The sequence below is a fragment of the Mesorhizobium temperatum genome (assembly GCF_002284575.1).
Lineage (GTDB): Bacteria > Pseudomonadota > Alphaproteobacteria > Rhizobiales > Rhizobiaceae > Mesorhizobium > Mesorhizobium temperatum.
In genome coordinates this window covers 113,557-289,527 of the sequence record NZ_NPKJ01000048.1, presented here as the reverse complement: position 1 = coordinate 289,527, position 175,971 = coordinate 113,557, and the positions used below count along the sequence as shown (strand labels likewise).

At 62.8% G+C, this 175,971-nt stretch carries 160 protein-coding genes, 1 tRNA gene, 1 other RNA gene and 3 pseudogenes (1 of these 165 only partly in view); 101 read left to right on the top strand and 64 right to left on the bottom strand.

All coding sequences use genetic code 11. From position 1 onward, the window contains the following. Positions 1–232: 232 nt before the first annotated feature. On the bottom strand, positions 233–706 hold the full coding sequence (locus CIT26_RS17360) for a VOC family protein (protein WP_095493704.1): 474 nt from the start codon (positions 704–706) through the stop codon (positions 233–235). A gap of 253 nt (positions 707–959) precedes the next feature. On the opposite strand from CIT26_RS17360, the gene ilvD reads away from it, so the two are divergent. The 4 genes from ilvD to CIT26_RS17340 all read left to right on the top strand — a co-directional run bounded on the left by ilvD (position 960) and on the right by CIT26_RS17340 (position 5,722). Further along, on the top strand, positions 960–2,804 hold the full coding sequence (ilvD, locus tag CIT26_RS17355; RefSeq protein WP_095493703.1) for a dihydroxy-acid dehydratase: 1,845 nt from the start codon (positions 960–962) through the stop codon (positions 2,802–2,804). 194 nt (positions 2,805–2,998) lie between these two features. After that, the gene (locus tag CIT26_RS17350; RefSeq protein ID WP_095493726.1) at positions 2,999–4,285 is read left to right on the top strand and encodes an amidohydrolase family protein; all 1,287 of its coding nucleotides are present in this window, start codon (positions 2,999–3,001) and stop codon (positions 4,283–4,285) included. A 121-nt stretch (positions 4,286–4,406) separates the two neighbouring features. After that, the gene (locus CIT26_RS17345) at positions 4,407–4,661 is read left to right on the top strand and encodes a hypothetical protein (protein ID WP_095493702.1); all 255 of its coding nucleotides are present in this window, start codon (positions 4,407–4,409) and stop codon (positions 4,659–4,661) included. Between the two features lie 140 nt (positions 4,662–4,801). Then, positions 4,802–5,722, top strand: a complete 921-nt coding sequence (locus CIT26_RS17340) for a DMT family transporter (RefSeq protein WP_095493701.1) — start codon at positions 4,802–4,804, stop codon at positions 5,720–5,722. Between the two features lie 42 nt (positions 5,723–5,764). On the opposite strand, the pseudogene CIT26_RS17335 reads toward CIT26_RS17340, so the two are convergent. From CIT26_RS17335 to CIT26_RS17320, 4 genes and pseudogenes are all read right to left on the bottom strand, one after another. Beyond that, positions 5,765–6,067 (bottom strand): annotated as a pseudogene (locus tag CIT26_RS17335) (phosphotransferase family protein); the annotation flags it as partial. A gap of 250 nt (positions 6,068–6,317) precedes the next feature. Beyond that, positions 6,318–7,313 carry a class I SAM-dependent methyltransferase gene (locus CIT26_RS17330; protein ID WP_095493700.1) on the bottom strand — a complete coding sequence of 332 codons (996 nt, stop codon included), beginning with the start codon at positions 7,311–7,313 and terminating at the stop codon, positions 6,318–6,320. Positions 7,314–7,585: 272 nt separating this feature from the next. Continuing rightward, the gene (locus tag CIT26_RS17325) at positions 7,586–8,044 is read right to left on the bottom strand and encodes a hypothetical protein (protein WP_095493699.1); all 459 of its coding nucleotides are present in this window, start codon (positions 8,042–8,044) and stop codon (positions 7,586–7,588) included. A 22-nt stretch (positions 8,045–8,066) separates the two neighbouring features. Next, positions 8,067–8,969 carry a phosphotransferase family protein gene (locus tag CIT26_RS17320; RefSeq protein WP_095493698.1) on the bottom strand — a complete coding sequence of 301 codons (903 nt, stop codon included), beginning with the start codon at positions 8,967–8,969 and terminating at the stop codon, positions 8,067–8,069. 157 nt (positions 8,970–9,126) lie between these two features. On the opposite strand from CIT26_RS17320, the gene CIT26_RS17315 reads away from it, so the two are divergent. Further along, positions 9,127–9,759, top strand: coding sequence for a class I SAM-dependent DNA methyltransferase (locus tag CIT26_RS17315; RefSeq protein ID WP_095493697.1), 633 nt, complete (start codon positions 9,127–9,129; stop codon positions 9,757–9,759). A gap of 1 nt (position 9,760) precedes the next feature. On the opposite strand, the gene CIT26_RS17310 is transcribed toward CIT26_RS17315, so the two are convergent. Further along, positions 9,761–12,214 (bottom strand): GcvT family protein, encoded by a 2,454-nt coding sequence (locus CIT26_RS17310; RefSeq protein ID WP_095493696.1) that lies wholly within the window; start codon positions 12,212–12,214, stop codon positions 9,761–9,763. Beyond that, entirely contained in the window at positions 12,211–13,095 is an 885-nt protein-coding gene (locus CIT26_RS17305; RefSeq protein WP_095493695.1) for a phosphotransferase family protein, read from the bottom strand. Before CIT26_RS17305 ends, CIT26_RS17310 begins: the two co-directional genes overlap by 4 nt. Positions 13,096–13,521: 426 nt before the next feature. Here CIT26_RS17305 and CIT26_RS17300 point away from each other — a divergent pair, with 426 nt between their 5' ends. The 7 genes from CIT26_RS17300 (at position 13,522) to CIT26_RS17270 (ending at position 21,139) form a co-directional block, all read left to right on the top strand. After that, positions 13,522–14,295, top strand: coding sequence for a DeoR/GlpR family DNA-binding transcription regulator (locus CIT26_RS17300; protein WP_095493694.1), 774 nt, complete (start codon positions 13,522–13,524; stop codon positions 14,293–14,295). Positions 14,296–14,371: 76 nt separating this feature from the next. Further along, positions 14,372–15,298 (top strand): LysR family transcriptional regulator, encoded by a 927-nt coding sequence (locus CIT26_RS17295; protein WP_095493693.1) that lies wholly within the window; start codon positions 14,372–14,374, stop codon positions 15,296–15,298. Between the two features lie 125 nt (positions 15,299–15,423). Next, on the top strand, positions 15,424–16,575 hold the full coding sequence (locus CIT26_RS17290; protein WP_095493692.1) for an ABC transporter substrate-binding protein: 1,152 nt from the start codon (positions 15,424–15,426) through the stop codon (positions 16,573–16,575). Positions 16,576–16,788: 213 nt separating this feature from the next. Then, positions 16,789–17,787, top strand: a complete 999-nt coding sequence (locus CIT26_RS17285; RefSeq protein ID WP_095493691.1) for an ABC transporter ATP-binding protein — start codon at positions 16,789–16,791, stop codon at positions 17,785–17,787. A gap of 124 nt (positions 17,788–17,911) precedes the next feature. After that, on the top strand, positions 17,912–18,877 hold the full coding sequence (locus CIT26_RS17280) for an ABC transporter permease (RefSeq protein ID WP_095493690.1): 966 nt from the start codon (positions 17,912–17,914) through the stop codon (positions 18,875–18,877). Next, positions 18,867–19,682 carry an ABC transporter permease gene (locus CIT26_RS17275; protein ID WP_095493689.1) on the top strand — a complete coding sequence of 272 codons (816 nt, stop codon included), beginning with the start codon at positions 18,867–18,869 and terminating at the stop codon, positions 19,680–19,682. The genes CIT26_RS17280 and CIT26_RS17275 overlap by 11 nt, the downstream gene beginning before the upstream one ends. Positions 19,683–19,711: 29 nt before the next feature. Next, positions 19,712–21,139 (top strand): gamma-aminobutyraldehyde dehydrogenase, encoded by a 1,428-nt coding sequence (locus CIT26_RS17270; protein WP_095493688.1) that lies wholly within the window; start codon positions 19,712–19,714, stop codon positions 21,137–21,139. 153 nt (positions 21,140–21,292) lie between these two features. Here the strand turns inward: CIT26_RS17270 and CIT26_RS17265 are convergent, their stop codons facing one another. The 10 genes and pseudogenes from CIT26_RS17265 to CIT26_RS17220 all read right to left on the bottom strand — a co-directional run bounded on the left by CIT26_RS17265 (position 21,293) and on the right by CIT26_RS17220 (position 31,662). Then, positions 21,293–21,655 (bottom strand): nuclear transport factor 2 family protein, encoded by a 363-nt coding sequence (locus CIT26_RS17265; protein ID WP_095493687.1) that lies wholly within the window; start codon positions 21,653–21,655, stop codon positions 21,293–21,295. A gap of 140 nt (positions 21,656–21,795) precedes the next feature. Beyond that, positions 21,796–22,264, bottom strand: a pseudogene (locus CIT26_RS38805) (carboxymuconolactone decarboxylase family protein). Between the two features lie 114 nt (positions 22,265–22,378). After that, positions 22,379–23,932 (bottom strand): alpha/beta fold hydrolase, encoded by a 1,554-nt coding sequence (locus CIT26_RS17255; RefSeq protein WP_095493686.1) that lies wholly within the window; start codon positions 23,930–23,932, stop codon positions 22,379–22,381. 126 nt (positions 23,933–24,058) lie between these two features. Continuing rightward, entirely contained in the window at positions 24,059–24,406 is a 348-nt protein-coding gene (locus CIT26_RS17250) for a formate dehydrogenase subunit delta (RefSeq protein WP_095493685.1), read from the bottom strand. After that, positions 24,396–25,226 carry a formate dehydrogenase accessory sulfurtransferase FdhD gene (fdhD, locus tag CIT26_RS17245; RefSeq protein ID WP_095493684.1) on the bottom strand — a complete coding sequence of 277 codons (831 nt, stop codon included), beginning with the start codon at positions 25,224–25,226 and terminating at the stop codon, positions 24,396–24,398. Before fdhD ends, CIT26_RS17250 begins: the two co-directional genes overlap by 11 nt. Before the next feature lie 3 nt (positions 25,227–25,229). Beyond that, the gene (fdhF, locus tag CIT26_RS17240) at positions 25,230–28,106 is read right to left on the bottom strand and encodes a formate dehydrogenase subunit alpha (protein WP_095493683.1); all 2,877 of its coding nucleotides are present in this window, start codon (positions 28,104–28,106) and stop codon (positions 25,230–25,232) included. Positions 28,107–28,116: 10 nt separating this feature from the next. After that, positions 28,117–29,673 (bottom strand): formate dehydrogenase beta subunit, encoded by a 1,557-nt coding sequence (locus CIT26_RS17235; protein ID WP_095493682.1) that lies wholly within the window; start codon positions 29,671–29,673, stop codon positions 28,117–28,119. Then, on the bottom strand, positions 29,670–30,149 hold the full coding sequence (locus CIT26_RS17230; RefSeq protein ID WP_095493681.1) for a formate dehydrogenase subunit gamma: 480 nt from the start codon (positions 30,147–30,149) through the stop codon (positions 29,670–29,672). The genes CIT26_RS17235 and CIT26_RS17230 overlap by 4 nt, the downstream gene beginning before the upstream one ends. Positions 30,150–30,283: 134 nt before the next feature. Beyond that, complete coding sequence (locus CIT26_RS17225) at positions 30,284–31,183, bottom strand: LysR family transcriptional regulator (RefSeq protein WP_095493680.1); 900 nt, start codon at positions 31,181–31,183, stop codon at positions 30,284–30,286. A gap of 101 nt (positions 31,184–31,284) precedes the next feature. Further along, entirely contained in the window at positions 31,285–31,662 is a 378-nt protein-coding gene (locus tag CIT26_RS17220; RefSeq protein WP_095493679.1) for a VOC family protein, read from the bottom strand. Positions 31,663–31,900: 238 nt separating this feature from the next. On the opposite strand from CIT26_RS17220, the gene CIT26_RS17215 reads away from it, so the two are divergent. After that, entirely contained in the window at positions 31,901–33,094 is a 1,194-nt protein-coding gene (locus tag CIT26_RS17215; protein WP_095493678.1) for an Mrp/NBP35 family ATP-binding protein, read from the top strand. A gap of 30 nt (positions 33,095–33,124) precedes the next feature. Here the strand turns inward: CIT26_RS17215 and CIT26_RS17210 are convergent, their stop codons facing one another. Beyond that, on the bottom strand, positions 33,125–33,577 hold the full coding sequence (locus CIT26_RS17210; protein ID WP_095493677.1) for an SRPBCC family protein: 453 nt from the start codon (positions 33,575–33,577) through the stop codon (positions 33,125–33,127). A gap of 158 nt (positions 33,578–33,735) precedes the next feature. On the opposite strand from CIT26_RS17210, the gene CIT26_RS17205 reads away from it, so the two are divergent. Further along, a complete protein-coding gene (locus tag CIT26_RS17205) occupies positions 33,736–35,541 on the top strand; it encodes an IlvD/Edd family dehydratase (RefSeq protein ID WP_095493676.1) in 1,806 nt (601 codons plus the stop codon). 297 nt (positions 35,542–35,838) lie between these two features. On the opposite strand, the gene CIT26_RS17200 is transcribed toward CIT26_RS17205, so the two are convergent. Next, on the bottom strand, positions 35,839–36,258 hold the full coding sequence (locus CIT26_RS17200; RefSeq protein WP_095493725.1) for a GFA family protein: 420 nt from the start codon (positions 36,256–36,258) through the stop codon (positions 35,839–35,841). Between the two features lie 192 nt (positions 36,259–36,450). Between CIT26_RS17200 and CIT26_RS17195 the strand changes: the two genes are divergently transcribed. Genes CIT26_RS17195 through CIT26_RS17185 form a run of 3 tightly spaced genes read left to right on the top strand, consistent with a single transcriptional unit; the run spans position 36,451 to position 39,123 of the window. Continuing rightward, the gene (locus CIT26_RS17195; protein WP_095493675.1) at positions 36,451–37,263 is read left to right on the top strand and encodes a chromate resistance protein ChrB domain-containing protein; all 813 of its coding nucleotides are present in this window, start codon (positions 36,451–36,453) and stop codon (positions 37,261–37,263) included. Then, positions 37,260–38,669: a chromate efflux transporter gene (gene chrA / locus CIT26_RS17190; RefSeq protein WP_095493674.1), complete on the top strand. Its 1,410-nt coding sequence runs from the start codon at positions 37,260–37,262 to the stop codon at positions 38,667–38,669. The genes CIT26_RS17195 and chrA overlap by 4 nt, the downstream gene beginning before the upstream one ends. Positions 38,670–38,724: 55 nt before the next feature. Further along, entirely contained in the window at positions 38,725–39,123 is a 399-nt protein-coding gene (locus CIT26_RS17185; protein ID WP_095493673.1) for a hypothetical protein, read from the top strand. Between the two features lie 21 nt (positions 39,124–39,144). On the opposite strand, the gene CIT26_RS17180 is transcribed toward CIT26_RS17185, so the two are convergent. Continuing rightward, positions 39,145–40,734, bottom strand: coding sequence for a trimethylamine methyltransferase family protein (locus CIT26_RS17180; RefSeq protein ID WP_095493672.1), 1,590 nt, complete (start codon positions 40,732–40,734; stop codon positions 39,145–39,147). Between the two features lie 196 nt (positions 40,735–40,930). Next, positions 40,931–42,424: a MocR-like pyridoxine biosynthesis transcription factor PdxR gene (pdxR, locus tag CIT26_RS17175; protein WP_095493671.1), complete on the bottom strand. Its 1,494-nt coding sequence runs from the start codon at positions 42,422–42,424 to the stop codon at positions 40,931–40,933. Between the two features lie 275 nt (positions 42,425–42,699). Here pdxR and pgi point away from each other — a divergent pair, with 275 nt between their 5' ends. Next, complete coding sequence (gene pgi, locus CIT26_RS17170; protein ID WP_095493670.1) at positions 42,700–44,343, top strand: glucose-6-phosphate isomerase; 1,644 nt, start codon at positions 42,700–42,702, stop codon at positions 44,341–44,343. A 5-nt stretch (positions 44,344–44,348) separates the two neighbouring features. Further along, positions 44,349–45,071 carry an HAD family hydrolase gene (locus tag CIT26_RS17165; RefSeq protein WP_095493669.1) on the top strand — a complete coding sequence of 241 codons (723 nt, stop codon included), beginning with the start codon at positions 44,349–44,351 and terminating at the stop codon, positions 45,069–45,071. Here CIT26_RS17165 and CIT26_RS17160 read toward each other — a convergent pair. Then, positions 45,055–45,819, bottom strand: coding sequence for a class I SAM-dependent methyltransferase (locus CIT26_RS17160; protein WP_425350352.1), 765 nt, complete (start codon positions 45,817–45,819; stop codon positions 45,055–45,057). The two genes, CIT26_RS17165 and CIT26_RS17160, sit on opposite strands and share 17 nt — an antisense overlap. Positions 45,820–45,827: 8 nt before the next feature. Beyond that, on the bottom strand, positions 45,828–47,513 hold the full coding sequence (locus tag CIT26_RS17155) for a long-chain fatty acid--CoA ligase (protein ID WP_245319456.1): 1,686 nt from the start codon (positions 47,511–47,513) through the stop codon (positions 45,828–45,830). Between CIT26_RS17155 and CIT26_RS37665 the strand changes: the two genes are divergently transcribed. From CIT26_RS37665 to CIT26_RS17125, 6 genes are all read left to right on the top strand, one after another. Then, positions 47,476–47,943: a hypothetical protein gene (locus CIT26_RS37665; protein WP_245319455.1), complete on the top strand. Its 468-nt coding sequence runs from the start codon at positions 47,476–47,478 to the stop codon at positions 47,941–47,943. The two genes, CIT26_RS17155 and CIT26_RS37665, sit on opposite strands and share 38 nt — an antisense overlap. 166 nt (positions 47,944–48,109) lie before the next feature. Continuing rightward, positions 48,110–49,702 (top strand): ABC transporter substrate-binding protein, encoded by a 1,593-nt coding sequence (locus tag CIT26_RS17145; RefSeq protein WP_095493666.1) that lies wholly within the window; start codon positions 48,110–48,112, stop codon positions 49,700–49,702. A gap of 58 nt (positions 49,703–49,760) precedes the next feature. Next, positions 49,761–50,768: an ABC transporter permease subunit gene (locus CIT26_RS17140; RefSeq protein WP_095493665.1), complete on the top strand. Its 1,008-nt coding sequence runs from the start codon at positions 49,761–49,763 to the stop codon at positions 50,766–50,768. Between the two features lies 1 nt (position 50,769). Further along, complete coding sequence (locus tag CIT26_RS17135) at positions 50,770–51,687, top strand: ABC transporter permease subunit (RefSeq protein ID WP_095493664.1); 918 nt, start codon at positions 50,770–50,772, stop codon at positions 51,685–51,687. A gap of 2 nt (positions 51,688–51,689) precedes the next feature. After that, positions 51,690–52,565 carry an ABC transporter ATP-binding protein gene (locus tag CIT26_RS17130; protein ID WP_095493663.1) on the top strand — a complete coding sequence of 292 codons (876 nt, stop codon included), beginning with the start codon at positions 51,690–51,692 and terminating at the stop codon, positions 52,563–52,565. Next, a complete protein-coding gene (locus CIT26_RS17125) occupies positions 52,562–53,392 on the top strand; it encodes a dipeptide ABC transporter ATP-binding protein (protein WP_095493662.1) in 831 nt (276 codons plus the stop codon). Before CIT26_RS17130 ends, CIT26_RS17125 begins: the two co-directional genes overlap by 4 nt. A gap of 231 nt (positions 53,393–53,623) precedes the next feature. Here the strand turns inward: CIT26_RS17125 and CIT26_RS17120 are convergent, their stop codons facing one another. From CIT26_RS17120 to CIT26_RS17110, 3 genes are all read right to left on the bottom strand, one after another. Next, positions 53,624–54,157 carry a DUF2380 domain-containing protein gene (locus tag CIT26_RS17120; protein ID WP_095493661.1) on the bottom strand — a complete coding sequence of 178 codons (534 nt, stop codon included), beginning with the start codon at positions 54,155–54,157 and terminating at the stop codon, positions 53,624–53,626. 126 nt (positions 54,158–54,283) lie between these two features. Further along, entirely contained in the window at positions 54,284–54,610 is a 327-nt protein-coding gene (locus CIT26_RS17115) for a hypothetical protein (RefSeq protein ID WP_095493660.1), read from the bottom strand. Between the two features lie 65 nt (positions 54,611–54,675). Further along, the gene (locus tag CIT26_RS17110) at positions 54,676–55,101 is read right to left on the bottom strand and encodes a globin family protein (RefSeq protein ID WP_095493659.1); all 426 of its coding nucleotides are present in this window, start codon (positions 55,099–55,101) and stop codon (positions 54,676–54,678) included. A gap of 307 nt (positions 55,102–55,408) precedes the next feature. Between CIT26_RS17110 and CIT26_RS17105 the strand changes: the two genes are divergently transcribed. The 10 genes from CIT26_RS17105 (at position 55,409) to CIT26_RS17055 (ending at position 66,964) form a co-directional block, all read left to right on the top strand. Then, positions 55,409–56,530: a PQQ-dependent sugar dehydrogenase gene (locus CIT26_RS17105; RefSeq protein WP_095493658.1), complete on the top strand. Its 1,122-nt coding sequence runs from the start codon at positions 55,409–55,411 to the stop codon at positions 56,528–56,530. Positions 56,531–57,441: 911 nt separating this feature from the next. Next, positions 57,442–58,365 (top strand): Flp pilus assembly protein CpaB, encoded by a 924-nt coding sequence (cpaB, locus tag CIT26_RS17095; RefSeq protein ID WP_245319454.1) that lies wholly within the window; start codon positions 57,442–57,444, stop codon positions 58,363–58,365. Between the two features lie 40 nt (positions 58,366–58,405). Beyond that, positions 58,406–59,842 (top strand): type II and III secretion system protein family protein, encoded by a 1,437-nt coding sequence (locus tag CIT26_RS17090; RefSeq protein ID WP_095493655.1) that lies wholly within the window; start codon positions 58,406–58,408, stop codon positions 59,840–59,842. Between the two features lie 2 nt (positions 59,843–59,844). Beyond that, on the top strand, positions 59,845–60,108 hold the full coding sequence (locus tag CIT26_RS17085; protein WP_029357007.1) for a hypothetical protein: 264 nt from the start codon (positions 59,845–59,847) through the stop codon (positions 60,106–60,108). Positions 60,109–60,137: 29 nt separating this feature from the next. Beyond that, on the top strand, positions 60,138–61,349 hold the full coding sequence (locus tag CIT26_RS17080; RefSeq protein WP_095493654.1) for a CpaE/TadZ family protein: 1,212 nt from the start codon (positions 60,138–60,140) through the stop codon (positions 61,347–61,349). Next, a complete protein-coding gene (locus CIT26_RS17075) occupies positions 61,346–62,764 on the top strand; it encodes a TadA family conjugal transfer-associated ATPase (protein WP_095493653.1) in 1,419 nt (472 codons plus the stop codon). The genes CIT26_RS17080 and CIT26_RS17075 overlap by 4 nt, the downstream gene beginning before the upstream one ends. A 3-nt stretch (positions 62,765–62,767) precedes the next feature. Further along, the gene (locus CIT26_RS17070) at positions 62,768–63,733 is read left to right on the top strand and encodes a type II secretion system F family protein (RefSeq protein WP_095493652.1); all 966 of its coding nucleotides are present in this window, start codon (positions 62,768–62,770) and stop codon (positions 63,731–63,733) included. 1 nt (position 63,734) lies between these two features. After that, complete coding sequence (locus tag CIT26_RS17065) at positions 63,735–64,703, top strand: type II secretion system F family protein (RefSeq protein WP_095493651.1); 969 nt, start codon at positions 63,735–63,737, stop codon at positions 64,701–64,703. A 134-nt stretch (positions 64,704–64,837) separates the two neighbouring features. After that, the gene (locus CIT26_RS17060) at positions 64,838–65,308 is read left to right on the top strand and encodes a tetratricopeptide repeat protein (RefSeq protein WP_095493650.1); all 471 of its coding nucleotides are present in this window, start codon (positions 64,838–64,840) and stop codon (positions 65,306–65,308) included. Between the two features lie 426 nt (positions 65,309–65,734). Next, positions 65,735–66,964 carry a TadE/TadG family type IV pilus assembly protein gene (locus CIT26_RS17055; RefSeq protein WP_206072776.1) on the top strand — a complete coding sequence of 410 codons (1,230 nt, stop codon included), beginning with the start codon at positions 65,735–65,737 and terminating at the stop codon, positions 66,962–66,964. Positions 66,965–67,222: 258 nt separating this feature from the next. On the opposite strand, the gene CIT26_RS17050 is transcribed toward CIT26_RS17055, so the two are convergent. Together CIT26_RS17050 and CIT26_RS17045 are read right to left on the bottom strand one after the other, a co-directional pair. After that, entirely contained in the window at positions 67,223–67,426 is a 204-nt protein-coding gene (locus CIT26_RS17050) for a hypothetical protein (protein WP_095493648.1), read from the bottom strand. A gap of 145 nt (positions 67,427–67,571) precedes the next feature. After that, a tRNA-Thr gene (locus tag CIT26_RS17045) sits at positions 67,572–67,647 on the bottom strand. A gap of 338 nt (positions 67,648–67,985) precedes the next feature. Here CIT26_RS17045 and CIT26_RS17040 point away from each other — a divergent pair. After that, a complete protein-coding gene (locus tag CIT26_RS17040) occupies positions 67,986–69,209 on the top strand; it encodes a hypothetical protein (RefSeq protein ID WP_095493647.1) in 1,224 nt (407 codons plus the stop codon). Between the two features lie 84 nt (positions 69,210–69,293). Here CIT26_RS17040 and CIT26_RS17035 read toward each other — a convergent pair whose 3' ends face one another. Next, positions 69,294–70,895, bottom strand: coding sequence for a cisplatin damage response ATP-dependent DNA ligase (locus CIT26_RS17035; RefSeq protein WP_095493723.1), 1,602 nt, complete (start codon positions 70,893–70,895; stop codon positions 69,294–69,296). A 226-nt stretch (positions 70,896–71,121) separates the two neighbouring features. Continuing rightward, complete coding sequence (locus CIT26_RS17025) at positions 71,122–72,132, bottom strand: ligase-associated DNA damage response exonuclease (protein ID WP_095493646.1); 1,011 nt, start codon at positions 72,130–72,132, stop codon at positions 71,122–71,124. A 216-nt stretch (positions 72,133–72,348) separates the two neighbouring features. Between CIT26_RS17025 and CIT26_RS17020 the strand changes: the two genes are divergently transcribed. Next, on the top strand, positions 72,349–72,681 hold the full coding sequence (locus CIT26_RS17020; protein ID WP_095493645.1) for a hypothetical protein: 333 nt from the start codon (positions 72,349–72,351) through the stop codon (positions 72,679–72,681). On the opposite strand, the gene CIT26_RS17015 is transcribed toward CIT26_RS17020, so the two are convergent. The 7 genes from CIT26_RS17015 to CIT26_RS16980 form a co-directional block, all read right to left on the bottom strand. Next, positions 72,678–73,619, bottom strand: a complete 942-nt coding sequence (locus CIT26_RS17015; protein ID WP_095493644.1) for a 2-hydroxyacid dehydrogenase — start codon at positions 73,617–73,619, stop codon at positions 72,678–72,680. The genes CIT26_RS17020 and CIT26_RS17015 overlap by 4 nt on opposite strands. 32 nt (positions 73,620–73,651) lie before the next feature. Next, a complete protein-coding gene (locus CIT26_RS17010; RefSeq protein WP_095493643.1) occupies positions 73,652–75,283 on the bottom strand; it encodes an ABC transporter ATP-binding protein in 1,632 nt (543 codons plus the stop codon). After that, positions 75,280–76,419 carry an ABC transporter permease gene (locus tag CIT26_RS17005; protein WP_095493642.1) on the bottom strand — a complete coding sequence of 380 codons (1,140 nt, stop codon included), beginning with the start codon at positions 76,417–76,419 and terminating at the stop codon, positions 75,280–75,282. The genes CIT26_RS17010 and CIT26_RS17005 overlap by 4 nt, the downstream gene beginning before the upstream one ends. Then, positions 76,419–77,513, bottom strand: a complete 1,095-nt coding sequence (locus CIT26_RS17000; protein WP_095493641.1) for a microcin C ABC transporter permease YejB — start codon at positions 77,511–77,513, stop codon at positions 76,419–76,421. The genes CIT26_RS17005 and CIT26_RS17000 overlap by 1 nt, the downstream gene beginning before the upstream one ends. Positions 77,514–77,765: 252 nt before the next feature. Continuing rightward, entirely contained in the window at positions 77,766–79,652 is a 1,887-nt protein-coding gene (locus CIT26_RS16990) for an extracellular solute-binding protein (RefSeq protein ID WP_095493639.1), read from the bottom strand. Continuing rightward, positions 79,652–81,529, bottom strand: coding sequence for an extracellular solute-binding protein (locus CIT26_RS16985; protein ID WP_095493638.1), 1,878 nt, complete (start codon positions 81,527–81,529; stop codon positions 79,652–79,654). Before CIT26_RS16985 ends, CIT26_RS16990 begins: the two co-directional genes overlap by 1 nt. A 158-nt stretch (positions 81,530–81,687) precedes the next feature. After that, positions 81,688–82,356 (bottom strand): c-type cytochrome, encoded by a 669-nt coding sequence (locus tag CIT26_RS16980; protein ID WP_095493637.1) that lies wholly within the window; start codon positions 82,354–82,356, stop codon positions 81,688–81,690. Positions 82,357–82,546: 190 nt separating this feature from the next. Between CIT26_RS16980 and CIT26_RS16975 the strand changes: the two genes are divergently transcribed. The 4 genes from CIT26_RS16975 (at position 82,547) to CIT26_RS16960 (ending at position 86,146) form a co-directional block, all read left to right on the top strand. Further along, positions 82,547–83,275 (top strand): 3-deoxy-manno-octulosonate cytidylyltransferase, encoded by a 729-nt coding sequence (locus tag CIT26_RS16975; protein ID WP_095493722.1) that lies wholly within the window; start codon positions 82,547–82,549, stop codon positions 83,273–83,275. Positions 83,276–83,303: 28 nt separating this feature from the next. Next, positions 83,304–84,167, top strand: coding sequence for a prephenate dehydratase (locus CIT26_RS16970; protein WP_095493636.1), 864 nt, complete (start codon positions 83,304–83,306; stop codon positions 84,165–84,167). Positions 84,168–84,513: 346 nt separating this feature from the next. After that, positions 84,514–85,314 (top strand): alpha/beta hydrolase, encoded by an 801-nt coding sequence (locus CIT26_RS16965; RefSeq protein WP_095493635.1) that lies wholly within the window; start codon positions 84,514–84,516, stop codon positions 85,312–85,314. Between the two features lie 178 nt (positions 85,315–85,492). After that, entirely contained in the window at positions 85,493–86,146 is a 654-nt protein-coding gene (locus tag CIT26_RS16960) for a glutathione S-transferase family protein (RefSeq protein ID WP_095493634.1), read from the top strand. A gap of 15 nt (positions 86,147–86,161) precedes the next feature. Here CIT26_RS16960 and CIT26_RS16955 read toward each other — a convergent pair whose 3' ends face one another. Genes CIT26_RS16955 through CIT26_RS16945 form a run of 3 tightly spaced genes read right to left on the bottom strand, consistent with a single transcriptional unit; the run spans position 86,162 to position 87,869 of the window. Then, entirely contained in the window at positions 86,162–86,455 is a 294-nt protein-coding gene (locus CIT26_RS16955) for a Dabb family protein (RefSeq protein ID WP_095493633.1), read from the bottom strand. Positions 86,456–86,473: 18 nt separating this feature from the next. Next, positions 86,474–87,415, bottom strand: a complete 942-nt coding sequence (gene nudC, locus CIT26_RS16950) for an NAD(+) diphosphatase (RefSeq protein ID WP_095493632.1) — start codon at positions 87,413–87,415, stop codon at positions 86,474–86,476. Positions 87,416–87,449: 34 nt separating this feature from the next. Further along, on the bottom strand, positions 87,450–87,869 hold the full coding sequence (locus CIT26_RS16945; protein ID WP_095493631.1) for an HIT domain-containing protein: 420 nt from the start codon (positions 87,867–87,869) through the stop codon (positions 87,450–87,452). 250 nt (positions 87,870–88,119) lie between these two features. Between CIT26_RS16945 and ffs the strand changes: the two genes are divergently transcribed. The 13 genes from ffs to CIT26_RS16875 all read left to right on the top strand — a co-directional run bounded on the left by ffs (position 88,120) and on the right by CIT26_RS16875 (position 100,924). Beyond that, an RNA gene (gene ffs, locus CIT26_RS16940) (signal recognition particle sRNA small type) lies at positions 88,120–88,216 on the top strand. 105 nt (positions 88,217–88,321) lie between these two features. Next, on the top strand, positions 88,322–90,154 hold the full coding sequence (locus CIT26_RS16935; RefSeq protein ID WP_095493630.1) for a DNA polymerase III subunit gamma/tau: 1,833 nt from the start codon (positions 88,322–88,324) through the stop codon (positions 90,152–90,154). A 23-nt stretch (positions 90,155–90,177) separates the two neighbouring features. Next, a complete protein-coding gene (locus CIT26_RS16930) occupies positions 90,178–90,501 on the top strand; it encodes a YbaB/EbfC family nucleoid-associated protein (protein ID WP_023802083.1) in 324 nt (107 codons plus the stop codon). Positions 90,502–90,840: 339 nt separating this feature from the next. Beyond that, a complete protein-coding gene (locus CIT26_RS16925; protein WP_095493629.1) occupies positions 90,841–91,752 on the top strand; it encodes a cell wall hydrolase in 912 nt (303 codons plus the stop codon). Positions 91,753–91,821: 69 nt separating this feature from the next. Continuing rightward, positions 91,822–92,427 carry a recombination mediator RecR gene (recR, locus tag CIT26_RS16920; protein WP_023802085.1) on the top strand — a complete coding sequence of 202 codons (606 nt, stop codon included), beginning with the start codon at positions 91,822–91,824 and terminating at the stop codon, positions 92,425–92,427. A gap of 177 nt (positions 92,428–92,604) precedes the next feature. Next, a complete protein-coding gene (locus CIT26_RS16910) occupies positions 92,605–93,882 on the top strand; it encodes a lytic murein transglycosylase (RefSeq protein ID WP_095493628.1) in 1,278 nt (425 codons plus the stop codon). Positions 93,883–93,948: 66 nt separating this feature from the next. Further along, positions 93,949–94,107: a hypothetical protein gene (locus tag CIT26_RS35950; RefSeq protein ID WP_206072775.1), complete on the top strand. Its 159-nt coding sequence runs from the start codon at positions 93,949–93,951 to the stop codon at positions 94,105–94,107. Continuing rightward, entirely contained in the window at positions 94,104–95,747 is a 1,644-nt protein-coding gene (locus CIT26_RS16905) for an ABC transporter substrate-binding protein (protein ID WP_095493627.1), read from the top strand. The genes CIT26_RS35950 and CIT26_RS16905 overlap by 4 nt, the downstream gene beginning before the upstream one ends. A gap of 18 nt (positions 95,748–95,765) precedes the next feature. Then, positions 95,766–96,833 (top strand): ABC transporter permease, encoded by a 1,068-nt coding sequence (locus CIT26_RS16900; RefSeq protein WP_095493626.1) that lies wholly within the window; start codon positions 95,766–95,768, stop codon positions 96,831–96,833. Then, entirely contained in the window at positions 96,830–97,750 is a 921-nt protein-coding gene (gene nikC / locus CIT26_RS16895; protein WP_095493625.1) for a nickel transporter permease, read from the top strand. Before CIT26_RS16900 ends, nikC begins: the two co-directional genes overlap by 4 nt. Beyond that, positions 97,747–98,580, top strand: a complete 834-nt coding sequence (locus CIT26_RS16890; RefSeq protein ID WP_095493624.1) for an ABC transporter ATP-binding protein — start codon at positions 97,747–97,749, stop codon at positions 98,578–98,580. The genes nikC and CIT26_RS16890 overlap by 4 nt, the downstream gene beginning before the upstream one ends. Continuing rightward, the gene (locus CIT26_RS16885; RefSeq protein ID WP_095493721.1) at positions 98,577–99,323 is read left to right on the top strand and encodes an ABC transporter ATP-binding protein; all 747 of its coding nucleotides are present in this window, start codon (positions 98,577–98,579) and stop codon (positions 99,321–99,323) included. The genes CIT26_RS16890 and CIT26_RS16885 overlap by 4 nt, the downstream gene beginning before the upstream one ends. Positions 99,324–99,646: 323 nt before the next feature. Beyond that, positions 99,647–100,924, top strand: coding sequence for a 4-aminobutyrate--2-oxoglutarate transaminase (locus CIT26_RS16875; RefSeq protein ID WP_095493622.1), 1,278 nt, complete (start codon positions 99,647–99,649; stop codon positions 100,922–100,924). Positions 100,925–101,151: 227 nt separating this feature from the next. On the opposite strand, the gene CIT26_RS16870 is transcribed toward CIT26_RS16875, so the two are convergent. Then, positions 101,152–102,405 carry an NAD(P)/FAD-dependent oxidoreductase gene (locus CIT26_RS16870; RefSeq protein WP_095493621.1) on the bottom strand — a complete coding sequence of 418 codons (1,254 nt, stop codon included), beginning with the start codon at positions 102,403–102,405 and terminating at the stop codon, positions 101,152–101,154. 455 nt (positions 102,406–102,860) lie between these two features. On the opposite strand from CIT26_RS16870, the gene CIT26_RS16865 reads away from it, so the two are divergent. The 14 genes from CIT26_RS16865 (at position 102,861) to CIT26_RS16800 (ending at position 115,872) form a co-directional block, all read left to right on the top strand. Then, positions 102,861–104,150, top strand: coding sequence for an imelysin family protein (locus CIT26_RS16865; RefSeq protein ID WP_206072777.1), 1,290 nt, complete (start codon positions 102,861–102,863; stop codon positions 104,148–104,150). A gap of 131 nt (positions 104,151–104,281) precedes the next feature. Beyond that, entirely contained in the window at positions 104,282–104,593 is a 312-nt protein-coding gene (locus CIT26_RS16860) for a (2Fe-2S)-binding protein (protein WP_095493620.1), read from the top strand. Continuing rightward, positions 104,559–105,044: a bacterioferritin gene (gene bfr / locus CIT26_RS16855; RefSeq protein ID WP_095493619.1), complete on the top strand. Its 486-nt coding sequence runs from the start codon at positions 104,559–104,561 to the stop codon at positions 105,042–105,044. The genes CIT26_RS16860 and bfr overlap by 35 nt, the downstream gene beginning before the upstream one ends. 12 nt (positions 105,045–105,056) lie before the next feature. Next, entirely contained in the window at positions 105,057–106,664 is a 1,608-nt protein-coding gene (locus CIT26_RS16850; protein ID WP_095493618.1) for a di-heme oxidoreductase family protein, read from the top strand. Further along, positions 106,664–107,743, top strand: a complete 1,080-nt coding sequence (locus tag CIT26_RS16845) for an imelysin family protein (RefSeq protein ID WP_095493617.1) — start codon at positions 106,664–106,666, stop codon at positions 107,741–107,743. The genes CIT26_RS16850 and CIT26_RS16845 overlap by 1 nt, the downstream gene beginning before the upstream one ends. Positions 107,744–107,745: 2 nt before the next feature. After that, complete coding sequence (locus tag CIT26_RS16840) at positions 107,746–108,852, top strand: DUF1513 domain-containing protein (protein WP_095493719.1); 1,107 nt, start codon at positions 107,746–107,748, stop codon at positions 108,850–108,852. A gap of 183 nt (positions 108,853–109,035) precedes the next feature. After that, on the top strand, positions 109,036–109,728 hold the full coding sequence (tsaB, locus tag CIT26_RS16835; RefSeq protein WP_095493616.1) for a tRNA (adenosine(37)-N6)-threonylcarbamoyltransferase complex dimerization subunit type 1 TsaB: 693 nt from the start codon (positions 109,036–109,038) through the stop codon (positions 109,726–109,728). Beyond that, positions 109,728–110,222, top strand: a complete 495-nt coding sequence (gene rimI / locus CIT26_RS16830) for a ribosomal protein S18-alanine N-acetyltransferase (RefSeq protein WP_095493615.1) — start codon at positions 109,728–109,730, stop codon at positions 110,220–110,222. The genes tsaB and rimI overlap by 1 nt, the downstream gene beginning before the upstream one ends. 145 nt (positions 110,223–110,367) lie before the next feature. Continuing rightward, on the top strand, positions 110,368–111,168 hold the full coding sequence (gene olsA, locus CIT26_RS16825) for a lyso-ornithine lipid O-acyltransferase (RefSeq protein WP_095493614.1): 801 nt from the start codon (positions 110,368–110,370) through the stop codon (positions 111,166–111,168). Between the two features lie 110 nt (positions 111,169–111,278). Continuing rightward, on the top strand, positions 111,279–112,688 hold the full coding sequence (miaB, locus tag CIT26_RS16820) for a tRNA (N6-isopentenyl adenosine(37)-C2)-methylthiotransferase MiaB (protein ID WP_095493613.1): 1,410 nt from the start codon (positions 111,279–111,281) through the stop codon (positions 112,686–112,688). 83 nt (positions 112,689–112,771) lie between these two features. Continuing rightward, entirely contained in the window at positions 112,772–113,764 is a 993-nt protein-coding gene (locus CIT26_RS16815) for a PhoH family protein (protein ID WP_425350354.1), read from the top strand. Positions 113,765–113,776: 12 nt separating this feature from the next. After that, entirely contained in the window at positions 113,777–114,283 is a 507-nt protein-coding gene (gene ybeY / locus CIT26_RS16810) for an rRNA maturation RNase YbeY (protein WP_095493611.1), read from the top strand. 27 nt (positions 114,284–114,310) lie between these two features. After that, a complete protein-coding gene (locus CIT26_RS16805; protein WP_095493610.1) occupies positions 114,311–115,384 on the top strand; it encodes a hemolysin family protein in 1,074 nt (357 codons plus the stop codon). A gap of 17 nt (positions 115,385–115,401) precedes the next feature. After that, positions 115,402–115,872 carry a VOC family protein gene (locus CIT26_RS16800; protein ID WP_095493609.1) on the top strand — a complete coding sequence of 157 codons (471 nt, stop codon included), beginning with the start codon at positions 115,402–115,404 and terminating at the stop codon, positions 115,870–115,872. A gap of 319 nt (positions 115,873–116,191) precedes the next feature. Here CIT26_RS16800 and CIT26_RS16795 read toward each other — a convergent pair whose 3' ends face one another. Next, complete coding sequence (locus CIT26_RS16795; RefSeq protein WP_095493608.1) at positions 116,192–117,607, bottom strand: FAD-binding oxidoreductase; 1,416 nt, start codon at positions 117,605–117,607, stop codon at positions 116,192–116,194. A gap of 123 nt (positions 117,608–117,730) precedes the next feature. On the opposite strand from CIT26_RS16795, the gene CIT26_RS16790 reads away from it, so the two are divergent. The 5 genes from CIT26_RS16790 (at position 117,731) to trmB (ending at position 123,293) form a co-directional block, all read left to right on the top strand. Beyond that, positions 117,731–118,429 (top strand): winged helix-turn-helix transcriptional regulator, encoded by a 699-nt coding sequence (locus CIT26_RS16790; RefSeq protein ID WP_095493607.1) that lies wholly within the window; start codon positions 117,731–117,733, stop codon positions 118,427–118,429. Between the two features lie 340 nt (positions 118,430–118,769). After that, entirely contained in the window at positions 118,770–120,362 is a 1,593-nt protein-coding gene (gene lnt, locus CIT26_RS16785; protein ID WP_095493606.1) for an apolipoprotein N-acyltransferase, read from the top strand. A 137-nt stretch (positions 120,363–120,499) separates the two neighbouring features. Then, a complete protein-coding gene (locus CIT26_RS16780) occupies positions 120,500–120,919 on the top strand; it encodes a helix-turn-helix domain-containing protein (protein WP_095493605.1) in 420 nt (139 codons plus the stop codon). Positions 120,920–121,290: 371 nt separating this feature from the next. Beyond that, entirely contained in the window at positions 121,291–122,580 is a 1,290-nt protein-coding gene (gene metK / locus CIT26_RS16775) for a methionine adenosyltransferase (protein ID WP_095493604.1), read from the top strand. 11 nt (positions 122,581–122,591) lie between these two features. Further along, the gene (trmB, locus tag CIT26_RS16770) at positions 122,592–123,293 is read left to right on the top strand and encodes a tRNA (guanine(46)-N(7))-methyltransferase TrmB (protein WP_095493603.1); all 702 of its coding nucleotides are present in this window, start codon (positions 122,592–122,594) and stop codon (positions 123,291–123,293) included. Between the two features lie 78 nt (positions 123,294–123,371). Here the strand turns inward: trmB and CIT26_RS16765 are convergent, their stop codons facing one another. Next, positions 123,372–123,536, bottom strand: a complete 165-nt coding sequence (locus CIT26_RS16765; RefSeq protein WP_077377234.1) for a hypothetical protein — start codon at positions 123,534–123,536, stop codon at positions 123,372–123,374. 295 nt (positions 123,537–123,831) lie between these two features. Between CIT26_RS16765 and rimP the strand changes: the two genes are divergently transcribed. From rimP to CIT26_RS16715, 10 genes are all read left to right on the top strand, one after another. Next, positions 123,832–124,476, top strand: a complete 645-nt coding sequence (gene rimP / locus CIT26_RS16760; protein ID WP_095493602.1) for a ribosome maturation factor RimP — start codon at positions 123,832–123,834, stop codon at positions 124,474–124,476. 47 nt (positions 124,477–124,523) lie between these two features. Further along, complete coding sequence (gene nusA, locus CIT26_RS16755; RefSeq protein WP_029356954.1) at positions 124,524–126,119, top strand: transcription termination factor NusA; 1,596 nt, start codon at positions 124,524–124,526, stop codon at positions 126,117–126,119. Positions 126,120–126,157: 38 nt separating this feature from the next. Beyond that, positions 126,158–126,808 carry an RNA-binding protein gene (locus CIT26_RS16750; RefSeq protein ID WP_095493601.1) on the top strand — a complete coding sequence of 217 codons (651 nt, stop codon included), beginning with the start codon at positions 126,158–126,160 and terminating at the stop codon, positions 126,806–126,808. Continuing rightward, the gene (gene infB / locus CIT26_RS16745; RefSeq protein ID WP_095493600.1) at positions 126,805–129,369 is read left to right on the top strand and encodes a translation initiation factor IF-2; all 2,565 of its coding nucleotides are present in this window, start codon (positions 126,805–126,807) and stop codon (positions 129,367–129,369) included. The genes CIT26_RS16750 and infB overlap by 4 nt, the downstream gene beginning before the upstream one ends. A gap of 125 nt (positions 129,370–129,494) precedes the next feature. Next, positions 129,495–129,920, top strand: coding sequence for a 30S ribosome-binding factor RbfA (gene rbfA, locus CIT26_RS16740; RefSeq protein ID WP_095493599.1), 426 nt, complete (start codon positions 129,495–129,497; stop codon positions 129,918–129,920). Further along, positions 129,920–130,882 carry a tRNA pseudouridine(55) synthase TruB gene (truB, locus tag CIT26_RS16735; RefSeq protein WP_095493598.1) on the top strand — a complete coding sequence of 321 codons (963 nt, stop codon included), beginning with the start codon at positions 129,920–129,922 and terminating at the stop codon, positions 130,880–130,882. The genes rbfA and truB overlap by 1 nt, the downstream gene beginning before the upstream one ends. A 44-nt stretch (positions 130,883–130,926) precedes the next feature. Continuing rightward, positions 130,927–132,021: a magnesium/cobalt transporter CorA gene (gene corA / locus CIT26_RS16730; RefSeq protein WP_095493597.1), complete on the top strand. Its 1,095-nt coding sequence runs from the start codon at positions 130,927–130,929 to the stop codon at positions 132,019–132,021. 182 nt (positions 132,022–132,203) lie between these two features. Further along, positions 132,204–132,473, top strand: coding sequence for a 30S ribosomal protein S15 (gene rpsO, locus CIT26_RS16725; RefSeq protein ID WP_006337962.1), 270 nt, complete (start codon positions 132,204–132,206; stop codon positions 132,471–132,473). A gap of 407 nt (positions 132,474–132,880) precedes the next feature. After that, positions 132,881–135,028 carry a polyribonucleotide nucleotidyltransferase gene (pnp, locus tag CIT26_RS16720; RefSeq protein ID WP_095493596.1) on the top strand — a complete coding sequence of 716 codons (2,148 nt, stop codon included), beginning with the start codon at positions 132,881–132,883 and terminating at the stop codon, positions 135,026–135,028. A 91-nt stretch (positions 135,029–135,119) separates the two neighbouring features. Beyond that, the gene (locus tag CIT26_RS16715) at positions 135,120–136,130 is read left to right on the top strand and encodes a class I SAM-dependent methyltransferase (RefSeq protein WP_095493595.1); all 1,011 of its coding nucleotides are present in this window, start codon (positions 135,120–135,122) and stop codon (positions 136,128–136,130) included. A 42-nt stretch (positions 136,131–136,172) separates the two neighbouring features. On the opposite strand, the gene fabI is transcribed toward CIT26_RS16715, so the two are convergent. The 3 genes from fabI to fabA form a co-directional block, all read right to left on the bottom strand. Further along, positions 136,173–136,985, bottom strand: coding sequence for an enoyl-ACP reductase FabI (gene fabI, locus CIT26_RS16710; RefSeq protein WP_095493594.1), 813 nt, complete (start codon positions 136,983–136,985; stop codon positions 136,173–136,175). Positions 136,986–136,997: 12 nt separating this feature from the next. Continuing rightward, complete coding sequence (fabB, locus tag CIT26_RS16705) at positions 136,998–138,218, bottom strand: beta-ketoacyl-ACP synthase I (RefSeq protein WP_095493593.1); 1,221 nt, start codon at positions 138,216–138,218, stop codon at positions 136,998–137,000. A 118-nt stretch (positions 138,219–138,336) separates the two neighbouring features. Further along, positions 138,337–138,855 (bottom strand): 3-hydroxyacyl-[acyl-carrier-protein] dehydratase FabA, encoded by a 519-nt coding sequence (fabA, locus tag CIT26_RS16700; RefSeq protein WP_023802127.1) that lies wholly within the window; start codon positions 138,853–138,855, stop codon positions 138,337–138,339. A 245-nt stretch (positions 138,856–139,100) separates the two neighbouring features. Here fabA and irrA point away from each other — a divergent pair, with 245 nt between their 5' ends. Next, positions 139,101–139,532 carry an iron response transcriptional regulator IrrA gene (irrA, locus tag CIT26_RS16695; protein WP_095493592.1) on the top strand — a complete coding sequence of 144 codons (432 nt, stop codon included), beginning with the start codon at positions 139,101–139,103 and terminating at the stop codon, positions 139,530–139,532. Between the two features lie 78 nt (positions 139,533–139,610). Here irrA and CIT26_RS16690 read toward each other — a convergent pair whose 3' ends face one another. Then, positions 139,611–140,168 (bottom strand): SH3 domain-containing protein, encoded by a 558-nt coding sequence (locus CIT26_RS16690; RefSeq protein ID WP_095493718.1) that lies wholly within the window; start codon positions 140,166–140,168, stop codon positions 139,611–139,613. A 157-nt stretch (positions 140,169–140,325) separates the two neighbouring features. Between CIT26_RS16690 and CIT26_RS16685 the strand changes: the two genes are divergently transcribed. Then, positions 140,326–141,327: a 2-hydroxyacid dehydrogenase gene (locus CIT26_RS16685; RefSeq protein ID WP_095493591.1), complete on the top strand. Its 1,002-nt coding sequence runs from the start codon at positions 140,326–140,328 to the stop codon at positions 141,325–141,327. Positions 141,328–141,350: 23 nt separating this feature from the next. Here the strand turns inward: CIT26_RS16685 and CIT26_RS16680 are convergent, their stop codons facing one another. The 9 genes from CIT26_RS16680 to CIT26_RS16640 form a co-directional block, all read right to left on the bottom strand. After that, the gene (locus CIT26_RS16680) at positions 141,351–141,833 is read right to left on the bottom strand and encodes a GNAT family N-acetyltransferase (RefSeq protein WP_095493590.1); all 483 of its coding nucleotides are present in this window, start codon (positions 141,831–141,833) and stop codon (positions 141,351–141,353) included. Between the two features lie 3 nt (positions 141,834–141,836). Next, positions 141,837–142,592, bottom strand: coding sequence for a molybdopterin-synthase adenylyltransferase MoeB (locus CIT26_RS16675; protein WP_095493717.1), 756 nt, complete (start codon positions 142,590–142,592; stop codon positions 141,837–141,839). A gap of 120 nt (positions 142,593–142,712) precedes the next feature. Continuing rightward, positions 142,713–143,879, bottom strand: a complete 1,167-nt coding sequence (recF, locus tag CIT26_RS16670) for a DNA replication/repair protein RecF (RefSeq protein WP_095493589.1) — start codon at positions 143,877–143,879, stop codon at positions 142,713–142,715. Positions 143,880–143,904: 25 nt separating this feature from the next. Continuing rightward, positions 143,905–145,023 (bottom strand): DNA polymerase III subunit beta, encoded by a 1,119-nt coding sequence (gene dnaN, locus CIT26_RS16665; protein WP_095493588.1) that lies wholly within the window; start codon positions 145,021–145,023, stop codon positions 143,905–143,907. A 323-nt stretch (positions 145,024–145,346) separates the two neighbouring features. Further along, entirely contained in the window at positions 145,347–146,891 is a 1,545-nt protein-coding gene (gene dnaA / locus CIT26_RS16660; protein ID WP_095493587.1) for a chromosomal replication initiator protein DnaA, read from the bottom strand. Between the two features lie 846 nt (positions 146,892–147,737). Continuing rightward, positions 147,738–148,004, bottom strand: coding sequence for a 30S ribosomal protein S20 (rpsT, locus tag CIT26_RS16655; RefSeq protein ID WP_029356919.1), 267 nt, complete (start codon positions 148,002–148,004; stop codon positions 147,738–147,740). 180 nt (positions 148,005–148,184) lie between these two features. Next, a complete protein-coding gene (locus CIT26_RS16650) occupies positions 148,185–148,958 on the bottom strand; it encodes an enoyl-CoA hydratase (protein WP_095493586.1) in 774 nt (257 codons plus the stop codon). Between the two features lie 95 nt (positions 148,959–149,053). Next, a complete protein-coding gene (gene mutM / locus CIT26_RS16645) occupies positions 149,054–149,962 on the bottom strand; it encodes a bifunctional DNA-formamidopyrimidine glycosylase/DNA-(apurinic or apyrimidinic site) lyase (protein ID WP_095493585.1) in 909 nt (302 codons plus the stop codon). Continuing rightward, positions 149,955–151,193 carry a phosphopentomutase gene (locus tag CIT26_RS16640; protein WP_095493584.1) on the bottom strand — a complete coding sequence of 413 codons (1,239 nt, stop codon included), beginning with the start codon at positions 151,191–151,193 and terminating at the stop codon, positions 149,955–149,957. The genes mutM and CIT26_RS16640 overlap by 8 nt, the downstream gene beginning before the upstream one ends. A gap of 210 nt (positions 151,194–151,403) precedes the next feature. Here CIT26_RS16640 and CIT26_RS38800 point away from each other — a divergent pair. Further along, positions 151,404–151,546, top strand: a pseudogene (locus tag CIT26_RS38800) (phosphate/phosphite/phosphonate ABC transporter substrate-binding protein); the annotation flags it as partial. Positions 151,547–151,576: 30 nt separating this feature from the next. On the opposite strand, the gene CIT26_RS16630 reads toward CIT26_RS38800, so the two are convergent. From CIT26_RS16630 to CIT26_RS16620, 3 genes are all read right to left on the bottom strand, one after another. Further along, entirely contained in the window at positions 151,577–152,197 is a 621-nt protein-coding gene (locus tag CIT26_RS16630; RefSeq protein WP_095493582.1) for a TadE/TadG family type IV pilus assembly protein, read from the bottom strand. A gap of 36 nt (positions 152,198–152,233) precedes the next feature. After that, a complete protein-coding gene (locus CIT26_RS16625) occupies positions 152,234–152,794 on the bottom strand; it encodes a TadE/TadG family type IV pilus assembly protein (protein ID WP_095493581.1) in 561 nt (186 codons plus the stop codon). Positions 152,795–152,945: 151 nt separating this feature from the next. Next, entirely contained in the window at positions 152,946–153,368 is a 423-nt protein-coding gene (locus CIT26_RS16620) for a pilus assembly protein N-terminal domain-containing protein (RefSeq protein WP_095493580.1), read from the bottom strand. A 354-nt stretch (positions 153,369–153,722) separates the two neighbouring features. Here CIT26_RS16620 and CIT26_RS16615 point away from each other — a divergent pair, with 354 nt between their 5' ends. The 9 genes from CIT26_RS16615 to CIT26_RS16575 all read left to right on the top strand — a co-directional run bounded on the left by CIT26_RS16615 (position 153,723) and on the right by CIT26_RS16575 (position 162,827). Next, a complete protein-coding gene (locus tag CIT26_RS16615) occupies positions 153,723–153,896 on the top strand; it encodes a Flp family type IVb pilin (protein WP_095493579.1) in 174 nt (57 codons plus the stop codon). Between the two features lie 167 nt (positions 153,897–154,063). Beyond that, positions 154,064–154,582 (top strand): A24 family peptidase, encoded by a 519-nt coding sequence (locus tag CIT26_RS16610; RefSeq protein WP_095493578.1) that lies wholly within the window; start codon positions 154,064–154,066, stop codon positions 154,580–154,582. A gap of 223 nt (positions 154,583–154,805) precedes the next feature. Further along, on the top strand, positions 154,806–155,618 hold the full coding sequence (cpaB, locus tag CIT26_RS16605; RefSeq protein WP_095493577.1) for a Flp pilus assembly protein CpaB: 813 nt from the start codon (positions 154,806–154,808) through the stop codon (positions 155,616–155,618). Beyond that, a complete protein-coding gene (locus CIT26_RS16600) occupies positions 155,615–157,147 on the top strand; it encodes a type II and III secretion system protein family protein (protein WP_095493576.1) in 1,533 nt (510 codons plus the stop codon). The genes cpaB (CIT26_RS16605) and CIT26_RS16600 overlap by 4 nt, the downstream gene beginning before the upstream one ends. Positions 157,148–157,161: 14 nt before the next feature. Next, entirely contained in the window at positions 157,162–157,899 is a 738-nt protein-coding gene (locus CIT26_RS16595) for a CpaD family pilus assembly protein (RefSeq protein ID WP_095493575.1), read from the top strand. 34 nt (positions 157,900–157,933) lie between these two features. Continuing rightward, positions 157,934–159,217 (top strand): CpaE/TadZ family protein, encoded by a 1,284-nt coding sequence (locus CIT26_RS16590; RefSeq protein ID WP_206072774.1) that lies wholly within the window; start codon positions 157,934–157,936, stop codon positions 159,215–159,217. 29 nt (positions 159,218–159,246) lie between these two features. Then, entirely contained in the window at positions 159,247–160,755 is a 1,509-nt protein-coding gene (locus tag CIT26_RS16585; RefSeq protein WP_095493573.1) for a TadA family conjugal transfer-associated ATPase, read from the top strand. Positions 160,756–160,784: 29 nt separating this feature from the next. After that, on the top strand, positions 160,785–161,798 hold the full coding sequence (locus CIT26_RS16580; RefSeq protein ID WP_095493572.1) for a type II secretion system F family protein: 1,014 nt from the start codon (positions 160,785–160,787) through the stop codon (positions 161,796–161,798). Positions 161,799–161,810: 12 nt separating this feature from the next. After that, positions 161,811–162,827, top strand: a complete 1,017-nt coding sequence (locus CIT26_RS16575) for a type II secretion system F family protein (protein WP_095493571.1) — start codon at positions 161,811–161,813, stop codon at positions 162,825–162,827. A 113-nt stretch (positions 162,828–162,940) separates the two neighbouring features. Here CIT26_RS16575 and CIT26_RS16570 read toward each other — a convergent pair whose 3' ends face one another. Then, complete coding sequence (locus tag CIT26_RS16570; protein WP_095493716.1) at positions 162,941–163,762, bottom strand: tetratricopeptide repeat protein; 822 nt, start codon at positions 163,760–163,762, stop codon at positions 162,941–162,943. Between the two features lie 122 nt (positions 163,763–163,884). On the opposite strand from CIT26_RS16570, the gene CIT26_RS16565 reads away from it, so the two are divergent. The 5 genes from CIT26_RS16565 to pdeM all read left to right on the top strand — a co-directional run bounded on the left by CIT26_RS16565 (position 163,885) and on the right by pdeM (position 169,901). Further along, positions 163,885–165,249, top strand: coding sequence for a leucyl aminopeptidase family protein (locus CIT26_RS16565; RefSeq protein ID WP_095493570.1), 1,365 nt, complete (start codon positions 163,885–163,887; stop codon positions 165,247–165,249). A 70-nt stretch (positions 165,250–165,319) separates the two neighbouring features. Continuing rightward, positions 165,320–165,670 (top strand): MarR family winged helix-turn-helix transcriptional regulator, encoded by a 351-nt coding sequence (locus tag CIT26_RS16560; RefSeq protein WP_095493569.1) that lies wholly within the window; start codon positions 165,320–165,322, stop codon positions 165,668–165,670. Positions 165,671–165,700: 30 nt separating this feature from the next. Next, on the top strand, positions 165,701–166,561 hold the full coding sequence (locus tag CIT26_RS16555; RefSeq protein WP_095493568.1) for a C40 family peptidase: 861 nt from the start codon (positions 165,701–165,703) through the stop codon (positions 166,559–166,561). Between the two features lie 104 nt (positions 166,562–166,665). After that, positions 166,666–169,188, top strand: coding sequence for a ligase-associated DNA damage response DEXH box helicase (locus CIT26_RS16550; RefSeq protein WP_095493715.1), 2,523 nt, complete (start codon positions 166,666–166,668; stop codon positions 169,186–169,188). Continuing rightward, on the top strand, positions 169,185–169,901 hold the full coding sequence (pdeM, locus tag CIT26_RS16545; RefSeq protein WP_095493567.1) for a ligase-associated DNA damage response endonuclease PdeM: 717 nt from the start codon (positions 169,185–169,187) through the stop codon (positions 169,899–169,901). The genes CIT26_RS16550 and pdeM overlap by 4 nt, the downstream gene beginning before the upstream one ends. Positions 169,902–169,907: 6 nt before the next feature. Here pdeM and CIT26_RS16540 read toward each other — a convergent pair whose 3' ends face one another. From CIT26_RS16540 to CIT26_RS16530, 3 genes are read right to left on the bottom strand one after another with little or no spacing between them, the layout of a single operon-like run. Further along, a complete protein-coding gene (locus CIT26_RS16540) occupies positions 169,908–170,843 on the bottom strand; it encodes a dimethyl sulfoxide reductase anchor subunit family protein (RefSeq protein ID WP_095493566.1) in 936 nt (311 codons plus the stop codon). A gap of 11 nt (positions 170,844–170,854) precedes the next feature. Then, positions 170,855–171,589 carry a 4Fe-4S dicluster domain-containing protein gene (locus CIT26_RS16535; protein ID WP_095493565.1) on the bottom strand — a complete coding sequence of 245 codons (735 nt, stop codon included), beginning with the start codon at positions 171,587–171,589 and terminating at the stop codon, positions 170,855–170,857. Further along, entirely contained in the window at positions 171,586–174,519 is a 2,934-nt protein-coding gene (locus CIT26_RS16530; RefSeq protein ID WP_095493564.1) for a molybdopterin oxidoreductase family protein, read from the bottom strand. Before CIT26_RS16530 ends, CIT26_RS16535 begins: the two co-directional genes overlap by 4 nt. 278 nt (positions 174,520–174,797) lie before the next feature. Here CIT26_RS16530 and CIT26_RS16525 point away from each other — a divergent pair, with 278 nt between their 5' ends. Beyond that, complete coding sequence (locus CIT26_RS16525) at positions 174,798–175,700, top strand: LysR substrate-binding domain-containing protein (protein WP_095493563.1); 903 nt, start codon at positions 174,798–174,800, stop codon at positions 175,698–175,700. Between the two features lie 6 nt (positions 175,701–175,706). On the opposite strand, the gene CIT26_RS16520 is transcribed toward CIT26_RS16525, so the two are convergent. Continuing rightward, positions 175,707–175,971, bottom strand: partial view of an Hsp70 family protein gene (locus CIT26_RS16520; RefSeq protein WP_095493562.1) — the end only. 992 nt of this gene lie beyond the right edge of the window; 265 of the gene's 1,257 nt are visible here — the last part of the coding sequence; the start codon falls outside the window, past its right edge; its stop codon occupies positions 175,707–175,709.

Sequence of the window (175,971 nt, the reverse complement as noted above, 5' to 3'; positions counted from 1 at the left end):
GCTTCCACGCCATCGCCGAGGGCTTCGCTCTTGCAAATCCAAACTAAACCACTCGAAGCAAATATGTGCGCACGCTAGCCCTTGTGGGAGAAGGTGTCGCCGAAGGCGACGGATGAGGGGTGTTCCAGGGAACACCGACGCCTCATTCTGTCCAACACCCCTCAACCGTCTCGGCGCTGCGCGCCGATTCACCTTCTCCCACAAGGGGAGAAGGCAAGATCGGACGGCTCACTCACCCCCTGGCTGCCTCTTCGATCTTGGCGATGTCGATCTTGGTCATTTGCATCATCGCCTGCATGACACGGCCGGCCTTTTCCGTGTCGGGGTCCTGCAGCAGCCTCGGCAATTGCTCCGGCACGACTTGCCAGGAGACGCCGAATTTGTCCTTCAGCCAGCTGCACTGGCTGGGCTCGCCACCGCCCTCGATGAGCCTGTCCCAGAAATAGTCGACCTCCTCCTGCGTCTTGCAGTCGATGGAGAGCGAGACTGCCTCGGTGAACTTGAATTGCGGCCCGCCGTTGAGCGCCTGGAACTGCACGCCGTCGAGCTCGAAATAGGTCACCAGCACCTTGCCCTCATTATCGCCGCTGCCCTTGGGCCAGCGCATTACGCTCAGCACCTTCGAGTTCTTGAAGATGGAGATGTAGTGGTTCATGGCCTCCTCGGCCTGGTCGTTGAACCACAGGCAGGGGGTGATCTTTTGCATTTGCTTGCTCCTCGGGCTGTTTTCGGTTGCTATCACGGTGAAACGGCTGGCTCAGAGAATGCTGCCATCCTCTTGCCGTTTGCCCAAGGACGGCTGCTCGGCGCGCAATCCGACAGTGGCATCGAAATTTTCGAAAGAATCTGGCGCGGCGCAAAATTGTGGCCAGACCAGGCGTCGGCGTCTATAACGCCTGCGGTCGAATTCAGCGCCGCCGCGCTCCCATCGAGCGCCGCCGGCCAGTCAAGGAAAATTCATGCCTGCCTATCGCTCCCGCACCACCACCCATGGCCGCAACATGGCCGGCGCCCGCGGCCTGTGGCGCGCCACCGGCATGAAGGATTCCGATTTCGGCAAGCCGATCATCGCTGTCGTCAATTCCTTCACCCAGTTCGTTCCGGGCCACGTCCATCTCAAGGATCTCGGCCAGTTGGTCGCCCGCGAGATCGAGAAGGCCGGCGGCGTGGCCAAGGAGTTCAACACCATCGCTGTCGACGACGGCATCGCCATGGGTCATGACGGCATGCTCTATTCGCTGCCTTCGCGCGAGCTGATCGCCGACTCGGTCGAGTATATGGTCAACGCCCACTGCGCCGACGCCATGGTCTGCATCTCCAATTGCGACAAGATCACGCCGGGCATGCTGATGGCGTCGCTGCGCCTCAACATCCCGACAGTCTTCGTCTCCGGCGGGCCGATGGAAGCCGGCAAAGTGGTGCTCGCCGGCAAGACGCAGGCGCTCGATCTGGTCGACGCTATGGTCGCTGCCGCTGACGACAAGATCTCTGACGAGGACGTCAAGACCATCGAGCGCTCGGCTTGCCCGACCTGCGGCTCCTGCTCGGGCATGTTCACCGCCAATTCGATGAATTGCCTGACTGAGGCGCTTGGCCTTTCGCTGCCCGGCAACGGTTCGACGCTGGCCACCCATGCCGACCGCAAGCGGCTGTTCGTGGAGGCCGGCCATCTGATCGTCGATCTCGCCCAGCGCTACTACGAGCAGGACGACGACACGGCGCTGCCGCGCAGCATCGCCTCGAAGGGCGCTTTCGAGAACGCCATGACGCTCGACATTGCCATGGGCGGCTCGACCAACACCGTGCTGCACATCCTGGCTGCCGCGCATGAGGGCGAGGTCGATTTCACCATGGAGGACATCGACCGGCTGTCGCGGCGGGTTCCGGTGCTGTGCAAGGTGGCGCCGGCCAAGGCGGATGTGCACATGGAGGACGTCCACCGCGCCGGCGGCATCATGGCGATCCTCGGTCAGCTCGACAACGCCGGACTGATCAACCGCGACCTGCCGACCGTGCACACCGCAAGTCTCGGCGAAGCGCTCGACCATTGGGATATCTCGCGCACTTCAAGCCAGAACGTTCGCGACTTCTTTCTGGCGGCCCCAGGCGGCGTGCCGACGCAGGTTGCCTTCAGCCAGGATCGCCGCTGGGACGAACTCGATCTCGACCGGGAGAAGGGTGTCATCCGCTCGGCCCAATATCCTTTTTCCAAGGACGGTGGCCTTGCCGTGCTGAAGGGCAACCTTGCGCTCGACGGCTGCATCGTGAAGACCGCGGGCGTCGATGAATCGATCCTGAAATTCACCGGCCCGGCCAGGGTGTTCGAAAGCCAGGACGCCAGCGTCAAGGCGATCCTGTCCAACGAGATCAAGGCCGGCGATGTCGTCGTCATCCGCTACGAAGGGCCGCGCGGCGGCCCCGGCATGCAGGAAATGCTCTATCCGACCAGCTACCTCAAGTCGAAGGGCCTCGGCAAAGCCTGCGCGCTGGTCACTGATGGCCGCTTTTCCGGCGGCACTTCGGGCCTGTCGATCGGCCATGCTTCTCCCGAGGCGGCGGAAGGCGGGCTGATCGGGCTGGTGCATGAGGGCGACACGATCGAGATCGATATCCCGAACCGCACCATCCGGCTTGCCGTCGACGATGCGGAACTGGCCGCCCGCCGCGCCGCGATGGAGGCAAAGGGAGCTGCCGCCTGGAAGCCAGAGGAAAAGCGCAAGCGCAAGGTGACGATGGCCTTGCGCGCCTACGCCTCGATGGCGACCAGTGCTGCAAAGGGTGCGGTAAGGTATGTGCCGGAATAGAGGCTTCTCCTTCTCCCCTTGTGGGAGAAGGTGGATTGGCGCGCAGCGCCAAGACGGTTGAGGGGTGCTGGACGGAGTGCCGCCGGTGCCAAGCTGGAGCCCTCATCCGGCCGCTTCGCGGCCACCTTCTCCCACAGGGGGAGAAGGGAGAGCCACGGCTGAAGGTTCCGGCTTTTTTGAACGAGGTGGCGATGATGACTTTTGACCTTATCGTCCGCGGCGGCATACTGCCCGATGGCACGATCGCCGATATCGGCATCATCGGCGAGACGATCGCGGCCATCGAGCCGCAGCTGAACGTTAGCGCGGGCACGGCGATCGACGCCCATGGCAATCTGATCTCGCCGCCTTTCGTCGATCCGCATTTTCACATGGACGCCACGCTCTCCCTGGGCATCCCGCGCATCAACGCGTCGGGCACGCTTCTGGAAGGCATTTCGCTGTGGGGCGAGCTGAAGCCGCTGTTGACGCACGAAGCAGTGCGCGAGCGTGCGCTCGCCTATTGCGACTGGGCGGTGTCCATGGGCCTGCTCGCCATCCGCACCCATGTCGATGTCTGCGATACCAGGTTGCTGGCGGTCGAAGCCCTGCTCGATGTGAAGAAGACGGTCGCGCCCTATATCGACCTGCAACTGGTCGCCTTCCCGCAGGATGGGTTTTATCGCTCGCCGACGGCGCGCGATAACACCATCCGGGCGCTCGACATGGGTGTAGACATCGTCGGCGGCATTCCGCATTTCGAGCGCACCATGGCCGACGGCACGCGTTCGGTGACGGAACTTTGCGAAATCGCGGCAAAGCGCGGCCTCATGGTCGACCTGCATTGCGACGAGACCGATGATCCTCTGTCGCGCCATATCGAACAGCTAGCCTATGAGACGCAACGCCTCGGCCTGCAGGGCAGGGTCGCCGGCTCGCATCTTACTTCGATGCACTCGATGGACAATTACTATGTCTCGAAGCTGTTGCCGCTGATCGCCGAGGCAGGTATCTCGGCGATCCCCAATCCGCTGATCAACATCATGCTGCAGGGCCGGCACGACACATACCCCAAACGCCGCGGCCTGACGCGGGTCAAGGAAATGCTTGCCCACGGCATCCGCGTCGGCTGGGGCCAGGATTGCGTGCTCGACCCCTGGTATTCGCTGGGCACCGCCGACATGCTCGACGTCGCCTTCATGGGCCTTCACGTCGCCCAGATGTCGAGCCCGGCCGACATGGCGCGCTGCTTCGATATGGTCACGAACGTCAACGCCGCCATCATGGGCCTCGACCATCTCGGCCTGGCGGTCGGCAAGCGCGCCAGCCTCGTCGTGCTCGATGCCGGCGATCCGGTCGAGGCCTTGCGCCTGCGCCCCGAGCGCCTCTGCGTCATCGCCAGGGGCAAGGTGGTGGCCGAGCGGGCCAGGCAGGAAACGCGGCTTTCGATCGCGGGACGGCCGGCAACAGTGAACCGCAGGCATCGCCCGCCCACTTCATGACCAATAATTGGCAGGGCAATAAGACGTTGGACCTGCATCAGGCCGCACACGTCGATCAGATTGATAGGTCCTGATCTTAAGTTTTACAGTCAGTCTCCAGTTTTATGTCGAGGAGGACACGATGTGGCACAAGGCGGCGATGGTGGTCGCGTTGGCGGCGACCTGTTCAGGCTGCATGACGGCCGAAGACCGTCGTGCCGCAGACGAGGCGAAATGCCGGTCCTACGGCTTCGTCAGGAAGAATGATGCCTTCGCCGAATGTCTGCAGCGCATCGACCTCGCGCGCCGCGCTGAGCTGAGAAGTGCGTCGGTTTTCGATCCCTGGGACCGGCCGGTGATCTATCGTCCGGTCATCATTCGGTCACGGCCAAAGTAAGCCGTTCCGATCTTCCGTACAGGCCCAGCCGATTTCCGGCCCCTGGTCTGGCCGGCTTCACGTTTTCCGCTCGTCAAAGCGGCTGCTTGCGTCTACGACGCTGCTTACCGAGCTTTCATGCGGGAGGAAGCGACATCGGCATGGCACAGCCACCAGCCCAGAATTCGACGATCAGGAACGTGCTTTTGGCCGGCATTCTGCTGATGCTGGCCGGCGATTTCCTGTTTGCGTTGAACGATGCGATGGGCAAATGGCTGGTCGCCAGCTTTTCCGTCGGCCAGGTCGTGCTGATCCGTTCCATCGGCGCCTTTTTCGTGCTCGGCCCGATGATCGCGCGTCAAGGTGCGGCCAATCTGTTCCGCATGGAGCGCCTGGAACTGCAGGTCTTGCGCGTCGTCATGACCACGCTCGACACCGCGCTGTTCTATGCCGCCGTCGTCTACCTGCCGCTCGCCGACGTCATGAGCTTCTACATGGCCGGACCGATCTACGTGGCGGCGCTGTCGCACCTGTTGCTCGGTGAAAAGGTCGGCTGGCGCCGCTGGATGGCGATCCTGGTCGGCTTCTGCGGCGTGCTGATAATGCTCAAACCGTCCTCGGCCGCGTTTTCGCTGTCGTCGACCTTCGCGCTCGCCGGAAGCATTTCATTCGCCTTCGCCATCATCCTCAACCGGCGGTTGCGTGGCACCAGCGACACCTCGTTGGTTACCTGGCAAACTATCGGCACGCTGCTGGTCGGCGGGTTTCTCACCATCGGCAACTGGCAGACGCCGTCCTCGCTCGATTTCGGCGCCATGCTGCTTCTTGGCATTGTCTCCTGCGGCGCGCATCTGATGATCACCAGGGCGCTGAAGCTGGCGCCGGCCTCGACGCTGGCGCCGCTGCATTACAGCCTGCTGCTGTGGGCCGTCATCTTCGGGCTGGCCTTCTTCGGCGACATGCCCGGTCCGCGCATCCTGATCGGCTCGGGCATCATCGTGCTGGCCGGCCTGTTCATCTTCCATCGCCAGAAAGTGGTCGACACGGTGCCGCCGGAAAACGTGCCGAAAGGCGTCAACTAGGGTCCAGATTTCTGGTACCTTAAGGTTCAGATTTTTTGGTACTTAACCCGCGCGCACAGCCGCCAGATGCCTTGAGAAGTCGGTCGTCTCCATCAGCGCCCTGCAGCGCGAAAAGCGACCGTCGGCATAGGCGCGGAAATCGTCGGCCGGATTGCTGTTGGCGAGCTGGATCAGCCCCCACAGCGTCCACAAGAGATCGCACATTGCCTTGTAGATGACGACGCGGCCGCGCTCCGCCGGCGTTGGCTCGCCACCGAAATAGGCGCCCATCATTTCTTCCTCCTGCGCCACGTCGAACTGTCCTTCGACGCTGAGATCGCCGAGATCCCAGAGCGGATCGTTGACACGATAGCCTCTCAGAATGACTATGGCGTACCGAATCACCATACGATAAAGCGCTCTTGCAGGTCACATCCGGAAGCTGGACGGCCCGGGCACAATCCTCTTGATCAGGGCAGCGGGGTGTGGTTCGATGATTTGGGAAGTGGTGGGGTGTCCGCGCATCGACTCCATGGATTTGGACGTGTAATGGCTCTTGGCCGAATGGCATTAAGTTAGGCGTAAGGTGCGTCAACGCCGCCGCCTGTCCGACATTTCATTGGATGATCCTCCTCAGCACTGCCTTCACAGGGCCGGGCAGGAACCTGCTCAATCGCGACCGCAGACCTCTCGACCTTGTGCGCGACACTCCGGGAATGCACGGGAGCGGCTCGATATACTCTGGCCTTTCGGGGCGATCGATCTCGGGCGATGCGTCCGTAATGGGCGAGGAGAGCAGCGGCTGACTCCGCCCTTTGATAGCAACCAGGGTGATGCGATCCCTCCAGACGACATGCCTGTCCCCTTCTGCAGCCAGCGGCCAGTTGGGATTATGATACTCGTAGGGGTTCAAGCACTCGTAGACGGACGTGAAGCCCACGTGTCGGAGTAGGTTGCAGAGCGATGCACGCGTGAAGAGGAAGGCCTTCGGGTTGTCGAGCGAGTTCCAGAGCGCTGCCAGCTTCTCCTCGGAGGTCGCATCAGTATCGTGTTCCTTGCCATACCTGCCCCAGTAGGTCTTCCCCTTCCAAGTGTACGACGCTTCGTCGCTGAGGCTGATATGGGTATCGATTATTGACATCTTTCCGCAAACCTTCGAGATTCTCTCCACGAAGTCCATGACATCCGGAGCATCCAAGTGATAAAGGATCCCCAAACATAGAACAACATCGAAACGACCATGGCGCTCCTCGTCGAGGTTGCGCACGTCATTTAGGGCGAGTTCGAGGTTGTCCAGGGAGAGTACCTCCTTAGCGAAGTGCACCTTCTCAAGGTTCGCCTCCCGACCCTCGATGGCGAGCACGTCGGCCCCATGGAGCGCGAACTCGATCCCGTATTGCCCCTCGAGACACGCCAGATCCAGAACGCGAAGCTTCTCCAACGGCTTCCCCGCAAGATCTGCAGCGATCTGCACGAAGCGCCTCAATCGGGCGTCCCAGTGCGGCTCATCGAACGTGTCAATTTGATCGGCCAGATGGATGGAACCTGCCGTCCAGGGGCCGAACCTTTCGATAATCTTCTGCTTTTTCTCCTTGATTTCGTTTATTTGCATATTGTGCCCTCGTCATAGAAAAACAGTCTCGAACGTGTAGACTCCAGGGGAAACGCTAGACAAGGTTCAGGAAAAGTGAATAGCATGTTATCCTCAGTAACCCTAGAGCGGTTCTCGATCTGACGTACGGACTCAAGCTCAGTGCTTATAGGCATCAGGGCGGGGGGCATCGTGCCGGCGTACCACGTCCTTCAGCGAGAGACGACTTCTAACGGTTGCACACGCGTGATAGAGACCGAGGGCGCCCCGGGGCCGGTGGTGCCTGCCGACGATTACGCCCGTGCCTGCGCCGGCGGTGATGGCGGGGTATGCGCCGCCGTGGCGGTCAGCGCCACGCGGCTTTCGGCCCAGTCTTCCAGGTGCTGTAGCATGCCTTCCAGTTCCCGCTTGAGCTGCGCCATCTCTGTCACGACGGCCTGCACCGCCGCCCGATCTTTGCGTGTGGGCCGGCGGGGGACGCGGGCGTCGGCGGATTGTAGGGTGAAGCCGATCGAAAATAACAGCCGACCGGCGATCTGGCTCAGCCCTTCGGCGTACGCCAACGCCTCCGCACACGTCAGGCGGTCGATCGTGCGCTTGAACTCCGCGCCGGGGACCAGATCAATATACATACTGCAGGCGATCGCGATGAACGCCATCCGCTGGTGCTCGAATTGACTCGGACCGGGAATACGCTCCTCCGGCATGAGCTCGGCCCGTTCAGGCTGGGCGGACGTGCCGAAAGGCGTCAACTAAGGTTCAGATTTCTGGCGCCTAACCCGCGCGCACCGCCGCCAGATGCCTTGTGAAGTCGGCCGTCTCCATCAGCGCCCTGCAGCGTGAAAAGCGACCTTCGGCATAGGCGCGGAAATCGTCGACCGGATTGCTGTTGGCAAGCTGGATCAGCCCCCACAGCGTCCACAAGAGATCGCACATCGCCTTGTAGATGACGATGCGGCCGCGCGCCGCCGGTGTCGGCTCGCCACCGAAATAAGCGCCCATCATCTCTTCCTCCTGCGCCGTATCAAACTGTCCTTCGACGCTGAGGTCGCCGAGATCCCAGAGCGGATCGTTCATGCCGGAATATTCCCAGTCGACGATCCACATCCTGTCGCCCGTATCGAGGAAGTTTTCGCACAGCGGATCGCAGTGGCAGGCGACGAGAGGCAGGGGATGCGCGGCAAGCGCCGAGCGCACGGTTTCCGCCTCGAGCACGACGTCGTGGTAACCGGCAGGCAGGGCGACGTCCTTGGTCGACAACACCTTCAGGTAGTCGTCGATCATCGCAAAAAGCTCGAAGCGGAAGGGAAACACCGCGCCGGATGTATGCAGTCTGCGAAAGGCCTTGCCGGCGCGCGCCGGACTGCCGTGCCGTGTCTTGAATTTTTCCGGCGACATCGTCTCGGCGCCGGCGATAAAGCGCGTCACCATCACGCCTGTCTCGCCGTCGACATGCAGCAGCTCGGGGCTGACGCCGGCCTTGGCGGCTTCCCGTGCCGCCACCGCCTCGTTGGCGCGGTTGATATACTCCTCTGTGCCTTTGCCGGGAATCCGCAGGCAGACATCTCCAGCCCTGAAGACGAGGTTGGTGAGGCCGCCAAGCCGCTCCAGCGGTCCCTCGTAGCCGGCCAGCACCGGAATGGCTGCAAGCGCCGCGCGTGCTTCCTCGTTCACCATCGCTTCCGCCCCTTCACGTCTTTATTTGTGGCGACGACGGTTCCACAAATTTCGCCGTTTGGCTATCATCGGATGGCATGCGATTCACGCCAGCGCCGCGCGGTCCTGTCGGACGCGCAAGGACGTTGCAGCACTTTGCTTTGCAGACGGGACTGTGATGGTGGACAGGAAAAATGAGGGCGCGCTCGCCGCGGCCTATGCAGCGAAGCGGCCTGAAGAAGTGGCGGCGCTCTACGACCGCTGGTCCGACACCTACGACGCCGACATGTCGGCGGCCGGTTATCGCCATCCGACCATCTGCCTTGCCCTGCTTGCCCGCCACCTGCCGCGCGGCGCGGCACCACTCCTCGATGCCGGCGCCGGCACCGGGCTCATCGGCGAGTGGCTGAAGATCGCGGGCTATCCGCAGGTCGAGGCGCTCGACATCTCGGCGGGCATGCTGGCCAAGGCGGAGCGCAAGGGCGTCTATTCGGCGCTTCACTGCCTGGCGCTCGGCGGACCGCTGCCTTTCGCGGATGACGCCTATGCCGGCATCATATCGGCCGGCGTCTTCACCTCGGGCCATGTCGGCGCCGAGGGGCTCGATGAACTGATCCGTATCTGCCGGCCGGGCGGGATAATCGTGCTGACGGTCAAGAACACGCTATGGGACGCCGGCTTTTCCGTACGGATCGCCGACCTCGAGGCGAAGGGCGTCGTTACGCGCGCCGAGGAGACGTCGCCCTATGTCTCCATGCCGGGCGAGGCCGACACCGTGCCCAGCCGCGGCCTCGTTCTGCGCGTGAACTGATCTAGGCTCTGATCCTTGCTCCCGCCGGATCGTAAAGCGGCTCGAGATGGATCTTTGCCGGCGTCCGTTCCATCGCCACCACCAGCTCGTAGTCGCCGGAGGTGAGGAAATCGTCGCTGACGCCATCGGCGTTGCGCACATAGCCGTAGCCGATGTTCTTGCCGACCGTGTAGCCATAGCCGCCGCTGGTCAGGTAGCCGACCGGCTCGTTATTGCGAAGGATCGTTTCGCGCCCGAGCAGCACGATCTCGCAATCGTCGACCGTGAAGCCGGCAAAGCGTTTTTTCAGCGCGGCGCCGCTGATCTCTTCCAGCGCCCGCCGCCCGAGAAAATCGGTATTCTTGCGAAGCTTCACCGCCCAGCCGAGGCCGGCCTCCTGCGGCGTGTCATTGGGCGTGATGTCGGAGCCCCAGGCGCGGTAGCCTTTTTCCAGCCGCAGCGATTCCAGCGCCCGGTAGCCGACCGGGCGGATGCTGTGCTCCTCGCCCGCCGCCATCAGCGCGTCGAAGATTTCGCCCGTCGCCGCGATCGGCACATGCAGCTCCCAGCCGAGCTCGCCGACATAGGTGACGCGCAGCGCCCGAACTGTGTGGCCGGCGATGGAGATTTCCCGCACGTGTCCGAATGGGAAAGCGGTGTTCGACACGTCCGCATCGGTCACCGCAGCCAGCACGTCGCGGGCACGCGGCCCCATCAGCGACAGCGTGCCGAAATCCTCGGTGACATCGGTGAGCGTCACGTCGAGCTCGTTGCCGACATGGTCGCCGATCCACGAGAAGTCATGCGTCCTAAAACCGGTGCCGGTGACGACGTAGAATCGTTCTTCGCCGAGCCGCGCCACGGTCAGGTCGGCTTCGATGCCGCCGCGTGTGTTGAGAAGCTGCGTGTAGGTCAGCCGGCCGACCGGCTTGGCGAAGTCGTTGGCGCAGATCCAGTCGAGCGCCTTCAGCGCATCCGCACCGGTCATTTCGTATTTGGCGAAGGATGACTGGTCGAAGATGCCGACGTGCTCGCGCACGTGCCGGTGCTCGTCGCCGACCGGCGAAAACCAGTTCTGCCGGCCCATCGAATAGATGTCCTTCGGCTCGACGCCTTCGGGCGCAAACCAGTTCGGCCGCTCCCAACCGAGTTTGGAGCCGAACACGGCGCGCTGCTTTTGCAGCCGTTCATAGAGCGGCGACACGATCCGTGGCCGGCCCGTGACATACTCCTCATGCGGGAAGCCGATCGTGTAGTGCTTGCCATAGGCTTCCAGCGTGCGGTCGCGGACCCATAGCCGGTCGCGGTGCAGGTCGGAAAAGCGTCTGATATCGACCACCCACAGATCGAGTGGCGCCTCGCCGTCGACCACCCACTGCGCCAGCACCCAGCCGGCACCGCCGCCCGCCGCGATGCCGAAGGCGTTGAAGCCGGCGCCGACGAACATGTTGGCGCATTCGGGTGCCACGCCGAGAATGAAATTGCCGTCCGGCGTGAAACTCTCCGGCCCGTTGATCATCTGCTTGACGCCGACGGTTTCGAGCGCCGGAACCCGCGCGATCGCCTGGTTCATATGCTGCTCGAAATGATCGTAATCGTCGTCGAACAGCCGGAACTCCCAGTCATCAGGGACATCACCGCCGGGAAGATCGGTCGTCCAGGCTTGCGGGTTCGGCTCATAGCCGCCCATCACCAGCCCGCCGACCTCCTCCTTGAAATAGATGCGCCGGTCGGGGTCGCGGATCGTCGGCGCATCGGTCGCCAACCCGTCGATCTTTTCGGTGATGATGTACTGGTGCTTGACCGGCTGCAGCGGCACATTGATGCCGGCTAGCGTACCCACCTGGCGCGCCCATTGCCCGGCACAGTTCACCACCTTGTCGCAGGCGATATCGCCCTTGTTGGTCTTTACCGCGGTGATGCGGCCATCCTGCATGTCGAAGCCCGTGACGCGGATATCCTCGAACAGCCTGGCACCGCGCATGCGAGCGCCTTTGGCCAGCGACTGCGTGATGTCGGAAGGGCTTGCCTGGCCGTCAGTCGGCAGCCAGCTGGCGCCGACGAGATCGCCGGTCTCCAGCAGCGGCCACATTGTCTTGACCTCGGCCGGTGACAGCAACTGCATATCCATGCCGAAGCTTTTCGCCGTCGTCGCCAGCCTCTTGTACTCGATCCAGCGGTCGGCATTGGTGGCGAGCCTGAGGCACCCGGTCATCTTCCAGCCGGTGGCCAGCCCGGTTTCGGCTTCCAGCCCCTTGTAGAGATCGACCGAATATTTGAGCACGCGGGTGATAGAGGCCGAGGAGCGCAACTGCCCGACCAGCCCTGCCGCATGCCAGGTGGAGCCCGAAGTCAGCTTGCCCTGTTCCAAAAGTACGACATCGGCCTTGTGGTCACGCGCCAGATGATAGGCCGTCGAACAGCCGATGATGCCGCCGCCGATGACGACGATCTCGGCGTGGGCGGGCAATGTCATGATCTCTGTCCGTATTTCGTTCTGTAGTTTTCCAGCGCGGCATCGAGCCGCGTCAGGTTTTCGTCGGTATAGGCGACGTAGTCGATGCCGGGCGCGTCGAGATAAAGTTCGGAAACCATGCTCCACATCGCCTCGCGCAGCAGCGATGCGCATTGCATGGCCGCATGCGAGCGGCGGATCGCCTCGTCCGGCTCCTTCATGAAATAGGCGGTCAGGAAGGCGAATGACTCCTCGTCGTTCATGCTGGCGTTCGAGGCGACGCCGGCAAGGTCGAACATCGCCGTGTTGAAGCCGGCATACTCAAAATCGATCAGCCACAGCCTGTGGCCGTCGTCGAGTATATTAGCCGGCAAAAGGTCATTGTGACCGAAGACGATCGGCAGCAGTTTTTGCGCCCGTTCGAGTTCGTCCGCAAGCGTCAGCAGCCGCGGCAACTCGCTTCGCATGCGGCTGCCGGCTTCCTCCAGCGTGCGCGCATAGTCGCGGATGACATGGAACACCCAGAACATGAAGCCGGCGCCGGAGACATGATTGGGCATCTCCCTATGGAAGCCGCGCATCAGGGCGGCGACGCGGCCGATATTAGCGCGTACGTCTTCCGCAACATAGGTCTTGGCGCCGAGAAATTCCGTCACCAAGATGCCGGGCTCGGAATAATGGACAGCCGGCGCGAAGCCGGCGGCGTGGGCCGCGCGCGCGGTCATCACCTCGCGCTCGCGAAAGACGTGGTGGAACGGAAAGTCTTGGCCGAAGCGGACCACATGCCGTCCGACCGCGTCCTTGACCAGATAATTGGCGTTGCTCAGGCCGCCCGGCAGCGGCGCGATCTCGATGCTGCCGGTCCAGCAGGGCAGGGCGCGGATGCGGTCCTCGGCGGTCACGGGTCCATCTCTCATTGCGCGGGGTTCAAGGCGCCACGGGCGACACAAAGCTGGCGGCCGGTAGGAGGGAGGAATGCGAAGTTCTCGTCGGTGCGGGATCCCGGGATCGGTATCCCGCACCGCACCGACGAGCCCCTGTGCCGGGTTCTTCGACTCCGGCATCCGCCCCCGCGGATTCGAAAAAAACCTTCTCCCCTGCGCCAGACGATTTTTCAACCGTTCGGGCGGGCGAATTTTGGTGCGGCTCTGCCATCGTTCTCCCGTAGCAGTTCCGAGCCTATCACCAAGCTAGTGTCACGCCATGTGATCTGGCTTGTCAACGAAAACTTGTGGCTTTTTGCCCGAAATCACAAGGATTTCTTGTAAGCTGTGGCCGATTTGCCTTAGAAGCGGTCAGTAGCGCAACAAACCGATAGGGTGAGACCGATGCACTCGAAGCGGCATGGCGAAATCCTGCGTCTCCTCCATGAGGAGGGCACCGTCACCATCGCCAGCCTGGCCGACCGGCTGGGCGTCTCGCTGGAGACCGTGCGCCGCGACGTCAAGCCGCTGACCAGTGACGGTTCGATCTTGAAGATGCATGGCGCCGTCGGCCTGCCGTCGATGGCCGGCGAGGCGCCGTTCGAGCGGCGCATGCGCGAGAATGCCGATGCCAAGCGCGCCATCGCCCGCATGGTTGCCGCGACCATCCGCGACGGCGAAGCGATCATGCTCGACACCGGCACCACCACCTCTTTCCTGGCCCGCGAGCTGCTCGGCCACCGGCGGTTGACGGTGGTTACCAACTCCTCCGACATCGCCCGCACGCTGGCTACCGTCAACGGCAACAAGGTCTACATGGCCGGTGGCGAATTGCGCAGCGATTCGGGCGCCGCGTTCGGCGTCTCGGCGATCGAATTCGTCAGCCGCTTTTCCGTCAGCCATGCGGTGATCTCCACCGGTGCGGTCGATGCCGTCACCGGCGTCATGGACTATGATCTGGAAGAGGCGGAATTCGCCCGCATGGTGCTGTCGCGCGGCCAGCGCTCGCTCGTCATCACCGACCACACCAAGTTCGGCCGCCAGGGCCTGGTCCAGGTCTGCGGCTTCGACGGTTTTTCCGAACTTGCCACCGACCGATCGCCGCCGCGCGCCATCGCCGCCGCCCTTGCCCAGGCGGGCGCACGGCTCAGCATTGTCGGCGACGAAAGCGGGATCTGATCTGACCAGAGCAGTAAAGCGGTGGGCCTGAGATCGGCGGCTTTTCTTCCTTACCGTCCCGGTGTTTAGTCCGGTCATGGCCTTCACCATCCGTCAATTGCAGTACTTCATCGCCGTCGCCGAACAAGGCACGGTGTCGGGCGCCGCGCAGAATCTGTCCATCTCGCAATCGTCGGTCACCGAGGCGATCAAGGAGCTCGAAGGCGATCTCGGCGTCGAATTGTTCGAGCGCCATCCGCGCGGCCTCAACATCACCCACAAGGGCCATCAGTTCCTGCGCCACGCGACAAAGATCCTTGCCGACGTTTCCGATGCGCGCCGCGCCTTCTTCGGCGAGCAAGCGGCGGCGGGCGGCCGGCTGCAGCTCGGTGTTACCTCGCTGGTCGCCGGCTATGTGCTATCCGACCTTCTCGCCCGCTATCGCCGCGCCTATCCGGGCGTCGAGATCTCGGCCATCGAGGACAATGGCGATTACCTCGAACATCTGCTGATCGGCGGCAAGCTCGACATCGCCGTCATGGTCACCTCGAACCTGCGCGACCGCACCGCTCTGCAGTCCGAAATTCTCGAAGTCTCGGCCTACCGGCTGTGGTTGCCGCTCGGCCATCCGCTGTCCGGCGCCGACATCATCGGTATTGGCGACATCGCCTCGGAGCCGCTGATCATGCTGACCGTCGACGAGATCGAAGAGAATACCGGAAAACTGCTGGCGGCGATCGGCGCCAAGCCGCATGTCGCGTTCCGCACCCGCTCGGTCGAAGCGGTGCGCAGCCTCGTCGCTACCGGCGCCGGCGTGGCGCTGCTGCCCGACCTCGTTTATCGGCCATGGTCGCTGGAAGGCGACCGCATCGAATCGCGCGATATTTCGGGCTCGTTGCCGGTTGTCCAGGTCGGCACAGTCTGGCGGCGCGGCTCCGGCCTGCCGCAGGCCGCGCGCGACTTCATCGGGCTTGCCCAGTCGCAGCGCATGGTCCGCCAGCGGCCGGAGAAGATCGGTCGTTAGTCTATCGGAAAAACCGATATCGCCTTTCTGATAAATGAATTTGCGAAACCGGAAATTTCACAGCACTTTGACAATCAGGGACCAAGCCGCCGCGAGAGTGCGGCCCCTCAGATGGGAGATCGACGATGAACTCATTCCTGAAGTCGTGCACTGCATTAACGGTCGCGCTGGCCTTCTCCGGCCAGGCGATCGCCCAGGTTAAGGAACTCGGCAAGGGCGAAGGCCAGGTCAACATTGTCGCCTGGCCCGGTTACATCGAACGCGGCGAAACCGACAAGAACTACGATTGGGTCACGTCTTTCGAGAAGAACACAGGCTGCAAAGTCAACATCAAGACCGCCAACACCTCGGACGAGATGGTCGCGCTGATGAACGAGGGCGGCTTCGACCTCGTTACCGCCTCGGGCGACGCTTCGCTGCGCCTCGTCGCCGGCAAGCGGGTCCAGCCGATCAACACCGATCTCATCCCGAGCTGGAACACGGTCGACGACCGGCTGAAGGATGCGCCGTGGTTCACGGTTGGCGGCGTCCACTACGGCGCTCCCTACCAGTGGGGGCCGAATGTGCTGATGTACAACACCGAGGTGTTCAAGGAAGCGCCGAAGAGCTGGAACGTCGTCTTCGAGGAGATGACCTTGCCCGACGGCAAGTCGAACAAAGGCCGCGTCCAGGCTTATGACGGGCCGATCCACATCGCCGATGCCGCCAACTATCTGATGATTCACAAGCCGGAGCTCGGCATCAAAGATCCCTACGAGTTGACCGAAGACCAGTACAAGGCCGCCCTCGATCTGCTGCGCGTCCAGCGCACGCTGGTCGGACGCTACTGGCATGACGCTGCCATCCAGGTCGATGACTTCCAGAACGAAGGCGTTGTCGCCTCCGGTTCATGGCCCTACCAGGTCAACACGCTGGTTGCCGCCAAGAAGCCGGTCGCATCGACCATTCCCCAGGAAGGCGTCACCGGCTGGGCCGACACGACCATGCTGGCGGCCGACGCAGCCCACCCGAACTGCGCCTATATGTGGATGGAGCACTCGCTGTCGCCGAAAGTGCAGGGCGATGTCTCCGCCTGGTTCGGTTCGCTTCCGGTGGTGCCGGCTGCCTGCAAAGGCAACGATTTGCTCGGCGACGAAGGCTGCAAGACCAACGGCTACGACAATTTCGAAAAGATCAAGTTCTGGAAGACGCCGGTGTCGAAGTGCGCCACCCAGGACCAGTGCGTGCCTTACTATCGCTGGGTGTCGGACTATATCGGCGTCATCGGCGGGCGGTGAGTTCCCTTACCCTCTCCCTTGTGGGGAGGGTCGACGCGCAGCGTCGGGGTGGGGTCCGCTCGGCAGTTCCTGCCAAATGACCCCCACCCGCGGCTTCGCCGCGACCTCCCCACAAGGGGGAGGTAGGGTGCCGCGCAGTTCGCTGGCCCCGCCCGCTATCCGTGGCGGCGCCGGCGATGTCAACACATCAAACCGGCAACAGACTGACAGCCCATGACATCAGCCGTTTCCTTCCAAAAAGTCTCGCGCCATTTCGGCAGCGTGCGCGCCGTCGATATGGTCGATCTCGACATCGTGCCGGGCGAGTTCTTTGCCATGCTCGGACCTTCCGGTTCCGGCAAGACGACCTGCCTGCGTCTGATCGCCGGCTTCGAGCAGCCGACATCGGGCTCGATCTCCATTTTCGGCGAACGCGCCGAAGGCGTTCCGCCCTATCGCCGCAACGTCAACACCGTCTTTCAGGACTACGCGCTGTTTCCGCATCTGAACGTGCTCGACAATGTCGCCTATGGGCTGATGGTCAAGGGTGTCGGCAAGCTCGAGCGGCAGAAAGCGGCCGAGGAGGCATTGTCGCTGGTGCGGCTTCCGGGCTACGGCGCCCGCCGTCCCGGCCAGCTTTCCGGCGGTCAGCGCCAGCGCGTCGCGCTCGCCCGCGCCCTGGTCAACCAGCCCAAGGTGCTTTTGCTCGACGAGCCGCTTGGCGCGCTCGACCTCAAGCTGCGCGAGAACATGCAGGAGGAGCTGAAGTCGCTGCAGAAGGCGCTCGGCATCACCTTCGTCTTCGTCACCCACGACCAGGGCGAGGCCCTTTCGATGGCCGATCGCGTCGCCGTCTTCAACGACGGCAGGATCATGCAGATCGGCACGCCGGAGGACATCTACCAGCGCCCGAAGACGCGCTTCGTTGCCGATTTCGTCGGCTCGTCCAATGTGCTGCCGCCGGACTTCGTCCAGCGTTATTCCGGCCAGCATCGCTGGGGCAGCCTGCGCCCTGAATCCATTCGCATCGGCCGGGCGGCCAAGGGCGACGGCGTTGCCGCTCGTCTCGTCTCGACCAATTATCTCGGCGCTACGACAAGACTGGCGCTCGACGCCGACGGGTTGAGATTGCATGCGATCGTGCCGGCCGGTGCGAAATTGCCCAGGGAAGGCGAGGCGGTCATGCTCACCTTCAACCGCGAGCATTTGCATTTGATGGACGAGCCGGCATGATGGCGGTGAGGAAAGTCTTGGCTGACAGGCCAAGTGCGGCGCTTCACGGCGCCCCCCTCTGTCCTGCCGGACTGTCCGGCAGGACAGAGGGGGGCGCGAAGGAACGCGGCCGGTCGAAGAAACCATGACTCTGACTGCGACCCAGGCAAAACCTGCCCCAGCCCTCCTTCCCCGCGCCGGCGGCCTGCGCGGCGCCCTGTCGGACCTGTTCTGGCGCAAGCCGAAGCTGCTGCTGCTGTTGATGCTGCTGCCGCCGGTGCTGTGGCTCGGCATCGTCTATATCGGTTCGCTGTTCGCGCTGCTCTTGCAGAGTTTTTTCTCCATCGACGAATTCTCCGGCCTCATAAACCGGCAGTTCACGCTGAAGACCTATGGCGACCTGCTGCAGGCCGCCAATCTCGACATCATCCTGCGCACGGTGACGATGGCGGCCCTGGTCACGCTCGCCTCCGCGATCATCGCCTTCCCCATCGCCTATTACGCGGCGCGCTATGCGCGCGGCCGCTGGAAGGCGCTGTTCTATCTCGGCATCATGCTGCCGCTGTGGTCGAGCTATCTGGTCAAGATCTACGCCTGGAAGCTCATCCTCGCCAAGGAAGGCATTCTGACCTGGCTGCTCGCCAAGCTGCATCTTCTATGGCTGCTCGATGGCTGGCTGTCGCTGCCGATCGTCGGCGGCAATTCTCTGTCGGTGTCACCAACCGGCACCTTCATCGTCTTCGTCTATGTCTGGCTGCCCTTCATGATCCTGCCGGTGCAGGCGGCACTCGAGCGCGTGCCCGGCAATCTGGTCGAGGCCTCGTCGGACCTTGGCGCTTCGCCCGGCCAGACCTTCCGCAACGTGCTGTTCCCGCTGGCGCTGCCTGGCATCGTCGCCGGCTCGATCTTCACCTTCTCGCTGACGCTCGGCGATTACATCATCCCGCAGATCATCGGCACCTCGCGGCTGTTCATCGGCCAGGCCGTCTACTCGCAGCAAGGCACCGCCGGCAATATTCCGCTCGCCGCCGCCTTCACCGTGGTGCCCATCGTCATCATGGGCTTCTACCTCTGGGGCGCCAAGCGCATGGGGGCTTTCGATGCGCTCTGATGGCTCACCATCCGCTCCTCTCGGCCTAAAGATCGCCGCTGCCTGCGGTTTGCTGTTCCTGCATCTGCCGATCCTCCTGATCTTTATCTATGCCTTCACGACCGAGGAAAAGAGCTTCGTCTGGCCGCCGCCGGGACTGACGACGCAGTGGTTCGCCGTCACCTGGAACCGCCCGGACGTGTGGCAAGCGCTGTCGCTGTCGGTGCGGGTCGCCGCCATCTCGACCCTCGTCGCCCTGGTCCTCGGCACGCTCTGCGCGGCCGCCGTTTCGCGAACACAGTTCTTTGGCCGCGAAACCATCTCGCTGCTGGTCATCCTGCCGATCGCGCTGCCCGGCATCATCACCGGCATCGCGCTGCGTTCGGCCTTTTCGCTGGCCGAGATTCCATTCTCGTTCTGGACGATCGTGCTCGGCCACGCCACCTTCTGCGTTGTCGTTGTCTATAACAACGCCGTCGCCCGCTTTCGCCGCACCTCCGGCTCGATGATCGAGGCATCGATGGACCTTGGCGCCGACGGCTTCCAGACCTTTCGCTATGTCGTGCTGCCCAACATCGCCACCGCTCTGCTCGCCGGCGGCATGCTCGCCTTTGCCCTGTCGTTCGACGAGGTCATCGTCACCACCTTCACCGCCGGCCAGCAGCAGACGCTGCCGATCTGGATGCTGGAGGAACTGATCCGTCCGCGCCAGCGCCCGGTCACCAATGTCGTGGCCATGGTCGTCGTGCTGGTGACGCTGCTGCCCATCCTTCTTGCTTACTACCTGACCCGCGACGGCGACCAGATCGCCGGTTCGGGCAAATGACGTCAAGCATCCATAAGGGAGAGACTTCCATGGACACAAAGATGCTGATCGGCTCGAAATTCGAGAAGGGCACCGAAACCGAGGAGCCAATCCTCAATCCCAAGACCGGGGCGACCATCCTCAACCTGCCTGAAGCCAGCCAGGCGCAGATCGAGGCGGCGGTGCTGGCGGCCGAAAAGGCTTTCGTCACCTGGTCGCGCACGACGCCGGCGCAGCGCTCCGGTTATCTCCTGAAGATCGCCGATCGCATCGAGGCCGGCGCGAAGGATTTCGCAGCACTCGAGGCGCTCAATTGCGGCAAGCCGATCAATGCCGTGCTCAACGACGAAATCCCGGCAATCGTCGACTGCTACCGCTTCTTTGCCGGCGCTGTCCGCTCGATGCCCGGCCAGGTCGCTGGCGAATACATTCCCGGCCACACTTCGATGGTCCGCCGCGACGCAATCGGCGTCGTCGCTTCGATTGCGCCGTGGAACTATCCGTTGATGATGATGGCCTGGAAGCTGGCGCCGGCGATTGCCGGCGGCAATACCGTCGTCTTCAAGCCGTCCGAGCAGACGCCGCTGACCGCATTGAAGCTGGCCAAGATCCTCGCCGACATCCTGCCGGAAGGCGTCGTCAACGTCGTGCTCGGCAGAGGCGACAGTGTCGGCAACACGCTGATCAACCACCCGAAAATCAACATGATCTCGATCACCGGCGACGTCGCTACCGGCAAGAAGGTGCTGCAGGCCGCCGCCAAATCGGTCAAGCGCACGCATCTGGAACTCGGCGGCAAGGCGCCGGTCATCGTCTTCGACGACGCCGATCTCGACGCGGTGGTCAATGGCCTGCGCGCCTTCGGCTACTACAATGCCGGCCAGGACTGCACCGCCGCCTGCCGCATCTATGCCGGCAGGAAGATCTACGACAAGCTCGTCGCCGACCTTTCCTCGGCCGTCTCGACCATCAAGTACAACCGCCCCGACGACACCGAGAACGAGATCGGGCCGCTCATCTCACGCCGCCAGCGCGACCGCGTTTCGAGCTTCGTCGAACGCGCCTCGGAGCTGAAGCACATCGAGATCACCACCGGCGGCAAGCCGGGCGAAGGCTCCGGCTTCTTCTACCAGCCGACCGTCGTCGCCGGCGCGCTGCAGGAAGACGAGATCGTGCGCCGCGAAGTATTCGGCCCGGTTGTCTCCGTCACTCGTTTTTCCGAGGTCGACGAGGCGGTGAACTGGGCCAATGACAGCGACTACGGCTTGGCATCGTCGGTATGGACGAAGGACGTTTCGCGCGCCATGGCGACAGCAGCCCGGCTGCAATATGGCTGCACCTGGATCAACACCCACTTCATGCTGACCAATGAGATGCCGCATGGTGGGCTGAAACAGTCCGGCTATGGCAAGGACATGTCGCTTTATGCGCTGGAGGATTATACCGCTGTCCGCCATGTGATGGTGGCGCACGGATAGTGCCTTTTCCTTCTCCCCGTTGACGGCCCGTTGACGGGGAGAAGGTGGCCCGAAGGGCCGGATGAGGGGCAGCACAAGTCTTGCTCAGCTGGTTCCGCCCCTCATCTGCCTGCCGGCATCGATCTGCCACCTGGCGCTGACATCGCTACCTCCTCACTCGTCCCATGCCTGCACGACGGTCTGCCGCGCAATCTGGCCGTCCTTCAGCTCCAGCATCGCCGCGCAGAACACTTTCGTGCCGTCCGGATAGGCGCATGCCTGGGTGAAGGCGAGGTTGTCGCCATCGGCGATGGTGGTGTCGACCTTGTGGGTCATCGCCCGGCTGCAGATGTCGTCCCAGAATGTGCTGATCGCCGCGCGTCCGCGAATTTCGCGGGGCTTGCTCGGCGGATTGTTGCGGTCGATCACCCGCACCAGCGCGTCATCGGCATAGAAGCTCGCGAGCATTTTTCCGTCACGGCCTTCGATCGCATTCTTGATCGCCGCGCCATTCACCGGCTGTGTCTTGGGCGGCATTTTATCCTCCATGTGCCCGTCTTCACGATCGGGCGGTTGATGATCAGAAGCGCTGCCCGGCGGTCATCGACGGGGAGCGGTTGGAGCGCCGTGCATCCGCTTGGATGCACAAAGGACGCTCCAAGACTTTGAGCACTGCCTCAATTCGACTTCACCTTGACGGCGGCGAACACCTCATCGGCCTGCTGCTTGAAGGTTGCGAGGTCGATCTGGCTGCCGTTGAGCATCGTCGACCAGTGGCGTACGATCGCCGCCATCGCCAAGGCCTCCTTGATCTCCTCGTCGGTGACGCCGTTGAGCTTGGCTGCCTGCGTGATAGACGCAGTACTGGCAGGGGATCTGCGCCGCGACAGCGAGGCCCATCAACTCCTTGGTCTTGCCGTCAAGCGCGGTGCTCGGGTTGAGCTGCACCCCTTTGATCTCGGCCCAGGCGCCGGCGACAGCGACGTCCGGCAGCGTCTTGAACATGTCGGGCACCGAGCCGAGCGTCGCCTCGATATCCTTGTAGGCAGCCGTCGCCGAAGCATCCTCGGCCTTTGCCGGGGCAATAGTCAGCAATGCGCCAACGCCCGCCGCCATCACCAATGATTGGATCTTCCATTTCAGCATTTCATCCTCCCTTCCCATCCCAGCCCCTTCCCGGCGACGTCAGCCTGGCCTGGATGAGAAGAATTGATAGCGCTTATGCTGCTATGGCAGCTTCGCCCGAAAGCGCCATGGCTCTCATGGCCCGTCCGGGCCAGTGTGCCTGGCCGAGAAAGCCGCCGCCGCGGCCCGCGACGGCAAGTCCAGCTTGAGCAGTATGTTGGCGACGTGGCGCTTGACCGTATGCTCGCTCAGCCTGAGCTCGGCGGCGATGGCGGCATTGCTCTTGCCGTCGGCGATAAGGCTCACCACCTCGCTTTCGCGCGCCGTCAGCGCAGCCGGCTCAGTCGCCTTGATCCTGGAGTGGCAGGCCGGCTCCAGATGCTGCTCGGACGTCGCCAGGACCGTTGCCAGCGGCTCGCCCAGCTCGTCGAGCGTGATCCGGCCGGCATCGGCGAAATGAAGTCCCGAACCGGTTGCCAGGTCGGCCACCAGCCGGGAAGCCAGGATGTCGCCGCGGGCGGCATGGGCGGCGAGCTGCATCGTCACGCGCGCCGTCAGCCCCGTTGGCGGCCCGCGCGATTCAATCTCGCCGACATGCATACCCTGTGCGCTGGCCACGCCGATCCCCTTTGCCGCATCACGCAGCGCCGCCGCGCAGCGTATGGCGCGCGCCGGTCCGTCGAAGCGCGAGATCATCATCTCGCCATGCGTGCCTGCAGTGCGGCCGCCATGGCGCCCGACCAGCAGCCGCCAAGTCTCCAGGAAACGCTGGCTCCGCTCGCTCCACATGCGGTCACCGAGCCTTGCCGTATCGTAGATGCGCGTCACCAAAAGCGCAGCCAGCACACGCTCCACCTCGGCCACGGCGTGCCTGCCGGTCAGGAATTCCTCGGTCAGGTCCGCCACGCGGTCCACGTCGCCGGTCCAGATCGGGTGGTCGCGCCCTGGCACCTCGACCAGTCGCGCATTCGCGATCTTTCTGGCCAGGAAACGGCTGGCGTCGGGGTCGACCCGTGCATCGTTGCGGCGATGGATCAGCAGCGTTGGTGCGCCGATCGCCGCCAGCACGCCGCGCACATCGACTGCCGCATTCATGCGCGCCAGCGCCGCTGCCGCCGTCGGGCTCGCCGACAGCCGCTCGAAGCGCCCCCACCATGTTGCAAAACGGGGATCGTCGACCCGGCCAGGTGCGAAATGCGGCAAGGTGGCGCCGGTGCCCCATGCCGTCTCGGTCATCTCGATGAAGGCGTCGAGGCGTTCCGGCGGCATCACCCATTTGTGGAAATGCGCATAGCCGCCATAGAGCACCAGCGCCCGCGTCCGCTCCGGATAGGTGGCAGCGAACAGCATCGCCATCGGCGCGCCTTCCGAAGCACCCAGCAATGCCGCTCGGCCGCTGCCGGCGGCATCCATCACAGCACGCACGTCGTCCATGCGGGTTTCAAGACCAGGTAGGTGATGGGTATCGATGCGGTCCGACAGGCCGGTGCCGCGCTTGTCGAACAGGATCAGCCGCGAGAAGGCTGAAAGCCGCTTCAGCAGCCGGCTGTAGCCTTCGTCTTCCCAGTGCAGGTCGAGATTGGAAATGAAGCCCGGCACGAAAACGAGATCGAACGATCCCTGGCCGACCACCTGATAGGCGATCCGCACGTCGCCACTTCGGGCGTATCGAGTTTCGATCGGCCTCACGAGATTTGTCCGCCCGGCCCGACGATTTCTGGTCGCTCAACATAGCAGAGGCGCGACGCTTACGGCAGATCAAACGTTAGAAGATGGGAATGCAGGCGTATGGGCCATGAGAGGCACGTTTGCCGGCTACTTCTGCGAAGCGGCGATCCCGGCATTCGACTCACCGGCCCCTGGGCCTTTGCCGCCTGGAACGACGCCCCCGGCATCGGCGCGGAAGCCCACTGCTTCCGGTGCAGCCGGCCGCTTGATCCTTGCCGAGGCGGCCACGACAAGCTCGTTGAAGCCTTCGCCACCGCCGTCCAGCATTTCGAACAACTGCCGCCGCATCCTCGGTTCCCAGAACTTGTTGATATGCTCGGCGACGCCGGCAATGCCTTCCTCGCGCGGCTTGGAGTGAAAAAAGGCGGCGATCTGGTTGGCCATGCGGACCAGCTTCTCGCTGGTGCTCATGATGTGGCCTTCGTCATGCGACATGCTTGGCAACTCCGGAAACCACCCGTTCGGGGTGGGTGAAGATATCGAAATCATTGCCGCGCACCAAAGCCACCAGCGTCATGCCGGCGTCCTCGGCGGTGCGGATGGCAAGTGCCGTCGGCGCCGAAACGGCGATGATGAACGCAGCGCCGATCGCCGCCGTCTTCTGCACCATCTCGACCGAAACGCGCGATGTCACCACGACGGCACCCAAGGTGCCATCGATGCCGGCTCTGGCGAGTGCCCCGGCCAGCTTGTCGAGCGCATTGTGGCGGCCGACATCCTCGCGCGCCATGACGATGCCCTTGCCGGAGATATAAAAACCGGCGGCGTGGACCGCGCCGGTCTCGGCATGCAGCGGCTGCACTCTCGACAAAAGCTTGACCGAACGGACGATGTCGTCCGCCGCAAGCGTAAGTTTTGACGAACCGACCGTCTCGACCGAGCGCATCGCCTCCTCGATCGACTCGATGCCGCACAGCCCGCAGCCGACCGGTCCGGCCAGCCGCCGGCGCCGCGCCTCGAAGCGCGTATTGGCCTGGTCCTTTAGCCTGATCTGGATGTCGATGCCGGCGCCGTGATCTTCGACTTCGATCGCCTCAATTTCTTGCCGGTCGGCGATAATGCCCTCGGTCAGCGAGAAGCCGAGCGCGAAATCCTCGAAATCGGCGGGACTTGCCATCATCACCGCATGGGTGGTGCCGGCAAAGGAGAACGCCACCGGCGTCTCTTCCGGCACCATCCGGTTGGCGGCCGCAGTGCCGCCGGCGCGGTGTGCCAGCCGCGAGATCTGCGTCGTGGCTTTGCGGCGCGCGCTCAAAGATTACTCCGCTGCTTCCAAGGTCGCGATGCGACGGCTGTTGCGAGCCTGCTCGTCATAGTCGAGCTGCCATTCCGATGGCCCGTTGGACGCGCCGACCTGCACCGCCGTCACCTTGTATTCCGGGCAGTTGGTCGCCCAGTCGGAGAAGTCGGTGGTGATGACGTTGGCCTGCGTGTCGGGGTGGTGGAACGTCGTATAGACCACGCCCGGCGACACTTTGTCGGTGATCAGCGCGCGCAGCGTCGTCTCGCCGGAGCGGCTGGTCAGGCGGACCCAGTCGCCGTCGCGCAGGCCGCGGTTTTCGGCGTCATGCGGGTGGATCTCGAGCCGGTCCTCGCTGTGCCACATGATATTGTCGGTACGCCTGGTCTGCGCGCCGACATTGTACTGCGACAGGATGCGGCCGGTGGTCAGCAGCAGCGGGAAGCGCGGTCCCGTCCTCTCGTCGGTCGCCACATATTCGGTGCGGATGAACTTGCCCTTGCCGCGCACGAAGCCGCTGATATGCATGATCGGCGTGCCTTCCGGCGCGTGCTCGTTGCACGGCCACTGCACCGAGCCCATCTTTTCCAGATAATCGTAGGAAACCTTGGCGAAGCTCGGAGTCGTCTTGGCAATCTCATCCATGATTTCGGACGGATGCTGGTAATTCCAGGCAAGCCCCATCATCTGTGCGAGCTTCTGCGTCACTTCCCAGTCGGCCAGCCCGTTCTTCGGCGCCATCACCTTGCGCACGCGGTTGATGCGGCGTTCGGCATTGGTGAAGGTGCCGTCCTTCTCGAGGAAAGTCGAGCCGGGCAGGAAGACATGCGCGTAGTTGGCGGTCTCATTGAGGAAGAGATCGTGTACGACGACACATTCCATCGCGGCAAGGCCTGCGGCGACATGCTTGGTATCGGGATCGGACTGCAAAATGTCCTCGCCTTGCACATAGAGGCCCTTGAATGAGCCGTCGACGGCGGCGTCCAGCATGTTGGGGATGCGCAGGCCGGGCTCGTCGTCGAGCTTGACCCCCCACAGGCTCTCATAGATGTCGCGTACCGCGTCGCCGGAGATGTGGCGATAGCCGGGCAGCTCATGCGGGAACGAGCCCATATCGCAGGAGCCCTGGACATTGTTCTGGCCGCGCAGCGGATTCACGCCGACGCCTGGCCGGCCGATATTGCCGGTCGCCATGGCAAGGTTGGCGATGGCGATGACGGTGGTCGAGCCCTGGCTGTGCTCGGTCACGCCGAGGCCGTAATAGATCGCGCCATTGCCGCCGGTGGCAAACAGCCGTGCGGCGCCGCGGATTTCTTCGGGATCGACATTGGCAAGCTGGCCGACCACTTCCGGGCTGTTTTCCGGCAGCGCCACGAACGACGCCCAGTCCTGGAACTCGTCCCAGTCGCAGCGCTCGCGGATGAAGGCCTCGTCGAACAGGCCTTCGGTGACGATCACATGCGCAAGCGCGGTGACCACGGCGACATTGGTGCCGGGCTTCAGCGGCAGATGATGCTGCGCCTCGATATGCGCCGAGCGCACGATGTCGGTGCGGCGCGGGTCGAGCACGATCAGCTTGGCGCCTTTGCGCAACCGCTTCTTCATGCGCGACGCAAACACCGGATGTGCGTCGGTCGGATTGGCACCGATGATCATCACCACGTCGGTCTGCTCGATCGAATCGAAATCCTGGGTGCCTGCCGAGGTGCCGAATGTCTGGCCAAGGCCATAGCCGGTCGGCGAATGGCAGACGCGGGCGCAGGTATCGACATTGTTGTTGCGGAAACCCTGGCGGATCAGCTTCTGCACCAGATAGGTTTCCTCGTTCGTGCAGCGCGACGAGGTGATGCCGCCGATCGAGGTTCGGCCATACTGGTACTGGATGCGGCGGAACTCGTTGGCAGTGTGGGTCAGCGCTTCTTCCCACGACACCTCGCGCCATGGATCGGTGACCTTTTCGCGGATCATCGGATTGAGGATGCGCTCCTTGTGGGTCGAATAGCCGTAGGCAAAACGTCCCTTGACGCAGCTATGGCCACGGTTGGCCTTGCCGTCCTTGTAGGGCACCATGCGCACCAACTCGTCGCCGCGCATTTCGGCCTTGAACGAGCAGCCGACGCCGCAATAGGCGCAAGTGGTGACCACCGAATGCTCCGGCTGGCCAATCTTGATCACCGATTTCTCGGAGAGCGTCGCCGTCGGGCAGGCCTGCACGCAGGCGCCGCAGGACACGCATTCGCTGTCGATGAACAGTTGATGCATGCCGGGCGACACGCGGCTTTCGAAGCCGCGGCCCTCGATGGTCAGCGCGAAGGTGCCTTGCACCTCCTCGCAGGCTCGCACGCAGCGCGAGCAGACGATGCATTTCGACGGATCATAAGTGAAGTACGGGTTGGACTCGTCCTTCGCCATCCATTTGAAGTTTTCTGCGCCATCATTCTTCTTGAAGACGTGGTTGTCGCCCTCATAGCCGTAGCGCACGTCGCGCAGGCCGACGACGCCGGCCTGCGTCTGCAATTCGCAGTCGCCATTGGCAGCACAGGTCAGGCAGTCGAGCGGATGGTCGGAGATGTAGAGCTCCATCACGCCGCGGCGAATGTCCTTCAGCCTTTCGGTCTGCGTGTGCACGACCATACCCGGCGCCACCGGCGTCGTGCATGAAGAAGGCGTGCCGTTGCGGCCGTCGATCTCGACCAGGCAGAGCCGGCAGGAGCCGAAGGCATCGATCATGTCAGTGGCGCAAAGCTTCGGGATGGCAATGCCGGCCTCCATCGAGGCGCGCATGATCGAGGTGCCTTCCGGCACGGTGACGGTGAAGCCGTCGACGGTCAGCGTCACCTGCTTCTCGGAGGTCGAGGCCGGTGTGCCGTAGTCGATTTCCTGAACGAGACCCATGGCGAGACTCCTATTCTGCTGCTTCGGCGACCGGCGCCGGCTTGAAATCATCGCGGAAGTGGTTGATTGCGCTCATCACCGGGTAGGGCGTGAAGCCACCCAGCGCGCAGAGCGAACCGAACTTCATCGTGTTGCAGAGGTCGGTCACCAGCTCGATCTGCTTTTCCGGCTCTATACCCCTGGCGATCTTGTCGATCGTCTCGACGCCGCGCGTCGAGCCGATGCGGCACGGCGTGCACTTGCCGCAGCTTTCGATGGCGCAGAACTCCATGGCGAAGCGCGCTTGCCTCAGCATGTCGGCTGTGTCGTCGAAGACGGTGATGCCGGCGTGGCCGATCAGCCCGTCCTTGGCGGCGAATGCCTCGTAATCGAAAGGCGTGTCGAACAGGGAGCGGGGAAAATAAGCTCCCAACGGACCCCCGACCTGTACCGCCTTGACCGGCCGTCCAGTGGCCGTGCCACCGCCGATGTCGTCGACGATCTCGCCAAGCGTCATGCCGAACGCCGCCTCGAACAGGCCGCCATATCTGACGTTGCCGGCGATCTGGATCGGAATGGTGCCGCGCGAGCGGCCCATGCCGAAATTCTTGTAGAAGGCAGCACCCTTGTCCATGATCACAGGCACCGAGGCCAGCGAGATGACATTATTGATCACCGTCGGCTTGCCGAACAGGCCCTGGATGGCCGGCAGTGGCGGCTTGGCGCGAACGACGCCGCGCTTGCCTTCGAGGCTGTTGAGCAGCGAGGTTTCCTCGCCGCAGACATAAGCGCCGGCGCCGACGCGAATTTCCATGTCGAAGGCGTTGGGCGAGCCCAGCACATTGACGCCGAGCAGGCCGGCCTTGCGGGCGACCTCGACCGCCTTCTCCATCATTGCCACCGCATGCGGATATTCCGAGCGGATATAGACAAAGCCCTTGGTCGCGCCGGTGGCGATGCCGGCGATCGCCATGCCTTCGATCAGCACGAAGGGGTCGCCCTCCATGATCATGCGGTCGGCGAAGGTTGCGCTGTCGCCCTCGTCGGCATTGCAGACGATGTACTTTTTGTCGGCCGTCGTTTCGAGCACCGTTTTCCATTTGATGCCGGTCGGGAAGCCGGCGCCGCCGCGGCCGCGCAGGCCCGACTCGGTGACTTGCTTGACGATGTCGGCCGGCGCTAGTCCCACGGCGTTCTGCAGGCCCTTCAGCCCGCCATGCGCCTTGTAGTGATCGAGCGACAGCGGATTGATGACGCCGCAGCGCGCGAAGGTCAGCCGCGTCTGCTTAGCCAGGAACGGGATCTTGTCGGGTGCACCCAACCAGCGCTTGTGGTAGCCGCCGGTGAGAAAGCCACAGTCGAAAAGGCTTTTGACGTCGGACGGCTTTACCGGCCCATAGGCGACGCGGCCATTGGCTGTCGCCACCTCAACCATCGGCTCGAGGAAATAGGCGCCGCGCGAACCATTGCGAACGATCTTGGCCTCGATACCGCGATCGGCCAATTCCTTTTCGACCGCCTTGGCGACCTTTTCAGCACCGAGCGCCAGCGCGCCGGAATCGCCGGGAACGTAGATGCGCGGGATCATGAACGCACCTCGGCAGCGATCTCGTCGAGCTTTTCGTCATCGAGCCGGCCGATCACCTCGCCGTCCAGCATTGCCGATGGCGCGCAGGCGCAAAGGCCGAGGCAGTAGACCGGCTCCAGCGTCACCGATCCGTCGCGGGCGGTCTCGTGGAAGCCGATGCCCAGCAATTGCTTGAGCTTGGCGGCAATGGCGTCCGAGCCCATCGACTGGCAAGCTTCCGCCTGGCAGAGCTTCAGCACATGCCTTCCGGCCGGGTGGCTGCGGTAGTCATGATAGAAGGTGACGACGCCGTGCACCTCCGCCTTGGAGATGTTCAGCGCCTCGGCGATGACAGGCAGCGCGTCCTGCGGCACATGGCCGAACTCTTCCTGGATGCCGTGGAGGATCGGCAATAGCGGGCCTTCGAGGCCCTTCAGCTCCTGGACGATCGCCGCCGTGCGCGACGCGATCTCGGTACCTGCAGGCTGCATTGTCATGCAGCGCCCTCCCTGGTCGTAGTAATCTACCGCTAAGTGCTTAGGAAATCAGAGGAAACCCACCAAATCAATAAAGCTGATCCGTTGCTCGATAGAAATCTTCTATCGCTGCGGTCCAGCCTGCAATCTCTAGCTCAGCGGCGGGCGCGGAAATCGTCTGCTAGCGCCATCGCCTCGTCCAGCAGCGCCGAGACCAGCGGCGTGTGCGGCTCGCGCGGCGTCGCCACCAGCCCGACGGTGTGGCTGGCGTCCGGATCGACAATCGGAATGGCCCGGATCGGCTCGGAAAAGCCGAATGTTTCCGAGAGGTTGAGCGGCATGATCGACGACCATTTGCCGGTACGGATATGGGAGAACAGCACGATCATCGAATTGGATTCGAGTGTCGGCCGCACCTGTGTGCCGGCTTCGGCCAAATGCTGGTCGATGATGCGACGGTTCTGCATGTCCGGCGTCAGCAGGCAGAGCGGCAGCTGGCTGAGTTCCGCCCATGTCACTTTGTCGCGGTCGGAATACGGGTTTCCGACCGCGGTGATCAGTTGATAGCGCTCGTCATAGAGCGGCACGCTGGTCACCCGCCCCAGCGGCTCGTTGTCGAGGTAGGTGATGCCGGCGTCGATGTCGAAATTGCCGAGCAGCGACAGCACCTCGATCGAGGTGCGCGACAGCACCGAGAAGGTGACACCGGGATGCTTTGCCCGAAAGGGTGTCGTCAGCCGCGCCACCATGGCCAGAGCCGTCGGGATGGCGGCGATGCGGATGCGCCCCGAAAGGCCGTGGCGTGCCGCCCGCATCTCCTCGCGCATGGTGCGGGTATCGCCGACGATGCGGCGCGCCCATACCAGCACCTGTTCTCCCTCCGGCGTCAGCCCCTGAAAGCGCGAGCCGCGCAATACCAGCATCACGCCGAGCTGACCCTCCAGCTGCTTGATGCCGGCCGAAAGCGTCGGCTGGGTGACGCTGCACACCTCCGCCGCTCGGCCGAAATGCTCTTCCCTGGCCAACGCGATGAAGAATTCCAGCTTGTCGATCATGAGCGGACGCTACCCGGCCAAGTGGGGTTACGCCAGATGCAAGCTGTTTTTGCTTGGCGAATCCTCATGCGGCCGAAGCTTCGCCGCCGTCCAAGCTTACCTTACCTGTCCACAAGGTTCAGGATGTTGCCGTCCGGATCCTTGAACCAGGCAACCTTCATGCCGTGACCGACGTGGATGTCGCCTTCCAGCGTCAGGCCCGGCATGTCGTAGTGCTCGAAGACGACGCCCTTCGATTTCAGCGCCTTGACGACGGTGTCGATTTCGTCGCCGACCATCCAGGTCACCGCCGTCGCCTTGTTGGTTCCGGCGAAATGCGAGCGATACACGTTGATGCTGGTGTCGCCGCATTTGTAGACGATTAGTTCGCCACCCTCGTTGTGGACCTCAGTCAGGCCGAGCGTTCCCTTGTAGAAAGATCTGGCCTCCGCCAGATCTTTCACCGCGAGATTGGCCGTTGCATTGCTGTTTGCGAGCATGACGGTCTCCTTTCCTTACCGGTGATCACGTCCTAGAGCTGTGCAATAAGATAGGGCCGCTTCGTCTTCTGGCGACCGCAACTTGTCGATTGGCGTGTCTCCTGGAAGACGGTTGCTCCCCGCAAAACCCTACAAACCAACGCAGGTTTCTGGGCGCATGCCGCAGCACGTGTTGTGCCGCCGCTTGGTTCTGTTCGGGAACTGCATTATCTGAAGCGGAAAAGCAGAGGAAAAGCTGATGCCCGCCGTCCAGGAAAACGTCACCAAGGAAATCGTCACCGAGCGCCTGAAGACGATAAATGGACCGGATTTCACCGGCAACATCGTCGACCTCGGCATGGTTTCCGAGATTTTCATCGCCGATGCCAAGGTCTTCTTCTCGATCACCGTCCCTGCCGCCCGGGCTCAGGAGATGGAGCCATTGCGTGCTGCCGCCGAGCGTGTCGTCAAGGCGATCCCCGGTGTCGCTGGCGCTGTGGTCGCGCTGACAGCGGAAAGGAAAGGCGGCGGCATGGAGGCTCCGGTCCCAGTGCGGCCTGCCCCCAGGCCCGCGCCGCCGGCCACACCCGCCGCCGCGCCACGTCCGGCTCCGCATGCCCCAGCCTCGCACAGCCAGGGCAAGCGCGGCGTGCCCGGCATCGAGGCGATCATCGCCGTCGCTTCCGGCAAGGGCGGCGTCGGCAAGTCGACCACTGCCGTCAACATCGCGCTTGGCCTCGCCGCTAACGGCCTGAGGGTCGGCGTGCTCGACGCCGACATCTACGGCCCGTCCATGCCGCGGCTGCTCAACATCCATGGCCGGCCGCAGACCGTTGACGGCAAGGTCCTGAAGCCGATGGAGAATTACGGCCTGAAGGTCATGTCGATGGGCTTCCTCGTCGATGAGGAGACGCCGATGATCTGGCGCGGGCCGATGGTGATGTCGGCATTGACGCAAATGCTGCGCGAGGTCGAGTGGGGGCCGCTCGATGTGCTCGTCGTCGACATGCCGCCCGGCACCGGCGACGCGCAGCTGACCATGGCCCAGCAGGTGCCGTTGGCTGGCGCCGTCATCGTCTCGACGCCGCAGGATCTGGCCCTGATCGATGCGCGAAAAGGCCTCAACATGTTCAGGAAGGTCGACGTGCCGGTGTTGGGCATCGTCGAGAATATGAGCTATTTCCTCGCCCCCGACACCGGCAAGCGCTACGATATCTTCGGCCATGGCGGCGCGCGCCGCGAGGCCGAGCGTCTCGGCGTCACCTTCCTCGGCGAAGTGCCGCTCGAAATGGGCATCCGCGAAAGCTCGGATGCCGGCACGCCGGTGGTGGTCTCGAAGCCCGATGGCGCAGAGGCGAAGATCTACCGCGACATCGCCTCAAAGGTCTGGGGCAGGGTCAACGAAGAACGCGGCGCGGCCGAAGCCGCCGTGCCGAGCATTGTGTTTGAGTGAGACGGCAGTGGGTGGTGCGAAAAGCCTGATCTAGGCCGCGCCCACCTTCTCGCCGAACGACGAAAAAAACTGTCCGGCAAGTTTCTTCGACGTCGATTCGATCAGCCGGCTGCCAAGCTGGGCGATCTTTCCGCCGACATCGGCCTTGGCCGCATATTTCAGGATTGTCGCCTCCGGTCCATCGGCGGTCAGCGTCACATCGGCGCCGCCTTTTGCGAAGCCGGCGATGCCACCCTTGCCTTCGCCCTGGATGGTGTAGGAGTGCGGCGGCTTGAGGTTCTTCAGCGTCACCTCGCCGTTGAACGTCGCCTTGATCGGGCCGATCTTGAGCACCACGGTCGCGCCCATCTCGGTGTCCGACTTCTTTTCGAGGCTCTGGCAGCCCGGAATGGTCTGCCTCAGAACGTCCGGGTCGTTCAGCGCCTCCCAAACCTTTTGCAGGGGTGCGGCGATGCGTTCCTCGCCTTCGATCACCAAAGCCATCAAAATCTCCCGGATACAAAATTGACAAACCCCGATCCCGTCTAGCGCGGGGCCAGATGTATGTCTATCGCACCAAAGTCCGGAATCGGATGGCGCGTGCCTCTTGCCTGCTCTCGCGCGTTGTCATATCGATTTGTCATACAAATACGGAGACCATGATGGCCGGCGCACCCACACAAAAAAAGAAATTTCGCTCGCAGGAGTGGTTCGACAATCCCGATAATCCGGGGATGACGGCGCTTTACCTCGAGCGCTACCTGAATTACGGGCTGACGCGTGCCGAACTGATGTCGGGTAAGCCGCTGATCGGCATCGCCCAGACCGGCTCGGATCTGTCGCCCTGCAACCGCCATCACCTCGAACTGGCCAAGCGCGTGCGCGAGGGCATCGTGTCGATGGGCGGCATCCCTTTCGAGTTCCCGTGCCACCCGATCCAGGAGACGGGCAAACGCCCGACCGCGGCACTCGACCGCAACCTCGCCTATCTCAGCCTGGTCGAGGTGCTCTATGGCTACCCGCTCGACGGCGTTGTACTCACCATCGGCTGCGACAAGACGACGCCGGCCCTTTTGATGGCCGCCGCCACCGTCAACATTCCGGCTATCGCGCTGTCGGTCGGCCCGATGCTCAACGGCTGGCACAAGGGCAAGCGCACCGGCTCCGGCACCATCGTCTGGGAATCGCGCCAGCGCCTGTCGGCGGGCGAGATCGGCTATGACGAGTTCATGGACATCGTCGCGTCCTCGGCGCCGTCCACCGGCTATTGCAACACAATGGGCACCGCCACCACCATGAATTCCTTGGCCGAGGCGCTCGGCATGCAGCTGCCGGGCTCAGCCGCGATTCCGGCTCCCTATCGCGAGCGTGGCCAGATCGCCTATGAGACGGGAAAACGCATAGTCGACATGGTGCATGAGGATCTGAAGCCCTCCGACATCATGACTCGGCAGGCCTTCGAAAACGCCATCGTCGTCAATTCGGCCATCGGCGGCTCGACCAACGCGCCGATCCATCTCAATGCCATCGCCCGACATCTCGGCGTGCCACTCGACAATGACGATTGGCAGAAGGTCGGCCTCAAGATACCGCTTATCGTCAACCTGCAGCCGTCGGGCGAATATCTCGGCGAGGATTATCATCATGCCGGTGGCGTGCCGGCGGTGGTGGCCGAACTGATGAAGGCCGGGCTGTTGCCTCATCCAGACGCCATGACCGTCAACGGCAAGACGATCGGCGACAATTGCAGTGGGACCGTCAACGAGAATCTCGACGTCATCCGCACCGTCGCCGAGCCGCTGAAGGCCAATGCCGGCTTCATCAATCTTAGAGGTAATCTGTTCGATTCGGCGATCATGAAGACCAGCGGCATCTCGCCCGAATTCCGCGAACGCTATCTGTCGAACCCGAACGACCCCGAGGCCTTCGAAGGTAACGCCATGGTCTTCGACGGGCCTGAAGACTACCACGCCCGCATCGACGATCCGGCGCAAGGCATCGACGAGCACACGATCCTGTTCATGCGCGGCGCCGGTCCGATCGGTTATCCGGGCGGCGCCGAAGTCGTCAACATGCAGCCGCCGGCCCATCTCATCAAGAAGGGCATTCATGCGCTGGCCTGCATCGGCGACGGTCGCCAGTCAGGCACGTCGGGCTCGCCGTCGATCCTCAACGCCTCGCCCGAAGCCGCCATAGGCGGCGGGCTGGCGCTGTTGAAGACCGGCGATCGCGTCCGCATCGACCTGCGCAAGGGAACCGCCGACATTCTCGTCACCGACGACGAGATCACGCGCCGTCGCACCGAGCTGCAGAACAGTGGCGGCTATAACTACCCCAAGCACCAGACGCCATGGCAGGAGATCCAGCGCGGCATGGTCGACCAGTTTTCCGAAGGAATGGTGCTGAAGCCGGCGGTGAAATACCAGGATGTGGCGCACACCCGCGGCGTGCCGCGGGACAATCACTGAACGCCTCTTCTTTCCTTCTCCCCTTGTGGGAGAAGGTGGAGCGGCGCGCAGCGCCGAGACGGAAGAGGGGTGTTGGACGGAGTGCGGTNTTCCTTCTCCCCTTGTGGGAGAAGGTGGAGCGGCGCGCAGCGCCGAGACGGAAGAGGGGTGTTGGACGGAGTGCGGTCGGTGCCAAGCTGGAACACCCCTCATCCGACCGAGCGGAGCCTGTCCTCGGGCTTGCCGGAGGCAAGACCCGTGGGCTCGGCCACCTTCTCCCACAAAGGGGAGAAGGAAAGAGCCGCGTCCAAGCAGCGCCTATAGATAGCCGGTGATGTCAGGCGCCTGGTCCTGCCTGTCGCGCTTGCCGTCCTCGTAGACAATTGGTGCTGCGGCGAGTTCCTCTTCGGTGACGTCGTCGAGGCAGGCGACGTTCACCGCCCAGAAATTCCCGCCCATGAAGTCGAGATAGCCGCGCGAGAGAAAATTCGCGCCGCAGTTCGGGCACATATAGTGGTTGATGTCGCCTTCCGGCCAGTTCGACGGCGTCGCCTTGTATTCCCGCATCCGGTCGCGGCCGTCCGTCACCCGCACGGCTTCATAGGCTGCGAAGGATTTCCGGTAGCCGAGCTTCCAGCAGAAGCTGCAATTGCATTTACGGATGCCTTCGGCGAGGTCGATTTCGGCTTCGAAACTCACCGCGCCGCAATGGCAGCTGCCGTGATAGGTTTTTTTCATGGTTTCCATCCCAGACGTGTTCTGGCTCCGCCAAGCCGGCTGTCGGAGCCAGAGCATCATTTGCTCCAGGCATGGCGCTTGACAAGCGGGCGCGACAAATCCACGATCATGGCAAGGGGTGCATCGCGACGACCCCGTGAGGCGTCAGCCCAACGTTCGCGTCCAAGCTTCTCTCTCAAGGAGGTGGACGCCATGCCGTCGACAACGGCTATCACCGTATCGCAACTTTCCCGTCTGATTGGTCTGCCGGGTGCGCCCGTGATCATCGATGTTCGCACCGAAGAGGACTACAACGCGGATCCGCGCCTGCTGCCGGCCTCAAGCCGGCGTGATTTCAAAACCGTCCCGACCTGGGCATCCGAATTCGCCGGCAGCCGAGTGGCGGTCGTCTGCCAAAGAGGACAAAAGCTCTCGCAAGGCGTGGCCGCATGGCTGCGGTATGAGGGCATTGCCGCCGAATCCCTGGAAGGCGGGTTCGAAGCCTGGCGCGATGCCAAGGGGCTTCTGGTTCACGCCGGCAAGATGCCACCCCGCGATGAAAAAGGCCGCACCGTGTGGGTGACGCGGACCCGCCCGAAGGTCGATCGCATCGCCTGCCCCTGGCTGATCAGGCGCTTCATCGATCCGAGCGCGGTCTTCCTCTTTGTCGAGGCGGCCGAAGTGTCGGCCACTGCGGCTCGCTTTCAGGCCGTGCCTTTCGACATCGACAATGTGTTCTGGACTCACCGGGGTGAACGCTGCACCTTCGACACGATGATCGAAGAGTTCGGGCTCGAATCCGAGGCGCTCGACCGCCTGGCCATGATCGTGCGCGCAGCCGATACTGCAAGCCTCGACCTGGTTCCCCAGGCAGCCGGATTCTTGGCCGCCTCGCTTGGCCTGTCGCGGATGTTTCGCGACGATCTGGAACAGATGGAGGCGGGCATGCTGCTCTACGATGCGTTTTACCGATGGTGCCGCGACGCCACCGAGGAGACGCACAACTGGCCAGGCAAGCCATCATGAGCGCCCCGGCTTCTGACAAAACGGGGGCTTCGGAAAAAACGGGCGAGACCGTCGAAGCGCCGGCTGCGCCATCCTTTCGTGAAGGCGTAAAACTCTGGGCGAAAATCGGCCTGCTCAGCTTCGGCGGGCCGGCCGGCCAGATCGCGCTCATGCACAGGGAATTGGTCGAGGAACGGCGTTGGATCGGCGAGCAACGTTTCCTGCATGCGTTGAACTACTGCATGCTGCTGCCCGGCCCTGAAGCCCAGCAACTCGCCATCTATATCGGCTGGCTGCTGCACCGGACGATCGGCGGCCTGGTCGCCGGTGTCCTGTTCGTCGCGCCGGGCGCGCTTGTGATGCTCACCTTGAGCATCCTCTATGCGCTGTATGGCGACGCTCCCCTCGTCGAGGCGCTGTTTTTCGGGGTAAAGGCGGCCGTGCTCGCCATCGTGGTCGAGGCGATGATCCGGATCGGACGACGGGCCCTGAAGAACCGGGTCATGGTTTCGATCGCGCTCGCCGCCTTCATTGCCATCTACGCATTGAACCTGCCGTTTCCGCTCATCATCCTGCTTGCCGGCCTGACAGGCTGGATCGGAAACCGTATTGCGCCGGCCCTTTTTTCCGGCGCGGCGCACGGCAAAGACGCGGTTCCCGACATCAAGGGCGCGGTCGACCTGATGTTCGAGCGCGGCGAACTGGCTCACACCAGGCCGACGCGATGGCATGCGCCGCGCACTGTTGCGATCTGGCTGCCGATCTGGCTCGGGCCGATGCTTCTGATCTGGGCTTTTACCGGGTCTGCTAGTGTGTGGACGCAGATTGGTGGGTTCTTCAGCGTCATGGCGGTCGTCACCTTCGGCGGCGCCTACGCAGTCCTTGCCTATGTCGCGCAGGCAGCGGTCGAGTCCTTCGGCTGGCTCGCACCCGGTGAGATGGTCGATGGCCTCGGACTTGCCGAAACCACGCCGGGCCCGCTCATTCTCGTCCTGCAGTTCGTCGGCTTTCTTGCCGCGTTCCGCCAATCCGGATCGTTGAGCCCGCTGCTTGCCGGATCGCTTGGGGCGATGCTCACGCTGTGGGCCACGTTCACACCTTGCTTCTTCTGGATATTCCTCGGCGCGCCCTATATCGAATCCCTGCGCGGCAACAAGGCGCTGTCGGCGGCGTTGGGCGCGATCACCGCCGCTGTCGTCGGCGTCATCATGAATCTCGCTCTGTGGTTCGGCTTGCACGTGATCTTCGGCGAGGTGCGCAACATCGGTCTTGGGATGGACGTGCCGGTGTTTTCATCGATCGACTGGGGTGCGGCGCTGCTGTCGTGTGCTGCCATGATCGCTATCCTGAAGCTGAAGATCGGCATGCTACCGACGCTGGCAGGATCGGCCCTCGCTGGCGTTTTGTTGCTGGCAGCAAGCGGTTAGCGGCTGCGTGCGGCCGGCGCTTCGCTGCGGTTTCGGGCATTCGGATAGGAACATCATGGCGAAACGGCGCTCCTCCCTAGGCTTCCTCGGAATGTTCGGCCGTTCAGGCGACCTCAGGCAACTCGACGCCGCGTTACGCGGCGTCGACCTTCATCCCGCCCTTGTCCCGGAAGGAGCAAAGCTCACCATCGTCAATCTGATGAAGGATCACTGGCCTGACGAGCCGCCACCAGAAGCCTATCCACCGGTGGCGCAGCTGCTTGGCTATTGTGTTGCCGGGCCGGAAGTATTCGAGCAATCCAACGGCCTTCAACATAGGCTGGATGCGGAGCGCCGGATCGAGGCGGCACTTGAGGCCGGCGACAGCTTCGATGCGCAAATCATACTGATGACGCTGCATGCCAAGCTGATCAGTGGCGAGGTCGTCGAGCGCTACGGGTTGGGCGTCGACTAACCGTTTTGACGAGTAGCGTCTTCAGCCGCCCATGCCGCTGCGCGGCAGATGGATAAGATTGCCGAAGCGAGCGCGCAACTTGTCGTCGAGCGGCTTCGGCACGTGGCGCGGGAAGCGCTCGGCGAGGATGCGTTTCTTCTCGATGATCGCCCGCTGCAAGATGTCGGGCCTGCCTTTCTCGTTCCACTCCTTCGGCGAAAAGCGGTCGCCGACCGCCGGGTAGAAATATTCTGTCTGCATCAGCCGCAGCGTCTGCTCGTTGCCGAGATAGTGACCCGGGCCCTTCAGGCAAACGTCGGCGATGGTGTCTATCGACAGCGACTCATCGGTCACCTCAATGCCGCGCACGCAGCGCAGGCAATGGCCGAGCATGTCGTTGTCGATGATCAGGCTCTCCAGGCAGAAGCCGAGCAGCGAGGCGTGCATGCCGGCCGATTCGTAGACAAGGTTGAGGCCGGCAAGGCCGGCCATCACATCGGTGATGCCTTTTTCGTAACCGGACTGAATATCGGGCAGTTTCGAATCCGTCATGCCGGCGGCCGAACCGCCCGGCAGGTCGTAGAATTGCGCCATCTGGGCGCAGGCAGCGGTCAGCACCGCTTGCTCGGCCGAGCCGCCGGACATGGCGCCGGTCCTGAGATCCGAGACGAACGGCCAGGTGCCGAAGATCGCCGGATGCCCGGGTTTGATGGCGTTGACGTAGACGAGGCCGGCGAGCACCTCGGCCACCGCTTGCACCACCGCACCGGCAATCGCTGCCGGCGCCGTGGCGCCCGCCTGGCCGGCCGACAGCAATAGGATTGGAATGCCGCCTTCCACGCAGGCCTCGAGTACGCCGCAGGCGTCCTCGGCGAATTTCATCGGCGGCACGACAAAACAGTTCGAATTGGAGACGAAAGGCCGCGCGCGAAAATTCTCTTCGCCGCCGGCGATCGCATAGAGCATGTCGAGAGCCGGCTTGACGTTCTCGCGCACCGTGAAGGACGTGCCGACATGCTTCGACGTGCCCATCACGCAGGCGTAAAGCGTGTTGAAATCCATGTCGAGCGGATCGGGAATGTCGCGCGGCACCATCGGCCGCTGGAAGAAATGGATGTTGTCGAGCCCTTCGACGATGCGGGCCGCATCATAGATGTCCTGCAGCAGCGACTCGCGATAACAGCGCTTCTCGACATCGACCAGATGCACCGCGGCACCCGCCGTGCCGTAATGCACGCGCTTGCCCTGGATCAGCATGTCGTGCTTGGGATCCTGGCCATGCAGCGTGAAATGCCGTGCCGCTTTCTTGATGGTGTCGAGGACGAGCGCGCGCGGAAACCGGATGCGGCCGTCCTCGCTGAGCGTGGCGCCGGCCTCGGTCAGCACTTCGATGCAGGATGGGATGGCATTGGCGAAGCCGACCGTTTCAAGCAGCGTCAGCACCGCTTCGTGAATGCGCTCGCGGTCGTTTTCGCTGAGCGGCCCGTAGCTTCCGCCTTCGAGGCCGGCGCGCACCGGCTTGATATCGTCGGCAAGTGGCGCCGCCCGCATGGCGCGACGCGCTTCGCGCCCGCCGGAACGCCGCGAACGTTGGTCCGAGGGCGTATCCGGCTTCTCAACAGCCACTGACATGGGAGGCACTCCACCTTTAGCTGCGAAGCGGGCGGCGGTGGTTGGTCCACCAGGTGGTTGGTCCACCATCGGCCCGCTTCGTCCCCTTATGCCTCGAACTATGCCGCCGGCATTGGCACAGCCTATGAGCCAGACGGCCCCGTCGCATATGCCAGGGCGCTAAAGAACCGTGGCCGGTCGCGGCCCGGCCGAGGCATCAAGCCGCCGCCGGCCTGCGCCCGGCCGCCGTCGCCAGTTCGCGGATGCCGGGCTCGATGTGCTGCAGCGCGATCGAGGAGATGCCCAGCCGCATGAAGCGTGACGGCTTTTCGGTGCGGTCGAAGAAGCGGTCGCCGGGCTCGATGATGACGCTGCGCGAGGCGGCGGCCTCGGCTAGCCCGCGCGAATCGGTGCCGCGCGGCCCTTCGAGCCAGAGCGACGCGCCACCGGCGGAATCGGTCGAGCGCCACTCCGGCAGGAAGGCGGAAATCGCATGGATCAGACGCTTGCGCCGTTCGTCGAAGGCGCTCGACAGCCGCCGCACTAGCGCCTCGTGATGGCCAAGCGACAGGAACAGCGCGACCGCGCGCTGGTTGTTGGCCGGCGGATGACGCAGCATGAAGCGGCGCAGCGCGCGAAGCTCGGAGATCAGCCCGGCCGAGGCGACGATGTAGCCGAGCCGCAGACCCGGAGCCAGCGTCTTCGACATCGAGCCGACATAGATGACGCGGCCGGAACGGTCGAGGCTCTTCAGCGCCTGCTGCGGCGCCTCGTCCAGAAGCTGGCTGTCATAGCCGTCCTCGATAATGATCTGGTTGTGGCGATTGGCGCGCGCCAGCAAATCCTGCCGGCGCTCCGCCGACAGCGGCACCATGGTCGGGCAATGGTGGCTGGGCGTCACGAAGACGAAGCCGGAATCGTTGGGAATAGAAGTGGTTACAATGCCAGAATGGTCGACCGGAACCGGTGCGACGTCGGCACCCGCCAGCCGGAAGATCGAGCGTGCGTCGGGATAGCCGGGGTCTTCCATGGCCACCTTGGAGCCCTTGGTCATCAGCAGCGTCGCCAGCATGTAGAGCGCGTTCTGCGCGCCGAGCGTGACGATGATCTCATCGGGATTGGCGAAGATGCCGCGCCGCGGCAACAGCCGCGCCTGGATCTGCTCGATCAGCAGCGGATCGTCGCGGTCGACCATGTCGGACGCCCAGTTGCGGATCTCGAGCACGGCGAGCGCCATGCGGTTGCACTCGCGCCACTCGGCGGTCGGGAACAGCGCCGGATCGAACTGGCCATAGACGAAGGGGTAGGACGACTTGATCCAGTTGTCGTGCTTGGCCGGCGGCGGCATGTCACTGGCCGCGATCTGTCGACGCGCCTTCCAGTCGATCTCGTTGGCCTGGTCGGGCGCCTTCTGATGCGGTTTGGCCGGCGTCGCCAGCACGTCGGGATTGACGAAATGGCCGCGCCGTTCGCGCGCCACCAGGAAACCCTGGTCGACGAGCTGCTGGAAGGCCAGCACCACGGTGCCGCGCGCCACGCCGAGTTTCTCGGCCAGGATCCGGCAGGACGGAAGCGGCATCGAGGCGGCGATTTGCCGGTCGAGGATGGCGGCGACGATCGCTTGACGGATCTGCGCCTGCAGGGTCTGGCCGGATTCCGCCGAAATCCGGAACAGGCCGGACCATATGGCCGTGTCGTTTCGCTGTGGCATGGAAGATGTTCCTCGATGGCCAGCTTTTTTCACTTGGCTGGACCAGTCGAATGTACCGGTGGCACAAGCTGTTGCGCCAATCAATTTTTCTGATCACTGGGATTTACGCCAGTGATCCATCCCCCGCGTGACGCAACGCGTCATCGCGGCGTGACGCAGTGCGTCATCTCTGCGCATTGAAACCAGTGGATTTCGGCTAGATAGTTTGGACGCGACGACACGCGCCGGAAACATCCGGTCTGTTATGTTGGCATCTCAAGGCTTGGAGTGAGGCAGTGGATCAATCGTCCTTTCAAAAACAGCTCGACGCCCTGCGCGATCACCGTGCGGCAAAATCGGGCAGCATGCGCGAGGCTTTCGCTGCTGATCCGCAGCGCTTCGAAAAATTCTCCGCCACCGACGGCGACCTGCTGCTCGACTGGTCGAAATGCGCGGTCGATGCGCAGACGATGGATCTGCTGGAGCAGCTGGCGGGAGCCGCCGATCTCGAAGGCCGGCGCGCCGCGATGTTCTCGGGCAAGAGGATCAACGTCACCGAAGGCCGCGCCGTGCTGCACACCGCCCTGCGCAACCTGAACGGCAAGGGCATCGTGCTCGACGGCCAGGACGTGAAGGCGGAGGTTGTCGCCGTGCTCGATGCGATGGGCGCCTTCGCCGATGCCATTCGCTCCGGCAAGGCCGCCGGCGCCACCGGCAAGAAGATCACCGACATCGTCAACATCGGCATCGGCGGGTCCGACCTTGGCCCGGCCATGGCGACGCTGGCGCTGGCGCCCTATCACGACGGGCCGCGCACGCATTACGTGTCCAACATCGACGGCGCCCATATCCACGACACGCTGAAGGGCCTTTCCGCCGAAACCACGCTGTTCATCGTCGCCTCGAAGACCTTCACCACCATCGAGACGATGACCAATGCCGAGACGGCGCGCGAATGGGTGCAGAAGGCGCTGGGCAAGGAAGCGGTCGGCAAGCATTTCGCCGCCGTCTCGACGGCGCTGGACCTGGTGGCCAAATTCGGCATCGCGTCCGATCGCGTCTTCGGTTTCTGGGACTGGGTCGGCGGACGCTATTCGGTGTGGGGCGCGATCGGCCTGCCGGTGATGATCGCCGTCGGCCCGAAGAATTTTCGCGCCTTTCTCGATGGCGCGCACGCGATGGACGAACATTTCCAGACGGCGCCGCTGGCCAGGAACCTGCCGGCGCTGATGGGACTGATCGGCTGGTGGCATCGGGTGATCTGCCAATACCCCGCCCGCGCCGTCATTCCCTATGATCAGCGCCTGTCCAGGCTGCCGGCCTATCTGCAGCAGCTCGACATGGAATCGAACGGCAAGAGCGTCACCCTCGACGGCGGCGCTGTGACGACGCCGACCGGCCCGCTGGTCTGGGGCGAGCCCGGCACCAATGGCCAGCACGCCTTCTTCCAGCTGCTGCACCAGGGCACCGATTTCATCCCGGTCGAATTCCTCGCCGCGGCCATCGGCCATGAGCCGGATCTCAAGCATCATCACGATTTGCTGCTCGCCAACTGCCTGGCGCAGTCGGAGGCCTTCATGAAGGGCCGCACGCTGGAGGAAGCGCGCGCGCAGATGCTGGCAAAGGGCATGGCGCCCGCCGAAGTCGACAGGATCGCTCCGCACCGCGTCTTCTCCGGCAACCGGCCCTCAGTGACGATCCTCTACAGACAACTCGATCCGCATACGTTCGGACGGCTGATCGCGCTCTATGAGCACCGCGTCTTCGTCGAAGGCACGCTCTTCAACATCAATTCCTTCGACCAGTGGGGCGTCGAGCTCGGCAAGGAACTGGCGACCGGCCTGCTGCCTGTCGTGGAGGGCAAGGAGAATGCCGCAAAGCGGGACGCTTCGACCGCCGGACTGGTGGGACACATCCACCGATTGCGCGGAGCGGAGTAAGCGGCTTGGCCGAGATCAAGGGAATATTGTTCGACAAGGACGGCACGCTTGTCGACTTCAATGCGACATGGCTCGGCGTTGCCGATTTCATGGCGATGGATGCGTCGGAGGGCGACCGCTGGAAGGCCGACAGGCTGCTTGCCGCGGCGGGCTACGATTTCGCCACCAAACGCTTCAAGCCCGATTCCATCTTTGCCTCCGGCACCAACATGGATGTCGTCGAGCTTTGGTTTCCGCGACTGTCCGACGAAGACCAGATGCTTGCCGTCGCTCGCTTCAACGAGATCACGTCGGTGCAGGGCTCGTCGATGGCGGTGGCGCTGCCGGGCATCGTCGAGACGCTTGGCGTTCTTCACAGGAAATCCTACCGGCTCGGCGTCGCCACCAACGATTCGACCACTGGCGCGGAAAAGACATTGCTGACGCTGGGTGTCGCGCAGCTGTTCGACGCCGCCTATGGTTACGACGCGGTGGCCAATCCGAAACCGGCGCCGGATACGATCCTTGCCTTCTCGGACCTGACCGGCCTGAGGCCGGCCGCGATCGCCATGGTCGGCGACAATCGCCACGATCTGGAGATGGCGCGGGCCGGCGGCTGCGGTCTGGCGATCGGCGTGCTCTCCGGCACCGGCACGCGGGAATCGCTGTCGCAGATTGCCGACGTTATTCTGGATTCGGTTGCCGACCTGCCCGATTTTCTTTCGGCAAGAGTCAAGGAGACGACCTGAACTCGCAGGGCTGCTCCGGCTCGAACGAGAAGACACCGCTCGGCTTCATTGCAGCGTCCCCGACTTCGCCGACATCCGGCACCTGGTATTCGGCCAGTAGGCGAAGCCGCGAGCGGGGCAGGTAGGCCCGGCCCGGGTCGCCGATCAGCACATTGATGCCGGCGGCCAGGCAGCGATCGAGGAAGGGGATGACCCGGTCGGCGAGATCTTGCCCGTAAAACAAGTCGCCGGCCACCACGACATCCACCGGCGGCGGCGAACCAGCGGTGATATCCTCGCCGACCACCGTGATCGCAACACCGTTCGCCACCGCATTGAGACCGAGCGCGACGATGCCGTTGCGGTCGATCTCGGACGCGATCACTTGGCTGGCGCCGGCCTTTGCCGCGGCGATGCCGACGAGGCCTGACCCGGCGCCGAGGTCGAGCACGCGAAGCCCGGCCACGGTCTCCGGCCGATCGAGGATGTAGCGGGCAAGCACCGCGCCGCCGGCCCAGGCATAGGCCCAGTAAGGTGGCTGCGGCTCGGGCCCGTACCCGTCGGCTTCGGTTCCTTCTTCTTCCGGCTCGGCTGCTTGTCCTTCTTGATGCGTGAGCCGCCACAAACCGCTCGCTGGATGGGCTGCATAAAGCCGGATTTCGGGAAGCTCGGGAACAGGGGCGATACGCATGTTCGCCTTGATGAATGTCAGCGGATCGGGACGGAAAAGCGCGTCCGCCGCGTCGTCGGCAGTAAGGCAATCGCGCAAAATTATCCCTATCCCCGTAACGCCCGCCGCAGGATCTTGCCCACCGGCGTTTTCGGCAGTTCGGTCCGAAACTCGATGTATTTTGGCCGCTTGTAGCCGGTCAGGTTCTCGCGGCAATAGACGGTCAGCACCTCAGCGGTCAGCAACGGGTCCTTCTTGACGACGAACAGCTTCGGCACTTCGCCTGAATGCTCGTCCGGCACGCCGATCGCCGCCACTTCGAGCACGCCCGGATGCAGGGCCACCACTTCCTCGAGTTCGTTCGGATAGACGTTGAAGCCGGACACAAGGATCATGTCCTTCTTGCGGTCGACGATCTTGATGTAGCCGCGCTCGTCCATGAAGCCCATGTCGCCTGATTTGAAGAAACCATCCTTGGTCATCACCTTGGCGGTCTCATCCGGCCGGTTCCAGTAGCCGGCCATCACCTGCGGTCCGCGGATGCAGATCTCGCCGACTTCGCCGAGCGGCAAATCTTTGCCGTCGTCGTCGCGGATGGCGATCTCGGTCGAGGGCAGCGGCAGGCCGATCGTGCCGGTGAAGTTGCCATTGCTGAATGTGTTGGCGGTGGCCACCGGCGAAGTTTCCGAAAGCCCGTAACCCTCGGTGACCGGGCAGCCGGTCAGCGCCTTCCAGCGCTCGGCGACGCCCTTGTGCACCGCCATGCCGCCGGCCAGCGTCAGGATCAGCGGCTTGAAATCGAGCTTGCGGAAATCCTCATTGTTGAGCAGCGCGTTGAACAGCGTGTTGAGGCCTGGAAAGATGTGGATCGGGTATTTGCCGAGTTGCTTGACGAAGCCGGGAATGTCGCGCGGATTGGGAATGAGTATGTTCTGGCCACCGAGTTGCATGCCCATCAGCGCGTTCACCGTCAGCGCGAAGATATGATAGAGCGGCAGCGCGCAGATGAAGTTGAGATGCGCCGGTTTCGGCTTGACCGTGAAGGCGTCCTCGATCCAGAGCGCGTTCTGCGCGACGTTGGCCAGCACGTTGCTGTGCAGCAGCACCGCGCCCTTCGAGATGCCGGTGGTGCCGCCGGTATATTGCAGGAAGGCGACATCGTCGGCAGCGACCTTCACCGGCTTGAAATTCATGCCGGTGCCTGCTTTCAACGCGGCGTTGAACTTGACATGGCCCGGCAGCGACCAGGCCGGCACCATCTTCTTCACGCGGCGCACGACGAGATTGACGATCGTCCCCTTTAGGCCGCCAAGCATGTCGCCCATCGCCGCGACCACGATATGCTTGATCGCCGTCTTGGCGATCACCGCCTGCAAGGTGTTGGCGAAATTCTCGAGAATGACGATGGCTTGCGCACCTGAATCCTTGAGCTGATGTTCCAACTCGCGCGGCGTGTAGAGCGGGTTGATGTTGACCACAATATAGCCGGCGCGCAGCACTGCCATCATCGCCACCGGATATTGCAGCACGTTCGGCATCATCAGCGCCACGCGTGCGCCCTTCTGCAGTCCCGTCGACTGCAGATAGGCGCCGAAGGCGGCCGATTGCCGCTCGACTTCCGCATAGGTGATGGTCTTGCCCATGCAGGTGAAGGCAGGCCGGCTGGCATACTGCTTGCAGGCGTCGGCGAGCAGATCGCCGATGGAGCCGAAGGGCAGGGCGCCGATCTCGGCCGGAACGACCTTCGGATAGCTCTTGAGCCAAGGCTTTTCCGGCGCAACCGCTTTCGGCAATCTCGTGGCCGGGCCCGGCTTCGACGCCGATGAAGCCGTTGTCGGGGCCGCTTTCGGCTTGGCAACGGCGTTGGCCGTCGGCGCCTTTGGCTTGTCGGAGCTGGCCGGTTTTGCGGCAGTTTTGGCCTTCGCTTTCGCTGGGGCCGTCGTCCTTGGTGCTTTTGCCACCTGTCCCTCCCTCGGTTGTTCTTATTGTCTCTGCTTGCCCGCCGCGTTGCCTCCGAATGCCAGAGACGTCCTCGCTGCTGCCGGCATCCAGGAAATCCAGCCTGCCAACTATGTATTGCGACTATCGGCAGCCGTGCAAGTCTGCCCCTGCGGCAAGACGGGAAGAAAATCTTCCGCGCCAACGACCAGCCGAAGGTCGCAGTTCCTCACCAACGCCGGGTTGAAGATCAATAAAAAAATGCAGTCGTTAACAATACCGTGATAGGCAGTAATTGACATTTCCTTCTCCTTTTTGGCGAGTGCGCAGAAATAAATTCTGCTTCCCATGGGGTAGGCAAGCGGGGTGTTCCAAAGCCGGAAAAACGGTGCTTATATGCGCGCTTCGCGAGCCTGATAGAGGGGCTTGGAAGAACATCAGGGAGTCCTCCATGAAAAAGAAACTGACTTTTGCGGCCGCGTTGCTTGCCGCAAGCGTCCTCGGCGGCATGGCCAATGCGAAACAACTGGTCTACTGCTCGGAGGCGTCGCCGGCCGGCTTCGACCCATCGCCGTGGAGCGGTGGCAACGACTTCGACGCGTCGTCGCGCACCATCTATTCGCGCCTGGTCGAGTTCGAACACGGCAAGACCACCATCAAGCCTGGCCTCGCCGAGAGCTGGACGGTTTCCGACGACGGTCTCGAATACACGTTCAAGCTTCGGCCGGGTGTGAAGTTCCAGACCACGGACTACTTCACGCCGACGCGCGATCTCAACGCCGACGACGTGATCTTCTCCTTCGAACGCCAGTGGAAGAAGGAAAACCCGTGGTTCGATTATCTGGCAGGCACCGGCTGGGAATATTTTGCCGGCATGGGCTTCCCGGATCTTCTCAAGGAAATCGTCAAGGTCGACGACCTGACGGTGAAATTCGTGCTGAACAAGCCTGAAGTCGCTTTCCTGCCGGACCTCGGCATGGATTTCGCTTCGATCGTCTCCAAGGAATATGCCGATCAGCTCGACAAGGCCGGCACCAGGCAGCAATTCACCCAGAAGCCGATCGGCACCGGTCCGTTCCAGTTCGTCGACTACCAGGTCGATGCGGTCATCCGCTATGCGGCATGGGACGGCTACTATGGCGGCCGCCAGAAGATCGACGATCTGATCTTCGCCATCACGACCGATCCGGCCGTGCGCGCGCAGAAGCTGAAGGCAGGCGAGTGCGATATCATGTCGTACCCGGCGCCGGCCGACATCGCCGGCCTGCAGGCTGACCCAAACCTCAAGGTCGACGAGCAGGAAGGCCTGAACATCGGCTACATGGCCTACAACACGACGCAGGCGCCCTTCGACAAAGTCGAGGTCCGCAAGGCCCTCAACATGGCCGTCAACAAGCAGGCCATTCTCGATGCGGTCTATCAGGGCGCTGGCCAGGCGGCCATAAACCCGATCCCACCGACGATGTGGTCCTACAACAAGGACATCAAGGACGATCCGTACGATCCGGACGCGGCCAAAAAGATGCTGGCCGACGCCGGCGTCACGGACCTGTCGATGAAGATCTGGGCAATGCCGGTCAGCCGCCCGTACAATCCGAACGCCAAAAGGGTCGCGGAACTGATCCAGGCCGACTATGCCAAGATCGGCGTGAAGGCCGAGATCGTCAGCTACGAATGGACCGAGTACCGCGAACGCGGCAAGCAGAAGGATCGTGACGGCGCCTTCCAGCTCGGCTGGACCGGCGACAATGGCGATCCGGACAACTTCCTGTTCCTGCTCGGCTGCGATGCCATCGGCCAGTCCAACTATGCGATCTGGTGCAACCAGGAGTTCGAAGCTCTGCTGCAGAAGGGCAAGGCGACCACCGACGTCGCCGAGCGCACCAAGATCTACGAGGAAGCTCAGGTCGTGTTCAAGCGTGAGGCCCCGTGGCTGACCATCGCCCATTCCAAGGTCTTCATGCCGATGAACAAGAAGGTTTCGGGCTTCGTCATGGATCCGCTCGGCATTCATCGGTTTGACGGCGTCGACGTCACCGAATAACCCCTGAGAGATTGGACGGCGGCGCTGGACTTCCGGCGCCGCCGTTCTATGAAGTAAGATGCTCCGTTATCTCCTCCACAAGCTCGCCTTGATCATCCCGACCGTGTTCGGCATATCGCTGGCGGCGTTCGCTTTCGTCCGGCTTCTGCCGGGCGACCCGATCCTGGCCCTGGCCGGCGAGCGCGGCGTCAGCCCGGAACGCTACGCGGAGCTTATCGAGCGGTTTGGCTACAACCGGCCTTATGTCGTCCAGTATCTCGAGTATATCGGCAGAGTCCTGACCGGCGACTTCGGCATATCGCTCGCCACCAAACGGCCTGTGCTCGGTGAGTTCCAGGCATTGTTTCCGGCCACGCTGGAATTGGCGACGATCGCGCTGATCATCGCCGTGCTCATCGGCATTCCCGCCGGCATCTTCGCCGCGGTCAAGCGCGGATCATGGTTCGATCAGGCGACGATGGGTGTGGCGCTGACCGGCTATTCGATGCCGATCTTCTGGTGGGGGCTGCTGCTCATCATCTTCTTCTCCGGCTATCTCGGCTGGACCCCGGTCTCCGGCCGCATCGGCCTTCAATATTTCTTCAGGCCGACGACGGGGTTCATGCTGATCGACAGCCTGATCTCCGGCAAGAGCGGCGCGTTCAGGTCCGCCGCCAGTCACCTGATCCTGCCGGCGATCGTGCTGGCGACGATTCCGCTTGCCGTCATAGCGCGCCAGACGCGGTCGGCGATGTTGGAGGTTCTGGGTGAGGACTATGTCCGCACCGCGCGCGCCAAGGGCCTGGCGCCGCGCCGTGTCATCGGGCTTCACGCTTTTCGCAATGCGCTGATCCCCGTCGTTACCACCATCGGCCTCCAGGTCGGCACGCTGATGGCGGGCGCCATCCTGACCGAAACGATCTTTTCCTGGCCCGGTATCGGCAAGTGGATGATCGACGCGATCGCCAAGCGCGACTATGTCGTCGTCCAGAGCGGCTTGCTGATCATAGCACTGATCGTCATGGCGGTGAACCTGATCGTCGACGTGCTCTACGCCGTCATCAACCCACGTATCCGGGTGCAGTGAGATGACCGACCAAACCACGGCAGAAGCCACCGCCGCTGCCATTCCGACCGGCGGCCGGCAACGCGCATTCACCGAGTTCTGGCATTACTTCTCGATGAACACCGGCGCCGTCATCGGTCTGGTCGTGTTCTCGGCGCTGGTGCTGGTGGCGATTTTCGCGCCGCTGGTCGCGCCGCATTCGCCTGACGAACAGTTTCGCGATGCGCTGCTGACGCCCCCGGCCTGGCAGGAGGGCGGCAGGTCGATGTTCCTGCTCGGCACCGACGCAGTCGGCCGCGACATGCTTTCGCGGCTGATTTTCGGGGCGCGGTTCTCGCTGTTCATCGGACTGGTCGTCGTGGTTTTCTCGCTGACCAGCGGCATTATCTTAGGCGTGCTCGCCGGCTATTTCCGCGGCTGGGTCGATACGCTGATCATGCGCATCATGGACGTCATTCTGGCCTTCCCGTCGCTGCTCCTTGCCCTGGTGCTGGTGGCGATTCTCGGACCCGGCCTGTTCAACGCCATGCTGGCGATTGCGCTGGTGCTGCAGCCGCATTTCGCGCGGCTCACACGCGCGGCGGTGATGGCCGAAAAGAACCGCGAATATGTGATCTCCGCCAAGGTGGCCGGTGCTAGTCATCTCAGGCTGATGGTGAAGACGATCTTGCCGAACTGCATGGCGCCGCTGATCGTGCAGGCGACGCTGTCCTTCTCCAACGCCATTCTCGAGGCCGCGGCTCTCGGCTTCCTTGGCGTCGGCGCGCAGCCGCCAACGCCGGAATGGGGCACGATGCTGGCCACGGCACGCGAGTTCATCCTGCGCGCGCCATGGGTGGTGACCTTCCCCGGCCTTGCCATCCTGATCACGGTGCTTGCGATCAACCTGATCGGCGATGGGCTGCGCGATGCCTTCGATCCCAAGCTGAAGAGGTCGTGACCATGCCTCTTCTCGAAATCAAGAACCTTACCGTGTCCTTCGATACCGCCGCCGGACCGTTCATGGCGGTGCAAGGCATCGACCTGTCGATCGAGCCGCGCGAGGTGCTGGCGATCGTCGGCGAATCCGGTTCCGGCAAATCGGTGGCGATGCTGGCGGTGATGGGGCTTTTGCCGAACACGGCGACAGTGAAGGCCGACCGCATGGCCTTCGACGGCGTCGACCTGCTTGAGCTCAGTCCCTCCGAGCGCCGCAAGATCGTCGGCAAGGACATCTCGATGATCTTCCAGGAGCCGATCGCCAGCCTCAATCCATGCTTCACCGCCGGCTTCCAGATCGAGGAGGTGCTGCGCTTCCATATGGGCATGGACCGCGCCCAGCGCCGGGCCCGCGCCATCGAGCTGATGAAGCTGGTCGGCATCGCCGATCCGGAAGAGCGGCTGAACTCGTTCCCGCATCAGATGTCGGGCGGCCAGTGCCAGCGCGTCATGATTGCCATCGCCATCGCCTGCAATCCGAAGCTGCTGATCGCCGACGAGCCGACCACCGCGCTCGACGTCACCATCCAGAAGCAGATCCTCGATCTTTTGGTTGGCCTGCAGGCCAAATACGGCATGGGGCTAATCATGATCACCCACAATATGGGCGTCGTGGCGGAGACCGCCGACCGCGTCATCGTCCAGTACAAGGGCCGCAAGATGGAGGAGGCCGACGTTCTGTCGCTGTTCGAGCAGCCGAAGAGCAACTACACGCGCGCGCTGCTGTCGGCGCTGCCGGAAAACGCCGTCGGCGACCGGCTGCCGACCATTTCCGACATGCTGTTCGAACCGGCTCCGTCTGCTGCGGGAAGCGGGCCGGCAACGGGAGCCGCGCCATGAGCGTAACGGTTCTCGAAGGCAAGAACATCGTGCGCGACTATCATGTCGGCGGCGGCCTGTTTCGTCCCTCGCGCACGGTGCACGCGGTCAAGGGCGTCTCGTTCAGCGTCGACAAGGGCAAGACACTGGCCATCGTCGGCGAAAGCGGCTGCGGCAAGTCAACGCTCGCACGTATCATCACCCTGATCGATCCCGCGACAGCAGGCGAGCTCTTCATCGACGGCAACAAGGTCGACATCGCCAGGGATGGGCTGACGAAGGAGATGCGCCGCAAGGTGCAGATCGTCTTCCAGAACCCCTACGGTTCGCTCAATCCGCGCCAGAAGATCGGCGACGTGCTGGGCGAGCCGCTGCTCATCAACACCGACACGCCGGCCGACGAACGGCGCGATCTCGCCATGAAGATGCTAAAGAAGGTCGGCCTCGGACCCGAGCACTACAACCGTTACCCGCACATGTTCTCGGGCGGCCAGCGCCAGCGGATCGCCATTGCCCGCGCACTGATGCTCAATCCGAGCCTGTTGGTGCTCGACGAGCCGGTCTCTGCGCTCGATCTGTCGGTGCAGGCGCAGGTGCTCAACCTGCTTGCCGACCTGCAGGACGAGTTCAAGCTGACCTATGTCTTCATCAGCCACGACCTGTCGGTGGTGCGCTACATCGCCGACGACGTGATGGTCATGTATTACGGCGAGGCCGTCGAATATGGTTCGCGCGACGAGGTCTTTGCCGACCCCAAGCACAGCTACACCAAGACGCTGTTTGCGGCGACGCCGCGCGCCGACGTCGCCAGCATCAAGGCGAGGCTGGCGAAGAAGAAGGCCGCCTGACGCCGCAATTCAAGGGCCGGGAGGATGCCGCCGACTGGATCAGGCGCGTGCGCGAAGCGGCGTTGAACACGAGAGGGGGCGACATGCTCGACGGCGCGCGCTGAAAATATTGGTGCCGCTTGCGTGACTAGAACACGCGACGGCATCGCATTCCTGCCGGTCTGATCACCGAAGCTATTTGCATTGCGTTGCTGTCGGCTATCCATTTCGGTCGCCGGACTTCCGCGATACCTACGGAATGCAGTGCTTCTCGATGTCGCGCGCCGTGAACTCTGCTGCTCGTCGCCATGCTTCGTCGGTATCTCCCCGGTAAGTCAGGTATCGATCGCAGACAGGTTTGTTGTTGCTCAAATCCAACACTGCAAACTTCACCCAGCCGACCAGCGTGCTCATCTTGTGCATCTGACCGATCAGGAGATATTTCGCGCTGGCTGTTCTTGCCTGTTTCGAGAGAGCGACAAGGCCGGGGTCCTTGATGGTGCACTGTTCTGGCTGACAGGGTAACGCGACGAGCTTGATCTTCTCCGAAAGGCCATCCTGCAACGCAACGCCAAATGCCTTCAGTCGCGCTTCGTGTTCGGCGGTCTGGTCCCTGACTTCGCCTGAAGTATCCCTGAACTCGAAATCCGCGACGGCGAGGGTCGCTGGCTCGACGACATCGGCAAAAGCGGCCGACGCAAGTAGACCAGCGCCCATCAGGATCAGGAAAAATTGTCCACACTCAAAAAGTCGAAATCGAACTTCCGCACTTTGCACCTTGAGCATCTCGTTTCTCCGAGGTTAGGACGATAGCCATCCCAATGGCGGTGCCGATTGTCTCTTCGCGCTGTGGAAGGCGCGGAAGCAGGCGCAGACTATCCGGTTGCGTCGCAACGTCAACTTTCAACCCGTTTACTGGGTGGACTCCACCTCCGCGACAACCAGCTTGCCTTTGGCGCGCGAGATTTCGAGTGCCTGGCCGGGTCCTGTCAACGCGCCCGGGACCGAGATCACGAACGCCTGGCCCTCGGTAAGGGTCGCGACGAAGCGTACTGGCAAACTTTCTTCGCCCGCCGCCATCGTGGTGACCACCCGGTAGCCGTCATCCGCCTCCGTGTAGTAGACGACGCCGTGAAAGTTGCCGAGATCGACGGTCCCACCCTGACGGGCCTTGAGTTCGCCGGCGGAAGCGGAACTTGCCACAGCGCAAAGCGCCGCAAGAGCTGTGTATCTGAGCATGGTGTTTCTCTCCATTTGGAATTGTCGTTCGGGTGGATGGTCGCCTGCGGCTGCATCCCAAAAAATCACGCCGCGAGCTGATCCTCGCGGGCAGCCGCGATCATCACACTTGCGAGCAAACCGTAGGCTGCCTCCCAAGCCTCGCGGACCGGCGGCGTAAAAGCCGTGCCGAGGCCGGCCGCCAGCGTATCGATGAGCGCTTGCCCGACGATCGGGTAATGACGCTCCTCGACGCCGTAGGCCACGTGACGCCTGGCGAGCACGCGCACCGTCGGGAGGATGGTGTCGGCACGGTCCAATCCGTGCACGACGAAGCCCAAGCTCGCCATCAGCTTGGCGCCTTGCTTGGTCATGTCTCTGACCGGAAACAGCGCGCGAAGATCCGCGTCGATCGCGAACAGGCGTTCATAGAACAACGCCGCGGCGGCCACGCGGATCGGGACGATCTCGCGAAAACTGTCCTGGACAGGTCTGATCTGGTCGGGTGTCATCGGCGACGCTCCTGCGTTCCTGGCTTGGGGTGAACCATCGCCCCAAAGCGTTTCGCGTGCATGTCGCCTGCGCGTAGATGTGTTTCAGTTGTGTCTCAATTAGTTTTCAGTTCGCGCTCATTTGTCTTCTTTTTCTGTAGAGGCGCGCTGAGGGTGTCACATGCGCCGGGCTCGTCCCGTCGGCAAGGACACGGTCACGGCGAAAATCCAGGCGCGCCTCGCCAGCTTGGAACCGCATCGGCAGTCGGTCATTATATCGGGGAGCCGGCGGCTCCTCCCCTATACCCCCCGTTCGGATGGAGAAATCATGCTGCGGATATTCATTGCTTCGTCTTTTCTTCTTGCCCTCGGTGCGCCCTCGCTCGCGCAGGACAGCAGCATCGAGAGCGAAACAGGCCGCATTGCGGTCGAGACCTTTGCCGAAGGGCTCGAACATCCCTGGGGCGCGACCTACCTGCCCGACGGCGTGTTGCTGGTCACCGAGCGTCCGGGGCGCCTGCGGCTCGTCTCGACCGACGGGGCCGTTTCCGATCCGATCGACGGTGTGCCGGACGTCCTCGCCGGCGGGCAAGGCGGCCTGCTGGATGTGGCGCTCGATCCGGACTTTGCCAACAACCGGACGGTTTATCTCTCCTACTCGGAGGAACGCGGCGGCGGCGCGGCCACGTCCGTCGGCCGTGGACGCCTGGACGAGAACGGCAGCGCGCTCTCGAACTTCGAAGTGATCTTCCGGCAGGAACCGGCCGTCTCCGGCCGGAACCACTACGGCTCCCGCCTGGTATTCGCGCCGGACGGCAAGCTCTTCGTCACGCTCGGCGAGCGCTTCAAGATGCGGCAGGCGCAGGACCCGAACAATCATCTCGGGACGATCGTCCGCATCAATCCCGATGGTTCTGTGCCTGACGACAATCCTTTCGTCGGCAAGGACGGCGCCGACGAGATCTGGTCCTACGGCCATCGCAATGTGCAAAGTGCTGCGCTCCATCCCGAAACCGGCGTGCTCTGGACGGCGGAAATGGGACCGCTCGGCGGCGATGAGCTAAACATTCCGGAAGCAGGCAGGAATTACGGCTGGCCCGTGGTCAGCTGGGGCCGCCACTATTCGGGCAAACGCATCCCCGATCCGTCGACGAGGCCGGAGTTTGCCGACTCCATCCATAGCTGGACGCCCGTCATCTCGCCTTCCGGCATGACCTTCTACACCGGCGACATGTTTGCCGATTGGCGGGGCGACCTGCTGATTAGCGGACTGTCGGCGGAAGGCATCGTTCGTGTCAGGATTGACGGAAAGCAGGTCGCCGGCGAGGAAGTCCTCGCTCTCGGCAGGCGTATCCGGGACGTGGTGCAGGCTCCCGACGGCGCGGTCATGGCATTGACCGACGAGCCAGCGGGAAAAATATTGCGACTGTCGCCGGCAGCGTCGCAGTGATCCATGCGCGCCACAGACGCGATTCTCTGAAACGTTGGGGCCGATCGCGCTGCGACATCCAAAGTCTTGGAGGCCGGCTCTATCTAAGGTCATCGAGTTAAGGACGGTCGTCGCGGAATACTTCAGACACGACGTGGGCAACTTTCGTAGAGCAGCGCCAAATTAAAAGCAAAATCATTACCATCGAAAGCACGGAAACAGAGAATAGTGAAAAGAATCCTAGTACAGCCAGAAAAGGGTCCGATGCTATCGTCAGTCTTGTCTCGTCAGAAAACAATTTTGAATACGATATTTCCATTCTAATAGAATCAATGTTGAAAAACAAGATGACAATCGCACACGTAAATACAATTAAGAATATGGCGACGGAAAGCGTACGTTCCAACTTGTCACCATCACTGTACAAGATCGGTTTCGCCATGGGTCAGCCCAGATATCCAACTGCATGTTCCGTGTAGTCGAAACAGCTCTGCACGCCAAGATAAAACGCCAGAAAGTCCTGCCACCGGCCGTGATGTAGACGCCGGTGCCGGCGCGCTAGGTCTTGACGAGGCCGATCACCGGAACGGGGACCCGGGCGCTCACGGTAGCGACGCCATCGCAGATTAGATGGCGAAGCATTTCACAGAGGCCTGATGAACTCGTTCCTGAAAACTGTCGATTGCTCCTGGCCGCATTGACCGTGTGGGGTAACCAACAACGTGACGGCGTGCCGGAAACGTCGAAGCCAAGTGAATTTCGACCCAAAAGTAAATGGCGCTCACTCAAATTGCGGAAAAAGGTCCAAGGGTTCGGTAACCAGACGCAACGATAGCTCCAATTCGAATAAGCGAAGTTTCTAATTGTTCAGAATCGCCCGGTAGCGTCCGGCCAAAGACAAGACAAGAAGGGTGCATTTTGAGGTATCGGGCGTGAAGGGCAAAGCCATTACAATGATCGGCATCGCCGCGGTGTTCGGCGCGGCCTCGATCTTTGCCGCCGATCTCTGGATTAAGAGCGAAGCAAACGCTCGTGCCGGAGGTATTTCGCTCGCAGTTCCGACACCCGCGCCGGCGATGCAGTTTCAGACGATCGTCGTCGCCAGGGCGCCGCTGCGCTTCGGCATGGCGCTAGAGCGGACGCAACTGGCGGAAATTCCGTGGCCGCAGGATTCGCTTCCGCAGGGCGCCTTCACGACGATCAACGAAGCTTTGGCCGAGGGAAGTCGTGTCGTGCTTTCACCCCTCGAGATCAACGAGCCGCTTTTGCTTGCAAAACTGTCGGGTCCCAATGGGCGCGCGACGCTGTCGAACCTGCTTTCGCCCGGCATGCGGGCGGTGACAATCCGCACCGACGAAATAGCCGGCGTCGGCGGCTTCGTTATGCCCGGCGACCATGTCGACGTGGTGCTGACGCGCGACGCCGGCGCCATCACCGAAGTCGCGAAAAATGCCGAAGGCGCGGCCGGTTCGACGCTGACCAGCGAGATCGTGGTCGAGAGCGCCAAGGTGCTGACCGTCGGCCAGGGCGCCGACGAGCGGCAGATCAGTCCGCAGATCGCTAATTCTGTGACCATCGAGGTCAATGCCGAGGGCGCGCAGAAGGTGGCGCTGGCCCGCACGGTGGGCACGCTGTCGCTGTCGCTGCGCGCCTCAAGCGAAGGCGGTGGTTCGACAGACGGTTTGACGACCATCTCTTCATTCGGCGGCTCGGTGGCGGCCGGCGCGTCGGATGCTGCGGGCGCAGTCATCGAGGCAATCGCCGCAGAGGGGCCGGAAGCGCAAAAATTCAAGACCGTGATCGTGACGCGCGGCACCAACCCGCAATCCTATCAGGTTGTTGCGCCGGACAAGTGACACGACACCGGCAGGGGTGCCGGATTTTTGGGGACAGGCAATGTTTGGGTGGGTGGGCAATTTGTGTCGGAGCGGCGCGCATGCTGCCGGAATAGCCTTGCTGGCGATCTCGTTTGCGGCGGGACACTTTCTGGTTGGCGTTGGAAACGCTGAGGCCGGCAACGGCGTGGTTTACATTACCTCGACCAAAAACATGTCGATCAAGCTCGCCAGGGGAAAGCCCAGAACGATCAAGACCGATGTGCCGTTCTACGAGATCGTCATCGGCGATCCAGAGATCGCCAACGTCAAGCCGCTGACGGACCGCTCCTTCTACCTGCTCGGCAGTAATCTCGGCACCACGGGCATCGCTCTCTTCGACGAAAACAAGAAACTGGTCGGTACGATGGACATCGAGGTGACGCTCGACACCGACCGTTTGGCCAGCACCATCCGCGACAGCGTGCCGGGGGCCAACATAAAGGTTAGCTCGGCGAATGGCCGGCTTGTTCTGTCTGGCTCAGCCGAAGATGCGTTGGCGGTTGATAAGGCGACTCGGATCGCCACCAATTTTTCGGGCGAAGAAACGGTCATCAACTCGGTCAATATTTCCTCGTCGCAGCAGGTTCAGCTGAATGTGCGCTTCGTCGAAATCAACCGGCAGGTGGGACAGGAACTCGGCACCAAAATCGGCGTGACATACATCGGCAGCAATGGCGGCGTCTCGTTCAACTCCACCCCTTCGGTTTCTAAGGCGACTCCCGCGGCACAGCTCATCGGCGGCCTTCTCTCCAACGGCGTGTCAATCGATGTCGCCATCAAGGCTCTGGAAGACCGCGGTGTCGCGCGACGTCTTGCCGAACCGAACCTAATTGCGCGCTCGGGTGAAAAAGCGAGCTTCCTGGCGGGCGGCGAGTTTCCGATCCCAGTCTCGGAAGAGGACGGCAAGATCTCAGTCGAATACAAAAAGTTCGGCGTCAGTCTGGACTTCACACCGACCGTGCTCAGCGACGGCCTGATCGCTCTCGACATCGAGCCGGAGGTCTCCTCGATCGATAGATCGGCTTCCTACAATATCGGCAATATCTCCATCCCGGGTTTCGTGGTACGGCGCGCGCACACGTCGATCGATCTGAAAAGCGGTCAGAGTTTTATGATGGCGGGCTTGCTGCAAAGCGAGAACGACATGGTTCAGCAGCGCGTTCCAGGTCTGGGCAAGTTGCCGGTACTCGGCCCGCTGTTCAGTTCCAGAGCGTATCAGCGGCGCGAAACGGACCTGGTCATCATCGTCACGCCGTACCTCGTTAAGCCGATGGACCCATCGAAGAAGCCGCTGACGCCGGCTGACGGCACCTTGCCGGCAAGCAATGTCGATTATTTTCTGGGCAATGTGGAGGAGGTGAAAACCGCCGACGCCGCCCACAATGGCGGGATCGCAACCGACGCTGCCGCTCCAGCCACAAAAGTCGGCCACTTCCTCGATCTCCCAAAGGAATGAGCATGCGAACGCTTTCAATGATCGGCGCCGTTGCAATGCTTGCCTCTGCCAGCGGCTGTGCCACCGAGGAGACGATGCGTCTCGACGGGCTGACCCAAGGCGCGGGCAATGCGATGGCGGCCAACACCGTGATGCAGATGGTCGATCCGTGGCCTGAGGGCGTCGAACGCACCCGGCTTCGGGTGCCAGCAAACCGCGGCGCCCAGCCAAGCGCGGCCGCGAAAGCGGTCGAGGAAAAAGCATCGCAACCCACGGCCGGTTACTGATCAGGCCACCAAACGCGCGGGCGAGAAGAATGGCAAATCCCGGAAAAACCAAGCGGATCGTGCTTGTTTCCACCGACAAGAGCTTTGTGCAGAAAACGAGGACGGCGTTCGCCTCGTCGGAGGCGGTTGCGCTTGTTACGGTCGAGAAGAACGTCACCGAGTTACGCGGCGAAATCCAGGAGGCTGATTGCAGCGCGGTGATCGTCGACATGGATGCGGCCAAGCTCAACGAGATCGAGGCGCTGCAGCGCATTACGCGGCGGCTCGAGAGGCGCGCTGCAATCATCGTTGTGACTCAGGAATTCAATGCGTCCGCCGCGCGCATCCTGGTTCAGCTTCAGGTCGCCGATTTTCTGATCAAGCCGCTGACCACCGCCGATCTTGTTCGCTCCTGCGTTCGCGCGCTTGAGGGACCAGGGCGCGAAGAGAACACCGAGTCGCAAATCTACACGTTCATGCCCGCCGCCGGGGGGGTAGGCACCACCACGCTGACACTTCAAACCGCGTTCCAGCTCCACCATTCGGTAACGCGCGGATCGTCGACCTGCGTAGTCGATCTCAATTTCCAGCAAGGCTCATGCGCCGAATATCTCGACCTCGAGCCACGCTTCGACATCAACGAAATCGAGAATCAGCCGGAACGCCTTGACCGCCAGCTTCTTGACGTGATGCTCTCGAAACATGCGAGCGGTCTCTGCGTGCTGGCTGCGCCTGCGCGGCCAGCGGAGATGCGCACGTTCAACGCCGACGTGGTTGTCCGCATGCTGGACCTCGTCTCCGCCTATTTCGACAATGTCGTCATCGACATGCCGCGCACGTGGTTTCCCTGGACGGAGACCGTGCTGCTGGGCTCAAACAAGCTCTACATCGTCGCCGAAATGACCGTGCCGTGCCTGCGCCATACGCAGCGGCTGATCCAGGCCGTTTATGAGACGGTGGGCAAGGAGGTGAAGCCAAACGTCATCGTCAACCGCTTCGAACAACGCCTGTTCGAAAGCGGCATCAAGCGGGCCGACGTCCAGGCATTCCTCGGCGAGCATTTCGTCGGCGGCATCTCGAACAATTACAAGCTGGTGCGCGAGGCCGTCGATCGCGGCGTTCCGCTGCACGAGATCGACCCCAACGCGAATGTCGTCAACGATCTCAGGCGAATAGTCCTGCCTGATGAGGTCGTGGCGGAAACGCGGAAAAAGCGTTCACTGTTCGGGCTCGGCAAAAGTCTTTTGAGGAGAGCCGGGTGATCAGCCGATTTTCGACGCTCCAGAAACGCGATGCCACGCCGGAAAGCCGGCAGGAGCAGGCGCCAATCCAGCATCGGCCGGTCGTCATCCCGACGACACGCAAGCCGGCCCCGCCGAAACCCGAGGTGGGACCGGCAAAGCCCACGAAGGTCCTCGACGCCAGAATGCGCATCCACCGCATGCTGATCGAAGAGATCAACCTCGTAGCGCTCGAGCGCCTGCCGCGCGACGAGATGCAGCGGCAGGTGCATGATTTCGTCTCCGAGAAGGCGCGCGGCGAACGGCTTGCGGTCAATGTCGCTGAACTCGACGCGCTGGTGGATGACATTGTCGACGAAATGGTCGGCCTCGGCCCGCTCGAGCCGTTGCTGAAAGACCCAACCATCAACGACATCCTGATCAACGGCCATCGCAGTTGCTTCGTCGAGCGGCATGGCAAGCTCGAGCAGGTGCATATTCCGTTCAAGGACGAAGCTCACCTCATACGCATCATCAACAAGATCGTTGCGGCCGTCGGCCGCCGCGTCGATGAATCCCAGCCGATGGTCGACGCGCGCATGCTCGACGGCTCACGCTTCAATGCCGCCATCCGACCGGTCGGTGTCGACGGGCCGCTGGTATCCATCCGCAAATTCTCCAAGAATAAGCTCGGTCTGCATAAGCTCGTTGAATTCGGTGCGGTCACGCAGAACATGGCCGAAGTCCTTGCCGCCGCAGTCCATGCCCGCAAGACGACGATTATTTCCGGCGGCACCGGCACCGGCAAGACGACGATGCTGAACGCGCTGTCGGCCTTCATCCCCGAAGACGAGCGCCTGATCACCATCGAAGACGCGGCCGAACTGCAATTGCAGCAGCCGCATGTGGCGCGCATGGAGACAAGGCCGGCCAATATCGAAGGTCACGGCGAACTCAAGCAGCGCGATCTGGTCAAAAACGCGCTGCGCATGCGGCCGGACCGCGTCATCCTCGGCGAGTGCCGCGGCGAGGAAGCCTTCGACATGCTTCAGGCGATGAACACCGGCCACGAAGGCTCGATGGCGACCATTCATGCCAACACGCCGCGCGACGCGATTTCCCGTCTCGAACAGATGCTCGGCATGACCGGAATGCCGATGACCGTGCAGTCGATCCGCAGCCAGATCGCAAGCGCGCTCGACATCATCGTGCAGCTTACCCGGCTTTCCGACGGCAAACGCAAGGTCACGAGCGTCGCCGAGGTGACCGGGATGGAAGGCGACGTGATCCAGATGCAGGAGATATTTCGCTTCGTGCGCACCGGCATGGAAGCGGACGGGACGATCCTTGGCCACTTCGAGGCGACGGGCCTGCGCCCGCGCTTCCTCGAAGACCTGAAGGCGATGGGCATCGAATTTCCTGGGCGGTATTTCGAGCCTGGCAGACAGCAGGAATAATCAATGCTCGAGGGATTCAGCGCCATCTATGTGATTTATGCCGGCGCCGGTCTGACCGGCATCATGATCGCCGAAGCGTTTTACCTGCTTTATGCCGGGCACCGGGATCGCCGCATGGCGATCAATCGGCGAATGAAGCTGCAGGAGAAAAAGCTCAGCCAAGAGCAGGTGCTGATCCAATTGCGGAAAGAGCGTGGGATGGAAGGCGGTGCTTCGATGCTTTCGCTCGACCGGATTCGGGAGCTGCGGATCCAGTCCGGCATGGTCCTACCACTGCCGAAATTTCTGCTGATCACGTCGGGTCTGGCGCTTGGCATCTGCCTGTTTGCCGTTTCCTACGGCCTGCCGCTGATCATTGCACTGGCAGTGCTTCCGGTCATGTGTTTGGTCTTTCCGATCATGACCCTGCGGTTCCTGCGCAAGCGGCGGCACAAGATGTTCGGAATGCAGCTTCCAGAAGCTCTGGAACTCATCACGCGAAGCCTCAAGGCAGGGCATCCGGTTCCGGTGGCGATCTCGATGGTGGCGCGTGAAATGGCCGATCCGATCGGCACCGAATTCGGCGTGATCGCCGACGAAGTGACCTATGGCTCCGACCTGGTTTCCGCGCTGCATTCGCTGTTTGAGCGCGTCGGACACGAGGACCTGCCGCTGTTCGTCACCGCTGTGTCGATCCAGAGCAGCTCAGGCGGCAATCTGCGCGAAATCCTGGATGGTCTGTCGTCGGTCATCCGCGAGCGCGGAAAGCTGCGGCGCAAAGTGCGAGCAATCTCGACCGAGGGCCGCATGTCGGCCTACATCCTGACCGCCGTACCGGCGCTGCTGATGGTCGGCATCATGGTCATGATGCCGCAATTCTACGAGAGCGTCTGGGGCGAGCCGATGACTTGGTATCTGTTGGGCGGTTCGATCTTATGGCTAATGCTGGGCAACGCCATGATGTTCAAGATGTCGAACTTCAAATTCTGACATGGAAACCCTGATCGGCCTCCTTGCCTCCCTTCGCCCGACGTCGCTGGCGCCGGTGGCGCTTTTGCTGCTCGCCGTGGGAGGAGGAGCGATCCTCTGGCAGTGGAGTACCGCGCGTGGAGGACGCGGCGACTTGAAGCGCCGGCTCAAGGTCGAAGTCTCCGAGGTTGCGGAGGCACCCAAGCCAACCGCCGCGCCGAAACGGAACGCCAGCGCCGTCCGCGACAAGGCGATGAAAACCGCCCATGAATTCTACGCCAAAAGCGATCCGGAAAACGTTGCGCGGCTGCGGATGAAACTCATCCAGGCTGGTCACATGGATCCAGGCGCGGTCGGCAGGTTTTTTGTCATCCGCTTTGTCGGCTTCCTGGCTGGAGCCGTTGTTGCGTTTCTGGTCGTCCGCTGGTTTGGTGGTGAATCGGCAGTTCCGAGCCGCTGGACTTTCATCATCATGTCCGGTGGCGCCGGTTATTTTCTGCCGGGTCTTGTATTGACCTCGCAGGTCCGCACGAAAATGCGGGAATACCGCAATGGCTTTCCCGATTTCATGGACCTGATGATCGTCTGCGCGGACGCCGGCATGAGCATGGAGGCCGGGATCGAGCGGGTGTCGAAAGAGCTCTTCATCACTTATCCCTCGCTCAGCCAGAACCTTCAGCTTGTCTCGCTCGAACTCAGGGCAGGGCGCAGCCTTGACGATGCGCTGAAATCGTTGGCTGATCGCCTGAGTCTCGACGAGGTACGCTCCTTCGCCACGCTGCTTCAGCAATCGAAGGAGCTTGGCACCAGCCTTTCGGGCGCGCTTCGGGTTTATTCGGACGAAATGCGTCACAAGCGCATGTCGATAGCTGAGGAAAAGGCGCACGCGCTGCCGGCAAAGATGTCGGTGCCGGTTACGATCTGCATCCTGCCAGTCGTGCTGATGATCGCCATCATCCCGATCATCGTGAAAATGACGGCAGGCGACTGATCCGCTCCAGTCGATAGTTAATCCAATATGTTCGGCTTTCCTAATATTTGCTCGAAACCCGCCACCGAAGCTTAAGCCGAACCCGCTATGGTGCTTGATGAGACGGCCCGCCAAGCGGCCGGATGGGGCAGGTTATGGGGCAATCGAAATTCGCCGCGTTGGCTGCGGTCGCAGTCGTGACGATTGTGACGGGATGCACGACGAGCAGCGTCGACATCACCGAGACCACGTCGATCGCTCCGGCGACGACCGACATCAGCGAGGCTGATCTCGTATCTGGCAAGACGCAGTTCCGCGAAGCCAATTATGGGTTGGCGGAAAAGCACTTCCGCAAGGCGGTGGAACTTCGGTCCGACAATGCCGAGGCATGGCTGGGACTTGCCGCCTCCTACGACCAGCTCGGCCGCTTCGACTTTGCCGACCGCGCTTACGATCAGCTTGTTGTGGTTGCCGGCCGCCGGGCCCACATCGTCAACAATATGGGGTATTCGCAATTGCTGCGCGGCAACAAGAAAAAAGCCCGCGAATTGCTTCTGGAGGCCAAGGCAGGAATGACCGATACCTCGGTGGTCGATGCCAACCTCGCACTGATGAGCAAGCCGTAGCAGCGTTCGAACCGTTGCCAGATCCAACGAATTGCAGTTGGCTTACAGACCGCCGCGGGGTCCAACGTAAAAAATTGTAGAAAGCCTGGCTAGATCGGTTCTGGAGAACGGATCTGGCGTGTTGTTCAGCGCCAGAACTTGCCCTTCTAAACTGGAATAGGTCACGAGTGGTGCTGGCGATCACCCATTTCGAATGTTTGTTTTTCAATAGACTTAGCGACGGGTTCGGCGCTGTGCACAGTCGAGCGATACCTGCATCCGCTCGCTGAGAGCGCTCTGCATTCGCGGCCACGGAACGGCGGCATCCTCCATCCGGACAGCGGTTTGACCGTTCGGCAGCTTTTCTGTGAGGACGAATTCCGTCCTACTTAAGAGTTTAGTGATCAATGAAACAACTTCTTTGCCGCAGGGATGCATTTTGCCGGCATGATGCACCAAATTCTGCTTGTGAAACGGTTCTTTCGAGACAGCCGCGGTAACTTTGCGACCGGTCTCGTTGTCATGCTGCTTCCTATGATTGCAGCAGTCGGCGCCGCGGTGGATCTCGCGAACATGAACCGCGAGCGGAGCAGGCTTCAATCGGCTCTGGATGCAGCAAGCATGGAGATCGCCGTTAAGGTCAACTCGGGCCTGAGCGACGGTGAGCTACAGGCGCTTGGCGACAAGCTACTCAAAGCCAACTTGGCATCGGTCGATGCAAGCGCGGATAACATACCCTCGCTCGTCTATCACGGTCTGGCGACTGAAAACGACGGAAGCCAGAGCCTCAGGACTGAATCCAGCCTCAACTACACCTATCTCATTCCGCGCTCAATCGGTGGCGATGGACCGTCATCGACCAACATTCTCGTCCGGTCCCGCATAACGTCCAACAATGGTGATACTGCGTGCGTCTATGCCCTCAACCGGGCCGCGCCGCGCGCCTTCGAGGCGGCCGGGAGCACCACAGTCATCATGGATGGCTGCGTTATCGCTTCCAATTCGTCGGCTCCGGATTCCATCTATGTTGGCGGCGACGCGTCCCTTGAGGCGGACTGCATTCAATCATCTGGCGGAATAGTGGCGACCAGCGGACTGATCACCGATTGTGAGCAAAATCGCGTCAATGCGTGGCGACTGCCTGACCCATGGGGTAACCTGGTGGAACCGGTACCACCAATCTTGTATCCTAATCCGAAAGCTGGCGACTTGACAGTCAGTCCAGGGCGGTATCGAAATCTCGATCTGAGCGGCGACAAAACCCTGGAGCCGGGCCTCTATTATGTCGAAGGTTCTCTTTCCGTCAAAGGCACAGTGACCGGCGCCGGCGTGACCATCTTCATGGCTGATGGCGGCATAACAGTGAACGGCAACGGCTCGTTGTCATTGAGCGCGCCGCAGACAGGCGACTATGCCGGCATGCTGATGATGTCGGCACGAGCGAACACATCGTCCCACCTGTTCAATGGGAATGGCGCCACTGATCTGAACGGCGTCCTGTACTTCCCCTATGGCGACCTGACCTACAATGGTAACAACGGAACTAGCAGCAGCTGCCTGCGCATCGTTGCCGACACGATCAAGATGAGCGGCAATTCGAACATCAAGTCCGACTGCAGTGCGGAACTGGGGGGACGCGAAGCTAGAGTGGCAGGCCCGTTCTACTTTTCGATGTAAGGCAGTTGCGAACGTTCGAGACCTCCCATTGGCCGCCCACACCGTTCTGACCCACGGTTGTTGAGCGCAATGGTCAAGCCTCTGAGGCTAATCACTCCTGATGCTGAAGAGCTGCCACCGAGGACAGGATGGATAACGCGCACTGATCAGCCTCCCGAGTTTACCAGCTCCCGCCGCAGTTCGCGCTGATATCGATCGCGCGGTGGGCGCCGCATCGCCTTCGGGGGCGTCCACGTCGACGAATATCGCCGGCGTTACCTAGATCAGCTCGCCAGGCTCGATCCAGGCGAAGCCGTTTGCCGGATCGAGGACCTGGCACGAGGCCGGTCGGCGGCGCTCCATTGCTGGGAGCGGCCGCGAGACGCCAATTTCGGTCACCGCGGCTACGTCAGCGCGTGGCTGCACGATGAGGTCGGTCTCGAGATCTACGAGTTCGGCCGGGAAGGCTGCGGCCACCAGCATCCGAAGCTGCCGGAAGCGCACCGATCGGGGTCGTCGCAAGCCAGGCTGATCTGACTTTCAGCCGTTTGTGTCCCGAAATGTGTCCTGATCCGAATTTTGAGGCTTTGCCCGGGCCTGCTTTGGGCCCGCAACCCCTTGGAAAGCTTGGTGCCGCTTAGGTGACTCGAACACCTGACCCCATCATTACGAATGATGTGCTCTACCAACTGAGCTAAAGCGGCCCGGGAAGCCGGGGCCTCCAAGATGCGCTGGGTGATAGACGCAACCCGCCACAAATTCAAGATGGGACTTGGCATTTCGTGTCGGCTCATTCCGGGCCTATAAGCGACCGCCGCACCGATCGGCCATGCGGCTGTGCGAAAACCACTCCGGCAGGTTGCGCGACGTCGCGTTGGCGCTGCATCGGGAAATCGGTGAAAAATGTTGATTCCTTTACCGAAAACCGCCGAAATCGGCGTTGGCCGCGCCGGCAAGGCAGAATGCGGCCACTGGCCCGTTGATTGATTGATCGCCTGCGGCTAACGATCATGACAATGTGATACGTGCAGAGGGATCCAGCTTGGACGCGATCGAAAAAGCGATCCGGAATGCCTTCGAGAAAGGCAATGCCGAAGACCGCGCGTTTCGCGAGCGGGTCTATCGATCGGCCTTCGCCGCGCTTGACCGTGCCTTGCAGGCCAACCCGGGCGTGACGGTGGAAGTCGCGATCAAGCGCCGCAAGGCGGTGCAGGCCAAGATCACCGAAATCGAATCCGAATTCCTGCCGGCGGTTGCTGACATCGGCCCACCGACCGATGACGCCGCAGCATCGGCGGTGGAGCAGCCGGCTGATAGTGCAGCAGAAGTTGAAGCCGAAGCCGATGCCGACGCCGAACCCGACGCCGAACCCGACGCCGATGCCGAAGCCGACGCCGAACCCGCGCCGCCGCCTGACGTCGTTGTCGACGGTCCGGTGAAGCCCCCTGCTGCCGACGCGCCCCCTGCATCCGACGCGCCGCGCTCGCGCGTCTTGCCGGTCGTTCCCGATATCATGCCGGAAGCGGCTTTTCCCGATGCGCCGGAGATCGACCTGTCGTCTCCATCGACCGGAGACGACGCAGAGGTGATGCCCGACCGCGACGACAGGCGGGTGAGAGGCCCCCGCCTGCCTCTCACCGCGATCTTCCTCGGCGTGACGCTGCTCGCAGCTGTCGGTATCGGCCTCTATTTCGCTGCGCAGACCGGCGTCTTCAAGTCGGCGGCCGAACTCGACACGGCCCCGCCGCAAACGGTACCGACGGTGGAAGACGATGATTTCACGCCGCCAAGCGACACCGCCTCGCCGCTGGACTCCGGCGATGTGGAGCGCGACTGGATCAATGTGTTTTCACCGAGCGACCCGGCGCTTGTCAGTGCACCTTCGGATGCCAAGGCCGAAGCCATGCAGGACGACAGCGGTTCCTTCCTGCGCATCCGGTCGGGCGCCTCCGGTTCGGCGATCAGCTTCGACGTCGGGCAAGGCGTGCTGGAAAAACTCGCCGGCAAGCACGCCACGTTCGACATCATCGCCCGCTCCGAGGAGGGCAAGGACACGCAGATCTCTGTCGACTGCAACTTCGGCGAACTCGGCGACTGCGGCCGCAAGCGCTACGCGGTCGGCCACGAGCGCAACGAATATCTGTTCGACGTGCGCTTTCCCGACAAGCGTCCGGGTGCTGCCGGCACCATCGCCATCAATTCCGATTTTGACAAACAGGGCAAGTCGGTCGACATCTACGAGATCCGCGTCTCGATTGTTCCGTAGAGCATCGGACTCAAAAGCATGCCCACGGGCTTAACCCTAGGGTGGAAACCGGTTTTGGGAAAATCCGAAGCTCAAAACAAAAGTCTAACTGTCGAGCAGCGCCTGCAGCGTCTCGATGCGGTCGGCTTCGGCCGCCGGCTTGTCCCAGCGCAGCCGTGAAATGCGCGGAAAGCGCATGGCGACGCCGGATTTGTGCCGTGTCGAGCGGTTGAGCCCTTCGAACGCCACCTCCAGCACGAGGCCTTGCCTGCGGTCGGCTCGTACCGAGCGGACCGGGCCAAAGCGCTCGATCGTGTTGTCGCGGACATATTTGTCGATCTGCCTCAGTTCTTCGTCGGTGAAGCCGAAATAGGCTTTCCCCACCGGCACCAGTTCCTCCGATCCTTCCGGGCCGGACCAGACGCCGAACGTGTAGTCGGAATAGAAACTCGAACGCTTGCCGTGGCCGCGCTGGGCATACATCAGCACGGCGTCGACCGTGTGCGGATCGCGCTTCCATTTGAACCATGGGCCTTTCGGCCGGCCGGTGAGATAGGGCGAATCCCAGCGCTTCAGCATCACGCCTTCGATGACCGGGTGCAGCGGCTTGCGGCGCAATTCCTCCAGCGCCTGCCAGTCGGTGAATTCGACCAGGGGCGACAGATCGAAGCGGCTCGGATCGAGCGTCTGCACGAAGGCTTCGAGCCGGCCGCGCCGCTCGCGGAAAGCGCGCGCGCGCAAGTCCTCGTCGCCGATCTGAAGCACGTCGTAGCAGCGCATGAAGGCCGGGTATTGCTGCTGGATCTTCGGTGTCACGCTCTTGCGATTCAGCCGCTGCTGCAGGTCCGAGAACGTGCCGGTCGCCTGCAAGGGATCGCCGACCAGAAGCTCACCGTCGAGGGTGGCGGAAAAATTCATCGCCTCTGCGAGGTCCGGAAAAGCCCCGGAGACGTCGTCGCCGGTGCGCGAATAGAGCCGGCGAATGCCGCCTTCCGATACGGCCTGGACGCGGATGCCGTCCCATTTCCACTCGGCGGCATACTCGGCCGGGTCGAGCTTTTCGAGGTCGCCGTCACCGATCGGGTTCGATAGCATCACCGGCCGGAACAGCGCCAGCGCTGTCTTTTTCGGTTTTTCTGTCTTGCCTTCCAGCCAGGCGAAGAGCTCAGCATAGGGCGGCGTCAGCCCATGCCAGAGTTCTTCGATCTCGGCCACGTCGACCTTGCCGAGATCGGCCAGCGCCTGCTTGGCCAGCCGCGCCGAGACGCCGATGCGCAGGCCGCCGGTGACCAGCTTTATGATGGCGAAGCGCGCTGAGATGCTGGCGCTGTCGAGCAGTCTGGCCAGCACCTTCGGCCCGTCGGAACGGCTCGCCGCCTGCAGCTTTGCGACGACATCGGCGAGCGTCGGTTCATGGTTGGCGATATCCCCAGGCGATTGCGGCCAGACCAGCGACACCGTCTCCGCCAGGTCGCCGACATAGTCGTAGGAATAGCCGAACAGCACCGGGTCCATGCGTTCCATGACCAGCATGCGCAGCATCGCCGGCTTGACCGCCGCGATGGTCAGGTCGCCGGTAATGGCGGCCAGCGCCAGGCCGCGATCCGGATCCTCGACGCTGCGGAAATAATCGGTCAGCAACGTCAGCTTGCCGTTGCGCGAAGGCGTCAGCACGAGGCGATCGAGGAGCTCGGCGAAGCGGTTCATGACGGTGAGAACCATGGGCGAGCGTCGCGTTCTGTCGCGCCCCCCTCTGTCCTGCCGGACATCTCCCCCACTTGGGGGGAGATTGGATGCCGTCGCCGGTTTCGCGAACCATCAACGTTGCAGAACGAGCGGCGAGATCGAAGCTGCCGATCTCCCCCCAAGTGGGGGAGATGTCCGGCAGGCCAGAGGGGGGCGCCGTAGAGCGCTACATCGGCCGTGAGCGCCATCAATCGCCCTCATCTTCGTAGCCGACGAGATGCAGCGGCCGGGCAGTGATGCCTTCGAGTTCGCACCAGCGCACCAGGGCCTCCTCGCGACCATGCGTCACCCAGATTTCCTCGGCGCCGGTCTCCCTGATCGTGGCGGTCAGTTCGTCCCAGTCGGCATGGTCGGAAATGATCAGCGGCAGCTCGACGCCGCCCTGCTTGGCGCGCTGGCGAATGCGCATCCAGCCGGACGCAAAGCACGAGATCGGATCGGGAAAGCGTCGTGCCCAGCGGTCGGCGAAGGCCTGTGGCGGGCCGACGACGATGGCGCCGGAGAAATCATCCTTGCCACCGCTTTCGACGGTCGCCGGCTCCAGCGTCCCGAGGTCGATGCCCTGGCCCTGGTAATAGTCGCTGAGCTTGGCCAGCGCGCCATGGATGTAGATCGGCTTGTCGTAGCCGGCATCGCGCAGCAACCGCATGACGCGCTGCGCCTTGCCGAGCGCATAGGCGCCGACCAGATGCGCGCGCTCGGGAAACTGCGCCGTCGATTTCAGCAGGCGGGTAATCTCTTCGGTATCGGGCGGATGGCGGAACACCGGCAGGCCGAAGGTCGCCTCGGTGATGAACACGTCGCACTTGACCGGTTCGAACGGCTCGCAAGTCGCGTCCCTCTGGCGCTTGTAGTCGCCGGAAGCGACGATGCATGAGCCCTGATGCACGACCTTGATCTGTGCCGAGCCGAGCACATGGCCGGCCGGATGGAAGGTTACGGCGACGCCGTTCAGCGCAATCGTCTCGCCAAGTGCTGCCGCTTGCGTGGTCCCGGCAAAGCCCTCACCGTAGCGCAGCCCCATGATGTCCAGCGTCTGTTGCGTGGCCAATACCGAACGGTGGCCGGAACGGGCATGGTCGGAATGGCCGTGCGTGATCAGCGCCCGGTTGACCGGCCGCACCGGATCGATGAAGAAATCGCCGGGTGGGCAATAGAGGCCCTCGGGCCGGGGGTGAAGCAGGTCGCTGGCGCGCATGGCTCCAAGATAGTTGCTAATTCCGGCGCGGGAAGCCTGTTGCAAGTGACTGCTGACTCGGCATACAGGCAAGTGCCGGCGGGATCTCCATCACGAAACCGCATCAGGCCTCGTCCGGCGACGCTTTTCGTTCGTCTGCGCCACACCTGGCGGCGGCTGCGAAAAAGTCCGATTCGCATGCCCGAAAGGGCAGAACACCAACACGGAGGACCTTGCATGCGCTGGAACTTGGTGGTCTTGGCACCTTGCCTGGCAATGGCCGGTTGCGTCGGCACCTCGATTGCCGAGCGACAGGACGCCAACGTCCAGTCCTCGCTGCAATATGATAGCGTGCCTTGCGATCAATTGCTGGCGCAACGCAACGCTTTGGCGCAGCGATTTCGCCTTCCGCAGGATGCCAAGCCGTCCTTCGCCGATCCGGGGGTAGGCCTCGGCCCGTTCACGCCGGACGTCCGCTCCAAGGCCCAGCGCGACCTCGAACAGGCAAGCGGCCGGATCGATGCCATGAACCGGTCGATCGCCCGCCGCGAATGTGGCAAGCCGGGTTAATATCCCGCGTTGCGATCCACGACATTCTCGAGCTTCTCGCCGCGCTCGAAGGCGGCCATCTGGCGCAGCATGATCGGCACCAGATGGACGGGATCGGAGGTCGCCGCCGCATGCGGCGTCACGAATACTTTCGGGTGGCTCCACAGCCGGCTGGTCTTCGGCAGCGGCTCGACCTCGAACACGTCGAGGCTCGCTTCCTTGAGCGTGCCGTCCTCCAATGCACGCAGAATGTCGGCGTCTTTCTGCAACTTGCCGCGCCCGGCATTGATCAGCACGGAGCCGCCGAGGCCGTTGCGTTTCCTCAGCTCCTTCAGCACGCCGTAATTGATGATGCCTTGGGTCTGCGGCGTGAGCGGCAAAAGCACCACCAGAATGTCGGTGGCGTTGAGGAATGGGATCAACCCTGCCTCGCCGGCATAGGTCGAAACGCCTTCCATCGGCCGCTCGCTGCGCGACCAGCCATTGACCGCAAAGTCGAGCGACAAAAGCACCGACGCCGCTGCGCGGCCAAGCGTGCCGAGCCCCATGATGCCGACGGAGATGTCGCCGGCCGGCCGCTGCGGCGGCTCGTGCCAGATCTTCTTTTGCTGCTGCGACCGGTAGAGCATGCCCTGGCGATGGTGATCGAGCACCCGCCAGACGACATATTCGGTCATGTATTGGGTCAGGTTGTCGGCCACGACCTTCACGATCGGAACGTCGGGCAAAGTGGGATCGGCGAAGATGTGGTCGACGCCGGCGCCGATCGAAAAGACAGCGCGCAGATTTGGCAGCGACGACAGAAGGTTCGGCCGCTGCTTCCAAACCACCGCATAGGTGATCGATGGATCGCTGGCGCCGTCCGGCTCGAGCACCACCTCGCGTTCGGCCGACAAGAGTTCGCGCCAACGGCGGGGATGGATACCGGTGAGGGCAAGCAGGACACGGCCTTTTTCCATTGCGGATTCTTTTTTCCTCTATGCGGTACAGCCTACTCGCTGACGATGCCGACCGGCGCCGTCTCGATCCTGAACGCGGCCGAGATCAGCGCCTTGGTATAGTCGGTCTGCGGCCGTTCGAAAATCTGTTCGGATGGGCCGGCTTCGACGATCCTGCCATTGCGCATGACGATGACGTCGTTGGCAAGCGCGCGGATGACCTTCAGATCGTGGCTGATGAACAGATAGGCGAGGTCGTGCTTCGCCTGCAGGCTGCGCAGAAGGTCGACCACCTGCGCCTGCACGCTCATGTCGAGCGCCGAGGTCGGCTCGTCCAGCATGACGAAGCGCGGGTTGAGCACCATGGCGCGGGCGATGGCGATGCGCTGGCGCTGGCCGCCGGAAAACTCGTGCGGATAGCGATTGCGCGTGGCGGGATCGAGCCCGACTTCCTCGAGCACATCGACGATGCGCTTGTCGCGTTCATCGGGCGACAGTTTCGGCTCGTGGATCTTCAATCCTTCCTCGATGATCTCGGAGACCGACATGCGCGGGCTCAAGGACCCGAACGGATCCTGGAAGACGATCTGCAGCTCGCGCCGCAGCGGCCGCATGGCATTGAATGACAGTTCGTTGATATCGCGCCCGTTGAACTGAATGGTCCCGGTCGACGAGATCATCCTGGCCAGCGCCAGGCCGAGCGTCGTCTTGCCAGAGCCGGATTCGCCGACGACGCCGAGCGTCTGGCCGGCGCGCACGGTGACGTCGATGCCGTCGACCGCCTTCACATTGTCGACGGTGCGCCGGAAGAAGCCTTTCTTGATCGGAAACCAGACTTTTATGTCCTGGCCGGTCATGACCGGCTTGGCGGCAGCGTTGGCGGCGGGCGGCTTGCCTTTCGGTTCAGCGGCAAGCAGATGCCGCGTATAGCTGTGCTGCGGGTTGGCGAAGATATCTTTCGTCGGCCCGGTCTCGACGATCTTGCCCTTGGTCATCACGCAGACCCGGTCGGCGATCTTTCTGACGATGCCGAGATCGTGGGTGATGAACAGCATCGACATGCCCTTGCGGCTCTTCAGCTCCGCAAGCAGTTCGAGGATTTGCGCCTGCACAGTGACGTCGAGTGCCGTCGTCGGCTCGTCGGCGATCAGCAGTTCCGGCTCGTTGGCCAGCGCCATGGCGATCATGACGCGCTGGCGCTGGCCGCCGGAAAGCTGGTGCGGATAGGCGTCGAGCCGTTTCTCCGGCTCGCGGATGCCGACCTCGTTGAGCAGCTCCAGGGTGCGCGCCTTGGCCTGGCGGTCACCCAGCCCCTGGTGCAGCGTCAGCACCTCGACGATCTGCTGCTCGATCGTGTGCAGCGGATTGAGCGAGGTCATCGGCTCCTGGAAGATCATGGTGATCTTGTTGCCGCGCACGCGGCGCAATGCCTTCTCGTCGGTGGCGAGCAGGTCGGCGCCCTGGAACAGGATCTTTCCCGACGGATGGCTGGCGGCCGGATAGGGCAGCAGCTTCAGCACCGACAGCGCCGTGACCGACTTGCCGGAGCCGGATTCGCCGACCAGCGCCACCGTCTCGCCCTTGGCGATGTCGAAGGAGATGTGGTCGACGGCCATCGACTGGCGGCCTTCCTGCGCGAAGGCGACGCTGAGATCGCGCACGGAGAGGAGAGGGGCTTCGCTCATCTGAACGTCTTGCGCGGATCGAAGGCGTCGCGGGTCGCCTCGCCGACGAAGACCAGCAGCGACAGCATCAGCGAGATGACGACGAAGCCGGAGATGCCCAGCCATGGCGCGTTGAGGTTGCGCTGCGCCTGCTTCAGGAGCTCGCCCAGTGAGGCCGAGCCGGGCGGCAGGCCAAAGCCAAGGTAGTCGAGCGAGGTCAGCGTCGAGATCGAGCCGCTGAGCAGGAAGGGCAGGAAGGTCAGCGTCGCCACCATGGCGTTGGGCAACAGGTGCCGGAACATGATGGTGCCGTTGGGCACGCCGAGCGCGCGGGCGGCGTTGACATATTCGAAGTTGCGGGCGCGCAGGAACTCGGCCCGCACCACGCCGACCAGCGCCACCCAGGAGAACAGCAGCATCAGCCCGAGCAGGATGAAGAAGCCGGGCGGCAGGATGGCGGCGACGATCAGCAAGAGGTAGAGCACCGGGATCGCCGACCAGATTTCTATGAAACGCTGGAACAGAAGGTCGGTCCAGCCGCCGAAATAACCCTGCAATGCGCCGGCCGTCACGCCGATCAGCGCCGAGCCGGCGGTGAGGATCAGGCCGAACAGCACCGAGACCCTGAATCCGTAGATGACGCGCGCCAGCACATCGCGTGCCTGGTCGTCGGTGCCCAGCCAGTTCCAGTTGCCGACGACGCAATTGGGGTCGGCGGCGCCTTGCGGATACTGGTTGCAACGTGTCTTGACGTCATAGAGCCAGGACGGCTTGGTGGGCGCCGCCTCGGGGATGGCGTTGTTGACGGTCCGGTAGGAATAGCGGACCGGCGGCCAGATCATCCAGCCATGGGCATTGATCTCGTCCTGGATGACCGGGTCGCGATAATCGGTGACCGCATAAAACCCGCCAAACTTCTCCTCGGGATAAGCGACCACAACCGGAAACAGGATCTCGCCCTTGTAGGAAACGAGGACCGGCTTGTCGTTGGCGATCCATTCCGAAAACAGCGACAGCACGAAAAGCACGAGGAAGATCCACAACGACCAATAGCCGCGCCGGTTGGCCCTGAAGTTCTGCAGGCGCCGCTGGTTGAGCGGCGACAGCCAGGGCCGGGCGATCCGGTCCGGCGCCGTTTCGACTGCGGCCCCGGCCATCAGACGTCTCTCCGCTCGAAGTCGATGCGCGGGTCGACCCAGGTATAGATCAGGTCGGACAAGAGCCCGACAATCAGGCCCAGCAGCGAGAAGATGTAGAGATTGGCGAAGACCACCGGGTAGTCGCGCTCGACCACCGACCTGAAGCCGAGCAGGCCGAGGCCGTCGAGCGAAAAGATGTTCTCGATCAGCAGCGAGCCGGTGAAGAAGGCCGAGATGAAGGCGCCCGGAAAGCCGGCGACGACGATCAGCATGGCGTTGCGGAAGACGTGCCCGTAGAGAACCTGCCGTTCCGACAGGCCCTTGGCGCGCGCGGTCACCACGTACTGCTTGCGGATTTCCTCGAGGAACGAATTCTTGGTCAGCAGCGTCGTGGTGGCGAAGGCCGACAGCACCAGCGCCGTCAGCGGCAACGCCATATGCCAGAAATAGTCGACGATCCGCGCCGGCCAGGACAGCTGGTCCCAATTGTCGGAGGTGATGCCGCGCAGCGGGAACCAGTCGTAGAAGGATCCGCCGGCAAACAGCACCATCAGCAGGATGCCGAACAGGAAGCCCGGAATGGCGTAGCCGACGATGACGACGCCGCTGGTCCATACGTCGAATGCCGAGCCGTCCTTGACTGCCTTGCGGATGCCGAGCGGAATCGAGATCAGGTAGGACAGCAGCGTGATCCACAGCCCGATCGAGATCGACACCGGCATCTTCTCCAGGATCAGCTCGATCACCGAAATGTCACGGAAATAGCTGTCGCCGAAATCGAACCGGATATAATTCCACAGCATCATGCCGAAGCGCTCGAGCGGTGGCTTGTCGAAGCCGAACTGCTTTTCCAGCTTGGCGATGAATTCGGGGTCGAGCCCTTGCGCGCCGCGATATTTCGAACCGACGTCGCCGGCCACGTCGACATTGGTGGCGCCGGCGTCACCACCGCCGCCGCCAAGCCGATCGCTGCCGCCCTGGTTGGTCAGCCTGGCGATCACCTGTTCGACCGGCCCGCCCGGCGCGAACTGGATGACGGCGAACGACACCGCCATGATGCCGAACAGGGTCGGGATCATCAGCAGGATGCGGCGCAGGATATAGGCGCCCATCAGACGTTGTCCTCCTTGAGGAGGAGCACCGCTTCAGACCAATTGTCGACGCCAGCGCCGCCCCTCATTGTCCTGCCGGACATTTCTCCCCGTATAGTGACGGGGAGAAAGGGGCCGGCGGTAGTCTCGGCGCTTTTACTACAACGCTTGTGATTGGCAAAACCATCGATGAAAGCGCCCCTCTCCCCGTCACTATACGGGGAGAGGATGCCGGCAGGCAGGTGAGGGGCGGCGCCGACGCCTGCAAGAAATTCACCCTTTGCCAATCTTTGCCGCCTTGTCCTTGTCGAACCACCACAGCGCCTCGACCGGAAAGCCGAAATCGGGCTTCTGCTCGGGAAAGCCGAACATGTCCCAATATGCGACTCGGTGATTCGCGAGATAATATGTTGGAATCCAGTCTAGCCGCGCGCGCAAGACCCGATCGAGCGCTTTGAGCGCCGTGACCAGTTCGATCCGGCTCTGCGCTTTGCCGGCTGCCTCGATCAGCGCGTCGATGGCTTTGCTTTCCGTACCAGGATAGTTGCGCATCCCCGGCGTTTTCGCCATCCGGGAATCATAGAGGATCTCCAGGCCGTCGGCCGTCGGCGTCGCCCCGATCGACCATGCGAGCATGTTGAGATCAAAGTCGAAATTGCTCTGCCGCTGTTCGTATTGCGTCGAATCGACCTGCCGGATCGAAGCGTCGATCCCGATCGCCTTCATGTTCTCGGACCACGGGGCGAAAAGGCGAACGATGCCATCGTCCTCGGCCAGCATTTCCACCCGCAGTCGCTCGCCCTTTTCATTGACGACGAAATCGCCGGCTCGCTTCCAGCCGGCTTCGGCAAGCAGTCTCGAAGCCTCGCGCAGCAGCTTACGGTCGTGGCCCGAACCGTCGGAGACAGGCTGCATCACCGGTTCGCCGAAGGTTTCTGGCGGCAACTCGGCTCGGAACGGCTCCAGCAGGGCCAATTCCGCAGGCGAGGGCAGGCCCTCGGCCTTGTAATCCGACCGCTCGAAGTTCGATTGCGAGCGCTCGTAGGAGCCGTAAAACAGGGCCCGCCTGGTCCATTCGAAATCGAAGCAACCGGCGATCGCCCGTCTCACGCGCATGTCGCGAAATTGCGGACGACGCTGGTTCAGCGCGACAGCCTGCATGGATGGCGTTTTCTCGCCGGGAAATTCGCGTTTGATGACCCGGCCGTCCTTTAGCGCCGGAAAGTCGTAACCGGTCGCCCATACCCGCGAGGTAAATTCCTCGCGAAAATGCGTGTCCCCTTTTTTCAAGGCTTCAAACGCTGCCTGGCGATTGATGTAAAAGTCGATACGGATGCGGTCGAAATTGTAGAGGCCGCGGTTCACGGCCAGATCGCGGCCCCAATAGTCGGCGACGCGTTCATATTCGACGGTCTGTCCGGCCGCCACGCGCACTATTTTGTACGGTCCGGAACTGAGCGGCGGTTTCATCGTCGAGGCGTCGAATTCGTTGACCGTATAAAAGGCCTTGGACACGATCGGCATTGCGACGACCGCAAGGATATTCTGCGCGGACTGTTTGCCGTTGAAGGTGAGGTTGACGGTAACCGGATCGACTGCGACCGCTTCGGTCATATGCCGCAACGCCTGGGAAAGGTTCGGATGGCCCCTGTCCTTGTAAAGCTTCAATGCGAAGGCGACGTCCTCGGCCGTCAGTGGCGAACCGTCGTGGAAGCGCGCTTGCGGTCGCAGGCTGAAGCGGAAGCCATTGCGATCCGGCGACAAGGTAACGGACTCGGCAAGCCGGCCATAGACCGCATCCGGCTCATCGAGTGCACTTGCCATCAGCGAATCGAAACAGAGTTCGGTGCGCGGCGGCGCATCCCCCTTCAACACCAGGGAATTCAACGTGTTGAACGTCAGGAAGCTCTGATTGAAGGTGGAATTCGGCGGTGCGAAATTCATCTGGCCGCCCTTGGGGGCGTCCGGATTGACATAGTCGAAATGCGTGAAACCTAGGGAATATTTGAGGTCGCCGAAGGCCGACAGGCCGTGCAGCTTGACGCCGGTCGGGATGGCGGCGAAGGCCCGGCCGGGCAGGATTGCTGCCGCCGTGGCCGCGGCGCCCAGGGCCAGAAAGTCGCGGCGGGCCAGAAAGTCGCGGCGGGGCAGCGCCGCCATCAATTGCCACTCTTGTATTTTGCCGCCAGCGCCTTTTCCTTGTCCTTGTCGATCCACCAGGAATTCGTGTCCACGCCGGAATAGGCAGGCTGCTTCTCTGGAATGCCGAACTTGTTCCAGTAGGCCAGCCAGACCACCGGTCTGTGCCATTGCGGCACGACATAGTAGCTCCACAACAGCACCCGGTCGAGCGCATGGGTGGCGGCAACCAGATCGTCGCGGTCGGTGGCGAAGATGACGCGGTCGACCAGCGCGTCGACGACCGGGTCCTTGATGCCCATCAGATTGCGGGAGCCAGGTGCATCGGCGGCTTTTGAACTCCAGAAATCGCGCTGCTCGTTGCCGGGGGAATCCGACTGTCCGAACATCCCCGTCACCACGTCGAAGTCGAAGCTGCGGGTGCGGTTCACATACTGGCTGGGGTCGACGATGCGAAGCGCGGCATCGATACCGATCTTGCGCAAATTGTCGACATAGGGATTGGCGATCACCTCGTCGCTCGGGTCCCGTCCAAGGATTTCCAGTTTGAACTGTTGGCCGGTCTCGGCGTTGACCATCTTGCCGCCCTTGATGACCCAGCCGGCCTGAGCGAAGAGGTCTACCGCAGTCTTCAGGTATTTGCGCTCGGCCTGCGGGGAATCGTAGACTGGGAGCTTGAATTCCTTTGTGAACAGCTCTGGCGGCAGCTTGTCTCGATACTGCTCAAGGATTTCCAGCTCCTTGCCTTGCGGCAGGCCGCTCGATGCCAGTTCCGTGCCTTGGAAATAGCTGCTCGTACGGGTGTTGAGACCGAAGAACAGCGTACGGTTCATGCTTTCGAAATCGAGCACGTTGGTCAGCGCCTCGCGTATGCGTCGATCCTGAAACTGCGGGCGCCGCAGATTAAGCACGAAACCCTGCATCGGCTCGGGCGATTCGGTCTTGAACTCCTTTTTGATGACGTCGCCTGCCTTGATCGCGGGGAAGTCATAGGCCGTCGACCAGCGCCTGGAACTGTTTTCCGCGTTGATGTCCTCTAGCCCACCCTTGGTGAACGCCTGCCAAGCCGCGTTCTCGTCGAGGATATAGGTGAAACGCTGGGTGTCGAAATTCTCGCGGCCGATCTTCACCGGCAGCTTGGCGGCCCAGTAGTCGGGCACGCGCTGCCAGACGATTTCCGAACCCGGTTTGAAGCTGGCGATCTTGTAGGCGGCGGACCCGAGCGGCGGCTCCTGCGTTGGCCTGGTGACGTCGCGCTTCTTGCCGTTGGCGCCGGTGCCTTCCCACCAGTGCTTGGGCAAAACGACGAGATCGCCGAGGATCTTCGGCAGTTCGCGATTGCCCTTCTGGTCGAAATGGAATTCGACTTCGCGGTCCGAGATCGCGACCGCATCGGTGACGTTCTCGAAATAGCGGCTGTACATCGGACTGTTGGCCTTCAGCACCTGGAACGACCAGATCACGTCGTCGGTGGTGATCGGCTTGCCGTCATGCCATTTCGCCCGCGGGTCGAGACGGTATGTCACCGAGGAATAGTCGTCCGGATGTTTGTAGGCGTCGGCGATCAGCGGATGGCTGGTGCTGCCCTCGTCGGTCGCCTGCTCCATCAGCGTGTCGTAGAGCAGGCCGCCACCGAACGGGACAAAGCCGGCGGCGAAGGAACCCTGGACGATATAGGGATTGAAGCTGTCGAAAGTGCCGGGCGCCACCGAATTCAGCGTGCCGCCCTTCGGCGCGTTCGGATTGACGTAGTCGTAGTGCTGGAAGGTGTCGCCATATTTGGATTCGCCGATCAGCGACGAGGTGGTGCGCCATTCGTCCGCGAACGCTGCCTGCAGGCCGCCGGCGAAAGCCGCCACAACCAGCACCGATCTGAGAAACGTTCGGCCAACCGTCATGCCTTCTCCTCTTTGCGATAGCTGTCAGCCGACAATCTAGATCATTTGACGCCTATGAAAACCGCGACAGGCCGGCTTTGTCGCCGCACATGCGCTTTTCCCATTAAAAAAGCCGGGCTGAACCCGGCTTTTTCAAGGATGTTTCGATTACAATTGCGTTATTGCGCCGGAGCTGGTGCTGGAGCAGCAGGGGCCGGCGCAGGTGCCGCCGGCGCTGCACCCTCTGCGGGCTTGGCCGGTGCCTCACCCTCGGCGGGCGCAGCCGCTGAAGCGCCAGGTGTCGGCAGCGGCTTCGGACTGTCCGACAGCGTGCGCAGATAGGCGATGACGTTGGCGCGGTCCTCGTCCTTCGGCAGGCCGGCGAAGCTCATCGCCGTGCCCTTCACGAGCTTCTTCGGCGAGGTGAGGAAGTGATTGATGTTGTCGTAGGTCCACTTCTCGGTGCCGCCCTTGGAAAAATCCTTCATGCCGGCCGAATAGGCGAAGCCCGCATGCTCGGCGACGGGACGGTCGATGAGGTCCCACAGATCCGGGCCGACCTTGTTCGGCCCGCCCTTCTCGCCGGTGTGGCAGGCCTGGCACTTCTTGAACACGGCGGCACCCGCCTCGACATTGGCGTTGGCCAGGAGGTCGGCGATCGGCTTGGCTTCCGCCTCCGGGGCTGCCGGGCCGCCCTCGGCGGGCTCCTCGGTCGCCTCGATGGCGAAGCCGGGTTTTTCCGGTGCGGGGGAGGCGAACAGCGCGTCGGACACGATGCCGACCGAGAAGACGACGAACACGGTGCCGAGCAGCCCGCCGATCAGCTTGTTGATTTCCAAAGAGTCCATACGCCCCAGGCTCCCTTTTCCGGCGGACCGATCCGTCCACTCCGTCCGTCGGTAATCGTGAACCACCCCGCGAGGCGGTCAAATCGGGCGGAAACTAGGTCTTTTGCTCTGGCGTTGCAACACCTATAAGGGCGCTTCCAGTGAGACCTTTTGCCACTTTTCCCGTCCCTCTTTTCGAATGCTTCACCCGATGTCCACGCTCATCCTCATCCCGGCCCGTATGGGCTCGACCCGCCTGCCGGGCAAGCCGCTGGCCGACATCGCCGGCGTCCCGATGATCGTCCATGTCGCCCGCCGCGCCGCCGAGGCCGGGCTCGGCCGGGTGGTGGTCGCCACCGATACTGAAAGCGTGGCGGAAGCGGCGCGCGCGCACGGCTTCGAGGCGGTGATGACGCGGATGGACCACGAATCGGGCTCGGACCGCATCTTCGAGGCGCTGGCCACGCTGGATCCCGGGCGCAAGGTCGAAACGATCGTCAATGTGCAAGGCGACCTGCCGACCATCGATCCCGACATCATCAATGCTGCGCTGAAGCCTTTCGAGGATGCGGCGGTCGACATCGCCACGCTCGGCATCGAGATCGTCCGCGACGAGGAAAAGACCAATCCGAATGTCGTCAAGATCGTCGGCTCGCCACTGTCGCAGACACGGCTGCGGGCGCTCTATTTCACCCGCGCCACGGCACCCTGGGGCGAGGGGCCGCTCTACCATCACATCGGCCTCTATGCCTATCGCCGCTCAGCGCTCGAGCGCTTCGTCGCGCTGAAGCCGTCGCCGCTGGAACGGCGCGAGAAGCTCGAGCAGTTGCGGGCGCTCGAGGCCGGCATGCGCATCGATGCCGAGATCGTAAAGTCGGCGCCGTTCGGCGTCGACACGCCGGACGATCTCGAACGCGCCAGAACCATCCTTTCAACCTGAGACATCTGGTCAATCTGAGACATTTGGCATGCCTGAAAAAACCAACAGAATAGCCTTCCAGGGCGAGCCGGGCGCCAATTCCGACACCGCCTGCCGCAACATGTTCCCTGACATGGAGCCGTTGCCGTGCCCGACCTTCGAGGATGCCTTCAATGCGGTCGAGACCGGCAAGGCCGACCTCGCCATGATCCCGATCGAGAACACGATTGCCGGGCGCGTCGCCGACATCCATCATCTCCTGCCGGAATCGAAGCTTCACATCGTCGGCGAATATTTCCTGCCGATCCATTTCCAGCTGATGGTTCTTCCCGGCGTCAGGCGCGACGAGATCAGGACCGTGCACAGCCACATCCATGCGCTCGGCCAGTGCCGCAAATACATCCGCAAGAACGGCTGGAAGCCGGTGGTCGCCGGCGACACGGCGGGCGCCGCCAAGCTAGTCGCCGAGCTGAAGGACCGCACTATGGCTGCGTTGGCGCCGGCGCTGGCCTCGACGCTCTACGGGCTCGACATCATCGAGGAGAATGTCGAGGACACCGACAGCAACGTCACCCGCTTCGTCGTGCTGACCAGGAACAGGCAGTGGGCAGAACGCCCTTCCGCCGACGCCAGGATGATGACGACGTTCATCTTCCGCGTCCGCAACGTGCCGGCCGCGCTCTACAAGGCGATGGGCGGCTTTGCCACCAACGGCATCAACATGACCAAGCTGGAGAGCTACCAGCTCGGCGCATTCACGGCGACCCTGTTCTACGCAGATATCGAGGGTCATCCCGACGATCCGCTGGTAAAACTGGCGCTCGACGAGCTTGCCTTCTTCTCGCGCGAAATGCGAATTCTGGGCGTCTATCCGGCCAGCGAATCGCGCGAGCAATGGAAGGTGGCGGATTAGGATCTGTTGAGATCCATGCTGCCGGAGTTTGCGCCGCCCTTGTTTTGTTGCTTGCGCTGCCCCTCATCGCCCTGCCGGCGCCCGTTTCTGCGGTGCTGGGAGATTGGCGAAATCCTTTGCGAAGGCGTCCTTCTCCCCGTCACTATACGGGGAGAAGTGCCCGGCAGGGCGATGAGGGGCAGCGCCGAGATCGACAATCGGCGTCGTACCGGAACCGCGCTTTTAGCCCCACCCAGCGGCCCGTAGTCGATATCGAGAAGCGCCTCGACCTCCGGGATGGAGCGGTCGCCGCAGCGCCCTGATCTAGCGCCTTGCCAGGGGACGAGCGTCGGGCGACATTCCTGCGATGTGGCTCCTGAAACTGACGCTCGCAGTCGCTGGATTGTATGCGGTCGTTGTCGCCATCGTGTATGTGCTTCAGTCCTGGCTGATCTTTCCGGCCGGCCTTGCGGCGTTCGGACCCGATCTGCCGGCCGGGGCACGTCATGTCGAGCTGGCGACGGACGATGGCGAGCGCGTCGTTCTGGTACGCCTGCCGGCAGGACAGGCGGCCGAGCCACGCCCGCTCCTGCTGGGATTCGCCGGCAATGCCTGGAACGCCGACGCACTTGCCCTGTTGCTGCACCAGCTATTCCCCGAACACGAGGTCGCTGCGCTGCACTACCGCGGCTATGCGCCGAGCAGCGGAAGCCCGTCGGCCGCCGCCCTGTTCGAGGACGCCCGACGCGCCCATGACCACCTGGCCACCGATGCCAAAGCCGGCATCGTCGCCATCGGCCTTAGCGTCGGCGCTGCGGTCGCGGTCGATCTGGCGACGGCCCGGCCCCTGCGTGGCATCGTCATGGTTACGCCCTTCGATTCGCTGAAAGAACTCGCCGCTCACCACTATGCCTGGCTGCCGGTGCGCCTCTTGCTGCGGCACCGCATGGAGACGGCAGAAACGCTGCGCGACCTCGATGTGCCTACGGCCGTCATCGTCGCCGAAAACGACACTATCGTTCCTGCGGCACGTTCGGCAGCTCTGCGCGAGGCTGCCCGTGATCTGCGCAGCCACATCGCCATAGCGGCTGGCCACAACGACCTCTATGGCCATCCCGACTTCGCCGGAGCGATACGCGCCTCCGTTGCGGCGGTCACGCGCGATTGACGAGCAGTAGTTCAGGCAGACGTCAGGCCTCGATTTTATCATCCAGATGTCGGAATTCCGGCTCGACATTCGTCCTTTGGTTGCCACAATCAAAGAAGGGAGACGACGAGATGAGGAAACTGATCTCAATCGACGACGTCACGCACGATGGCGTCATGCAATCATCCGGAGCCTTCCAATGATCCCCACCATCACCGCCTTTGAGCAGTCGCCCGATCGCGGCAGGGGACTGGCGCGCGACATGCGTGTTCGCTGGGCGCTTGAAGAAGTGGGCCAGCCTTACCAGGTTCGTCTTGTTTCGTTCAAAGCGATGAAGGAACCCGCGCATCTCGCGCTTCATCCTTTCGGGCAGATTCCGACCTATGAGGAAGGCGATCTTGCGCTGTTCGAGTCGGGGGCGATCGTGTTCCATATCGCCGAGCGCCATGCGGGCCTGTTGCCAGACGATGCGAATGCCAGGGCGCGCGCAATCTCATGGATGTTTGCAGCGCTAAACACCGTGGAGCCGCCGATCCTTGAGCGCCAAACCGCCGTGCTCCTGGAGCGCGACGAGACCTGGCACGAACAGCGCCTGCCTATGGTCGAGGATCGCATCCGTGACCGGCTGGGCGAGCTTTCCGGTCGCCTTGGCGATGCCGACTGGCTCGATGGTGCGTTCAGCGCCGGGGACCTGATGATGGTGCACGTGCTGCTAAGGTTGAGCGGGTCGGGTATACTGGACGAATATCCGAACCTCTCCGCCTATGTCGCCCGCGGCGAAGCCCGGCCGGCCTACAAGCGTGCTTTCGCCGCTCAACTGGCGGTTTTCACAGGCAAGTCACCGACCGGCTGAGTGATTGGACTCTGCCTAGCTCAGCGGCGCGTAGTCGATCTCCAAAAACGCCTCGACCTCCGGGATCCAGCGGTCGCGGACGAAGGCGACGTGGTCGGGATGGTCGTTGTAGCCGGAATAGGCGGCCTGGTCGGCGAACTCCATCGAGAAGCCGAAGCGAAAATCGTTCCTCGGGCTGACCTGCCGCAACTGCTCGAACTTTTCGACGCCCGGTATCGCCGCCAATATTTTGGCGTCGGCGAGAAATTTTGCCTCCTCGGCCGAGCTCTCCTTGTGCTTCAGCCTGAACACCACTGTGTGACGGATCATTTTTTCCCCTTGTGAGGCTTATGCGCTGTCGGCCCAGGCGCGGATGAGGTTGTAGGCGATCGCCCCCTTCGGCGGCGTTACCAGGCCGTCCGGATGCTCGCGGGCCAGCATCGACATCACCTCGTCGCGAACGAACCAGCGGCAGTCTTCCAACTCGTTGAGGTCGGCCTGGATGTCGTCGTTGAGCGGCTCGCCGAAGCAGCCGATCATCAGTGAATAGGGAAACGGCCAGGGCTGGCTGGCGTGATAGACGACGCGGCCAAGCCTGATGCCGGCTTCCTCCAGCGTTTCACGGCGCACCGCCGCCTCGATCGTCTCGCCGGGTTCGATGAAGCCGGCAAGTGCCGAATACATGCCCGGCGCGAAATGCCGGCCGCGGCCAAGCAGGCATTTTTCACGCGTTGCGGTCAGCATGATCGCCACCGGGTCGGTGCGCGGAAAATGCTCGGTGGCGCAAGCCGGGCAAAGCCGCTTATAGCCGCCGGCCCGCATCTCGGCTTCAGCGCCGCATTTGCTGCAGAAGCGGTGGCTGGCATGCCAGGCGAGCAATGCAGCGCCTTGCGCCATCGCGCCGGCCGCCGCCTCGTCGATCAGCCCCTGCATATAGACCGAGCGATAGTCGATGGCCTTGACCGTTTCGGGCAGTTGTTCGGGATCGAGCCCGGCCGGCACCGCGAGCACCGGAACGCTGTCGGAAAAACCGAGCAGGACGCCATCGTCGAGCGACGCCCGCAGTGGCTGGCTTTCTTCGGCGCCGAACCAGGGGTCGAAGCCGCCATCCCTGAGCTTGAGGTAGAGCCGCCCGCCATGCATCAGCAAAAGCCTGACCGAGGGATCGGCGAGCGCCTTTTCGACGGAATCGTCGGCGCGGTTTTCCGATTGCCGGTCGATCACATTGCCGGCGAAGCCGACGAATTGGCTCGGCTCGCGCAAGGGCGCGTCAAACAGGCGGAAGCTCATGGAGACTCAACTTCAGGATGGACACGGGACAGGCTTATAGCGCCGCCTTTATCTGTTGCGCAAACCGGCGAAGGTCCGAGCGCTGGTAGGGTTCGCGCATGCCGTGCCCCCACACCGGGCCCGGCCAGCCGGGATCGCCTTCCGAGCGCGCGACGACATGGACATGCAACTGGCGGACGATGTTGCCAAGTGCGCCGCTGTTGATCTTGGTGCAGCCGGTCACCGTCTTCAGCGCCTGCGCCACCATGTTTGTCTCGAAGGTCAGCATCGCCTGGTCGAGCGGCGTCAAATCGTGGATTTCCTCCGCGCCCGGCCGCTGCGGCACCAGAAGCAGCCACGGCCAGCGGCGGTCGTTCATCACCCGCAATTCGCACAGGCCGAGCCACATCAACTGCTCGCTGTCCGCCTCCAGACGAGCATCCAGCGTGAATCCGGCCTCGAGGCCCGGCGACATCGGCGTTTCCTTCACTTTTGTCGTGTTTTTTAGACTTTTGAACGCTAGAGCGGCTGCCGGTGGCCCGCAAGAGGCGGCAAGCGAATCGTTGCTTTGTGACGGCAGTTATGCTAATAGTTTCGGCATGGTGCTGATTTGCGCCAATGACCCGCCCCCGAGGCGGGTTTTTTGTTTCAGCTTTCGACGCCACTCCCGGCTGATTGATCCTGCGCCCTTGCATTTCATCGCCGAATTGCCGATATGGAAAGCGGGAGGTTGGTGGTGGACGGTCCACTCGCCAACCGGGTCAGGTCCGGAAGGAAGCAGCCCTAACGAGCCCGGAACGGGTCATTGTTCCAGCCTCCCACCTCTTCGCCTTTCTCCCGCGACATTGACGGCGCCAAGCCCTGCGGGCGAAACTATGCGCAGGAATCGGCCGCCTGCAGGCGCGGCCCTTGGAGCTTTACGGGCGAATGAGCGAAGCCGGAAATTCGGGAACGGAAAAGGCCGCCGCCTATCGCGTTCTGGCGCGCAAATACCGACCTGCGAATTTCTCCGAACTGATCGGCCAGGAGCCGATGGTCCGCACGCTCACCAACGCCTTCGCCACCGGCCGCATCGCCCAGGCCTGGATGCTGACCGGCGTGCGTGGTGTCGGCAAGACGACGACGGCGCGCATCCTGGCGCGGGCGCTCAACTACAAGACCGCCACCGTCGACCAGCCTTCGGTCGATCTTGCCGTGCTGGGCGAGCACTGCCAGGCGATCATGGAAGGCCGCCATGTCGACGTCATCGAGATGGACGCCGCCTCGCATACTGGCATCGACGATATCAGGGATATCATCGAGCGCGTGCGCTACGCACCGGTATCGGCGCGCTACAAGGTCTACATCATCGATGAAGTGCACATGCTCTCGACCCAGGCCTTCAACGGCCTGCTGAAGACGCTGGAGGAGCCGCCGCCGCACGTCAAATTCATCTTCGCCACCACCGAAATCCGCAAAGTTCCGATCACCGTTTTGTCGCGCTGCCAGCGCTTCGACCTCAGGCGTATCGATGCCGGCACGCTGGTCGCGCATCTCTCCTCGATCGCCGACAAGGAAGGCATTGCCGTCGACGACGACGCGCTGGCGATGATCGCCCGCGCGGCCGAAGGCTCGGCGCGCGATTCGCTGTCCATCCTCGACCAGGCGATCGCCCATGGCAGCGGCGCGGTCAGCGCCGAAGCGGTGCGCGCCATGCTCGGGCTGGCCGACCGCGCCCGCATCGTCGACCTGTTCGAATATGTGATGAAGGGCGACGTGGCGGCCGCACTGGCCGAATTCCGCAACCAATACGACACCGGCGCCGATCCGGCCGCGGTGCTGACCGACCTTGCCGAGTTCAACCACCTCGTCACCCGGCTGCGCTTCGTACCGACGGCCCTCGAGGATGCCTCGCTGTCCGAGGACGAGCGCCGGCGCGGCGCGGATTTCGCCAAGGCGCTGTCGGTCAGAGTGCTGTCGCGGACCTGGCAGATGCTGTTGAAAGGCATTCCCGAGGTGCAGTCCTCCAACCGGCCGGTCAGTGCCGCCGAAATGGTGCTGATCCGGCTGGCGCATGCCGCCGACCTGCCGACACTGGACGAGGCGCTGAAATCGCTGGAGGGCGGAGCGTCGGTGCCGGGTGAAGCGCCACGCTTGAATGGTGCGCCGGCAAGCTCTGGACCGGCAAGTCCCGGCCCAGCAAGTCCCAGCAACGGCGGCGCCAGCGCCGTGGCGCAGACGCGGATGCAAACGGCCAATGGCGGCGCGCAGACGATGCGGCTGGTCGAACCCGAGCCGATGCCTGCGGCTTTCGTTCCGGCGCCGGAGCCGGTCGCGGATGCGCCGGTGCCGGTGCCGGTGAAGTCGCTGGCTGACATCGTCGCCCTTGCCGACGCCCAGCGCGACATGGCCTTCAAGGTGCTGGTGAAGCGCTGCGTGCGCCTGGTGCGCATCGAGCCGGGCCGTATCGACGTCAGCCTGACCGATGACGCGCCGAAGATGCTGCTCAACGATCTGACCGCCAAATTGCGCGCCTGGACCGGCCGCAGCTGGCTGGTGTCGCTGTCGAAGGAAGAGGGCGGCCAGACGCTGGCCGAGATGGAATCGACCAAACGCGAAAACGCGCTCCTCGATGCCAAGAGCGATCCGACCGTCGCCGCCATCCTGGCGCGTTTTCCCGGCGCCAAGATCATCGACGTGCGCATTCCCGACGCACCGGAAGCCGATGCGGTGGAGGCCGAGGTTCCGATCGAGCCGGCCACAGACGAAGACGAAACCTGATATCAATCGTAGAGGACCACGCGATGAAAGATCTTCTCGGCCTGATGGGCAAGGCGAAAGAAATGCAGGCCAAGTTCCAGGCCATGCAGGACGAGATCGCCACGTTGGAAGCCACCGGACAGGCTGGCGGCGGCCTGGTCAGCGTGACGCTGACCGGCAAATTCGAGATGAAGTCCCTGAAAATCGACCCGTCGCTGTTCAAGGAGGACGAGGTCGAGATTCTGGAGGATCTGCTTCTCGCCGCCCACAATGACGCCAGGGCCAAGGTCGAGCAGATGATGCAGGAAAAGACCCAAGCATTGACCGCAGGACTGCCGATACCGCCGGGAATGAAGCTGCCGTTCTAAGGTGTGTTGATAGTTATGCCGGTCGAGCGAGCCCATGGCTTGGCCCGGCAAGCCCACTCTGCGAAGGCTGCGACGCTCGAAGGTAACGGCATGCCGGTCGACTGAGCCCATGGCTCCAGCCTTGGGGAAGCCCCTCCTGCGGAGACCCTTAAATTTTAGGATCCATGCCGATACAGTGGCCATGGAGTGCCATGCCGCGATCCGGCGGTCGCTTGCTCCACCGGTGTGTCCATTAGGCAACTCCGCACACTTAATAACGCTTTAGCCATCTTTTTGCCTGAAAGTGTCTCATTCTTGCCGCAACCAGGGGCGGGCTGGCGACAGAATGAGGGGATATCTTTGATCGCGACCCGATGGAAGACGCCGTTGCTGCTCGGCGTCATCACCTCTCCGCTGTTTTTGGCCGCCTGCAGTCAGACCACGCACGGCCTGTCCGTGGCCAGCCTGACCGATGCCGTCAGGTCCCGGCCCTACAGCCACACACCGAAGGATAAGGAGTGCCTCCAGCGCGCGATGTTCTTCGAATCCAACCGGTCGAGCCGTGACGGCATGATTGCCGTCGGCACGGTGGTCATGAACCGGCTGCGCTCCGGCAAGCACGGCAACACCATCTGCCAGGTGGTCGGCGAGCGCGGCCAGTTCGCGCCGGGCGTGATGACACGGCGAATGAATTCGAAGGCGATGCCCGATGTCGAGGAAGCCGCCGAGGCGGTGCTCAAGGGCGAGCGCAAGGCCAAGCTGAAGAACTCGATGTTCTTTCACACCGCCGGCCTGCGCTTTCCCTACAAGAACATGCACTACACCATGGTCGCCGGCGGCAACGCCTTCTATGAAAAGCGCGGCCGGAACTGGAAACCGTTGCCGGACGAGCCCACGGTCGCCGTGGCGCAGGACACGCCGCGGGGGTCGGCGCGCGCCGCACCAGTGACGCTCGTGGCCTCCGCGGCGCCGGCCACCAAGGCAGAATTCGCCAAGGCAACATCCACCAACGCAACCTATGTAACCGCGGTCGCATCGCAACCGGCGATCCCCAAGAAGGCGACGCCGGAGAAGGCGACCCTTGTGGCGATGCAACAGCCGATGCAAGAGCCGGACGCCGCCCGTTTCGGCGGCACCGCCGGTGCGCGACCGGTCACGTCATTCCCGGCGGCGCCGGCCGAGCCGACCATGTCGTTTGAATCGACACCCGAGAACACCGACGCCATTGGCGCGATGATCGCCGGCCAGAGCCGGCCGCTGGAAGCATACTGAGGCTCGCAGTTGTTGCGCGTCCAAGATGACACTGTTCCAAAGCGCGCGGAAAAATCCTAAACCGACGCGATGTCGAAGCGAATCGCCGGTCCCGAGATCGAACGCCTGATCCAGCTCCTGGCCAAGGTGCCGGGGCTCGGTCCCCGCTCGGCCAGGCGAGCAGCACTTCACCTCATCAAGAAGAAGGAGCAGTTGCTGTCGCCGCTGGCCGCCGCCATGAGCGAGGCGGTCGACAAGGTGCGCATCTGCTCGACCTGCGGCAATGTCGATACGTCCGACCCTTGCATGATCTGCACCGATCCGCGCCGCGACGCCGGCACGCTGATCGTCGTCGAGGACGTGGCCGACCTGTGGGCGCTGGAGCGGGCGGCTGCCATGAATGTCCGCTACCACGTGCTCGGCGGCTCGTTGTCGCCGCTCGACGGCATCGGCCCCGAGCAGCTCAACATCCGCTCGCTGGTCGACCGTGTCGCCGGCGGCGAGGTCAAGGAGGTGATCCTTGCCGTCAACGCCACGGTCGAGGGCCAGACCACCGCGCATTATCTCACCGACCAATTGTCCGGCTTCGACATCAAGGTAACGCGGCTGGCGCATGGCGTGCCGGTCGGCGGCGAACTCGACTATCTCGACGAAGGCACGCTGGCCGCCGCGCTGCGCTCGCGGACGGCGTTTTGAGGAAGTTGGGGGGAAGGTGCTTCTGAAATGACTGCGTTCCGTCGCGCCCCCCTCTGTCCTGCCGGACATCTCCCCCACTTGGGGGGAGATTGGATGTCACGCCGGCTTTCGCCAACCTCCAGCGTTGGAGAAAAGGCGCCGGCGTCAGAGCTGCCGATCTCCCCCCTTGCGGGGGAGATGTCCGGCAGGACAGAGGGGGGTGGGAAGGATCGCTGCTTTCACAAAATAGCCGTCGCGTTTCTCCTCGTCGCACTGACTGCCTTCCTCCTCGCAGCCCCAGCTTTCGCAGCAAAAATCGATGACCAGTTCCGCACCTGGCTCAGCAGCGATCTCTGGCCTGAAGCCAGCGCCAAAGGCATCTCCAGAAAAACCTTCGACGCCGCTTTCGACGGCGTCAAACCGAACCTCAAATTGCCCGACCTGGTGATGCCGGGCAAAAAGGCGAAGACGCCGCAAAAGCAGCATCAGGCGGAGTTCGGTTCGCCCGGCGCCTATTTCGCCGAAAAGACGGTTCGCGCCGTGACCGCCGGTGGCCGCACGCGCAAGGCGGCCAATGCCAGGACGATCGCCGCGATCGAGAAGCGCTACGGCGTGCCGGGCGAGGTGCTGCTGGCGATCTGGGGCCGCGAGAGCGGTTTTGGCGCGGCGAAGATGCCTTACGACGCTTTCGAAGTGCTGGGCACCAAGGCGTTCATGGCGACCAGGAAGGATTTCTTCCGCACCGAGCTTATGGCGGCGCTCGAAATCGTCGAGCGTGGGCTGGCCCCGGTCGGCGCGATGAAATCGTCCTGGGCCGGCGCACTCGGCCAGCCGCAGTTCATGCCGAGTTCGTTCCTCAGACATGCCGTCGATTTCGATGGCGACGGTCGGGCCGACATCTGGAACTCGGTGCCGGACACGCTGGCCTCGATCGCCAACTATCTCGTCCACTATGGCTGGGTGAAGGGCCGCGGCTGGGGCTTCGAGGTGACGGTGCCGGAAGCGGTCTCCTGCTCGCTCGAAGGTCCGGACCAGGGCAAGCGGATTTCCGAATGGGCTGATATGGGCATCAAGCGCGTCGCGGCAAGACCGTTTCCGGCGCGCGAGTTGAAGGCCGAAGGCTTTCTTTTGATGCCGGCCGGGCGCAACGGTCCGGCCTTCATCGTCACGCCCAATTTCTACGTGCTGAAGCAATACAACACCAGTGATCTCTACGCCCTGTTCGTTGGCCATGGCGCTGACCGCATCGCCCACGGCGACAGCAATTTTTCAGGGCGCTGGGGCGCGGTCGGCGGGCTCCACAGGTCGGACATCGCCACATTGCAGCGGACGCTGGAGGCGAACGGCTACGATGTCGGCAGCGCCGACGGTTTGCCCGGTTTCAAGACCCGCCGCTCGATCGGCAAATGGCAGGCGAAGAGCGGTCGCGCCGCCACCTGTTTTCCCGACTCCGACCTGGTCACTGCGTTGAAATAGCTGCACTCCGGGTGTCGCTTCCGGCGGTTGTGGCTGCCTGATCTGGTCCAACAAACAGCTTTGCAAATGCTCGTTGCCGCGCTTGAAAGCGCCGGATATGGTGAGGCGGAACTGGGCAAAAATTGCCGCGACAACCGGTCCAGGGCCATCGTTCAGCCCGGCAAAGAACGCTGCAACCCTGAGCCGGGAACTCAGGTCAACAAAAAAGGGAACAGTTTGAAATGATAATGGAAAAGTTTGCTCTACGCTCCCGCTTCTTGCTCGCGGGCGCGGCCATGTCCGTGCTGCTTTTGGCCGGTTCACCTGCCCTTGCGGTCACGCCCGCCGACACGCTGGTCGAGGGTTTCGCGATCGACGACATCATCTCCATGGATCCGGGCGAGGCGTTCGAGCTGTCGACCGCCGAGGTCACCGGCAACACCTACGATCTTCTTGTCCGCCTCGATCTCAGCGATACCGCCAAGGTCAAGGGCGATCTCGCCGAAAGCTGGACTGTCTCCGACGACGGCCTGACCTACACGTTCAAGCTCAAGCCCGGCCTGAAATTTGCCTCGGGCAACCCGATCACGGCGGCGGACGTCGCCTACTCGTTCGAGCGCGCCATCAAGCTCGACAAGAGCCCGGCCTTTATCATCGGGCAGTTCGGCATCAATGGCGACAACGTCACTGAGAAGGCCAAGGCCATCGATGATACGACGTTCCAGTTCACCGTCGACAAGGCGTATGCGCCGAGCTTCGTCCTGAACTGTCTGTCGGCAACCGTCGCCTCGGTCGTCGACGCCAAGCTGGTCAAGGAGCATGTCGCCGCGGTGACACCCAGCGCCGACTACAAATACGACAATGATTTCGGCAATGCCTGGCTGAAGACCGGCTATGCCGGCTCCGGCGCCTTCAAGCTGCGCGAATGGCGGGCCAACGAGGTCGTCGTCATGGAGCGCAACGACAATTATCACGGCGAAAAGGCCAAGCTTGCCCGCGTCATCTATCGCAACATGAAGGAAAGCTCGGGTCAGCGTCTGGCGCTCGAGGCCGGCGACATCGACGTTGCCCGCAATCTCGAGCCAAACGACCTCGACGCCATCGCCAGGAACGCCGATCTCACCACCACCAGCGCGCCAAAGGGCACGGTCTTTTACATCAGCCTCAATCAGAAGAATCCGAACCTCGCCAAGCCCGAGGTTCGCCAGGCCTTCAAATATCTCGTCGACTATGATGCCTTGAGCTCGACCATCCTCAAAGGCATCGGCGAGATCCACCAGACCTTCCTGCCGAAAGGCGTGCTCGGCGAGCTGGACGAGAATCCTTTCACGTTCGACGTCGCCAAAGCCAAGGAACTGCTTGCCAAGGCCGGCCTCGCCGACGGCTTCAGCGTCACCATGGACGTGCGCAGCAGACAGCCGGAGACAGGCATGGCCGAATCGATCCAGCAGACGCTGGGACAGGCCGGCATCAAGCTGGAGATCATTCCCGGCGACGGCAAGCAGACGCTGACCAAATACCGCGCCCGCAATCACGACATCTATATCGGCGTGTGGGGCCAGGATTATTTCGATCCGAACTCCAACGCCCAGACCTTCGCCAGCAACCCCGACAATTCGGATGAAGGCAAGACCAAGACCTTGGCCTGGCGCAACGCCTGGGACATTCCGGACCTGACCAAGGAAACGGAAGCGGCCCTGCTCGAGAAGGATTCGGCCAAGCGCGCTGCAATGTACCAGGACCTGCAGAAGAAGATCCTCGAAACCAGTCCTTTCATCGTCATTCACCAGCAGCTGGAAGTGGCCGGCCTGCGCAAGAACCTCAAGGGCTTTGCGCTCGGCCCGAGCTTCGACACCAACTTCGTCGGCCAGATCTCCAAGGAATGATGCCGGCGGACGCGCCGTATGAGCACGGTTGAAAGCGAAGCGACGGCAGGGCGCGGCAGCGCCCGTGCTGTCGCTGTCGCGTCGTCGATCGCCCGCTTCCTGGTCATCGCGATAACCACCTATCTCGGTCTTCTCGCGGTGACCTTCTTCATCGGACGGGTCATCCCGATCGACCCGGTGCTGGCGGTGCTCGGCGACCGGGCGCCGGCCAATGTCGTCGAGCGGACGCGTCGCGAGATGGGGCTCGACCTGCCGCTGATCGAGCAGTTCTACATCTATGTGAAAAATGCCCTGAACGGCAATTTCGGCACGTCGGTGCTGACCACCAATCCTGTCATGACCGATATTCGCCGCGCTTTTCCGGCGACGATCGAGCTGGCGACGCTGGGAACTCTGATCGGTGCATTCATCGGTGTGCCACTCGGCGTGCTGGCCGCGGTCCGGCGCGGCAGCATCATCGACCAGATCGTCCGCATCATCGGCCTGGTCGGCTACTCCGTGCCGATCTTCTGGCTGGGACTGCTGGCGCTCGTGCTGTTCTATGCCAGGCTGCAATGGGTGGCTTTTCCCGGTCGCCTCGATATCGTCTACGAATACACCTTCACGCCGATCACCGGCTTCTACCTTCTGGATGCGCTGTGGCAGCGGCAGTGGGATGTGTTTCGCGATGCCTTCCGCCACATCATCCTGCCGGCCTCGCTGCTTGGCTATTTCTCGCTCGCCTATATCAGCCGCATGACGCGATCGTTCATGCTGAACGAGCTTGCCCAGGAATATATCGTAGCGGCGCGCGCCAAGGGCCTGTCTGAGACGCGCATCATCTGGGGCCACGCGCTGCGCAACGCGGCGGTGCCGATGGTCACCGTGATTGCGCTATCCTATGCCGGCCTGCTCGAAGGCTCGGTGCTGACCGAGACCGTGTTCTCCTGGCCGGGCATTGGCCTCTACATCACCAATTCCCTGCAGAACGCGGACATGAACGCGGTGCTCGGCGGCACCATCATCATCGGCTCGGTTTTCATCGGCATCAATCTCCTGTCCGACCTGCTCTACCGGGTGCTCGACCCAAGGACCAAGGTACGATGAGCGCAGAAGCGATACAAAGCCGTCGCGACTGGCTGCTCAGCGAGCGGCCGGCTTCGCGCATGCAGGCAAGGCTCGGCCGTGCCTATGTGGCGTGGCGGCGCTTTTCCGCTAACCGGCTGGCGTTTCTCGGTCTGCTCATCATCATCGCTTTGCTGGTGGTCGCCGCCTTTGCCGATGTGCTGGCGCCCTATTCGCCGACCATCGGCGACCTGAAGGGTTCGCGCCTGCTGGCGCCGAGCGCCGCGCACTGGTTCGGCACCGATGACCTCGGCCGCGACATCCTTTCGCGCGTCATCTTCGGTTCGCGCTGGACGCTCTACGTCGTCATTCTCGTCGCCGTCATTGCCGCCCCTATCGGCCTGCTGGTCGGCACCGTCGCCGGCTATGCCGGCGGCTGGATCGATGCGATCCTGATGCGCATCACCGACATCTTTCTGGCGTTTCCGAAGCTGATCCTGGCGCTGGCCTTTGTCGCCGCACTCGGCCCCGGCATCGAGAATGCGGTGCTCGCCATCGCCATCACCTCCTGGCCACCCTATGCCCGTATTGCCCGTGCCGAAACGCTCACCGTGCGCAATTCGGATTACATCAAGGCGGTGCAATTAATGGGCGCCTCGCCGTTTCGCATCGTGCTTCGCCACATCATGCCGCTCTGCATCTCGTCGCTGATCGTAAGGGTGACGCTCGACATGGCCGGCATCATCCTGACCGCAGCCGGTCTCGGCTTCCTCGGCCTCGGCGCACAGCCGCCGCTGCCGGAATGGGGCGCGATGATCGCGTCGGGCCGCCGCTTCGTGCTCGACCAATGGTGGGTGGCCGGTGCACCGGGCTTTGCCATCCTCTTCGTCAGCCTCGGCTTCAACCTGCTCGGCGACGGTTTGCGCGACGCGCTCGATCCCCGCAGTGGCGACCAATGAGCACGCTTCTCGATGTCGACGATCTGCGCGTCACCTTCCCGACGCGCACCGGCCGGATCGAGGCGGTGCGCGGCGTCTCGTTCTCGCTCGGCCGCGAACGGCTCGGCATCGTCGGCGAGAGCGGTTCCGGCAAGTCGCAGACCGGCCGCGCCATTATGGGCCTGACCCCGCCGCAGGCCGAGGTCACCGCCAGCAAACTTGCTTTCGACGGCATCGACCTGCTCGCGGCCTCGCCCCGCGACCGCCGGGCGCTGCGCGGCAAGCGCATCGCCATGATCCTGCAGGACCCGAAATACTCGCTCGACCCGGTGATGAGCATCGGCCGCCAGATCGTCGAGACGCTGCGCACGCATGAGAAGGTCGGCCAGGCCGAAGCCCGCGACCGTGCGCTCGCCATGCTGGAGGCGGTGCAGATCCGCGATCCCGCACGTGTCTTCGACCTGCATCCGCACGAGGTGTCGGGCGGCATGGGCCAGCGCGCCATGATCGCCATGATGCTGATCGCCGGGCCGGAGATGATGATCGCCGACGAGCCGACCTCGGCGCTCGACGTCACCGTGCAGCTCGACGTGCTCGGCATCCTCGACCGGCTGGTCAGCGAGCGCGGTATGGGGCTGATCTTCATCTCGCACGATCTGCGCCTGGTCTCGTCCTTCTGCGACCGGGTGATCGTCATGTATGCCGGCAAGGTGGTCGAGCAGCTCAAGGCATCGGAGCTCGGCCGCGCCCAGCATCCTTACACGCGTGGCCTGCTCAACTGCATGCCCAAGATCGGCGCCGACCGTCACCCGCTGCCGGTACTCGACCGCAAGCCGGAGTGGGCGGCATGACATCAGCGCTTTCCGTCGACAGGCTGGAGGTGATCTTCGACCGGTTTCGCGCGCTGAAGGGCGTCAGCCTCGAAGTGCAATCCGGCGAATCCTTCGGCCTGGTCGGCGAATCCGGCTCCGGCAAATCGACGCTGCTGCGGGCGATCGCCGGTCTCGCGCCGGCCGCTTCGGGCAGCATCACCGTCAACGGGAAAAAACTCGGTGCGCGCCGCGACAAGGCTTTCTATCGCGAGGTGCAGATGGTCTTCCAGGACCCCTATGGCTCGCTGCATCCGCGCCAGACCGTCGACCGCCTGCTGCAGGAGCCGCTCGCCATCCACGGCTTTGCCGATGGCGAGAAGCGCATCCAGCGGGCGCTGGACGAGGTGGGGCTCGGCACCGGCTTCCGCTTCCGTTATTCGCATCAATTGTCGGGCGGCCAGCGCCAGCGCGTGGCGATTGCGCGTGCCCTGATCCTCGAACCGTCGATCCTGCTGCTCGACGAGCCGACCTCGGCACTCGATGCCTCCGTGCAGGCCGAGGTGCTCAACCTGCTGGAGGAGATCCGGCGGCGGCGCAAGCTGACCTTCCTGATGGTCAGCCACGACCTCGCCATCATCACCCATATGTGCGAGCGGCTGATGGTAATGCAGAACGGCGAGGCGGTCGAACACCTCACCGCGGGTGATCTCGTCGAGCGCCGCGTGACCAGGGATTATACACGCAATCTTTTGCGGGCCAGCGACGGGTTTGTGCGGACGTAGCCTTCAATCACCTGCGTCGCGTTCCTTCGCGCCCCCCTCTGGCCTGCCGGCCATCTCCCCCACAAGGAGGGAGATCGGCAGCTTCGTCGACGGCTTCCCTTCGGCGACGTTGGAGATTGGCGAAGCGATCAATGACAGCCAATCTCCCCACTCGTGGGGGAGATGGCCGGCAGGCCAGAGGGGGGCGCGAAGGAACATGACGCCAATGGCGGCAGGCCCAATCGCCTGCCGCCAGTGCCAACTTGAGGAAAACGTGAAATAAGGTCAGAACAATTCCCGGCAGTCATCCAAACGAGAACCGGCGCCGCCGGGTAAGGGACATCATGAAGAATTCAGCCATTTCCGAACGCAAGAACCAGTCGATTTCACGCGGCGTCGGCATGACCACGCAAATTTATGCCGACCGCGCCGAAAACTCGGAAATCTGGGATGTCGAAGGCCGCCGCTATATCGATTTCTCCTCGGGCATCGCCGTCGTCAACACCGGCCACCGCCATCCCAAGGTGATCGAGGCGGTCAAGGCGCAGCTCGACCGCTTCACCCATACCTGCCACCAGGTGGTGCCCTATGAGAGCTATGTCAGGTTAGCCGAACGGCTGAACGGCATGCTGCCGGGCAAATTCGACAAGAAGACGATATTCGTCACCACCGGCGCAGAGGCGGTGGAGAACGCCATCAAGATCGCCCGCAACGCCACCGGCCGGCCAGCGGTCATCGCCTTTGCCGGCGGCTTCCACGGCCGCACCTTCATGGGCATGGCGCTGACCGGCAAGGTCGTGCCTTACAAGGTCGGCTTCGGCGCCATGCCGGCCGATGTCTTCCACGCGCCGTTCCCGGTGGCGCTGCACGGGATCTCGGTCGCCGATTCGCTGGCCGCGCTCGACCGGCTGTTCAAGGCCGATGTCGATCCGGCCCGCGTCGCCGCCATCATCGTCGAGCCGGTGCAGGGCGAGGGCGGATTTTACGAGGCGCCGCGCGAGTTTATGACGGCGCTGCGCAAGATCTGCGACCAGCACGGCATGCTGTTGATCGCCGACGAGGTGCAGACCGGCTTTGCCCGCACCGGAAAGATGTTCGCCATGGATCATCACGAAGTGGCGCCCGACATCACCACCATGGCGAAAAGCCTGGCCGGCGGCTTTCCGTTGGCGGCGGTCACCGGGCGTGCCGAGATCATGGATGCGCCGAACCCCGGCGGGCTCGGCGGCACCTATGGCGGCAGCCCGATCGGCGTCGCCGCGGCGCATGCCGTGCTCGACGTCATCGACGAGGAGAAACTCTGCGACCGCGCCAACGCGCTGGGCGCGCGGCTGAAGCAGCGGCTGCAATCGATCCGCGACGACGCGCCGGAGATCGTTGATATCAGAGGCCCCGGCTTCATGAACGCAGTCGAGTTCAACGATGTGAAGAAGGGCCTGCCATCGGCCGAGATCGCCAATGCGGTCCGGCTGAAGGCGCTCGACAAGGGTCTGATCCTGCTCACCTGCGGCGTCTACGGCAACGTCATCCGTTTCCTGGCGCCGATCACCATCCAGGACGAAGTCATGAACGAAGCGCTCGACGTCCTGGAAAGCTCGATCCGCGAGGTCCGCGCCACCTGAGCGGATCGGCTGCCCTTCTCCCCTTGTTTGTGGGAGAAGGTGGATCGGCGCGGAGCGCCGAGACGGAAGAGGGGTGTTGGACGGAGTGCGGTCGGTGCCAAGCTGGAACACCCCTCATCCGACCGAGCTTCGCTCGGCCACCTTCTCCCACAACAAGGGGAGAAGGGAAGGATCAGCGCAGGAAACCGCCGTTCGCAGGCCGGCATCACCTGAATATCAACACATCGTTATTCAGCGGCGCGAACAGGCTCTTCCTGCTGGAAGGCGGCGAGCGCCGCCTTCAGCCCGTCCGGTCCCGTCGCAACCGTCTGCGGCGTCGGCGAGAAGCCGGCGCCGAGCATCTTGCGGCCAAGCATATGGTCGCCCGGCCGATTGACCGATTCGATGCCGAGCAGACGATTTCCAGCATAGTGATAGATGGAGAATCTGTTCTCGTTGACGTCGCCCAGCACGACATGGCTGTCGCCGCCCGAAATCAGGCCGACCATCTGCAGCTTGATGTCGCCGATGTCGGACCAGAACCATGGCACCGCCGCAAAGGCGTCCGCATGGCCGACGATGGTGCGGGCGGCGAGGCGCGCCTGGTCGGTGGCATTCTGCACCGATTCCAGCCGCACATCGCCGCCGGTGAGCCAGTGCCGGAAGGAGGCGGCATCGCCGATGGCGAGGATTTCGGGCACCGACGTGCGCATCTGCTGGTCGATGCGGATGCCGTTGGCGATGGTGATCCCGGCGGCTTGCGCCAGTTCGACATTCGGCACCACCCCGATGCCGATGATGACCATCTGTGCCGGCAGGCGCTCGCCGCTCGAGGTGACCGCGGCCGTGACACGGCCGCTCTCACCTTCGAGCCGCGCAATCGTGGTTCCGGTGAGGATGCGCACACCGGCGGCTTCCAGCCGCTGCCGCACGTGGCGCGCGATGACCGGCGCCACCGCCCGGCCGAGCAGCCGGTCGACCGCCTCGACCACGGTGACCTTGCGGCCGGCCGCCTTGAGCGTCGCGGCGATCTCCAGCCCGATGAAGCCGCCGCCGAGGATGACGACATCCTCGCTCTGAGCGCTCAACTCGCGGATCAGGCGCGCGTCGGCGAGCGAGCGCAGCGACAAAACGCCTGAAAAACCCGAACCCGGCAGCGGCAGAATGCGCGGTCGCGAACCGGTCGCCAGGATGAGCCGGTCGAACGGCAGCACGCCACCCCCTGATATCTCCAGCCTGCGGCCGCCGGCATCGATGCGCTCGATTCGAATGCCCGGCCGGTAATCGATCGCGCTGCCGGTATAAAACGCCTCGCCGCGCAGCGGCTGCGGTTTGGCCTCTTGATCCTTGATGAAGGTCTTCGACAGCGGCGGCTTGTGGTAGGGCAGTTCGTGCTCGTCACTGACGAGGATCACGGGTCCGTCGTACCCGTCCTCGCGCAGGCTGGCGGCCGCTTGCACGCCCGCATGACCCGCACCGACAATGACCACACCGTTTTTCATCGCAGCCCCAATTCCTTAATCCAAGTCTAGGACGTCTCGCCAAATGGCAATTGTCTGACGCCGCCGCAAGACCGCCTGTTCGGGTCGCACCCGGAATGGCGGTCCGTCAACAGTGCCGTTTAACGACGACACGGTAAAATACGGCTAAAGTTGACACTTGCAGTTTAGAATAATTCTAAACTGTTGTTTCGATTGGCTTTTCTCTCTGAAATTGGTTGACTTCCAGCGCCTTCATCGCTTTATGGAAGCTTGCTCGTCAAGCGCATCCCTTTGATGTCTGGGCCTTGAACCCTTTCGATTGGAGGCATTTCGATGTCTTTCTTCCGCAAACTGCGCTATGCCGCGGCCTGTTTCTCGCCCAATGGCATGGACCTGCCTTGGCGCCGATTGCCTGCCGACGCGCCTTTGGCGCCGGCATTTCACTGAATTCCGAGGAGATGACAATCATGAGAGCGATGATCACGGCACGATATGGCAGGCTCGCCGCGATCGGCGCTACGGCGGCATTGACGGCGGCGATATTCGTGCTGCCGGCCAAGGCGGAAACCGATGCTAAGGTGGTCATCAAGACCTATTCCGACATTGCGCTCGCCAAGTATGAAGATTCGCTGACCGCGGCGCAGGCGCTCGACAAGGCCGTCGAGGCGCTGCTTGCCAAACCTTCGGTGGAAACGCTGACTGCCGCCCGCGAGGCCTGGAAGGCGTCGCGCGTTCCCTATCAGCAGACCGAAGTGTACCGCTTCGGCAATGCCATCGTCGACGACTGGGAAGGCAAGGTGAATGCCTGGCCGTTGGACGAGGGGCTGATCGACTATGTCGCCGAGAACTACGGCACCGAGTCGGACGCGAATGCGCTCTACACCGCCAATGTGATCGCCAACAAGTCGATCGAGATCGACGGCAAGAAGGTCGACGCCACCAATCTGACGCCGGAGTTCCTCTCCGGCACGCTGCAGGAGGCCGGCGGCATCGAGGCCAATGTGGCGACCGGCTATCACGCCATCGAATTCCTGCTGTGGGGCCAGGACCTGCACGGCACCGGCCCGGGCGCCGGCGAGCGGCCCTATACGGACTACGATCTCGCCAACTGCACCGGCGGCAATTGCGATCGTCGCGCGCAGTATCTGAAGTCGGCGAGCGACCTTCTGGTTTCCGATCTGCAGGATATGGTCAACGATTGGAAGGAGGGCGGCGCCGCCCGCAAGAACCTTGTCGATGGCGAGCCCAAAGCTGGCATCTCGACCATCCTCACCGGCATGGGCTCGCTGTCCTATGGCGAACTCGCCGGCGAGCGCATGAAGCTCGGCTTGCTGCTGCACGATCCGGAAGAGGAGCACGACTGCTTCTCCGACAACACCTACGATTCCCATCTCTACGATGCCGTCGGCATTCGCGCCGCCTATCGTGGCAGCTACACGCGCCTCGACGGCACCGTCGTCGAAGGCCCCTCGGTATCCGACATGGTCAAGGAGGCCGATCCGGCGATCGACAAGGAGCTGTCGGACAAGCTGGATGTCACCGTCGCCAAGATGGAAGCCATCAAGGCGCGGGCGCTTGCCGGCGAGGCCTATGACCAGCAGATCGGCGAAGGCAACGCGGAAGGCAATGCCACCGTGCAGGCGGCGATCGACGCGCTGGTCGACCAGACCAAATCGATCGAACGCGCCGTCGGCACCCTGAAACTCAATGCCATCGCCTTCGAGGGTTCGGACAGCCTCGATGCGCCAGACAAAGTGTTCCAGTAAGGCGTCAAGGCCTTGAGCACGATCCCGAACCGAAGGTCCGTGTAAAGAAAAGTGGAAACCGGTTTTCGGTTCGATTGAGAAAATAAGCCACACGGCGCCGAGCAAGTGCCGTCAGCCATACAGAGCAAATAATGCTGATCTGCCATTGCAACATCATCACCGAAAAGGAGATTGAGCAGACGATCGTCGGGCTGCTGGATCAGGATCCCTGGCAGCTTATCGTGCCGGCGAAGATCTATCATGCCATGCAGAAGCGTGGTCGCTGTTGCGGCTGCTTCCCAAATGTGGTCGAAACGATCATTCGGGTAACCGAAAATTACCACGCCCGCTCGGAGGCGAGCGGCGCGGATGTCGTTTCACATCTGGATCGCGTCAGAGGTCTGCGCGTCCAATACGGGAGCAGAACCCATGAAAGGCGAACAGCAGATCATAGAGCGGCTTAACGAGGCTCTATTTCTGGAACTTGGAGCGGTCAATCAGTACTGGGTGCATTTCCGGCTGCTGGAAGACTGGGGCTACGCCAAGCTGGCGAAGAAGGAACGCGCGGAATCGATCGAGGAGATGCACCATGCCGACCGGCTCGTGGCCCGCATAATCTTCCTTGAAGGCCATCCAAACCTGCAGTCGGTAGCGCCGCTGCGCATCGGACAGAATGTCAAGGAAGTGCTCGAATCCGATCTTGCCGGCGAATATGACGCGCGTACCGCCTACAAACGGTCGCGCGAGATTTGTAACGAAGCAGGCGACTACGTGACGATGAAGCTGTTCGAGGATCTGCTGTCCGACGAGGAGGGTCACATCGACTTCCTCGAGACCCAACTCGACCTGCTCGCCTCGATCGGCGAGGAAAAATACGGCCAGCTCAACGCCGCATCGGCCGACGAGGCGGATTAGGGACATGCGGGAATGCGGCGCCCCTTAGATTTCTTGCGCCGCTTGCGGCGGGCCGAGGATTACGGCCTGCCGTCCCAGCAAAACCCGCGACACGGATGGCTTCGCGGGCTTTCGCTTGCCGTAGTGGTCGCACTTACGGCCTCTGCGCTGGCCGGCGCGCCCGAACCGGCGGGCCTCGCCACCAGCCGTACCGATCTGACGCCGAAGGATCTGGCGCGCGTCATCACAATAACCAGGCCGACCAAGGATTTTTCAAAGCCCGAGCAGTTCGAGCCGATGCAGGGCGGCGCCGGCACGTCACGGAAAGATGCCAACAAGGACGCTTTCTCGCAATCCTCTGCCAATATAACCTTCGAGGAAGAAGGTACCTTCAAGCTCGGCAATGCCCTCTTTCGCAAGAACTGGGTGTCGTCGCCCTCGTCAACGCAGGCATCGGACGGGCTTGGGCCGCTGTTCAACGAGCGGGCGTGCCAGAATTGCCATCTGAAGGACGGTCGCGGTCATCCGCCGGAAGCCGACCGCAGGACCACCTCCATGTTCCTGCGGCTGGCGCGGCAGGCGAGCACCGAGGAGGAGAAGGCAGCGCTGGCCGCCCGCAAGGTGCTCAACTTCCCCGATCCGGTCTATGGCTCGCAATTGCAGGACCTGGCCGTTCCAGGCCTTCGGGGCGAAGGCCGGATGCGTGCCGACTATCAGGAGCAGAAAGTCACGTTGCCGGACGGCACGGTGGTTTCGCTGCGCAAGCCGAGCTATTCGGTCGATGATCTTGCCAACGGGCCGCTCGATCCGCAGACCACGCTTTCGCCGCGCATGACGCCGCCGATGATCGGCCTCGGCCTGGTCGAGCAGATCGCGCCGGCGGACATTCTCGCCGACGCCGATCCGGACGATCGGAATAGTGACGGCATCTCCGGCAGGCCCAACATCGTGCGCGACGGCCAAAGCGGCGAACTGACGCTCGGCCGCTTCGGCTGGAAGGCGCAGACGTCATCGATCCGCCAGCAAGCGGCGGACGCATTCGCCAGTGACATCGGCATTTCGACGCCGGAAGTGCCGAACCACTGGGGCGATTGCACCGCGGCCGAAAAGGCATGTCTTGCCATGCCCAACGGCACACAGGAGCGCCTCGGCCCGGTCGAGGCGCCGTCGCCGGTGATGGACCTCGTCACCTTCTATTCGCAAAATCTCGCCGTGCCGGCGCGGCGCGATCTCGACAAGCCCGATGTGCTGGCCGGCAAGAAGCTGTTCTACGACATGGGCTGCACTTCCTGCCATACGCCGAAATTCGTCACCCGTCGCGGCACGCCCAACAAGGCGCAGGCCTTCCAGCTGATCTGGCCCTATTCCGATTTTCTGCTGCACGACATGGGGCCGGGCCTCGCCGACGGGCAAGCGGTGGGCGAGGCTACCGGCAGCGAATGGCGCACGCCGCCGCTGTGGGGCATCGGTCTTACCCAGACCGTCAACGGCAACAGCTTCTTCCTGCATGACGGGCGCGCGCGCACCCTGACCGAGGCGATCCTGTGGCATGGCGGCGAGGGGCAAAAGGCGCGCGACCGATTTGCCGCCGCCGATGCGGCCGATCGCGACGCACTGGTCAAATTCCTGGAGTCGTTCTGATGTCGAAGCGTTTGGCGCTTGTCCTGGTTCTGCCGCTGGTCCTCGCCGGTGCATTGCCTGCGTCCGCGGCGGTCAAGGCTTCCGACGTGATCCAGCGGGCGATCGACGGCTTTGTCCGCCCGGCCTATGCACGCCTACATGACCATGCGGACAGCCTGACCAAGGCAATGCGCACGCTTTGCGACGCGCCCTCGCAGGACCATCTCGATGCGGCGCGCGCCGAGTTCTCCGGCACCGTGGATGCCTGGTCGATCGTCGAGATCATCCGCATCGGGCCGATCACGCAGAACAACCGGCTGGAGCGCATGCTGTTCTGGCCGGACCGCAAGAGCATCGGCCTGAGGCAGGTGCAGGCGGCGCTGGCCAATAAAGACCGGACCGCCGCCGATCCGGTCCAACTGGCGACAAAGAGCGTCGCCATGCAAGGGCTCGGCGCGCTGGAATTCGTGCTTTACGGCGATGGCGCCGGGCGGCTCGCCGGCAAGGACAATCCGTATCGTTGCGCTTACGGCGCGGCCGTCGCCGGCAACATCAAAACGATTGCCGCCGAGGTCAGCGACGCCTGGAACAGGCCCGACGGTTTTGCAGCACTTTGGGCCAATCCGGGACCGCAAAACGCGCTCTACCGCGACGGCACGGAAGCAGTGACCGAACTGGTCGGCGTCTTCATCAACGAACTGGGGATGGTCCGTGACGTGCGCCTGAAAGGCTTTCTGGGCAGTAGCCCGGAGGCCGACAAGCCCAGCCAGGCGATCTATTGGCGCTCACAAAACACCGCGCGTTCGCTGACCGGAAATCTTGCAGGCATGGACGCGCTGTTCCAGGCCTCGCAGCTTGGCGACGCGCTGTCGCCCGACGCACGCTGGATGGCGGAATCGATCCACATCCAACTCGTCAACGGGGCCGCCGATGCCACGGCCATCAGAGGTCCGATCGACAAGGCGCTCGCCGATCCGGCACTGCGCCAGAAGCTCGACCACTTCTCGCTGGTGACATCCAGCCTGACGACCCTGATCGGCACCAGGCTGACCGCCGAATTCGGCCTGACCGCCGGGTTCTCGTCACTCGACGGAGACTAATCCTGAAGACGCCGCTGATCGATCGTCGTGATTTCCTCAGGGCCGCAGGTGTTGGCCTTGTTGCCGCGATGGCGCGGTCCGCATGGGCGAAGACGCTTGCCACTGACGCCGTCTTCGCCACTGCTTTCGTCAAGCGTGACGGCAGCCATGGAGCGGCAATCCTGTCCGAGGCGGGCAAGGTCCTGCACGCCATCGACCTGCCCGCCCGCGGTCACGACGTCACCTTCGATCCGGTGTCGAAGCGCTCCGTGGTCTTTGCCAGGCAGCCCGGCACCTTCGCCGTGGTCTTCGACCACACAGGCCGCGACGAGCCGCTGACCATTGCCAGTGTCAGTGGCAGGCATTTCTTCGGCCATGGCGTGTTTTCGACCGACGGCGCGCTGCTCTACGCCACCGAGAACGATTTCGACAATGCCGCCGGCGTGGTCGGCATCTATGACGCGCGTGCGAAATTCAAGCGGGTTGGCGAGTTCCTGACCTATGGCATGGGTCCGCACGAACTTTTGTTGGTGGGCGACGGCAGGACGATTGCCGTCGCCAATGGCGGCATCGAAACGCATCCGGATTATGGCCGCGCCGAGCTCAACATCGCGACGATGAAGCCATCCTATGTGCTGGTCGACCGCCTCACCGGCGACCTCGTCGAAAAGCACGAACTGCCGCCGGAGTTGCACCAGCTTTCGATCCGTCACGTGGACATCGACCGATCCGGCACGGTCTGGTTCGGCTGCCAGTACAGGGGGCCGGGCACCGATCGTCCGCTGCTGGTCGGCCGCGCCGCGCGCGGCAATGATCTGCAACTGCTCGACATGCCGCAGGACGTGCTCTCCGGCTTCAGGAACTATATCGGCTCGGTCGCCGCCAACCCCGCCGCCGGCACAGTCGCCGTGTCCTCGCCGGAGGGCAACTCGCTTGCCGTGATTGATGCGGCCAGCGGCCGGATCGTCGCCACCAGAGCATTGGCCGAGGTTTGCGGCGTGGCGCCGGACGGGGCGAGCTTCATGGCGACGACGGGCACCGGCGAAATCGTCGAAGCAGGGGGCGCGACGCGGTCGGAGCCGGACTATGTCTGGGACAATCACATGCTGCGCATCGAGCAGGCCGGATAAGTGCTTCCGGCCACCGGTTCCCTAACGGTTACGTTCGCCAGAAGTTACCGCGTCAGGCGAGGTCGAAGCGAAGCCGCCAAACGATTTATGCATTATTCCCTTGCGGGGATGAGCCATTGGCGGGCACAGGGAAATTGTTTTTCGAACCCCTGTGCCCAAGCGGGTGCTCCAACCGGCCGCCTCATGAAGTTGCTTGCCATCGACTGTGCCGCCAATCTCTGCGCCGCCTGTGTCTACGACGCGGCGGCCGGGGTGGAGCTCGGCCGTTCGGTGCTCGATCTCGGCAAGGGCCATGCCGAGCAGCTGATGGCCGTGATCGAGGAGGCGTTGAAGGCGGCCGGAACCGACTATGCCGGCCTCGGCGCCATCGCTGTCTCCACCGGCCCGGGCTCCTTCACCGGCCTGCGCGTCGGCGTCTCGGCGGCGCGGGGCTTGGCGCTGGCGCTGAAAATTCCGGCAATCGGGGTGACGACGCTGGAAGCGCTGGCCGCGCAAGCGAGAGCGACGTTTCCCGGCTGCGCCGTGCTGGCCGCGCTCGACGCCGGCCGCGAGGAAATCCATGCAGCTCTTTACGACGAACTGTCGGTTCTGCGCTATGGTCCGGCCGTGACTACGCTCTCGCAAGCCGTCGCCATGGCGGCGGATAGTTTTCCGGTTCTGGCCGGCACGGCTGCCACGCAAATTGCTGCCTCGGCTGGGCGCGCCTTCGATATCGGCCCGACAAGTGCCACGGCCGACATCGCCGTCTATGCCCGGCTGGCCACCGCCCAAGATGCCGGTAAAAAGGGCGAAGGCGAAAAGCCGAAACCGCTCTATTTGCGCGGGGCGGACGCCAAGCCTCAGGCCGGGTTTATTCTTGCAAGGCAAAAAAACTGATGCGCATTCCTTTCCTCCAGCCGCGCCGCAGGGACTTTGCGCTCGAGCCGCTGACGATTGCCGACAGCGCGGCCATGTCGGTGCTGCATCGCGAGGATTTCGTCCGGCCGTGGACCGACGACGAATTCGCCGCACTGCTCGAGCAGGACACGGTGTTCGGCTATGCCGCGCGCGAGACCGGACAGGGTGCCAAGCCGCCGGTCGGTTTCGTGCTGGCGCGCCTGGCGGCCGGCGAAGGCGAGGTCCTGACTGTCGCGGTGGCGCGCTCCCATCGCCGTCAGGGCCTTGGCTGGCAGCTGATGGATGCCGTGCTGCGCGAACTGCATGCGCAACGCGCCGAGGCGCTTTTCCTCGAGGTCGACGAGACCAACGTCGCCGCGATCGCGCTCTACCGGCGGCTGGGATTCCGCGAGGTCGGCAAACGTGCCAACTATTACAGATCGCCCGAGCACGGCCCGACCGGGGCGCTTGTCATGCGCCGCGATCTTCGGTAGCGCATCGGCCCGCAAATCGGAACCGATTTTCGGAAAGCACGATGCGTAGATTCAGATGCGCAGATTCAAAAATGCTAGAGAGCACTTTGTGCGTACAATTGGACGCACGTCGCTCTAGCCATAGGTGGGGCAGGGCCAAGAGCGGATGATCGGAAAAATCAGGATTTTCCTGGCGCTGGGCCTCGTTGTCGTAGGCTCGTTGATCCTCGTGCCGTTGCAGATCCTGTCGATGAAGACCGGGCTCTGGCGCGAGACGTTCATCCTGAAGATCTGGCACCGGCTCATCATCCGGGCGCTGGGCATGCGCATTCATGTCAAGGGGGCCATATCCAATCAGCGCCCGCTATTGGTTGCGTCGAACCACATCTCCTGGACCGACATCATGGTGCTGGGGTCGATGGCCGACGTGACGTTCATCGCCAGGGCCGACATGGCCGGCTGGCCATTGATCGGCATGTTGTCGAAGCTGCAGCGCACCGTCTTCATCGAGCGCGAGCGCAAGCGTTCGTCGGGCGACCAGGCGAGCGAGATCGCCAGCCGCATGGCCAAGGGCGACGCCATGGTGCTGTTTGCCGAAGGTTCGACCGGTGACGGCAACATGATCCTGCCGTTCAAGAGCACGCTGTTCGGCGCCGCCTCGATGGCGATTTCCGAAGGGGCGGCCGAAAAGGTCTTCATCCAGCCGGTGGCGATCGTCTACACGCGCCTGCATGGCGTGCCGCTCGGCCGCAGGCACCGGCCGATTGCCGCCTGGATCGGTGACGAGGATTTGATGCCGCATCTCAAGATCCTGATGGCGGAAGGCGGGCTTGATGTCGAAGTTCATTTCGGCGAGCCGGTCGCCTTTTCCAAGGGCTCCAACCGCAAGGAAACGGCACGGCTGATGGAAAGTCGGGTGCGTGATATGGTGCACGCGGCGCTCGCCGATCCGCGCCCGAGCCGGTGAGCCGGAAAGGCTCACGTACTCAACCGTTCTTTGCGCGTCCAAGAGGACACGCGACGCTGTAGAGCAGAATCGTCTGTTTTTTGTCGGGGAAAGGCGTTAGAAGCCGCCAGATGGAATTGAATACGATAGAACGGGACGACATCGATACTGCCGCCGAAAGTGCGGTCGCGCCGTCTGCCGCAAGCAGGAAGGTCTTCGTCAAGACCTATGGCTGCCAGATGAACGTCTACGATTCGCAGCGCATGACCGACGCGTTGGCCGCCGACGGCTATGTGGCGACGGACGCCATCGCCGAGGCCGATCTGGTGCTCCTCAACACCTGTCATATCCGCGAGAAAGCCGCCGAAAAGGTCTATTCCGAACTCGGCCGCATTCGTGAGATGAAGGCCGAACGGGCTCGGGCCGGCCGCGAGATGCTGGTCGGTGTCGCCGGTTGCGTGGCGCAGGCCGAGGGCTCCGAGATCATCCGCCGCTCGCCGGCCGTCGATCTGGTCATCGGCCCCCAGACCTATCACAGGCTGCCGCATGTGCTGGCACGGGTGCGCGGCGGCGAAAAGATCGTCGAGACCGACTATGCCATCGAGGACAAATTCGAGCATCTGCCGCAGCCGAAACGCGCCGAGATCATCAGGCGCGGCGTCACGGCGTTTTTGACCGTGCAGGAGGGCTGCGACAAGTTCTGCACCTTCTGCGTCGTGCCCTATACCAGAGGCTCGGAAGTGTCGCGGCCGGTGGCGCAGATCGTCGCCGAGGCCGAGCGGCTGGCGCAAGCCGGCGTGCGCGAGGTGACGCTGCTTGGCCAGAACGTCAATGCCTGGCATGGCGAGGGCGAAAACGCCGATGAATGGGGCCTTGGCCGCCTGCTGTTCCGGCTGGCCGAGATTCCCGGGCTGGCGCGGTTGCGCTACACCACCAGCCACCCGCGCGACATGGACGACGAATTGATCGCCGCCCACCGTGATTTGCCGGCGCTGATGCCCTATTTACACTTACCTGTGCAATCCGGCTCCGACCGCATCCTCAAGGCGATGAACCGCAGGCATACGGCAAAGGACTATCTGACGCTGCTCGATCGGATCCGCGCCGCGCGGAGCGATATAGCGCTTTCGGGCGATTTCATCGTCGGCTTTCCCGGCGAGACCGAAGCGGATTTCGAGGCGACGATGGAACTCGTCCGCCAGGTGAACTATGCCTCGGCCTTCTCGTTCAAATATTCGCCGCGCCCCGGCACGCCGGGCGCAGAAATGGCCGGTCATGTGCCGGAAGCCGTCAAGGACGAGCGCCTGCAGCGGCTGCAGGCGCTGCTGCTGAAGCAGCAGCAGGATTTCGGCGCGAGCCTGGTCGGCAGCACCATCGGCACGCTGATCGAGAAGCCGGGCCGCCAGGCCGGCCAGAAGGTCGGCCGCTCGCCGTGGCTGCAGCCGGTTATTGTTGATGAAAAGTCCGGCGAAATCGGTGAGATTATCCAGGTACGAATCACGAAGACGGGTTACAACAGCCTGTTCGCCGAATTGGCCTGAAGGTCTCGGCAGATGAGGAGAGACGGTTGAGCGCTGCGGAAGTGAAGAACCTGCCCCAGAACCTACCATCGGGGGCTTCGGATATGGCGCACATCGTTCTGACTTTCGACAACAACAAGCTTGCCAGCGCCCTTTATGGCCAGTTCGACGAAAATCTGGCCAGGCTTGAGCAGAAGCTTGGCGTCGATATCCGCTCGCGAGGCAACCAGCTGACCATCAAGGGCTCCGCCTCGGCCGCCGAGCAGGCGCGCCGCGCCCTGGATAATCTCTACGGCATTCTCCAGAAAGGCGCTGACATCGGCCAGTCGGACGTCGACGGCGCCGTGCGCATGGCGATCGCCGCGGACGACCAGCTGACGCTGCCGACGCTGGAGCGCAAGGGCAAGGTGTCCGCCGCCCAGATATCGACGCGCAAGAAGACGATCTATGCCCGTTCGCTCAACCAGGACGCCTATATGCGCGCGCTGGAGCGGTCCGAACTCGTCTTCGGCATCGGCCCGGCTGGCACGGGAAAAACCTTCCTGGCGGTGGCGCATGCGGCGATGCTGCTCGAACGCGGCATGGTCGAGCGCATCGTGCTGTCGCGGCCGGCCGTCGAGGCCGGCGAGCGGCTCGGCTTCCTGCCCGGCGACATGAAGGAGAAGGTCGATCCCTATCTGCGGCCGCTCTATGACGCGCTTTACGACATCATGCCGGCCGACAAGGTCGAGCGGGCAATTGCCGCCGAGGTGATCGAGATCGCGCCGCTGGCCTTCATGCGCGGCCGCACGCTGGCGCACGCCGCCGTCATCCTCGACGAGGCGCAGAACACCACGCCGATGCAGATGAAGATGTTCCTGACCCGCCTCGGCGAGAATTCGCGCATGATCGTCACCGGCGATCCGACCCAGATCGACCTGCCGCAAAACACCAAATCCGGCCTGCTCGAGGCGCTCAGGATCCTCGACGGTGTCACCGGCATGGTGACGGTGCGCTTCAACGAAGGCGACGTCGTCAGGCATCCGCTGGTCGCCGAGATCGTCAAGGCCTACGACCGCGACGGCAAGCTGGCCCGAGGCCTGGGCGCCGAAGGCTGAAGATGCGGCCTTATGGCTGAGGACAAAAAGTCTGTAGGCGGGGATCTTCCGGTTCCCGTCGACATCGACATAGCGGTCGAAGCGGGCGACTGGCCGGATGAGGCCGCGCTGACGCGGCTGGTCGATCGCGCCGTTGCCGCTGCGTTTGCCGAAACCGGCGCGGCCGGCCGTTCCGAACTCAGCATCGTCTTTTCTGACGACACCCATATCCGCAGCCTCAATGCCGGTTGGCGCGGCAAGGACAAACCGACCAACGTCTTGTCTTTCCCGGCTTTTCCGCTCGCCAAGGGCGGTCCGCTGCCCCCCATGCTGGGCGACATCGTGCTGGCCGCCGAGACGGTCGCGCGGGAAGCCGCACTGGAAGACAAGCCTGTCGAGAACCATATCATCCATCTCGTCATCCACGGCCTGCTGCATTTGCTGGGCTACGATCACGAGACCGACGCCGAGGCCGAGGAAATGGAAGCCGTCGAACGCGCAGCACTTGCGAGGCTTGCCATTCCCGATCCCTACGCGTAACTAAAAAGATCAAATGACCGGACGACGATGAACGACAAACCAGAGACTGCCGCCCGCCCAGACGCCGGCAGTGCGACCAAGCCATCCGAACAGACGGAAGAGGGCTCTAGTCCGAGTACCACGACCGGCAGCTTCGCCAGCGAGCCATCGCCTGCCGGTCCTTCCCTGTTCGATCGCGTGCTCGGCCTGTTCAGGCAACGCAACGGCACCAGCCTGCGCGAGGAGATCGCCGACGCGCTTGCCGAAACGGCGAGCGATGCCGGATCCTTCTCGCCCGGCGAGCGGGCCATGCTCAACAACATTCTGCGCCTGCGCGAGGTGCGCGTCGAGGACGTCATGGTGCCGCGCGCCGATATCGAGGCGGTCGAGATCACGACGAACCTGGGCGATCTTCTGGGACTATTCGAGCAGTCCGGCCATTCCCGCATGCCGGTCTATTCGGAAACGCTCGACGACCCGCGCGGCATGGTCCACATCCGCGACGTGCTCGCTCACATCACCAAGATCGCCCGCGTCAGGAAGGGCAGGACGACCAGGAAAGCCGCCGCCACCACGCTTCTCGATCTTGCCAAGGTCGATCTCGCGCGCACCATCGGCGACCTGAACCTGATCCGCCCGGTGCTTTTCGTGCCGCCGTCGATGCTCGCCTCCGATCTCATGGGGCGGATGCAGGCGATGCGCACCCAGATGGCGCTGGTCATCGACGAATATGGCGGCACTGATGGTCTGGCCTCGCTCGAGGATATCGTCGAGATGGTGGTCGGCGACATCGAGGACGAGCATGACGAGGACGAGCCGATGATCACCCAGACCGGCGAGGGCGTGTTCGTCGTCGACGGCAAGGCCGAGATCGACGAAGTCACCAAGATGATCGGCGAGGATTTCGCCGCCGGCGAGCATGGCGAATATGTCGACACGATCGGCGGCATGATCTTCAACACGCTTGGCCGTGTTCCGGCCCGCGGCGAAGTGGTGCAGGCCATACCTGGTTTCGAATTCCTTGTGCTCGACGCCGATCCACGCCGCGTCAAACGCGTGCGCATTGTGGAGACCCAGAAGGGCGAGCGCCGCCGGCGCGCGGTGCGCGCCGAGCAGGCCTGAGAGACGCCGCTCGCCCGATGACGGTCGACGATCCGTTCAAGCACCCAACCTTGGCCTCCGGCATATTCTACAAGAATCCGCGCGCCGCATCGATCTGGCTTGAAAAGGCTTTCGGATTCGAGCTAAGCATGGTGGTCAGCGACGCTGATGGCAGGCTCGTCCATTCCGAGATGCGGTTCGGTGACGGCTATATCATCGTCGATGCCGAATGGTCCGACCATGTCGCCAGCCCCGCGTCGGTCGCCGGCAAGAACACGCAGTCGGTCTATGTGCACCTCAAGGACAGCATTGATGCCCACTGCGATCGTGCAAAGGCGGCGGGAGCCGAGATCGTCCAGGAGCCTGCTGACCAGTTCTACGGTGAACGGCAGTACAGGGCGCGCGATCCTGAAGGTCACGTCTGGACCTTTTCCCAGACCGTACGCTCCGTTCCACGCGAGGAGGCTGAGCGGCTGGGCGATCTACAGATCGAAGGCTGGCACCAATAGCGTCTCGTACCCAACAATCAATGGTGGCTCCCGACCAGCCGGAGAAACCCGCTTCGCGCAGCCTTCGATATTCAACATTGTAGTCGTGCATCAGCGCATAATCTTCGATTCCGCGAATTTCCGCTACGGTTGGTGAGCGGAAGTTCCCACGCCTGTGCTCAATTGGGAAGATGCGCCGATACCGGTCATTCACGGCCGCGCAGCCCTAGCGCCCGGTTATGCACTCGCCCAGTCGCCTCCGGCAGCGTCGCACCCATCTAACACCACCCCAAATTTATCAAGTATCGCCCGCGCCGTCGGAACCGCTCACACCGGGCACTCAGCCCGGGCGGATGTTCTGGTTATGGTGGAAGACGTTGTCGGGGTCGTACGAGGACTTCACGTCAGCCAGCCGGTCAAAGACGGAGTCGCCGTACGCCTCTCGGACCCGGCTCGGGTCTTCGTCGCCGCCGAGGAAATTGACGTAGACGCCTTCGCGGAAGCGGCCAAAAGCGGCGAGGAACCCCCTCGTCCAGGCCGTCTCTCGGTCGCCGAAGTCCTCGCCGGGCCGCCACGCAGCGTGGACGATGATCGCGTGCGACGCTTGCCGGTTCCCGAACGCCGTCGCACCCTCGGCCACTCGGCTCACCGCCCCCTTCAGATGGAACATTGCCACATACGACCGTGGCGACGAGCAGGAGAATGCGTGCCCGGCGATCACGTCGATGAGGTCGTCGCGGAGCGCGGGGAGGTGGGTGGCCTTCCAGTAGTAGTTCCAACCGTGGAGGACGGTCGAGTCGAGCGCGCTCTGGAATACCACGTACGGCTTGGGCCAGGCCAGATCGAGGAGGGGAGTCCGAAATGTGCGGAGCGGGCGGAGCGCCTTCTCACCGTCCTCGATCGGCCCGGCGTAGCACGCGCCCACAATCACCACCGGGCGCCAGTGCAGTTCCTCGGGAATGACCGATAGAGGCGGCACGGTGCAGAATTTTACGACCGTGCCGAGCTCGTCGGGAGCGTCGCGGATGAAGTCGCGGTAGAAACGGAGGACCTCCCCGGCGTCGCTCGCGTCCCAGAGGATGGGCCCGGCCAGAACCGTGGGCCCGACGGGGTGGAGGCGGAACTCGAACGAGGTGACCACGCCGAAGTTGCCGCCGCCGCCGCGCAACGCCCAGAACAGGTCGGGGTGCTCGTCCTCGGACGCCCGCAGCCGCTCGCCGTCGGCCGTCACGACGTCGGCGGCGAGGAGGTTGTCGACCGCGAGGCCATGCTTGCGCATCAGCCAGCCGATGCCACCGCCGAGGGTGAGCCCGGCGACTCCGGTATGGCTCACGATTCCGCCGGTGGTGGCCAGGCCGTGCGCCTGCGTCTCGCGGTCGACGTCGCCCCACAGCGCGCCACCCTGCACCCACGCCCTGCGGCCGGCGGGATCGACCCGCACGCCCCGCATCGCCGAGAGGTCGATGACGATCCCGTCGTCGCAAACGGCGGTGCCCGCCACGCCGTGGCCTCCGCCCCGTATGGCGATCTCCAGATCGTGGTCGCGAGCGAAGCGCACGGCCGCGACCACGTCGGCGGTCCCGATGCATCGGGCGATCAGATGCGGGCGCCGGTCAATGGCGCCGTTCCAGATTGCACGGGCGACATCGTAGTCGGCGTGGCTGGCATTGATCAGCCGGCCTCGGAACCCGTCGATTTCCACGACGGTTGGCTGCATGCTCCCGTGGTGGGCTTCTGCGTACGTTGTTGTCGTCATCGTGTCCTCCTCACGTCGAGAGAGGCCACATCGGACCACGGCGGGCCGCTGCCGTATAGTCAACAATCTGGACTCCACAATCGGAGGCGGATGCGCAACACTGCTGTTGTGAGGACGTCCGTCATGAGGACATACGGCCAGTACTGCCCCATCGCCCGTGGCGCCGAGATTTTCGCCGAGCGCTGGACGCCGCTGATCATCCGCAACCTGTACCTTGGCTGCGGAAGCTTCAGCGAGATTCTGGAGGGCGCGCCCGGACTCTCCCGTACCCTGCTCTCAGAGCGGCTCAAGCAGCTCGAATGGGTCGGTGTCGTCGAGTCGAATCCCAAGCCAGACGGGCGCGGGCGCCACTACGAGCTCACGTCGGCGGGCCACGACCTCTTCACGGTCTGCCAGTCGCTCGGCGAGTGGGGCGCGCATTGGCTCGAGATCGCCCCCCAGCACCTAGACCCCTTTGTGGCCCTGTGGTCGATGTGCAAGGCGCTCCGCCGGGACCGGCTCCCGGATCGACGCGTCGTCATCCGCTTCGACTTCACCGGCCGCCCACACCGGGAGCGCTATTGGCTACTCATCGAGCTCGGAGACACAGAGATCTGCAAGACTTACCCTGGCTTCGACGAGGACCTCTACATCACGGCGGAAGCCGAAGCTTTCGTCAAATGGCACGCCGGCCAGCTCAGTTGGTCCCAAGCCACCCGCGAGGACCGCATCCAGCTCGACGGCGACCTGTCGCTCGCAAGAGCCTTCCCGACCTGGAACGCCCGCAGCATGTTCGCCCACATCCTGCCGATCGCCCGCACCGCCGCGAGTCATGCAGGTTGACATTCCGGATGCGGCCTCCCGATGCGGCACCGCACCGCCAGCGTGTGACGTGAACAAACTCCCATATCTCACATGCTATCCGGAATGGAAAGCCGCCGGATTGCCGATCGAACCACTCGCCTGAAATTCACTTAATTCGAAGCACTGATGCCGAGAGCGGGCCTATTACCAAGGTCCGAAGACATCCAGTGTTTTGCCATTGGCTCGACGATTGCGAATGACAGCAACGGGTCGCGAGCCGAAATTCAATCCGGTACGCTGGCTGAAGTGGTGGCCGTTTGGAGCGTGGACTGCGGCCTGATAAATCTTCTGCCGTGATTCGCACGACTCGGAAGCATTGATGAAGCGCCTGGCCGGCCGGATAATTCTGCTGTGGGGTTGGCGTCGCGCCCTTTTGGCGTTTCTTGCCGGGGCGCTGGCGGTTCTTGCCCAGGCGCCTTACGATTTCTTCGCCGTCGGTTTCGTTTCGTTTCCGCTGCTGGTCTGGCTTCTCGACGGCGCGACCGGCGAAGCTTCCGATGGTTGGTTCCGGCGTTTGCGGCCGGCTTTCGCCATCGGCTGGTGGTTCGGCTTCGGCTATTTTCTCGCCGGCCTGTGGTGGATCGGCTCGGCACTTCTGGTCGAGGCCGACAGTTTCGCCTGGGCGCTTCCCTTCGCAGTGGTCGGAATTCCGCTGGCGCTCGCCTTTTTCTACGGCTTCGCAACAGCGGTTGCCCGGCTGCTGTGGAGCAACGACATCGGCCGCATCGCTGCTCTTGCCTTCGGCTTCGGGCTGGCGGAATGGCTGCGCGATTTTCTGTTCACCGGGTTCCCGTGGAATGCCGTCGGCTACGCGGCGATGCCGGTGCCCTTGCTTATGCAGAGCGTGTCGGTGACCGGCATGGTCGGCATGAACGCGCTGGCGGTCTTCGTCTTTGCACTGCCGGCCCTGCTTGCGGCGGGCCGGCATGTCCGCCTGGGAGCTGCACTGCTTGCCGTTCTCGTCGCGGCCCATGTCGGCTTCGGCTATGTCAGGCTTGCTGCCAAGGTCGAGCCCGCAACCCGCGCAATCGACGTCCGCATCGTGCAGCCGGCTGTCGACCTCAGCGAGAAGTGGGACGCTTCGGTGCCCGACCGGATCTTCGCTACGCTGATGGGGCTTTCGGCCAAAGCGCCGGAGGCCGGCCATGACAAGCCGCAATTGATTCTGTGGCCGGAAACCTCCGTGCCGTTTTTTTTCGCCGAACGTCCCGATGCGCTGACCGCGCTGGGAGAGATGCTTGGCGACGGCCAGATGCTGATCGCCGGCGTCGTCCGGGAGGAGGGCGGCTCGGCGGCAGATGCCGACAGGCGGTACTACAATTCGGTGGTGGCGATCGACGACAAGGGTGAAATCGCAGATGCTGTCGACAAGGTTCATCTGGTGCCCTTTGGCGAATATCTGCCTTTTGCCGACCTGCTTGGCCGCTTAGGGCTCAAACAGCTCGTCGCCGGGCCGACGACCTACGCGGCCGGCAATGAGCGGCATCCGATCACGCTGTCCGGTGGCATCCGCGTGCTTCCGTTCATTTGCTATGAAGTCATCTTTCCCGATCTGGTGGCGATTGACGCTACGTCAGCTGAGCTTATTGTGAATGTCACGAACGACGCGTGGTTCGGTGACACGCCGGGTCCATACCAGCATTTCAGGCAGGCGCAGGTTCGTGCTGTGGAGAACGGGGTGCCCTTGTTGCGTGCAGCCAATAACGGCATCTCCGCTGTCGTCGATCCGCGCGGGCGCATCCTCGATGCACTGGCGATCGACGCACGCGGAGCCGTCGATGTCCATGTTCCGATTTCCAATCAAGCCATCGTTTCTTCCAGCCAAAGACGCATTAACGGACTGCTGATCTTGTTGCTGTTTGCCTTGGCCGCTTTCACACTGAATGTAAGGCAAAAGCTACGGGCGAATTGACAGTCGACACATTAGAAACTCATACTGTAACGGCCTGAAATTTCTCGAAGTCGGTACGTCGTTGCGTTGGGGCACTGGCCGCCGGCTTCGTTTGGGCAGAAAAACACAAAAAGCCGGAAAAATTCGGCGAGGAAAAAATGGCAGAAGAAAACAAGAAGAAGCCGAATCCTATCGACATCCATGTCGGAAGTCGCATCAGGCTTCGTCGCAATATGTTGGGAATGAGTCAGGAGAAGCTGGGCGAGAATCTCGGCATAACGTTTCAGCAGATACAGAAATACGAAAAGGGGACCAATCGCGTTGGCGCCAGCCGTTTGCAGGCAATCGCCTCGATACTCGGCGTTCCTGTCGCTTTCTTTTTCGAGGACGCGCCGGGCCAGGAGACCGTGGGCAACCGCGGATTTGCCGAGGATGCATCAATGGCTTTTGCCGTCGAATTCTGCGGCAGTCCTGAAGGTCTTCAACTCAACCGGGCCTTCGTCAAGATCGCCGACGTGAAGATACGTCGCAAGATCATCGAGCTTGTGAAGGCCCTTTCCACCGACGAAGTCGATTGATTTGGGCCGACTGAGTTGGCGACCCTTGAAAAGCCGGAAATGGCGAGGCCGTGATAGCGGGGCAGGCAAATTCTCGCGATCTCGCGCGTCGTGGAATTTACATCCCATAGGCATGCCGGAGAGCGGATCGATTTTGCTCGACGCCCATGCTCAAAGTCTTTTTCATCAACGTGTTGAAGCTAAGCACGTGTTGGAGCTAAGGCACGCTGGCGGCATCCCGCCGCCGGTCACAGCCGGTCGCAGTTGGTATAGGATAGTGGCGCGATTTTCATACCAGAATGACCGTACCGCTTGACGAGCGCCGCCCGGCACAGCTAACACGTGGCGCGCCAATCGGCAGCGTGCCGATATTTTTTCAAGAGGGGACACCCGTGACGCGGCAAAACTATCTATTCACCTCGGAATCCGTTGCCGAGGGTCATCCCGACAAGGTCTGCGACCGTATCTCCGACGAGATCGTCGATCTGGTCTATCGCGAGGCCAGAAAGACCGGCATGGATCCCTGGAAGGTCCGCGTCGCCTGCGAAACGCTGGCGACCACGAATCGCGTCGTTATCGCCGGCGAGGTGCGCGTCCCCGAGACCCTGCTCAAGAAGGACAAGGCCGGCAACATCCTGATGGATGCCGCCGGTCATCCGCTCGTCAATCCGGCGAAGTTCAAGTCGGCCGCCCGCAAGGCGATCCGCGAAATCGGCTATGAACAGGCCGGTTTCCACTGGAAAACGGCAAAGATCGAGGTTCTGCTGCACGGTCAGTCGCCTGATATCGGCCAGGGCGTCGACAATGCCTCCGACCGGCAAGGCGAGGAAGGGGCCGGCGACCAGGGCATCATGTTCGGCTATGCCTGCCGCGAGACGCCGGATCTGATGCCTGCGCCGATCTACTACAGCCACAAGATTCTCGAATTGCTGGCCGCCGCGCGCCATGAGGGCAACGGCGATGCCGGCCGGCTCGGGCCTGACGCCAAGAGCCAGGTCACCGTCCGCTATGTCGACGGCAAGGCGGCGGAAGTGACGCAAATCGTGCTGTCCACCCAGCATCTCGACGCCAGCTGGGATTCGAAGAAGGTCCGCAACGTCGTCGAACCCTATATCCGCGAGGCGCTGGGCGACCTGAAGATCGCCGACAGCTGCAACTGGTACATCAACCCGACGGGCAAATTCGTCATCGGCGGGCCAGACGGCGACGCCGGCCTGACCGGGCGCAAGATCATCGTCGACACTTACGGCGGTGCTGCACCCCATGGCGGCGGTGCTTTTTCCGGCAAGGACACCACCAAGGTCGACCGTTCCGCAGCCTATGCGGCACGCTATCTCGCCAAGAACGTGGTGGCCGCCAAGCTCGCCGATCGCTGCACCATCCAGCTTTCCTATGCCATTGGCGTCGCCCAGCCGCTGTCGGTCTATGTCGACCTGCACGGCACCGGCAAGGTCGATGAGGCAAAGCTCGAGCAGGCGCTGCGCACCGTGATGGACCTGTCGCCGTCCGGCATCCGCCGTCACCTCGATCTCAACAAGCCGATTTACGCCAAGACGTCGTCTTATGGCCATTTCGGCCGCAAGGCCGGCCGCGACGGGTCCTTCTCCTGGGAAAAGACCGACCTCGCCAAGGCGCTCAAGGATGCACTCGCCGAAGCGCCCGCCGAAGCAGTCGCGGCCTAGCCGCGGCGTCCATGGATCCGAAAGACCGGCCAAGCCGTGCGACCGAAGCGTTTTTCGGTCGCCGGCGCGGCAAGACCATCCGCCCGCAGCAAGCGGCGGCACTGGAAAGCGGCTTCAGCACTTACCGCCTCGATCTGACGGCCGGACCGCCGGCCGAACTGCGCAGCCTGTTCGAAGCCGACGTCGGCGCCATTCATCTCGAAATCGGTTTCGGCGGCGGCGAGCACCTGCTGCATCGGGCGACGGCGGCTCCTGAGACCGGTTTTGTCGGCGTCGAGCCTTTCGTCAACGGCATGGCCAAGCTGATGATGGCGGTCATGAAAAGGCCACTTGCCAATCTTCGGGTCTATGACGACGACGCCACACGCCTGCTCGACTGGCTCCCGCAAGCCTCGCTCGACGGCATCGACCTGCTCTATCCCGATCCCTGGCCGAAGAAGAAACACTGGAAGCGCCGCTTCGTCAGTCCGGTCAATCTCGACCGTCTCGCGCGCGTGCTGAAGTCAGGCGGAAAATTCCGCTTTGCGTCCGATATCGATAGCTATGTGAACTGGACGCTGCTGCACTGCCGGGCACATGGTGCGTTTGCGTGGCAGGCTGAAGAGGCAGCCGACTGGCAGCGGCCCTATGAGGGCTGGCCGGGTACCCGCTACGAGGCGAAGGCCATTCGCGAAAGCCGGCGGCCGGCCTATCTCACCTTCGTCCGAAGATAGGCATATTTCGTCAAGCATCGCGCTCGCGCGCTTGCCGTCGACGAGGACCAAAGATGTCCTCGCCCTGCGTCGCCGGTCTTAGAAGCGACCGATCTTGTTGAAGGCGGCCGGATCCATGCCGAGATTGCGCAGATCGTGCGCGCGAGGCTTGCGGCCGGCTTCGACGGCGTGCGAAGCGGCGACGGCGCTGCCGAACACCGTGAAGAAATCGCCGATGGCCGAAAAAACCTTGCGGTTGGTCATGATTATGCCCTTTCACCGCTGCAATGCGTGGTTGAATTTGTGCAGCGCAACATAGATAGGCGCGTATTGCCTGATATCACAGGGATGTCGCCGCATGGCCGCTATGCGTTCTTTGCAGGGCTGCCTCCGGCAGTTTCGCCCGGCCCTGCATGCGGGCCACGCATGCGGACTTGAAACGACGGCCGCGATCGTCTATATCAGCTTCAAATTCTTGGTCGGTATGGCGAAGAGTGGGTCCACCCGGTCCCGCTCTTTTTTATTACCTTCCGACCACCATTGAAGCGACAGGAATGGAATGACGGCAACGGTACCCGATAGCGACGACCGCATCATCCGCGAAAGCGGCATCGATGCGCGCATCGCGCTGATCGTGCAGCCGGTGCTGCGTGCCATCGGCTTCCGCCTTGTCAGGGTGCATCTGACGGGCCAGAACGGGCTGACGCTGCAGATCATGGCCGAACGCGAGGACGGCACCATGACCGTCGAGGATTGCGAAGAGGTCAGCCGGGCGGTGTCGCCTGCGCTTGATGTCGATGATCCGATCGAAAAGGCATATCATCTCGAAGTGTCGTCGCCGGGCATCGACCGGCCGCTGGTCCGTAAGTCGGATTTCGCGACCTGGACGGGTCATCTGGTGAAGATGGAAACCTCGGTTCTTGTCGCCGACCGCAAGCGCTTCAAGGGCAAGATCGCCGAGAGCGACGCGGACGGCGTGCTGATCGAGCGCGACAAGGCGGCCTATGGCGAACAGCCGACGGTGCGTGTGCCCTACGATGCGATTGCCGAAGCACGGCTGATCCTGACCGACGACCTTATCCGCGACGCACTGTCGAAGGACAACAGGGCGCGCAAGGAAGCCAAGAAGCGCCGCGGCGAACCCGAAGACGCGCCAGAGGGCGTAGAAGCGGGCGCGGAAGATGAAACCGAACAGGAAATGTGATTGGGCTGCCGGGCGCAAGGCTCGGCAACAAGCTCGGGAGAAAAACGATGGTTGTAAGCGCCAACAGGCTTGAACTGCTGCAGATCGCCGATGCGGTCGCGCGTGAAAAGTCGATCGACAAGTCGATCGTCATCGCCGCCATGGCCGATGCGATCCAGAAGGCAGCGCGCTCGCGCTATGGCCAGGAAACCAACATCCGTGCCGACATCAATCCGAATACCGGCGAGATGAAGCTGCAGCGGCTGATGGAGGTGGTCGAGAAGGTCGATGACTATGCGACCCAGATCGCCATTTCCTCGGCGCGCGAGCGCAATCCCGACGCCCAGCTCGGCGACTTCATTGCCGAACAGCTGCCGCCGATGGATTTCGGCCGCATCGCCGCCCAGTCGGCCAAGCAGGTCATTGTGCAAAAGGTGCGCGAGGCCGAGCGTGACCGCCAGTATGACGAGTACAAGGACCGCATCGGCGAGATCGTCAACGGCACCGTCAAGCGCGTCGAATACGGCAACGTCATCGTCGATCTCGGCCGCGGCGAGGCGATCATCCGCCGCGACGAGCTGATCCCGCGCGAAAACTACAAATATGGCGATCGCGTCCGCGCCTATGTCTATGATGTGCGCCGCGAGCAGCGCGGTCCGCAGATCTTCCTGTCGCGCACCCATCCGCAGTTCATGGCGAAGCTGTTCACCATGGAAGTGCCGGAAATCTACGATGGCATCATCGAGATCAAGTCGGTCGCCCGCGATCCGGGTTCGCGCGCCAAGATCGCCGTCATCTCGCGTGACAGTTCCATCGATCCGGTCGGCGCCTGCGTCGGCATGCGCGGCAGCCGCGTTCAGGCAGTGGTCGGCGAATTGCAGGGCGAGAAGATCGACATCATTCCGTGGTCGCCTTCGGCCGCCTCCTTCATCGTCAACGCGCTGCAGCCGGCGGAAGTCGCCAAGGTCGTGCTCGACGAGGACGCCGAACGCATCGAGGTCGTGGTGCCGGACGACCAGCTGTCGCTGGCCATCGGCCGCCGCGGCCAGAACGTCCGGCTCGCCTCGCAGCTCACCGGCTGGGATATCGACATCCTGACCGAGCAGGAAGAGAGCGAGCGCCGCCAGAAGGAGTTCGTCGAACGCTCGGCTCTGTTCATGGATGCGCTCAACGTCGACGAGATGGTCGGCCAGGTGCTCGCCTCCGAAGGCTTCACCAGCGTCGAGGAAGTTGCCTATGTCGATGCCGACGAGATCGCGTCGATCGACGGCTTCGACGAGGACACCGCCTCGGAAATCCAGGCCCGCGCCCGCGAGTATCTGGAGAAGATCGAAGCCGAGCATGACGAGAAGCGCAAGGCGCTGGGCGTCAAGGACGAGCTGCGTGAGATTCCCGGCGTGACCACCGCCATGATGGTGACACTCGGCGAGGACGGCGTAAAGACGATCGAGGATTTCGCCGGCTATGCGGCCGATGACCTGACCGGCTGGAAGGAACGCAAGGACGGCGAGACGAAGGTGTTCCCCGGCGTGCTCGCCAGTCACGGCGTGTCGCGTGCCGATGCCGAGCAGATGGTTCTGGCCGCCCGCCTCAAGGCCGGCTGGATCACCGAAGACGAGCTTGCAGCCGAAGACGTGCCGGCTGACGAAGCCGTTGGTGCGTGAGGTGAAACCGCATCGCACACAACCCGCCCTTGGACGAGATGAACGATCGCACTTGCATCGTCACGCGCAGACAGGCCGAACCGGATGATTTGATCCGTTTCGTCGTCGGCCCGGATTCGGCCGTCGTTCCGGATATCAAGAAAAACCTGCCCGGCCGCGGTTGCTGGGTGACGGCCGACCGCCTACATATCGACAAGGCGGCAGCGAAGAACCTGTTCGCTCGCGCCTTCAAGGCGCCGGTGACCGTGCCGACCGATCTCGGCGGCATGGTCGACGGGCTGCTTTCCAGATCCGCTCTGGGCATGCTCGGTCTTGCCCGCAAGGCAGGCGCGATCGCGCTCGGCGCCACTAAGGTCGAGAGCGCGGTACGTAGTGGGCTGGCGCTTTTCGTGTTGCATGCGACCGAGGCGTCAGATGACGGCGTCCGCAAGATCAGTCAGGCGCGACGGGCAACCGTCCACCTTGGCGGCCCCGCCATCCCTGCCTACAAACTTTTCTCCGAGGCCGAGTTGAGCTTGGCATTGGGGGGTACAAATGTGATACATGCTGCCGTTCTCGCGGGAGACGCGGGCAGGGCGGTCAAGAAGCGCATGGTTGCGCTCGACCGGTATCGGGGCGGTTCCCCGGACGATCTGGCAATGCTTGCGGCCGTTGCTGACGAAGATGATGCCGCAGAGGATATGGAATGAACGATACGAAATCGGGCGACGACAAGACGTTGAGTGTTACGCCGAAGAAGACTTTGACGCTGAAGCGCCCCGGTACGGAACAGGGCACCGTGCGCCAGAGCTTCTCGCATGGCCGCACCAAGGCGGTCGTGGTCGAGACCAAGAAGCGCAAGTTCTCGCTGCCCGGTGACAAGCCGGAGCCGGCCGCTGCCCCGTCCGTCTTCACGCCGAAGGCGCCGGTCGCGGCAGCGCCCGTTGTGCAAGAGGCGCCCAAGGCGCCGCCGCCTCTGCCGCCTGTCGAACGCGGCGGCATGGTGCTGAACGAATTGTCGCGCAATGAGATGGAGGCGCGCCGCCGAGCCCTTGAGGGCTCGAAGGTGCGCGACGTCGAGGATCGCCAGCGCGCCATCGACGAGGCCAAGCGCCGCGCCGAGGATGAAGAGCGCCGCCGTCGCGAGCGCGAGGAATCCGCGCGCCGCCAGGCCGAGGAAGAAGCCCGGCTGCAGGCCGAAGCGGAGTCCCGCCGGCGTGCCGAGGAAGAGGCGCGCCGCCGCGCGCCGCTGGCTGCCGAACTTGCGACGGTCGACGACGAGGACGTCAAGCCGAAGCGGACCGGCGCCGGAGCGCCGGTGCGCCGTCCGGTCACGCCCGAAGTGGCGCGTCCGGCCAAGCCGACCAAGGGCGAGGAAGATCGCCGCCGCGGCAAGCTGACGCTGAATGCCGCACTTTCCGATGAGGATGCGCGAGCGCGTTCGCTGTCGTCGATGCGTCGGCGGCAGGAGAAATTCAAGCGCGCGCTGCATAATGAACCGCGCGAGAAAGTCATGCGCGAAGTGATACTGCCCGAAACCATCACCATCCAGGAGCTGGCGCAGCGCATGTCCGAGCGCGCCGTCGATGTGGTCAAGTTCTTCATGAAACAGGGCCAGATCCTGAAGCCGGGCGACGTCATCGACGCCGACACGGCCGAGCTGGTCGCCACCGAATTCGGCCACACGGTTCGCCGCGTCGCCGAGTCCGACATCGAGGAAGGCCTGTTCAACATCGCCGATCGTCCCGAAGATCTCGAGCCGCGTCCGCCGGTGGTGACCATCATGGGCCATGTCGATCACGGCAAGACGTCGCTGCTTGATGCCATCCGCAATGCCAATGTCGTGTCCGGCGAGGCCGGCGGCATCACCCAGCATATCGGCGCCTATCAGGTCGAGAAGAACGGTCATAAGATCACCTTCATCGACACGCCCGGCCACGCCGCCTTCACGGCGATGCGCGCCCGCGGCGCCCAGGCGACCGACATCGCCATCCTCGTGGTGGCGGCCGACGACAGCGTGATGCCGCAGACGATCGAATCGATCAGCCATGCCAAGGCGGCCGGCGTTCCGATCATTGTGGCGATCAACAAGATCGACAAGCATGATGCCGACCCGCAGAAGGTGCGTTCGGAACTGCTGCGCCACGAAGTCTTCGTCGAATCGATGGGCGGCGAGGTGCTGGACGTCGAAGTGTCGGCGACCAAGGGTACCAATCTGGACAAGCTGCTCGAAACGATCCTGCTGCAGGCCGAAATCCTCGACCTGAAGGCCAATCCGGACCGCACCGCCGAGGGCGTCGTCATCGAAGCCCAGCTCGACAAGGGCCGCGGCCCAGTCGCCACCGTGCTTGTCCAGACCGGCACGCTGATGCCTGGCGATATCCTCGTTGCCGGCAACGAATGGGGCCGGGTGCGCGCGCTGGTCAACGACCGCGGCGGGCAGATCAAGGAAGCGCCGCCGGCGATGCCGGTCGAGGTGCTCGGTCTGCAGGGAACCCCGCAGGCCGGCGATCGCTTCGCCGTGGTCAACAACGAAGCCCGCGCCCGCGAGATCACCGAATACCGCCAGCGTCTGGCGCGTGAGAAGGCGGTGGCCAAGCATGCCGGCCAGCGCGGGTCGCTCGAACAGATGATGTCGCAACTGCAGACGAGCGGCCTGAAGGAATTCCCGCTGGTCATCAAGGGCGACGTGCAGGGCTCGATCGAGGCGATCAGCGCGGCGCTGGACAAGCTCGGCACCGACGAGGTGCGTGCGCGCATCGTTCATGCGGGCGCCGGCGGCATCACCGAAAGCGATGTGTCGCTGGCGGAAACCTCGGGTGCCGCGATCATCGGCTTCAACGTCCGAGCCAATGTGCAGGCGCGTGCTGCTGCCGCGGCTGCGGGCATCGAGATCCGCTACTACTCGATCATCTACAACCTCGTGGATGACGTGAAGGCGGCGCTCTCCGGCCTGCTGTCGCCGGAGCGTCGCGAGACCTTCATCGGCAATGCGGAGATCCTCGAGATCTTCGACATCACCAAGGTCGGCAAGATCGCCGGCTGCCGTGTCACCGAAGGCAAGGTCGAGCGCGGTGCGGGCGTTCGCCTGATCCGCGACAACGTCGTCATCCACGAAGGCACGCTGAAGACCCTGAAGCGCTTCAAGGACGAAGTTGCGGAGGTCCCGGGTGGCCAGGAATGCGGCATGGCCTTCCAGAACTACGAAGACATGCGCGTCGGCGACGTCATCGAGTGCTTCCGCGTCGAGATGGTGACCAGGACGCTCTGAGTTTCGAGCAACTTGAGTTCGAGCATCTACTGAGACCGGGCGGTGGTCGAAAGGCTGCCGCCCAAAGCATATGAGACATGCGGCGCGGTCCCATCCCGTGCCTCACGATTTCAGGATAGAGAAAAATGCCCCGTTCAACCACGTCAGGTCCATCCCAGCGCATGCTTCGCGTCGGCGAGCAGGTGCGCCATGCGCTGTCGGAAACCTTGCAGCGCGGCGAGATCCTCGATCCGCTGATCGAGAACGCCGTGGTTTCGGTCTCGGAAGTGCGCATGTCGCCCGATCTGAAAATCGCCACCGCCTTCGTCTCGCCGCTCGGCGCCAGTGATACCGATGCGGTGGTGGAGGCGCTCAACAAGCATGCGAAATTCATCCGCGGCCGCGTTTCCGGCGCGCTCCGGCAGATGAAGTACATGCCGGAATTCCGCTTCCGGCTCGACACCAGCTACGACAATTTCCAGAAGATCAACGAATTGTTGCACTCGCCCGAAGTGGCGCGCGATCTCGGCCCCGACGATCAGAATAAAGACAACGACAAGGACGAAAAATAGTGGCGCGTCGCGGCAAGAAGAAGGGCCGGCCGATCTCCGGCTGGCTGGTGCTGGACAAGCCCGTCGGCATGGGCTCGACCGAAGCCGTCTCCAAGATCAAATGGTTGTTCCAGGCGGAAAAGGCCGGCCATGCTGGCACGCTCGACCCGCTCGCTTCCGGCATGCTGCCGATTGCGCTCGGCGAAGCGACCAAGACCGTGCCCTATGTCCAGGATGGCGCCAAACTCTACCGCTTCACGGTTGCCTGGGGTGAGGAGCGTTCGACCGATGACCTCGAAGGGCCGGTGACGAAAAGCTCCGACCAGCGTCCGGCTGAAGCCGATGTGCTTTTGCTGATGCCGAAATATACCGGCGTCATCATGCAGACGCCGCCGCAATTTTCGGCCATCAAGATCGCAGGCCAGCGCGCCTATGACCTTGCCCGCGACGGCGCGATGGTCGACATCCCGGCGCGGGAAGTCGAGATCGGCCGTCTCGACCTGATCGAGCACAATTCTGATCGCACCATTTTCGAGGTCGAATGCGGCAAGGGCACTTATGTGCGCTCGCTGGCCCGCGACATGGGCCGCGACCTCGGCTGTTTCGGTCACATCGCCGAACTGCGCCGGATCGAAGTCGAGCCGTTCACGCAGGAAGACTTCGTCACCATCGCCGAGTTGGAAGCCGCTCGCTTCGGCGAACAGGGCGATGAACGTTCGGATTCAGCGGACACGGTGCCGGTCGATTTCGACGCCATCGATGCGCTCCTGGTCGACACATCAGCCGCGCTCGACTGCCTGCCGCAAATCGCGATCAGCGACGACGCTGCAACAAAAATTCGCCTCGGCAATCCGGTCATCATCCGTGGCCGCGACGCGCCGGTGGAAGCCGAGGAAGCCTGTGCCACGGCGCGCGGCAAGCTAGTCGCCATCGGCGCCATCGAACAAGGCATGTTCAAGCCGAAGCGGGTCTTTGCCGGGTGAGTCCCGTCGTCTAATCTCGACCAGACGTAGCATTCGAGGGGCACATGGCAAAGGCCGAGACGATCAAGAAGCGGGCGCCGGTGACGGCACGGCGGCCGCCGGTCGGCGCATCACCGGGCACACTGATCGCCGACCCGGCGGCGCGGCGCAGCGAACTGCGACTGACGCTGATGTCGCCCGACAAATTCGAGACAATCGAAAATGCCAGCATCGACGACGTCAACGCTCATTGCGATACATGGCCGGTCATTTGGCTCGATTGTACCGGTCTCGCCAACATCCCGCTGATCGAGGAGATCGGCCGGATTTTCAGCCTGCATCCGCTGGCGCTGGAAGACGTCGTCAACACCGGCCAGCGGCCGAAGGTGGATTTCTTCGAGGACCATGCCTTCGTCGTCGTCAGGATGATCGACGACGTCACCGCGCATCGTTACGAGCAGATCGCGGTCTTCTTCGGCAAGAACTTCGTCGTCACCTTCCAGGAGCGCGAAGGCGATCCGTTCGATCCCGTGCGCAAGCGCATCGCAAGCTCGATGCCCAACCGGCTGCGCGCACGCGGCGCTGACTATCTCGCCTATGCGCTGATCGACGCCATTGTCGACAGCTATTTCCCGCCGATCGAGGCTGCCGGCGAATTGGTCGACAGCATCGAGGACCAGATGCTGCGCGCGGCGGACAAGCACCAGATGCGGCGGCTTCACGAGTTGCGGCGCGACGCCAATGTGCTGAAGGGGGTGCTTTGGCCGATGCGCGATGCGCTGGCGACGCTGATCCGCAACGACGTGCCCTATGTGAAGCCCGAGACCAAGATCTTCCTGAACGACACGCTCGATCACTCGCTTCGGCTCATCGAACTGATCGAAACCCAGCGCGACATGCTGACCGGTCTGATCGAGATGCATCTGTCGCTGAGCCAGGCGCGCACCAGCGATGTCATCAGCTATCTGACGATCGTCTCGGTGATCTTCATCCCGCTCACCTTTCTCGCTGGCGTGTGGGGCATGAACTTCGATCCCGAAACCTCGCCATGGAACATGCCGGAGCTGAAGGCCCAATACGGATATCCGGCGGCGCTCGTGTTCATGGCCGTTGTCGCGCTCGGCCTTATCGCTTTCTTCAGATGGAAGAAGTGGCTTTAGCCGAAGACAAATCTTCGTTTGCGCAGCAAAAAGCCGGCTTGTGAATTGGGCTGGTGTTTTTGCCTGAATTGCACTATATGCGCCGCAGCATCGTGCAATGACACGTTGCTTGTACCGGCCCCTGCTGGACGACATCCCGGCCGAGGGCGTCCCGTTTCCTCCAACAGATAAGGAAAAACACGATGTCGATTACTGCCGAGCGCAAGAAGGAATTGATGGGTGAATTCGCAACCGCTAAGGGCGATACCGGGTCCCCGGAAGTCCAGGTGGCCATCCTTTCCGAGCGCATCAAGAACCTGACCGACCATTTCAAGGACCACAAGAAGGATAACCATTCCCGCCGTGGTCTGCTCGCTCTCGTCTCCCAGCGCCGCAGCCTGCTTGATTATCTCAAGCGCAAGGATGACGCGCGCTATCAGACGCTGATCGAGAAGCTCGGTCTGCGCCGTTGACGAATTGACCGGCGGGTTCTTTCGAGAGCCCGCCGGTCGCGCATTGGAGCAGTCCATTGCTCTAATGAAGGAAGTAGAGCGCCGCGCATCCATTTGGACGCGCACATAGGACGCTCTGAAACTTTGAATTTGCGCAAGGCATTTTCCGAGAGCCGCGGTTTTCGGGGTCATGCGCAAGGCCAGTCGGATCGATTGGCTAGACCCGGTTTCGAGATAGCACAGGGCCATTCGAAACCGCCCATGGACGGTCATGGGGCAGGATTGCAGGACGCTCGCCCGGCACCGCGCCGGATTTACCCGAGCTTCCCGTTGTCTTGCCCGTGGCTGCCCGAGAAACGAAGCCAAGGGAAAGGGGCACTCGCGCACGGTGAAATAGCGCGGCCCTTTCCGCATATGAAGGACAAGAAATGTTCAATCACCACAAAGTGGAAATCGAATGGGGCGGCCGCCCGCTCATCCTCGAAACCGGCAAGATTGCGCGCCAAGCTGACGGCGCGGTGCTCGCCACCTACGGCGAAACCAAGGTTCTCGCCACCGTCGTTTCGATGAAGGAGCCGAAGCCCGGCCTCGATTTCTTCCCGCTGACCGTCAACTATCAGGAAAAGACCTATGCCGCCGGCAAGATCCCGGGCGGCTATTTCAAGCGCGAAGGTCGTCCGAGCGAAAAGGAAACGCTGGTTTCCCGCCTTATCGACCGTCCGATCCGCCCGCTCTTCGCTGACGGTTACAAGAACGACACGCAGATCGTTGTCACCGTCGTCCAGCATGATCTCGAAAACGACCCGGACATCCTGTCGATCGTCGCCACATCAGCGGCCTTGACGCTGTCCGGCGTCCCTTTCATGGGCCCGATCGGCGGCGCCCGCGTCGGCTACATCAACGGCGAATATGTGCTCAATCCGCATGTCGACGAGATGCAGGAATCCAAGCTTGACCTGATCGTCGCCGGCACCTCCGACGCCGTGCTGATGGTCGAGTCCGAAGCCAAGGAACTCGGCGAGGACCTGATGCTCGGCGCCGTTATGTTCGGCCATCGCGGCTTCCAGCCGGTGATCGACGCGATCATCAAGCTGGCCGAGGTCGCCGCCAAGGATCCGCGCGATTTCACCGCGCCGGACTATTCGGCGCTTGAAGCGGAGATGCTGAAGATCGTCGAAGGCGAGCTTCGCGATGCCTACAAGATCACCGACAAGCAGAAGCGCTATGCCGCCGTCGACGCCGTAAAGGCGAAGGTCAAGGCTGCGTTCGCACCCGCCGAAGGCGAGGAAGCAAAATACACGTCCGAACAGATCGGCACCGTGTTCAAGGAGCTCCAGGCTAAGGTCGTGCGCTGGAACATTCTCGACACCGGTTCGCGCATCGACGGGCGCGATCTGAAGACGGTCCGCAAGATCGTCTCCGAAGTCGGCGTCCTGCCGCGTACCCATGGCTCGGCGCTGTTCACCCGCGGCGAGACCCAGGCGCTGGTCGTCGCCACGCTCGGCACCGGCGAGGACGAGCAGTATGTCGATTCGCTGACTGGCATGTACAAGGAGAAGTTCCTCCTTCACTACAACTTCCCTCCCTATTCGGTCGGCGAAACCGGTCGCATGGGTTCGCCCGGCCGCCGCGAAATCGGTCACGGCAAGCTGGCCTGGCGCGCGATCCGCCCGATGCTGCCGACATCAGACCAGTTCCCCTACACGCTGCGCGTCGTCTCGGAGATCACTGAGTCCAACGGTTCGTCCTCGATGGCCACCGTCTGCGGCACCTCGCTGGCGCTGATGGATGCCGGTGTTCCGCTGGCCAAGCCGGTCGCCGGCATTGCCATGGGTCTCATCAAGGAAGGCGAGCGCTTCGCGGTGCTCTCCGACATTCTCGGCGACGAGGATCATCTCGGCGACATGGACTTCAAGGTTGCCGGCACCGCCAACGGCATCACCTCGCTGCAGATGGACATTAAGATCGAGGGCATCACCGAGGAGATCATGAAGATCGCGCTGGACCAGGCCAAGGACGGCCGCCAGCATATCCTCGGTGAAATGGGCCATGCGCTGTCCGGCGCGCGTGCCGAACTCGGCGAATTCGCGCCGCGCATCGAGGTCATGCACATCCCGACCGACAAGATCCGTGACGTGATCGGCTCGGGCGGCAAGGTCATCCGCGAGATCGTCGAAAAGACCGGCGCCAAGATCAACATCGAGGACGACGGCACGGTCAAGATCGCTTCGTCCAATGCCAAGGAGATCGAGGCGGCGAAGAAGTGGATCCACACCATCGTCGCCGAGCCGGAAGTCGGCGAAATCTACGAGGGCACGGTCGTCAAGACCGCCGACTTCGGCGCTTTCGTCAATTTCTTCGGTCCGCGTGACGGCCTCGTCCACATCTCGCAGCTCGCTACCGATCGCGTCGCCAAGACCTCCGACGTCGTCAAGGAAGGCGACAAGGTCTGGGTCAAGCTGATGGGCTTCGACGAACGCGGCAAGGTCCGCCTGTCGATGAAGGTCGTCGACCAGGCCACGGGCAAGGAAATCGCCCGCGACAAGAAGGCCGAAGGCGAAGAAGACGCCGCCTGAGCGATCTGACGATACAATCGAAACGGGCGCGCCGACAGGTCGCGCCCGTTTTCATTTTCTAGACAAGCCAGCTGCATTTCGAGATCGAAGAATGTCCGCCGAGCCGCTGAAGACACTGTTCCATCCGTTCGAGGCCGAGGCTGTCTCCCTGCCGCGTAAGGGCGAGCGTGTCCTCTTTCTCGGCGCTGAACCCGGCTTCCGCCTGCCCGAAGGTTTCGATGCGGCACTGCATCTGGTGCAAGGCTTCCGCCCGCATTTTCGCGCGCTGCAGGGGGGCTTCACGGTCACGCCGCGCCCGGAAGGCGAAGGTTTCGATGCGGCCCTGGTGCTTGCCGGCCGTCATCGCGGGCAAAACGAATTGCACATCGCTGAGGCGATTGAGCGTGTGAGGCCGGGCGGATCGATTATCGTCGCCGGTGCCAAGGACGATGGCATTGCCAGCCTGCGCAAGCGCATCGGCGAGCTTGTGCCGCTCGACGGCCATTTGCCGAAACATCACGGCATCGCCTTCTGGTTCCATCGACCTGCCGATGCTGCGGTCGCGGCAGCGCTTCGCGTCGCCAATCCACCCCTTCTGCTTGAGGGCCGTTTCCGCACCGCGCCAGGCATGTTCTCTTTCGACAAGATCGATACAGGTTCGAAATTGCTGGTCGACAATCTGCCCGGCGACCTGCGTGGCAAAGTTGCCGATTTCTGTGCCGGCTGGGGCTATGTGGCGGCCGAAGTCGCCGCCCGCTCACCGGGCATATCGGCGCTCGATCTCTACGAGGCCGAGTTCGATGCGCTGGAGGCGGCGAAAGGCAATATCGGCAATACAGCGGCGGAACCCGATTTCTTCTGGATCGATCTTTTGAGCGAGCCGGTCGAGCGGCGCTATGACGCCATCGTTATGAACCCGCCCTTCCATCGCAGCCGGGCGGCCGAGCCGGAGGTCGGTGCCGGCATGATCCGCGCCGCGGCAAAGGCGCTGAAGCCGGGCGGGCGGCTGTTCATGGTGGCGAACCGCCAGCTTCCCTACGAGCCGGTGCTGGCGGCCGCCTTCTCCAGTCATGCCGAGATCGCCCGCGACGGGATGTTCAAGATTCTCGCGGCGCGCCGCTGAGGCGGCGTTCACGGGGATCAAGGCAACTTCTAAAGGCCGAAATTACTCTCGTCCGTTGTCGGTCCGCTTCAACTCGTCGAGCGTCGGCATCGAGACGATGTGGTAGCCGGAATCGACATAGTGGATTTCGCCGGTGACGCCCGACGACAGGTCGGACAGGAGGTAGAGCGCGGAACCACCGACTTCGTCGATGGTCACCGTGCGGCGCAGCGGCGAGTTGCGCTGCTGGTAGGAAAACATGTGGCGTGCGTCGGAAATCCCGGCGCCCGCCAATGTCCGCACCGGGCCGGCCGATATGCCGTTCACCCTGATGCCGCGCGGGCCATAGTCGTTGGCGAGATAGCGGACGCTGGCTTCCAGCCCGGCCTTGGCGACGCCCATGACGTTGTAGTTCGGCATGACACGAACGGAACCGGCGTAGGTCAGCGTGATCATCGAGCCGCTGTCCTTCATCAGCGCGGCGGCATGACGGGCGACCTCGGTGAAGGAGTAGCAGGAGATGACCATTGTGCGGACGAAATTATCGCGGCTGGTGTCGGCGTAAAGGCCCTTCAGCTCGTTCTTGTCGGAAAAGCCGATGGCGTGGACGACGAAGTCCAGCCCGCCCCAGGCCTTGCCCAAGGTCTCGAAAGTAGCGGCAACCGATGCGCTGTCCTCGACGTCGCAAGGCACGACCAGCGAGGAGCCGAGTTTGTCGGCAAGCGGCTTGACCCGGCGCCCGAAGGCTTCGCCCTGATAGGTGAAGGCGAGTTCTGCCCCATGTTCGGACAGTTTTCGGGCGATGCCCCAGGCGATCGAATGGTCGTTGGCGACACCCATGACAAGCCCCCGCTTGCCCTTCATCAATCCGTCCATGGTCGGCAATCCTTATGCGGAATAGCGCTGGAAAATCAGCGTTGCGTTGGTGCCGCCGAAACCGAACGAGTTGGACAAAACGGTGTCGATCCTGGCATCGTCGATGCGCTCTCGCACGATGGGCATGCCCTCGAATTCCGGATCGAGCTGCTCGATGTGGGCGCTCTCGCCGATGAAGCCGCCTTGCATCATCAGGATCGAGTAGATCGATTCCTGCACGCCGGCCGCACCCAGAGAATGGCCGGTCAGTGATTTCGTCGAGTTGATGAAAGGCATCTTGTCGCCGAACACCTCGCGGATTGCGCCCATTTCCCTGGAGTCGCCGACCGGCGTCGAGGTGCCGTGCGTGTTGATGTAGTCGACCGGCGAAGAAACGGTCGCCAGCGCCTGCCGCATGCAGCGCACCGCGCCTTCGCCCGAGGGCGCCACCATGTCGTAGCCGTCAGAGGTCGCGCCATAGCCGACGACCTCGGCATAGATCTTTGCGCCGCGCGCCTTGGCGTGCTCGAGCTCTTCCAGCACCAGCACGCCGGCGCCGCCGGCAATGACGAAGCCGTCACGATCGACGTCATAGGCGCGCGAGGCGGCCGATGCCCGGTCGTTGAACTTGGAGGACATGGCGCCCATAGCGTCGAACAGGTCCGACATCGTCCAGTCGAGATCCTCATGGCCGCCGGCAAAGACCATGTCCTGCTTGCCCCACTGGATCAGTTCGTAGCCGTTGCCGATGCAATGCGCCGAGGTCGAGCAGGCCGAAGAGATCGAATAGTTGACGCCGTGGATCTTGAACCAGGTTGCGAGCGTCGCCGAAGCGGTCGACGACATCGCCTTCGGCACCGCAAACGGACCGATGCGCTTGGGGCTGCCGTTCTTGAGCGTGGTTTCAGCGGCTTCGACGATGGTTCGGGTCGATGGCCCGCCCGATCCCATGACGATACCTGTGCGCTCATTGGTGATGTCGCTCTCGCCAAGTCCAGCGTCCACGATAGCCTGGTCCATGGCGACATGGTTCCAGGCCGCACCTTGCGACAGGAAGCGCATGGCGCGACGATCGATCAGCGCTGAGGGGTCGAGCGTCGGCGCCCCCCAGACCTGGCAGCGGAAGCCGTGTTCGGCGAAGGAATCGGAGAAGCTGATGCCGGATTTGGCATCGTGGAGCGAGGCCTGCACCTCGTTGGCATTGTTGCCGATCGACGACACGATGCCGAGGCCTGTCACTACGACGCGTCTCATTCGCAACTCCTTCCAGCGCATGAACCCGAAACCTGTCGGACAAGGATCATGCGCGAATTAAAGTTCTACAGCTTCCTTTTGCGCATCCCAGGGACGCGAGACGCTGTGGAGGCGCCGGTCAGGCGGCGGCCGATTGCTTGGACAGACCCACCTTGAGATCCGTTGCTGCGTATATGGGTTCGCCATCCGCCTTCAGCCAGCCATCGGCGATACCAAGCACCAGCCGCCCGCGCATCACGCGCTTGAAGTCCACGCCATATTCCACCTTCTTGACCGACGGCGTCACCATGCCTTTGAATTTCACCTCGCCGGTCGAGAGCGCCATGCCCTTGCCCGGCTCGCCGAGCCAGCCGAGGTAGAAGCCCGTCAATTGCCACATGGCGTCGAGGCCCAGGCACCCCGGCATGATCGGATTGCCGATGAAATGGCAGGCGAAAAACCACAGGTCCGGCTTGATGTCGAATTCGGCGCGGATGAAGCCCTTGTCGAAGGCACCGCCCGTCTCGCTGATTTCGGTGATGCGATCGAACATCAGCATCGGCGGATAGGGGAGCTGGGCGTTTCCAGGTCCGAACAGCTCGCCGCGGGCGCAGGCAAGCAGTTCCTCGTAGTCATAGCTGGATTTCGAAACCGCCATCAATCTCCGTCCCCAATAATCGTCCCGGGCGGTAGCGCGCCCTTGTCGTTGGTTTCCTAACACAATCTATTTCAGGCCGGAAACCGGCGTTTGCGCTTAACCCGCCCATCTGCCTGGGTCAATGCGCGCTATTGATCGTATTCGGGCGACAGAATATATGTCGGGGGGTGTCCAGTTTCGGTCAATGTTCGTTTTTTGCCATTCTGGGCATATCTTGAGGCGAAACTTTGAGCTTGGACGGATAAATGGATCTGGGCTGCCGGAAGGAAAATGTCGCTGTGGACAAGCGGGTTCGCGAAGCTGGCCTGAGGCCGACGCGTCAGCGCATTGCGCTGGCCGATCTGCTTTTCGCCAAAGGCGACCGCCATCTGTCGGCCGAGGAGCTGCACGAGGAGGCGATCACCGCCGGCGTGCCGGTTTCGCTTGCCACCGTCTACAACGCCCTTCATCAATTCACCCAGGCGGGCCTTCTGCGCATCCTGGCCGTCGAGGGATCGAAGACCTACTTCGACACCAACACCTCCGATCACCATCATTTCTACATTGAAGGCGAAAACAGGATCTTCGATATCGCCAGCGGTCCTGTCACGGTTTCCAACCTGCCGGAGCCGCCGGAAGGCATGGAGATCGCCAATGTCGACATCGTGGTGAGGCTGCGCCCCAAACGCTCCGATTGATCCGCGCTTCATAAGGCCGCGAGATACCGTCTCGCCTGTATCGGCCTCTAGACCGTGATCCCGACCGACAGGATGAGGTCAGTTCTTGACCCGTTCGCCCGGATAAGCGCCCCAGACAAGCGACTGGGCGAGCCAGCCGGTGTGGCCGTTGAAGGTCATCTCGCACCACTGGCCGTCACAGGACTTGATCGTCCCCATGGCGCCCGGCTCGATGATCGCGACGATGCTGGCATCCTTTTCCGGGTCGTCGAGAAGGTTGACTCGGGCATCTTTGCCCCGCTGCCAGGGAGCTACGATCGCCGTACGGCGGCCTGAAAGCAGCGACTGGTTGATCCAGCCTTCCGAGCCGTCGGCATCGCGCACACGACGCCAGGTGTCGAATTCCTGGATGATCTCCATCGGCAGGCCGGGCTTCATATACATCCAGTCGACGGAATAGTTGACGCCTGGTCCGACGCGGGAGTTGACGCGGCCCGCTTTCAGGCTGACGAAACGCGGCAGCGGCAGGCCGCTCGGGCCGAGCGTTGTGCTCTGGGCCGGTGCTGCCGCATTCTGTGCCGCCACATGCGGGGAATGAAGGAGAGCGCCGAGAAATGCTGCGCTGAGGGCCAGGCGGAGCGACGCGAAACCAGACACTTTCATTCCTTTCGGCGCCGGCTCATCAGCCTTGGCGCCCCTTTTTCTTTGTCTTCGGCGGAACCTCTTGTTACATGATGAACTGGCACCGCGACCGGCCTGCAGTTTCGCCTGTCTTGGTTAAAGAGGTCTCAACGAGGTCGGGTTCGAGGAAACAATGGTAGGCAGAAAAAGGCCCCTCGTCGTCATCACGCGCAAGCTGCCCGACCCGGTCGAGACCCGCATGCGTGAGCTTTTCGACGCCCGGCTGAATGTCGAAGACAGGCCGATGACGCAGCCGGAACTGGTCGCGGCGGTCAAGGAAGCCGACGTGCTGGTGCCGACCATAACCGATCATATCGACGCGGCGCTGATCGCTCAGGCTGGCGACAACCTCAAGCTGATCGCCAATTTCGGTAACGGCGTCGACAAGATCGACGTGTCAGCAGCAGCGAAGAAGGGCATTACCGTCACCAACACGCCGAACGTGCTGACCGAAGATACGGCCGATATGACCATGGCGCTGATGCTGGCGGTGCCGCGGCGGCTGGCGGAAGGCGCCAATGTGCTGACCGGCGACAAGAAATGGGCCGGCTGGTCGCCAACCTGGATGCTCGGCCGGCGTATCTGGGGCAAACGCCTCGGCATTGTCGGCATGGGCCGCATCGGCACCGCTGTCGCCCGACGGGCCAAGGCCTTTGGCCTGTCGATCCACTATCACAACCGCCATCGCGTGCTGCCGGCGGTTGAGGACGAGCTGGAGGCGACTTACTGGGAAAGCCTCGACCAAATGCTTGCCCGCATGGACATCATATCGGTCAATTGTCCGTCGACGCCGGCGACCTTCCACCTGCTTTCGGCGCGGCGGCTGGCGCTTCTGCAACCGTCCGCTTACATCGTCAACACAGCGCGCGGCGATATCATCGACGAGGACTCTCTGGTCAAGCTGATCCAGGACGGCAAGATCGCCGGCGCCGGCCTCGATGTCTACGAGCATGAGCCGGCGCTGAACAGCAAATTGCTGAAGCTCGCCGCCAAGGGCAAGGTCGTGTTGTTGCCGCATATGGGGTCGGCGACGCTTGAAGGCCGGATCGACATGGGCGAGAAGGTGATCATCAACATCCGCGCCTTCTTCGATGGCCACCGTCCACCGGATCGCGTACTGCCACTGCGGACGTGATGCCATCTTAAGTTAGTGCAGGCTTACGAAATCACCTTGCGCATGGTAATCGAGGTGGGACGGTCATAGCCCTTGTGCGCTGTCCGTTCCGTTTCGCGAAAGCCGAGCCGGGCAAAGGCCGCGTGATTCCCGGTCAGTTCGATCCGCGTCTGAAGCTCGATCGCAGGCTTGCCGCGGTTGCGGGCGAGATCCTCGACAGCTTGCATCAGCTGCCTGGCAATGCCCTGTCCCTGAAAGTCCGGTTCGACCGCGAGCTTTCCGATATAGAAATCGTCGGCCCGCTCCAGAACAAAAACGCAGCCGACGGTCCTGCCGTCCTTCAGCGCCGCAAAGCCCGTCTCTTGCCGGGCCTTGTCCCGGAGATTTTCGACGGTGAGCCGATGCGCCGAGGATGGCGGAGCGATGACACCGTCCATGGCGGCGAAGGCGCGTATGATCAGCGCCAGCACCTCGTCCCAACGGTCGAAATCGGCCGGAAGCTGCTCGACGGAAACCAGGCTGCCCAAGGTCTAGTTTCCCTTGTAACGGATCGTGTCGAAGCGCGCTGTCAACGCATCGTAAAGCAGCAGCCGGCCGACCAGCGGCTCGCCAATGCCGGCGATCAGCTTGATCGCCTCCATAGCCTGCAGCGTGCCGACGACACCGGTCAGCACGCCGAGTACGCCGGCCACAGCGCAGGATGGCACCAGGCCGGGTGGCGGCGGTTCCGGAAAAAGATCGCGATAGCTTGGATTCGGCCTGCCGTCCGCGCCGGTCTCGAACGGTTTCAGCACGGTCACCGAGCCGTCGAAGCGGCCGACGGCGGCATGTACCAGCGGCCGCTTTTCCGCGGCGCAGGCGTCGGCCGCCGCATAACGTGTTTCGAAATTGTCGGAGCCGTCGACGACGATGTCATAACGGGCGACGAGGGCAGGGGCATTGTCCGCCGTCAGCCTGAGATTGTGCAGTTCCACGGCGACGTTGGGATTGATGCGGGCGATGGCCGCTTTGGCACTGTCGGTTTTCGCCATGCCGACAGCGTCGGTGCCGTGGATCACCTGTCTTTGCAGGTTCGACAGCGAGACGCTGTCGTCGTCGACGATGCCGAGTGTGCCGACGCCGGCTGCGGCAAGATATTCAAGCACCGGCGCTCCCAGGCCGCCGGCGCCGATGACCAGGACTCGAGCCCGCTTCAGTCGCTGCTGGCCGGCGCCGCCGATCTCGGGCAGCACGATGTGGCGGGCGTAGCGTTCGAGTTCTTCGTTGGTGAGCGCGGTGGTGATCATCGCCGGACCATATAGCGGGAGAAAATCCTTGTCAGGCGCCAATGCATGGTGCCAAAAAACCTGCCCTCGGGCTCGGCCATCGGGGTGCGCAGCAGTTTTGGGATAACGATATCAAGGAAGTCAAATGGTTGGCCCGACCGTGCCGTGATCGACGGTCAGGAACTGCGCGCGTCCCTTGAGACTGGAAAACAGCGCCGCATCGGTCCCGGTCATGAAAGCCTGGCAATTCAGCTCTTCCAGGATCGAGAACAGCGCGGCGCGCCGGCCTGCGTCGAGATGGGCAGCGATCTCGTCGAGCAGCAGGATCGGCGTCATGCCCGACATCTCGCCGGTCAGCCGGGCATGCGACAGGACCATGCCGACCAGCAGCGCCTTCTGCTCGCCGGTCGAACAGAGTTCGGCCGGCATCGCCTTGGGCCGGTGCCGCACCACGAGGTCCGAACGGTGCGGGCCGTCGAGCGTGCGGCCGGCGGCGCGGTCGCGATCGCGGCCTTCGGCAAGCGCTTGGCGGAACCGTTCCTCGACATCGACAGCCGCGGAGGTGCCGACTTCACTTTCCAGCGCGCCGGACAGGCCGATGTCGGCTTGCGGAAATGGACCGGCACTTGGCAGCCTGTCGATCATGGCGGCGAGCAGGCGCACCAGTTCGGCACGCGCCGCGGCAATCGCCACACCGGTTTCGGCCATTTGCGTCTCGATCGCATCGAACCAGGCGCCGTCACGCGAGCCTTCGGCGAGCAGCCGATTGCGGCCGCGCATCGCTTTTTCGTAGTCGAGCGCGCGCTGGCCGTGGCCGGGATCGATCGCCAGGACCTGCCGGTCGAGAAAGCGCCGGCGGTCTGCGGCCGGCCCGGTGAACAATGCATCCATCGCCGGTGTGAGCCAGACGACGCGCAGCCATTCCAGCATGTCCTCCGCCGAGCGCGCTGCCGCGCCATTGATCCGCACCCGCCGGCCGCTCTCGCCGGCGGCATCGCCGCCTGCAACGCCGGTGCCGATCTCGACCGGTCCGTCCGGCCCATCGAGCCGGGCATGGATGGCAAAGCCGCCGTCGCCGCCTTCACGCGCCACATCGGCATAAGGTGCACGGCGCAGGCCGCGACCCGGTGTCAGCAGGGAAATCGCTTCCAGCAGGTTGGTTTTGCCGGCGCCATTGTCGCCGGAAAAAACCACGGCGCCGGGGTCGAGGCCGATCGACAGCGTTGCGTAATTGCGGAAATTCGTAAGTGACAGCTTACTTATATGAGTCTGCTGATCGTGCTCAGGCTGCTTCGCAACTCCGGTCATGACAGCAAGATGGCCTCGTTCCGGCCTATACCCGCATCGGCATCAGCACGTAGAGCGTGGTTTCGTCGGCCATGTCGTGGATCAGCGTTGGCGAACCGGCGTCCGCCAGCATGAATTTTGCCTCAGTGCCGGTCAACTGGGCGGCGACGTCGAGCAGATATCTGGCGTTGAAGCCGATTTCGATCGCGTCGGACGAATAATCCGCGGCCAGTTCCTCGGTGGCGCTGCCCGAATCCGGATTGTTGACCGCAAGCGTGACCTGGCCTTCTCCAATCGAAAGCTTCACCGCCCGGCCGCGTTCGGACGAAATGGTCGAGACGCGGTCGACGGCGGCGGCGAAACTCTGGCGGTCGATGATCAGCTTCTTGTCGTTACCGGTGGGGATGACCCGCTGATAGTCCGGGAAGGTGCCGTCGATCAGCTTCGAGGTCAAAACGACACTGCCGATGGTGAAACGGATCTTGGTGTCGGACAATTCGGTGGTCACGGCGACGTCCGGGTCATCGACAAGCTTTTGCAACTCGCTGACCGTCTTGCGCGGAATGATGATGCCCGGCATGCCTTCGGATCCTGCCGGCGCGTCGATCTCGGCGCGCGCCAGCCGATGGCCGTCGGTCGCTACCGAGCGCAGCTTCAGCTTGCCGTCGGCGTCATGCGTGTGCAGATAGATGCCGTTCAGGTAGTAGCGCGTCTCTTCGGTGGAGATGGCGAATTGGGTCTTCTCGATCAGGCCCTTGAGCGCGACCGAATCGAGCCGGAAGATATGCGAGAACGATCCGGCCGAAAGCTCCGGGAAATCGGATTGCGGCAGGCACTGGAGACGGAAGCTTGAGCGGCCCGAGGTCACCGTCATGGCGTTGCCGTCCTCGTCGGTCTTCAGCATGACCTCCGCGCCGTCGGCGAGCTTGCGCACGATGTCGTAGAGCAGATGCGCCGGAACCGTCGTCGCCCCGCCGCGCTCAACCTTGGCGGGCGTGGCTTCGGTCACCTCCAGATCGAGGTCGGTGGCCTTCATTTCGAGGGTGGCGCCTTCGGCGCTCAGCAGCACGTTCGAAAGGATCGGTATGGTGTTGCGCCGCTCGACCACGCGATGAACGTGGTTGAGCGACTTCAGGAGATTTGACCGTTCCAGGATAACACGCATGACGAAACAGGCTCGCTTGAATGAATGAGCGGGTCTCCGGCAAGCGGCAACCCGCGAAAGCTCTGAACAGGCTCAGAATCTGCACAAACTGACAGGAAAAAACCCGTAAGCGCAAGCCCGCGCTACCGGTTCGGGCCGGTTACGCGGGCTTTCTGGGGATAAAACTGGCAAAGTCCGCAAGCCAATGCTTGTCGCCCAAAAGCATGCCCTCGGGCCTGACCCGAGGGTGCGCAGCGGTTTTGGGGCAACGACATGCATAAAAACAAAGATTTCAAGCGCGTCGCAGCCATCCAAATGCGACGCGCTTTTGTTTTTCGGGCCGGTCAGGCCTGATCGTTGATGAGTCTTCTCAGCAATTCGAGCTCCTGCGCCAGCGTGTTGTCGACGCCTGAAAGATCCTCGATCTTGCGCACGGCATGCAGCACCGTCGTGTGGTCGCGGCCACCGAAACGACGTCCGATCTCCGGCAAGGAGCGCGGTGTCATCACCTTCGACAGGTACATGGCGACCTGCCGCGGCTTTACGATCGTACGCGTGCGCCGGTTGGACAGAAGTTCGGTCTTCGACACATTGTAGTGGCGCGCGACGATGCGCTGGATGTCCTCGATGCGCACCCGCTTCGGCTCGCCCGAACGATAGATGTGGCCGAGGATCTCGTCGATGCGGTCGATGGTGATCTGCGGTTCGAACGACTGGCGGAACAGGAGCTGGTTGAACGCACCTTCGAGTTCGCGCCCGCTGCCGGTCACCGTGCGAGCGACATGGTTGAGAATCTCCTCCGAGATGTCGAGCGACGCGTCATCGGCCTTGGCGGTGGCAAGGCGCAGCTTGAGCATGCCGATCCGCATGGCGAAATCCGGCGCCGACATTTCGAGCGCGACACCGCCGTTGAGGCGCGAGCGGACGCGAGGCTCCAGCGATTCCAGTTCCGACGGCGGTCGGTCGGCTGCAACCACCACCTGCTTGGCGCTGTCGAGCAGCATGTTGATCAGATGGCAGAATTCATGCTGGATCGACTTGCCTTGCAGGAACTGCATGTCGTCGATGATGAGAAGGTCGATGTCGCGCAGCTGTTCCTTCAGCGTCAGCGCGTTGTTGTCGCGGATCGCGGTAGCAAACCGCCACATGAAATATTCGGCGGTGAGATAGACGACACGCGACTTCGGATTCTGCTTCAGCGATTCCGCCGCGATCGCCTGCAGCAGGTGAGTCTTGCCCAGCCCCACCGTCGCGTGAAGAAACAGAGGATTGAAGCGCACCGCGCTCGACTGCGATTCCGCCACGGCTTTGGCGGCGGCGAAGGCCACCCGGTTTGACGGTCCCTCGATGAAAGAGCCGAACGTGTAGCGCGGGTCTAGCGGCGAACCGAGCACATTGTGCCGGAACTCGGTCTCTGCGGGCGTTCCCGGGCGAGGTGCCGGTACCCGCTCCAGCCTGCCGGGGCTTGCTGTTCCCGCGGCCAGCGCCGTTTGCGCTTGCCTGGTCATCTTGCGCGCCGGGGCCACTTCGGGCTCGACGCCGTTGCGCCCCGGGCGGGTTGCGGTGCGCACCACGATCTCGATCTTGAGGATTTCAGGATCCTCGTGTTTCCACAGCTCGGCGATGAGGTCGAGATAGTGGCCGTTGATCCACGAGCGCAGGAAGGCGGTGGGAACCGAGATGCGGACAATGCCCCGGGACGCCTCGGCGACCTTCATGCGTCCAAACCAGCTCGAATAGACTTCGGTTCCAAGACGCGCCTTCAACTGGGCCTTCACCCGGTCGAACTTTTGTTCCGCGTCGATGGAAGCCGACATATCGTCCCCTTCGGTTAAGGTTCCAGGGAATGGGAGGTCGCCCGTAAGCTCCCTTTCGATGCCGCTCTGCATGATCGAGTTCCTTGTCCTTTTGTACCTTTTTCCGCCGGGAATGCGCCTCCTGCATCCATGTTTCCGGCGACCGTGTCCTCGCTGCGACACCATCGCCGCCGCCGGCAGATGATGTCGCCTCATTGTCAGGGAACCGGCGCCGCCTCATCAGAGCCAGCCCGCTTTGGTCATGTCAGGGCGATACAATTCCGTCCGGCGAAAACGCCGGCGCGTCATTGATCTGCCATGTACAATTACGCCAATCCCCTACCGTATCGAAAAGACAAACCAAGCCCGTACGCGGAAATAATCCACGTCACTAATTCTGCCATTTTTTGCTGGCCGATTCAGGCTGGGTTAAGGGCCAACGGCCCGTCCCTCTCGATAGACCGACATTAACGAAATCGCTGTGGATAGGGCAAGGCCACGACTAACGGATTTTTAAGGAATGTGGTTAGCGCAGACGGGTTCGGAGCCTGCGTTGCACTGGCATGTTTTGACAAAGCCATTGTGATTCAAACCCTTTTCCGGCGAATATGAAAAAGGCCGCATCGCGCGAAATTTTCTGAAATAATTTTCTTGACAGGCAAATGTTCCCCGTCCCTCGCGCCCGATGTGAACAAGCTGTGGATGACCGTCAATAACTTATTGAAATATAAAGCTGATTTTCGACAGCTGATATTGTCGCCGTGAACGCTTTCAGCGGCCGCGCCTATCAGCAGGCATGTATATGCCGGCAAAGCTTTTCGAACATTGAAATCGTGCGGAGTGTCCGTTTGCGAGATTTCTTTTTAAGTACTTGCCGGCAAACGAAAAAACCCGGCACGAGCGGCCGGGCTTGAAGAGGACAAGATCAGTAAAGGTATATTAGGCCGACAGCACCTTGAGTCGCTGGGCCAGGCGCGACACCTTGCGGGATGCCGTATTCTTGTGCACCACGCCCTTGGTCGCGGCGCGCATCAATTCCGGTTCCGCCACCTTGAAAGCAGCCTGCGCGGCGGCCTTGTCGCCCGAGGCGAGCGCCTCTTCGACCTGGCGGATGTAGGTCCGCACGCGCGAGCGGCGGTTCTTGTTGATCGCCGTGCGACGGGCGATCTTGCGCGTTGCCTTTTTGGCCGAGGAGGTATTGGCCATGATGCCTCTCTTCTGATCTGGTGGCGCACGCGGGATGTCGCAGGGCGCAAAAACAAACGGGCAGCCACAGGGCCGCCTCGGTTGGTGCGGCTTATAGTTCAGCTTTTCCGGCGCGTCAACGCTGCTTCGCCTTCTTTTTGGCCGCTGCTGTCGCTCGCTTCTGGCCGTTGTCGTCACGATCTACCGGTTCGTGAAATTTGGCTTCCGTTTCTCGGCAAAGGCCGCCATGCCTTCCTTCTGGTCATCGAGCGCAAACAGCGAGTGAAACAGTCGGCGCTCGAACCGCAGCCCTTCGGCCAGTGTCGTTTCATAGGCGCGGTTGACGGCCTCTTTCGCCATCATCACCGACGGCAGCGAAAAATCGGCTATCTTGGCTGCCGCCTTCAATGCCTCCTCGAGCAGCTCGCCGGCGGGCACGACACGTGACACCAGGCCGCAACGCTCGGCTTCCGCCGCATCCATCATCCGTCCGGTCAGGCACATGTCCATCGCCTTCGATTTGCCGACGAAGCGGGTGAGGCGCTGTGATCCGCCCATGCCCGGCATGACGCCGAGTGTGATCTCGGGTTGGCCGAATTTGGCGTTGTCGGCGGCGATGATGAAATCGCACATCATCGCCAGTTCGCAGCCGCCGCCGAGAGCATAGCCGGCCACCGCCGCGATAACAGGCTTGCGCGCCCGGGTGAACTCTTCCCAGCCGACAAAGAAATCCTGCACATAGGCGTCGACAAAGGAGATCGCCTGCATTTCCTTGATGTCCGCACCTGCCGCGAAGGCTTTTTCGGAGCCGGTGATGACCATCGCGCCGATGTCGGCATTCGCGCAGAAGCCGTTCACGGCCGCGACCACTTCCGTCAGGACCTGGGAGTTCAGCGCATTGAGCGCCTTCGGCCGGTTCAGCGTGATCAGCCCGACCTTGCCGCGGATTTCGACGATAATCGTTTCATAGGCCATGACTGTATCTCCTCACTCGGTCATCTGGCTTACATCTGGCGTCCAACTCGGCATCTAGGTCACACCCGGCACCTAGCTCGCACCCGGCACCTAGCTCACAACTGACAAGTCCGGCAATAGAAGGTGGAACGCCCGCTTTGCACGATGCGCTCTATGTGGCCGCCGCAGCCGTGCTTGGAGCAGGGTTCGCCCTCGCGATCATAGACCGCGAACGAATGCTGGAAATAGCCCAGAGACCCGTCGGTCTGCACATAGTCGCGCAGCGACGATCCGCCGGCGGCGATCGCATCGGCAATCACCGCGCGGATTGCTTCGGCAAGGGCGTCGCGCTGCTGTTTGGCCTTCTTTCCAGGCTTTGCGATGGTGCCCGCCTCGCGCAACGGCGACAGACCGGCGCGCCACAGGGCCTCCGACACATAGATATTGCCGAGCCCGGCGATCAACCGCTGATCGAGAAGTGCTGCCTTCAGCGGCGACTTCCGGCCTTTCAGCAGCGAGGCGAGCAGCTCGCCGTCCAAAGCATTGCCTGTCGGCTCGACGCCCAGCCCCGCCAGCATCGGATGCGTGTCGGGCGCCCCTTCGGAAAACAGCATGAAGCCGAAACGGCGCGGATCGTTGAAAGTCACGCGGGACCGGGCGCCTTCGGGAGAGACGATATGGAAGACGACATGGTCGTGCACCGCGCTTTTCGAGCGCTCGAGATAAAACGCGCCCAACATTTCGCTGCTATCGGGCATTTCGCCGTCATCGGACGTTTCGATGCGGAACGAACCCGACATGCCGAGATGGCAGATCAGCACCGGACCGCCTTCGAGATGCATCGTCAGGTATTTGGCCCGGCGGCCGAGCGCCGTAATCGTCTTGCCGGTCAGCCTCTCCAAGAATTTTTCGGGAAACGGAAAGCGCAGGTCGGGCCGGCGTGCCTCGACGCGGGCGATGCGGGAGCCTTCCAGAACCGGCTGCAGGCCCCGCCGCACCGTTTCGACCTCAGGCAACTCAGGCATGGCCGCCTATCGTTGTATAGAAGGAGGTGCCGTGACGGCCGCGTGCCAGCCCAAGATGCTCGGCGACGGTTTCACCGATGTCGGCGAAGGTCGTTCTGAGCCCAATGTCGCCGCCAAAACCTGGTCCCGTGCCGATCACCGGAATGCGTTCGCGTGTATGATCGGTGCCGTGCCAGGTCGGATCGTTGCCATGGTCGGCCGTGAGGATGAGAAGGTCGCCATGCCTCAGCCGTGCAAGCGCCTCCGGCAGCCGCCGGTCGAAGGCCTCGAGCGCGGCGGCATAGCCGGCAACGTCGCGCCGATGGCCGAACTCTGTGTCGAAATCGACGAAATTGGCGAAGACGAGATCGCCGTCGCCCGCGTCATCCATCGCGCCGAGCGCTTTGTCGAACATCGCCATGTTGCCGGCGGCCTTGCGCACTTCCGATATGCCGCGATGGGCGAAGATGTCGCCGATCTTGCCGACCGCGATGACCCGGCTGCCGCGCGCCGTCAGCCGGTCGAGCAGGGTCGGTTCGGGCGGCGGCACCGAATAGTCCCGGCGGTTGTGCGTCCGTTCAAAGCTGGCGGCGGTTTCCCCAATGAAAGGCCGCGCGATCACCCGTCCGATGTTCAGCGGATCGACCAGCCTGCGCACCACCTTGCAGAATTCGTAGAGCCGTTCCAGGCCGAAGTGAACTTCATGCGCGGCGATCTGTAGGACGGAGTCGACCGAAGTGTAGCAGATCGGCTTGCCGGTGCGGATATGCTCCTCGCCGAAACGCTCGATGATCTCGGTGCCCGGGGCATGGCAATTGCCGAGAATGCCCGGCACCTCTCCTTCGCGGATGATCGCTTCGGTCAGGTCGGCTGGAAAGGCGGGAACCGTGTCCGGGAAATAGCCCCAGTCGAAGCGGACCGGCAGGGCGGCGATTTCCCAATGGCCCGATGGCGTGTCCTTGCCGCTCGAAATCTCCTGCGCCGCGCCATGGAACGAGGAGGCGAGCTGGACCTTGCTGCCGATGTCGATGCTGAATCCCGCCGCGGTTTTCGCCGCGTGACCCAGGCCGAGCGAGAGCATGTTGGGTACGAAAAGCGGGCCTTTGCGCAGCCCCTCGCGATCCGCCCGGCCCTCCGCGCAGGCTCTGGCGATGTGTCCGAACGTGTTGGAACCGGCGTCGCCATAGCGCTCGGCGTCAGCCGCGCCGCCGATGCCGAAGGAATCGAGAACAAAAAGAAAGGCGCGCGCCATGGCAGGGGTTCATTATTATCGTTTGTCTGTCCGCCCAGACATAGGGGGCGGCGCCGCCATTGGCAATTCGGAAGCAGACGGCTTGGCGCGATAGTTGAGATGTGGACACGAACCGTGCCGATGTCATCCTCGCCATTCGGCGCGCACTGGGTTCGACCAGGCCGCACCCAGCAGAGCCACGATGGCTGCGAGGCCATCGAGGCGTCGCCGACCGTGTTCCTCATCAATCTCAGATCGACGTCGAATGTCCTCTTCTGGAATCAAAACATTCCGGCGGCTTCGCCGTCGCCGCCCCGAAGGATCATGCAATGGCTGCAGCCATCGTGCGCCTTGTGTCAGGCAACGACCGATAGCTATGTCGGCCGGAGTTTGGCGCGGTCGTTTCAGCAGGTGCTGCAGGGAATCGTCGGGCTCCTGCGGGGCCTGAGATAATAGGTTTCGCGCATCGATATCGAGTCGAAAGCCGAACTCAATCCAAGCCGTTTCTCACTGTCCGCCGACCAGGTGATGATCGGCTGGTATGCGAGATTGCTTTCGACGCGAATGAGAAAGGTGCCCTTGATCTCGAGCGTCGGTGCAACCGTGGTGATGGAGTTTTTGGCGGCGCCGGCGCTGAAGGCGCCACCGACCATTTTGCGTGACCAAACGACCACCATCTTCGGCGTCGCTTCGTCCGTGACCTGGATTGCGGTGATGATGATTTCCGGGGTCGATCGGTTGTACGGCTGAAGGGCGGAGTTGCCGATCTGCATGATCGCATCGAGATCGGCTGCCGTGATGGTCTGCTGCTGGGTAACGAGATCCGCCACCATGCTGCCGATGCGACTGACCTTCTTGCTGGTCTCGATGGCTTGCGAGGCTTCCATAGTCATGAAGTACATGATCAGCAGGACGGGCACGATGAAGGCAAACTCAACCGCCGCGACACCGCGGCGATCGCAGCAGAACCGGATGGCTTTCGCGCAGATCCCAGCGACCCTCATATGTGCCCCCGCACGCGCCATGCCCTCGTCCTTTTCCACCCACGCAACGGTGCGTTTTCAGTTGTCGAACGGCTCGTTCTGCCAGGTCACCGATGCGAAATGCAGCGTGTTGCCGTCTTTCAGATTGGCCATCGACTTGGCCATGAAATCGGTCATGACGGGCCATTTGTAAAAAACCCGCAGCATGTTTATCGATTCAGCCAAGCCCGGGGCCACCGTGAAGGTCTTCGCACTCGTGCCTTGCGTCAGCACGATCTCACCGTCTTGGATCTTGAAGCGTGCGGAGGCCGCATCGGCGAAGGTCGGATATTCGCGCAGATCCACCAGCAATCCGGGGCAGTCCTTTGCGACCATGATTTCCAGCCGGCTGCAGATCATGGTCTTCAGCGTGGCCTCCGTTACGTTGGCCTGCCTTATCTGGCCCGTCCGTAGCTGGCGCGCGACATCGTCGGCGATATTGGCCATTACCTCTTGCCCGGCAAATGAAATGCAGCTCTCCAGTATGGCAAAGACGAGGAGCGCAAATGGCACCGCAAGCATCGCGAATTCCAAAGCCGTGCTGCCGCGCCGGTCGCCAAGGAAGCGCGTTGAAAAGCCTGCTGGTCCTGCTTTGCTCATGTCCCGCGCCTGCCGATCCTGAAGGGGTGTCGGAGGGAACATTAGCGCAAACCCATTGAAGTGCGGTTTGGATGATCGTTAAATTCGAGGGAAAGGTTTTAACAGGCCGATAACCGAAGCGGCATTTCAGCGAGACGAGACGGTCAGGTCGCTACCGGCCGGCGCTTATCTCGGCTTCCGAGGCCTTCTCCGCATCGCTTTTATACGAGCTTTCGCAATACGGCGTGCACGACATGGTCTGTATTTCGGCACGCCGATAGATGCGCACCGACGACGCGTCCTGTCGCACGACGGTGATCTGCTCGTCGACGATCGGACGGCCCTCTTGATCTAGGACAACGAGGTTGGTGACGCCAAAGCCCTTGCCCGTCAGCACGATCGTCGAAGCATCCTGCACGGCGGCGTCGGCGATCGCCGGGTTGCCGACGACGATCGTATCGGCGGCGCGCGACAGTTTGACGATCTTCGCCTGGTTCATCGTGACCTCGATGCCGGCACCAGCCTTGGCCGGCACGACAAAGGCCGTGGCGGCAAGAAGCGCGACAATCGGGAATGACGATCTCGGCCCGGTCATTGAAGCGCTCCACGGCGGCAAACTGCTCAACGGAACATGAACGAGATTGGTGAACCAACGGTTAAGCGGATGGGGAGGCGTGATGATGTCGGGATCGGCATCGTGATCGCCTGAAGCGGGTCGCCCCTTTCCCAATCGCTGAATTGCGGCTTTCGCGCCCTTTGGCGTGCCGGTCGGGTCCATTAGGCGCACTTAGTTTACGGTTAACCACGGCATGTCATCGAAGCCGGAAAGGAATCGGTAAGGCTGTTTATTAAGCCGATCGAAAGAGCTTCCCCATAGATTGGCAGCATCCGATCAGCCGCCAAGAGAAGTTGACGGAATTGCTGTAACACCTGGAGTAGGAGCTCTCGAATGTCTAATCTCATTGCACGTTTTGTGAAGGACGAATCCGGCGCGACCGCTATCGAATACGGTCTGATCGCCGCTCTCATCGCGCTCGCCATCATGGTCGGCGCCGGCTCGCTGGGCAACGCGCTGAACGCGAAGTTCAACGGGATCGCCACTACGCTCAACAACGCCGGCTAATAGCGACATCTGGTCGTTTTCGGATCAAGGGCCGCCTCGTTGGCGGCCCTTGATCATTGTGTCAGGCGATTTTGAATGTGTCAGGCGATTTTGAAATTTCGGCCTCATCAATCGTTAATCGGACATATCTAAGCTGGGCCAGGTACAGTGACCATAGGCCCGCGCCGATGCTTGAAGCCCTGATCTTCGTCGTCTTTCCGTTCTGCATGCTCTTTGCCGCGATCTCCGACATGCTGTCGATGACGATCGCCAATCGCGTGCCGGTGCTGCTTGTGGCCGTCTTCGCCCTGGTCGCGCCGCTGACGGGCATGGACTGGGCAACCTATGGCTGGCATTTCGCCGCCGGCGGCCTGGTTCTCGCCCTGACCTTCGCTCTGTTCGCGCTCGGCGGCATGGGAGGCGGCGACGCCAAGCTACTGGCCGCCACTGCCCTCTGGATGGGGCTGAACATCCATCTCATTCAATATCTCGTAGCCTCGACATTCATCGGTGGCCTGCTGACGCTCGCCATCCTCGTCTATCGGAAATCGCCGCTTGCGGCCGTCACAAGCCACAATCCGTTTCTACGCCATTTCGCCGACGAGACGACCGGCGTTCCCTATGGCATCGCGCTCGGCATTGGCGGGCTGCTCACCTTTCCGAACTCGCCGTTGATGGCGTGGGCGCTGGCAAGGCTGGCGGCTTAATTCTCGCCATCAATCTTCCCTCGTCAGACCAGCCTTCCCTTCTTCGATCTGGCCTTTGGGCAGGCGGCTTGGGCGCCTTTTTTGCGGTCCGGACCGGATGCCTCAAATTTATGTAAACCTTAAATTAATCACGATCGTAAGTATTAAATTAACCTTGTTTTGACGATTGCCGCTGCAAGGTCCGGCTTGGCTACGTGGATTTGCCAAAACAAGGTTCGGACAGATGCCAGCATCCCGACTGATCATTCTGGGCGTGGCGGTGGCCGCGGCAGGTGGCGCAGGCTATGTCGCAAAAAACATGGCCACGGCTCCGCCGCCTCAAATCGTCGATTCCGGCCCCAAGGCGCCGGCAATCGCGCTGCAGGACGTGCTTGTCCTGTCCGGCGACGTTCCGATGGGCAGCCCGCTCGAGAACAACATCAGCTGGCAGTCCTGGCCGGCCGACGGCATCAACGCGAATTTCATAACCCGCGCTGCGGAGCCCGATGCGCTTGAGAAACTGAAAGGCGGCGTCGCCCGTGTTGCGATGTATGCCGGTGAGCCGCTGCGGCGGTCCAAACTGATCGGCGAGGGACAGAGCTTCATGTCGTCGATCCTGCCCTCCGGCATGCGGGCAGTTGCCACAGCCGTATCGGCCGACACTTCGGCCGGCGGCTTCATTCTTCCCAATGATTTCGTCGACGTCATCATGACCCGCAGAGCCGATGCCGCGGGCGGCGGCAGCGGGTTTACGACCGAAACCATTCTCAAGAACATTCGCGTCCTGGCGATCGACCAGACCATCCAGGAGGACGAGGAAGGCAAGAGGACCAGGGTCGGCCAGACCGCGACGCTGGAGCTGACACCGCAGCAGGCGGAAATCATCACCGTCGCCCAGCAGATGGCGGATCGCCTGACATTGGCGCTGCGGTCGATCAGCGACACTCAGGAGAAGAATCTGGGCGAGGCCGACTATCTCGTTTCCGGCAATGGGCGGCGCGGAACGGTGCGATTGATCAAGTCAGGCGAAGTTTCCGAAGTGGGAGCAAGGCAATGAGGCTAAACGCTAGACTGCCGGTCGCCCTGGCTGCGGCTATCGGCCTGTTCCTCCTTGGGACGAATGCGCAAGGCCCCGTCGAGGCGAATGCAGCAGGCAGGAACGCCGAGGTGTCGGCTTCGACCGCCACCCAGCGCGTCAAGCTCGGTCTCAACAAATCGGTGGTCATCGACCTGCCTAGCGATGCCTATGATATTCTCGTCGCCAACCCGGCGGTCGCCGATGCGGTGACCCGCACCGCCAGGCGCATCTATCTGTTCGGAAAGGCGGTGGGCGACACCAACATCTTCGTCTTCGGCCCCAATGGCGAACAGATCGTCAGCCTGGATCTGGCGGTCGAGCGGGACGTTGCCGGACTGGAAGACTATATCAGGCGCTTCATACCGTCATCGACCATCACGGTCGAATTGCTGAACGACAACGTCGTCCTGACCGGAACCGTGGACACTCCCCTGGATGCCAAGCGCGCGGTCGATCTGGCCACCATCTTCGTGTCCGGCGGTGAAGCGACCACGGGACAATATTCGCAGACCGCCTCCGGCGGCTCGGCCGAAGCCGGTGTCGACATCGACAATCCGGATTCCGAGCGTCGCGTCAGCCAGATCGTCAACCTGCTGCAGATCATCGGCGACGACCAGGTGACGCTGAAGGTGACGGTTGCGGAAGTTAGCCGCTCGGTGATGAAGCAGTTGGGCGTCAACCTGATTGGCGACGGCGGCAGCAACGGCATCAGTTGGGGAGCGTTGAGCTCGCCGGCATACGGATTGGGAAAACCCCTGTCGCAATTTTCGGGAGCTTCAATCGGCACCTCGGCGCTTCAAGCATACATAAACGCCATGGAGCAAAGCGGTGTCATGAAGACGCTGGCCGAGCCGACACTGACCGCGGTCTCGGGCGAGAAAGCGACATTCAAGGTCGGCGGTGAATTCAATCTAATCACAAGCCGAACGAACAACGTTTCAAGCGACAATCAAACGGGCCAGGTTACTTACACCAACGAAAAGCTCGAATATGGAATTGGCCTCGAATTCCAGCCTGTCGTGCTCTCGGCGGGCCGCATCAGCCTTAAAGTGAGGACGTCGGTTTCGGAGCCTACGACGGAAGGCGCCACAGTGCTCGAAGCGGCCGGCGATTTGCCCGGCACCACTTTGCTGTCGATCCGCAAGCGGCTGGCCGACACCACCGTTGAACTGCCTTCCGGCGGTTCCATGATGATAGCCGGCCTCGTTAGAGACGACATCCGGCAGGCGGTCGCGGGGCTGCCCGGGCTGACCAAGATCCCGGTGCTCGGCACGCTGTTCCGCAGCAGGGACTTCGTCCGCAACGAAACCGAGCTCGTCATCATCATCACGCCCTATTTGGTGAAGCCGGTGACGCGCAACGCTCTTGCCAAGCCGGACGACAATTTCAACGCCGCCAGCGATGGCGCCGGCATGTTCCTTGGCCGTGTCAATCGCGTCTACGGCAGCATGCAGACCGACAAGCCCAACGGCCGTTACCACGGCGTTGTCGGCTTCATCTACAAGTAAGCGGGGAAGCGGACATGTCTCAGTCAGCGTTGAAGGCAAGGACGATCACCGCAGCGATGCGACCCGGCCGTTCGCGGCTCTACCGGCCGGTCCTTCCGGTCCTGGCGGTTGCGGTCGCGGCATTGCTGGCGGGCTGCGCCAACCGGGACAGCATCACGGTCGGCGCTGTCCCGGATGACTATCGCACCAACCATCCGATCGTGATTGCGGAGAAAAACGAGAAGATCGACCTTCCGGTTGGCGCCGGCGATCGCGGCATGACCGGGTCTCAGCGCGACACCCTTCTGGGCTTCCTGGACGGCTATGACAAGAGCGCCGCTCCGACCCTGACGATCTCGATCCCGAGCGGTTCGGCCAACGAGATCGCCGCGACCGCGGCCGGTCGCGATTTCGCCAGACTTGCGATTGCCAGCGGCATCAGCCGGAACCGGATCGTCATGACCAGCTACCAGTCGGTTTCGGCCGAAGCGTCGGCGCCGATCCGCGTCGCCTATGTCTCGGTGAAGGCGCAGACCGACAGATGCGGACGCTGGCCCGAAGACCTGCTGCAGACCTCGGAAAACAAGCACCATGCCGATTTCGGCTGCTCGTATCAGAACAATCTTGCCGCCCAGATGGCAAATCCGACCGATCTGCTCGGACCGCGCAAGCAATCCGATATCGACGCGGAAAATCGCGGCGCGGTGATCGACGTCTACCGCCAGAGAGGCATTTCGGAAGAGTTCTTCGGCAATTCGGAAGTTGAGTATTGAGCTTGAGCCGCGCAAGTCACGGAAAGAAATGACGATGAGCAATCTTGCCTACGACACAGCGGTAGATGGCGGCGAAACCTCGCAGCAGGACATCGCCGCCATGCAGGCGTTGCGACCGATTCCGCGTATCTCGATCCAGGCATTTTGCGAGACCGAGGGCGTTGCCAATCCGGTCGAGCGCGCCGGCGAGGATCGTCGCATGGCGAAGGCCCATCTGAAGGTCCATATGGGCGGCATCGCCACCGCCATCGAATTCTATCAATCGGCGCCGACGCCGAACCTGATCCTGCTGGAATCGCGCAGCGAGCCGACGCAATTGCTGGAGCAGCTCACGCAGCTCGCCGAATATTGCGATCCGACCTCGAAGGTCGTGGTCATCGGCCACTACAATGACGTCGGGCTTTATCGCGAGCTCATCCGCTCCGGCATTTCCGAATATGTCATCGCGCCGGTGTCGATGGCCGATATCGTCAGCGTGATATCGTCGATTTTCGTTGATCCGGAAGCCGAGCCGATCGGCCGCTCGATCGCCTTCATCGGCGCCAAGGGTGGCGTCGGGTCCTCGACCATTGCCCACAATGTGGCTTGGGCGATGTCGTCGCTGTTCAAGTCCGAAGTGGTTGTCGCCGATCTCGACCTGGCTTTCGGAACGGCCAACATCAATTTCGATCAGGATCCGGCGCAAGGCATTGCCGAAGCCGTTTTCTCACCGGAGCGCATCGACGAGGTCTATCTCGATCGGCTGCTTGCCCAGTGCGCCCAGCATCTGTCGCTGCTTGCAGCGCCTTCAACGCTCGAGCGGGTCTACGATTTCGATCCCGACGCTTTCACGCAGCTTATCGACACGGCGCAGCGCAGCGTGCCGCTTCTGGTGCTCGATGTTCCGCACGTCTGGACAGGCTGGACCAAGAGCATACTGGTCAAGGCCGACGAGATTGTGATCACGGCGACGCCGGAACTGGCCAATCTGCGCAACACCAAGAATCTGGTCGACATGTTCAAGCGGCTTCGCCCGAACGATCCACCGCCCAAGCTGATCATCAATCAGGCCGGCGTGCCAAAGCGTCCGGAGATTACGTCATCCGACTTCGCCGACTCGCTCGGCCTGTCGCCGATGTCGGTTATTCCTTTCGAGCCGCTGCTGTTCGGAAACGCCGCCAACAACGGGCGCATGCTCGGCGAAATGGATGCCAAGAACCCGGTTGTCGCCACGATCAACGAGATTGCGCATGTGCTGACCGGGCGCAGCGAAATCAAGGCAAGAAAGAAAGCGGGCCTCGGCAATCTCCTTGGCAAGCTCTCGCGCAGCAAGAAGTGATGCTTTTGGAGCGGAATTGGTAGTCGATCATGTTTGGTAAAAGAGGCAGCGACGACGGCAGCCGGTTCACCCCGGAACTCCGTCAGCCGGCACCTGCGCCTGCCGCGCCGGCGTCGGCAAACTCTGCAGAAACGTCGGTTCTTGCCAAGCCCGCACCGCCGCCGTCGCTTGGCGCGTCTGCTGCGCCGCCTGTGCGCCGTGCGGTCGAGGCGCCGCCATTGGCGCCGGAGCCGAAAAAGGTCCAGCGCCAAAAGAGCGAAACCTACTACGATACCAAGAGCCAGGTCTTTTCCGCGCTCATTGACACGATCGACCTGTCGCAGCTCGCCAAACTCGATCCCGAAAGCGCACGCGAGGAAATCCGCGACATCGTCAACGACATCATCGCGATCAAGAATTTCGCGATGTCGATCGCCGAGCAGGAAGAACTGCTCGAGGACATCTGCAATGACGTGCTGGGTTACGGGCCACTGGAACCATTGCTCGCCCGCGACGACATCGCCGACATCATGGTCAACGGTTCCAAGAACGTCTACATCGAGGTCAACGGCAAGGTCGAGCAGACCGGCATCCGTTTCCGCGACAACCAGCAGCTCCTCAACATCTGTCAGCGCATCGTCAGCCAGGTTGGCCGCCGCGTCGATGAATCGAGCCCGATCTGCGACGCACGCCTTCCCGATGGCTCCCGCGTCAACGTCATCGCGCCGCCGCTTGCCATCGACGGCACCGCGCTCACCATCCGCAAGTTCAAGAAGGACAAGCTGACGCTCGACCAGCTGGTCAAGTTCGGCGCCATTTCGCCGCACGGCGCCGAGATCCTCAAGATCATTGGACGCGTCCGCTGCAACATCGTCATTTCGGGCGGTACCGGTTCGGGCAAGACCACGCTGCTCAACTGCCTGACCAATTATATCGACCGCGAGGAGCGCGTCATCACCTGTGAGGACTCGGCCGAGCTGCAACTGCAGCAGCCGCATGTCGTACGTCTGGAAACCCGCCCGCCCAACCTCGAGGGTGAGGGCGAGGTGACCATGCGCGACCTGGTCAAGAACTGCCTGCGCATGCGGCCCGAGCGCATCATCGTTGGCGAAGTGCGCGGACCTGAGGTGTTCGACCTTCTGCAGGCGATGAACACCGGTCACGACGGCTCGATGGGCACGATCCACTCGAACAGCCCGCGCGAATGCCTGAACCGTATCGAATCGATGATCGCGATGGGCGGCTTTACGCTGCCGCAGAAAACCGTCCGTGAAATCGTCGTCGGTTCCGTGGACGTGATCATCCAGGCCGCACGCCTGCGCGACGGATCGCGGCGCATCACCCACATCACCGAGGTGATCGGAATGGAAGGCGACGTCATCATCACGCAGGACATCGTCCTCTACAACATAAAGGGCGAGGACGTGAATGGCAGGCTGCTGGGTGAGCACGTGTCGACAGGTATTGGGCGCCCGCATTTCTGGGACCGCGCCCGCTACTATGGCGAGGAACAGCGCCTCGCCAACGCGCTCGAGGCGATGGAGAAGCGCGCTGACTGATGCATTTGGAGGCGTAGGGGCCAAGGTCGATGTTCGGGATTGACGGCACCGTATTGGCATTCATCGTGCTCGCCGGCTTCAGCGCCGGCGCGGTGGCCTATGCTTTTCTGTTCAACCAGATCAGCACCGAGAAGCAAGTCGGCAGGCGGCTCGAAACGATCAAGACCGCCGAGACGGATGGCGCCGTCGTCAAGGCCTCGCGCGATCGCGTAGCGGAAGCGGCCAAGCGGCGCAAATCGGTTCAGGATTCACTGAAGGACCTCGAACAGAAGCAAAAAACCAACCAGAGTGTCGTCAAAAAGCCGCCACTGAAGGCCCAGATTCGTCAGGCGGGCATGAAGATGTCGCTTGAGCGCTTCTATCTCTACTCGGCGGTTTGCGGCGTCGTCCTGACGTTTCTTGCCTATTTCTTCGGCGCGCCGCTTTATGTCTTGCCCGGCGCGCTGCTGGTCGGCGTCCTCGGCCTGCCACGCTGGTTCGTCTTGTTTTGCCGCGCCCGCCGGGTGAAGGCGTTCCTCAACGAATTTCCGAACGCGCTCGACATCATCGTGCGTGCAGTCAAATCCGGCCTGCCGCTGAACGACGCCATCCGCCTGATCGCCAACGAAGCCCCTGAACCGGTCAAGACCGAGTTCCGCCGCATCGTCGATTCGCAGCAGATGGGCCTGTCGATCCCCGACGCCAGCATGCGTATGGCCGAAACGATGCCATGCACGGAAGCGAGCTTCTTCGGCATCGTCATCCAGATCCAGTCCCAGGCCGGCGGCAATCTTTCCGAGGCGCTGGGCAATCTTTCGCGCGTGCTTCGCGACCGCAAGAAAATGAAGGCTAAGGTCCAGGCGCTGTCCATGGAAGCGAAGGCATCCGCCGTCATCATCGGTGCGTTGCCGTTCGTCGTCGCCTTTCTCGTCTACCTGACAAGCCCGAACTACATCATGCCTCTGTTTACCACCAGCACCGGCCATCTGATCCTCGGCTGCTCGGCGGTCTGGATGTCGATCGGCATCCTGGTGATGCGCAAGATGATGAACTTCGAAGTTTAGGATTTCGAGCGCATGACTGAGAACGTCGTCAAAACGCTTACGGATCCGGCATTTCTGATTGCCTTGCTGGTCGGCATTGCGGTGTTTGCGACCGTCTTCACGCTGCTGCCTGCCTTTGGCGGAAACCAGCTCAAGGCGCGCATGAAATCCGTGGCGCTGGAGCGCGACGAATTGCGCGCCAAGCAGCGTGCGCGGCTTGCCGTCGAGGCCGATCGCCGCCGCAAGGGCCTGCGCGAGGAACAGTCGATCGGCATGCGCAATATTGTCGATCGGCTGGACCTGAGGCGCGCCCTGGCCGATGAAGGCACCTTGCAGAAACTCAAGGTGGCTGGCTTTCGCGGGCAGAATCCGCTGACGCGTTTCCTTTTCTTCCGTCTGGTCCTGCCCTTTGTCGGCTTTGCCCTGGCTGCAATGTATCTGTTCGTGCTCGGGGGGTTGCCGGAGCAGCCGCCTCTCATCAAATTGTTCGTCTGTATCGTCGTCGCCTATGCCGGTTTTTACGCGCCGGTGCTCTATGTCAACAACCGCGCCACCAAGCGCAAGCAGTCGATCCAGATGGCATGGCCGGACGCGCTCGATCTGATGCTGATCTGCGTCGAATCCGGCATGTCGGTGGAGGCGGCGTTTCGTAAGGTCGCGGACGAGATCGGCGCGCAATCGGTGGCACTTGCCGAAGAGTTCATCCTGACCAATGCCGAGCTTTCTTATTTGCAGGAACGCAAGCAGGCTTACGAAAACCTTGCGAGCCGCACGGGCCTGGAATCGGTCAAGTCGGTGTCGCAGGCGCTGGTCCAGGCCGAGCGCTACGGCACGCCGGTGGCGCACGCGCTACGCGTGCTTGCCGGCGAAAGCCGCGACATGCGCATGAACGCTGCCGAGAAGAAGGCCGCGGCCTTGCCGCCGAAGCTCACCGTGCCGATGATCCTGTTCTTCCTGCCGGTGCTGTTCGCCATCATCCTGGGCCCCGCCGGTATCCAGGTGAGCCAGCGCGGCATCTTCGGCGACCAGCCGACATCGAGCAGCCAATAGCCTCGCCAAGGCGACAACACATGCGAATGCCGCGGTGCTGATGCAACGCGGCTTGGTATTTCCGGCATGTCGATGAGTTGAGGAACTGGCGGTTCGAAGCAAAGCCGGCGTAGTTAGTTGGTGGCAGGCTTTGCCTTGTCCTGGTCCTTGAGCTGGCTCCAGGCGTTCTGCTGGGAGAGCATCTGGCGAAGGTAAGTCACGTTCGCCTGCGCCTGTTCGGCCGAAAGCTCCTGCGAGGCGATCTTCTCGGCCTCGTCGAAGCGGCCCTGCAGGCCGACGACCAACGCCAGGTTCTGGCGGACGCGGCTGTCGGCGTTCGGCTGCTGGGCGGCCGAGTGCATATAGGTTTCGGCCGTGCGCAGGTCACCTTCCAGCACATAGGACATGCCGAGATTTGAAAGAATCGAAGGTTCGTTCGGCTTGAGGTCAAGCGCCTTGCGGTAATTCTGGCGCGCCTCGTCTCTCTGGCCAAGCTGGTCGAGAATCGCCGCTTCCGCCGACACCAGCTTCCAGTCGGGATATTCCGGTGTCTGCGCCCGGCGCACCGCGTCGAGCGCCGGCTCGAACTGCCCGTTGGCGGCAAGTGCCTTGCCATAGGCGGCGAGCACGTCGCGGTCCTTCGGCAGGGCGATCGCCAGTTTGCGCATCACGGCGAGCGATTGGTCGGCGTCGCCATCCATTTGCAGCGCCGCGGCATAATTCGTCGCGATGCGCTTGTCGTTGGGGTTCTTGGCGTAGGACTGACCGAGCGCGATCGTCGCCTTGTGCAACTCGCCGGCCGACATGGTTTCCAAGGGTTTGCCGCTGGTGCGTCCGATCGAGCCGGTTGTCAACTTGCTGGTCCCGCAGCCTGCAACGCTTGCACCGAGCGCTATTATGAGCGCCGTGGTGATCAGCCGCTTCCCCGTGGCGTTCGTCATGCGGTTGGTCGGCATCTGCACCAGGGCCTCCATTCGTGTACGTGGCCATTACATGGCCATCTTCCCTCCCGCAGAAATATTCTGTTAACCCTAACGGACAGTTAAAAAGCGCCGACTCGGAAGCCGGAGACCATCGAATGCCAGTCGAACTCATCGAGGGAAAACTGAAGACCACGCTGCCGGTTCACCTGGTGGCGAAGGATAGACTGGATGCAGCGGGCCTTGCCTCGTCCTGGCTCGCATGGGCCAAGGCCAACGGCTTTTCCGGTGAGGCCGGCAGGACGCTGATTGTACCCGACGAAAACGGCGCGCTTGCCGGCGCCCTGTTCGGCACGGGCGATGGCGAAGGCGCGCTTGCCATCGGTGCGCTGGCGAGAGCCTTGCCCGAAGGCGACTGGCATTTCGCCTCGGCACCCGCCGAACCGGAACTGGTGGCCGTCGCACTGGCGCTCGGCGGCTATGTCTTCACCCGCTACGGCAAAAAACCCGGCAAGGCGCTGCGTTTTTCGCTGCCGTCCGGCGCCGACGCGGCGCGTGTTCGCCGAACTGCCGATGGCGTTTTCCTGACGCGCGATCTGGTCAACACGCCGACCAGCGACATGGGACCGGACGAGTTGGAGAAGGCAGTTCGGACCCTGGCTGGGACGTACAAGGCCGAAGTGTCGGTAACCAAGGGCGACGACCTGCTTAAGAAGAATTTCCCGATGATCCATGCGGTCGGCCGCGCTTCCGTCGGTGCGCCGCGGCTGATCGACATGACATGGGGACCGGATAACGCCCCGAAGGTGACGCTGGTCGGCAAGGGCGTCTGCTTCGATACCGGTGGCCTCGACATCAAGCCGTCCTCGGGCATGCTCCTGATGAAGAAGGACATGGGTGGCGCGGCCAACGTATTGGGCCTTGCTTCGATGATCATGGCCGCCGGGCTGAAGGTCCGGCTGCGTTTGCTGATCCCGGCGGTCGAGAATTCGATCGCCGGCAACGCCTTCCGGCCCGGCGACGTGCTGGTGAGCCGCAAGGGCATCACCGTCGAGATCGGCAACACCGACGCCGAGGGACGGCTGGTGCTGGCGGACGCCTTGGCACTGGCAGACGACGACGAGCCGCAACTGCTGATCGACATGGCGACCTTGACGGGGGCTGCTCGCGTGGCGCTCGGTCCCGATCTGCCGCCTTTCTACACCGGTGATGAAGCGCTGGCGTCCGATCTGGCGGAGGCTTCCGCCGCGGTCGAGGATCCGCTGTGGCGCATGCCGTTGTGGAAACCCTATGACGCAAAGCTGTCGTCGAAGATCGCCGACATCAACAACGTCACGTCAGACGGTTTCGCCGGCTCTATCACGGCGGCGCTTTTCCTGAAGCGCTTCGTCGAGAAGACCGCTGCTTGGGCGCATTTCGACATCTTCGCGTGGAATCCGTCCGATCGTCCGTACGGTCTCGCCGGCGGCGAGGCGCAAGCCATCCGCGCGCTGGAAAGGGTCATCTCGAAACGCTACGCCTGACGCTAGCGGTCCGACAGGAAGGTATCGAGACTGAAACGGAACCGAAACAATTTTCCGTCATGCTGGCCGGATGTCGATTTCGATGCGCCCGAGCCAGGCCTTGCGACTGTGGCAGCAGGTGATGCTGTCTCAGGTGCGCGACGACGCACCGGACCTCACCATGCGCCAGACGGCGATCCTGTTCACCATCTATCTCGATCCGCCGCCGCATACGGTGCGCGGGCTCGCCGCCCGCCTCAATGTCACCAAGCCGGTCATCACCCGCGCGCTCGACACAATGGGCGCGATGAAGCTGGTGTCGCGCCATCGCGATGAGCTCGACAAGCGCAACGTGCTAGTCAAGCGAACCGTAGAGGGTGCTCTCTTTGTCGAGCGCTTCGGCGATGTTATCATTGCCAGAGCCCAGGAATTGCCCATCTGACCGAAACGCCCTTCTGAACGAGTTGCCGATTTGACCGCCAGGGATGCCCGCCTTCACGCCTTCCGTTCCGATCTCGCCGATGCCAGGCTGAAAGGTGAGGTCGCCGCCGATCGCTTTGTCGCCGGGCGGCCAGCGCGTATCGCCGCTTCCGTTGCCGATGTCCGCAAGGCGCCGAGCGCGGATGCCGGCGTCAACACGCAGCTTCTGTTCGGCGACGATGTCCTCGTCTTCGAAGACGTTGAGGGCTGGGCCTGGCTCCAGGCCGAACGCGACGGCTATGTCGGCTATGTCGCCGACACCGTGCTAAGCGCGCGGGACCATGCGCCAACCCATGTCGTCTCCGTGCCGCGCACTTTCCTCTATCCCGGACCGGATTTGCGGCTTCCGCTGAGTGGGTGGCTGTCGATGGGATCGGCGGTGACGGTGGCGGGCGCGGCCGAAACGCGCGGCACGCATTATGCGCTGCTGCCGTCCGGCGAGGCGGTCATATCGGGCCATCTCAGGCCTGTCGGAGAGCCGGCTGCCGACTACGTCGCGGTCGCGGAAACCTTTCTCGGCACGCCCTATCTGTGGGGTGGCGCCTCCGGCTTCGGCATCGATTGCTCCGGTCTCGTGCAACTGGCGATGCACATGGCCGGCAGGCAAGTGCTGCGCGATTCCGACATGCAGGCGGCGACCATCGGTGAGCCGCTCGAAGCTGGGCCGGATTTTGCTGAGTTGCGGCGCGGCGACCTGGTGTTCTGGAAAGGCCATGTTGCGATCATGACCGATCCGGAGACCATAATCCACGCCAACGGCCACACCATGCTGGTCTCGCGTGAAGGGTTCAAGGAAGCCATCGCCCGTATCGGCTATCTCTATGGCGGTCCGACAGGGTTCCGGCGGCCGTAATGTAAGCGCCTGTCCTTCTCCCCTTGTGGGAGAAGGAAGATGCTCGATCACCTTTTGTTCCGATTCGGCTTGGCGATCGCGCGCCGCCGCGCTACCTCTGGCGGGTGACAGAGCAGCCGCGTCTCGCCGAACAGAATGCCGCCGTTCACTTGCCCGAGCCATTCCTCAAATGGTTTGCGGAAAAGGGCTGGTCGCCGCGCGCGCATCAGATCGAATTGCTGGCGATCGCCCAAGCCGGACAATCGGTGCTGCTGATCGCGCCGACCGGTGCCGGCAAGACGCTGGCCGGGTTTCTGCCTTCATTAACCGAGCTGGCCGGCCGGCCAAGGAGAAGGCCGGGGCAGGCGCGTCGCGGCATCCATACGCTCTACATCTCGCCGCTGAAGGCGCTGGCGGTCGATATCGAGCGCAATCTCGGCAAGCCGGTCGAAGAGATCGGCCTGCCTGTCACCATCGAGACGCGCACCGGCGACACGCCCGCGCATAAGCGCCAGCGGCAGAAGTTGACGCCGCCCGACATCCTCCTGACCACGCCCGAGCAACTGGCGCTGCTGATTGCCGCGCCCGACGCCGGGCGCTTCTTCGAGGACCTGCACTACGTCGTGCTCGACGAATTGCATTCTTTGGTGACGTCGAAGCGCGGGCATCTCCTGTCGCTCGGTCTGGCCCGGCTGCGATCCTTTGTTCCCGGCTTGCAGACGATCGGCCTATCCGCGACGGTCGCCGAGCCCGATGAATTGCGCCGCTGGCTGGTCAGCCAGAACCCACCCGGCGGTATGGCCGAATTGATTGTCGTGACCGGCGGCGCCAAGCCGGAGATCTCCATTCTCGATTCGGAGGAGCGCGTGCCGTGGGCCGGACATTCGGCCCGCTACGCGACACCGGAGATCTACGGCGAGATCAAGCGACACAAGACGACCCTGCTGTTCGTCAACACGCGCAGCCAGGCCGAGCTGTTGTTTCAGGAATTGTGGCGGGTCAATGAGGACACCTTGCCGATCGCGCTGCATCACGGCTCGCTCGATGTCGCCCAGCGCCGGCGCGTCGAGAAAGCGATGGGCGAGAATACCTTGCGCGCCATTGTCGCCACTTCGACGCTCGATCTCGGCATCGACTGGGGCGACGTCGATCTGGTCGTGCATGTCGGCGCGCCGAAGGGCGCGAGCCGGCTGGCGCAGCGTATCGGCCGCGCCAACCACCGCATGGACGAGCCTTCGAAGGCCATCCTGATCCCCGCCAACCGCTTCGAGGTGCTGGAATGCCGGGCGGCGCTCGACGCCAATTATCTCGGCGCCCAGGATACACCGCCACTGGTCAATGGCGGGCTCGACGTGCTGGCGCAGCATGTGCTGGGTTGCGCTTGCGGCGCGCCATTCCTTGCCGATACCTTGTTCGAGGAAGTGCGAACAGCTGCACCTTATACCAGCCTCGATCGGCCGACATTCGATCGCGTCATCGATTTCGTCGCCACCGGCGGCTATGCGCTGAAGAACTATGAGCGCTACGCCCGTATCCGCCTGAACAAGGACGGGCTGTGGCGCGTGTCCAATCCTCGCATTGCCCAGCAATACCGGCTGAATGTCGGCACCATCATCGAGGTGCCGGCGCTCAACGTGCGTTACGTCCAGGCCGGCAGCAAGGGGTCCGCGTCGCGCGGCGGCCGCGTTCTCGGCAAGATCGAGGAGGCCTTCCTCGAAACGCTGACGCATGGCGATACCTTCATGTTCGCCGGCAAGGTGCTGCGCTTCGAAGGTATCCGCGAGAATGAGTGCTTCGTCTCGAATGCGCCCGGCAGCGACGCCAAGGTGCCTTATTATGGCGGCGGCAAATTCCCGCTTTCGACCTACCTCGCCGAACAGGTCCGCATCATGCTGGATGACCCGCAGCGATGGAAGAAGCTGCCGGAGCAGGTCGCCGACTGGCTGCGCTTCCAGGCCGACAAATCGGTGCTGCCGAAACGCGACGACCTGCTGATCGAGACCTTTCCGCGCGGCAACCGGCACTATCTGGTGGCCTATCCGTTCGAGGGCAGGCTGGCGCACCAGACGCTCGGCATGCTGCTCACCCGCCGGCTCGACAGGGCGGGAGCCAGGCCGCTCGGCTTCGTCGCCACCGACTATGCACTTGCCATATGGTCGCTGGCCGATATGGGCAGGATGTTCAGGGCGAAGAAACCGTCGCTGGCCGCGCTTTTCGACCAGGATATGCTGGGCGACGATCTCGAAGCCTGGCTGGCCGGCAGCTGGCTCTTGAAGCGCACTTTCCGCAATTGCGCGCTTATCTCGGGACTGATCGAAAAACGTCATCCGGGCCAGGAGAAGAGCGGCCGTCAGGTCATCGTGTCGACCGACCTCATCTACGACGTTCTGCGCAGCCATGAGCCCGATCACATCCTGTTGCAGGCGACGCGTGCCGATGCGGCCACGGGTCTGCTGGATGTCAGCAGACTTGCCGAGATGCTCTCGCGTATCCAGGGACGAATCGTGCATAAGCACCTTGAGCAGATCTCGCCGCTCGCCGTGCCGATCATGCTCGAGATCGGCAAGATGCCGGTGCATGGCGAGGCCGATGATACGCTGCTGATGGATGCGGCAACGCTGGTCGAGGAGGCCATGGGGACGCAATGACGCGCGTGCTGGCCACGACTTTGCCCCTGGCGGGCGCCGACTCTATCGGCATCGCCGGCGAGCGCGCGATCTGCGATCGGCGCGGCGTGCTTTATTTTCCCGAGCTTCGGCTGCTGACTGTCTCCGACCTGCATCTGGAAAAGGGTTCGTCGCTGGCACGGCGCGGCACGTTGATCCCCCCCTATGACACGGGTGCGACATTGCTCCGGCTGCAGGCGGTGATTGCCGATTATCAGCCGGCGATCGTCATCAGCCTGGGCGACAGCTTTCATGATGGTGGCGGCGCGGCGCGCATGCACTCAAGCTTTCGCGAACGCCTGGAAGGACTGATGGCCGGCCGCGACTGGTTCTGGGTTGCCGGCAACCATGATCCGGACGCGCCGGCCGACCTGCCTGGCGAGACGGTGCGCGAGCTGGCCATCGGCGCTCTGGTATTCCGGCATGAGCCTTCGGCAGTGAGAGTGGAAGGCGAAATATCAGGCCATCTGCACCCTTGCGCCCGCATCGTGCAGCAAGGCCGCTCAGTGCGGCGGCGCTGCTTTGCCGGTGACGGCGGCCGCATGATCATGCCGGCTTTCGGCGCCTATACCGGCTCGCTTAATGTGCTCGACCGCGCCTATGCCGGGCTGTTCCGCCGCGAAACGCTGATGGCCTATATGCTCGGCGCTGAGCGCATCTTCGCGATTTCCCGCTCGATGCTCAGGCCGGGCTGAGCTGCTCTACCTGCCATAGTAGAGGGTGACGGTGTGCTTCGCCTCGGCGAAGAACAGCCAGCGTTCGACCAGCATGCCGGCGAATTGGACGATTGCGGCGAGTGTCGACAGCACCGCCGCGTAGGGCCATGGCAAGGCGAACACGGCAACCAGCAGCAAAACAGGCGAGGCGAAGGCCAGCACTTGCGTGATCTGGCGCAGTCGCGCCTTATGCTTGCGCGCGACGCGAAAGCCCATCTCCTTGAGCAGATAGTTTTCCTCGGTGTGCGGCCATTCCAGCGACCGCACCGTACCGCCGGCAAGCCCGGTCGCGGTGTTGGCGTTGGTCGGGATTTCCAGCCTGTCATTGTATCGCCAGGTTGCCAGCTTCCAGCCCCAGCCGAGCAACGTCAGCAGCACGCAAGCTGCCAGAAGGATGGTCGAGCCGAGGGCGAAACCCTGCAGCAGCGCGTTGAGAAGCACGCTGCCGCTCATCGCCGAATAAATCAGATAGCCGGGCAGAGTGAAGCGGCTGTGCCACTGGGCGATCGGCTTCAGCGACGCGTAAATCATGCCGGTGGTGCAGACGGTGACGACCGCGCCGACCGCAGCCAGCAGCCCGGCGACAGCCACCCAGCCGTTCGTGCGACCGAGGACCACCCAGCCTATGGCGAACAACCCCGCCGGCACGAAGGTCGCAACCGACGCAATGCCTTCGCGCGACAACCATGAGCTTCGCCATTGCGAAAACGCGCGCCAGGCGCGTTCGGGCCGGCCGAGGTGGCCGGCCGACGACAGCAGGCCGGCCGAGATCAGGCCGAGCGCCAGCCCCATGCCGACGAGGCTGAGCCAGAAATTTGGCGGGACGAACCCTAGTCCGGCCAGCACGCCGAGCAACGCGAGCAGGCCGTAACCGGCGCCCGTGGCAGTGGTGAAAAAGACGACGGAGAAGGCTGGATGCATGGAGGCGCTGGTCAGTGCGAAAGCATGCGGTCGACCCAGCCGAGGAAACCGCCTTCGGCCCGCACCGGCTCGAGCACCGGCGCCGGCACCGATGCGGCGCGCTGCGTGTGGGCGCGCGGCGGCAGGTATTTGTTGGTCGGCTGATAGCCGAGTTCGGGCATCAGGTCGACGCCGCCGCGCTCGGCTACCAGTTGCGAGATCGCCGACGCCGGGTCGCCGAGATCGCCGAAATGCCGCGCGCTGGTTGGACAGGCAGCGACGCAGGCCGGCACCCGGTCTTCTTCCGCCAGATTGTCGTTATAGATGCGGTCGACGCACAACGTACATTTCTTCATCACGCCGACATCGGTGTCGAATTCGCGGGCGCCATAGGGGCAGGCCCAGCTGCACAATTTGCAGCCGATGCACTTGTCCTCGTCGACCAGCACGATGCCGTCCGAGGCTCGTTTGTAGGAGGCTCCGGTCGGGCAGACGGTGACGCAGGCCGGCGTCTCGCAATGCAGGCAGGAGCGTGGGAAATTGACCGTGCGCCCGCCTATCTCCGTGATGTGCTCATAGCTGTGCACGCGGTTGAACCAGACCCCGTCGACATCGCCGCCATAGGGATCGATGTCGGTCAGCGGCGCCATGTGACCGCCGGTGTTCCATTCCTTGCAGGCGGTAACGCAGGCCTGGCAACCGACGCAGGTGTCAAGGTCGATGACGAGGCCGAGCTTTTTGTCGGTATGGGCGGGGAGACAGGTCATGGTCTGGCGGCTTCTCTTTCCCGGCGAAACTCGGCGCCGAAACTGAGCTTGTCGGGCGAGGGTTCGAAATGCGGCGGTTGCCGGAAGCGCTCGAACTGCGGCTCGGTGAAGCCGGCTTCTTCAGCCGCGCATCTGACGATGCGGACGCGCAGGTCGAACCATGCCGCCTGGCCGGTGACCGGGTCGGAATTCGAATAGCGCTTGCCGTTCGCATCGGCAGAGGTCTGGTCGCCGATGATATGGTTGAGCAGGAAGCCGCGGTTGGATTCGGCGGCGTCATCCTTCAGCCCCCAGCTGCCGCGCCGCTTGCCGATGGCGTTCCAGGTCCACACCGTGTCGGCGTTAACGCCATCAACCAGCTTGATCTGTCCCTTGACCTTGCCGTTGATGCTCTCGATCCACACCCAGTCGTCATCGACAAGGCCGAGGCCGGCGGCGGTCCGATTGTGCACGAACAACCGGTTCTGGCTGGTGATCTGCCTGAGCCAGGCGTTCTGCGAGCCCCAGGAATGATACATGTGCATTGGCCGCTGCGTCAGCGCATGCAGTGGGTATTTTTCTGTGTCGACAGCCGCCTCCTCGAAGGGAGCGTACCAGAACGGCAGCGGGTCCATATAGGTCTCGATACGGCTGCGCTCGGCTTCCGGCGGCAGCACCCGGCCATGGCCGCGCGCGGCGAGGCGAAAGCGCTGGATTGGCTCGGAATAGAGCTGGAACACAATCGGCTCGGCTTTCGGGATGAAGCCCATGCTCTCGGCGAAGTCGAGATAGGAGCGGTTGGCCATCTTGTAGTAGCGCTGGTCGGCGGCGAAATCCTGATGCCAGAAGCCGCCATTGTCGATGTAGCGCTGAAGCTGATCAGGATAGGCCTCGCCCTTGCCGATCGAGGTTCCGTCCTTGCCGCGCCAGCCGGCGAGCGGGCCGATGCCCGGCGTGCGCTCATGATTGACGATGTAATCGGCGTAGTCGCGGTATTTGGCCGAGCCGTCGTCGTCGACGAAGCCGGGCAGGCCGAGCCGCGCGCCGAGCTCGATCAGCACCGTCTGGAACGGACGGACGTCGCGGTCCGGCTCGACGACGGGATGGCGGATGGCGTCGCCTGGGCCGTCGGCATGGCTGATCGGCCGATCGAGCAGGCTGATGCAGTCATGCCTTTCGAGATAGGTGGTGTCGGGAAGCACGAGATCGGCGAACGGCACGGTCTCGGAATAATAGGCGTCGGAATAGATGATGAAGGGGATCTTGTAATTTCCGGCCTCGTCGCTGTCGGTCAGCATCGCCATCGTCTCGACGGTGTTCATCGACGAGTTCCAGGCCATGTTGGACATGTACATCATCAGCGCGTCGATCTTGTAGGGATCTCCGGCCCAGGCGTTGCGGATGACCGTGTGCATGAGGCCGTGCGCGGCGAGCGGCGCGTCCCATGAATATGCCTTGTCGATGCGAACAGGCGTGCCGGCGTGATCGACGAGCAGATCGTCCGGTCCGCAGACGAAACCGAGCGGCATGCCTTCGAGCGGCGTCATCGGCCTGACATCCTTGCCCGCCGGCTTCGGCCCCGGCGGCGCCGACCGGGGATAGGGCGGTTTGAAGCGAAACCCGCCCGGCACGTCCACCGTGCCGAGAAGTACCTGGAGGAGGTGGATGGCGCGGCAGGTGTGAAAACCGTTCGAATGGGCCGAGATGCCGCGCATCGCATGCATCGACACCGGCCGGCCCTTGATCGTCTCGTGCCGGCGGCCGGCCCAGTCGGTCCACGCTATCGGTAATTCAATTGCTTGCTCGAAAGCGATATGCGCCAATTCGGCGGCGATCCGGCGGATGGTGTCGGCGAGAACGCCACAGCGTTCGGCGACCGCTTCGGGAGAATAGCTCTCGTCCAGATAGCGGTCAGCGACGAGCTGGAAGACCGGCACGCAACGGCGGCCATCGACTGTGAAGCTACCGGTCAGCGCCGGCTTTGCGTCGGCATCGGTGGCGCTGACGGGCACTTTCGCCACCCTGTCCCAGGCCAGCGGATTGCCGTTACCGTCGCGTGCGAACAGCCCATCGTCGGCAGCATCCCGCTCTTGGATGACGAGCACATGGGCGTTGGTGTAGCGCAAGAGATAATCGAGGTCGACGCGGCCGGCCTTCAGCAGTTCATGGATGAGGGCAAACACGAACAGGCCGTCGGTGCCGGGCCGGATGCCGATCCAGTCATCGGCGATGGCGTTGTAGCCGGTGCGGCACGGATTGATCGAAACCACCTTGGCGCCGCGTGCCTTGAGCTTGCCGAGACCGATCTTGATCGGATTGGAATCATGATCTTCGGCGACGCCGAACAGCATGAAGTATTTGGTGTTGTCCCAGTCGGGTTCGCCGAACTCCCAGAACGAGCCGCCGATCGTATAGAGGCCGCCGGCCGCCATATTGACCGAGCAGAATCCGCCATGGGCGGCGAAATTCGGTGTGCCGAACTGGCTCGCCCACCAGCCGGTCAGCGATTGCGACTGATCGCGCCCGGTGAAGAAGGCGAGTTTCTTCGGGTCGGTGCGGCGTATCCTTGAAAGCCGTTCCGTCGCGATGGAAAATGCTTCCTCCCACTCGATCTCGCGAAACTCTCCCGAGCCGCGCGGACCGGTGCGCAGCAATGGTTTCTTCAACCGGGCCGGGCTGTAATGCTGCATGATGCCGGCGCTGCCCTTGCCGCACAGCACGCCGCGATTGACCGGATGGTCCTTGTTGCCGTTGATGTAGCGGACCTTGCCATCCTTGATGTGGACGTCGATGCCGCAGCGGCAGGCGCACATGTAGCAGGTGGTCTTGGCTATGCTGTCGGAGACGACAGGCGACGTATCGACGCCATCGCCCTCATCGGGCGCGCGCGTGTCGGCAAGCGACCGTTGGGACGGTGCGGAATTGGCGCCGCGCAGCGGTCCGTGGGTCATGATCCGGTGCTTTTGCGGTCTGCGAATTTGGCTCTCGTCTTCGGCCCGGGGCCGCGCATGTAGTGTTCTTCCGGATGATAACGGTTGCCGGCAAGCCGACGCCGCAGACCGCGGGTCCAATGGGCAAACAAGGATTTGAACCGCCCGATCACTTTTCTACCCGTTGCAAGCCGGCCGCGATTTTTTTCCGACTCCGCCCGGAAAATTAGAACAAAGCAATCAATCCGTCTAACAAGTTGCTCTTGTAATTCCAATCGAATTTCTTTCTTAATTCTCCCATGACCCTGGACCAACTGCGGATCTTCGTTGCTGTCGCCGAACGGGGGCACATGACCAAGGCGGCCGAGCTGCTGGGCATTTCCCAGTCGGCGGCCTCGGCCGCTATCCGCTCGCTCGAACAGCAGCATGGCGTCCAGCTGTTCAACCGGGTCGGTCGCAACATCGAGCTGGCGCAGACCGGGCGCAGGTTCCTGCCCGAGGCCAAGGCCGTGCTCGAACGGGCGGCTGCCGCCCACGACGTGCTGGAGCACGTCTCGCAGACGATCACCGGCAGCCTTTCGATCGCCGCAAGCCAAACCATCGCCAGCTATTGGCTGCCGCGCCGGCTGGCCTCCTTCCACGAGGCCTATCCCGCCGTCAGGCTAAGCGTGACCATCGGCAACACGAGACAGGTCGAGACCAATGTCCTGGACGGCACGGCGGATTTTGGTCTGGTCGAGGGTCGCACTGAATCCGACATATTGCGGCGTGCCAAGGTTGATGTGGATCGCCTGATGCTGGTCGTGGCGCATTCGCATCCCGAGATCGCTGAAGTCTCGCGCGGGCATCCCGATATCAGGGAGCTCCGCTGGATCATCAGGGAGGGCGGATCGGGTACGCGCGAGGTGCTGGAAGATCTTGCCCGCCGCGAAGGGATCTCGTTCGCAGACCTGCGGATATTCCTGGTGCTGCCGAGCAACGAGGCGGTCCGTCAGGCGGTCGAGGCTGGCGCCGGCGCCACCATCATTTCGGAACTCGTTGTCGAACGCGCCGTTGCCGAAGGCAGCTTGCGTTCCGTGCCGATCGATCTGCCGAAACGTGATTTCGCCGTGATCACGCATCGTGACCGGCAGGCAAATCTGGCCCAGATGGCGCTCAAGGCGCATCTGGGCGCGAAGGCCGGCGAGACCGTCCGCGGGTAAGCCGGGTCAGCCGAATTTCCGCTGCGCATCGAGCGCCAGCCCAAGCCCGACCGAGCCGAACATATCACCTTCGATGACGGACGCCTGCGGCACCAAGGCCAATATCTGCTGCCTTGCCAGCGGGATGGCGGTCGATCCGCCGGTCAGGAACACTGCGGTGATGGCGGATGGTTTCACCTGCGCGTCGCGGATCGTCTCGCCAACCGTCGCGGCCACCCGTTCGATATCCCTGGCAATCGTGGCCTCGAGCCCGGCGCGGGAAATTTCTGCC

What these genes read in the sequence shown, in the direction of transcription:
- tsaB (WP_095493616.1), top strand. Translation starts at nt 109,036, where the DNA reads ATGAAGTTGCTTGCCATCGACTGTGCCGCCAATCTCTGCGCCGCCTGT.
- CIT26_RS16865 (WP_206072777.1), top strand. Translation starts at nt 102,861, where the DNA reads ATGATCACGGCACGATATGGCAGGCTCGCCGCGATCGGCGCTACGGCG.
- CIT26_RS16615 (WP_095493579.1), top strand. Translation starts at nt 153,723, where the DNA reads ATGTCTAATCTCATTGCACGTTTTGTGAAGGACGAATCCGGCGCGACC.
- rbfA (WP_095493599.1), top strand. Translation starts at nt 129,495, where the DNA reads ATGCCCCGTTCAACCACGTCAGGTCCATCCCAGCGCATGCTTCGCGTC.
- nudC (WP_095493632.1), bottom strand. Translation starts at nt 87,415, where the DNA reads ATGAGCTTCCGCCTGTTTGACGCGCCCTTGCGCGAGCCGAGCCAATTC.
- CIT26_RS16955 (WP_095493633.1), bottom strand. Translation starts at nt 86,455, where the DNA reads ATGATCCGTCACACAGTGGTGTTCAGGCTGAAGCACAAGGAGAGCTCG.
- cpaB (WP_095493577.1), top strand. Translation starts at nt 154,806, where the DNA reads ATGCCAGCATCCCGACTGATCATTCTGGGCGTGGCGGTGGCCGCGGCA.
- CIT26_RS17315 (WP_095493697.1), top strand. Translation starts at nt 9,127, where the DNA reads ATGGTGGACAGGAAAAATGAGGGCGCGCTCGCCGCGGCCTATGCAGCG.
- CIT26_RS17210 (WP_095493677.1), bottom strand. Translation starts at nt 33,577, where the DNA reads ATGGCTTTGGTGATCGAAGGCGAGGAACGCATCGCCGCACCCCTGCAA.
- CIT26_RS16585 (WP_095493573.1), top strand. Translation starts at nt 159,247, where the DNA reads ATGTTTGGTAAAAGAGGCAGCGACGACGGCAGCCGGTTCACCCCGGAA.
- CIT26_RS16960 (WP_095493634.1), top strand. Translation starts at nt 85,493, where the DNA reads ATGATCCCCACCATCACCGCCTTTGAGCAGTCGCCCGATCGCGGCAGG.
- fabI (WP_095493594.1), bottom strand. Translation starts at nt 136,985, where the DNA reads ATGGACGGATTGATGAAGGGCAAGCGGGGGCTTGTCATGGGTGTCGCC.
- CIT26_RS16780 (WP_095493605.1), top strand. Translation starts at nt 120,500, where the DNA reads ATGGCAGAAGAAAACAAGAAGAAGCCGAATCCTATCGACATCCATGTC.
- CIT26_RS16860 (WP_095493620.1), top strand. Translation starts at nt 104,282, where the DNA reads ATGCTGATCTGCCATTGCAACATCATCACCGAAAAGGAGATTGAGCAG.
- CIT26_RS16970 (WP_095493636.1), top strand. Translation starts at nt 83,304, where the DNA reads ATGCCTGAAAAAACCAACAGAATAGCCTTCCAGGGCGAGCCGGGCGCC.
- corA (WP_095493597.1), top strand. Translation starts at nt 130,927, where the DNA reads ATGGCAAAGGCCGAGACGATCAAGAAGCGGGCGCCGGTGACGGCACGG.
- fabA (WP_023802127.1), bottom strand. Translation starts at nt 138,855, where the DNA reads ATGGCGGTTTCGAAATCCAGCTATGACTACGAGGAACTGCTTGCCTGC.
- CIT26_RS16975 (WP_095493722.1), top strand. Translation starts at nt 82,547, where the DNA reads ATGTCCACGCTCATCCTCATCCCGGCCCGTATGGGCTCGACCCGCCTG.
- olsA (WP_095493614.1), top strand. Translation starts at nt 110,368, where the DNA reads ATGATCGGAAAAATCAGGATTTTCCTGGCGCTGGGCCTCGTTGTCGTA.
- CIT26_RS16630 (WP_095493582.1), bottom strand. Translation starts at nt 152,197, where the DNA reads ATGGCGCGTGCGGGGGCACATATGAGGGTCGCTGGGATCTGCGCGAAA.
- CIT26_RS16575 (WP_095493571.1), top strand. Translation starts at nt 161,811, where the DNA reads ATGACTGAGAACGTCGTCAAAACGCTTACGGATCCGGCATTTCTGATT.
- CIT26_RS17215 (WP_095493678.1), top strand. Translation starts at nt 31,901, where the DNA reads ATGCCCGCCGTCCAGGAAAACGTCACCAAGGAAATCGTCACCGAGCGC.
- CIT26_RS17320 (WP_095493698.1), bottom strand. Translation starts at nt 8,969, where the DNA reads ATGGTGAACGAGGAAGCACGCGCGGCGCTTGCAGCCATTCCGGTGCTG.
- recR (WP_023802085.1), top strand. Translation starts at nt 91,822, where the DNA reads ATGTCGAAGCGAATCGCCGGTCCCGAGATCGAACGCCTGATCCAGCTC.
- CIT26_RS17125 (WP_095493662.1), top strand. Translation starts at nt 52,562, where the DNA reads ATGAGCGTAACGGTTCTCGAAGGCAAGAACATCGTGCGCGACTATCAT.
- CIT26_RS17085 (WP_029357007.1), top strand. Translation starts at nt 59,845, where the DNA reads ATGCGAACGCTTTCAATGATCGGCGCCGTTGCAATGCTTGCCTCTGCC.
- CIT26_RS17135 (WP_095493664.1), top strand. Translation starts at nt 50,770, where the DNA reads ATGACCGACCAAACCACGGCAGAAGCCACCGCCGCTGCCATTCCGACC.
- CIT26_RS16980 (WP_095493637.1), bottom strand. Translation starts at nt 82,356, where the DNA reads ATGGACTCTTTGGAAATCAACAAGCTGATCGGCGGGCTGCTCGGCACC.
- CIT26_RS17230 (WP_095493681.1), bottom strand. Translation starts at nt 30,149, where the DNA reads ATGACAATGCAGCCTGCAGGTACCGAGATCGCGTCGCGCACGGCGGCG.
- pdxR (WP_095493671.1), bottom strand. Translation starts at nt 42,424, where the DNA reads ATGCCACAGCGAAACGACACGGCCATATGGTCCGGCCTGTTCCGGATT.
- CIT26_RS17340 (WP_095493701.1), top strand. Translation starts at nt 4,802, where the DNA reads ATGGCACAGCCACCAGCCCAGAATTCGACGATCAGGAACGTGCTTTTG.
- CIT26_RS17330 (WP_095493700.1), bottom strand. Translation starts at nt 7,313, where the DNA reads ATGCAAATAAACGAAATCAAGGAGAAAAAGCAGAAGATTATCGAAAGG.
- rpsO (WP_006337962.1), top strand. Translation starts at nt 132,204, where the DNA reads ATGTCGATTACTGCCGAGCGCAAGAAGGAATTGATGGGTGAATTCGCA.
- CIT26_RS17035 (WP_095493723.1), bottom strand. Translation starts at nt 70,895, where the DNA reads ATGAACCGCTTCGCCGAGCTCCTCGATCGCCTCGTGCTGACGCCTTCG.
- CIT26_RS17290 (WP_095493692.1), top strand. Translation starts at nt 15,424, where the DNA reads ATGAACTCATTCCTGAAGTCGTGCACTGCATTAACGGTCGCGCTGGCC.
- CIT26_RS17280 (WP_095493690.1), top strand. Translation starts at nt 17,912, where the DNA reads ATGACTCTGACTGCGACCCAGGCAAAACCTGCCCCAGCCCTCCTTCCC.
- CIT26_RS16945 (WP_095493631.1), bottom strand. Translation starts at nt 87,869, where the DNA reads ATGTCGCCGGGCCTCGAGGCCGGATTCACGCTGGATGCTCGTCTGGAG.
- CIT26_RS16815 (WP_425350354.1), top strand. Translation starts at nt 112,772, where the DNA reads ATGGCGCACATCGTTCTGACTTTCGACAACAACAAGCTTGCCAGCGCC.
- CIT26_RS16650 (WP_095493586.1), bottom strand. Translation starts at nt 148,958, where the DNA reads ATGGCCTATGAAACGATTATCGTCGAAATCCGCGGCAAGGTCGGGCTG.
- CIT26_RS17050 (WP_095493648.1), bottom strand. Translation starts at nt 67,426, where the DNA reads ATGCTGGTGGCCGCAGCCTTCCCGGCCGAACTCGTAGATCTCGAGACC.
- CIT26_RS16965 (WP_095493635.1), top strand. Translation starts at nt 84,514, where the DNA reads ATGTGGCTCCTGAAACTGACGCTCGCAGTCGCTGGATTGTATGCGGTC.
- CIT26_RS17080 (WP_095493654.1), top strand. Translation starts at nt 60,138, where the DNA reads ATGGCAAATCCCGGAAAAACCAAGCGGATCGTGCTTGTTTCCACCGAC.
- miaB (WP_095493613.1), top strand. Translation starts at nt 111,279, where the DNA reads ATGGAATTGAATACGATAGAACGGGACGACATCGATACTGCCGCCGAA.
- CIT26_RS17145 (WP_095493666.1), top strand. Translation starts at nt 48,110, where the DNA reads ATGAAAAAGAAACTGACTTTTGCGGCCGCGTTGCTTGCCGCAAGCGTC.
- CIT26_RS17350 (WP_095493726.1), top strand. Translation starts at nt 2,999, where the DNA reads ATGACTTTTGACCTTATCGTCCGCGGCGGCATACTGCCCGATGGCACG.
- bfr (WP_095493619.1), top strand. Translation starts at nt 104,559, where the DNA reads ATGAAAGGCGAACAGCAGATCATAGAGCGGCTTAACGAGGCTCTATTT.
- pnp (WP_095493596.1), top strand. Translation starts at nt 132,881, where the DNA reads ATGTTCAATCACCACAAAGTGGAAATCGAATGGGGCGGCCGCCCGCTC.
- CIT26_RS16715 (WP_095493595.1), top strand. Translation starts at nt 135,120, where the DNA reads ATGTCCGCCGAGCCGCTGAAGACACTGTTCCATCCGTTCGAGGCCGAG.
- CIT26_RS17015 (WP_095493644.1), bottom strand. Translation starts at nt 73,619, where the DNA reads ATGGAAAAAGGCCGTGTCCTGCTTGCCCTCACCGGTATCCATCCCCGC.
- CIT26_RS16900 (WP_095493626.1), top strand. Translation starts at nt 95,766, where the DNA reads ATGAGCACGGTTGAAAGCGAAGCGACGGCAGGGCGCGGCAGCGCCCGT.
- CIT26_RS16750 (WP_095493601.1), top strand. Translation starts at nt 126,158, where the DNA reads ATGAACGATCGCACTTGCATCGTCACGCGCAGACAGGCCGAACCGGAT.
- CIT26_RS17205 (WP_095493676.1), top strand. Translation starts at nt 33,736, where the DNA reads ATGGCCGGCGCACCCACACAAAAAAAGAAATTTCGCTCGCAGGAGTGG.
- trmB (WP_095493603.1), top strand. Translation starts at nt 122,592, where the DNA reads ATGGATCCGAAAGACCGGCCAAGCCGTGCGACCGAAGCGTTTTTCGGT.
- chrA (WP_095493674.1), top strand. Translation starts at nt 37,260, where the DNA reads ATGAGCGCCCCGGCTTCTGACAAAACGGGGGCTTCGGAAAAAACGGGC.
- infB (WP_095493600.1), top strand. Translation starts at nt 126,805, where the DNA reads ATGAACGATACGAAATCGGGCGACGACAAGACGTTGAGTGTTACGCCG.
- CIT26_RS16595 (WP_095493575.1), top strand. Translation starts at nt 157,162, where the DNA reads ATGTCTCAGTCAGCGTTGAAGGCAAGGACGATCACCGCAGCGATGCGA.
- CIT26_RS16525 (WP_095493563.1), top strand. Translation starts at nt 174,798, where the DNA reads ATGACCCTGGACCAACTGCGGATCTTCGTTGCTGTCGCCGAACGGGGG.
- CIT26_RS16930 (WP_023802083.1), top strand. Translation starts at nt 90,178, where the DNA reads ATGAAAGATCTTCTCGGCCTGATGGGCAAGGCGAAAGAAATGCAGGCC.
- CIT26_RS16990 (WP_095493639.1), bottom strand. Translation starts at nt 79,652, where the DNA reads ATGGCGGCGCTGCCCCGCCGCGACTTTCTGGCCCGCCGCGACTTTCTG.
- nikC (WP_095493625.1), top strand. Translation starts at nt 96,830, where the DNA reads ATGAGCGCAGAAGCGATACAAAGCCGTCGCGACTGGCTGCTCAGCGAG.
- rimI (WP_095493615.1), top strand. Translation starts at nt 109,728, where the DNA reads ATGCGCATTCCTTTCCTCCAGCCGCGCCGCAGGGACTTTGCGCTCGAG.
- CIT26_RS17105 (WP_095493658.1), top strand. Translation starts at nt 55,409, where the DNA reads ATGCTGCGGATATTCATTGCTTCGTCTTTTCTTCTTGCCCTCGGTGCG.
- CIT26_RS17070 (WP_095493652.1), top strand. Translation starts at nt 62,768, where the DNA reads ATGCTCGAGGGATTCAGCGCCATCTATGTGATTTATGCCGGCGCCGGT.
- CIT26_RS17115 (WP_095493660.1), bottom strand. Translation starts at nt 54,610, where the DNA reads ATGCTCAGATACACAGCTCTTGCGGCGCTTTGCGCTGTGGCAAGTTCC.
- CIT26_RS16885 (WP_095493721.1), top strand. Translation starts at nt 98,577, where the DNA reads ATGACATCAGCGCTTTCCGTCGACAGGCTGGAGGTGATCTTCGACCGG.
- CIT26_RS16540 (WP_095493566.1), bottom strand. Translation starts at nt 170,843, where the DNA reads ATGCATCCAGCCTTCTCCGTCGTCTTTTTCACCACTGCCACGGGCGCC.
- CIT26_RS17235 (WP_095493682.1), bottom strand. Translation starts at nt 29,673, where the DNA reads ATGATCCCGCGCATCTACGTTCCCGGCGATTCCGGCGCGCTGGCGCTC.
- CIT26_RS16610 (WP_095493578.1), top strand. Translation starts at nt 154,064, where the DNA reads ATGCTTGAAGCCCTGATCTTCGTCGTCTTTCCGTTCTGCATGCTCTTT.
- pdeM (WP_095493567.1), top strand. Translation starts at nt 169,185, where the DNA reads ATGACGCGCGTGCTGGCCACGACTTTGCCCCTGGCGGGCGCCGACTCT.
- mutM (WP_095493585.1), bottom strand. Translation starts at nt 149,962, where the DNA reads ATGCCTGAGTTGCCTGAGGTCGAAACGGTGCGGCGGGGCCTGCAGCCG.
- CIT26_RS16625 (WP_095493581.1), bottom strand. Translation starts at nt 152,794, where the DNA reads ATGAGCAAAGCAGGACCAGCAGGCTTTTCAACGCGCTTCCTTGGCGAC.
- CIT26_RS17055 (WP_206072776.1), top strand. Translation starts at nt 65,735, where the DNA reads ATGATGCACCAAATTCTGCTTGTGAAACGGTTCTTTCGAGACAGCCGC.
- CIT26_RS17200 (WP_095493725.1), bottom strand. Translation starts at nt 36,258, where the DNA reads ATGAAAAAAACCTATCACGGCAGCTGCCATTGCGGCGCGGTGAGTTTC.
- CIT26_RS35950 (WP_206072775.1), top strand. Translation starts at nt 93,949, where the DNA reads ATGCTCGTTGCCGCGCTTGAAAGCGCCGGATATGGTGAGGCGGAACTG.
- CIT26_RS17270 (WP_095493688.1), top strand. Translation starts at nt 19,712, where the DNA reads ATGGACACAAAGATGCTGATCGGCTCGAAATTCGAGAAGGGCACCGAA.
- CIT26_RS16790 (WP_095493607.1), top strand. Translation starts at nt 117,731, where the DNA reads ATGAGGACATACGGCCAGTACTGCCCCATCGCCCGTGGCGCCGAGATT.
- irrA (WP_095493592.1), top strand. Translation starts at nt 139,101, where the DNA reads ATGGATCTGGGCTGCCGGAAGGAAAATGTCGCTGTGGACAAGCGGGTT.
- CIT26_RS16795 (WP_095493608.1), bottom strand. Translation starts at nt 117,607, where the DNA reads ATGACGACAACAACGTACGCAGAAGCCCACCACGGGAGCATGCAGCCA.
- dnaA (WP_095493587.1), bottom strand. Translation starts at nt 146,891, where the DNA reads ATGCAGAGCGGCATCGAAAGGGAGCTTACGGGCGACCTCCCATTCCCT.
- fabB (WP_095493593.1), bottom strand. Translation starts at nt 138,218, where the DNA reads ATGAGACGCGTCGTAGTGACAGGCCTCGGCATCGTGTCGTCGATCGGC.
- CIT26_RS17065 (WP_095493651.1), top strand. Translation starts at nt 63,735, where the DNA reads ATGGAAACCCTGATCGGCCTCCTTGCCTCCCTTCGCCCGACGTCGCTG.
- CIT26_RS16565 (WP_095493570.1), top strand. Translation starts at nt 163,885, where the DNA reads ATGCCAGTCGAACTCATCGAGGGAAAACTGAAGACCACGCTGCCGGTT.
- CIT26_RS16890 (WP_095493624.1), top strand. Translation starts at nt 97,747, where the DNA reads ATGAGCACGCTTCTCGATGTCGACGATCTGCGCGTCACCTTCCCGACG.
- fdhF (WP_095493683.1), bottom strand. Translation starts at nt 28,106, where the DNA reads ATGGGTCTCGTTCAGGAAATCGACTACGGCACACCGGCCTCGACCTCC.
- CIT26_RS16590 (WP_206072774.1), top strand. Translation starts at nt 157,934, where the DNA reads ATGAGCAATCTTGCCTACGACACAGCGGTAGATGGCGGCGAAACCTCG.
- CIT26_RS17005 (WP_095493642.1), bottom strand. Translation starts at nt 76,419, where the DNA reads ATGGCCGGGGCCGCAGTCGAAACGGCGCCGGACCGGATCGCCCGGCCC.
- recF (WP_095493589.1), bottom strand. Translation starts at nt 143,879, where the DNA reads ATGACCGGAGTTGCGAAGCAGCCTGAGCACGATCAGCAGACTCATATA.
- CIT26_RS16570 (WP_095493716.1), bottom strand. Translation starts at nt 163,762, where the DNA reads ATGCCGACCAACCGCATGACGAACGCCACGGGGAAGCGGCTGATCACC.
- CIT26_RS16765 (WP_077377234.1), bottom strand. Translation starts at nt 123,536, where the DNA reads ATGACCAACCGCAAGGTTTTTTCGGCCATCGGCGATTTCTTCACGGTG.
- CIT26_RS17265 (WP_095493687.1), bottom strand. Translation starts at nt 21,655, where the DNA reads ATGCCGCCCAAGACACAGCCGGTGAATGGCGCGGCGATCAAGAATGCG.
- CIT26_RS17120 (WP_095493661.1), bottom strand. Translation starts at nt 54,157, where the DNA reads ATGCTCAAGGTGCAAAGTGCGGAAGTTCGATTTCGACTTTTTGAGTGT.
- CIT26_RS17110 (WP_095493659.1), bottom strand. Translation starts at nt 55,101, where the DNA reads ATGACACCCGACCAGATCAGACCTGTCCAGGACAGTTTTCGCGAGATC.
- CIT26_RS17020 (WP_095493645.1), top strand. Translation starts at nt 72,349, where the DNA reads ATGCGCTGGAACTTGGTGGTCTTGGCACCTTGCCTGGCAATGGCCGGT.
- CIT26_RS17010 (WP_095493643.1), bottom strand. Translation starts at nt 75,283, where the DNA reads ATGAGCGAAGCCCCTCTCCTCTCCGTGCGCGATCTCAGCGTCGCCTTC.
- CIT26_RS16985 (WP_095493638.1), bottom strand. Translation starts at nt 81,529, where the DNA reads ATGACGGTTGGCCGAACGTTTCTCAGATCGGTGCTGGTTGTGGCGGCT.
- CIT26_RS16530 (WP_095493564.1), bottom strand. Translation starts at nt 174,519, where the DNA reads ATGACCCACGGACCGCTGCGCGGCGCCAATTCCGCACCGTCCCAACGG.
- CIT26_RS17025 (WP_095493646.1), bottom strand. Translation starts at nt 72,132, where the DNA reads ATGCGCGCCAGCGACCTGCTTCACCCCCGGCCCGAGGGCCTCTATTGC.
- rpsT (WP_029356919.1), bottom strand. Translation starts at nt 148,004, where the DNA reads ATGGCCAATACCTCCTCGGCCAAAAAGGCAACGCGCAAGATCGCCCGT.
- CIT26_RS16640 (WP_095493584.1), bottom strand. Translation starts at nt 151,193, where the DNA reads ATGGCGCGCGCCTTTCTTTTTGTTCTCGATTCCTTCGGCATCGGCGGC.
- CIT26_RS17275 (WP_095493689.1), top strand. Translation starts at nt 18,867, where the DNA reads ATGCGCTCTGATGGCTCACCATCCGCTCCTCTCGGCCTAAAGATCGCC.
- CIT26_RS17310 (WP_095493696.1), bottom strand. Translation starts at nt 12,214, where the DNA reads ATGACATTGCCCGCCCACGCCGAGATCGTCGTCATCGGCGGCGGCATC.
- CIT26_RS16910 (WP_095493628.1), top strand. Translation starts at nt 92,605, where the DNA reads ATGTCCGGCAGGACAGAGGGGGGTGGGAAGGATCGCTGCTTTCACAAA.
- dnaN (WP_095493588.1), bottom strand. Translation starts at nt 145,023, where the DNA reads ATGCGTGTTATCCTGGAACGGTCAAATCTCCTGAAGTCGCTCAACCAC.
- CIT26_RS17360 (WP_095493704.1), bottom strand. Translation starts at nt 706, where the DNA reads ATGCAAAAGATCACCCCCTGCCTGTGGTTCAACGACCAGGCCGAGGAG.
- CIT26_RS17250 (WP_095493685.1), bottom strand. Translation starts at nt 24,406, where the DNA reads ATGTCGCATGACGAAGGCCACATCATGAGCACCAGCGAGAAGCTGGTC.
- CIT26_RS16905 (WP_095493627.1), top strand. Translation starts at nt 94,104, where the DNA reads ATGATAATGGAAAAGTTTGCTCTACGCTCCCGCTTCTTGCTCGCGGGC.
- CIT26_RS16845 (WP_095493617.1), top strand. Translation starts at nt 106,664, where the DNA reads ATGTCGAAGCGTTTGGCGCTTGTCCTGGTTCTGCCGCTGGTCCTCGCC.
- lnt (WP_095493606.1), top strand. Translation starts at nt 118,770, where the DNA reads ATGAAGCGCCTGGCCGGCCGGATAATTCTGCTGTGGGGTTGGCGTCGC.
- CIT26_RS16675 (WP_095493717.1), bottom strand. Translation starts at nt 142,592, where the DNA reads ATGATCACCACCGCGCTCACCAACGAAGAACTCGAACGCTACGCCCGC.
- CIT26_RS16800 (WP_095493609.1), top strand. Translation starts at nt 115,402, where the DNA reads ATGACGGTCGACGATCCGTTCAAGCACCCAACCTTGGCCTCCGGCATA.
- CIT26_RS16685 (WP_095493591.1), top strand. Translation starts at nt 140,326, where the DNA reads ATGGTAGGCAGAAAAAGGCCCCTCGTCGTCATCACGCGCAAGCTGCCC.
- ybeY (WP_095493611.1), top strand. Translation starts at nt 113,777, where the DNA reads ATGGCTGAGGACAAAAAGTCTGTAGGCGGGGATCTTCCGGTTCCCGTC.
- CIT26_RS17295 (WP_095493693.1), top strand. Translation starts at nt 14,372, where the DNA reads ATGGCCTTCACCATCCGTCAATTGCAGTACTTCATCGCCGTCGCCGAA.
- CIT26_RS17090 (WP_095493655.1), top strand. Translation starts at nt 58,406, where the DNA reads ATGTTTGGGTGGGTGGGCAATTTGTGTCGGAGCGGCGCGCATGCTGCC.
- CIT26_RS16600 (WP_095493576.1), top strand. Translation starts at nt 155,615, where the DNA reads ATGAGGCTAAACGCTAGACTGCCGGTCGCCCTGGCTGCGGCTATCGGC.
- rimP (WP_095493602.1), top strand. Translation starts at nt 123,832, where the DNA reads ATGACGGCAACGGTACCCGATAGCGACGACCGCATCATCCGCGAAAGC.
- CIT26_RS17000 (WP_095493641.1), bottom strand. Translation starts at nt 77,513, where the DNA reads ATGGGCGCCTATATCCTGCGCCGCATCCTGCTGATGATCCCGACCCTG.
- CIT26_RS16535 (WP_095493565.1), bottom strand. Translation starts at nt 171,589, where the DNA reads ATGACCTGTCTCCCCGCCCATACCGACAAAAAGCTCGGCCTCGTCATC.
- CIT26_RS17300 (WP_095493694.1), top strand. Translation starts at nt 13,522, where the DNA reads ATGCACTCGAAGCGGCATGGCGAAATCCTGCGTCTCCTCCATGAGGAG.
- CIT26_RS16850 (WP_095493618.1), top strand. Translation starts at nt 105,057, where the DNA reads ATGCGGCGCCCCTTAGATTTCTTGCGCCGCTTGCGGCGGGCCGAGGAT.
- ilvD (WP_095493703.1), top strand. Translation starts at nt 960, where the DNA reads ATGCCTGCCTATCGCTCCCGCACCACCACCCATGGCCGCAACATGGCC.
- CIT26_RS17345 (WP_095493702.1), top strand. Translation starts at nt 4,407, where the DNA reads ATGTGGCACAAGGCGGCGATGGTGGTCGCGTTGGCGGCGACCTGTTCA.
- CIT26_RS16805 (WP_095493610.1), top strand. Translation starts at nt 114,311, where the DNA reads ATGAACGACAAACCAGAGACTGCCGCCCGCCCAGACGCCGGCAGTGCG.
- CIT26_RS17140 (WP_095493665.1), top strand. Translation starts at nt 49,761, where the DNA reads ATGCTCCGTTATCTCCTCCACAAGCTCGCCTTGATCATCCCGACCGTG.
- CIT26_RS16875 (WP_095493622.1), top strand. Translation starts at nt 99,647, where the DNA reads ATGAAGAATTCAGCCATTTCCGAACGCAAGAACCAGTCGATTTCACGC.
- nusA (WP_029356954.1), top strand. Translation starts at nt 124,524, where the DNA reads ATGGTTGTAAGCGCCAACAGGCTTGAACTGCTGCAGATCGCCGATGCG.
- CIT26_RS16870 (WP_095493621.1), bottom strand. Translation starts at nt 102,405, where the DNA reads ATGAAAAACGGTGTGGTCATTGTCGGTGCGGGTCATGCGGGCGTGCAA.
- CIT26_RS16560 (WP_095493569.1), top strand. Translation starts at nt 165,320, where the DNA reads ATGTCGATTTCGATGCGCCCGAGCCAGGCCTTGCGACTGTGGCAGCAG.
- CIT26_RS17185 (WP_095493673.1), top strand. Translation starts at nt 38,725, where the DNA reads ATGGCGAAACGGCGCTCCTCCCTAGGCTTCCTCGGAATGTTCGGCCGT.
- CIT26_RS17195 (WP_095493675.1), top strand. Translation starts at nt 36,451, where the DNA reads ATGCCGTCGACAACGGCTATCACCGTATCGCAACTTTCCCGTCTGATT.
- CIT26_RS17285 (WP_095493691.1), top strand. Translation starts at nt 16,789, where the DNA reads ATGACATCAGCCGTTTCCTTCCAAAAAGTCTCGCGCCATTTCGGCAGC.
- CIT26_RS16580 (WP_095493572.1), top strand. Translation starts at nt 160,785, where the DNA reads ATGTTCGGGATTGACGGCACCGTATTGGCATTCATCGTGCTCGCCGGC.
- CIT26_RS16935 (WP_095493630.1), top strand. Translation starts at nt 88,322, where the DNA reads ATGAGCGAAGCCGGAAATTCGGGAACGGAAAAGGCCGCCGCCTATCGC.
- CIT26_RS16620 (WP_095493580.1), bottom strand. Translation starts at nt 153,368, where the DNA reads ATGACCGGGCCGAGATCGTCATTCCCGATTGTCGCGCTTCTTGCCGCC.
- CIT26_RS17130 (WP_095493663.1), top strand. Translation starts at nt 51,690, where the DNA reads ATGCCTCTTCTCGAAATCAAGAACCTTACCGTGTCCTTCGATACCGCC.
- CIT26_RS17225 (WP_095493680.1), bottom strand. Translation starts at nt 31,183, where the DNA reads ATGATCGACAAGCTGGAATTCTTCATCGCGTTGGCCAGGGAAGAGCAT.
- CIT26_RS17220 (WP_095493679.1), bottom strand. Translation starts at nt 31,662, where the DNA reads ATGCTCGCAAACAGCAATGCAACGGCCAATCTCGCGGTGAAAGATCTG.
- CIT26_RS17180 (WP_095493672.1), bottom strand. Translation starts at nt 40,734, where the DNA reads ATGTCAGTGGCTGTTGAGAAGCCGGATACGCCCTCGGACCAACGTTCG.
- CIT26_RS17060 (WP_095493650.1), top strand. Translation starts at nt 64,838, where the DNA reads ATGGGGCAATCGAAATTCGCCGCGTTGGCTGCGGTCGCAGTCGTGACG.